Origin of the sequence: Halomonas sp. CH40 (genome assembly GCA_041875495.1) — a bacterium.
Classification (GTDB): Bacteria; Pseudomonadota; Gammaproteobacteria; order Pseudomonadales; family Halomonadaceae; genus Vreelandella.
Window position 1 is genome coordinate 746,632 of sequence record CP112982.1, and the last position, 230,686, is coordinate 977,317.

The 230,686-nt window shown below is 56.0% G+C and carries 201 protein-coding genes and 4 tRNA genes (2 of these 205 running past the window's edge); 148 read left to right on the forward strand and 57 right to left on the reverse strand.

Features of this window, described 5'->3' with window-relative positions; translation table 11 throughout:
- Positions 1 to 519, forward strand: partial view of an insulinase family protein gene (locus tag OR573_03495; protein XGA81654.1) — the 3' portion only. It extends 792 nt beyond the left edge of the window; 519 of the gene's 1,311 nt are visible here — the last part of the coding sequence; its start codon lies beyond the left edge, outside the window; the stop codon is at positions 517 to 519.
- Complete coding sequence (locus tag OR573_03500; protein XGA80734.1) at positions 516 to 1,886, forward strand: insulinase family protein; 1,371 nt, start codon at positions 516 to 518, stop codon at positions 1,884 to 1,886. Before OR573_03495 ends, OR573_03500 begins: the two co-directional genes overlap by 4 nt.
- Positions 1,887 to 1,934: 48 nt before the next feature.
- Here OR573_03500 and OR573_03505 read toward each other — a convergent pair whose 3' ends face one another.
- Entirely contained in the window at positions 1,935 to 3,107 is a 1,173-nt protein-coding gene (locus OR573_03505; protein ID XGA80735.1) for a UbiH/UbiF/VisC/COQ6 family ubiquinone biosynthesis hydroxylase, read from the reverse strand.
- A 147-nt stretch (positions 3,108 to 3,254) separates the two neighbouring features.
- Here OR573_03505 and OR573_03510 point away from each other — a divergent pair, with 147 nt between their 5' ends.
- Positions 3,255 to 4,139 carry an NAD-dependent protein deacetylase gene (locus OR573_03510; protein ID XGA80736.1) on the forward strand — a complete coding sequence of 295 codons (885 nt, stop codon included), beginning with the start codon at positions 3,255 to 3,257 and terminating at the stop codon, positions 4,137 to 4,139.
- Here the strand turns inward: OR573_03510 and OR573_03515 are convergent.
- Positions 4,098 to 4,754 carry a DNA-3-methyladenine glycosylase gene (locus OR573_03515; GenBank protein XGA80737.1) on the reverse strand — a complete coding sequence of 219 codons (657 nt, stop codon included), beginning with the start codon at positions 4,752 to 4,754 and terminating at the stop codon, positions 4,098 to 4,100. The two genes, OR573_03510 and OR573_03515, sit on opposite strands and share 42 nt — an antisense overlap.
- A gap of 70 nt (positions 4,755 to 4,824) precedes the next feature.
- Here OR573_03515 and OR573_03520 point away from each other — a divergent pair, with 70 nt between their 5' ends.
- The 9 genes from OR573_03520 to OR573_03560 all read left to right on the forward strand — a co-directional run bounded on the left by OR573_03520 (position 4,825) and on the right by OR573_03560 (position 15,815).
- Positions 4,825 to 6,288: a YdiU family protein gene (locus tag OR573_03520; protein ID XGA80738.1), complete on the forward strand. Its 1,464-nt coding sequence runs from the start codon at positions 4,825 to 4,827 to the stop codon at positions 6,286 to 6,288.
- Between the two features lie 82 nt (positions 6,289 to 6,370).
- Positions 6,371 to 7,417, forward strand: coding sequence for a DNA polymerase IV (dinB, locus tag OR573_03525; protein ID XGA80739.1), 1,047 nt, complete (start codon positions 6,371 to 6,373; stop codon positions 7,415 to 7,417).
- A 130-nt stretch (positions 7,418 to 7,547) separates the two neighbouring features.
- The gene (locus OR573_03530) at positions 7,548 to 10,643 is read left to right on the forward strand and encodes a type I restriction endonuclease subunit R (GenBank protein ID XGA80740.1); all 3,096 of its coding nucleotides are present in this window, start codon (positions 7,548 to 7,550) and stop codon (positions 10,641 to 10,643) included.
- Positions 10,636 to 10,860 carry a hypothetical protein gene (locus OR573_03535; GenBank protein XGA80741.1) on the forward strand — a complete coding sequence of 75 codons (225 nt, stop codon included), beginning with the start codon at positions 10,636 to 10,638 and terminating at the stop codon, positions 10,858 to 10,860. The genes OR573_03530 and OR573_03535 overlap by 8 nt, the downstream gene beginning before the upstream one ends.
- Positions 10,857 to 12,107, forward strand: coding sequence for a restriction endonuclease subunit S (locus tag OR573_03540; GenBank protein ID XGA80742.1), 1,251 nt, complete (start codon positions 10,857 to 10,859; stop codon positions 12,105 to 12,107). Before OR573_03535 ends, OR573_03540 begins: the two co-directional genes overlap by 4 nt.
- Positions 12,104 to 12,226, forward strand: a complete 123-nt coding sequence (locus OR573_03545; protein XGA80743.1) for a hypothetical protein — start codon at positions 12,104 to 12,106, stop codon at positions 12,224 to 12,226. The genes OR573_03540 and OR573_03545 overlap by 4 nt, the downstream gene beginning before the upstream one ends.
- Entirely contained in the window at positions 12,223 to 13,233 is a 1,011-nt protein-coding gene (locus tag OR573_03550; protein XGA80744.1) for a virulence RhuM family protein, read from the forward strand. Before OR573_03545 ends, OR573_03550 begins: the two co-directional genes overlap by 4 nt.
- Positions 13,234 to 13,248: 15 nt before the next feature.
- Complete coding sequence (locus tag OR573_03555; protein XGA80745.1) at positions 13,249 to 14,862, forward strand: type I restriction-modification system subunit M; 1,614 nt, start codon at positions 13,249 to 13,251, stop codon at positions 14,860 to 14,862.
- A 152-nt stretch (positions 14,863 to 15,014) separates the two neighbouring features.
- Entirely contained in the window at positions 15,015 to 15,815 is an 801-nt protein-coding gene (locus OR573_03560) for an alpha/beta hydrolase (GenBank protein XGA80746.1), read from the forward strand.
- A 12-nt stretch (positions 15,816 to 15,827) separates the two neighbouring features.
- On the opposite strand, the gene OR573_03565 is transcribed toward OR573_03560, so the two are convergent.
- Positions 15,828 to 16,442, reverse strand: a complete 615-nt coding sequence (locus OR573_03565; protein ID XGA80747.1) for a polymer-forming cytoskeletal protein — start codon at positions 16,440 to 16,442, stop codon at positions 15,828 to 15,830.
- Between the two features lie 191 nt (positions 16,443 to 16,633).
- On the opposite strand from OR573_03565, the gene OR573_03570 reads away from it, so the two are divergent.
- A complete protein-coding gene (locus OR573_03570; protein XGA80748.1) occupies positions 16,634 to 17,200 on the forward strand; it encodes a polymer-forming cytoskeletal protein in 567 nt (188 codons plus the stop codon).
- Between the two features lie 78 nt (positions 17,201 to 17,278).
- Positions 17,279 to 17,533, forward strand: coding sequence for a thiamine-binding protein (locus OR573_03575; GenBank protein ID XGA80749.1), 255 nt, complete (start codon positions 17,279 to 17,281; stop codon positions 17,531 to 17,533).
- 79 nt (positions 17,534 to 17,612) lie between these two features.
- On the opposite strand, the gene gabT is transcribed toward OR573_03575, so the two are convergent.
- From gabT to csiR, 4 genes are all read right to left on the reverse strand, one after another.
- A complete protein-coding gene (gene gabT / locus OR573_03580; GenBank protein ID XGA80750.1) occupies positions 17,613 to 18,887 on the reverse strand; it encodes a 4-aminobutyrate--2-oxoglutarate transaminase in 1,275 nt (424 codons plus the stop codon).
- A 193-nt stretch (positions 18,888 to 19,080) separates the two neighbouring features.
- Positions 19,081 to 20,334, reverse strand: a complete 1,254-nt coding sequence (locus tag OR573_03585; protein XGA80751.1) for a CaiB/BaiF CoA-transferase family protein — start codon at positions 20,332 to 20,334, stop codon at positions 19,081 to 19,083.
- A 69-nt stretch (positions 20,335 to 20,403) separates the two neighbouring features.
- Positions 20,404 to 21,582: an acyl-CoA dehydrogenase gene (locus OR573_03590; GenBank protein ID XGA80752.1), complete on the reverse strand. Its 1,179-nt coding sequence runs from the start codon at positions 21,580 to 21,582 to the stop codon at positions 20,404 to 20,406.
- A 114-nt stretch (positions 21,583 to 21,696) separates the two neighbouring features.
- Complete coding sequence (csiR, locus tag OR573_03595) at positions 21,697 to 22,386, reverse strand: DNA-binding transcriptional regulator CsiR (protein XGA81655.1); 690 nt, start codon at positions 22,384 to 22,386, stop codon at positions 21,697 to 21,699.
- A 143-nt stretch (positions 22,387 to 22,529) separates the two neighbouring features.
- Between csiR and lhgO the strand changes: the two genes are divergently transcribed.
- The 4 genes from lhgO to OR573_03615 all read left to right on the forward strand — a co-directional run bounded on the left by lhgO (position 22,530) and on the right by OR573_03615 (position 27,560).
- Positions 22,530 to 23,738, forward strand: a complete 1,209-nt coding sequence (gene lhgO / locus OR573_03600) for an L-2-hydroxyglutarate oxidase (GenBank protein ID XGA80753.1) — start codon at positions 22,530 to 22,532, stop codon at positions 23,736 to 23,738.
- A 195-nt stretch (positions 23,739 to 23,933) separates the two neighbouring features.
- Complete coding sequence (locus OR573_03605; GenBank protein XGA80754.1) at positions 23,934 to 24,911, forward strand: TAXI family TRAP transporter solute-binding subunit; 978 nt, start codon at positions 23,934 to 23,936, stop codon at positions 24,909 to 24,911.
- 38 nt (positions 24,912 to 24,949) lie between these two features.
- Positions 24,950 to 25,507 carry a DUF1850 domain-containing protein gene (locus OR573_03610; protein XGA80755.1) on the forward strand — a complete coding sequence of 186 codons (558 nt, stop codon included), beginning with the start codon at positions 24,950 to 24,952 and terminating at the stop codon, positions 25,505 to 25,507.
- A gap of 40 nt (positions 25,508 to 25,547) precedes the next feature.
- On the forward strand, positions 25,548 to 27,560 hold the full coding sequence (locus tag OR573_03615) for a TRAP transporter permease (GenBank protein XGA80756.1): 2,013 nt from the start codon (positions 25,548 to 25,550) through the stop codon (positions 27,558 to 27,560).
- A gap of 78 nt (positions 27,561 to 27,638) precedes the next feature.
- Here OR573_03615 and OR573_03620 read toward each other — a convergent pair whose 3' ends face one another.
- The gene (locus tag OR573_03620) at positions 27,639 to 30,170 is read right to left on the reverse strand and encodes a penicillin-binding protein 1A (protein ID XGA80757.1); all 2,532 of its coding nucleotides are present in this window, start codon (positions 30,168 to 30,170) and stop codon (positions 27,639 to 27,641) included.
- Positions 30,171 to 30,378: 208 nt separating this feature from the next.
- Between OR573_03620 and pilM the strand changes: the two genes are divergently transcribed.
- The 12 genes from pilM (at position 30,379) to eno (ending at position 47,596) form a co-directional block, all read left to right on the forward strand.
- Positions 30,379 to 31,440 (forward strand): type IV pilus assembly protein PilM, encoded by a 1,062-nt coding sequence (pilM, locus tag OR573_03625; protein XGA80758.1) that lies wholly within the window; start codon positions 30,379 to 30,381, stop codon positions 31,438 to 31,440.
- Positions 31,441 to 31,452: 12 nt separating this feature from the next.
- On the forward strand, positions 31,453 to 32,025 hold the full coding sequence (locus tag OR573_03630; GenBank protein ID XGA80759.1) for a PilN domain-containing protein: 573 nt from the start codon (positions 31,453 to 31,455) through the stop codon (positions 32,023 to 32,025).
- Positions 32,012 to 32,674, forward strand: a complete 663-nt coding sequence (gene pilO / locus OR573_03635; GenBank protein ID XGA80760.1) for a type 4a pilus biogenesis protein PilO — start codon at positions 32,012 to 32,014, stop codon at positions 32,672 to 32,674. The genes OR573_03630 and pilO overlap by 14 nt, the downstream gene beginning before the upstream one ends.
- Positions 32,671 to 33,210 carry a pilus assembly protein PilP gene (locus OR573_03640; protein ID XGA80761.1) on the forward strand — a complete coding sequence of 180 codons (540 nt, stop codon included), beginning with the start codon at positions 32,671 to 32,673 and terminating at the stop codon, positions 33,208 to 33,210. Before pilO ends, OR573_03640 begins: the two co-directional genes overlap by 4 nt.
- A gap of 45 nt (positions 33,211 to 33,255) precedes the next feature.
- Entirely contained in the window at positions 33,256 to 35,370 is a 2,115-nt protein-coding gene (gene pilQ / locus OR573_03645; GenBank protein ID XGA80762.1) for a type IV pilus secretin PilQ, read from the forward strand.
- On the forward strand, positions 35,370 to 35,948 hold the full coding sequence (gene aroK, locus OR573_03650) for a shikimate kinase AroK (protein XGA80763.1): 579 nt from the start codon (positions 35,370 to 35,372) through the stop codon (positions 35,946 to 35,948). Before pilQ ends, aroK begins: the two co-directional genes overlap by 1 nt.
- A 38-nt stretch (positions 35,949 to 35,986) precedes the next feature.
- Positions 35,987 to 37,093: a 3-dehydroquinate synthase gene (gene aroB / locus OR573_03655; GenBank protein XGA80764.1), complete on the forward strand. Its 1,107-nt coding sequence runs from the start codon at positions 35,987 to 35,989 to the stop codon at positions 37,091 to 37,093.
- Between the two features lie 502 nt (positions 37,094 to 37,595).
- Positions 37,596 to 42,038 carry a glutamate synthase large subunit gene (gene gltB, locus OR573_03660; protein XGA80765.1) on the forward strand — a complete coding sequence of 1,481 codons (4,443 nt, stop codon included), beginning with the start codon at positions 37,596 to 37,598 and terminating at the stop codon, positions 42,036 to 42,038.
- A gap of 49 nt (positions 42,039 to 42,087) precedes the next feature.
- The gene (locus OR573_03665) at positions 42,088 to 43,506 is read left to right on the forward strand and encodes an FAD-dependent oxidoreductase (GenBank protein XGA80766.1); all 1,419 of its coding nucleotides are present in this window, start codon (positions 42,088 to 42,090) and stop codon (positions 43,504 to 43,506) included.
- A gap of 160 nt (positions 43,507 to 43,666) precedes the next feature.
- A complete protein-coding gene (locus tag OR573_03670; GenBank protein XGA80767.1) occupies positions 43,667 to 45,349 on the forward strand; it encodes a CTP synthase in 1,683 nt (560 codons plus the stop codon).
- A 7-nt stretch (positions 45,350 to 45,356) separates the two neighbouring features.
- Positions 45,357 to 46,217: a 3-deoxy-8-phosphooctulonate synthase gene (gene kdsA, locus OR573_03675; protein ID XGA80768.1), complete on the forward strand. Its 861-nt coding sequence runs from the start codon at positions 45,357 to 45,359 to the stop codon at positions 46,215 to 46,217.
- Positions 46,218 to 46,306: 89 nt separating this feature from the next.
- On the forward strand, positions 46,307 to 47,596 hold the full coding sequence (gene eno / locus OR573_03680) for a phosphopyruvate hydratase (protein XGA80769.1): 1,290 nt from the start codon (positions 46,307 to 46,309) through the stop codon (positions 47,594 to 47,596).
- A gap of 542 nt (positions 47,597 to 48,138) precedes the next feature.
- Here the strand turns inward: eno and OR573_03685 are convergent.
- Positions 48,139 to 48,462 carry a ferredoxin family protein gene (locus OR573_03685; GenBank protein ID XGA80770.1) on the reverse strand — a complete coding sequence of 108 codons (324 nt, stop codon included), beginning with the start codon at positions 48,460 to 48,462 and terminating at the stop codon, positions 48,139 to 48,141.
- A 167-nt stretch (positions 48,463 to 48,629) separates the two neighbouring features.
- A complete protein-coding gene (gene mutS / locus OR573_03690; protein XGA80771.1) occupies positions 48,630 to 51,197 on the reverse strand; it encodes a DNA mismatch repair protein MutS in 2,568 nt (855 codons plus the stop codon).
- A gap of 165 nt (positions 51,198 to 51,362) precedes the next feature.
- On the opposite strand from mutS, the gene OR573_03695 reads away from it, so the two are divergent.
- The 9 genes from OR573_03695 (at position 51,363) to OR573_03735 (ending at position 58,675) form a co-directional block, all read left to right on the forward strand.
- A complete protein-coding gene (locus OR573_03695) occupies positions 51,363 to 51,875 on the forward strand; it encodes a CinA family protein (protein XGA80772.1) in 513 nt (170 codons plus the stop codon).
- A 93-nt stretch (positions 51,876 to 51,968) separates the two neighbouring features.
- A complete protein-coding gene (recA, locus tag OR573_03700; GenBank protein XGA80773.1) occupies positions 51,969 to 53,090 on the forward strand; it encodes a recombinase RecA in 1,122 nt (373 codons plus the stop codon).
- A 3-nt stretch (positions 53,091 to 53,093) separates the two neighbouring features.
- Positions 53,094 to 53,555: a regulatory protein RecX gene (locus tag OR573_03705; protein XGA80774.1), complete on the forward strand. Its 462-nt coding sequence runs from the start codon at positions 53,094 to 53,096 to the stop codon at positions 53,553 to 53,555.
- 193 nt (positions 53,556 to 53,748) lie between these two features.
- A complete protein-coding gene (alaS, locus tag OR573_03710; protein ID XGA80775.1) occupies positions 53,749 to 56,358 on the forward strand; it encodes an alanine--tRNA ligase in 2,610 nt (869 codons plus the stop codon).
- 103 nt (positions 56,359 to 56,461) lie between these two features.
- Positions 56,462 to 57,712, forward strand: a complete 1,251-nt coding sequence (locus OR573_03715) for an aspartate kinase (GenBank protein ID XGA80776.1) — start codon at positions 56,462 to 56,464, stop codon at positions 57,710 to 57,712.
- A 191-nt stretch (positions 57,713 to 57,903) separates the two neighbouring features.
- Complete coding sequence (csrA, locus tag OR573_03720; protein XGA80777.1) at positions 57,904 to 58,092, forward strand: carbon storage regulator CsrA; 189 nt, start codon at positions 57,904 to 57,906, stop codon at positions 58,090 to 58,092.
- Positions 58,093 to 58,344: 252 nt separating this feature from the next.
- A tRNA-Ser gene (locus OR573_03725) sits at positions 58,345 to 58,437 on the forward strand.
- 28 nt (positions 58,438 to 58,465) lie between these two features.
- Positions 58,466 to 58,542: transfer RNA gene (locus OR573_03730), tRNA-Arg, on the forward strand.
- A gap of 56 nt (positions 58,543 to 58,598) precedes the next feature.
- Positions 58,599 to 58,675 (forward strand) — tRNA-Arg (locus tag OR573_03735).
- A gap of 237 nt (positions 58,676 to 58,912) precedes the next feature.
- Here OR573_03735 and OR573_03740 read toward each other — a convergent pair.
- Positions 58,913 to 59,878 (reverse strand): tRNA-dihydrouridine synthase family protein, encoded by a 966-nt coding sequence (locus OR573_03740; protein ID XGA80778.1) that lies wholly within the window; start codon positions 59,876 to 59,878, stop codon positions 58,913 to 58,915.
- A 172-nt stretch (positions 59,879 to 60,050) separates the two neighbouring features.
- Here OR573_03740 and OR573_03745 point away from each other — a divergent pair, with 172 nt between their 5' ends.
- The 3 genes from OR573_03745 to OR573_03755 all read left to right on the forward strand — a co-directional run bounded on the left by OR573_03745 (position 60,051) and on the right by OR573_03755 (position 63,629).
- Entirely contained in the window at positions 60,051 to 60,308 is a 258-nt protein-coding gene (locus tag OR573_03745; protein ID XGA80779.1) for an OadG family protein, read from the forward strand.
- 166 nt (positions 60,309 to 60,474) lie between these two features.
- Positions 60,475 to 62,292, forward strand: coding sequence for a sodium-extruding oxaloacetate decarboxylase subunit alpha (oadA, locus tag OR573_03750; GenBank protein ID XGA80780.1), 1,818 nt, complete (start codon positions 60,475 to 60,477; stop codon positions 62,290 to 62,292).
- Between the two features lie 14 nt (positions 62,293 to 62,306).
- Positions 62,307 to 63,629, forward strand: coding sequence for a sodium ion-translocating decarboxylase subunit beta (locus tag OR573_03755; GenBank protein ID XGA80781.1), 1,323 nt, complete (start codon positions 62,307 to 62,309; stop codon positions 63,627 to 63,629).
- A gap of 137 nt (positions 63,630 to 63,766) precedes the next feature.
- On the opposite strand, the gene OR573_03760 is transcribed toward OR573_03755, so the two are convergent.
- Positions 63,767 to 64,411, reverse strand: a complete 645-nt coding sequence (locus OR573_03760) for a YigZ family protein (GenBank protein ID XGA80782.1) — start codon at positions 64,409 to 64,411, stop codon at positions 63,767 to 63,769.
- Positions 64,411 to 64,815: a hypothetical protein gene (locus OR573_03765; GenBank protein XGA80783.1), complete on the reverse strand. Its 405-nt coding sequence runs from the start codon at positions 64,813 to 64,815 to the stop codon at positions 64,411 to 64,413. Before OR573_03765 ends, OR573_03760 begins: the two co-directional genes overlap by 1 nt.
- A gap of 278 nt (positions 64,816 to 65,093) precedes the next feature.
- Here OR573_03765 and ccmA point away from each other — a divergent pair, with 278 nt between their 5' ends.
- From ccmA to OR573_03830, 13 genes are all read left to right on the forward strand, one after another.
- Entirely contained in the window at positions 65,094 to 65,714 is a 621-nt protein-coding gene (ccmA, locus tag OR573_03770; GenBank protein XGA80784.1) for a cytochrome c biogenesis heme-transporting ATPase CcmA, read from the forward strand.
- A 54-nt stretch (positions 65,715 to 65,768) separates the two neighbouring features.
- Positions 65,769 to 66,473 carry a heme exporter protein CcmB gene (gene ccmB / locus OR573_03775; GenBank protein ID XGA81656.1) on the forward strand — a complete coding sequence of 235 codons (705 nt, stop codon included), beginning with the start codon at positions 65,769 to 65,771 and terminating at the stop codon, positions 66,471 to 66,473.
- A gap of 12 nt (positions 66,474 to 66,485) precedes the next feature.
- Positions 66,486 to 67,226, forward strand: coding sequence for a heme ABC transporter permease (locus OR573_03780; protein ID XGA80785.1), 741 nt, complete (start codon positions 66,486 to 66,488; stop codon positions 67,224 to 67,226).
- Complete coding sequence (ccmD, locus tag OR573_03785) at positions 67,227 to 67,457, forward strand: heme exporter protein CcmD (GenBank protein XGA80786.1); 231 nt, start codon at positions 67,227 to 67,229, stop codon at positions 67,455 to 67,457.
- Complete coding sequence (ccmE, locus tag OR573_03790; GenBank protein XGA80787.1) at positions 67,454 to 67,963, forward strand: cytochrome c maturation protein CcmE; 510 nt, start codon at positions 67,454 to 67,456, stop codon at positions 67,961 to 67,963. The genes ccmD and ccmE overlap by 4 nt, the downstream gene beginning before the upstream one ends.
- A 119-nt stretch (positions 67,964 to 68,082) precedes the next feature.
- Complete coding sequence (locus tag OR573_03795; GenBank protein XGA81657.1) at positions 68,083 to 70,089, forward strand: heme lyase CcmF/NrfE family subunit; 2,007 nt, start codon at positions 68,083 to 68,085, stop codon at positions 70,087 to 70,089.
- Positions 70,086 to 70,613 carry a DsbE family thiol:disulfide interchange protein gene (locus tag OR573_03800; GenBank protein ID XGA80788.1) on the forward strand — a complete coding sequence of 176 codons (528 nt, stop codon included), beginning with the start codon at positions 70,086 to 70,088 and terminating at the stop codon, positions 70,611 to 70,613. The genes OR573_03795 and OR573_03800 overlap by 4 nt, the downstream gene beginning before the upstream one ends.
- A complete protein-coding gene (locus OR573_03805; GenBank protein XGA80789.1) occupies positions 70,604 to 71,074 on the forward strand; it encodes a cytochrome c-type biogenesis protein CcmH in 471 nt (156 codons plus the stop codon). The genes OR573_03800 and OR573_03805 overlap by 10 nt, the downstream gene beginning before the upstream one ends.
- Entirely contained in the window at positions 71,071 to 72,330 is a 1,260-nt protein-coding gene (ccmI, locus tag OR573_03810; protein ID XGA80790.1) for a c-type cytochrome biogenesis protein CcmI, read from the forward strand. Before OR573_03805 ends, ccmI begins: the two co-directional genes overlap by 4 nt.
- Before the next feature lie 18 nt (positions 72,331 to 72,348).
- Positions 72,349 to 75,846, forward strand: a complete 3,498-nt coding sequence (smc, locus tag OR573_03815; protein XGA80791.1) for a chromosome segregation protein SMC — start codon at positions 72,349 to 72,351, stop codon at positions 75,844 to 75,846.
- Between the two features lie 335 nt (positions 75,847 to 76,181).
- Positions 76,182 to 77,891, forward strand: coding sequence for a cell division protein ZipA (gene zipA, locus OR573_03820; protein ID XGA80792.1), 1,710 nt, complete (start codon positions 76,182 to 76,184; stop codon positions 77,889 to 77,891).
- 109 nt (positions 77,892 to 78,000) lie between these two features.
- On the forward strand, positions 78,001 to 80,046 hold the full coding sequence (gene ligA, locus OR573_03825; GenBank protein XGA80793.1) for an NAD-dependent DNA ligase LigA: 2,046 nt from the start codon (positions 78,001 to 78,003) through the stop codon (positions 80,044 to 80,046).
- On the forward strand, positions 80,043 to 80,315 hold the full coding sequence (locus OR573_03830) for a YheU family protein (protein XGA80794.1): 273 nt from the start codon (positions 80,043 to 80,045) through the stop codon (positions 80,313 to 80,315). The genes ligA and OR573_03830 overlap by 4 nt, the downstream gene beginning before the upstream one ends.
- On the opposite strand, the gene mnmC is transcribed toward OR573_03830, so the two are convergent.
- Both mnmC and OR573_03840 read right to left on the reverse strand, forming a co-directional pair.
- Positions 80,309 to 82,309 carry a bifunctional tRNA (5-methylaminomethyl-2-thiouridine)(34)-methyltransferase MnmD/FAD-dependent 5-carboxymethylaminomethyl-2-thiouridine(34) oxidoreductase MnmC gene (mnmC, locus tag OR573_03835; protein ID XGA80795.1) on the reverse strand — a complete coding sequence of 667 codons (2,001 nt, stop codon included), beginning with the start codon at positions 82,307 to 82,309 and terminating at the stop codon, positions 80,309 to 80,311. The genes OR573_03830 and mnmC overlap by 7 nt on opposite strands.
- A gap of 168 nt (positions 82,310 to 82,477) precedes the next feature.
- The gene (locus OR573_03840; protein XGA80796.1) at positions 82,478 to 82,777 is read right to left on the reverse strand and encodes a YciI family protein; all 300 of its coding nucleotides are present in this window, start codon (positions 82,775 to 82,777) and stop codon (positions 82,478 to 82,480) included.
- A gap of 150 nt (positions 82,778 to 82,927) precedes the next feature.
- Here OR573_03840 and OR573_03845 point away from each other — a divergent pair, with 150 nt between their 5' ends.
- Together OR573_03845 and OR573_03850 are read left to right on the forward strand one after the other, a co-directional pair.
- Positions 82,928 to 83,851, forward strand: a complete 924-nt coding sequence (locus OR573_03845; protein XGA81658.1) for a PHP domain-containing protein — start codon at positions 82,928 to 82,930, stop codon at positions 83,849 to 83,851.
- A 2-nt stretch (positions 83,852 to 83,853) separates the two neighbouring features.
- A complete protein-coding gene (locus OR573_03850) occupies positions 83,854 to 84,477 on the forward strand; it encodes an L-threonylcarbamoyladenylate synthase (GenBank protein ID XGA80797.1) in 624 nt (207 codons plus the stop codon).
- A 38-nt stretch (positions 84,478 to 84,515) separates the two neighbouring features.
- On the opposite strand, the gene OR573_03855 is transcribed toward OR573_03850, so the two are convergent.
- Positions 84,516 to 85,400, reverse strand: coding sequence for an ion transporter (locus OR573_03855; protein XGA80798.1), 885 nt, complete (start codon positions 85,398 to 85,400; stop codon positions 84,516 to 84,518).
- A 37-nt stretch (positions 85,401 to 85,437) separates the two neighbouring features.
- Positions 85,438 to 86,340: a CYTH domain-containing protein gene (locus OR573_03860; protein XGA80799.1), complete on the reverse strand. Its 903-nt coding sequence runs from the start codon at positions 86,338 to 86,340 to the stop codon at positions 85,438 to 85,440.
- A 148-nt stretch (positions 86,341 to 86,488) separates the two neighbouring features.
- Here OR573_03860 and OR573_03865 point away from each other — a divergent pair, with 148 nt between their 5' ends.
- The 4 genes from OR573_03865 to OR573_03880 all read left to right on the forward strand — a co-directional run bounded on the left by OR573_03865 (position 86,489) and on the right by OR573_03880 (position 90,986).
- Positions 86,489 to 87,169 (forward strand): TIGR00153 family protein, encoded by a 681-nt coding sequence (locus OR573_03865; protein XGA80800.1) that lies wholly within the window; start codon positions 86,489 to 86,491, stop codon positions 87,167 to 87,169.
- An 8-nt stretch (positions 87,170 to 87,177) separates the two neighbouring features.
- A complete protein-coding gene (locus tag OR573_03870) occupies positions 87,178 to 88,443 on the forward strand; it encodes an inorganic phosphate transporter (protein ID XGA80801.1) in 1,266 nt (421 codons plus the stop codon).
- 144 nt (positions 88,444 to 88,587) lie between these two features.
- Positions 88,588 to 89,901: an amino-acid N-acetyltransferase gene (gene argA, locus OR573_03875; protein ID XGA80802.1), complete on the forward strand. Its 1,314-nt coding sequence runs from the start codon at positions 88,588 to 88,590 to the stop codon at positions 89,899 to 89,901.
- Between the two features lie 47 nt (positions 89,902 to 89,948).
- Entirely contained in the window at positions 89,949 to 90,986 is a 1,038-nt protein-coding gene (locus OR573_03880) for a C45 family autoproteolytic acyltransferase/hydrolase (GenBank protein XGA80803.1), read from the forward strand.
- A 3-nt stretch (positions 90,987 to 90,989) separates the two neighbouring features.
- On the opposite strand, the gene xseA is transcribed toward OR573_03880, so the two are convergent.
- Complete coding sequence (xseA, locus tag OR573_03885; GenBank protein XGA80804.1) at positions 90,990 to 92,360, reverse strand: exodeoxyribonuclease VII large subunit; 1,371 nt, start codon at positions 92,358 to 92,360, stop codon at positions 90,990 to 90,992.
- Positions 92,361 to 92,375: 15 nt separating this feature from the next.
- On the reverse strand, positions 92,376 to 92,666 hold the full coding sequence (locus OR573_03890) for a nucleotidyltransferase family protein (protein XGA80805.1): 291 nt from the start codon (positions 92,664 to 92,666) through the stop codon (positions 92,376 to 92,378).
- A gap of 228 nt (positions 92,667 to 92,894) precedes the next feature.
- On the opposite strand from OR573_03890, the gene guaB reads away from it, so the two are divergent.
- From guaB to OR573_03945, 11 genes are all read left to right on the forward strand, one after another.
- Entirely contained in the window at positions 92,895 to 94,364 is a 1,470-nt protein-coding gene (guaB, locus tag OR573_03895; protein XGA80806.1) for an IMP dehydrogenase, read from the forward strand.
- A 93-nt stretch (positions 94,365 to 94,457) separates the two neighbouring features.
- Positions 94,458 to 96,035: a glutamine-hydrolyzing GMP synthase gene (guaA, locus tag OR573_03900; GenBank protein ID XGA80807.1), complete on the forward strand. Its 1,578-nt coding sequence runs from the start codon at positions 94,458 to 94,460 to the stop codon at positions 96,033 to 96,035.
- Between the two features lie 178 nt (positions 96,036 to 96,213).
- Positions 96,214 to 97,020, forward strand: coding sequence for a metallophosphoesterase (locus tag OR573_03905; GenBank protein XGA80808.1), 807 nt, complete (start codon positions 96,214 to 96,216; stop codon positions 97,018 to 97,020).
- Positions 97,021 to 97,098: 78 nt separating this feature from the next.
- Positions 97,099 to 98,400: an IS1380 family transposase gene (locus OR573_03910; GenBank protein ID XGA80809.1), complete on the forward strand. Its 1,302-nt coding sequence runs from the start codon at positions 97,099 to 97,101 to the stop codon at positions 98,398 to 98,400.
- A 397-nt stretch (positions 98,401 to 98,797) separates the two neighbouring features.
- Positions 98,798 to 100,813 (forward strand): hypothetical protein, encoded by a 2,016-nt coding sequence (locus tag OR573_03915; protein ID XGA80810.1) that lies wholly within the window; start codon positions 98,798 to 98,800, stop codon positions 100,811 to 100,813.
- A gap of 309 nt (positions 100,814 to 101,122) precedes the next feature.
- Complete coding sequence (locus OR573_03920) at positions 101,123 to 102,235, forward strand: Fic family protein (GenBank protein XGA80811.1); 1,113 nt, start codon at positions 101,123 to 101,125, stop codon at positions 102,233 to 102,235.
- Between the two features lie 211 nt (positions 102,236 to 102,446).
- Positions 102,447 to 103,355 carry a virulence protein RhuM/Fic/DOC family protein gene (locus tag OR573_03925; protein ID XGA80812.1) on the forward strand — a complete coding sequence of 303 codons (909 nt, stop codon included), beginning with the start codon at positions 102,447 to 102,449 and terminating at the stop codon, positions 103,353 to 103,355.
- 74 nt (positions 103,356 to 103,429) lie between these two features.
- Positions 103,430 to 104,005 carry a winged helix-turn-helix transcriptional regulator gene (locus OR573_03930; GenBank protein ID XGA80813.1) on the forward strand — a complete coding sequence of 192 codons (576 nt, stop codon included), beginning with the start codon at positions 103,430 to 103,432 and terminating at the stop codon, positions 104,003 to 104,005.
- A 271-nt stretch (positions 104,006 to 104,276) separates the two neighbouring features.
- Positions 104,277 to 104,753, forward strand: coding sequence for an NYN domain-containing protein (locus OR573_03935; protein XGA80814.1), 477 nt, complete (start codon positions 104,277 to 104,279; stop codon positions 104,751 to 104,753).
- 170 nt (positions 104,754 to 104,923) lie between these two features.
- The gene (locus tag OR573_03940; protein ID XGA80815.1) at positions 104,924 to 105,967 is read left to right on the forward strand and encodes a peptidoglycan-binding protein; all 1,044 of its coding nucleotides are present in this window, start codon (positions 104,924 to 104,926) and stop codon (positions 105,965 to 105,967) included.
- Between the two features lie 192 nt (positions 105,968 to 106,159).
- The gene (locus tag OR573_03945; protein XGA80816.1) at positions 106,160 to 109,666 is read left to right on the forward strand and encodes a DEAD/DEAH box helicase; all 3,507 of its coding nucleotides are present in this window, start codon (positions 106,160 to 106,162) and stop codon (positions 109,664 to 109,666) included.
- Positions 109,667 to 109,776: 110 nt separating this feature from the next.
- Here OR573_03945 and OR573_03950 read toward each other — a convergent pair whose 3' ends face one another.
- The 5 genes from OR573_03950 to OR573_03970 form a co-directional block, all read right to left on the reverse strand.
- Positions 109,777 to 111,264, reverse strand: coding sequence for an MFS transporter (locus OR573_03950; protein XGA80817.1), 1,488 nt, complete (start codon positions 111,262 to 111,264; stop codon positions 109,777 to 109,779).
- Positions 111,265 to 111,335: 71 nt separating this feature from the next.
- Positions 111,336 to 111,791, reverse strand: coding sequence for a universal stress protein (locus OR573_03955; protein ID XGA80818.1), 456 nt, complete (start codon positions 111,789 to 111,791; stop codon positions 111,336 to 111,338).
- 52 nt (positions 111,792 to 111,843) lie between these two features.
- Positions 111,844 to 113,436 carry an antiporter gene (locus tag OR573_03960; protein XGA80819.1) on the reverse strand — a complete coding sequence of 531 codons (1,593 nt, stop codon included), beginning with the start codon at positions 113,434 to 113,436 and terminating at the stop codon, positions 111,844 to 111,846.
- Between the two features lie 248 nt (positions 113,437 to 113,684).
- Positions 113,685 to 114,350, reverse strand: coding sequence for a two-component system response regulator NarL (gene narL, locus OR573_03965; protein XGA80820.1), 666 nt, complete (start codon positions 114,348 to 114,350; stop codon positions 113,685 to 113,687).
- Between the two features lie 2 nt (positions 114,351 to 114,352).
- Positions 114,353 to 116,248, reverse strand: a complete 1,896-nt coding sequence (locus tag OR573_03970) for a histidine kinase (protein ID XGA80821.1) — start codon at positions 116,246 to 116,248, stop codon at positions 114,353 to 114,355.
- Between the two features lie 247 nt (positions 116,249 to 116,495).
- Here OR573_03970 and OR573_03975 point away from each other — a divergent pair, with 247 nt between their 5' ends.
- On the forward strand, positions 116,496 to 117,101 hold the full coding sequence (locus OR573_03975; protein XGA80822.1) for a hypothetical protein: 606 nt from the start codon (positions 116,496 to 116,498) through the stop codon (positions 117,099 to 117,101).
- Here the strand turns inward: OR573_03975 and OR573_03980 are convergent.
- On the reverse strand, positions 117,098 to 117,541 hold the full coding sequence (locus OR573_03980) for an Rrf2 family transcriptional regulator (GenBank protein ID XGA80823.1): 444 nt from the start codon (positions 117,539 to 117,541) through the stop codon (positions 117,098 to 117,100). The two genes, OR573_03975 and OR573_03980, sit on opposite strands and share 4 nt — an antisense overlap.
- Before the next feature lie 228 nt (positions 117,542 to 117,769).
- On the opposite strand from OR573_03980, the gene OR573_03985 reads away from it, so the two are divergent.
- A complete protein-coding gene (locus tag OR573_03985) occupies positions 117,770 to 118,213 on the forward strand; it encodes a DUF2384 domain-containing protein (GenBank protein XGA80824.1) in 444 nt (147 codons plus the stop codon).
- Between the two features lie 20 nt (positions 118,214 to 118,233).
- Positions 118,234 to 118,722 (forward strand): RES family NAD+ phosphorylase, encoded by a 489-nt coding sequence (locus OR573_03990; GenBank protein ID XGA80825.1) that lies wholly within the window; start codon positions 118,234 to 118,236, stop codon positions 118,720 to 118,722.
- A gap of 39 nt (positions 118,723 to 118,761) precedes the next feature.
- Here the strand turns inward: OR573_03990 and OR573_03995 are convergent, their stop codons facing one another.
- Positions 118,762 to 119,955: an NnrS family protein gene (locus tag OR573_03995; GenBank protein XGA80826.1), complete on the reverse strand. Its 1,194-nt coding sequence runs from the start codon at positions 119,953 to 119,955 to the stop codon at positions 118,762 to 118,764.
- A gap of 254 nt (positions 119,956 to 120,209) precedes the next feature.
- On the opposite strand from OR573_03995, the gene OR573_04000 reads away from it, so the two are divergent.
- From OR573_04000 to OR573_04025, 6 genes are all read left to right on the forward strand, one after another.
- Positions 120,210 to 123,980 carry a nitrate reductase subunit alpha gene (locus OR573_04000; protein XGA80827.1) on the forward strand — a complete coding sequence of 1,257 codons (3,771 nt, stop codon included), beginning with the start codon at positions 120,210 to 120,212 and terminating at the stop codon, positions 123,978 to 123,980.
- Positions 123,977 to 125,539 carry a nitrate reductase subunit beta gene (gene narH, locus OR573_04005; protein XGA80828.1) on the forward strand — a complete coding sequence of 521 codons (1,563 nt, stop codon included), beginning with the start codon at positions 123,977 to 123,979 and terminating at the stop codon, positions 125,537 to 125,539. The genes OR573_04000 and narH overlap by 4 nt, the downstream gene beginning before the upstream one ends.
- Positions 125,532 to 126,326: a nitrate reductase molybdenum cofactor assembly chaperone gene (gene narJ / locus OR573_04010; protein ID XGA80829.1), complete on the forward strand. Its 795-nt coding sequence runs from the start codon at positions 125,532 to 125,534 to the stop codon at positions 126,324 to 126,326. The genes narH and narJ overlap by 8 nt, the downstream gene beginning before the upstream one ends.
- Positions 126,327 to 126,338: 12 nt before the next feature.
- Positions 126,339 to 127,022: a respiratory nitrate reductase subunit gamma gene (narI, locus tag OR573_04015; GenBank protein XGA80830.1), complete on the forward strand. Its 684-nt coding sequence runs from the start codon at positions 126,339 to 126,341 to the stop codon at positions 127,020 to 127,022.
- Positions 127,023 to 127,076: 54 nt separating this feature from the next.
- Positions 127,077 to 127,886: a peptidylprolyl isomerase gene (locus OR573_04020; protein ID XGA80831.1), complete on the forward strand. Its 810-nt coding sequence runs from the start codon at positions 127,077 to 127,079 to the stop codon at positions 127,884 to 127,886.
- 77 nt (positions 127,887 to 127,963) lie between these two features.
- The gene (locus OR573_04025) at positions 127,964 to 128,368 is read left to right on the forward strand and encodes a ribonucleotide reductase subunit alpha (protein XGA80832.1); all 405 of its coding nucleotides are present in this window, start codon (positions 127,964 to 127,966) and stop codon (positions 128,366 to 128,368) included.
- Between the two features lie 3 nt (positions 128,369 to 128,371).
- On the opposite strand, the gene OR573_04030 is transcribed toward OR573_04025, so the two are convergent.
- Genes OR573_04030 through OR573_04045 form a run of 4 tightly spaced genes read right to left on the reverse strand, consistent with a single transcriptional unit; the run spans position 128,372 to position 131,493 of the window.
- Positions 128,372 to 128,701: a hypothetical protein gene (locus tag OR573_04030; protein XGA80833.1), complete on the reverse strand. Its 330-nt coding sequence runs from the start codon at positions 128,699 to 128,701 to the stop codon at positions 128,372 to 128,374.
- A gap of 19 nt (positions 128,702 to 128,720) precedes the next feature.
- Positions 128,721 to 128,975 (reverse strand): hypothetical protein, encoded by a 255-nt coding sequence (locus tag OR573_04035; GenBank protein XGA81786.1) that lies wholly within the window; start codon positions 128,973 to 128,975, stop codon positions 128,721 to 128,723.
- On the reverse strand, positions 128,911 to 129,336 hold the full coding sequence (locus OR573_04040) for a gamma-glutamylcyclotransferase (GenBank protein ID XGA80834.1): 426 nt from the start codon (positions 129,334 to 129,336) through the stop codon (positions 128,911 to 128,913). Before OR573_04040 ends, OR573_04035 begins: the two co-directional genes overlap by 65 nt.
- Positions 129,337 to 129,375: 39 nt before the next feature.
- Positions 129,376 to 131,493 carry an ATP-binding protein gene (locus OR573_04045; protein XGA80835.1) on the reverse strand — a complete coding sequence of 706 codons (2,118 nt, stop codon included), beginning with the start codon at positions 131,491 to 131,493 and terminating at the stop codon, positions 129,376 to 129,378.
- 194 nt (positions 131,494 to 131,687) lie between these two features.
- Here OR573_04045 and OR573_04050 point away from each other — a divergent pair, with 194 nt between their 5' ends.
- Positions 131,688 to 133,085, forward strand: coding sequence for a hypothetical protein (locus OR573_04050; GenBank protein ID XGA80836.1), 1,398 nt, complete (start codon positions 131,688 to 131,690; stop codon positions 133,083 to 133,085).
- 115 nt (positions 133,086 to 133,200) lie between these two features.
- Here the strand turns inward: OR573_04050 and OR573_04055 are convergent, their stop codons facing one another.
- On the reverse strand, positions 133,201 to 134,337 hold the full coding sequence (locus OR573_04055; GenBank protein ID XGA80837.1) for a hypothetical protein: 1,137 nt from the start codon (positions 134,335 to 134,337) through the stop codon (positions 133,201 to 133,203).
- A 541-nt stretch (positions 134,338 to 134,878) separates the two neighbouring features.
- Between OR573_04055 and OR573_04060 the strand changes: the two genes are divergently transcribed.
- Together OR573_04060 and OR573_04065 are read left to right on the forward strand one after the other, a co-directional pair.
- Entirely contained in the window at positions 134,879 to 136,135 is a 1,257-nt protein-coding gene (locus OR573_04060) for an ISL3 family transposase (protein ID XGA80838.1), read from the forward strand.
- A gap of 181 nt (positions 136,136 to 136,316) precedes the next feature.
- Positions 136,317 to 137,288 carry an Rpn family recombination-promoting nuclease/putative transposase gene (locus OR573_04065; GenBank protein XGA80839.1) on the forward strand — a complete coding sequence of 324 codons (972 nt, stop codon included), beginning with the start codon at positions 136,317 to 136,319 and terminating at the stop codon, positions 137,286 to 137,288.
- A gap of 171 nt (positions 137,289 to 137,459) precedes the next feature.
- On the opposite strand, the gene OR573_04070 is transcribed toward OR573_04065, so the two are convergent.
- Entirely contained in the window at positions 137,460 to 138,146 is a 687-nt protein-coding gene (locus OR573_04070) for a helicase-related protein (protein ID XGA80840.1), read from the reverse strand.
- A gap of 96 nt (positions 138,147 to 138,242) precedes the next feature.
- Between OR573_04070 and OR573_04075 the strand changes: the two genes are divergently transcribed.
- On the forward strand, positions 138,243 to 138,653 hold the full coding sequence (locus tag OR573_04075; protein XGA80841.1) for a hypothetical protein: 411 nt from the start codon (positions 138,243 to 138,245) through the stop codon (positions 138,651 to 138,653).
- Positions 138,654 to 138,788: 135 nt separating this feature from the next.
- Positions 138,789 to 139,043, forward strand: coding sequence for a helix-turn-helix transcriptional regulator (locus OR573_04080; protein XGA80842.1), 255 nt, complete (start codon positions 138,789 to 138,791; stop codon positions 139,041 to 139,043).
- Between the two features lie 181 nt (positions 139,044 to 139,224).
- Here OR573_04080 and OR573_04085 read toward each other — a convergent pair.
- Positions 139,225 to 139,301: transfer RNA gene (locus OR573_04085), tRNA-Met, on the reverse strand.
- A 383-nt stretch (positions 139,302 to 139,684) separates the two neighbouring features.
- Between OR573_04085 and phbB the strand changes: the two genes are divergently transcribed.
- A complete protein-coding gene (phbB, locus tag OR573_04090; protein XGA80843.1) occupies positions 139,685 to 140,431 on the forward strand; it encodes an acetoacetyl-CoA reductase in 747 nt (248 codons plus the stop codon).
- A gap of 169 nt (positions 140,432 to 140,600) precedes the next feature.
- Here the strand turns inward: phbB and OR573_04095 are convergent, their stop codons facing one another.
- Complete coding sequence (locus tag OR573_04095; GenBank protein XGA80844.1) at positions 140,601 to 143,426, reverse strand: DUF349 domain-containing protein; 2,826 nt, start codon at positions 143,424 to 143,426, stop codon at positions 140,601 to 140,603.
- Between the two features lie 210 nt (positions 143,427 to 143,636).
- Between OR573_04095 and minC the strand changes: the two genes are divergently transcribed.
- The 4 genes from minC to sbcB all read left to right on the forward strand — a co-directional run bounded on the left by minC (position 143,637) and on the right by sbcB (position 147,435).
- The gene (minC, locus tag OR573_04100) at positions 143,637 to 144,425 is read left to right on the forward strand and encodes a septum site-determining protein MinC (GenBank protein XGA80845.1); all 789 of its coding nucleotides are present in this window, start codon (positions 143,637 to 143,639) and stop codon (positions 144,423 to 144,425) included.
- A gap of 384 nt (positions 144,426 to 144,809) precedes the next feature.
- Positions 144,810 to 145,631, forward strand: coding sequence for a septum site-determining protein MinD (minD, locus tag OR573_04105; GenBank protein XGA80846.1), 822 nt, complete (start codon positions 144,810 to 144,812; stop codon positions 145,629 to 145,631).
- Positions 145,628 to 145,879, forward strand: a complete 252-nt coding sequence (gene minE / locus OR573_04110; GenBank protein ID XGA80847.1) for a cell division topological specificity factor MinE — start codon at positions 145,628 to 145,630, stop codon at positions 145,877 to 145,879. Before minD ends, minE begins: the two co-directional genes overlap by 4 nt.
- Before the next feature lie 59 nt (positions 145,880 to 145,938).
- Positions 145,939 to 147,435, forward strand: a complete 1,497-nt coding sequence (sbcB, locus tag OR573_04115; protein XGA80848.1) for an exodeoxyribonuclease I — start codon at positions 145,939 to 145,941, stop codon at positions 147,433 to 147,435.
- A 23-nt stretch (positions 147,436 to 147,458) separates the two neighbouring features.
- Here the strand turns inward: sbcB and OR573_04120 are convergent, their stop codons facing one another.
- Positions 147,459 to 150,290: an insulinase family protein gene (locus OR573_04120; protein XGA80849.1), complete on the reverse strand. Its 2,832-nt coding sequence runs from the start codon at positions 150,288 to 150,290 to the stop codon at positions 147,459 to 147,461.
- Positions 150,291 to 150,977, reverse strand: a complete 687-nt coding sequence (locus OR573_04125; protein XGA80850.1) for an SOS response-associated peptidase — start codon at positions 150,975 to 150,977, stop codon at positions 150,291 to 150,293.
- A 214-nt stretch (positions 150,978 to 151,191) separates the two neighbouring features.
- Here OR573_04125 and OR573_04130 point away from each other — a divergent pair, with 214 nt between their 5' ends.
- Complete coding sequence (locus OR573_04130; protein ID XGA80851.1) at positions 151,192 to 151,806, forward strand: WHG domain-containing protein; 615 nt, start codon at positions 151,192 to 151,194, stop codon at positions 151,804 to 151,806.
- Positions 151,803 to 152,483: a 1-acyl-sn-glycerol-3-phosphate acyltransferase gene (locus OR573_04135; GenBank protein XGA80852.1), complete on the forward strand. Its 681-nt coding sequence runs from the start codon at positions 151,803 to 151,805 to the stop codon at positions 152,481 to 152,483. The genes OR573_04130 and OR573_04135 overlap by 4 nt, the downstream gene beginning before the upstream one ends.
- Here the strand turns inward: OR573_04135 and OR573_04140 are convergent.
- Both OR573_04140 and ccsA read right to left on the reverse strand, forming a co-directional pair.
- Positions 152,480 to 153,754: an HlyC/CorC family transporter gene (locus OR573_04140; GenBank protein ID XGA80853.1), complete on the reverse strand. Its 1,275-nt coding sequence runs from the start codon at positions 153,752 to 153,754 to the stop codon at positions 152,480 to 152,482. The genes OR573_04135 and OR573_04140 overlap by 4 nt on opposite strands.
- A 106-nt stretch (positions 153,755 to 153,860) precedes the next feature.
- Positions 153,861 to 154,658 (reverse strand): cytochrome c biogenesis protein CcsA, encoded by a 798-nt coding sequence (gene ccsA, locus OR573_04145; protein ID XGA80854.1) that lies wholly within the window; start codon positions 154,656 to 154,658, stop codon positions 153,861 to 153,863.
- 228 nt (positions 154,659 to 154,886) lie between these two features.
- Between ccsA and ffh the strand changes: the two genes are divergently transcribed.
- From ffh to OR573_04200, 11 genes are all read left to right on the forward strand, one after another.
- On the forward strand, positions 154,887 to 156,305 hold the full coding sequence (gene ffh / locus OR573_04150; protein XGA80855.1) for a signal recognition particle protein: 1,419 nt from the start codon (positions 154,887 to 154,889) through the stop codon (positions 156,303 to 156,305).
- A 226-nt stretch (positions 156,306 to 156,531) separates the two neighbouring features.
- Positions 156,532 to 156,780, forward strand: a complete 249-nt coding sequence (gene rpsP / locus OR573_04155; GenBank protein ID XGA80856.1) for a 30S ribosomal protein S16 — start codon at positions 156,532 to 156,534, stop codon at positions 156,778 to 156,780.
- A 48-nt stretch (positions 156,781 to 156,828) separates the two neighbouring features.
- Positions 156,829 to 157,374: a ribosome maturation factor RimM gene (gene rimM, locus OR573_04160; protein ID XGA80857.1), complete on the forward strand. Its 546-nt coding sequence runs from the start codon at positions 156,829 to 156,831 to the stop codon at positions 157,372 to 157,374.
- A 52-nt stretch (positions 157,375 to 157,426) separates the two neighbouring features.
- Complete coding sequence (trmD, locus tag OR573_04165; GenBank protein ID XGA81659.1) at positions 157,427 to 158,206, forward strand: tRNA (guanosine(37)-N1)-methyltransferase TrmD; 780 nt, start codon at positions 157,427 to 157,429, stop codon at positions 158,204 to 158,206.
- A gap of 138 nt (positions 158,207 to 158,344) precedes the next feature.
- The gene (gene rplS, locus OR573_04170) at positions 158,345 to 158,701 is read left to right on the forward strand and encodes a 50S ribosomal protein L19 (protein ID XGA80858.1); all 357 of its coding nucleotides are present in this window, start codon (positions 158,345 to 158,347) and stop codon (positions 158,699 to 158,701) included.
- Positions 158,702 to 158,885: 184 nt separating this feature from the next.
- Positions 158,886 to 159,767: a site-specific tyrosine recombinase XerD gene (gene xerD, locus OR573_04175; GenBank protein ID XGA80859.1), complete on the forward strand. Its 882-nt coding sequence runs from the start codon at positions 158,886 to 158,888 to the stop codon at positions 159,765 to 159,767.
- Between the two features lie 7 nt (positions 159,768 to 159,774).
- The gene (locus tag OR573_04180; protein XGA80860.1) at positions 159,775 to 160,512 is read left to right on the forward strand and encodes a DsbC family protein; all 738 of its coding nucleotides are present in this window, start codon (positions 159,775 to 159,777) and stop codon (positions 160,510 to 160,512) included.
- A 174-nt stretch (positions 160,513 to 160,686) separates the two neighbouring features.
- Positions 160,687 to 162,003, forward strand: coding sequence for a homoserine dehydrogenase (locus OR573_04185; GenBank protein XGA80861.1), 1,317 nt, complete (start codon positions 160,687 to 160,689; stop codon positions 162,001 to 162,003).
- 4 nt (positions 162,004 to 162,007) lie between these two features.
- On the forward strand, positions 162,008 to 163,396 hold the full coding sequence (gene thrC / locus OR573_04190) for a threonine synthase (protein XGA80862.1): 1,389 nt from the start codon (positions 162,008 to 162,010) through the stop codon (positions 163,394 to 163,396).
- Between the two features lie 28 nt (positions 163,397 to 163,424).
- Positions 163,425 to 165,221, forward strand: coding sequence for a DHHA1 domain-containing protein (locus tag OR573_04195; protein XGA80863.1), 1,797 nt, complete (start codon positions 163,425 to 163,427; stop codon positions 165,219 to 165,221).
- Positions 165,222 to 165,316: 95 nt separating this feature from the next.
- The gene (locus OR573_04200; protein XGA80864.1) at positions 165,317 to 165,934 is read left to right on the forward strand and encodes a YitT family protein; all 618 of its coding nucleotides are present in this window, start codon (positions 165,317 to 165,319) and stop codon (positions 165,932 to 165,934) included.
- Between the two features lie 28 nt (positions 165,935 to 165,962).
- On the opposite strand, the gene OR573_04205 is transcribed toward OR573_04200, so the two are convergent.
- Together OR573_04205 and OR573_04210 are read right to left on the reverse strand one after the other, a co-directional pair.
- Positions 165,963 to 166,352, reverse strand: coding sequence for a VapC toxin family PIN domain ribonuclease (locus OR573_04205; protein ID XGA80865.1), 390 nt, complete (start codon positions 166,350 to 166,352; stop codon positions 165,963 to 165,965).
- Positions 166,352 to 166,558 carry a type II toxin-antitoxin system VapB family antitoxin gene (locus tag OR573_04210; GenBank protein XGA80866.1) on the reverse strand — a complete coding sequence of 69 codons (207 nt, stop codon included), beginning with the start codon at positions 166,556 to 166,558 and terminating at the stop codon, positions 166,352 to 166,354. Before OR573_04210 ends, OR573_04205 begins: the two co-directional genes overlap by 1 nt.
- 268 nt (positions 166,559 to 166,826) lie before the next feature.
- Between OR573_04210 and OR573_04215 the strand changes: the two genes are divergently transcribed.
- Together OR573_04215 and OR573_04220 are read left to right on the forward strand one after the other, a co-directional pair.
- Positions 166,827 to 168,314 carry a cytochrome P450 gene (locus OR573_04215; GenBank protein ID XGA80867.1) on the forward strand — a complete coding sequence of 496 codons (1,488 nt, stop codon included), beginning with the start codon at positions 166,827 to 166,829 and terminating at the stop codon, positions 168,312 to 168,314.
- Entirely contained in the window at positions 168,295 to 169,170 is an 876-nt protein-coding gene (locus OR573_04220) for a hypothetical protein (protein XGA80868.1), read from the forward strand. The genes OR573_04215 and OR573_04220 overlap by 20 nt, the downstream gene beginning before the upstream one ends.
- A 67-nt stretch (positions 169,171 to 169,237) precedes the next feature.
- On the opposite strand, the gene OR573_04225 is transcribed toward OR573_04220, so the two are convergent.
- Entirely contained in the window at positions 169,238 to 171,817 is a 2,580-nt protein-coding gene (locus OR573_04225) for a heavy metal translocating P-type ATPase (GenBank protein ID XGA80869.1), read from the reverse strand.
- Positions 171,814 to 172,233, reverse strand: coding sequence for a MerR family transcriptional regulator (locus tag OR573_04230; GenBank protein ID XGA80870.1), 420 nt, complete (start codon positions 172,231 to 172,233; stop codon positions 171,814 to 171,816). The genes OR573_04225 and OR573_04230 overlap by 4 nt, the downstream gene beginning before the upstream one ends.
- Before the next feature lie 277 nt (positions 172,234 to 172,510).
- Here OR573_04230 and OR573_04235 point away from each other — a divergent pair, with 277 nt between their 5' ends.
- The 8 genes from OR573_04235 (at position 172,511) to OR573_04270 (ending at position 180,519) form a co-directional block, all read left to right on the forward strand.
- Complete coding sequence (locus tag OR573_04235) at positions 172,511 to 173,842, forward strand: outer membrane protein transport protein (protein XGA80871.1); 1,332 nt, start codon at positions 172,511 to 172,513, stop codon at positions 173,840 to 173,842.
- Between the two features lie 211 nt (positions 173,843 to 174,053).
- Positions 174,054 to 175,149, forward strand: a protein-coding gene (gene prfB, locus OR573_04240; GenBank protein ID XGA81660.1) for a peptide chain release factor 2 whose coding sequence is annotated in 2 segments (ribosomal slippage) — positions 174,054 to 174,125 and positions 174,127 to 175,149 — 1,095 coding nt in all. Because the reading frame shifts where the segments join, the coding sequence is not laid out codon by codon here.
- An 80-nt stretch (positions 175,150 to 175,229) separates the two neighbouring features.
- On the forward strand, positions 175,230 to 176,741 hold the full coding sequence (lysS, locus tag OR573_04245) for a lysine--tRNA ligase (GenBank protein ID XGA80872.1): 1,512 nt from the start codon (positions 175,230 to 175,232) through the stop codon (positions 176,739 to 176,741).
- Positions 176,742 to 176,938: 197 nt separating this feature from the next.
- The gene (locus tag OR573_04250; protein ID XGA80873.1) at positions 176,939 to 177,325 is read left to right on the forward strand and encodes a hypothetical protein; all 387 of its coding nucleotides are present in this window, start codon (positions 176,939 to 176,941) and stop codon (positions 177,323 to 177,325) included.
- Positions 177,326 to 177,407: 82 nt separating this feature from the next.
- The gene (locus tag OR573_04255; GenBank protein XGA80874.1) at positions 177,408 to 178,811 is read left to right on the forward strand and encodes an MFS transporter; all 1,404 of its coding nucleotides are present in this window, start codon (positions 177,408 to 177,410) and stop codon (positions 178,809 to 178,811) included.
- A gap of 52 nt (positions 178,812 to 178,863) precedes the next feature.
- Positions 178,864 to 179,172 carry a BolA/IbaG family iron-sulfur metabolism protein gene (locus tag OR573_04260; protein XGA80875.1) on the forward strand — a complete coding sequence of 103 codons (309 nt, stop codon included), beginning with the start codon at positions 178,864 to 178,866 and terminating at the stop codon, positions 179,170 to 179,172.
- Positions 179,169 to 180,041 (forward strand): hypothetical protein, encoded by an 873-nt coding sequence (locus OR573_04265; GenBank protein XGA80876.1) that lies wholly within the window; start codon positions 179,169 to 179,171, stop codon positions 180,039 to 180,041. Before OR573_04260 ends, OR573_04265 begins: the two co-directional genes overlap by 4 nt.
- 4 nt (positions 180,042 to 180,045) lie before the next feature.
- Positions 180,046 to 180,519 carry a GNAT family N-acetyltransferase gene (locus OR573_04270; GenBank protein ID XGA80877.1) on the forward strand — a complete coding sequence of 158 codons (474 nt, stop codon included), beginning with the start codon at positions 180,046 to 180,048 and terminating at the stop codon, positions 180,517 to 180,519.
- 16 nt (positions 180,520 to 180,535) lie between these two features.
- On the opposite strand, the gene zapB is transcribed toward OR573_04270, so the two are convergent.
- The gene (gene zapB / locus OR573_04275) at positions 180,536 to 180,733 is read right to left on the reverse strand and encodes a cell division protein ZapB (GenBank protein XGA80878.1); all 198 of its coding nucleotides are present in this window, start codon (positions 180,731 to 180,733) and stop codon (positions 180,536 to 180,538) included.
- 98 nt (positions 180,734 to 180,831) lie between these two features.
- A complete protein-coding gene (gene rsmD / locus OR573_04280; protein XGA81661.1) occupies positions 180,832 to 181,440 on the reverse strand; it encodes a 16S rRNA (guanine(966)-N(2))-methyltransferase RsmD in 609 nt (202 codons plus the stop codon).
- A gap of 88 nt (positions 181,441 to 181,528) precedes the next feature.
- Here rsmD and ftsY point away from each other — a divergent pair, with 88 nt between their 5' ends.
- From ftsY to rpoH, 4 genes are all read left to right on the forward strand, one after another.
- Positions 181,529 to 182,755 carry a signal recognition particle-docking protein FtsY gene (gene ftsY / locus OR573_04285; GenBank protein XGA80879.1) on the forward strand — a complete coding sequence of 409 codons (1,227 nt, stop codon included), beginning with the start codon at positions 181,529 to 181,531 and terminating at the stop codon, positions 182,753 to 182,755.
- Positions 182,752 to 183,420, forward strand: coding sequence for a cell division ATP-binding protein FtsE (gene ftsE / locus OR573_04290; protein ID XGA80880.1), 669 nt, complete (start codon positions 182,752 to 182,754; stop codon positions 183,418 to 183,420). The genes ftsY and ftsE overlap by 4 nt, the downstream gene beginning before the upstream one ends.
- The gene (ftsX, locus tag OR573_04295; protein ID XGA80881.1) at positions 183,417 to 184,391 is read left to right on the forward strand and encodes a permease-like cell division protein FtsX; all 975 of its coding nucleotides are present in this window, start codon (positions 183,417 to 183,419) and stop codon (positions 184,389 to 184,391) included. Before ftsE ends, ftsX begins: the two co-directional genes overlap by 4 nt.
- A gap of 140 nt (positions 184,392 to 184,531) precedes the next feature.
- Positions 184,532 to 185,398 (forward strand): RNA polymerase sigma factor RpoH, encoded by an 867-nt coding sequence (gene rpoH / locus OR573_04300; protein ID XGA80882.1) that lies wholly within the window; start codon positions 184,532 to 184,534, stop codon positions 185,396 to 185,398.
- A gap of 80 nt (positions 185,399 to 185,478) precedes the next feature.
- Here the strand turns inward: rpoH and slmA are convergent, their stop codons facing one another.
- The 5 genes from slmA to coaBC all read right to left on the reverse strand — a co-directional run bounded on the left by slmA (position 185,479) and on the right by coaBC (position 190,297).
- Positions 185,479 to 186,087 (reverse strand): nucleoid occlusion factor SlmA, encoded by a 609-nt coding sequence (gene slmA / locus OR573_04305; protein XGA80883.1) that lies wholly within the window; start codon positions 186,085 to 186,087, stop codon positions 185,479 to 185,481.
- Positions 186,088 to 186,103: 16 nt separating this feature from the next.
- Positions 186,104 to 187,000, reverse strand: a complete 897-nt coding sequence (gene argB, locus OR573_04310) for an acetylglutamate kinase (GenBank protein ID XGA80884.1) — start codon at positions 186,998 to 187,000, stop codon at positions 186,104 to 186,106.
- A gap of 35 nt (positions 187,001 to 187,035) precedes the next feature.
- A complete protein-coding gene (locus OR573_04315) occupies positions 187,036 to 188,424 on the reverse strand; it encodes a phosphomannomutase/phosphoglucomutase (GenBank protein XGA81662.1) in 1,389 nt (462 codons plus the stop codon).
- Positions 188,425 to 188,511: 87 nt separating this feature from the next.
- Complete coding sequence (gene dut / locus OR573_04320) at positions 188,512 to 188,985, reverse strand: dUTP diphosphatase (protein ID XGA80885.1); 474 nt, start codon at positions 188,983 to 188,985, stop codon at positions 188,512 to 188,514.
- Positions 188,986 to 189,052: 67 nt separating this feature from the next.
- A complete protein-coding gene (gene coaBC, locus OR573_04325) occupies positions 189,053 to 190,297 on the reverse strand; it encodes a bifunctional phosphopantothenoylcysteine decarboxylase/phosphopantothenate--cysteine ligase CoaBC (GenBank protein XGA80886.1) in 1,245 nt (414 codons plus the stop codon).
- A 111-nt stretch (positions 190,298 to 190,408) separates the two neighbouring features.
- Between coaBC and radC the strand changes: the two genes are divergently transcribed.
- The 11 genes from radC to ald all read left to right on the forward strand — a co-directional run bounded on the left by radC (position 190,409) and on the right by ald (position 201,142).
- Positions 190,409 to 191,083: a DNA repair protein RadC gene (radC, locus tag OR573_04330; GenBank protein ID XGA80887.1), complete on the forward strand. Its 675-nt coding sequence runs from the start codon at positions 190,409 to 190,411 to the stop codon at positions 191,081 to 191,083.
- A gap of 347 nt (positions 191,084 to 191,430) precedes the next feature.
- Positions 191,431 to 191,667 carry a 50S ribosomal protein L28 gene (gene rpmB / locus OR573_04335; protein ID XGA80888.1) on the forward strand — a complete coding sequence of 79 codons (237 nt, stop codon included), beginning with the start codon at positions 191,431 to 191,433 and terminating at the stop codon, positions 191,665 to 191,667.
- A 55-nt stretch (positions 191,668 to 191,722) separates the two neighbouring features.
- On the forward strand, positions 191,723 to 191,878 hold the full coding sequence (gene rpmG, locus OR573_04340; GenBank protein ID XGA80889.1) for a 50S ribosomal protein L33: 156 nt from the start codon (positions 191,723 to 191,725) through the stop codon (positions 191,876 to 191,878).
- A gap of 141 nt (positions 191,879 to 192,019) precedes the next feature.
- On the forward strand, positions 192,020 to 192,862 hold the full coding sequence (gene mutM / locus OR573_04345) for a bifunctional DNA-formamidopyrimidine glycosylase/DNA-(apurinic or apyrimidinic site) lyase (GenBank protein XGA80890.1): 843 nt from the start codon (positions 192,020 to 192,022) through the stop codon (positions 192,860 to 192,862).
- Positions 192,863 to 192,881: 19 nt separating this feature from the next.
- On the forward strand, positions 192,882 to 194,072 hold the full coding sequence (locus tag OR573_04350) for a class I SAM-dependent rRNA methyltransferase (protein ID XGA80891.1): 1,191 nt from the start codon (positions 192,882 to 192,884) through the stop codon (positions 194,070 to 194,072).
- Positions 194,073 to 194,163: 91 nt separating this feature from the next.
- Entirely contained in the window at positions 194,164 to 195,849 is a 1,686-nt protein-coding gene (locus OR573_04355) for a sensor histidine kinase (protein ID XGA80892.1), read from the forward strand.
- A gap of 47 nt (positions 195,850 to 195,896) precedes the next feature.
- On the forward strand, positions 195,897 to 196,628 hold the full coding sequence (locus OR573_04360; protein XGA80893.1) for a response regulator: 732 nt from the start codon (positions 195,897 to 195,899) through the stop codon (positions 196,626 to 196,628).
- Positions 196,629 to 196,795: 167 nt separating this feature from the next.
- Entirely contained in the window at positions 196,796 to 197,797 is a 1,002-nt protein-coding gene (locus OR573_04365; GenBank protein XGA80894.1) for a tripartite tricarboxylate transporter substrate-binding protein, read from the forward strand.
- Positions 197,797 to 198,249 carry a tripartite tricarboxylate transporter TctB family protein gene (locus tag OR573_04370; GenBank protein ID XGA80895.1) on the forward strand — a complete coding sequence of 151 codons (453 nt, stop codon included), beginning with the start codon at positions 197,797 to 197,799 and terminating at the stop codon, positions 198,247 to 198,249. The genes OR573_04365 and OR573_04370 overlap by 1 nt, the downstream gene beginning before the upstream one ends.
- Positions 198,249 to 199,775, forward strand: a complete 1,527-nt coding sequence (locus tag OR573_04375; protein XGA80896.1) for a tripartite tricarboxylate transporter permease — start codon at positions 198,249 to 198,251, stop codon at positions 199,773 to 199,775. Before OR573_04370 ends, OR573_04375 begins: the two co-directional genes overlap by 1 nt.
- Before the next feature lie 251 nt (positions 199,776 to 200,026).
- On the forward strand, positions 200,027 to 201,142 hold the full coding sequence (gene ald, locus OR573_04380) for an alanine dehydrogenase (protein XGA80897.1): 1,116 nt from the start codon (positions 200,027 to 200,029) through the stop codon (positions 201,140 to 201,142).
- Between the two features lie 29 nt (positions 201,143 to 201,171).
- On the opposite strand, the gene OR573_04385 is transcribed toward ald, so the two are convergent.
- Complete coding sequence (locus OR573_04385; protein XGA80898.1) at positions 201,172 to 201,420, reverse strand: SlyX family protein; 249 nt, start codon at positions 201,418 to 201,420, stop codon at positions 201,172 to 201,174.
- Positions 201,421 to 201,864: 444 nt separating this feature from the next.
- Between OR573_04385 and OR573_04390 the strand changes: the two genes are divergently transcribed.
- Positions 201,865 to 202,086, forward strand: a complete 222-nt coding sequence (locus OR573_04390) for a cold-shock protein (GenBank protein ID XGA81663.1) — start codon at positions 201,865 to 201,867, stop codon at positions 202,084 to 202,086.
- Between the two features lie 80 nt (positions 202,087 to 202,166).
- Here the strand turns inward: OR573_04390 and OR573_04395 are convergent, their stop codons facing one another.
- The 7 genes from OR573_04395 to map form a co-directional block, all read right to left on the reverse strand.
- Positions 202,167 to 202,556 carry a hypothetical protein gene (locus tag OR573_04395; GenBank protein ID XGA80899.1) on the reverse strand — a complete coding sequence of 130 codons (390 nt, stop codon included), beginning with the start codon at positions 202,554 to 202,556 and terminating at the stop codon, positions 202,167 to 202,169.
- A complete protein-coding gene (gene dapE / locus OR573_04400) occupies positions 202,553 to 203,737 on the reverse strand; it encodes a succinyl-diaminopimelate desuccinylase (GenBank protein ID XGA80900.1) in 1,185 nt (394 codons plus the stop codon). Before dapE ends, OR573_04395 begins: the two co-directional genes overlap by 4 nt.
- Positions 203,724 to 204,749 (reverse strand): 2,3,4,5-tetrahydropyridine-2,6-dicarboxylate N-succinyltransferase, encoded by a 1,026-nt coding sequence (gene dapD / locus OR573_04405; GenBank protein ID XGA80901.1) that lies wholly within the window; start codon positions 204,747 to 204,749, stop codon positions 203,724 to 203,726. The genes dapE and dapD overlap by 14 nt, the downstream gene beginning before the upstream one ends.
- Positions 204,750 to 204,811: 62 nt before the next feature.
- Entirely contained in the window at positions 204,812 to 205,150 is a 339-nt protein-coding gene (locus OR573_04410; GenBank protein ID XGA80902.1) for a Spx/MgsR family RNA polymerase-binding regulatory protein, read from the reverse strand.
- A 52-nt stretch (positions 205,151 to 205,202) separates the two neighbouring features.
- Positions 205,203 to 206,399: a succinyldiaminopimelate transaminase gene (dapC, locus tag OR573_04415; protein XGA80903.1), complete on the reverse strand. Its 1,197-nt coding sequence runs from the start codon at positions 206,397 to 206,399 to the stop codon at positions 205,203 to 205,205.
- Positions 206,400 to 206,490: 91 nt separating this feature from the next.
- Complete coding sequence (locus OR573_04420; GenBank protein ID XGA80904.1) at positions 206,491 to 209,166, reverse strand: [protein-PII] uridylyltransferase; 2,676 nt, start codon at positions 209,164 to 209,166, stop codon at positions 206,491 to 206,493.
- Positions 209,166 to 209,957, reverse strand: coding sequence for a type I methionyl aminopeptidase (map, locus tag OR573_04425; GenBank protein XGA80905.1), 792 nt, complete (start codon positions 209,955 to 209,957; stop codon positions 209,166 to 209,168). The genes OR573_04420 and map overlap by 1 nt, the downstream gene beginning before the upstream one ends.
- 419 nt (positions 209,958 to 210,376) lie before the next feature.
- On the opposite strand from map, the gene rpsB reads away from it, so the two are divergent.
- The 18 genes from rpsB to tilS all read left to right on the forward strand — a co-directional run.
- The gene (gene rpsB / locus OR573_04430; protein ID XGA80906.1) at positions 210,377 to 211,135 is read left to right on the forward strand and encodes a 30S ribosomal protein S2; all 759 of its coding nucleotides are present in this window, start codon (positions 210,377 to 210,379) and stop codon (positions 211,133 to 211,135) included.
- A gap of 129 nt (positions 211,136 to 211,264) precedes the next feature.
- Positions 211,265 to 212,134 carry a translation elongation factor Ts gene (gene tsf, locus OR573_04435; GenBank protein ID XGA80907.1) on the forward strand — a complete coding sequence of 290 codons (870 nt, stop codon included), beginning with the start codon at positions 211,265 to 211,267 and terminating at the stop codon, positions 212,132 to 212,134.
- A gap of 262 nt (positions 212,135 to 212,396) precedes the next feature.
- Positions 212,397 to 213,176, forward strand: a complete 780-nt coding sequence (gene pyrH, locus OR573_04440) for a UMP kinase (GenBank protein ID XGA80908.1) — start codon at positions 212,397 to 212,399, stop codon at positions 213,174 to 213,176.
- A gap of 1 nt (position 213,177) precedes the next feature.
- Positions 213,178 to 213,735: a ribosome recycling factor gene (gene frr / locus OR573_04445; GenBank protein XGA80909.1), complete on the forward strand. Its 558-nt coding sequence runs from the start codon at positions 213,178 to 213,180 to the stop codon at positions 213,733 to 213,735.
- 88 nt (positions 213,736 to 213,823) lie between these two features.
- Entirely contained in the window at positions 213,824 to 214,612 is a 789-nt protein-coding gene (uppS, locus tag OR573_04450) for a polyprenyl diphosphate synthase (protein XGA81664.1), read from the forward strand.
- The gene (locus OR573_04455; protein XGA80910.1) at positions 214,605 to 215,411 is read left to right on the forward strand and encodes a phosphatidate cytidylyltransferase; all 807 of its coding nucleotides are present in this window, start codon (positions 214,605 to 214,607) and stop codon (positions 215,409 to 215,411) included. Before uppS ends, OR573_04455 begins: the two co-directional genes overlap by 8 nt.
- Positions 215,408 to 216,598, forward strand: coding sequence for a 1-deoxy-D-xylulose-5-phosphate reductoisomerase (gene ispC, locus OR573_04460; GenBank protein XGA80911.1), 1,191 nt, complete (start codon positions 215,408 to 215,410; stop codon positions 216,596 to 216,598). The genes OR573_04455 and ispC overlap by 4 nt, the downstream gene beginning before the upstream one ends.
- Before the next feature lie 56 nt (positions 216,599 to 216,654).
- Positions 216,655 to 218,013, forward strand: a complete 1,359-nt coding sequence (rseP, locus tag OR573_04465; protein XGA80912.1) for an RIP metalloprotease RseP — start codon at positions 216,655 to 216,657, stop codon at positions 218,011 to 218,013.
- 178 nt (positions 218,014 to 218,191) lie between these two features.
- Entirely contained in the window at positions 218,192 to 220,513 is a 2,322-nt protein-coding gene (gene bamA, locus OR573_04470) for an outer membrane protein assembly factor BamA (protein ID XGA81665.1), read from the forward strand.
- Positions 220,514 to 220,679: 166 nt separating this feature from the next.
- On the forward strand, positions 220,680 to 221,186 hold the full coding sequence (locus OR573_04475) for an OmpH family outer membrane protein (GenBank protein XGA80913.1): 507 nt from the start codon (positions 220,680 to 220,682) through the stop codon (positions 221,184 to 221,186).
- Positions 221,187 to 221,240: 54 nt separating this feature from the next.
- The gene (gene lpxD, locus OR573_04480; GenBank protein XGA80914.1) at positions 221,241 to 222,278 is read left to right on the forward strand and encodes a UDP-3-O-(3-hydroxymyristoyl)glucosamine N-acyltransferase; all 1,038 of its coding nucleotides are present in this window, start codon (positions 221,241 to 221,243) and stop codon (positions 222,276 to 222,278) included.
- 134 nt (positions 222,279 to 222,412) lie between these two features.
- Positions 222,413 to 222,856, forward strand: a complete 444-nt coding sequence (gene fabZ, locus OR573_04485) for a 3-hydroxyacyl-ACP dehydratase FabZ (GenBank protein ID XGA80915.1) — start codon at positions 222,413 to 222,415, stop codon at positions 222,854 to 222,856.
- Complete coding sequence (gene lpxA / locus OR573_04490; protein XGA80916.1) at positions 222,853 to 223,620, forward strand: acyl-ACP--UDP-N-acetylglucosamine O-acyltransferase; 768 nt, start codon at positions 222,853 to 222,855, stop codon at positions 223,618 to 223,620. Before fabZ ends, lpxA begins: the two co-directional genes overlap by 4 nt.
- A 45-nt stretch (positions 223,621 to 223,665) precedes the next feature.
- Positions 223,666 to 224,841: a lipid-A-disaccharide synthase gene (gene lpxB / locus OR573_04495; GenBank protein ID XGA80917.1), complete on the forward strand. Its 1,176-nt coding sequence runs from the start codon at positions 223,666 to 223,668 to the stop codon at positions 224,839 to 224,841.
- Positions 224,834 to 225,475: a ribonuclease HII gene (gene rnhB, locus OR573_04500; GenBank protein ID XGA80918.1), complete on the forward strand. Its 642-nt coding sequence runs from the start codon at positions 224,834 to 224,836 to the stop codon at positions 225,473 to 225,475. Before lpxB ends, rnhB begins: the two co-directional genes overlap by 8 nt.
- A 59-nt stretch (positions 225,476 to 225,534) precedes the next feature.
- Positions 225,535 to 229,035 (forward strand): DNA polymerase III subunit alpha, encoded by a 3,501-nt coding sequence (gene dnaE, locus OR573_04505; GenBank protein XGA80919.1) that lies wholly within the window; start codon positions 225,535 to 225,537, stop codon positions 229,033 to 229,035.
- Between the two features lie 95 nt (positions 229,036 to 229,130).
- Complete coding sequence (accA, locus tag OR573_04510; GenBank protein XGA80920.1) at positions 229,131 to 230,087, forward strand: acetyl-CoA carboxylase carboxyl transferase subunit alpha; 957 nt, start codon at positions 229,131 to 229,133, stop codon at positions 230,085 to 230,087.
- Positions 230,068 to 230,686, forward strand: partial view of a tRNA lysidine(34) synthetase TilS gene (tilS, locus tag OR573_04515; protein XGA80921.1) — the beginning only. It continues 713 nt past the right edge of the window; only the first 619 of its 1,332 coding nucleotides appear in the window; the start codon lies at positions 230,068 to 230,070; the stop codon falls past the right edge of the window. The genes accA and tilS overlap by 20 nt, the downstream gene beginning before the upstream one ends.

The window sequence follows — 230,686 nt, forward strand, 5'->3', positions numbered from 1 at the left end:
GAGTCTATCCCTTTTGACCTGCTGGAAACGCATGCCTTGCTGCTCGCGGATATTCTCAACGCTAACCTGCCTGGCGGTCTTGCCGGGCCGTTGCGTTTTGATAATGCCATTGCACGTGGCTTTGATGTGCAGGTCTGGCCCCTCGATGAGCGTCACATCGAGCTTAGATTTAGGGCTGCCCCTGACAGGGGCGTATCCCTGAGGGCTGTGCAAACAGCTTTCAAGGAAACGCTGGCTGAGATTACTGATACTGGCATTCCCGATGACACCTACCAGCGGGTGTTAAACCGTTTTGAGGACTTCTGGCCTGACTGGGAGGACGATGACGAAACCGCCCGCTGGATGGCAGATTACACCCTAGGGAGGGTTGCCGCGCTGCGGCACCCCTTGCCACGCCCTGATGTGGAGCGCCTTGAACAACAGCTTTCACATCAAACAATTAATACCTTGTTAAATGAAATAACAGGGGAAGGACGAACGGCCGTTGCGTTTATCGGCCCCAAGGAGAGGTTTGAATGATTCGATTGATACCACTTGCTGCTTTAGTTGCCAGTTTAGCTGCCTGTTCTGCAGAAGAGACCAATAAAAGTGGTCCCTCCACCAGTAACGAAGTTAGCCCAGGAGGCATAGCGTATACCTTGCTTGCTATGCCTAAAAGCGACGATGTGGCTGTTCAGGTCGCTTGGCCAACGGACTGGGCATACCGCGAGAATACCAATCCGGCCGCAGCGCTGGTGGGGTCGGAGTTGATTCTTGCCGGAGGTGCTGAAGGATACCCGGCAGGTGAGGTCAATGAGCACCTGGCGGATATGCAGGCGCAAGGCGGTTTATATGCGGCGGCAAACGATCACATAGTGGGCGCCATGGTCTTGAAGCGTGATGACCTCAGTGAGGTTGTCGAGATTGCCAACGCCCATTTGCGTGCTCCCTCACTGGAGCAGTCATGGCTGGATCGGATAAGTGATGGCATTTCTCAGGGCGTGACGGAAGAGCGTGCACAGCCTGTGGCCGCCGGGTTTGAGGCTGTTCGTTGGGCGGTATTTGGTGAACACCCCTTGCGTAATGCATTATCTCTGTATGACCTGAATCCACTGGATGAACTTACTCGCGACGATATTACTGGCTGGCATGCTGAGACCTTTACGCGCTCCCCAGAAGCCGTTGCTGTGGCGGGTGATATCGATGCCGGATCAGCCGGGGAAGCGTTGGATGCACTATTCGCAGGATTGCCGGAACAGGTGCGTGAGGTGCAACGAAGCGTCTCGCCAGACTTCACACCCCGCCGAATTCTACTCCACATGCCACAAGCAGAAGTGTCAACGCTGGCGTTTATTGCGCCGTTACCGCCAACCCGAGAGGGCGGCGAAGTTGAAGATTTGCTCCTGACGCATGCCCTGGGTGGCGATGACCAAAGCGTTCTCTTTGATGCCGTGCGCACGCAACTGCGTGCCAGTTATGGTTTTGGTGCAGGAGTGAATAATTATACGCGCGAGCACCGGATTCTTGCCATGGCCGGAGATATTGACACAAACCAAGTGGCAGAGACCGAAGCGGTGGTGCGTGAGGCATACGCCAATTTCCGGCAAGATGGCCTGAAAGGGGAGCTTGCAGACCATAAAGCGCCCCTGGCTTCTCGTTTGGCTGAACTCGCCGATCTTGTGGCGGTGCAGGCGAGCAGCGCCCTGGAAAGTGCCTTGGATGAGTATCCGGTAGAGCGTTCGCTAAACGAGGAGCTTGAGGCGGTAACAGAGGCATCGCTGAATGAGCGCCTTAATACCGCCTTCCCCAGCATGGATGAGTTTATTGTTATCGCCGTCTCACCCGATGCTGAGGCGTTGCCAGAAGCCTGTGTAATCATGACCCCGCGTGAGGCAGTGGATTGCTGATGAAGTGGGTGAGGCCGCTGCGCTGCCACCTTATCAGCCTAGCCATTGTTAGCGCATTTTAAAGGGGTTAAGGCCATTGGCCTGCTGCATCATCATGCGTTTGGCCAGTGGGAAGCGTTCGGCCAGTTGCAGGCTGGCATCGCCCAGGCGGCGCAGTGGGGCGGCGCCGGTAAACAGGTGGTGGAAGCTTTCGGTGGCGGCAATCATCGCCTGGTTGGCAACACGCCGCTGGATTTCATAGCGGTGCAGGGCGGTACTGTCGCCTACATCGCGCTGGGCGAGTAGGGTTTCCGCCAGGGCGTCGGCATCGTGCAGGCCGATGTTCAGCCCCTGGCCTGCCAGCGGGTGAACGACGTGAGCGGCATCACCAATCAGCACCAGGCGCTTGGCGATATAGCGCTTGGCGTGCTGGCGTCTGATTGGAAAGCTGGCGCGGCCGGTGACGCGGATCAGGTTGCCCAGGCGCTTGGGAAAGGCGGCTTCAATGGCGTCTTTCAGGCTCTCATCGCTGAGCATTTCCCGCTCGCGGGTGGCGGTATCGCTGTCGTACCATACCAGGGAGGCATGGTGGCCGGGCAGCGGCAGCATGGCGATAGGCCCGGTGGGGGTGAAGCATTGCCAGCTGACATCCTGCTCGGGCAGCTCGGTTTCCACATTGGTGATCAGCGCCCGCTGGTGGTAGTCATAGGTGGTGATCTCGATCCCGGCCAGCTCACGCAGGGTCGAGCGGGCACCGTCAGCGCCGACGATCAAGCCAGCGTTGAGAATCTTGCCGTTATCCAGCTCCACCACGCGGGCATCGCTTGCGGCCATGGTGGAGACAGGGGCGCAGTGAGTATAGATGGTGACGCCGGGCATACGCTCAAGGCGTTCCCAAAGCGCGCACTGCAGGGTGCGGTTCTCGATAAATACACCAAACTGATCCATATCGCTGTCTTCGGCGGAAAAGTGGCTATGGCCCTTGCCATCCTGGTTCCACACTTCGATATGTCGGAAGGTGCAGCAACGTTCTTCAGGTAAGGCGGTATCGCTGGCCTCGAGAAACGCCAGCGAGCGGGCATTGAGCGAGGAAATGCGCAGGTCAAAATCGCCTTCAGGAGGCGTGGGCGGCGCGCCTTGCTCTACCAGGCCGACATTCATACCGGCATAGCCAAGCCGCGCCGCCAGCGCCGCGCCCACCATTCCACCGCCAATGATTACCACTTCATGATCGCGTTGCATGCTGATTTCTCCCACCCAAAAACGTGACCCAGGCCCACTGTCTGGCCTGAAGTTGTTAAACTGATCATCACAGTATCGTTGAGATGTACAAGCCTTGCCTAGGGGTTAACATTATTCTGTGACCAAATCTTGATACAGGTAAATAAAATGCACACAAATGTCGAGCAGGCAGGTGAGGCGCTGGCCGATTATATCGACCGCTACCGCAAGCTATGGGTGATCAGCGGGGCGGGGGTGAGCACCGACAGTGGCATTCCTGACTACCGCGGCGTTGATGGCCAGTGGAAGCGCTCCCCGCCGGTTCAGCATGGTGATTTCATGGCATCCTTGAGTGTTCGCAAGCGTTACTGGGCGCGTGCCCTGGTGGGGTTTCGGGCGCTGAGTGATGCCCCGGTCAGCGGTGCGCATCGTGCCCTGGCGGCGCTGGAACGCATGGGCTATATCGAACAGCTGGTCACCCAGAACGTGGATCGCCTGCATCAGCGCGCAGGTTCGCAGCGGGTGATTGACCTGCATGGCCGGGCTGATCTGGTGTCGTGCATGTCCTGCCGCTACCGCATGATGCGCCACGCCATGCACGCCGAGATGGCGCGGATGAACCCGGCCTTTGCCCACCTGCAGGCAGGCCACGCGCCGGATGGCGATGCGGATCTGGAGATGGATTTCAGCACCTTCAAGGTGCTGGACTGCCCGCGTTGCAGCGGCATCCTGAAACCTGAGGTGGTCTACTACGGCGATGTGGTGCCCGCCAAACGCCGTCAGGCCGCTGAGGAAAGTTTGCAGCGTTCCCAGGCAGTACTCACGGTGGGGACGTCGCTGATGGTGTTTTCCGGCTACCGCTTTTGCCGCCAGGCCCATGCCCAGGGCTTGCCGTTGGCGTCGCTATCGCTCGGGGTCACCCGAGCTGATGGGCTGATGGCCCAGCGTTGGCAGGCGCCGATTACCCCCGTGCTGGAACATGCGGTGCACTGCCTGCAGGGCAGCGCCCGTTCAACGCGCCTTGGAGACCCAGGAATTACCCTCGTGCCATAGCCGCCAGGGCGCATCGCGGTCAGCGGGCTGGGCGTAGTCGATACCTACCCGCGGGCCGCTGGCAATCGCAGCAGGGGTTGCTGCCTGGGTGATCCAGAGTTGCTCAGAGCGAGTCATGTCATGGCCATACAGGGCTTTATCCACACTCAGTGCGCGGGTCAGCTTGCCGGGGCCATTACACAGTTGGCGGCCCTTGGCGCTGCGCAGGGCGCGCATGGCGTCTTCACCCTCCACGGGTTCCACGGCGCGGATCAGCACGGCGCAGGGGTTGCCTTCAGGCTGGGTGACCACATTCAACAGCCAGTGCATGCCATACACCAGATACACATAGGCGTGGCCCGGTGGGCCGAACATGGCTTCGGTTCTGGGCGTTTTACGCCGATGGGCATGGCAGGCGGAGTCTTCCGAGCCACGATAAGCTTCGGTTTCCACAATATGGGCGACCATCAATTTGCCCTGATGAAGGCGTACCAGTTGGCAGCCCAGAAGATCGCGCGCCACCTGCAAGGTATCGCGGTCATAGAACTCCCTGGGCAGCGGCAAGGGGGAGTGAGGCAAAAGCGCCGACGCAGGTGCCGATGTGGACGAAGCGCTTGAAAGGCCGGATGGCGTCATCTTGTCGCCTATTACTTGAGTAAAATGATAGGGTATTATAACGCTCAACAGATCAACAGTGGAGACCCCCATGCTGGCATTTGAACACCAATTTGCAACGCTGCCCGAGCCGTTATGGGTTGCCTGCCAACCCACGCCCGTTGAGGCCCCACGCCTGATTGCTTTCAATCAGCCACTGGCGGATGCCTTGGGCCTGGGAGAGGCGCCGGATGATGCCAGGCTGGCTGAGTGGTTCAGCGGTAACGCTCTGCCGCCCGGTGCTGAACCCAAGGCGTTAGGCTATGCGGGCCATCAGTTCGGTAACTTTGTGCCCCAGTTGGGGGATGGCCGCGCGCTGCTGCTGGGCGAGGTGGTGGATCAGCATGGGGTGCGCCGCGATATCCAGCTCAAAGGCAGCGGGCGTACGCCGTTTTCACGCGGTGGCGATGGCCGCTCGCCCCTCGGCCCGGTGCTGCGTGAATATCTGGTCAGTGAAGCCATGGCGGCGATGGGCGTTCCCACTACCCGTGCCCTGGCGGCGGTGGCCAGCGGCGAGCGGGTGATGCGCCAGATGGTCGAGCCGGGGGCGGTGCTGACCCGGGTGGCCGCCAGCCACGTGCGGGTCGGCACCTTCCAGTTTGTGGCGGCGCGTCAGGATCACACGGCCCTCAAGGCGCTGGCGGATTTCGTCATTGAGCGCCATTACCCAGAGGCGCAGCAGGCGGAACAGCCCTACCTGGCGCTGCTCGAAGCCGTCCTGCAGCGTCAGGCGGCGCTGGTGGCCCAATGGATGGGCGTTGGCTTTATTCATGGGGTAATGAACACCGATAACATGAGCATTGCTGGGGAGACCATTGATTACGGCCCCTGCGCCTTTATGGAGCAGTTCGACCCACAAAAGGTCTACAGCTCAATCGATAGCGGTAAACGCTATGCATTTTCCAACCAGCCGTTGATTGCCCAGTGGAATCTGGCGCGTTTTGCCGAATGTCTGCTGCCGTTACTGGAAGGCGAGCAGGAGACCCGCGTATCCCAGCTGACCGACATTCTGCGTGGTTTTGATGGCGTGTTTGCCGCCGAGCAGCAGCGTATTCACGCCGACAAGCTGGGGCTTGACGCCGAGGATGATCAGGCCAGCCAGCTGATGGCTGCGCTTGAAGCCCAGATGCAGCAAGGGCGCATGGACATGACCGCGACCTTTGATGCGCTGACCCAGCTGGCCCGAGCGCCGGGCGATACCTCCCGCCAGGCCCTGCTGGCCCTGTCGGCCACCCCTGAGGCGCTGGCGCCCTGGGTAGATGAATGGCAAGCACACCAGGTGGCCAGCCAGCAGGAACAGCGCTGGCAGGCCATGCGCAAGGCGAGTCCGCTGATTATTCCGCGTAATCACCGCGTGGAAGAGGCTATTCAGGCCGCCAATGATGGCGATCTTGCGCCCTTCCATCGCCTGTTGGCAGCGGTAACAACCCCCTATACAGATACCGCGGACACCCGCGAACTCGGCCTGCCAGCGAACGAGCAGCAGCAGGTACTGCGCACCTTCTGCGGCACCTGATACCCGCTGAGTTTGGCGGCGTTGCTACGCGCCGTGTCGCCTGTGGTAAACTGTTCATTCTTACAGGGTGAGAGGGCGGCAGGTGCGCAAAATCATTCATTGCGACTGCGACTGTTTCTATGCAGCAGTAGAAATGCGTGACAATCCGGCGCTTCGTGATATCCCCATTGCCATCGGGGGTAGCGTGGAGCGCCGGGGAGTGGTGGCCACCTGCAACTATCCGGCGCGTGCCTTTGGCATTCATTCCGCCATGCCCATGGCTCAGGCGCTGAAGCGCTGCCCGCACCTGACGGTAGTACGCGGTGATATGGCCAAATACAAGGCCGTTGCCCGGGAAGTCTTTGCCATCTACCGCGAGATAACGCCGCTGATTGAGCCGCTTTCCCTGGATGAAGCCTATCTGGATGTTTCCGCCATCACCGCTTACCAGGGCAGCGCCACCCGCATGGCCGAAGCGATTCGCGCCCGGGTGCGTGATGAAGTCGGCATTGTGGTTTCCGCCGGCGTGGCGCCCAACAAGTTTCTGGCCAAGATTGCCAGCGACTGGCACAAGCCGGATGGCCTGTGCGTGATTCCCCCTGAGGCTATAGATGATTTTGTGCGTGAGCTGCCAGTCACCAAGATTCACGGCGTCGGCCCACGCACCGCTGAAAAACTGCATGGCCTGGGGATTCATACCTGTGCCGACCTGCGCGAGTGGCCATTGGTGGCGTTGGTGGAGCGGTTCGGCCGCTTTGGCGAACGCCTTCACGCCCTGGCCTATGGGCGTGACGAGCGCCCGGTGAAAACCCAGCGCGAACGCAAATCAGTGAGTACCGAACAGACCTACCCACAAGACTTGCCCACCCTGGAAAGCTGCCGTGAGGCGCTGCCCGCCCTGATCGCCGATCTCGAACAACGCTATGCCAAGCTCGACCCACCCCCCGGCGTGCGTGGTGCCGTGGTCAAGGTCAAGTTCAACGATTTCACCCAGACCACCGTGGAACACGCCGACCCCGCCCCGGATGCCGCCCAGTTTGAAGGCCTGTTAAACATTGGCTGGCAGCGCGGCAACCGCCCGGTTCGCCTGCTCGGCGTGGGGTATCGGCTGGCGGAAGAAACCCGTGCCCAGCAGTTGGCGCTGTTTTGAGTTGGGTAACGGCTAGGCACTGCTGAATAGCTGGCCAAAGTGAGACTGCATCGTTTGCCATTTTGAGGCAAGATACTGACCAGACGAGTCATGCAAAAAATCATCTGCGTAAGACAAAAGAGTACATAGGATGTCTTCAAAAGAAAGCGAAATCGAGCAGCAACTGATTAAAAAGCTCAATGAGCTAAAGTACGTTTATCGTTCTGACATTCGCGATAAAGCCGCTCTTGAGCAAAATTTCCGTGAAAAATTTGAGGCACTTAACTATGTTCGGCTAACCGATGCCGAATTTGCTCGGTTGCGCGATGAAATTATCAATGCTGATGTTTTCCAGGCGGCTAAGTCGCTGCGTGAATACGGCCATTTCCAGCGTGAAGATGGTACGCCGTTGGACTACATGCTGGTCAATCTCAAGGATTGGTGTAAAAACGATTTTGAAGTTATTAACCAGCTGCGCATCAATACGGATAACAGCCACCACCGCTATGATGTGATTCTGCTGATTAACGGTTTGCCATTGGTGCAAATCGAACTGAAATCCATTGGTATCACGCCGCGCCGGGCGATGGAGCAGATTGTCCAATACAAAAATGATCCCGGTAACGGTTACGCCAATACGCTGCTGTGCTTTATGCAGCTATTTATTGTTAGTAATCGTCATAACACCTACTACTTTGCCAATAACCACAGTCAGCATTTTGCCTTTAACGCCGATGAGCGTTTTTTGCCGATTTATCAATTGGCCGGTGAGGATAATCGCAAAATCAAACACCTGGACGATTTTGCTGATAGCTTTCTGGCCAAATGTACGCTTGGCCAGATGATTAGCCGCTACATGGTATTGGTCGCCAGTGAGCAAAAGCTGATGATTATGCGGCCTTACCAAATCTATGCGGTGAAGGCTATTGTCGATTGTATCCATCAGAATCGTGGGAATGGCTACATCTGGCACACCACCGGCAGTGGTAAAACGCTGACGTCTTTTAAAGCGTCTACGCTGCTCAAGGACAACCCCGATATTGAAAAATGTCTGTTCGTCGTTGACCGCAAAGATCTTGATCGCCAAACGCGTGAGGAATTCAACAAATTCCAGCAAGGCTGTGTAGAAGAAAACACCAATACCGAAACCCTGGTGCGCCGCCTGCTTTCTGAAGATTACGCCGACAAAGTGATCGTCACGACCATTCAAAAGCTGGGGTTAGCACTGGATGAAAACAGCAAGCGCAACCAGCAGCATAAAGAGAACGGCAGGCTCACCTACAAAGAGCGCCTAGAGCCATTGCGCAACAAGCGCATTGTGTTCATTTTCGATGAATGCCACCGTTCCCAGTTTGGCGATAACCATAAAGCTATCAAGGCGTTCTTCCCCAGCGCGCAACTGTTCGGTTTTACAGGTACGCCCATATTTGAAGACAACGCAACGTATAAACAGATTGATGGCACTGTCGGGTCTTACCGAACCACTGAAGACATTTTTGAAAAGCGCCTGCACGCCTACACTATTACTCATGCGATTGAAGATCAAAATGTGCTGCGCTTTCATATTGACTACTTCAAGCACGAGGGTAAGAAGGAAAACGCAGACCAGCAGGCACCTGAAGGAAGCCGTACTGATAAAAAGCAACCCGCTAAACCCAGCGAGAACATTACCCAGCAGGCGGTGGTTGAGGCCATTCTAAGCAAGCACAACGCCGCCACTAACCAGCGGCGCTTTAACGCGATACTGGCGACGGCCTCAATTAACCATGCCATTGCGTATTACGAGCTGTTTAAGCAATTACAGGCGGAGCGTCAGGCATCAGATCCAGCGTACCAACCTATGAACATCACATGCGTGTTCTCTCCGCCCGCCGAAGGTAACAAAGACGTTAAGCAACTACAGGAAGATCTGCCCCAGGAAAAAGCGGATAACCAGCAAGAGCCGGAACAAAAGAAAGCGGCGCTCAAAACCATCATTGCCGACTACAACGCGCAATATGGCAGCAACCACAGCATTAACGAATTTGACCTGTATTATCAGGATGTGCAGCAGCGCATCAAAGATCAGCAATACGCCAACAGTGATTATCCCCACAAAAACAAGATCGATATCACCATAGTGGTGGATATGCTGCTCACAGGCTTTGATTCCAAGTACCTCAACACCTTGTATGTCGACAAAAACCTCAAGCACCATGGCTTGATTCAGGCGTTTTCTCGCACCAACCGTGTGCTCAATGACACCAAGCCCTACGGCAATATTCTTGATTTCCGTGGTCAGCAAACCACGGTTGATGAGGCTATCGCGCTCTTTTCTGGTGAGGATACCAGCCGCTCCCGCGAAATCTGGCTGGTTGACCCTGCTCCCAAGGTGATTGAAAAGTACGAAGAAGCTGTGGTGGCGATAGAAGCATTTATGGCAGAAAAAGGCTTGGTCGATGAGCTAGGAAGTAGTGACGAGGCCAGCAAGGTGATGGAGCCTGAAGGCGTTTACAACCTCAAAGGCGACGCTGCACGTACCGAGTTCGTTAATCGCTTTAAAGAAGTTCAGCGCCTAAAAACCCAGCTTGATCAATACACCGACCTTGATGAAGCGCAAGTAGAGAAAATCAACGCCCTCTTGCCTGAGGAGCAGCTAAAAGCATTACGAGGATCGTATCTGGAAACCGCGCAACGCCTTAAGGCTCAGCAAGGTAAACGTGGCGAAGAGGCCAGCGAGGTACAGACAGACATTGATCAGTTAGATTTTGAATTTGTGCTCTTCTCCTCGGCGCTGATTGACTACGACTACATCATGGGGCTGGTAGCCCGCTTTAGTCAGGAAGAACCCGGCAAACAGAGTATGAGCCGCACGCAGTTGGTTAATATGCTCTCTGCCAGCAGCAACCTGATGGAGGAGCGCGATGATATCGTTGCCTACATCAACCGCTTGGAGGCAGGTGAGGGCTTAAGCGAACACGCGATACGCGATGGTTACCAGGCCTTCAAAGCACAAAAAGCGGACGGAGAGATAAGTGAGCTAGCGGCAAGGCACGGTTTGCAAGCGGATACGTTGAAAGGCTTTGTTGACGCGATTTTCGACCGCATGATTTTTGATGGTGAACGCCTAAGTGACGTGTTTGAACCGCTGGAACTGGGTTGGAAAGCACGCAGCAAAGCCGAACTGGCGCTGATGGAAGAGTTAGTGCCCTTTTTGAAGAAGCAGGCCCAAGGGCGCGAAATTTCCGGGTTGGCGGCGTATGAATAAACCACCCAGCAACACCCAGGCCAGTTTCGATGCATTGCTACAGCAAATTCAGCGAGCGCGGCAGAAAGCCCTGCAAGATGGCCGCAGCAGAATACGCCTAATTCTCTCACCGCTGGTGAGAGAACTGCATCCTACCCGAAACACCGTTAAAGACCGACACGTGCAGGAATTTTCAGGCCTGCCCAAAACCCGCAGCAAGGGAGGTGCGGTACTATGAGTGAAAAACAAGCACTGATACCCCGCCTGCGCTTTCCAGAGTTTTGGGATGCTGGGGAGTGGAGGCTTAAAAAACTGGGCGATAAAGATGTATCGAGCTTTGTTAAGAAGCGAGTCCCAGTCAATGATCTTGATTTAGTTAGCTACGTTAGCACTGAGAATATCTTGCCAGATTTTGACGGTATAAATGTGGCGTCTAAGCTTCCGCCGTCTGGCTCGTTTACAAGTTATAAGCCCAAAGACATATTGATTGCCAATATTCGCCCCTATCTAAAAAAAGTGTGGGTGGCGGATAGGTGTGGCGCTGCATCCAACGATGTGATTGTCGTGCGGCCCATGCAAGAGGTGGCAGACTCATTTCTATCAGCACATCTAAAAAGCGAACACTTCATTGACCATGTAATGAAAGGAGCAAAAGGCGTAAAAATGCCAAGGGGCGATATTTCCTTGATAAAGGAATATCCGCTTGCTGTGCCAGACTCAAAAGAACAACAAAAAATCGCCGATTGCCTTTCGTCTCTCGATGAGCTGATCTCTGCCCAAGCGGAAAAAATCGATGCCCTCAAAACGCATAAAAAAGGGCTGATGCAGAAGCTCTTTCCCCGTGAAGGCGAAACCGTTCCTCGCCTGCGCTTTCCAGAGTTTCAGGGTCGAGGGGAATGGAAGACTAGCCAGTTACAAGATTTGGGTACAATTATTCGTGGAGCAAGCCCAAGACCCAGAAATGATCCAAGATTCTATGATGGTGATATTCCTCGGTTGATGGGACAGGACGTTTCGCGAGATGGAAAGTGGGTAACACCATGCATTGATTTTTTGACGAAAGAAGGTGCCAAGCTTAGCCGCTTATGCCAGAAAGGTACATTGACGATTATATGCTCGGGCGATGTAGGAATTCCGAGCTTTCTTGCCGTTGACGCATGCATACACGATGGCTTTCTTGCTTTAGTTGATATTGACATGCAAAGGATAAATGTCGATTACCTTTATTATTGTTTAGTTAATCTTCAAAGAGTATTTAATAGCTCTGCTACTCATGGCGGGATCTACAATAATTTAACGACTACGATTCTAAAAGAATTCTCGATTGGACTTCCGTATCTTGAAGAGCAGCAGATGATTGCCAACTGTCTCTCATCCTTGGATTCTCAGATCGCCGCCCAAATTGAAAAGCTCGATGCCTTAAAAACTCATAAAAAAGGTCTGATGCAGAAGCTCTTTCCTAGCGTGGTGAGCGTTGTTTCATGAGTAATGCAGTGAAAGATTTCGCTAGTCTTTATGAAACTGCAGCGCATCTGCGCGACTTTATGGACAACTATCGCTTTAACCCGGAGCTGTTTCTAGCCAAGGATGAGGGGGCCGTATGACTAATTTGATTCTCTACACCACCGAAGATGGCAAGAATCGGATTCAGCTGCGGGCGAATGGAGACACCATTTGGCTTAGTCAGCGTGAGATGGCGGAGCTTTTCAATGTGAGCGCCGATAATATTAGCCTACATCTCAAAAATATTTACATGGAAGGTGAGTTGCGTCATGAGTCAACTACCGAGGATTCCTCGGTAGTTCAGAACGAAGGTGGGCGTGAAGTGAGACGCTCTTTGACCCTTTACAACCTCGACGCCATTCTGGCGGTGGGCTATCGGGTGCGTTCGCCCAGGGGGGTACAGTTCCGTCGCTGGGCCACCACCGTTCTTAGCGAGTACCTGAACAAGGGCTTTGTCATGGATGATGAGCGCCTGAAGAATCCTGATGGCCGTCCGGATTACTTCGATGAGATGCTGGCGCGTATCCGCGATATCCGGGCATCCGAGAAGCGCTTCTATCAGAAAGTGCGTGATCTGTTCGCCCTGAGTAGCGATTACGACAAGACCGATCGGGCCACGCAGCAGTTTTTTGCCAGTGTGCAGAACCTGCTGTTGTATGCGGTAACGCAACAAACGGCCGCTGAATTGATCATGGCTCGCGCCAACCCGGAGGATGCGCATTTCGGGCTGCTCAGCTGGAAAGGCGACCGAGTGCGTAAGCAGGATATACTGATTGCCAAAAACTATTTGAGTGAAGATGAAATCGACACCCTCAACCGGCTGGTGGTGATCTTTCTGGAAACCGCTGAGCTGCGCGCCAAGAGTCGCCAGGAAACCCCCATGGCTTTCTGGCAGGCGCGGGTAGATGACATTATCACCAGCAATGGCTTTCCTTTGCTGACCCATGCGGGCTCCATCAGCCATATGCAGATGGATCGGTTGACCAGTGGCCGTTACGCCGACTTCGATCAGCGCCGCAAAACCCAAGCAGCCATTGCGGCTGACGAGGCTGATGAGGCAGAGCTAAAAGCAATGGAAGACAAACTCAAACACAGAACGCAGTATTAAGGTGCAGATAGAACCATGACCAAAGAGCAACTTAGCCAATTGGGTAAAACCCTCTGGGGCATTGCCGACGATTTGCGCGGTGCGATGAATGCCGATGACTTCCGCGACTATATGCTGTCGTTTCTGTTTTTACGTTATTTATCTGATAACTATGAGGCGGCCGCTAAAAAAGAGCTAGGGCCAGACTACCCTAAACTTGAAGCAAATGACCGTCGTGCGCCTTTATCCATCTGGTATCGGGATAACGCTGAGGACGTTCCAGCGTTTGAAAAGCAGATGCGACGTAAGATGCACTATGTGATCCACCCGGATTACCTATGGAGCAGCATTGCCGAACAGGCGCGCACCCAAGACGCCGAGCTTTTACAAACCCTGGTGCGGGGCTTCAAGTATATTGAGAACGAGTCGTTTGCCAGCACGTTTCAGGGGCTGTTCTCGGAAATTAATCTACACTCGGAAAAGCTGGGTAGAAGTGCCGCAGAACGCAATAAAAAGCTCTGCACCATTATCAGCAAAATTGCAGAAGGCATTGCGCAGTTCTCCACCGATAGCGATATTCTTGGCGATGCCTATGAATACTTGATCGGCCAGTTTGCGGCGGGTTCCGGTAAGAAGGCGGGGGAGTTCTACACCCCGCAATCGGTGTCGACCATTCTTTCGTGTATTGTAACGCTGGATAGCCAGGATCCTTCTTCGGGTAAAAAGAAAAAGCTCAACCGCGTGCTGGATTTTGCCTGTGGCTCGGGTTCGTTGCTGCTCAATGTGCGCAAGCAGATGGGCGCTCATGGCATCGGTATGATCTACGGTCAGGAAAAGAATATCACCACCTACAACCTGGCCCGCATGAACATGCTGCTGCACGGCTTGAAGGATACCGAGTTCAGTATTCACCACGGTGATACCCTGGAGAATGACTGGGATATTCTCAACGAGATGAACCCCGCCAAGAAGCTGCAATGTGATGCCGTGGTGGCCAATCCGCCGTTTAGCTATCGCTGGGAACCCAACGAGGTGCTGGGCGAAGACTTCCGCTTCAAAAGCCATGGCCTAGCGCCCAAGTCAGCGGCGGATTTTGCTTTTTTACTGCATGGTTTTCACTTCCTTGGTGATGAAGGCACCATGGCAATTATTTTGCCCCATGGTGTGCTGTTTCGTGGCGGTGCTGAGTCGCGTATTCGCACCAAACTGCTCAAGGATGGCCATATTGATACGGTCATTGGCTTGCCTTCCAACCTGTTTTTCTCGACGGGTATTCCTGTCTGCATTCTGGTGCTGAAAAAGTGTAAAAAGCCGGATGATGTACTGTTTATCAACGCTAGTGGCAAGGAGCACTTTGAAAAAGGTAAACGACAAAACACCCTGCGCCCTGAAGACATCGACAAGATCATCGCTACCTACCAGAAGCGCCCGAAAAACGTTGAGCGGTATGCCCGCAGTGTGGGGATGAAAGAGATTGAGAAGAATGATTACAACCTCAATATTTCGCGCTATATCAGCACTGCAGAGCCAGAGGAAGAAATCGATTTGGGCGAGGTGCATAAAACGCTGAAAGAAATTGATCAGCGCATTACATCGTCCACCAAAACACATAATGCATTTCTTAAAGAGCTCGGGCTGCCAATGCTGTAATTTTTGGCGTCCTAAACGTGTGCTGCTCACATTGTCAGCCTGGCAGAAGCTTGACGGTGTGAGTACCGCGCGTTAAAACAGTCGTATGATAGCTTGATCTGCGAAATAACCAATAACCTATGTTTTCTGACTGCTGACGCTGCGAGCCTGCCATGACTGTTGATAATACCCAACGCCCCCGTTTAGTGTTTGCTCATGCCAATGGCTTTCCGGGAATGAGTTATCGCAGTTTGCTGGCGCCGCTGGCGGAGCAGTTTGATCTGCACCCGCTGGATCGGCTGGGGCATCACCCGGATTACCCGGTGAACCATAACTGGGCGAACTTGGTGGATGAATTGTTGGCGCAGTTGCCTGCAACGGGCGCGCCGGTATTCGGGGTTGGGCATTCGCTGGGTGGCACCCTGATGGCCATGGCAGCGGCCAAGGCCCCGCAGCGCTTTCACGGGGTCGTGATGCTTGACCCGCCCTTGATGCTGGGCACGGACGCATGGGTGATGAAAGCGGCCAAGCGCTTCGGGTTTATTGACCGTATCACCCCCGCCGGAAAGACCCTGGGGCGGCGCACCGTGTGGCCGGGCCGTGAGGCCATGGGGATATACCTGCGTCGCCGTGGGCTCTTCCGTCAGTTCACGCCAGAGGCGCTCAATGACTATATTGAAGCGGGAACGCGGCTACTGGATGATGGCCGCGCTGAGCTGACCTTCGACCCCACGATTGAAGTCGCCATTTTTCGCCACCTGCCAGACCACCTGACGCGCCTGCCCAGGCGCTTCAAGGTGCCTGTCAGCATAGTAGCAGGAGAAGCCTCGGATCTGCTGACGGCGGCGCGTATCAAACGCCTGGAGCGCCACGGTCTGCAGGTGGACAAGGTGCCCGGCTCACATATGTTTCCCATGGAGCACCCTGAAGAGACGCGTAGCGCTATTTTGGCCGCCTGGCAGCGGCTAGCCTAGCCGCAAGTCAGCTTAATTGGCTTTTTTGGCTGATTCTTCGTCACCCGCCTGCTGGTTATTTTTACTGGCATTATCGGTGCCGGTAGTTTTGGTCTTGGCTGACAGCGTGGCTTTGCTGACTGCTGCTGTGCCGGAAGTAGGCGCTTTGTGAGCTCCACTGTCAAAGATACGTTCGAAAATTTCGTTGGCCGGATCCATATCGATACTGCCACGGAATTTACTGCCATCCTCGATAATCAGGTTGGGGGTAATAATGGTGCCTGAGACATTGGCGCCATCATGGATAGTGGCTTTTTCCAGCGCGACCAAATTGCCTTCCACCCGCCCGGAAACATGCAGTGTGTGGGCATAGATATTGCCATCCAGGGAGCCTTCCTGCCCCAGTGTGACTGTTTTTGCCTTGCAGGTCACCGTACCCTCTACGTTGCCATCAATCGTCAGGTTTTCGTCACTGAAGATATCGCCCTGTACGTCGGTATAGCGGCCTATGGATGAACCGGACGGGCTTGGCAGTGACGCTTTTGGAGCGCTGTCCGAGGCAATGCTGGCGAGGTTGTTCTGCTGTTTGTTCTCGACTTCGGCGCCTTTTTTTGAGGACACTGCCGGAGCGGTAGACTTATTGAACATTGCTATTTCCCTTGTTGGTTTGTGTGGGCGTGTATTGATTTGTTGATTTTTATGAATTCAGCTACTCTAGCACGAACATTCTAGTCAGTGAGTGTGTTATGCATGTTTTACATGATTATTCACGCTGATAAATTCAACTTAATGCGCTAGGTTTAAATTACCAATACCGCATATTATCCAAGGCTCTTGGCATGATTGATCAAGGTATATTGATTCTGGCGGGTGCGCTTTGCATGGTGCTGATTGTGGCTGATGGTTTGCGCCGTCGTCGTAAGAGCCACAAAAATGAATTAGCTGAGGAGGCGGCGGCTACTCAGGCCTTATCCCAGAAGGTGTTGAAGTCGGATCATCCAGAGCAACAACCAATTGATGCTGAGGTGGAATTGATGCCTGAACCGGCGGTGCATCGCGAGGAGCGTGGTAAAAACCTATCGGCAGGTTGTCATATCGGGCCGGCCACAACGGTGCACGGCCATCTGATTGCGCGTGAGAGTGTAATTATCAAAGGGTGTATTCTCGGAGCCGTACTGGCTGAAAATCAGCGCGTACACCTGGCATCCGGTGCCCATGTGACCGCTTCTATCAAGGGTGGGCAGGTCACCATTGACGGTAAGGTGGAGGGCGATATTCATGCAACACAGCGACTGGCGCTATTGCAGAAAGCCGATGTGCTGGGGGATGTAACCACCGTTCGATTTGATTGCTTAAGTGGTGCCAAGCTGCATGGTAGAGTGATGGCAGATAGTGAGGTCGGGTAACGCTTTCAGTGTCCGATGGCTCATATAGATTTCTTCAATGCCGTGTATGACTTAACGTGTATGACTTAAGGAGACACTATGTATCTTTCTGTCCAGCTTAGTTTTTATCCACTGACCGATGATTTCAAACCGCCCGTGCGTGAAGTGGTGAAGCGCCTGCAGGAAAGCGGCCTGGAAGTGTACCCCAACCGTATGAGCACTCAGGTGTTTGGTGAATTTGATGCCGTCATGGCAGCGCTGTCTGATGTGATGAAGTGGTCATTTGAAACCTACGGCAAGGCAGCGTTTGTCGCCAATTTCCTGGAAGGGGATCGCCGCCCTGAGGGTGCATGAGGCGTCAGAGTATGTGATTGCCAGCCATAAAAAAACCGCCCTTTCGGGCGGTTTTTTAACATCTGACGTGAGAGATTGCTCAGGTCAGTGCATCCAGGCAGGCTTCAACAATATCCAAGCCTTCGTTGAGAACGCTGTCTTCAATGGTGACAGGCATCAAAAAGCGGATGGTATTACCGTGCAGACCACAGGACAGCAGGATCAAGCCGTGTTCACGCGCCTTGGCGCAGACCTTGGCGGTCAGTTCCGGATCCGGTGTGTGGTTGGCCTTGTCCTTGACCAGTTCGAATGCCGCCATGGCGCCCATGTTGCGAGCGTTATCGACGCAATCAAACTTGTTTTCCCAGCCGCCGAAACGCTCGGCCAGTTTATTACCCAGTGCCTGACTTTTCTCGAGGATGTTTTCTTCCTCGAACACTTCCATAACGGCCAGTGCAGCCGCACAGGAGGTCGGGCTACCGGTGTAGGTGCCGCCCAGCGAGTTGGCGCCTGAAGCATCCATGTGCTTGTCGGTACCCACAACAGCTGAGATCGGCATGCCGTCTGCCATGCTCTTGGCCATGGTCATCAGGTCCGGCTCAACGCCGCTGTGTTCAATGGCGAACATCTTGCCAGTACGCCCGAAGCCAGACTGAACTTCGTCAATGATCATCAGGATGCCGTGCTCGTCACAGATCGCACGCACCTTCTCAAGGAAGCTCTTCGGCGCCGGGTAGAAGCCGCCTTCACCCAGCACAGGCTCCAGTACGATAGCCGCAGTGTTGTTGACACCGGCATCGGTTTTCAGCGCCATGTGCAGGCCGCGCAGCGCTTCGTCTTCGCTTACGCCATGATAATCAACCGGGTAGGGCGCACGGAAAACAGTGCCCGGCATGGGGCCGAAATCGGTCTGATAAGGAGCGACCTTGCCGTTCATGGCCATGGTGTAGAAGGTACGCCCGTGGTAGCCGCCATCAAAACAGATGATGTTGGAACGGCCGGTAGCGGCACGGGCAATCTTGATGGCGTTTTCCAGTGCTTCAGCGCCGGAGTTGGCCAGCATGACTTTGGCATGGCCGCGAACAGGGACGATCTGGCTGAGCTTTTCAGCTACCTTCACGTAACCTTCATAGGGCATGACGGTCTGGCAGGTGTGCATCACCTTATCCAACTGCGCTTTGACGGCGGCGACGACCTTGGGATGACGATGACCCACGTTGAGTACACCGATACCGCCCGCGAAGTCGATGAAGCGGTTGCCGTCGGCATCCCAGATTTCAGCGTTTTCAGCACGGTCAGCGAAGGCCGTGGCGGGGCTGGCAGCACCGGCAGCAACATATTTGAGTTTCAGTTCGTTCAGTTCTGCGTTATTCATGGTGTCTCCTCTTGTGAGCGACGACTCAATAGAAAAGCAATCTTCAGCTTAGCGTCTAAGGTAGTGTCACGCACCCTGCGTTAGCGTGAATGGCCTTTAATCGTGGTTCATATTGTAACGCTTTCAGCACTATTTATACACTTTGGGTATAAGTAGCTGTTTATTAAGGCTTAAAGCGGCGTTGTAGAAGTGTCTACAAAATGCCCAGCGCTTTAAGTCCGTCAATCTGAGTGTTATCCAGCCCCAGCTGTTCCTTGAGTACGCTATCAGTGTGCTCGCCCAGGGTAGGCGGGGCACTCTGTGCACTCATCTGGACCCCGTTAAAGCGGATCGGGTTATTGACCAGGTCCACTTTACCACTTGCGGATTCCGGGTGTGTTAACGCTTGCTTGAGTTCCCGCGCCTTGACGTGAGGATCATCAAAGACCCGATCCAGCGTATTGATGGGCCCGGCCGGTACGCCTACAGCCTCAAGGGCGGCAAGCCATTCGTCAGTGCCGCGGGTGGCAAGTACTGCCTGAAGTTCTGGAATCAGCTGTTCGCGATGACTGACCCGGGCGCCGTTGGTGGCAAAGCGCTCATCGTGAGCCAGTTCGCTGCGTTCGAGCACCTGACAGAGACGCTGAAATTGGCCATCGTTGCCTACCGCCACAATCATATGGCCATCAGCTGTGGTAAACGCCTGATAGGGAACGATATTAGGGTGAGCATTACCCAGGCGCTGGGGCACCTTGCCAGAGGTCAGGTAGTTAAGCGCCTGATTGGCCAATACGCCAACCTGTACGTCCATCAGCGCCATGTCGATATGGGTGCCTTCGCGGTTAGCGGCGTCCTGCTTATCTCGGGCATAGAGGGCGGCAAGAATACCATTGGCCGCATACAGGCCAGTAAAGATATCGGTAAAGGCGACGCCTATCTTGACCGGGCCACCTCCGGGTGTGTCATCCGGCTGGCCGGTCAGGCTCATGATGCCGCCCATGGCCTGGATCATAAAATCATAGCCTGCCCGGTGGGCATAGGGGCTTTGCTGGCCGAAACCGGTGATGGAGCAGTAAATCAGCGCCGGGTTAACTGCTTTCAGGCTCGCGTAATCCAGACCGTATTTCTTGAGCCCACCGACCTTGAAGTTTTCGATGACTACGTCGGATTTCGCCGCCAGTTCCCGCACCAGCTTCTGGCCTTCGGGCCGGGAGATATCCACGGTTACCGAGCGCTTGCCGCGGTTGGCAGACAGATAATAGGCCGATTCGCCGCGCTGTTCGGGCTGCTGGCTTGCCAGCCAGGGCGGACCCCACTGGCGAGTGTCATCACCCTTGCCCGGACGCTCAACCTTGATGACTTCAGCACCCATATCGGCAAGCATCTGGCCGCACCAGGGGCCAGCTAACACGCGTGACAGATCAAGCACCTTGACGCCCGCCAGCGGCGCAGGGGGAGACTGTTGCATTGTGATGCTCCTCATAAACCGTTATCGAAAACGCTTCGCCGCAGCGAAGCGCTCAAAATGCCAAGCGGTTTAGAAGAACGCCTGAAGACCTGTCTGGACGCGACCCAGAATCAGCGCATGAATATCGTGGGTGCCTTCATAGGTGTTGACCGATTCCAGGTTGACCATATGGCGAATCACCCCGTATTCATCGGAAACACCGTTGCCGCCGTGCATGTCGCGGGCCATGCGGGCGATGTCCAATGATTTGCCGCAGTTATTACGCTTGATCAGCGAGATCATCTCCGGTGCCCAGTTGCCGCTGTCCATCAAGCGGCCCACTTGCAGGGCAGACTGCAGCCCCAGGGTAATCTCGGTTTGCATATCGGCGAGTTTTTTCTGAATCAGCTGGGTTTGCGCCAGCGGGCGACCAAACTGCTTGCGATCCAGGGTGTACTGGCGGGCGGCATGCCAGCAGAATTCGGCGCTGCCGATAACACCCCAGGCGATGCCGTAACGCGCCTTGTTGAGGCAGCCGAAAGGCCCTTTCAGACCGCTGACATCAGGCAGCAGGTTTTCTTCCGGTACAAAGGCGTTATCCAGTACGATCTCACCAGTGATGGAAGCGCGCAGAGAGACCTTGCCTTCAATTTTCGGCGTGGTGAACCCTTCGGTGCCACGCTCGACGATAAAGCCCTTGATCTGGTTGTCATGGGCGGGCGATTTGGCCCAGACCACGGCCAGGTCGGCAATCGGGCTATTGGTGATCCAGATTTTGGCGCCGGTCAGGCGATAGCCGCCATCCACTTTTTCGGCACGGGTGACCATGGAGCCCGGGTCGGAGCCATGATCCGGTTCGGTCAGACCAAAGCAGCCGACCAGTTCGCCGGTGGCCAGGCGCGGCAGAAACTTCTGTTTCTGTTCTTCGCTGCCATAGGCTTCGATGGGGTACATCACCAGCGATGACTGCACGCTCATTGCCGAACGGTAGCCGGAATCAACGCGTTCGACTTCCCGGGCAATCAGGCCATAAGCAACGTGGTTGACGCCTGCGCCGCCGTACTCGGGGGAGACCGTCGCGCCCAGCAGGCCCAGCTCACCCATTTCGGTCATGATCTCGCGATCAAAACGCTCTTCGCGGAAAGCAGTCAGTACGCGGGGCTGGAGGTTTTCCTGGCAGTAATCGTAAGCGGCATCGCGAATCTGACGTTCTTCGTCGGTTAACTGCTGTTCGAGAAGAAGCGGGTCATCCCAGTTAAAGCGGCTCATGGCGTGTCCTCGTCGTTATAACTTGTGCGGTTGAAGCGTGAAGCTCCTGACCCAGTTAATTTATCGTTGTTATTTAAAAATTTCTACATTTTTTGAAATTTTTTATTGAGGCCCTCAGGCAAGCCCCTGTTGATGCATGGCCTCGGTGATGATGGGAACGGGCGTCATCAGGTGGTCGTGCATCATGGCCATGGCGTCTTCACGGCGGCGCTCCAGCGTGACGTCAACCACCGCTGAGTGCTCCTGGCGCTTCTGCTCCAGCGCCTGCTCGGAGAATACTGTCTCTTTCAGCCATAGGTGGCGGTAACGCTGTACCTTGTCAAAAAGCCCGGCGCGTACCTGCAGCAGGTGGGATGAGTTACAGCCACTGACAAGCGTGGTATGAAAGGTGCTGTGTCGCTCATCCCAGATAGCGAGCAGCCCTTCGGGGGTATTGCTGGCGCTGACGATATTCAGGTGGTGGGCCTTGGCGACGACATCGGCTTCCCAGGCGTCATCGCCGCGCTCGATCGCCAGCCCCAGCAGCATGGCCTCAAGCTGAGCGCGGGCATCGTAGATATCGTGCAGCTCTGCTAATGACATAGGCGCCACCCGGTAGCCACGCTGGCTGATGGCCACTACCAGATGCTCAGCCACCAGCTGCGAGAGCGCTTCACGCAGCGGGCTGATGCCCAGGTCATAGTGGGCCTTGAGGGCATGCATGCGCAGCTTTTCACCGGGTGCAAAGGTGCCTTTGATAATGTCGTTCTTGAGCAGCTGGTAGGCGCGAATGCCCAGGTTTTCGCGCACACCGTCCTTGGGCATTGTGGTGTCTTTGGTCGTCGGTGTGACTAACGGCGACGTTGGCGCCGGAGAAAAAATACGAGAAGACATGGGGAAGAATCCATAAACTGGCGAAACAGCGAAATTTTATTCCCCCATCATAAGGGATTCTGGAGGTAGATAGCATGTGGGATTTTGTCATCGTTGGCGGCGGCATCCTGGGGATGTCCACCGCCATGCAGCTGAAAAAGGCCTATCCGGACAAGCAAATGCTGGTGCTTGAAAAGGAAAGCGGGCCAGCACAGCATCAGACAGGGCATAACAGCGGGGTGATTCATGCAGGCGTCTATTACACACCGAGCAGCCTGAAAGCCAGGTTTTGCCTGGAAGGCAATCGCGCTACTCGTGACTTCTGCGATGAACACCAGGTGCCCTATGATATCTGCGGCAAGCTTCTGATCGCCACCAATGATCTGGAAAAGCAGCGCATGCAGGCACTGTGGGAGCGCACCGAGGCAAACGGCCTTGAGCGTGAGTGGCTGGAAGCGCAGGCGCTGGCAGAACGTGAGCCCAACGTCACTGGGGTGGCGGGAATCCATGTGCCCTCCAGTGGTATTGTCGATTACGCCCAGGTCGCCCGCGCCATGGCGGATGAATTTCAGCGCCTGGGTGGCGAAATCAGCTATGGCCAAGAGGTGGTCGGGCTTGAAGAACGCTCGGCAGAAGTAGTGGTCACCAGCCATAAAGACAGCAGCGAGCATGTTGTGACCAGCCGCTACCTGGTCAGCTGCTCAGGCCTGATGGCCGACCGGGTGATCCGTCTGCTGGGTAAGGACCCTGGCTTCACGATCTGCCCGTTTCGCGGTGAATATTATGTGCTGCCTGAGCATCATCAGCGGATCGTCAACCATCTGATCTACCCGATTCCGGACCCCAGCATGCCGTTTCTGGGCGTGCACCTGACCCGGATGATTGATGGCAGCGTTACCGTTGGCCCCAATGCGGTGCTGGCCTTCAAACGCGAAGGCTATCGCAAGCGCGATATATCGCTTGAGGATATGGGCCAGATGCTTACCCATGGCGGTATTCTCAAGGTGCTGGCCAACAATGCTCGCCCTGGGCTGATGGAGCTGAAAAACTCGCTTTATAAGCGTGGTTACCTGGCCTTGGTGCAAAAGTACTGCCCTAGTATTACTTTGGATGATCTTCAACCTTACCCGGCAGGCGTGCGTGCCCAGGCGGTGTCCCATGATGGCAAACTGGTGGATGATTTTCTGTTTGTGAATACCCGACGCACCCTGAACGTGGGCAACGCGCCTTCCCCGGCTGCAACCTCTGCGCTGCCGATTGGCGCGCATATTGTCAGCCAGGTAAACCGTATGGTGGAGGCTTGAACCCTATCTGGATAAGCCTTGCGTTTACGCCAGCGTTAATCGACAGTGGCCAAGCGCTTTTAAGTCGTGCTAGTTTTTGTTACATAGTCTGAACGTCTGTTAGCCAGCCTTGGCCTAGCCGTTTTGGTAAGTCGTTGGATCGAAAGATGCGTGTGTCATATCAATAATAATGCCCGAGAGGGCGAAGGAGTGCGTATGCAATCTCATAAAGCTTTCACAACCGTTACCACCCTGGCCGCTGCGTCCATGTTGGCCGTAGCGCTACCCGCCTCAGCCCAGCAGCTCTCGATTGCCACCGGTGGCACGGGCGGCACCTATTACCCGATGGGCGGCGGCTTTGCCGAGATGATCAATAACCATATTGAAGGCGCTCAGGCGACAGCCGAGGTGACCGGTGCCTCAGTTGAAAATATGGGCTTGATCATGCGGGGCGATGCGGATATGGCGCTGGCGCTGGCAGATACTGTCTATCAGGCGTATACCGGCACCGGCCATTTTGAGAGCCGCCAGATCGAGGATACCCGTGCTCTGGCATCGCTGTACCCTAATGCTGTCCAGTTGGTGACGTTGGCCGAATCGGATGTGCATTCCATCAGCGACCTGGCGGGCAAGCGAGTGTCTGTCGGCGCACCGGGCAGCGGCACCGAGCTGAATGCCCGAGCGCTGCTGGAAGCCAATGGCATCAGCTATGACGACTTCGACCCTCAGCGCCTGAACTTCAATGAAACCGCTGATGCCATTCGCGATGGCGATATCGATGCGGGTTTCTGGAGCGTTGGCCCACCTACTAGCTCGATTTTGAACCTGGCAACCACCCGTGATATCCGTCTGGTGGGTCTGTCAGACGAAGAGATTGCCAATGCTCAGGAAGAAGTAGCGGTCTTCGCCCGCTATGAGCTGGGTGAAAATCTCTACGAAGGCATGGACGAAGCGGTGCCGACCATTGGTGTTCCGAATGTACTGGTCGTCAATGCGGCCATGGATGAAGAGCTGGCCTATCAACTCACCGAGCTGTTATTCGAACAGACCGATGAGCTGATTGCCGTTCACCCAGCGGCCAACGACACCACCATTGACTTCACCCTGGAATCAACGCCGGTGCCGCTGCATCCGGGGGCTATCCGTTATCTGGAAGATGCCGGTGTCGACGTGCCGGATCGTCTTCGCCCCTGAGCGGGGTCTGCTGATTTATTAACAGGTGTCAGGCTGCCATGATCAAAATCATGTTCTGCCTGCTTCCCTGGGCAAGACGCTGGCAGATGTTGGTTCTGTTGGCTGTCTTCGTCACCTCTCCTGCAGCCGGAGCAGAGTCAGCCTCTGCTCCGGCTGTTGGCTATGAGCTGGTGGTTGAGCGCGATGTTCAGCCAGGTTCCCCAGGCAAGCAGAGGCTGATCACCATCCCTATGCCCCAAGGGGCGCAGTGGTGTGTGAAGTGGAATCACTCCGTTGCTCAGTTTGTGGTGCTTGACTGCTACCGAAATGTAGCAGGCCGAATGGTGCTGGAGCGCAGCCATCAACCGGATTTTGCAGCCGGTCTTGGCCACGTTCTGGGGCGGGGCGTACAGGTATCAGATGGCAAGGGTGGCTACTGGATCAAGGGGATTGACGAACCGGTACCCGGCAACCGCTACGCCTTGCGTGTCGGTGCCATGCGGGTGAACCATCGCCTTGTCTGGCCAGCGCAAGCGCCCACTAAAAGCGTCAGTATCAGTGAACAGGCGGCGGGGGAACGGGTGATTATTCAGCTTCAGGAAGCGGGCTATCAATAACCACTAACAAGCAAATCATACAGGGCCAGGTGAGAATTTCATGAATGAACCCAAACAACCTGTGGTGGTCATGCCAGGCGGCAAGATACCGCATTCACGCCCGATTTTATGGTGCATTACAGCAGTGGCCGTCGGCTTGTCACTGTTTCAGCTTTATTCAGCGGGCATTCAACCCTTAGGGCTTTTCTATCAGCGTAGCATCCACCTGGCGCTGATCATGATGCTGGCCTTTCTGATGTTTCCTGCCTTTGGGCCGCATCGCAAGCGCGGCCTGCTGGCAGGCGCGATTGATACGCTGTTCTTTATTGGCGCCATGATTACCGGTGGCTATCTGGTGTTGTTCCTGGATGACATCATCAATCGTGCCGGTTTCTGGAGTGACACTGATATTCTGGTGGCCTGTATCGCCACCTTTACGGTGCTTGAAGCCAGTCGGCGCGCCGTGGGTATCAGCATGACGATTATTGGCACCATTGCCATTCTTTATGCCATGGCTGGGCCGCGGGGTGATCTGGCCTGGCTGGGGGAATGGCTGCCAGGGATTCTGGCTCATCGCGGCTATAGCCTTGACCGTATTGCCGGGCAGCTGTACCTGGGGCAAGAAGGCATTTTTGGCCTGCCGCTGGGGGTTGCCGCGACTTACATCTTTATCTTTGTGCTGTTCGGCGCCTTTCTGGAAAGCACCGGGGCGGGTAAGTTTTTCATTGATATGGCCTACGCAGCCACGGGGCGCCAGCGCGGTGGCCCCGCCAAGGCGTCGGTAATTGCCTCGGCTGGCATGGGGTCGATTTCCGGCAGTGCGATCGCCAATGTGGTCACCACCGGTGCCTTTACCATTCCACTGATGAAAAAGCTGGGTTACAAGCCCAAGCAGGCCGGTGGCATTGAGGCCGCGGCGTCTACCGGGGGGCAGATTATGCCGCCTTTGATGGGGGCAGGGGCTTTCCTGATTGCCGAGTATACCAATACGCCTTACCTGGATATCGTCAAGGTCAGCATTTTCCCAGCAGTGCTGTACTTTGCCACTGTTTACCTGTTTGTGCATATCATCGCCCTGAAACAGGGTATGCAAGGGATGTCGCGCAGCGAGTTACCTCAGATGCGTGACGTTATGCGCGATGGCTGGCATTTCCTGTTGCCGCTGCTGGTGCTGGTATGGCTGCTGGCAATGAGTATGTCGCCGATGCGGGTTGGCTACTATGCAGTGATCACCATGGTGGCGGTTGCCGTGCTGCGTTATGTCGTGTGGTTTTTCTTTGTGGCCCCGGGGCAAGGTCAGCCGGTGACGGCCAGCCGGATGAAAATGGCGCTGGCCAGCGGTTTACGCAAGCTGATTGAAGGGCTGGAGCTGGGGGCACGCAACGCGGTGGCGGTGTCCATGGCCTGTGCGGTAGCCGGTATTATCGTTGGCGTGGTGGGCCTGACGGGGCTGGGGTTGAAGTTTTCATCGATGATGATGGCGTTCTCCGGAGGCAATCTGATTCTGGCCCTGGTGATGGTGTTGTTGGCCAGTCTGATTCTGGGCATGGGGTTGCCGGTAACCGCCAGCTATATCGTCCTGATTGTGCTGGTTGGGCCAGCGCTGACCCAGGAGTTTGGTATTCCGCTATTGATCGCGCATCTGGTGGTGTTCTGGTACTCCCAGGATTCCAATGTGACCCCGCCGGTTGCCCTGGCTGGGTTTGCCGGGGCTGCCATTGCGGGCAGTAAGCCCATGGAAACGAGCTTCCAGGCCTGGAAATTTGCCAAGGGGCTTTACCTGATTCCGCTATTTATGGTGTTCAACCCGGAAATCATCATGGGCGGGCCGGTTGCTGTAGTGATCTGGACGGGCTTTATTGCCCTGCTGGCGCTTGGGGCCTTTGCGGCGGCTTTGGAAGGCTACCTGTTTACTCACATGGGGCTGCTTTCACGTCTGGCTATCGGGGGGGCGATTGTGGCGGTTTTCTACCCTGATTTCATGATTGAAGCGGCGGGTGCGGTGGTGATGGCCGTCGCCATTGTCGCCAACTGGTTGGCGAGCCGTCGGGAGTCTTTACCGCAATCGGCTTGAATAAAAGCCACTGGTCAGTAAAAAAGCCCGGCGTTTTAACGCCGGGCTTTTTTAGTTAATCAGGAAGGATCAGGTAACTCAGAAGATGGATTCAGGTGATCCTGTCCCTTGAGAGCCACTCATCTCTTCCACTTCCTGGCTGACCGAGCGAGATTGATAGCTGGGCAGGTGGTCAACATCAAACAGCTCGGAAATACCGCCCGATTGACCGTCACGCAGGCGGCGTCCTGTGTCAGGATCAATACGTACGCTGACAACCGTCTCGGGTTGTTCGGGCCAGGCTTCCGGCTGACCTTCCAGCGCATCGCGCATGAAACTGATCCAGATCGGCAGTGCCGCATTGGAACCGTATTCAGCGATACTTTCGTTGTTATCCTTGCCCACCCAGACCGTGGCCACCAGATCACTGTTAAAGCCTGCAAACCAGGCGTCGCGCTGATCGTTGGTGGTGCCAGTCTTGCCAACGATATCACTGCGTTCAAGGCTTAAAGCGGCCCTGGCTGTGCCTCGCTCGACCACTTCGCGCAGCATATCGCGAATAATATAGGCGGCTTCCGGGTCGACCACCCGCGGGGCGATGGGAAACTCCCGGCCATCAATTTCAACACTTTCCTGGTCTGGCGGGCAGTTTTCACACACAACCCGAGGCGTTGCCTCGTAAACTACCTCGCCATTTTCCTCGCCTTGAGTAACGCGGTGAATATACCAGGGGTGAACTTTGAAGCCACCGTTGGCAAGAATCGCGTAGGCATTGGTCATTTCCAACGGTGTTAGGCTGCCGCTACCCAGTGCCAGTGACAGGCCTCTCGGCAAGCGCCCAGGTTCAAAGCCAAACCCTTCCAGGTAGTTGATGGTGTAGTTAAGCCCCATTTCACGCAGGATACGGATCGTCACCAGGTTGCGCGAACGGGCCAGTGCCGGGCGCAGGCGCATCGGCCCCAGAAAGTCGCGGCTTGAATTCATCGGGCGCCATAAGGAGTTGCTACCATCCGCCTGCACCAGCGGCGAATCATTGATGATGGTGGCAGCGGTCATCTCGCCGCTATGCAGAGCCGTCACATACACAAAGGGCTTGAAGATTGACCCTGACTGCCTTTCTGCCTGTACTGCGCGGTTGAACTTGCTGGCATTGAAGTCAAAGCCACCCTGAAGGGCAACAATGGCACCATCATCGGGGTTCTGAACCACCAGAGAGCCTTCCACCTGGGGGCGCTGTGACAGGCGCAGGTTGGCGTTCTCGTCTTCAATAACTCTTATCAGGTCGCCACTTTTGGCAATCTGGCCGGCTGATGTGGGGGCGGCACCCCGGCTGCGTGGGCTCAGGTAAGGCTGCGCCCAGGCCATACCTTCCCAGGGAATAGTGCGAATCTCATTATCCTGGGTGAGCACCTTCATTTCTCGACCGAGGGTTTCAACGACGATCGCTGGCTCCAGAACGCCGTAACTGGGGGTGTTCTGTAGCACTTGAATCCAGTTGCTGACATCGCCGTCGAAGCCATCGACCACGGTCTGGCTTCGCTCAGCGGCCTGACGGGCGGTCTCGCGAATTTCGGGGGATTCGCCCAGCTCTTCTTCCAGGCCTCGGGTAGCAGTGTTTTCCTGAGCTTCAACCAGGCTGGCCGGGATGTCACGCTCTTCCGGCCCTCGCCAGCCGTGGCGCCTGTCGTAGGCAAGCAGGCCGTCCGCAAGTGCCTGCTGAGCATAAGGCTGAAGTTCGCTGTCCAGCGTCGTGTAAATCCGGTAGCCGCCGGTATAGGCATCATTGCCGAACTCATCCATGGCGTATTGACGCGCCATTTCGGAGACATAGGCAGCATCCACTTCCGTCTGTGTGCGATGTCGCTGGGCAGTAATGGGTTCCTGCACCGCTTGCTGATAGGCGTCCTGATCGATAAAGCCGAGTTCGCGCATGCGGAACAGAATCCAGTTGCGGCGAATCAAGGAGCGCTCGGAGTTAGCCAGTGGGTTAAACGCTGAAGGTGCCTTGGGCAAGCCAGCGATCATCGCCGTCTGGGCGAGGCTTAGCTCGCTAAGGGGTTGGTTATAGTAGGTTTCTGAAGCGGAGGCGATACCGTAAGCGCGGTTGCCAAGAAAGATCTTGTTAACGTAAAGCTCAAAGATTTCTTCCTTGTCGAGCACCTGCTCCATTTGCAGCGCCAGCAGGATTTCACGAATCTTGCGGGTGAAGGTCTGCTCAAGGGTCAGCAGGTAATTTCTGGCCACCTGCATGGTAATCGTTGAACCACCGGACTGAATTGCCCCGCCACTTTGCGCCAGCTCAACCGCCGCGCGGGCCAGACCACGCGGGTCTACCCCCGAGTGCTCGAAGTAGCTCTGGTCTTCTGCCGCAATCAGGGCATCAATCATAGGCTGGGGAATATCGGCAAAGTCGACGGGAATACGCCGTTCTTCACCGAATTCACCAATCAGCTTGGCATCACGGGTGTAGATGCGAAGTGGCGTATGCAGCTCGAAATCCTGCAGCTGACGCACGTCCGGAAGGCCAGGGGCAAAGTAGAGTGCCGCGCCAATAACAGCCAGCGCAACGCCACCGGCCAGCGATACCAGCATGAAAAACAGAGATAAAATGATATTACGGATCAACTTCATGAACAAAAGCCCCTGTGGGCGATAAGGTGTGTTGTCACGTTTGATGATACACAGCAATCTAAAAGTAGACATACATGATAAGCGGGCATTATAGGAAGCTCAGCCTGCTCTCACCAGTGCTGATGTGATAAAAGCTGCCGGGTGTGCACATCGTTAAACTGATGTAACCTTCAGGCAGCGATCTTTTTTGCGGGAGTCAAACTCAATAATGCGCTTACTAAAGCCTAGCAAAGGGCTGATTGGCGTGGATATCACGTCGGCTACTGTCAAGCTGCTTGAGCTCAAGCCAACCGCTGGCAACTATGAGGTGGCCAGCTATGCTGTGCGGCCATTACGTGATGGGGCGGTTGTCGAGCGTCGCATCCAGGATATTGATGATGTGGCCAATGTACTTAGCCGAGCCGTTGAACATGCCAGGCCATCCACCCGTAAAGCCGCCGTGGCCGTTCCTGCCAGTGCTACCATCACCAAGACCTTATCCTTTCCGCTGGAGTTGAGCGAAGAAGATATTGAAGAACGCATTATTGAAGACCCTGAACGTCATATCCCGTTCCCTTTTAATGAGGTGGCGTTTGATTTTCAGCTGCTGGGGCCTTCGCCGTTCAATGAAGATGAACAGCAGGTGCTATTGGTCGCCTGCCGCCAGCAGGATGTCAGGCAACTGACGGAAACTCTGGAAAAAGCAGGGCTTGAGCCCGCCGCTGTTGACGTGGAAACCTTTGCCGTTGAGCGCGCTTTCGATTCACTACGTCGCCAGTTAACCACCAAGGGGGAAGCTTCGGCCTGCGTTGCGCTGGTGGATATTGGTGCTCATATGAACGCCTTTCATGTGATGCGCGAAGGGCATATTGTTTACAGTCGCGACACCGTGTTCGGCGGACGTCAGTTAACGGATGCCATTCGTGAACGCTATGACCTTTCGATGGAAGAAGCCGGGTTTGCCAAAAAACGCGGCGGTCTGCCGGAAGATTACCATGCTGAGGTGCTGACGCCTTTTCTGGAAACCGTCGTCCAGCAGGTGGGGCGTTCACTGCAGCTTTATTATACCGCGGGGCGCCACCACGAGGTGAAGGAAATCGTACTGGCCGGTGGCTCCAGCGTCATTCCCGGCTTAGCCGAGCGGATTGCCGAAGACAGTGGTATGACCGTTACCATTGCCAACCCGTTTCAGCACATGCTGGTCAGCAAGCGCCTCAAAAAAGACGCCTTGAGCAATGATGCGCCTGCCATGTTGACTGCGTGTGGCTTGGCCATGCGAGCCGGGCAATAGGAGAACTGGGCCATGAGCATAATGATTAATCTGCTGCCCTGGCGAGAGGCCCGGCGTGAAAAGCTGACCCGACGTTTCTATACCCTGTTGGTGCTGGCTCTGCTGCTAGGCGCTGCGCTGGGTGGTGCCATCGCTTTTTATTATTACGCGGAACTTGAAGCGCAGCAGCAGCGTAACGACTTCATTCGCCAGCAGGTCTCCCAGCTTGATGCGGATATTCGTCGCGTCAGTGAATTCAAGGCCGACGCCGACGAGCTGAGCGAGCGGTTAGCCTCGTTTCAGAATCTACAGAATGCGCGTGGCGCTACGGTGGCGGTGTTTAATGATATCTCTGCCAGCATGGTGGATGGGGTTGTCTATCAGCGGTTGTCGCGCAGCGCCCAGTTGCTGAGCGTCACAGCAGAAGCCGGAACGGATCGACAGGTCTCCGAGCAATTACGTCGGATTGCTGGAGAGCAAAGGCTGGGTACGCCCTCGCTTTCAGAAGTAGAGCGCGAGACAGATTCCACCCGGCGGCTGTTCCGCTTTGAAGTGCGCCAGACCGAGGCGGAGAGCAGCAACGAGGAGGCCGATGATGAAGGCTAGCCGCTTGAGCGAGGAATGGCAGCGCCTGCGCGATACCGATCTACAAGCGCTTGATCTCAAGGAAGCCGGCACCTGGCCGTTATTGCTCAGAGTGATCACCTTGTTGCTGGTCTTTATTCTGGCGCTGGTGCTGATCTACTGGTTCGTGATCAAGGAGCGTATCGAGCGGCTATCAGCGGCCGAGCGTGAGGAATCCAGTCTGCTGACGGAGTTCAGACAAAAAGCCATGGAAACGACCTATCTGCCAGAAATCGAGCAGCAGCTGGCAGAGATGGACACGCAGATGCAGCAGTTGCGGGCCATGCTGCCGACGAACGCTGAAATTCCTTCCTTGCTGGACAGTATCAGCGATGCGGCGCTGGATAACCGTTTGAGCGTGGAAACCATCCGCTTGCGGGAAACCACTCCCCAGACACACTATATTGAACATCCTTTTGATATCGAAGTGCAGGGCGGCTATCACGATATCGCACAGTTTGTGGCCGATATAGCTGCCTTGCCTCGCATTGTCACCCAGCATGATTTTGTCTTGGAGCCACTGGAGGATGACGAGCAGACGTTGAGGTTGGCCATACTCGCCCGGACTTACAGTGACCGACCTCAGAGCGAAGGCGCCGAGAATGACAGCACTCAGGGAGGTGAGCAATGAACCGTTGGCCAGGGTGGGGGCTGATGCTCATACTGATGGTGCTGCTGGGTGGCTGTGCGGATGCCAGGCTGGGTGAGCTGGCCGAGGAGCTGGAGCAGATACGCCAGGCGCCGGGTACGCAGCCGCCGCTGGTGGTGCCGCACATACCGGAATATCAGCCGCTCGCCTATACCCATGGCGGTGAGCGTAGCCCCTTTCTGGCGCCTGAAGCAGTGGCAAGCCAGTCAGCGCCTGTTTTGGTGGCGAATGCCAATCTGGCACCGGATACTTCCCGCGAGCCGCAGCCTTTGGAGCGCTTCTCGCTACAGGAGCTGGCGCTGGTAGGCATGCTAGAGATGAACAACCGCCAGCGCGCCTTGATCCGAACGCCTGAAGGCGATGTGGTCAGCGTCAGTGAAGGTAATTACATCGGCCCGGACTACGGGCGGATTGTACGCATTGGCGCAAAACGTATTGAAATAGATGAGCGTATTTTTACCCAGACTGAAGGCTGGCAGGTGCGCGAGGTGGCGCTTGTGCTGGACGGTGAGGAATGAAAATAAATACCGCTATCGGCAAGATTAAATATTAGGGGGCGCTGAATGTTGAGCGAGACGTTAGGTAAGACGCAGGTGCGCGGCATTCTTATCGGCATAGTGTTGCTGCTTGCATGGCTGCCGGGTGTCTCCTGCGCGGCGGTGCTGACCGATTTGAATGTTGATCATGCCAACGCAGACCGGGTAGATATCAATCTACAGTTCTTTGGCGAAGCGCCGACAGTCAAGGATTATCGGCTGGATTCGCCCCATCGGCTGATGCTGGATCTGGCCGATACAAGAAGCGCTCTTGATCGGCGACATTTTGATATTAACCATGCGGGGGTGGGGCGTGTAACAGCGGTTGAAGGCAATGGGCGCACACGGCTGATCATTAATCTGGCTGAGGCCTATGAATACACCACTCAGCGCGATGGAGAGTCTCTGCGCATTTCAGTGGCTGCGAACTCTGGCCAGCCTGGCCAGCCTGGCCAGCCTGGCCAGCCATCTGGCGGTATTAATGACATGGCCCGCATGGAAGAAGCGCCCGACCTGGAAACCAGCCAGGGGCCGCAGATCGAGCGGATTGATTTTCGTCGTGGCAGCGGGGGAGCCGGACAGCTGGATGTGGTGTTCAACCGTAACAATGTCCGTGTTCGGGTAGAGGAAGACGGTCGCAATCGGGTCGTGGTGGATCTGCGTGATGTGGCGATTTCTGATGCGCTCAATCAGATCTACGATGTCACCGATTTCGCTACCCCGATTCAACGCGTGGTGCCCAGGGCCACTCAGCGCGGTACCCAGTTGATTCTCGAAACCGAAGGCCCTTATGCCATGATGTCGTCACAAAGTGGCCAGACGCTGACGGTGGAAGTGGAACCAGCGAGCCAGGCACCCCAGCAGGCGCAAAGCGAGGACCAGGTCTATGAAGGCGAACGCTTAAGCCTCAACTTCCAGGATATTGAAGTGCGCGCGGTACTGGCGACTCTGGCCGAGTTTACCGGCCTGAATATTGTCGCCAGTGACAGTGTGACCGGCCGAGTGACGCTGAACCTTAATGATGTGCCCTGGGATCAGGCATTGGATCTGATCCTGCAAAGCCAGGGGCTTTCAAGCCGCGAAAAAGGCAACGTTATTGTCGTCGCGCCTGCCCAGGAGCTTGCCCAGTTAGAGCAGCAGGAACTGGAAGCCCGTAACCAGCGCGATGTTCTGGCACCGTTAATCACCGAGTTTATCGAGGTCAAGTACGCCAGGGCGGAAGATCTGGCGCAGCTGTTGCGCGGAGGAGACGGCTTTGGCCTGTTGACTGAACGTGGCCGGGTCAGTATCGATCAGCGTACCAACACCTTGTTGATTCAGGATACCCAAGAGCAGGTCAATCAGATTCTGACCACCTTGGATCGTCTGGATGTGGCGGTACGTCAGGTGCAGATTGAGGCGCGTATCGTCATTGCCCGGGATACCGCTTCCCGGGAGCTGGGCATCAACTGGGGCATTTCTGGCAATGGCTCGGTGAATAATATTTTCAGCGGTTCAAGTAACCCAGACGCGCTGACGTTCAATGGGGCTTCCAATGGTTCACCGGGTACCGGCGGCCTGGCAGTTGATCTGGGCGGTAATACTGCGGCGCAGACCACCTTTGGTTTTGGCTATCTATCCAGCGATATCCTGCTGGATCTGGAGTTGAGAGCGCTGGAAAGCGAAGGCAAGAGCCAGACGATTTCCCAGCCACGGATAATCACGGCCAACCAGCGCACGGCGATTATCAGCCAGGGCGAAGAGCGGGCGTTTCAGAGTGTCGACGGCAATGACAATCCGGATACTGAGTTCAAGGAGGCCTTGCTGTCATTGGAAGTAACCCCGCAGATCACGCCGGATAACCGGATTATCATGGATCTGGTTATCCGAAATGACAGCTTCCGCGAATCGGAATTTGGCGGTGAACCGCCGATTGACACCAACACCATAGAAACACAAGTGCTGGTTGATGATGGGCAAACCGTTGTCCTGGGTGGTATCTTGACAACGGAAGAGCTGCGTCAGATGGCCAAGACGCCGTTGCTGGGAGACATCCCCTTTATTGGAAGGCTGTTCCGTTACACTGAAGAGAGTAGTGAAAAAGTAGAGCTGCTGGTCTTTATAACTCCACGTTTACTTGATGATGGTTTGGCGGTTCGTTGATGCAGGATTTACCCAACCTCTTTCTGATCGGCCCCATGGGGGCTGGTAAAAGCACCATAGGTCGCCTGCTGGCAGCTGAGCTGGCCCGTGACTTCGTGGATAGTGACCACGCCATCCAGAACCGCTGTGGCGCCGATATTCCCTGGATCTTTGATGTTGAAGGCGAGGTTGGTTTTCGTCAGCGTGAAGTACAGATGATTGACGAACTGACCCGCCGCAGCCCCATTGTGCTGGCTACCGGTGGCGGTGCTGTGCTGCGTGAAGAAAACCGTCGCGTACTGCGCGAGCGTGGCACGGTGATCTATCTGATGACGACCGTTGAGCAGCAGCTCAAGCGCACCGCCAAGGATCGCAACCGCCCGTTACTGCAGTGTGAAAACCGTGAGCAGGTGCTTTACGACATGTATGCCAAGCGTGATCCACTTTATCGTTCAACGGCGGATGTTAGCGTACGCACTGACCGACGCAGCCCGCGGGCGGTGGTCAACGAGATTCTGCGCCGGGTTCAGCGCCTGAATGACCCCTTGCAGATGGATGGCGCAGCAGTTGAAGAGAAAGCTAAAAATACAGTCAATTAAAACAGTTAATTAAAACATCCAATTTAAAAGGTATCTTGATGACGCCGTTACCGGACGCCTTGCGCACTCTCAATGTTGACCTGGGTGATCGTAGCTACCCGATTCATATCGGCACCGGGCTGCTGTCCAATCCGGACGCCATCCTGCCTTATCTGGCCGGTCAGCAGGTGATGATCGTGACCAATGAGACCATCGCGCCCTTATATCTGGAAAAACTGACGCAGCAGCTGCCAGAAGCGCTGGATGTGCAGACCTGCATCCTGCCGGATGGCGAGCAGTATAAAACCATTGAACAGGTTAACCGCATCTGGGGAGCCTTGCTGGAGGCCGGTTTCAATCGTCGCTGCACGCTGATTGCCCTAGGGGGTGGTGTCATCGGCGATATGGCCGGCTATGCGGCCGCTAGCTATCAGCGCGGTGTGGCGTTTATTCAGGTGCCGACCACGCTGCTGGCCCAGGTCGATTCCTCGGTAGGGGGCAAGACAGGCGTTAACCACCGGCTAGGCAAGAATATGGTCGGCGCCTTCTGGCAGCCCAAGGCCGTGCTGGTCGACCTTGATAGCCTGGCTACCTTGCCAGACCGTGAGATGTCAGCAGGGCTTGCCGAAGTGATCAAGTATGGTCTGATTCGCGATGAGGCATTTCTGAGCTGGCTTGAAGCCAATATGGTCGCCTTGCGTGCGCATGATGCCAAGGCATTGGCAGAAGCAATTGCCAGAAGCTGCCAGATAAAAGCCGATATCGTGGCTGAAGATGAAACCGAGCAGGATGTACGTGCCCTGCTGAACCTGGGGCATACCTTTGGCCATGCCATCGAAGCGCATCAAGGTTATGGTAATTGGCTACACGGCGAGGCCATTGGTGCCGGTATGGCCATGGCGGCGACCCTTTCCCGGCGCCTGGAATGGATTGACGAGGCTGCACTGGCGCGCAGTCTGCAGGTGATTGAAAGTGCTGGCCTGCCATTGAAGGCGCCACTGGGTATGCAGCGCGATGATTTTCTGGGGCCTATGCGCCGCGACAAGAAAAACATTGATAGCCGATTGCGCCTTGTGCTGCTGCGCGAGCTGGGCGATGCCTGCATCAGTGATGAAACGCCCATCAGCCTGCTGAATGATTTGCTGGATCACTACCCACGCGCTTGAGCGCCGATATTCCAGATCGCTACAGATTCACTGCCAAAAAAACCCGTCGATATCCGGCGGGTTTTTTGGCTGGCTATAAAATACCAAGCCTGAAAAGCAGGCAGCTGATTGGAAGAAGGTCTCTGGTCGGCCAAAAATTGATAATCAGAATGCCTTATGCGCTATCGGCATGGCTTTTTAAGGTATTTCTAGACTAAAGTTTAATCTTTGGCAGTTATCGTTAAATTACCGTTGTGCTGCACTGCAAGTTATTGAAGCGTATCACTTTTTCATATTGAGTGTTGTGCAAGCTGTGGATTTGGCAAGGTTTTTAGCTTTCTTGTGAAGCCGATTCGATTGCACTACAGGGCCAGCAGTCGCTATGCTGATCAACCTTTTTTCACTCCAACGGTGGTTGTTTTACAGCCTAGGTACACCAGGACAGGCGAACAAACAAGATTAAAAAACCTTCCTTTTTACCACGGTGCCGTTGTAAATAAAACACGTTTTTTGAGGCACGCCCATGAACAGAGGTCTTCATCAGCCCGGCGAGTTTCGCGACAACTGTGGCTTTGGTTTGATCGCCCATATGCAGGGGCAAGCCAGCCATGAATTGTTGAAAACCGCTATTGAATCGCTTACCTGTATGACCCACAGGGGTGGTATTGCTGCCGACGGCAAGACAGGTGACGGCTGTGGTTTGCTACTCAAGATGCCCGAGCATTTCATGCGCGATGTAGCAAAAAGTGCCCTAGGGGCCTCCTTGGGCGACACCTTTGCTGTCGGCGTCATCTTTTTACCTGACGATGATGCACGCGCCGAACACGCTGAGTCCGTGCTGGAGCAGATGCTTGAGCAGCGTGGACTCGAGGTCGCAGGCTGGCGCACAGTACCGACAGATTCATCCGTCTGTGGTCCGATGGCGTTGGATTGCCTGCCGCGTATTCGCCAGATTTTTGTGATGCCCGGAGCCGGTGAGCACTTTGATGTTGATCTGTTCATGGCGCGTCGCCGTGCTGAAGAGCAGCTGCAGGACGAAGCGGATTTCTACGTGGCGTCGCTGTCTTCCGAGGTGGTGTCCTACAAGGGTCTGGTCATGCCCGCAGACCTGCCCGCGTTTTACCAGGATCTCAACGACCCGCGCCTTGAAACTGCCATCTGCGTGTTCCACCAGCGCTTCTCAACCAATACGGCACCGCGCTGGCCGCTGGCTCAGCCTTTCCGCTTGCTGGCGCATAACGGTGAAATCAACACCATTGAAGCCAACCGTGGCTGGGCCAACTCGCGTAAGAAAAACTTTATCAGCGACCGCCTGCCGGATGTCGCTGAGCTGAAGGAAATCGTCAATACCACAGGGTCGGACTCTTCCAGCATGGACAACATGCTTGAAGTGCTGCTGACCGGTGGCATGGATCTGCATCGCGCCGTACGCATGATGGTGCCGCCTGCCTGGCAGAATGTGGAAACCATGGATGCCGAGCTGCGCGCCTTCTATGAATACAATTCCATGCACATGGAGCCCTGGGATGGCCCGGCAGGCGTGGTAATGACCGATGGCCGTCAGGCAGTGTGTATGCTCGACCGCAACGGCCTGCGCCCGGCGCGCTGGGTAGTGACCAAAAATGGCTTCATCACCCTGGCATCAGAAATTGGCACCTATGATTACAAGCCGGAAGATGTGGTGGCCAAAGGCCGGGTGGGCCCTGGCCAGATGCTGGCGGTGGATACCCAGACCGGTGAAGTGCTGCATACCGATGATATCGACGGTCGACTCAAGTCCGCGCATCCTTACAAGCGCTGGTTGAAGCAGCAGGCCAACTATCTGGAGTCAGCGCTGACTGAGCTGGCACGTTTCCAAGTCATGGATACCGATGCCCTGAACACCCAGCAGAAAATGTTCCAGGTCAGCTTTGAAGAGCGTGACCAGGTATTGCGCCCGCTGGCGGAAAGCGGCCAGGAAGCAGTGGGGTCAATGGGCGATGATACGCCGATGGCGGTATTGTCATCGCGTCAGCGCCTGCTGACTGACTACTTCCGCCAGAAGTTTGCCCAGGTTACCAATCCGGCCATTGACCCGCTGCGCGAAGCGATTGTGATGTCGCTGGAAACCTGTATCGGTGCTGAGCGCAATGTTTTCAAGGCAACGCCGGAGCACGCGCACCGTATCATTCTGACGACACCTGTACTGTCGCCGCGCAAGTTCACTGCGTTGGTTAATGAGAAAGATCCGGCCTTTGCCAGTTATCGCCTCTCGCTGGGGTATAACCCTGAAGAGAAGAGCTTAAAGCAGGCGCTTGGTGAGCTGTGTGAAGAAGCGGAAAAGCAGGTGCTGGCGGGCAACGTCATTCTGGTGCTCAGTGATGCTGACATTCCTAAAGGCCAGATTCCCATCCAGTCTGTGTTGGCAGTCGGTGCGGTGCATACCCACCTGGGGCGCCTTGCGCTGCGCCCGAATGCCAATATCGTGGTGGAAACCGGCTATGCGCGTGACTCTCACCAGATGGCGGTGCTGTTTGGCGTAGGCGCTACAGCCGTTTACCCCTGGCTTGCGTATCAGGTCATGACGGATATGCAGCGGGTCGGTGAGCTGACCGGCAACCCCGCGGATGCGCGAGAGAATTACCGTAAAGGCATGCAGAAGGGTCTGTTCAAGATTCTTTCCAAGATGGGGATTTCGACCCTGGCCTCCTATCGCGGCTCGATGCTTTTCGAGGCCGTTGGGCTGGATAGCGATATCATGGCAATGTGCTTTGAAGGTATGGCGTCACGCATTCAGGGTACCGGTTTTGCAGAGCTTCAGCTGCAGCAGGAAGCCCTGGCCCGAACTGCCTGGATTGCCCGTAAGGGGATTTCTCAGGGTGGCCTGATGAAGTATGTGCATGGTCACGAGTACCATGCCTACAACCCGGACGTCATCATGTACCTGCAGCAGGCGGTACAGGACGGTAGCTATGAGAAATGGAAGAAATTTGCCCAGCTGGTCAATGAGCGGCCCGTGGCGACCATTCGTGACCTGTTATCCCTCAAGCCTTCGGCAACACCGCTGCCGCTTGATGAAGTCGAGAGCATTGATGACCTGATACCGCGTTTCGATACAGCGGGTATGTCATTGGGCGCAGTCTCACCAGAAGCCCATGAAGCCATGGCCCAGGCCATGAATGAGACCGGCGGGCGCTCCAATTCCGGTGAGGGCGGCGAAGACCCGGCGCGTTACGGCACCATCCGTAACTCCAAGATCAAACAGATCGCCTCGGGGCGTTTTGGCGTAACGCCGCACTATCTGGTCAACGCTGACGTGCTGCAGATCAAGGTGGCTCAGGGCGCCAAGCCCGGTGAAGGCGGCCAGCTGCCGGGTGGCAAGGTGAACGCCCTGATTGCCCGGCTGCGCTATTCGGTGCCCGGGGTAACGCTGATTTCACCGCCGCCGCATCACGATATCTATTCAATTGAAGATCTGGCCCAGCTGATCTTTGATCTCAAGCAGGTCAACCCGGATGCCCAGGTGTCGGTGAAGCTGGTGTCAGAGCCGGGTATCGGCACCATCGCCACGGGCGTTGCCAAGGCCTATGCCGACCTGATTACGGTCTCCGGCTATGATGGCGGTACGGCGGCCAGCCCGCTGACTTCCATCAAGCATGCGGGCTCGCCCTGGGAGCTGGGTCTGCCGGAAGTTCATCAGGCGCTACGTATCAATGGTCTGCGTGACAAGATCCGCTTGCAGACCGACGGCGGCCTGAAGACTGGTCTTGATGTGGTCAAGGCAGCCATTCTGGGCGCCGAGAGCTTTGGTTTCGGCACCGCACCGATGGTGGCGCTGGGCTGTAAATACCTGCGTATCTGCCACTTGAACAACTGTGCCACCGGTGTGGCGACCCAGGATGACTATCTGCGCGGTGAACACTTCCGCGGCACCGTCGATATGGTCAAGAACTACTTCCGCTACATCGCTGAAGAAGTGCGCGAACTGATGGCCATGCTGGGGGTGCGCCAGCTGACCGACCTGATTGGCCGTACGGATCTGCTGGAAGTGCTGGAGGGTCAGACGGCTTCCCAGCGCAAGCTGGATCTGACCCCGCTGTTGGGTAACGACTATGTGCCTGCGGATGCGCCGCAGTTCTGCCAGGTGAGCCGCAACGTGCCCCATGACCCGGGTGCCAAGAACCTGGAAGTGCTCGATGCGGTGAAAAGCGCCATTGAGGCCAAATCGGGCGGTACCTTCACCTTCCGGATTACCAACTGTGACCGCAGCGTGGGTGCCCTGACGTCCGGTGTGATTGCCAAGCACTACGGTGAAGCAGGGCTGGAAGAGGCGCCGCTGGATGTGCGCTTTACCGGCGTGGCAGGGCAGAGCTTCGGGGTGTGGAATGCTCGTGGCCTGAACCTGCATCTGGAAGGTGATGCTAACGATTACGTTGGTAAAGGCATGAACGGTGGCCGGATTGTGATCATACCGCCGCGCGAAAGCCAGTTTGAGAGCCACAAGACAGCGATTGTCGGTAACACCTGCCTGTATGGGGCGACCGGTGGCCAGCTGTTCGCCGCGGGTATTGCCGGCGAGCGCTTTGGGGTACGTAACTCAGGCGCCCGTGCCGTCATCGAAGGTGCTGGCGATCACTGCTGTGAGTATATGACCGGGGGCCTTGTCTGCGTGCTGGGTGAAACCGGAGTCAACTTTGGGGCCGGTATGACCGGTGGTTTTGCCTACGTGCTCGACGAAGACCGTACCTTTGTCGACAAGTACAACCACGAGCTGGTCGAGATTCACCGGGTTAACACCGAGACAATGGAAGCCTACCGCCGCCATCTGCGTGAACTGCTTGAAGAGTACGTCGCGGCAACAGGTTCCCAGCGAGGCGCCGATATTCTTGAAGACTTTGGTGATTACGTGCGCCATTTCTGGTTGGTGAAGCCCAAGGCGGCAAGCCTGAGTAGCCTGCTGGAGCAATCGCGACGGCACGCTGAATAAGCTGCTTTGCCTGAATAGCTGATGCCGAATCGCCGAGAGGAAAATGATCATGGCTAACCGATTGAATAATGACTTCCAGTTTGTTGATGTAGGTCGTCAGGATCCACAAAAGAAAGACGCTCGCTCACGGGCAAAAGAGTTCGCTGAAATCTACGAACCCTACAAGCCCACGGATGCTGCCAGTCAGGCGCATCGCTGCCTGCACTGTGGCAACCCTTACTGTGAGTGGAAGTGCCCGGTACATAACTACATTCCCAACTGGCTGCAGTTGGTGGTGGAAGGCAACATTCTTGAAGCCGCAGAGCTTTCCCACAAGACCAACTCGCTGCCTGAGGTGTGTGGACGGGTCTGCCCTCAGGATCGTCTGTGTGAAGGCGACTGCACCCTGAATGACGGCTTTGGTGCGGTGACCATAGGGTCGATTGAAAAGTACATTACCGATACGGCCTTTGCCATGGGCTGGCGCCCGGATATGTCCAAGGTGGTGTGGACAGACAAGAAGGTTGCGATTATTGGCGCAGGCCCGGCCGGGCTTGGTTGTGCCGATATTCTGGCGCGCAGCGGCGTCAGGCCGGTGGTGTTTGACAAGTACCCGGAGATTGGTGGCCTGCTGACTTTTGGTATTCCTGAGTTCAAGCTGGAAAAGAACGTCATGGAGCGCCGCCGGGCGGTGTTTGAGGAAATGGGCGTGGAGTTTCGTCTGAACACCGAAATCGGCACCGACGTCGAGTTCGAAACCCTGCTGCAGGACTACGACGCTGTCTTTCTGGGCATGGGCACCTATAAGTACATGGAAGGGGGTTTCCCCGGTGAAGACCTGCCAGGCGTCTACAAGGCGCTGGATTTCCTGATCGCCAACGTTAACCGCTGCCTGGGTTTTGAAAAAGACCCGTCAGACTACATCTCCATGGAAGGCAAGCGTGTGGTGGTGCTGGGCGGGGGTGATACCGCCATGGACTGCAACCGCACCTCGATCCGCCAGGGCGCTGCCAGCGTCAGCTGTGCTTACCGTCGCGATGAAGAAAACATGCCAGGCTCGCGCCGTGAGGTGGCCAATGCCCGCGAAGAGGGCGTCGAGTTCCTGTTCAATCGCCAGCCAGTCGCCGTGGTCGGCGAAGAAAAGGTCGAGGGCGTCAAGGTTGTACGAACCCGCCTGGGTGAGCCGGACGAAAATGGTCGTCAGCGCCCTGAGGTCGTGCCCGGTTCTGAAGAAATCATTGCCGCAGATGCCGTGGTGATTGCCTTTGGTTTCCAGGCCAGCCCCGCACCCTGGTTCAGTACGTCGAACATCGCAGTCGATGAGCGTGACCGCGTCAAGGCACCGGAGCACGGCCAGTACGCCTTCCAGACCAGCAACGAAAAAATCTTTGCGGGTGGCGACATGGTGCGCGGCTCGGATCTGGTGGTGACGGCCATTTATGAAGGTCGCCAGGCGGCAGAAGGTATTCTGGATTATCTGGGCGTCTGAGCAATTCAGGCGGTTGGGCATGTCATGGTGATAGCCGATGCCATGGCATGCCCTAAACGTCGTCGTTCAATTGAGCCTTTAGGCGTACTCTGCTATCCTGTCCTCCCATCCTGGTGTGGCTTTCTGCTGTGCCTATTGATCACGTTTCGACAGGTTTTCCATGACACGATATATCTTCGTGACCGGTGGCGTTGTGTCCTCGCTTGGCAAGGGAATCGCATCTGCCTCACTGGCGGCGATTCTTGAGGCGCGCGGCCTAAAAGTCACCATGCTCAAGCTCGACCCTTACATCAACGTCGACCCGGGCACCATGAGCCCCTTCCAGCATGGCGAAGTTTTCGTCACGGAAGATGGCGCCGAGACAGATCTGGATCTGGGCCACTATGAGCGGTTTATCCGCACCAAGATGACCCAGAGTAATAACTTTACGACCGGGCGTGTTTACGAGCACGTGCTGCGCAAGGAGCGGCGCGGCGATTACCTGGGCGGTACCGTACAGGTGATTCCGCATATCACCGATGAAATCAAACGTCGTGTCTACGCGGGCGGTGAAGGTTTTGACGTGGCGCTGGTGGAAATCGGTGGTACCGTGGGTGATATTGAATCACTGCCGTTTCTTGAGTCGATCCGCCAGATTCGCAGCCAGCTGGGTGCCCAGCGCGCACTCTTCATGCACCTGACCCTGGTGCCCTATATTGCCACGGCGGGCGAGACCAAGACCAAGCCGACTCAGCACAGCGTCAAGGAACTGCGTTCCATCGGTATCCAGCCGGATATCCTGATCTGCCGTAGCGAAGTGGAGCTTGAAGAAGCCGAACGACGCAAGATCGCGCTGTTCACCAATGTTGAAGAACGCGCCGTGGTGCCGCTTCAGGATGCCGATACCATCTATCGTATTCCGCTGATGCTGCACGAGCATGGCCTGGATGAGATCGTCTGCAACAAGTTCAATCTTGAAGCGGGCGAAGCCGATCTGTCTGATTGGGTGCGGGTGCTGGATGCCAAGCTCAACCCTCTGAAGTCGGTCAGCATTGCCATGGTAGGCAAGTACATGGAACTGCTTGATGCCTACAAGTCGCTTAACGAAGCGCTGATTCATGCCGGTATTCAGGATCGTATCAAGGTCAACGTTGACTATATTGATGCGGAAGATATCGAGCACCACGGTACTGAGCGGCTGGCAGGCAAGGATGCCATCCTGGTGCCCGGTGGCTTTGGTGAGCGCGGGGTGGAAGGCAAGATCATGGCGGCGCAGTTTGCCCGTGAGAACAAGGTTCCCTACCTGGGCATCTGCTTGGGTATGCAGGTGGCGGTGATCGAATATGCGCGCAATGTCGCCGGTTGGGAAGATGCCAACTCCACCGAATTTACCCACGACACTAAGCATCCGGTGGTGGGCCTGATCACTGAATGGCTCAATGCCGAAGGCAAGATTGAGCTGCGTGATGCGGCATCTGACCTGGGTGGCACCATGCGTCTGGGTGGCCAGGTGTGCCATCTGGAAGCGGGTACCCGAGCGAGAGCCGCCTATGGCGCCGATGAAATTGTTGAGCGCCATCGCCACCGCTTTGAGGTCAACAACCAGTTTGTAGATGAGCTGGAAAAAGCCGGCCTGGTGGTTTCTGGCAAGAGTGTTGATCAATCCCTGGTGGAAGTGATCGAACTGGCCGACCACCCCTGGTATGTGGCCTGTCAGTTCCATCCGGAATTCACCTCCACGCCCCGCGATGGGCATCCCCTGTTCAGTGGCTTTGTCAACGCAGCGCTGGAGCACAAGACGGCGCGCATTCGCCAGCAGTCTGCGACCCAGACACCGTCAACCGCAGGGCATAACGAGGAGTAAGCGACCCATGACTTACCCGCAACCTGCAGAGCGTCATATCAACATTGCCGGCCTAACCGCCGGCAATTCTTTGCCCTTGATGCTGTTGGGCGGTATGAACGTGCTGGAAAGCCGAGACCTTGCCATGGAAGTGGCGTCTGCCTACGTCGAGGCTACTGCCAAGCTCGGCATCCCCTATGTGTTCAAGGCCAGTTTTGACAAGGCCAATCGCAGCTCGATCAACTCTTACCGTGGCCCAGGGCTCGAAAAGGGCCTGGCCATTCTGGCGGAAATCAAGGAACGCTTTGGCGTGCCGATCATCACCGATGTGCACGAGCCCTGGCAGGCAGCGCCGGTGGCTGAAGTAGCGGATATCATTCAGCTACCTGCTTTTCTGGCCCGCCAGACCGATCTGGTGGTCGCCATGGCCAGCACAGGTGCCGTGATCAATATCAAGAAACCGCAGTTTCTGGCGCCTCACGAAATGCGCCATATCCTGAGCAAGTGCCAGGAAGCCGGTAATGATCAGCTGCTGCTGTGTGAGCGTGGCTCAAGCTTCGGCTATAACAATCTGATTGTTGATATGCTCGGCTTTGGTGATATGAAGCAGACCGGCTTTCCGGTCTTTTTTGATGTGACCCACGCGTTACAGCGCCCCGGCGGTCGGGCTGACAGTGCCGACGGCCGCCGTGCTCAGGTGGCTGAACTGGCCCGCGCTGGCGTTGCGGTGGGCTTGGCAGGTATTTTTCTGGAAGCGCATCCTGACCCGGATAACGCCAAGTGTGATGGCCCCTGTGCCCTGCCGCTGAAGCAGCTGGAGCCTTTTCTCAATCAACTGGTGCAACTGGATACGCTGGTAAAAGGGTTTGAGCCCTTGGTTATCCGTTGAAATACCCGCTGAGAGAATGATTCAAACAACCAGTATTGAACAAAGTTTTTAGTACCCATGATGTTAACACCAACAAAAAGGACGGCTTGATGACTAAAATTGTCGATATTCGTGCGCTGGAAGTACTTGATTCACGTGGTAACCCTACTGTCTCAGCCACGGTTCGTCTGGAAAGTGGCGCGGTTGGCGAAGCCTGTGCCCCAAGCGGTGCGTCTACCGGCTCGCGCGAGGCATTGGAGCTGCGTGATGGTGACAAGTCACGTTATCTGGGCAAAGGTGTTCTGAAAGCGGTTGAAGCGGTTAATGGCCCGATTCGTGATGCCCTGCTGGGTCTGGATGCCCGTGACCAGCGCGGCCTGGATAACGCCATGCTGACGCTGGATAACACCGAAAACAAGGCCAACCTGGGCGCCAACGCCATACTGGCGGTATCGCTCGCGGCTGCCAAGGCAGCGGCCAATGCCAAGGGCGTACCCTTGTACGCTCATATCGCCGAGCTTTATGGCCAGCCGGGCCAGTACAGCATGCCGGTTCCCATGATGAATATCCTTAATGGCGGCGAACATGCTGACAACAACGTAGATATTCAGGAGTTTATGGTGCAGCCGGTGGGGGCAGCCAACTTCCGTGAAGGCCTGCGTATGGGGGCAGAAATCTTCCATGCCCTGAAAAAAGTTCTGTCTGCACGGGGGCTGTCGACCTCGGTAGGTGATGAAGGCGGCTTTGCGCCTAACCTGGCCTCCAACGCCGAGGCGCTGGCGGTAATCAAGCAGGCCGTTGCCGATGCGGGCTATCGTCTGGATGAAGACGTCACCCTGGCGCTGGACTGCGCTTCTTCCGAGTTCTACAAGGATGGCCAGTACAACCTGTCTGGCGAAGGCAAAAGCTACGATGCCGAAGGCTTTGCCGATTACCTGGCCGGGCTGTGCGCAGACTACCCGATTGTCTCTATTGAAGACGGTATGGACGAATCTGACTGGGATGGCTGGAAAGCCCTGACCGACAAGCTGGGTGACAAGGTACAGCTGGTGGGTGACGACCTGTTTGTCACCAATACCAAAATCCTCAAGCGGGGTATCGATGAACAGATCGGTAACTCTATCCTGATCAAGTTCAACCAGATTGGTTCGCTGTCAGAAACCCTGGATGCTATCAAGATGGCTCAGGATGCGGGTTTCACGGCGGTTATCTCTCACCGCAGTGGTGAAACAGAAGATACTACGATTGCTGATTTAGCAGTGGGCACTTGTGCAGGCCAAATTAAGACGGGCTCACTGTGCCGTTCCGACCGCGTAGCGAAATATAACCGCCTGCTGGCGATCGAAGCCGAGTTGGGTAACGTCAGCTATCCTGGTCGTCAGGCTATCAAGGGTCAATAACGGCCATTAACCCTTGAGTAGCGTAAGAGATCTCTTCAATTCGTGTAAGATATCTCTTACACGAGGCGTAGAGATTAACGCAACAACAACTGTTTATCAGCCATAATGTAACAGTGTAGCTGGCAACTGATTGTTTTGGCATTGAATGTTACACAAGGCGGGCCAAGCAGCCCGTCTTGTACATTTTGGACGCCCTTGAGTCGACAGATAAATCTGCCACAATGAACTTATGGACAAGGGGAGGCAAGGACGCTCTCGAGCAGGATGCAACGGGATATACAGGTACGCCGGGTGATATAGGGGGTGTTGGCCCCGGCAGGGAATGTACCTGAGGATGTCAGGCATAGGGAATGCCTGTGGACATGCTGGGAGCGGGCGGCCTACGGGCCGCTTTTTTGTGCGCGTGATAAAAGCCTGGCTGACGCTTTCTTCAGGATGAGGCGGCACCCGAACGGCAATCTTGTTACCTGTTGGTATTGAACCTGTTGGTATTAAAACAGGGTGCCGCGCTGCTATCCGCTCATCTGATGTATAACGTCAGGCTAGCGTTCGAGCTTTTCCAGCTTGCCGGTCTTGCCATCCCACTCTTCTGCATCAGGTAGCGGGTCTTTTTTCTCGGCAATATTGGGCCACACCTCCGCCAGCTCGGCATTGAGTTCGATAAACTGCTCCTGGCCGTCGGGTAATTCATCCTCGGAAAAAATCGCCTCCGCAGGACATTCCGGCTCGCACAGGGCGCAGTCGATGCACTCATCAGGGTGAATGACGAGAAAGTTGGGGCCTTCGTAAAAACAGTCGACCGGGCAGACTTCCACGCAGTCGGTATATTTGCATTGAATGCAATTTTCGGTCACGACAAACGTCATCGCTAATTCCCTCTTCAAGTGCTGGTTATGTCGTCAGGTGGCATACCCAGACTGGTTTAATAACATTTGGATATAAAATTCAGTTTTTATATAAATAAAGTGTTGTATTTTAGAGGGTGACAGCCACTTGCGGCAAGTACCTGTCCCCTTGATAGGTAATTATTCTATTACACCCGCTCCCGCCACTGATACAGCAGTTCAAGTGCCTGACGGGGCGTGAGTTCATCAATGGCCAGGTTTTCCAGGGCTTCTACTACCGGGTGGGGAGCCTGGGCAAAAAGATCATCCTGCAGCGGCGCTGTCTGTGTGCCTGCTGGGTTGGGCAAGGTTTCATTGTCACGCTTTTCAAGGCTGTGCAGGGTTTCCCTGGCGCGCTGAATAACGCTAGTGGGCACACCCGCCAGTTGGGCAACCTGCAGGCCGTAACTCTGGCTGGCGGGGCCAGGCTCAATGCGGTGCATGAAGATGATGCGGTCGCCGTGTTCAGTCGCTGTCAGGTGGATATTGGCCACGCTTTCGGCATGTTCCGGCAAGGCAGTCATTTCAAAGTAGTGGGTGGCAAACAGAGTCAAGGCACGCAGCTTGGCGAGGTGTTCAGCGCTGGCCCAGGCCAGCGAAAGGCCATCAAAGGTGCTGGTGCCCCGGCCAATCTCATCCATTAATACCAGGCTTTGCGAAGTGGCGTTATGCAGGATGTTGGCAGTTTCCGTCATTTCCACCATAAAGGTTGAACGCCCACCCGCCAGATCATCGGAGGAACCAATCCGCGTGAAGATACGGTCAACCGGGCCGATTTCTGCCGCATCGGCAGGTACAAAGCTGCCACAGTGGGCTAATAGGGTGATCAGTGCTGCCTGGCGCATGTAGGTGGATTTACCGCCCATATTGGGGCCGGTAATGATCAGCATCGCCTGTTCCGGGTTGAGGCTGACATCGTTGGGCACAAAGGGCGTCTCACTGACCTGCTCAACCACCGGATGGCGCCCGGCGCGGATAGTGATGCCGGTGTCTTCCTTAAGCACTGGGCGCACCCAGTCCAGCGCATCGGCGCGCTCGGCAAAGGCGCACAGAACATCCAGTTCTGCCAGCGCGCGAGAGCTTGCCTGTAGTGCATGCAGATGGGTGTTGAGTTCATCCAGTAGGCGCTCATACAGCCATTTTTCACGGCTCAAGGCGCGGGATTTGGCGGATAGCGCCTTGTCTTCAAACTCCTTAAGCTCAGGAATGATAAAGCGTTCGGCATTTTTAAGTGTTTGGCGGCGAATGTACTCGGCCGGTGCCTGTTGGGCCTGGGCGCGGGGGAGTTCGATAAAGTAGCCGTGTACCCGGTTGTAGCCAACCTTGAGGTGGCTAAGCCCGGTGCGCTCGCGCTCGCGGGTTTCCAGGGCAACCAGATAGTCGCCGGCGTTTTCGGCCAGACCGCGCTGTTCATCAAGCTCTTCATCAAAGCCTTTGGCAATCACGCCACCCTCGCGGATCACCACGGGTGGATTTTCAACAATAGCCCGCTGCAGGGTCTCGCTCAGCGCCGGATAAGGCTGAATATGGGAGCGCAGATGGTCAATGACGCTACCGCTGTCCACCTGGCTTAACAGCGTCTGCAGCTGTGGAAGGGTGGCTAGTGCATCGCGCAGCCTGGCCAGATCCCTTGGACGGGCGCTGTAGAGCGCCACCCGGGAAAGAATGCGTTCCACATCGCCGACGGCGTTCAGCGTTTCACGCAAGGCTTCATAGGCGACATCAAGCTGCAGCAGGGCAACCCCGGCCTGGCGGTCATGGATGATGTCACGCTGGCGCAGGGGACGATTAAGCCAGCGTTTGAGCAGGCGTGAACCCATGGCGGTGGCGCAGGTATCGAGCACGCTGGCCAGGGTGTTGTCGCTGCCGCCGCCCAGATTGGTGTCGATCTCCAGATTGCGCCGACTGGCGGCATCAATCACTACCGCATCGTCACGGTTTTCAACGCTGATCGAGGTGACGTGCGGCAGGCGAGAGCGCTGGGTGTCGCGGGCATAATCGACCAGGACGCCAGCGGCAATCAGGGCGGTGGTCAGGTGGGCACAGCCAAAGCCGCGCAGGTCCTGTACCTCAAACTGATCGCACAGGCTTCGGGTAGCACTTTCCAGGTTATACAGCCACTCCCCCTGGCGGCGTAGGCCGCGCTGGGCGGAAAGCGGCTCGGGCAGTGCGAGGTTTTCCGGCACCAACAGTTCAGCCGGAGATAGCCGGGTCAGCTCGGCGAGCATCTCTTCGTCGCTTTCAAGCTCCAGAAGGCTGAAACGGCCGCTGGACAGCTCCAGCCAGGCAATCCCCCATTTGGCCTGGTGAGGCGCAATGGCGGCCAGCACGTTATCGCGGCGGGCATCCAGCAGGGCTTCATCGTGCAAGGTGCCAGGCGTGACGATACGTACTACCTTGCGCTCTACCGGGCCCTTGCTGGTGGCCGGGTCGCCAATCTGTTCGCAGATGGCGACAGATTCCCCTGCGCTGACCAGACGGGCCAGGTAGCCTTCTGCACTGTGAAAGGGGACGCCCGCCATGGGGATGGGTTGCCCGCCGGACTGGCCGCGCTGGGTAAGGGTGATGTCGAGAAGAGCCGCAGCGCGTTTGGCGTCATCAAAAAACAGCTCATAGAAATCCCCCATGCGGTAAAACAGCAAGACCTCGGGGTGTTCGCGTTTAATATTCAGGTATTGAGCAATCATCGGCGTGTTTGCCGGGCTAGTATTGGCCATGAGCGTCCTGAAATAAGCAGGGCGCAAGCTGTATACTGGCTTGCGCGCGGTTCCGTGAATTAGGTTCTACGCTTGAATGGGCAGCGCTTGGGCAGGCGGCCATTCTTTAGCCACGCAAAAGCCGCTATTCTACGCTGAAGTCATCACCGACATGAAGGAGTGAGCATGGAGCCAAGCGTTGAAAGCCTGAAAAATCTGGATCTGACCTTGTTGGCGCAGCGGTTGGGTAAACTCTGCCAGCAGCACCAGCTTGAGATTGCCACGGCAGAATCCTGTACCGGTGGAGGTATTGCCAGTGCCATTACTGCCGTACCGGGAAGTTCGGCCTATTTTGCCACTGGCTATGTGACCTATTCCAATGCGGCGAAAACCCGTCTTTTGGGGGTAGAGAGTTCGGTGCTTGCCAGTGAAGGCGCGGTCAGTGAGGCCGTGGTCAAAGCCATGGTAGCTGGGGCCTGCCAGGAAAGCGGTGCTGACCTTGCCGTGGCCGTGAGCGGCGTGGCAGGCCCGGACGGCGGTAGCCCGGAAAAGCCCGTGGGCACCGTTTGGCTGGCATGGGGTGACCGGCAGGCCCAGCAGGCAGAATGCCTGCATTTCCCCGGCGACCGCCACGCGGTACGTGAACAGACGGTTCGCCAGGCCATGGCCACCTTGATCATGTCGATCAGTGAGCGGTGAGCAGTGAATAATACGCGCCAGAGCATTTGTTTATGGTGTAAACTTTGGCATACTACTGGCTAGTTATACAGCATCTTTATGAGGAGTTTTTAAATGGCTCAGGACGAAAACCGCACCAAGGCGCTTAACGCAGCGCTCAGCCAGATTGACCGCCAATTCGGTAAAGGCACTGTTATGCGCCTGGGTGATACGCCCCGCGTGGTGATGCCGTCCGTGTCCACAGGCTCCTTGGGGCTGGATATCGCACTGGGCATCGGCGGTCTGCCGTTTGGCCGTGTCTGCGAAATATTCGGCCCGGAATCATCCGGTAAAACCACGCTGACGCTGTCGGTCATTGCCCAGGCGCAAAAGCAGGGCAAGGTATGCGCCTTTGTTGATGCCGAGCACGCCCTGGATCCTAGCTACGCAGAAAAACTGGGCGTCAATCTTGATGATCTTCTGGTGTCTCAGCCGGATACCGGTGAACAGGCGCTGGAAATTACCGATATGCTGGTTCGTTCCGGCGGCGTCGATGTGATTGTCATCGACTCGGTAGCGGCCTTGACGCCAAGGGCTGAAATTGAAGGCGAGATGGGGGATTCCCACGTCGGTTTGCAAGCCCGTTTGATGTCTCAGGCGCTGCGCAAGATTACCGGCAACATCAAGAACGCCAACTGTCTGGTGGTGTTTATCAACCAGATTCGCATGAAAATCGGCGTCATGTTTGGTTCACCCGAAACAACTACCGGCGGTAATGCGCTGAAGTTCTATGCCAGCGTCCGTCTGGATATCCGGCGTACCGGCTCGGTCAAGTCAGGCGATGAAGTGACCGGTAATGAAACCCGCGTCAAAGTGGTGAAAAACAAGGTGGCGCCGCCGTTCAAGCAGGCTGAATTCCAGATTCTCTATGGCAAGGGTATCTACCATGCTGGTGAGGTGATTGATCTGGGCGTACAGTGCAATCTGGTCGATAAAGCCGGTGCCTGGTACAGCTACAAAGGCAAGAAAATTGGTCAGGGTAAGGCTAATTCCGCCCAGTATCTGGAAGACCACCCGGATATCATGGAAGAAATTGAAAGCCAGATCCGTGGCCAGTTGCTGGCACCGCCTGAGCCTAAGGACAAAGACAAGGAAGAGGCGCCCGAGAAAGAAAAAGCCAGCAGTAAAAAAGGCGCAAAGGCAGCGGCTGCCACTGATGACACGGCTTTTGAGCCCGATAGCGGCGATTTGCTGTAATTTATGGCATGGGGCAAAGAACCGCCTTCACCGCGTGAAATGGCCATCGCCCTGTTGGCTCGGCGCGAGTACTCGCGCGCCGAGCTGGCAACACGTCTGCAGGCCAAGCAGGTGCCTGCGGATGAAATCGACGTTTGCCTGGACGAGCTGGCCGAAAAAGGCTGGCAGTCAGACGCGCGTTTTGCGGCCAGCTTCATACGCACACGCGTACTGCGCGGTCAGGGCTGGCGGCGCATTGAAAATGACCTTCGCCAGCGTGGGGTTGATGGCGAGATTATCCGTGCAGCGCTGGATGATGTGGTTGAGCAGGAAGCCATTGACTGGTTTGAGCTGGCCCGTGACGTGCTGGTAAGGCGTTTCGACTCGCCCGGTCAAACGCCCAAGGAGCGTGCCAAGCGCGAGCGTTTTCTGTTGGGGCGTGGCTTTGACTTTGAGCAGATCCGCTATGCGCTATCCTGCCTGTGATGCGTTTGTAAGATCTTCCGCTTATCTTTTTGAAAACCCCTTCGAAAACCCTGTTTAAGGGGGTTTTCAATGCCTTCTCACTCGCTGCCGCTTTAGTCGTTTGACAACTACGCTATAATGGCGTTTTTGCGACCCCGTTGGGTAGCGGTTAAAGCGCCCTGGGGCATCACGCCATCTCGTTAACGGATACCCTATGAAAAGCGCAGCGATCAGACAGGCCTTTCTTGACTATTTTGAACACCACGGACACACCCCGGTAGCCTCCAGTTCATTGGTGCCGGACAACGACCCGACCTTGCTGTTTACTAACGCTGGCATGGTGCCGTTCAAGGATGTCTTCCTGGGACGTGACCCGCGCCCCTATGTGCGCGCCGTGTCGGCACAGCGCTGTGTGCGGGCTGGCGGTAAGCATAACGATCTGGATAACGTTGGCTATACTGCGCGCCATCATACGTTTTTCGAGATGCTCGGTAACTTCAGCTTTGGCGACTACTTCAAGCGTGACGCCATCAGCTTTGCCTGGAACTTTCTGACCCAGACATTAGGGCTGCCGAAGGAAAAGCTCTGGGTAACCGTTCATATCAGTGATGACGAAGCAGAAAAAATCTGGAAGGACGAGATAGGCATTGATCCTGAACGCTTCTCCAAGCTGGATGAAGATAATTTCTGGCAAATGGGTGATACCGGCCCTTGCGGGCCAAGCTCAGAGATTTTCTATGATCATGGGCCTGAGGTCTGGGGCGGCCCGCCGGGAAGCCCGGAAGAAGACGGCGATCGCTATATCGAGATCTGGAATCTGGTGTTCATGCAGTTTGACCGCGATGCGGCAGGCAATATGAACCCGCTTCCCAAGCCGTCGATTGACACCGGAATGGGGCTTGAGCGCGTGGCGGCGGTATTGCAAGGCGTTCACTCCAACTATGAGATTGATCTCTTCCAGAACCTGCTCAAGGCAGCGGCACAGGCAACGGGTCATGCGGATATCTCGACACCATCGCTGCGCGTGATTGCCGATCACATTCGCTCCTGTGCATTTCTGATTACCGATGGCGTCCTGCCTTCCAACGAAGGCCGGGGCTATGTGCTGCGGCGGATTATCCGTCGGGCGGTGCGTCATGGCCACAAGCTGGGGGCAAACGAGCCGTTTTTCCATACTCTGGTGGAAGCTCTGGACGCAGAAATGGGCGATGCCTACCCGGAACTGCGCGAGGCCAAGGCGCAGATTGCGCGTATTCTACTCAAGGAAGAGGAGCAGTTTGCACGGACGCTGGATCATGGTATGGGGCTATTGGAAGCCGCTCTTGATGAACTCGACGGCAAGGTGCTGCCTGGCGCGACCGTGTTCAAACTGTATGACACCTATGGTTTCCCCTATGACCTGACCGCTGATGTCTGCCGTGAGCGGGATGTCACCCTGGATGAAGACGGTTTCCAACGCGAGCTCAACGCCCAGCGTGAGCGCGCCCGTGCCGCCAGTCAGTTTGGTGCCGATTACAGCGCCACGCTGGAGCTGGAGGGTGAAACCACCTTCAGTGGCTATGATCAGCTGGAAGACGACACCCGGGTGACGGCGCTTGTTGATCATCAGGGTAACGAGCTGGCGGCTCTTGAAGCGGGGCAAAAAGGGATTGTCGTGCTTGAGCGCACGCCTTTCTATGGCGAGTCGGGCGGTCAGGTGGGCGATACCGGCTACCTGCACTTTGCCGATGGGCGTTTTCAGGTGACTGATACCCAGAAGCAGAGCGGCCATCACCTGCATCACGGCGTCATGCTGGAAGGCACGCTTAATGTAGGCAGTCAGGTTCATCCTCAGGTGGATGCTTCGCTGCGGGCTGCGACTGTGCGTAATCACTCGGCCACTCACCTGCTGCACAAGGCATTGCGCATGGTGCTGGGTGACCACGTTCAGCAGAAAGGCTCGCTGGTGACCGCTGAGCGCCTACGCTTTGACTTCAGCCACTTTGAGCCAATGACGGCGGAGCAGCTCAAGGAAGTCGAGCGGCTGGTGAATGAGCAGATATTGGCCAACGCACCGACCAAAACCGAACAGATGACCTTGGACGAAGCCAAGGCCAAAGGCGCCGCCGCGCTGTTTGAAGCCAAATATGCGGATAATGTACGCGTGCTCACCATTGGCGCCGATGATTTCTCAATTGAACTGTGTGGTGGCACCCATGTGTCGCGCAGCGGCGATATTGGCTGTTGCCATGTGGTATCAGAAGCAGGTATTGCCTCGGGTGTGCGGCGTATTGAAGCGATCACCGGCGAAAATGCACTGGAATATTTCTATCAGCAGGAGGCGCGCGTTCAGCATGTAGGGGAGCGTCTCAAAGTCAAGCCGGAGCAGGTGGAAGCGCGGGTTGACGCCTTGCTTGAGCGCAACCGTCAGTTGGAAAAACAGCTTGAGCAGCTAAACGCCAAACTGGCCAGTGCGGCAGGCAGCGATATGCTGGCACAGGCGCAGGATATCAAGGGCGTTAAATTGATAGCGACCCAGCTGGAAAACGTGGCTGGCAAGGAATTGCGCAACGTGATGGATCAGCTTAAAAACAAGCTGGGTTCAGGCGTTATCGTACTCGGTGTAGCTGACAGGCAAGCGTCTAAAGTCAGCCTGATTGTGGGTGTGACCGAGGATCTAACGGGCAGTATCAAGGCGGGTGAGCTGGTCAATCACGTTGCCTCCCAGGTAGGAGGTAAAGGCGGCGGTCGTGCTGATATGGCGCAGGCGGGTGGTAGCCAGCCGGATGCCTTGCCTGAGGCCTTGAAGAGTGTTTCCAGTTGGCTGGAAAACAAGCTGGATTAATAAGAGGCCGGTGACATTCATGTTACCGGCCTTTATAGTTACGGCTATAAAAGCTTTTTAACACTTCATACTTCATTTCCGAACGCAACAGGAAAACTCCTATATGGCACTTTACGTTCAGAAGTTTGGCGGTACCTCGGTGGGCTCTGTCGAGCGCATCAAGGCCGTGGCAGAAAAGGTAAAAGGTTTTCGTGATCAAGGGCATCAGGTAGTGGTGGTGGTATCGGCCATGAGCGGTGAGACTAACCGTCTGACCGATATGGCAACGGCGCTTAACAGTGACCCTTCACCGCGCGAAATGGATATGCTGCTCTCAACCGGCGAGCAGGTGACCATTTCTTTGCTCGCCATGGCCTTGCAGAGCCTGGGGGTGCCGGCTACTTCGCACACCGGGGCGCAGGTGGGTATCCATACCGATAAAGCCTATACCAAGGCGCGCATCCAGCGCATTGAGACCGATGATCTACGCGAAGATCTGGATGATGGCAAGGTGGTAGTGGTGGCCGGTTTCCAGGGGGTCGATGAGGAAGGCAACATCACCACGCTTGGCCGCGGTGGCTCCGATACCACTGGGGTGGCGCTGGCGGCCGCGCTGAATGCCGATGAATGCCAGATCTATACCGATGTTGACGGCGTTTATACCACCGACCCGCGCGTGTGTTCCAAGGCTCAGCGCCTGGAAAGGATCACGGTGGAAGAAATGCTCGAACTGGCAAGCCTGGGTTCCAAGGTGTTGCAGATTCGTGCGGTGGAATTCGCCGGTAAATACAACGTTCCCCTGCGGGTGCTGTCGAGCTTTGAAGACGGCCCCGGTACGCTTATTGTTGCAGACTCTGACCAAGACGAGGACTCCATGGAAGAACCGCTGATCTCCGGTATCGCTTTTACCAAGAATGAAGCCAAACTGACGCTTTTGAATACGCCCGATGTGCCGGGTGTTGCCTCACGCATTCTGGGGCCGATTGCGGACGCCAATATCGAAGTCGATATGATTGTCCAGAACGTAGCGCCTGCAGGCGATTACACTGACTTCACCTTTACCGTTGCCAAGGGTGACTACAAGGCTACCAAGCGTATCCTGGAAGAGACGGTAATGCCTGATCTTGGCGGCGGTGAGCTGCGTGGCGATGACAATATTGCCAAGGTTTCACTGGTCGGGGTTGGCATGCGTTCACATGCCGGGGTTGCTTCCAAGATGTTCCGCGTGTTGGCCGATGAAAACGTCAACATTCGCATGGTCTCAACGTCAGAAATCAAGATCTCTGTTGTGATCGACGAAAAGCATATGGAGCTGGCGGTTCAGGCGCTTCACGACGCTTTTGGTTTGAGCAAATCTGATATCGAATCCGAGTAATTCGAGCCGTCTGATTTGCCAGCTGACAGGAAGCTCGTTGCTGCAAGGTAATGAGCTTCCTTTCATCGCGGGCTTGATGTGTTATATTTGTTGTACCAAAAGTGAAATAACGTGTCATGCCCGTAGAGGGTTTCGTATTTCGCTGGTGGATATCCCGTTGCATATAAAAACGTCTGAGAAGGAGATCAGCCATGCTCATTTTGACCCGCCGAGTCGGCGAAACCCTTATGATTGGTGATGACATTACAGTCACTGTGCTGGGTGTCAAAGGCAACCAGGTGCGAATCGGTGTGAATGCACCAAAGGATGTTTCTGTCCATCGTGAAGAAATATACCAGCGCATCCAGCGTGAACGTTCAGCCGACGTGAGCGATGAATAAATCGATGCTGATTTGTTCGCAGGGTTGGAAGTTGTTGTGACATGCGGTTGTGAAACGCTGTTATTCAGCAGTGTTTTAAAAAAGGAGTGGGCGGGTCGTATGGAATACACGTCAAGTGTCTTCCTGGGTTAAGGCGCAATTGGCCTTGCCAGCGGCGAAGTTAACGTCCACTCTCGCATGAAAACTGAAAAAAATTGTCATAAGTCTGGACAAGGCGCAGTAAAATCGGTAATATTCGCGCCGTGCCGTTAAGGAGAGGTGGCCGAGTGGCTGAAGGCGCTCCCCTGCTAAGGGAGTATAGGGTTTATAGCCCTATCGAGGGTTCGAATCCCTCTCTCTCCGCCACATGGCACAGTTCAGGTTAGACAAATGTGCGCCCGTAGCTCAGCTGGATAGAGTATCTGACTACGAATCAGAGGGTCGGAGGTTCGAATCCTCCCGGGCGCGCCATTTACGCTAGTAATTCTGGACTGTTGTAGTCGTTAAGTATCAGCACATTTTGTTAAGCGCCCGTAGCTCAGCTGGATAGAGTATCTGACTACGAATCAGAGGGTCGGAGGTTCGAATCCTCCCGGGCGCGCCAGATACCAAACCCGTTCTCAATTGAGAGCGGGTTTTTTGGTCAGCTTACCTGTTAAATGTACTGCCGAAGTGTTTCCTGCCCGTTTGCGATGCCATTTTGATGTGGTATCGCTTGATAAACGTTTTCCTTTAGCTGGATCGGCTGTCGCTCGCGACCGATCCTGCGATCGTGTAGCGCCCTCCCGTCTATTGGCGGTAGGGCGCTTTTTTTATGCGTGGCTTTCAGGTTTGAGTGTTTTTATGCATCGCTTGTTTCAGGAGTTTCAGTGACAACAAGGTTGTATAATAGATCATCGAGTCGGGTGATGCGTTTGAGGCGCTGAAACTGGACGTTTGCTTCAGCGTTGCCCTGGCGCATCTGGGCCAGCCATTGCTTAACCAGTGAGGTCACCACCCGTTCAGGCAGTTTCTGGCTCTGCAAATGGGCATAGGTTTTCAATACCTCGGCGCGCATGCTCCAGGTGGTTTCAGGTAGGCGCTGGCCGGTGGCTTGCCAATGCCGGATGCGTGGTGCCAGCCAGGGGTCGGCAAGGGCCGCACGGCCAAGCATGACATCACAGCAGCCTGACAGAGTGCGGGCTTTCCAGTAGTCTTCCAGCGTCCATATATCGCCATTGGCCACGACTGGAATGTCGATATGGTGGCGTATTCGGCCAATCCATTCCCAGTGGGCAGGCGGGCGATAGCCTTCATCCCGCGTGCGGCCATGGACCACCAGCTGGGAAGCGCCTCCGGCCTCCACGGCCTGGGCACAGGCGACGGCTTGAAGGCGGTTGGAAAAGCCCAGGCGTATTTTGGCCGTCACGGGGATTTCGCCATTCAGTGCTGTGGCAACCGCGTGGACAGCATTGAAAACCCGTTCAGGGTTACGTAATAACGCTGCTCCGCCATCGTGACGGTTGACAAGCTTGGCAGGGCAGCCGAAATTCAAGTCAATGCTTAACGCGCCCAGCTCAAGCGCTTGGCGTGCGTTGGCGGCCAGTGTTGTCGGGTCTGAGCCCAGTAACTGCAAATGCACCGGGACGCCACTAGGCGTTGCCACTGGTAACTGCTTTAATGAGTGTAGAAGCTCAGGGCAGTGCTTATAGAACACGCGAGAAGGCAGGCGAGCATCGATAACGCGGACAAACTCGGTGACCGTCCAGTCAAAGCCGGCTTCACGGGTCAGGAGGTCGCGGGTCAGGGCATCAATGACCCCTTCCATTGGCGCTAGGCCTATCCTGCCTTTATGTAGTAAATTAACAACGTTGACTTCCACTATGGCGCCATTGCATTCAATTCTGAGTGTGGCAGTTTAGTGTACCATTTTTATTGCGCCATTCATGGCTTCACCTCTTTTTGCTGGTCTGCGAGGCTTGAGACGAGGAGTGACTCTGATGCAAGATAGTGACTTATTGACGGAAGGCCTTGTCCTTATGGGGCTGGGTATGGGGTTTGTATTTGTTTTTCTTACCATTTTGGTAATTACTGTAACGCTGATGTCGATCGTTATCAGGCGCTTCCAGCCTGTAGCCGTCAACTCACCCACACAGAATACGCCAAAGGCCAGTTCCGCCCCTGTCGGCCAGGATGATGAGGTAATGGCGGTCATCAGCGCTGCTGTTCACCGTTATCGTCGTCATAAGGGCCTCTAGAAACACCCAGGCACTGTTTGTTTGCTAAGCTACGTAAATTACCTACAAGGTGTAGCGCCAGAAAAAGCGCTCCTGTGTCAGGGCGAGCGGATGCAGCAACGGCTTGTTTGGCGCCCTTTTTTACGATCCATTTCTAACGATTCACTTGTCAATGCGAGAAAACGTCATGAAAGAGACGAAGCGCCCTTTGGGTATTACTGATGTAGTGCTGCGCGACGCCCACCAGTCGCTTTTTGCCACGCGGATGCGCCTGGATGACATGCTGCCGATTGCAGAAAAGCTTGATCAGGTAGGTTTCTGGTCGCTGGAATCCTGGGGCGGCGCTACTTTCGATGCCTGTATCCGTTATCTGGGCGAAGACCCCTGGGAGCGGATTCGGGCCTTGAAAGAGGCCATGCCCAACACGCCACAGCAAATGCTGTTGCGGGGGCAGAATATCCTGGGTTATCGCCATTATGCGGACGACGTTGTGGATCGCTTTGTCGAGCGCGCCAAGATCAACGGCGTTGATGTGTTCCGCGTATTTGATGCGATGAACGACCCACGCAACCTTGAGCGTGCGATCAAGGCTGTGCGTAATGTCGAAGGGCATGCTCAGGGCACCATTTCGTACACGGTAAGCCCGGTACATACCCTGGATAGCTGGGTGGATCTGGCCAAGACCATTGCAGACATGGGTGCAGACTCTCTGGCTATCAAGGATATGGCGGGGCTGTTGACGCCGTATACAGCGTTTGACTTGGTAACGCGTCTTAAGCAGGAATTGTCGATTCCGATTCATATGCAGTGTCACGCCACAACAGGGCTTTCAACCTCAACAATTCTCAAGGCGGTGGAAGCGGGTATTGATAACGTTGATACCGCAATTTCTTCCATGTCCATGACCTATGGCCACAGCCCGACCGAGTCGGTGGTGGCCATGCTGAAAGATACCGAACGTGATACCGGCCTTGACCTGGAGCTGCTTGAAGATATCGCTGGTTACTTCCGCGAAGTGCGTAAAAAGTACGCGGCCTTTGAAGGTTCCCTGAAAGGTATTGATTCGCGGATTCTGGTGGCTCAGGTGCCGGGTGGCATGTTGACCAATATGGAAGGCCAGTTGAAAGAGCAGGGGGCCGGCGACAAACTGGATGATGTGCTGAGTGAAATCCCCCGCGTGCGCGAAGACCTGGGTTTTATTCCTCTGGTAACGCCGACATCGCAGATTGTCGGTACCCAGGCGGTGATGAATGTGATGATGGGCGCACGCTATAAGTCTATCTCCAAGGAAGTACAGGCACTTTTAAAAGGTGAATACGGTTCTGCGCCAGCGCCCTTTAATGCCGAACTGCAAAAGCGTGTGCTGGAAGGCGGCGAGCCGATTACCTGTCGCCCGGCGGATAACCTACAGCCGGAAATGGACAAGCTGACGACTGAGCTTCAGGAAAAAGCCAAGGCAGAGGGTATTCGCCTGGCTGAAGGTGAGCGTCAGGTAGATGACGTGTTGACTTATGCACTTTTCCCGCAGATTGGCCTCAAGTTCCTGAAAAACCGTGACAACCCGGATGCCTTTGAGCCCGCGCCGCAGGCGCAGGAAACCAGCGCATCAGGTGTGCCTGCCAAGGCTGAGCCGGCCCAGCCGCCTGCGGTTGCACAAGGGCCTGAAACCTACACTGTTAAGCTTAACGGTAAGGCCTATGTGGTAGAGGTGGCAGAAGGTGGCGACATTGCTGATGTTCAGCAGCAAGGTGAGGCACCCGAATCCGCACCCGCAGCAGCGGCGCCAGCCCCCAGTGGTGAGGCTATTAACGCCCCATTGGCCGGTAACATCTTCAAAGTGAACGTCAAACCTGGCGATACAGTGGCCTCGGGTGACGTGGTCATCATTCTGGAAGCCATGAAGATGGAAACCGAAGTGCGAGCCTCCAGTGGCGGAACCGTATCTGCCGTGAAAGTCAGTGAGGGCGATAGTGTCTCCGTTGGCGATGCGCTGATCGAACTCTAAGAGGTCTTCGTACTATGGATAAGCTAATCACGTTATGGGAAGGCTCGGGGCTTTATAACCTTGAGCTGGGCCAGGCGGTGATGATTGTGGTGGGGCTTTTACTGCTCTATCTGGCAATCTATAAAAGGTTTGAACCCTTGCTGCTGGTGCCCATTGGTTTCGGCGGTATTCTGGCCAATATTCCTGAGGCGGGTCTGGCCATATCGGCCCTGGATCAGGCCATTGAGGTTGGCAAGCCTGCGGTATTGCAGCAGCTTGCACCGGCGCTAGGGGTGGTGTTGAACCCTCTGGGCGACGTGGAAAGTTGGCGTGAAGCGCTGAAAAGTGTTGCTCATGGCAATACATCGGCGGAGGCGCTGCGCGCCGCCAAGGATGTGGCTACCAACGTTGGGTACAGCGATGGCATGCTTTACAGCTTTTATAGCGTGGCTATTGCGTCCGGTATCGCGCCTCTGCTGATTTTTATGGGCGTAGGGGCGATGACTGACTTCGGGCCACTGCTTGCCAATCCGCGGACCCTGTTTCTGGGGGCTGCTGCCCAGTTTGGTATTTTTGCCACCCTGTTTGGTGCTGTAGGGCTTAGCTCAATGGGTATCATGGACTTCTCGCTCAATCAGGCGGCTGCCATCGGTATCATTGGCGGGGCTGACGGTCCAACGTCCATTTATGTGGCCAGCGTGCTGGCGCCTGAGTTGCTGGGGGCGATTGCGGTCGCTGCCTATGCGTACATGGCCTTGGTACCCTTGATCCAGCCGCCGATCATGCGTCTTCTGACCACACAGAAAGAGCGTGAAATCACCATGACGCAGCTGCGCCCGGTCTCAAAACTGGAGAAAATCGTCTTCCCGCTGATGCTATTGATTCTGGTAGCCCTCTTTTTGCCAGATGCGGCGCCACTGCTGGGGATGTTCTGTTTTGGTAACCTGATGCGCGAGTGCGGTGTGGTTGAGCGTCTCGCCGATACGGCCCAGAATGCGCTGATCAACATAGTGACGATTGTACTGGGGTTATCGGTTGGCTCCAAGCTGATGGCAGAAAGCTTTCTGTCAGTGGAAACCCTGGGCATTCTTGGCTTGGGTATGGTGGCGTTTGCCATCGGTACATCCGCAGGCGTCTTGATGGCCAAGTTGATGAACCTGGTGAGTCGTATGCCGATCAACCCTTTGATTGGCGCTGCAGGCGTGTCAGCTGTTCCGATGGCGGCGCGGGTTGCCAATAAAGTAGGGCTTGAAGCCAACCCCCATAACTTCCTGCTGATGCACGCCATGGGGCCCAACGTGGCCGGCGTGATTGGCTCTGCGGTCGCGGCCGGGGTGATGATCAAGTATCTGGGATAAAAGTACTTAGGATAAAAGTACCTGGGGTAAAAGCACCTGAAGGAAAAGGCAGTAAGCCCTGATAGCGTCAATGAGTAGCTTCAAGGGAAATTCAAAAAACGGCATGTGCGAAGAGGCACATGCCGTTTTTTTGGCCGCTATGATGGGTCAGGCTGGGAAACCTTCGTGTCTGATTCGATAGTGAGAGTGCTTTTGAGACGGTTCTCCAAGGGGCTGAGATCAAGAGGCTTGTCTCGTGGCCAGCCGAGGGCCAGTCTAACGCCGTCTCCATCATAGTCAGCGCTGAAAACGGGCAAGGTATTTTCAGCGCACCAGGCGCGGACATCCGCTTCCTGGGAAAACTCCAGGCGCAAGGTCAGTGTGTCGCGCTCAATGATTTCACGGGTGGGGAGGGTGTCAAGCGCCTGGCTGACCGCCTGTGCATAAGCCCTTGCCAGTCCGCCCGTTCCCAGCTTGGTGCCACCAAAATAGCGGATTACCACGCAACCTATTTCACCAATACCGCTGCCGTTCAACACCTGGAACATGGGGCGGCCTGCCGTGCCACCCGGTTCGCCGTCATCAGAAAAGCCGATGGCCGTCTGCTCACCTGGGGCGCCGGCAATAAAGGCGCTGCAGTGATGGCTGGCGTTGGGATGGGCGTGTTTTGCCGCCGCTACCAGGGTGTGGAGAGCATCGGGCGAAGGGGTGTGTGCCACCCAGGCAATAAACTGGCTTTTTTCAATCTCGATGTGATGGCTATGCCAGCTATGCGCTTCCAGCGCGGGAACGAGATAGCGCATTAATGCTCCGTTAGATAGTGTTCAACCCCCATGACAAGGTTAAGTACCTGGATATCCTGGTTACGCAGGTAGATGGCAGGCACGTTGTCATCTTGCGCAAGCAGGTAGAGGCCATGGCGGTCAATGATCAGGCGTTGCAGCTTGATCGGCTTGTGATTGATTTCTGCACTGGCGGTTTCATTAGCGGTTCCCGTCTGGCAGCGACGGATGATAATGACATCTCCATCAAACAGGTTGCAATCCTGCATGCGGTTGCCGCGCACTCTGACCGCATAGGTAGTGTGGCGTCGTGTGGTGTTGTTGGCAGTGCTGGGAACAGGCGCCCTGCGGCTGGCCCAGAGCCGATTCACACGGTGAGAAAGGGAGGGTGCTTGATCAACGGAAATGGCAGTCGTGGCGCTCATTGATAGTCTCCAGCATCAGGGCAATGGATATAGGCAGGCAGTCAATCGATGCCTGTTTTGCTAGGCACGCTTTAACGAACCGTGCTTTACTGAGCATGTCTTTTCATACAGTGTTTTCAGTATACATGGTTTTCTATACAGTTCCAGCGGGTTTTCGGCCGACCTGTCAGGACGATAACTGGCAGTGCTGCTGCGACCTGGCGCCGCAGTGGGTGACTGGCGGGATAGACGCTTTCCGTGTAAAGTTCGCACACAATTAATTGTGTCTGGAGAGCGCCTTGAGCCTGTGCCTGCAAGCCCGTCAGCTAGCCTGCGAGCGAGATGAACGCTGGCTGTTCAAGGGCCTTGATGTGGACATTCGCAGCGGTGAAGTTGTCCGTATCGAAGGCCCTAACGGCAGCGGCAAAACCACTCTGTTAAAGATCCTTTCCGGGCAACTGACTGATTATCATGGCGAGCTGATTTGGAACGGCGAAGCGATGCGCCAGGTGCGTGAGCACTTCCTGGCCAATCTTTTGTATCTGGGCCATTCCCCAGGGGTTAAAACCGGGTTGAGCGCGCTTGAAAACCTGGCCTGGTATCAGGCGCTGGATGGCCAGAAAGATAATCAGGCTGCCAGTTGGAAGGCGCTTGAAAACGTCGGCTTAGCCGGATTTGAAGATGTGCCAGCCGGTCAGCTTTCCGCCGGTCAACAGCGCCGCATTGCACTGGCCAGGTTAACCCTGACGCCACGCATTCTCTGGGTGCTTGATGAACCATTTACCGCCATTGACCGTCACGGCGTTGCGGCACTTGAAGCGCAGTTGGTAGCGCATGCCAATAATGGCGGTTGCGTTATCGTGACGACACACCATGAGTTATCATCCTCGCCCGCCTTGCGCCGTATTCAGCTTGGGTAATCATGAAGGAGAAAAGTGGTGTCGCAGCCTGAAACCGCGAAGCTTGCCCCGGGTCTGAAACCGCATCTGAAAGAACCCTCAGAAAATTTATCATTGGCCCTTAAGGCAACGCTCAAGCGTGACCTGGTCTTGATGCTGCGCCGCCGTGGCGAGGTGCTCAACCCGCTGGTATTTTTTGCCTTGGTGATTACCCTGTTTCCAATTGGTATTTCACCAGACCCCAACCTGCTGGCGACCATAGCGCCGGGCCTTCTGTGGGTGGCGGCCTTATTGGCGGCGCTTCTTTCACTGGATAGCCTGTTTCGCAGTGACTACGACGACGGTAGCCTGGAGCAGCTTTTACTGGCCCCACAGCCATTGCCTGCGCTGGCCCTGGCCAAGGTGGCGGTGCACTGGCTGTTAACCGGGCTTCCGCTGGCGCTCATGGCCCCGGTATTGGGTATAATGTTGTCGCTTCCAGGGGGGAGTTATCTGATATTGGCTATTTCACTGGCGCTGGGGAGCGCGATACTCAGCCTGATTGGCGCGATAGGTGCGGCCTTGACGGTTGGCCTGGCGCGCGGTGGTGTGCTGCTGTCCCTGTTGGTGCTGCCGCTTTATATTCCGGTACTTATTTTTGGGGCGGGTGCCGTTCAAGCGGCGATTGCCGGTGATCCTGTCACTGCCCATCTGGCCATCCTGGGTGCGCTGTTGGCGGTTGCCTTAATGCTGTCACCCTGGGCGATAGCCGCATCATTGCGAATCAGTATTAACGGTTGAGGACACGTGTACATGTGGTCTTTTATTCATAAGCTTGGGTCACCCAAGTGGTTTTATCGGATTAGCGCAAAACTGCAACCCTGGTTCTGGGTGGCTGCCGCCGGACTGATAGTGGTGGGAACGGTCTGGGGTCTGCTATTTGCACCGGCAGATTATCAGCAGGGTAATAGCTTCCGGATTATCTATGTGCATGTGCCTGCGGCTTTCCTGGCTCAGTCGATATTTGTTTCGATGGCGGTGGCTGGGCTGGTCTTCATGGTCTGGAAAATTAAAGTTGCCGATATGGCCGCTGCGGTCATGGCCCCCCTTGGCGCTGCGATGACCTTTGTGTCGCTGTTTTCTGGCGCCGTGTGGGGCGTTCCTACCTGGGGAACCTGGTGGATGTGGGATGCGCGTCTGACATCCATGCTGATCCTGTTATTTCTGTATCTGGGTGTGATTGCGCTCAGGGGCGCGTTCACCAGTCGTGACAGTGCCTCCCGGGCGGCATCGGTGCTGGCCATGGTGGGGGTGATCAATATTCCGATCATCAAATACTCGGTGGACTGGTGGTATACCCTGCACCAACCGGCCACGTTCACGATCACGTCACGCCCGGCAATGCCCATGGATATGTGGCTGCCGCTGCTGATCATGGTGTTGGGTTTTTACAGCTTTTTTATCGCCCTGACCCTGATGCGGACACGCAACGAAATTTTGCGCCGTGAGTCGAATAAACGTTGGGTGCGTGAACTGGTTGAGGAGGCAAAGTAAATGGCTTTTGACTCTTTTGCAGAATTTATTGCCATGGGAGGCCATGCACCCTATGTCTGGTCCTCCTGGATTATCACACTGCTGTTGATCCTGGGGCTGGTATGGCATGCACGCTTTGAGCGTCGCCAACTGGTGGAGGGTCTCAAGCGCCGTGCCCGCAGAGAGCAGGTGCGCCAACAGCAAGGTGAACAGGCGACGGTTTATCCAGTTGATCAAGGGGAGTCATCATGACACCTAAACGCAAGCAGAAACTATTTGTGATTCTCGGTCTTGTATCGTTAACTGCCATTGCGGTCGGGCTGACGCTATATGCCCTTAGAGCCAATATCAATCTGTTCTTCAGCCCGGTGCAGATTGCTCAGGGCAACGCGCCTGTGGAACGCACCATTCGTGCCGGTGGCATGGTCAAGGAAGGCACGGTGGCCCGTGATGCCGAGACCCTGAACGTTGAATTTGTGGTGACCGATTACGTTGATGATCTGGATGTTTACTACAGCGGCATCTTGCCGGATCTGTTCCGCGAAGGTCAGGGCGTCGTGGTGGTCGGGCAGTTGCAGGCAGATGGACGCTTCCGGGCCGATGAAGTGCTGGCCAGGCACGATGAAAACTATATGCCGCCTGAAGTGGCTGAAGCTCTGAAAGAAGCAGGCTACAAGCCTGAAGACTATCAGGCAAAAGCAGCAGAAATTGGCAAGCGCCTTGAAGCCGAGGGTGTTCCCAAAGCGAGCGATTACTGATGCGGCCTGTATCAGCCTTGTCAGTAATTACGCCTTGCCCTGTTATCAAGCCCTGCTATCAAGATGTTCAGTTATCAAGACGTCACACGTGCTGAACCGGAGCGAACATGTTCACTGAAATGATCCCTGAAATTGGCCATTATGCCTTGGTAATTGGCTTGCTGATGGCCGCTGTACAGACCCTTGCCCCGCTGGCAGGGGCGGCGATGCGTAAACCTCTATGGATGGCTTATGGCCTGCCAATGGCGGCTGGGCAGTTTCTGTTTATTGCCATTGCGTACGCGTGTTTGACAGCAAGCTATATGCTGGATGATTTCAGCGTGGCCAACGTGGCCAACAACTCCAATTCGTTGCTGCCCTGGTACTACAAGCTTAGCGCCGTCTGGGGTAACCACGAAGGTTCTGTGCTGCTGTGGAGTTTAATGCTGGCAGGCTGGAGTTTTGTTGCTGCGCTGTTTTCACGCAACCTGCCGCGTGACATGGTCGCCCGTGTTATCGGGGTCATGGGGGCTGTATGCGTGGGCTTCCTGCTGTTCATCCTGATGACCTCAAACCCTTTCGAGCGCCTGTTGCCCGGTATTCCACAGGATGGCGCTGATCTTAACCCGCTGCTTCAGGATTTCGGCCTGGTGGTTCACCCGCCGATGCTATACATGGGCTACGTCGGTTTTTCTGTCGTGTTTGCGTTTGCCATTGCCGCTCTGCTCGGGGGGCGCCTGGATTCCGCCTGGACCCGTTGGGCGCGGCCCTGGTGTAACGTGGCCTGGGCGTTTCTTACCGTGGGTATTGCCCTGGGTAGCTGGTGGGCCTACTACGAGCTTGGCTGGGGCGGCTGGTGGTTCTGGGATCCGGTCGAAAACGCCTCCTTGTTGCCCTGGTTGACGGGCACCGCGCTGATTCACTCCCTGGCGGTCACCGAAAAGCGCGGGTCTTTCAAAAGCTGGACAGTATTGTTGGCCATTGCCACCTTCTCGCTGTCACTGATGGGAACCTTCCTGGTGCGTTCCGGAGTGTTGACCTCGGTTCACGCCTTTGCCAATGATCCTGCGCGTGGCTTTTTCATTCTAATGCTGCTGGCGATTACGGTGGCTATCTCGTTGTTTATCTTTGCCCTGCGCGCACCGCGCGTCAGCCATCAGGTGGGGTTCAGCTGGTTATCCAGAGATTCGCTGTTGCTGATCAACAACCTCCTGCTAGTGATCATGACGGTTACCGTCTTGTTGGGTACTCTCTACCCGCTGATTCTTGATTCCCTGAACCTGGGCAAAATCAGCGTCGGGCCTCCCTACTTCAATGCGCTGTTTGTGCCGCTGACTGTCATCATGAGTATTTTCATGGGTATGGGCCCGGTGTCGCGCTGGAAGCGCATGCCAGGTAAAGAGATTTACAAGCGTCTGTGGTTATCTGCTGTTGCCGCTGTGGTGATCGGTGCCCTGATTCCGGTGTTCTACGGCCCCGAATGGAACGTCTGGGTGGCGCTGGGCATGATAGTCGCCCTCTGGATCGTGATTCCCATACTGCGTGATATTTTTGACAAGGTGCGTCATGCCAGTTCTTTTATGGCGGGCATTAAAAAGCTTTCATACCCCTACTGGGGCATGGTACTTGGGCATCTGGGTGTCGCGGTGACCATAGTCGGCGTGGCGGTTGTTTCCAACTACAACCTTGAGCGCAATGTACGCATGTCGCCGGGTACCAGTGTGGAACTGGGCGGCTATACCTTCACCATGACAGAGCTGACCGAGCGCCGGGGGCCCAACTTCCTGGCCGATACCTCGATTATCAATGTGCAGCGTGATAACGGGCGCAATTTCATCATGCGGCCTGAAAAACGCCTCTACCTGGCAACCGGGATGCCGATGACCCAGGTAGCGCTGCGCCCTGGTTTCTTCCGTGACCTTTATGTGGCCATGGGTGAAGATCTGGGGGATGGCAGCTGGGCCATGCGGATTCAATTCAAACCGATGGTGCGCTGGCTGTGGCTGGGTGGCTTATTAATGGCTGCGGGTGGCCTGTTGGCGGTTGCAGACAAACGCTATCGTCGGGTCAAGGTGCGTCAGGATAAGCCGCAGAAAGCATCCACCGTGCCTGCTCAACCGCAAGCTGTTGGGGAGTCGGGCGCATGAACCGTCGCGTGTTGTTATTTTTACCGCTGTTAGGATTTATCGGCCTGGCAATGTTCTTTTATTACGGGCTGGGGCAGGATCCCTCCTATCGCGATTCTGCCTTGATGACACGGGACTTTCCGGCGTTTGAAGCCTCGACGCTGGAAGACCCGGAACGTCAGGTGGATCAGTCACTGCTGACCGGTGAGATTACCCTGGTCAACGTATGGGGAGAATGGTGCCCTGCCTGCAAACAGGAAATGCCTCAGCTGCTTGATCTGGCCGACCGGGGTATTCGCATGGTGGGTATCAACTATCGCGATACCCGTGAAAAAGGGCGTGAATTCCTCGACGAATTTGGTAACCCCTTTGAGGTCAATATCTTCGATCCTGAGGGTGATCTGGGGTTTGACCTGGGCGTCTACGGCGCCCCGGAAACTTTTCTGGTAGATGCGCAGGGCGTTATTCGCTATCACCATACCGGCTATCTCTCGCCGGAGGATGTGCGTAATACTCTGCTCCCGGAGGTGGAAAAATGGCGTTAACGAGATGGGTAACCGCCTTGGTGGGTGTATTGCTGAGTGTCAGCGTCATGGCGGCAGGAATAGAGCTGCGAGAATTTGATGACCCGGTGATGAAGGAGCGCTACCGAGATCTAACGGCATCAATGCGCTGCCCGCTGTGTGAGAATCAGGCGATCGATGATTCTGATGCGCCCATTTCAGCTGATATGCGTGAACGCGTCTATCGCCTGCTGCAGGATGGCCAGTCGGATATCGAGATTACCAACCATATGGTCGCCCGCTTTGGTGACTACATTCTCTACAACCCGCGTCTGGAAAACCGCACCTACCTGCTCTGGGGAATACCTATTGCCTTGATTGTTGGCGGTGGCTTACTGGTGGTGCTGATTGTGCGCGCCCGGCGCAATGCGTCAGCGACCTCTTTGAGTGCTGAAGAACAGGCTCGCCTGAATGAACTTATCAACCGTGAGAAATCTTCATGACGTCGCTGTGGATTGCCTTTGCTGTCTTGTTATTACCGGCTATCTGGCTGTTGATACTTCCGTTGCGCCAAGCACGCTCCCTGCACGATGCCCAGCGTGATTATGAAGCCAACGACACTACAGCCGAGCAGAATGTTGCGATTTACAAGCGGCGTCTGGCGTCGCTGGAAGCGGCAAAGGAGCGTGGAGATATTGACGAGGAGCGCTTCGCGGAAGACCGTCTTGAGTTGGAGCGCAGCCTGCTTGAAGATACCACCACAGTGAAACGCCGCCCTTTGAAAACGTATACTTCTGGCCGCTTTGTCGTTCCTCTGGTGCTGCTGGCTGTCGTGGGTACCAGCGTTGTCTGGTACCAGTTTAACGGGGCAGAAGGGGATCTGGTGTTGCTGCAAACCCAGCGAGAAGTGCAGAATCATCCGGAAGGCTCGTTGGCCATGTATTTGGAGCGCATGGAAGAGCAGGCGGTATTGCAGCCAGATAACCCTAATGTCTGGTCCGAGCTTTTCCCGCTTTATCGTCAGACGGGCCAGGCGGAAAAAGCCATCGATGCCCTTGAACGTTTGATTGCCATTGAAGGCCGCATTGCCCCTTTGCTTGCCCAGTTGGCTCAGTTACGTTTCTTTATGGAAGGGCGTGAGCTGACACCGGAAGTGCAAGGGCTGGTGGATGAAACCCTCGAACAGGATCCCAGGCAGCCTACCGTATTGGGGCTGTTGGGGATCCACGCCTTTGATGCCGGTGACTATGAAACCGCTATCGACCGCTGGCGGCGCGCTATGGCCAATATCGAGGATGCTGATACCGCCGAGTCATTGCGTGAAGGTATTCGGGTTGCCCAGCAGCGTCTGGGGGTTGATCCTGAAGAAGCTCCCATTGGCCAACCGCTGGATGAAGCCCAGGGGCCCGGTATTCGCGTTGAAGTCTCGCTGGATGAGTCGCTGACGGATCGGGTGTCACCGCAGGCAACGGTATTTGTCATTGCTCGGGATATGGCCGGTGAAATGCCGCCGTTAGCCATTGCCCAGGCCCAGGTGTCTGATCTGCCAGCTACCTTTGTGCTGGATGCCAGCAACGCCATGTCGCCACAGGCAAGTCTTGATCAGGTAGACGAAGCGCGTCTGATGGTGCGGGTCTCGCCCTCAGGCCAGGCAACGCCACAGCCGGGTGATCTGTTTGGCGACCTTGATAGCGCTCCGGTTGGCCCTGTTAACGACAGCGATACTGTCAGCGTTCTGATTGATAGCGTCTTTGAATAAGCCATTGTCTCTAGCCTCATGCGCCTGACGTCCATTCGCCTGGTAGGGTTCAAATCTTTCGTTGACCCCGTCAATGTTCCCTTCGATGGCAATATGACTGCCATCGTGGGGCCAAACGGCTGCGGAAAATCCAATATCATTGACGCCGTGCGCTGGGTCATGGGGGAGTCTTCCGCCAAGACCCTGCGCGGTGAATCCATGGCAGACGTGATTTTCAACGGCTCAAGTGCCCGCAAACCGGTGGGCCAGGCCGCCATTGAGCTTAAATTTGATAATCGTGACGGCAGCCTGGGCGGTGTCTACGCCCAATATGCTGAAATTGCCGTCAAGCGCCTGGTTTCCCGGGATGGTCAATCCAGCTATTTCTTTAATGGCCAGAAATGCCGCCGCCGGGATATTGCCGATCTCTTCATGGGTACCGGCCTGGGGCCGCGCTCCTACGCGATTATTGGTCAGGGAATGATTTCCCGTCTGATTGAAGCCCGTCCTGATGAATTGCGCTCGACCCTGGAAGAAGCCGCCGGGATCTCCAAATACAAGGAGCGGCGTCGCGAGACGGAAAACCGCATGCGTCGAACCCAGGAAAACCTCGACCGTCTCGATGACATTCGTGAAGAGCTGGATAAACAGCTTGAACGCCTCAAGCGTCAGGCAGAAGCCGCGCGCCGTTACCAGGATCTTAAACAGCAGGAATACCGTCTGAAAGGCGAGCTTGCGCTGCTGCGCGGTCGCGCCCTGCGTGCTGAACAGCAACAGCAGGAGCACCGGGTGCGTGAACTGGAAATAGCCGTCGAAAAAGACGTCTTTGGCGTGCGCGGGTGTGAAAATCGCCTGGAACAGGCCCGTGAGCAGCATGATCAACTGGCGGAGATACTGGAGCGCCATCAGCAACAGTTCTATGACACCACCACCCGGATTGCCCGTCTGGAGCAGGATCAATCCCACCGCCGCAGTCGGCTCGCCCAACTGGCCAGTGATATTGAAAGTGCGCGTCGGGATCTGGAGCAGCAGCGTCAGGTCAGCCGTGGGGATAATGAGCGGTTAGCCGCCATTGAAGAACGCTTTGAGATGTTGGTGCCGGAGTGTGATGGTCTGGAAGAGCAGCTTGCCGAGCTTGAAGAAACCTTAAACGATCTGTCGCCGGCCCTGGAGCGGGCCACAAATGCCTGTGCAGACGCCGATGAAAGCTGGCGACAAGTCTCGCGCCAAGCGGAGCGTGGCCAGGACCAAGTGCGTGATCTTGAGCAACGCATCCAGCGTTTGCAGGATGACCAGCAGCGTCGCCTACAGCAGCGCGGTGATATCGAAGACCTTGCGGCGCTACGCCAAGCTCATGCCGCATCCCAGGCGGAACTGAGCGCTGCCGAACAGGAAATGGCGCGGTTTGAACATCAGCGAGAGAGCTGGCAACAGCGTATCAGTGAGGCAAAACAGGCTCACAGCAATGCCAGTATGGCTCGCGAAAACGCCCAGGCCGCGCTCAGCCGCCTGGAAGGCGAGCGCGCTTCTCTTGATGCTCTGATCAATGCTGCCCTGGCGGATCATGACCCGGCGATAGACGATACCCTGAATGCGCTTGGCCTGGCAGAAGCGCCACGCCTGGGCGAGCAGATTCAGGTAGCCGACGGTTGGGAAGGGGTTGCCTCCTGGCTGCTCAAACCCTGGCTGAATGCCCGACTGGTATCAGCAGAAAAACTGGCTGCCTTGCCTCAGGCGCTGCCCGCTGACTGGTGTCTATTGGCCGATACGCCAGACCCGCAACCGGTGCCGGGGCGTTTATCGGCACAGCTAAAAGGGGCAGGTGCCCTGCATGAATGGCTTAAGACTATCCACTGTGTTGAATGTGCCGACGCGATTCCAGAGGCCCTGGCAGATCTGCCCGCTGGGCATAGCCTGTTGAGCCGCGACGGTGTCTGGTGCTCAGCTCAGTGGTTGCGCCAACAGGCAGAAGGGGAAGGTGTGGATGCCCTTCTGGTTACCCGCAAGCACCATTCAGACTGTGTACAGCAGATTGATGAGCAAAACGAAGCGCTGGAACAAGCGCAGCAGCGTCTGGACGAGGCCGCTGAACAGCTGGAGTTACTTGAACAGCAGCGTGATGCCAGCGCTGCAAGTGAGCGCCTGCACACCCAGGAGCGCCAGCAGTTAGCGCTCAAAGAAAGAAGCCTGGCCCAGAAAGTCGAACACCTGGAAGGGCGGGTGATGGAGCTGGATGAAGAACTCACTCGGCTTCAAGAAGATGAGGCGGAACTCTCGCTCACCCTTGAAGAAAGCCGTGGGCGCTGGGACGAGGCGATGGCAAACCTTGAACTGGCCACCACCCAGCGCGACCTTGCCAATGCCGAGCTACAGGCCCAGCGCGAGCAGCGTGAACGTCTTGAGCAGCAACTGGCTCCCCTGAAGTCGCGTCAGCAGCCCTTGGCGCTTGAACGCGAACGCTTAAAAACCGAGCGTGAAAGTTTGCTCGCCCAGCAATCTCGCAGCCAGGAAACCGACGAGCGCCTTTTGTTGCGTATTGCCGAGCTGGAAGAAACCCGTGAAAGCCTGATCGAGCCGGATGAACTGGCGGGCGAAGAGCTTGAACTCCTGCTGGAAGAGCGGGCAGAGCAGGAAGAGCGCCTCAATGCTAGCCGCGAGCAGGCAAGCGCACTGGCCGAGCAGCTACGTAATGATGAGCTGGCCCGTCAGGCGCATGAGCGCAGCCTCGAACAAAGCCGCGAACAGCTGCAGCAGCGACGTATGGATGCCCAGGCGCTGGGGCTGAAAGCCGCCACTCAGGATGAGCAGTTAGCTGAGCTGGGCCACGATGCACAAGCGCTTGCTGCCAGCCTGCCAAGCGATGCGCAAGAGCCTGCCTGGCAGCAGACTCTGGAAGCCACTTCAGACAAAATCCGCCGTCTGGGGGCAATCAACCTGGCAGCGATAGAAGAATATGATCAACAGGCAGAAAGGCGTGATTACCTCGAAGCCCAGCATGCTGAATTGACCGAAGCCCTGGAGACGCTGGAGCGCGCTATCCGGCGGATTGACCAGGAAACCCGGGCACGTTTCAAGGAAACCTTTGAACAGGTTAATCAGGGGTTTCAGGCGCTGTTCCCGCGAGTCTTCGGGGGTGGCAGTGCCTGGCTGGCGTTGACAGATGATGATCTGCTCGAAACCGGTGTGGCCATCATGGCGCGGCCACCGGGAAAGAAAAACAGCACGATTCACCTGCTATCCGGGGGAGAAAAAGCACTGACGGCTCTATCCTTGGTTTTTGCCATTTTCCAACTGAACCCTGCGCCGTTCTGCATGCTTGACGAAGTGGATGCACCGCTGGACGATGCTAATGTTGGGCGTTATGCTAAACTCGTAAAGGAGATGTCTGAAACAGTTCAGTTTATATACATCACCCATAACAAGATCGCTATGGAAGCTGCAGAACGCTTGATGGGGGTGACCATGCAGGAGCCTGGCGTGTCACGGCTAGTAACCGTTGATGTTGAAGAGGCGGCAGCACTAGCCGAAGTAAGCTGAAAAGTAGGGTGTTTTAACGTTTTATTTTGACTATAAATTTAATATTTATTTAACTAGATATAGCAGTTGTATAATTGTTTTGTTTGTAAGTTTTGTTGGCTCTATAGCAATACAGTTAACACTGTTGCTGCTCATGTTTAATATGTTCGAAAACGTGAAAAATAGTAAAAAAGCCCCATTTACAAAATAATAACGCTATTCTAGACATATAGCTGTAATCGGTGTAGATAATTTATCGTGTCATCATTGCAACTAATATCACAATTTGATGCCTTACAACTTCAAGCAATAAAGCTTGCCTCCGCTGTTGGCAAACGACCCATGGAATGTACAACATGGAACTAAGAGAATGGCTTATCATTTTAGGATTGGCGCTGGTCTCGCTTATAGTCATTGATGGCATCCGTCGTCTTAAGCGCCAGCGCCGGGTACCCCGTCTGGATCAGGCAGACGCTGCAGACAGTGGCATGGATCCAGAAGAAGCAAAACGCGAGGCGGAACTCAGCTGGGAGCTTCCCAACGGAGGCGCCCGGGTCATCAAGTCGGCAGATTACAGTAATCTGACTGGCAAGCCGAAGTTGGAGCGCCAGGAACACCCTGGCCCTTCAAGGGTGCTTTCCGAATTCCGGCGCGATAAGTCAGCATCGGCGGCGGCTGCCGAGAAGCAGCGGCCGTCTTTGCGCGCAGTTGATCCAGCTGAACGCACCACAGCAAATACCCATTCAGCGAGTGCAGAGTCAGCGAGCGTTGAGCCTGAAGAAAAGCGCGCATCTGAAGTGCCACCGCTCAGGGCGTCAACAGCTGAACCAGCCGCGGCTAACAATCAGGCCTTTACCCGCATGACGGCGATTGACGATGATGTTGAGCCTGCCTCATCAGCTGAGCCGCAGAGCAGCCATCACCCTTCCGGTTCCGGTCAGCCTGAGTCTGCGCCGCCTGAGTCCGCTCAGTCTGAGACAAATGCTCAGCATGAAGCCAAACGCCGTCAGCTGCGAAGCTCAACCGTGGGTGATTACTCTGATAGAACTGATAGCGATGAAACTGATAACGATGAAGAAGACACTTCCTATCAGCTGGTAGATTTTCACGGTATCAAGGATTCTTTCAAGCATCGTATGCAGGAACGCCTTGAAGAGCGCAAGCAGAAGAAGCTCGACAAGATAAAGCGCAAAGAGCAGCTTAAAGCCGAAAAGGCCGAGCGCGCCATTGAAGCCGAAAAACTCAAGGCTCAGCGTGCGGCAGAAGAAGCTGAACGTCGCCGCGAAGCACAGCTTCACGCTGATGCATCAAGAGCTGAACAGGCGGCACGTAAAGCTCAGGAGCAACGTGAACTGCATCAGACTCAAGGCGATAGGCAGTCTGGCTTTGAGAAATATAACGACGATGACCGTTTTGACCAGCCACCAAATGCAGATCTAGCCGCCGCGGATTATGGCAGCGAGCGGTATGCGCATAATGATAATGATCATTATGATGATGGCTATGCCAGTGAGGGTTATGCAAGCGACTACTACGATGACGTGGTGCGTCCGCATCCTACCCTGGCCAAGGCCATGCGTAACGATGTTTCAGGCAAGCATGCGGCTGACACCCTGCAGAATGCGGAAGAAGTCGTGGTTATCTCTGTCATGTCCCGTGATGAAGACGGTTTCGAAGGTGACAAGCTATTGGAACTGCTAATGATGTGTGGTCTGCGTTACAGCAGTGACATGGGCGTTTTCCATCGCCTGGAAACGGAACATCCTGAAAGTGAACTGCAGTTCTCCATGGTCAATGTGGTCAAGCCGGGTACCTTTCCTATTCAGGAAATGGATACCTTCGTGACACCCGGCATTACTTTCCTGATGCCGCTGCCCGGCGCCGAGGACAGCTCAGCTGCCTTTGAAGCCATGGTGGAAACGGCCATGGTGGTGGTGCGGCATATGGGCGGTGAGCTCAAGGATGAAAACCGCAGCGTCATGACGGCACAGACGATTGAATTTGCTCGCCAGCGTGTGCATGAATTTGAGCGTCGCCATCATCTGCATCGCGTTCAGGCCAACTAATCTCTGCTACTTTTGCTGTTAGTTTTTACCTTCCCCGTTCAACACCCGCTACCTCACAAGGCAGCGGGTGTTTTGTATAATAGGGCTAAATTTCAAGGAAGCACTCAATATGCGTCAAACAGGTTCAGATCAAACTCCAGACGTCGCAGAGGAAATAGCACGGCTGCGTTCTGAAATAGAAGACGCCAATTACCGTTACTATGTGCTTGATGACCCTACCCTTAGCGATGCCGATTACGACCGTAAATTCAGACGGTTGCAGGAGTTGGAGGCACAGCACCCCGAGCAGCTGACGGCGGATTCACCTACCCAGCGCGTCGGTGCCAAACCTGCGGATGGTTTTGAAGAAGTGGTGCATGCCATCCCCATGCTGTCGCTGGATAATGCGTTCAATGCGGATGAAATTAGCGCCTTTGCCCAACGTGTGGCAGAGCGGCTGGAATGCACCGCCGATGACCTGGAGTTCAGCTGTGAGCCAAAGCTGGACGGGGCGGCGGTGTCTCTGGTCTATGAGCAGGGGCGGCTGGTCAGCGGCGCGACGCGGGGGGATGGCCGAACCGGTGAGGGTATTACCTCGAATCTTCGCACTCTGCGTTCAGTTCCTCTGGTTTTGCGCGGTGAGAATCCTCCCGCGCTTCTGGAAGTGCGTGGCGAGGTGATTATCAGCCATGAAGGGTTTGAAGCCTTGAATCAGGCTGCACGGGAAAGCGGCTCCAAGGTGTTCGCGAATCCGCGCAACGCCGCAGCGGGGAGTCTGCGCCAACTGGACCCGCGCATTACTGCGACGCGCCCACTGGCTTTTCACGCCTATCAGGCCGCTCGCCTTGAACCCGATCTGGGCGATGACACCCATAGCGCCCTGATGCAGCGCCTATCCCAGCTGGGTCTGCGTACCAGCAAGGAACTGGCGGTAATGAAGGGGCCCCAGGCCGTGGTGGAATACTGTCAGGCACTGGGTGAAAAGCGTGACCAACTGGGTTACGACATTGATGGCGTGGTGATCAAGGTCAATAATCTGCGCCTGCAGCGGGAGCTTGGGTTTGTGGCCCGCGCCCCGCGCTGGGCAGTGGCTTTCAAGTTTCCCGCCCAGGAGGAAACCACCACGCTGAATGAGGTCGAGTTCCAGGTAGGGCGTACCGGCGCTATTACGCCGGTGGCACGTCTGGCGCCAGTCAGCGTGGCCGGAGTGACCGTCTCCAACGCGACCTTGCACAACGCCGATGAAATTGCCCGTCTGGATGTGCGCATCGGGGATACGGTGACGATTCGCCGCGCCGGGGATGTGATTCCCCAGGTCGTCAGGGTGGATCTGACCAGACGGCCCGAGAATGCGCGGCAGATTGAATTCCCGGATCATTGCCCAGTGTGCGGATCGGATATCGAGCGCCTGGAAGGGGAGGCGGTGGCGCGCTGCTCTGGCGGCCTGTATTGCCCGGCACAGCGCAAGGAGGCACTGAAGCATTTTGCCAGTCGGCGTGCGCTGGATATCGATGGGCTGGGTGAAAAGCTGATTGAGCAGCTGGTGGAGCGTGATTGGGTCAAATCCCCGGCCGATCTGTTCCAGTTAACGGTTGAAGAGCTGCAGAAACTGCCGCGCATGGGAGAAAAGTCTTCCTCCAATCTGGTGAAGGCGCTGGATAGCGCCCGTCAGACAACGCTGGCACGGTTTATCTATGCGTTAGGGATTCGTGAAGTGGGCGAGGCCACAGCAGCCAATCTGGCGGCATATTTTGGCACTCTGAACGCCCTGGAACAGGCGGATCTGGAAACGCTGGAAAGCGTCAATGATGTAGGGCCGATTGTGGCAGCGCATATACATACCTTCTTTCGGCAGCCACATAATCAGCAAACCCTGGCAGCGCTGCTTGATGCTGGCGTGAGCTTTGATGAAGTAGAAGTGCAGCATGGCCCCAAGCCGCTTGAAGGCCAGACCTGGGTGCTGACCGGTACGCTGGAGAGCATGACCCGGGATGACGGCAAGGCCCGCTTGCAGGCCCTGGGAGCCAAGGTATCCGGAAGCGTGTCGAAAAAAACCGCGGGTCTGGTCGCCGGGGCAGCTGCAGGCAGCAAGCTGACTAAAGCCGAGCAGCTCGGGGTCGAGGTGCTTGACGAAGCGACTTTTCTGAACCGATTGCAAGCCTGGGAGGCATCATGAGCCGATTTATCGAAGTGCCCGCGCGTATGCTGCCCAGTGAGACGCTGGCAGCCCTGCTGGAAACCTTCGTGACCCGTCAGGGTTACGACACCACGGATACTCAGTCAGGCATGCAAGGGTGGGTGACTGACCTCAAGCAGCAGCTGGAGCAGGGAGACTTGATCATTGCCCATGATCTTGAGCTGGAAATGACCGAAGTGATGACCCTGGAGCAGTGGCGTCGCTTCGGCCGTGACCTGGCAGATGATGAAGAAGAAGGCGATTACTGAGCGCGGATCAAGGCACTGATAATCCGCCGCCCGGGGTGAAGATGATCGACAAGCGGTGCTTCCAGTGGCATGGGCTCATCGCAGATACGTGAAGCAATCACCTCGGCGCACAGCGGCGCGCTGGCCAGCCCTCGGGAACCATGGGCAGCGCTGATCCACAGGCCAGGGTAATGCTGGCCAGCCAATGTCGGTATTCGGGTCGCATCTTTTCGCAGTAGCGCATAGTCCTGTTGCCATGCTTCAGCTTTGGGCACGGGGCCGGCGTAGGGCGACTTGTCCGGGCTGGCGGCACGCACAGCTGCTCGGCCGCCAAGGTTTTTGGGAGTGAGATCGACACCGGCCTTTTCAAGTGCGGCTGCCAGAGCGGGAAGCGTCTGGCGCAGCTCATCAATATTGCCCAAGTGATCCCGATCCTGCACCTCTGTGGTGGCGTTGTTAGGTACAAAGCTGGCGCCAAAGGTCAATACGCCATTCACTGCCGGGGGCACATAGCCGCCCGCGCAGACAACACTTCTGGGGCCTTCAATGTTTTCCGGCAAGTTAAGCGACGATACCTGACCGCGTACCGCCTGCAGCGGTAATTCGCGGGTCTGTTCAAAGCGGTTGGCCAGTTGGGCGTTCGCGACGACCACCTGATCTGCCTCGACGGTTTCACCATTGGTCAGGTGAATCAACCAGCCTTGTGAGCTTTCTTCCAGCCTGATGACCTCACCCTGTCGATAGGTGATACCTGGCTGAGAAAGTAAGTGTTCACATAGTTTTCTGGGTTTGACCCAGCCCGCCTGTGGATAGAAAAGTGCGCTTTCAGCGCTTGCATCCATGCCGATAATATCGCCAAGCGAGTCGCTATTTTCAGCTTTAAGCACGCCATCCGGCAGTGGATGGGCGGCCAGGAAGCGCTGCTGGCGCTGTGCCTCTTTCGCGTTGAGCGCCAGTTGAATGACGCCACTGTTGTGCCATAGCTGGTGAGCAGGGTCGAGGTTTTCCAGCCAGCGACGGCTATATAACAGCCCTGAGAAATACACGCGGCTTTGGTCATTGGTCTGGGCGGCCAGCTTGACGTATAGCGCCCCCTGCTGGTTGCCGGAACCGCCAGCCCCAATCGCCTGCTTTTCAATCACGCTGACGCGCAAGCCGCGCTTGGCCAGGGCGGCGGCCACACTGGCCCCGGCAATACCGGCACCTATCACCACGATATGCGCCGCGGGCCGCGCCGCTGGCGGTGTGAACCAGGGGGTCTGATGACGGCGGCAATCCAGCGGTGGAGTCTCTATCTGGCCTGCTAGCATTTCCCGTTTGCGCCCGAAACCGGGCACCTTTTGCCAGCTGAAGCCAGCCGCTTTTAGCCCGCGTTTGACAATGCCCGCACAGGTGAAAGTGGCGAAAGTGGCCCCCGGGCGTGAGCGCGCCGCCATGCTGTGGAAAAGTTCAGGCTGCCACATGTCCGGGTTTTTGGAGGGGGCAAAACCATCCAGAAACCAGGCGTCGACCTGGCCGTCAAGCAGGGCCAGTCGTTCACAGGTATCGCCAAAATGCAGATCCAGCGTCACCCTGTCCGTCAGATGCAGGCGGTGAATACCGCTGACAGCAGCGGGCCATTGAGTCAGCAGGGAAGCTGCGTGGCTAGCCAGTTCCGGCCAGGCATCGAGTGCTTGTGCCAACTCCGCGCGGGTTAGCGGGTACTTCTCGGTGGATAGCAGATGCAAGCGTGCCTGCTGGGGCGCTTGGCGTTCAAAGCATGCCCAGGCACACAGCATGTTGAGCCCGGTGCCAAATCCGGTTTCTCCAATCACGAAAGGGCGTGTTTCAAGCCAGTGCGAGAAACGTTCAGGCAAGCGGTTGGCGTGGATAAAAACGTGTTCCGTTTCGGCGCGGCCATTCTCTTTGGAAAAGTAGACATCCCCGAACGCTTCGGAATAGGGCGAAGCCGCGTTCCAGCTGAGTGAAGGTGCCGTGAGAGCCGCCAAGGGTGGCAGGGTGGGGCGTTGAGTCACGCAGATATCCCGTGCTGATAGAATGAGTCGTGAAAGCTGGTTAAAAAATGATCAATTTGCTAAGCGAGCCGTTATCTCTCGCCTAGCGCAAAGCGTCCGCCGGGTTTTCACAGAGTTTTCCACAGGCTTTGTGAAGAACTGAACGGCGCTCATTGTTTCACTTTTGAGTCAAGGCAATACTTTCTTGAACGGCTTGACGCTGACATGGGCATAGACGCCAGCAATCACATAAGGGTCCGCATCGGCCCAGGCCTGCGCTGCGTCCAGGCTATCGAATTCGGCAATCACCAGGCTGCCGCTGAAACCGGCCTCGCCGGGGTTGTCGGCATCAATGGCCGGATGCGGCCCGGCAAGCACCAGGCGCCCTTCATCGCGCAGGGTTTCAAGCCTTGCCAGGTGGTCGGGGCGTGCCGCCAGGCGGCGTTCCAGACTGTTGGCAACGTCTTCACTGATAATCGCATACAGCATGAATAAATCCTCGATAACAAGCGTGTGTGGATAACAAAGGTATATGGATAACAAGGACGTGTAATTGACCGTATCAATCCAAGGCCGCACTATAACCTGACTTTTGCCTAGCCAGAGTGCGCTATTTTGACAAACTCGACTTACGCCGTCATGCCTGGAACCGAACTTCCTGAAACACTTGATGCAGACCGGCGTTATCCACTTGATCTACACATGCATTCTACCGCCTCCGATGGCGCCTTGCCGCCCAGCGAAGTGGTCAGCCTTTGCGCCCAGCGTGGTCTGCAGCATATGGCGCTGACAGATCATGACACCATGGCAGGGGTCGCTGAAGCCCAACAGGCTGCTGAGAACCTGGCTATCAGCGTCTTGCCTGGCTGTGAATTATCCACACGCTGGAGTGGCGTCGGTATTCATGTGGTGGCGTTAATGCCCCAGGGGGCGCAAGGGGCCTTGGCAGAGGGTCTGGTTAGCCAGCGCCAGGCGCGTATAGAACGTGCCGAGATTATTGCCAGGCAGCTGGAAAAGCTTGGCCTGCCCGACGCCCTGGCCAAAGCTCGTGAACAGGCCGCTAGCGAAAGACCGCTCGGGCGCCCGGACTTTGCCCGTGCGCTGGTGGCTGCCGGTATGGCCCGGGATTGGGCGGATGCTTTCAAACGCTATCTGGGTAGCGGTAAGAAAGGGGATGTCAAAGCCCAGTGGCCCGAGGTTTCACACGCCACTGAGTGGATAGTAGCATCGGGAGGAGTTGCGGTGATTGCCCATCCATTACGATACAAGTTAACGCGGCGTAAGCGAGGGCTGTTGATGGATGCTTTTGCAGAAGCGGGCGGCCAGGCGGTTGAGCTGGTCAATGGCCAGCAGAACCCTGATGCCACCCGTGATCTGGCGCGCCAGTTGGTTGAGCGCGGGCTATACGCTTCGCTGGGGAGCGATTTTCATTTTCCCGGTGGCCACGCTGCTCCCGGCAGTATGAGCCTGGTACCGCGTACAGCAGCGCCACCCATATGGCAGCATCCGCTACTTGCCGAACATTTCAACGTATCAACTGACCCTGACATCAAAGGAGAATGACGGTGAGCCAATTTTTTCAGATTCATCCAGAAAATCCGCAGAAACGCCTGATTGATCAAGCCATCGAGATTATCAATAAAGGCGGTGTTGTCGCCTACCCCACGGATTCCGGCTATGCGCTGGGCTGCCATCTGGGGGAAAAGAAGGCCATCGAGAAGATCAAGTGGCTGCGTTCACTGGATGACAAGCACAACTTTACTCTGGTGTGTTCGGATCTTTCCGAAATCGGCACCTATGCCAAGGTCGACAACGATGTCTTCCGTCTGCTGAAAGCGCATACGCCCGGCGCTTACACCTTTATTCTTGATGCCACTTCTGAGGTGCCCAGGCTACTGTTGCACCCCAAACGCCGCTCAATCGGAGTGCGGGTGCCGGATCACCGTATTACCCATGCCCTGCTGGCCGCGCTGGGTGAACCCTTGATGAGCGTTACCCTGATTCCGGTCGGCGAAGATCTGCCCATGACCGATGCCGACGAAATCCGCGAGCGTTTTGGTGCCCATCTGGACGCCATTATCGATGGCGGGGCCTGCCATCTCGACCCCACCAGCGTGATTGACCTGCGCGAATTGCCACCCAAGATTCTGCGTGAAGGCCGCGGAGATACCGTGCCCTTTGAAGACTGAGCCTGTTTCAGGCGAATGGGAGTTGTCGTCCAGCCCGGTCACTCAGATGAACCGTCCGGGCTGGCATGTTGTTGCTTTTCACGTGGATCCTGGGTGTTTTCATCCAGCCAGGTACCGCAACGCAGGCAATAGTAGGCGTTTTTTTCATGGCGGTCGTGGCCGCAGCCGGGGCAGGCTTCCTCAGAATAGCGTTCTTCACGAATCGAGCGGATAACCTGGGCTGAAAATACCCCGGTGGGTACGGCGATGATCGAATAGCCGATCAGCATCAGGATGACCGTAATTGCCTTACCCACGGATGTCATGGGCACAATATCGCCATAGCCAACCGTCGTCATGCTGACAATGGCCCAGTAGATCGACATGGGAATACTGGTAAAGCCGGCTTCCGGGGATTCAATGGCATACATCAGGGCGGCGAACAGGGTGACCACCATCAGAATGCTGAAAAAGAATAGAAAGATCTGACGCGCGCTTCTTTTCAGAGCGTCAATCAACATGCGTCCTTCGCCGACAAACTCCATCAGCCGCAGAATACGGAAAATCCGCAGGGCACGCAGCACGCGGATCAGCACCAGACCTTGAGCACCGGGGACAATGAGTACCAGCCAGGCAGGCACAATGGCGATTAGATCGACCAGGCCGTAAAAGCTTTTAATGTAAAGCCAGGGCTTCTCCAGGCAGTAGATACGCAGGGCTAGCTCAATGGTAAACACTAGCGTGAAACCCCACTCAATATAGGCAAACAGGGTGCCGAAGCGCTGATGGTAAGCATCGACGCTATCCAGTAACAGGGCCGCCACGCTGATCAGAATGGCAAGAATCAGGGCGATATCGAAGGCTTTGGCACCCGGCGTGTCGGACTCGAAAATAACGTGAAAGATGCGGGTACGCAGGCCTTCTGCTGCGGGGCTGAAATGCATGGCAGTGTCCTTGGTTTGAGCGTGCAGTCAACAGGCTCTAGCTTAAAGCACCCGGCTCGCCAAGGCGACGGGCAAGCGCCAGGGCTGCCGGGCCATAGTGGATGTCAGGCTGGCCGTGTGAATCCAGGCCGGGTGCCAGCTGCTTGGCGAGTTCACGTAAACTAGCATCCAGCGCCGGATGTGCGGCTAGCTGTTGCAAGCTATCCTGCGCCGCGTTCAGATGAGCCATCCACTGGCTGTCGTGCCAGGCATCTAGCGAAAGGGTTGCGCGGTGTAGCAGGGCGCTTGGCGCGTGGGCATCCGGCAGCGGCCAGTGCTGCTTGGCCAACCACCTGCCGCGTGCGGCCTTGCTGCTGTCAGAAGGGCGCAAGGGGGCTGTGTTGGCGATCAAGGTTGCGACTTCCCATAGGGCGTCTGCATGGCCGCTTTTCAGCTCCAGCTCGATTTCCCGGATGTGAGTAATGTGCTGGCCGCTGACAATTTCACCTTCATCCAGAACGACTTCAATCTGGCTACCTGAATGCGCAATCTCCCAGCGGGTGCGCAGGAAATTGGTTTCCAGCTGAGGCGCCAACTCGGCCAGACGTGCTGAGTCAATATCGGCAAAGGGTGGCAGGCTCTTTAATCCTTCGATATCCAGCGCTGGCTTTTTCAGGGGCCATTCCCACTCCCCTCGGGTGGATAGGCCGCCGCCGCCCAACCCCGCCGTTTTGACGGTCTGCAGAATCTGGCCATCGTAATGGCGCAGGCGCAAGGCCATGCGTTGCCCGGCGAGCAAGCCGTCGGGCGTATCGTAATAGGTGTTGACCAGAGTGTGCTGCTCAGCGTCGTGGCTGGCCAACAGTGGATGGCGTTTGATCAGCGGAATGGATGCTTCAGGAAGGGCCAGTTTTAGCTCAACTTCCTGAGGAGAGGGCGCTTCCTGGTTTTGATACTGCATGAAAATGCCACCTTTCAAGATGAATTTAAGATTAAATTTACATGACAATGTGAACTTTTTGTGACGAAGCGGCGGCCAAACTTTATACTGCGGCGCTTGTTCGATGAATTCAGTTTTCCGGCTCACCGAGAACAGGCTAAAAGGCTTTATGGTTACCTCCAACCCTTTTTCTGCAATGTTTGGCCGATCGCCATTCCAACCGCTGCTGGCGCATATCGTCAAAACCCACGAGTGCTCAGAGCATCTGCTTCCCTTCTTTGAAGAAACCCTGAAAGGCGACTGGGAAGGCGCGGCCAGGCTGCGTGAGGATATCACTCGCCTGGAGCATGATGCCGACGTGCTCAAGACAGAGCTGCGTCTCAACCTTCCCAACACCATGTTCCTGCCTGTTTCACGCTCCGATCTGCTTGATCTGATCAGCGTGCAGGACAAAATTGCCAACAAGGTGCGTGATATCAGCGGCATCATGCTGGGGCGCAAGATGCGCGTGCCTGAACCGCTGGCTGAACCAATGCGCGTCTATATGCGCACCAGTGTGGCCTGTGTGGCCCAGGCCCGTCAGGCCCTTGAAGAGCTCAAGGAGCTGCTGGAATCCGGCTTCGGGCGCAATGTGTCAGATGTCATGCAGAACATGATCCGCGAGCTGCATACCCTCGAAAATCAAGCCGATAGCCAGCAGATCGCCATTCGCCGCCAGCTGTTTGAGCTGGAAAGCGAGTTGCCACCCATCGATGTGATCTTTCTCTACCAGATCATCGACGGAGTGGGTGAACTATCCGACCGCGCCGAGCGTGTCGGTAGCCGCTTGCAAATTCTGACGGCGCGTTAGGAGGTTATATGCAGATCATTGCGCAATACGGCGATATATTCATCATTCTGGCCTGCCTGTTTGGCTTCTTTATGGCCTGGGGGGTCGGGGCTAATGATGTTGCCAATGCCATGGGAACCTCCGTGGGTTCCCGGGCGATTACCATCAAGCAGGCCATCCTGATTGCGGTCGTCTTTGAATTCCTCGGCGCCTGGCTGGCAGGCGGTGAGGTCACCAATACCATCCGCAAGGGGATTATCGACCCGGAGCTTTTGCAGGATGACCCTCAGCTGCTGGTGTATGGCATGCTGTCGGCGCTGCTGGCAGCGGGCACCTGGCTGCTGATTGCTTCCATGAAAGGCTGGCCGGTCTCGACCACCCACTCGATTGTCGGTGCCATTGTCGGCTTTGCCGTGGCAGGCCTGGGCGCTGCCACGGTTGACTGGAACGCGGTGGGCACCATTGCCGCCAGCTGGGTAGTCTCGCCCTTGCTGGCGGGCACCGTCGGGTTTGTGTTGTTCAAGTCGATTCATCATCTGGTGTTTGAAGCGCAGAACCCGCTGGCAGCGGCCAAGCGATACTTGCCCGCCTATGTGTTCCTGGTTGGCTTTGTCGTCGCCATGGTCACCATGACCAAAGGGCTCAAGCATGTGGGGCTGACGCTGAGTTTTGCCCAAAGCCTGTTGCTCTCGGTGATTCTGGGCCTGGTGCTGATGGGTATTGGCTTTGTGATGGAGCGCCGGGTGGTTTACGTCAAAACCAGCGAAGACCACTTCGGCTATGCCAACGTGGAGCGGGCCTTTGCCGTGCTGATGATTTTCACCGCCTGTGCCATGGCGTTTGCCCACGGTTCCAATGATGTGGCCAACGCGGTTGGGCCGCTGGCAGCGGTTATCAGCGTGGTGCAAAGCGGTGGTGAAGTGGGCGGCGCTGCCCTGGTGCCCTGGTGGGTGCTGGTACTGGGCGGCGGCGGTATTGTGGTCGGCCTTGTGACCTATGGCCATAAGGTAATTGCCACAGTGGGCACCGGTATTACCGAGCTGACCCCAAGCCGTGGCTTTGCGGCCACATTAGCAGCCGCCACGACTGTGGTGCTGGCCTCCGGCACCGGGCTGCCCATTTCCACCACTCATACCCTGGTAGGGGCGGTGCTCGGGGTGGGCCTTGCTCGCGGCATGACCGCCCTGAACCTCAGGGTGATCGGTACTATCGCCATGTCGTGGTTGATCACCCTGCCGGCAGGCGCGGGCCTGGCTATCCTGTTCTTCTTTATGTTTAAGGGCATGTTCGGCTAGTTTAACGCTGTCTCGTTTTACCCTGTGAAAGACCCAGGCGGCATCTTTTCGGCATTTGATCATGCTGGGGAGGTGCCGCTGTTTTTTCAGCTCTGGTAAAGTAAACGCTGATATTTTCTTTCACCTGCTGCCGGAGAGCGGCCCTTGGATACACGCTTCCCCTTTGTTGACTGGTTTCGCAATGCATCGCCCTATATTAATGCCCACCGCGGGCGAACCTTCGTCATCCTGATTGAAGGTGAAGCGATTGCGTCGCAGCGCGGCGAACAGCTGATTCAGGATCTGGCGCTGCTGCATTCGCTCGGCGTTCGTCTGGTGGTGGTGTTTGGTATTCGCCCTCAGGTGCAGGCGGCTCTGCAGAAAGCCGGGGTGGCGCCGCGCCTGGTGGCGGGGCGCTGGGTGGCGGATGCCGCTGTGATGGCACAGGTAGAGCAGGTGGCCTCTCATCAACGCCTGTGGCTGGAAGCGCGTCTTTCTCTGGGGTTGCCAAGTACGCCCTTGCATGGGGTCGATCTGAGTGTGATTTCCGGCAATCTGGTGACCGCCAAGCCGCTAGGCGTGCGTGAAGGGGTGGATTTTGACCACAGCGGCGAGGTGCGCCGCGTACGCGCCGGGGCGATTGAAGGGCTGCTTGAAAAGGGCTCTCTGGTGCTGCTGCCACCGCTGGGCTTTTCCAGCACGGGGGAGGTATTTGATCTGGATGCCGCCGAGGTGGCCCATCATGCGGCGGTGGCGCTGAAAGCCGACAAGCTGATTCTGCTAGGGGAGTCTGACGGGCTGGCCAATGAGCAAGGTACCTTGCTGCGCCAGTTAAGCCCGGACGAGGCTGAACCGCGCCTGGCAGCGGCCGAGCAGGGCAGCGAGCTGGCACGCCATCTGAAGGCCGCCTGCGCGGCAGCCAGAGAAGGCGTGGCGCGCACTCACCTGCTGTGCTGGCGCAACCATGATGCACTCTTGGGGGAACTGTTTACCCGGGATGGCGTCGGCACCATGATCACCCAGCATCGCTACGAACAGCTACGCCCTGCCACCCTGAATGACATTGCCGGGCTACTTGAGCTGCTGGAACCGCTTGAACGCCGGGGCATGCTGGTGGCGCGTTCCCGTGAGCGCCTGGAGCATGAAATTGATGACTACCTGGTGATCGAGCGTGACGGCATGGTGATCGGCTGTGCGGCCCTGCATGTGTTTCCGCAAGCCGACATTGCGGAGCTTGCCTGTGTGGCCGTGCATACCAGCTACCGGGGCGGCGAGCGCGGTGAGCGGCTGGTGGAAGCCATTGAACAGCGTGCGCATCGCCTCGGCGTGGGCGCCATCTTTGTGCTCACCACCCATACTGCCCACTGGTTTGTGGAGCGCGGCTTTGTGTCAGCCAGTATTGATGATCTGCCGTTACTCAAGCGCGAAACCTACAATCACGCGCGTAAATCCAAGGTGCTGATCAAGACGCTTGCTTGACCGCTCATATTCAATCACTCACCGACTGCAGCGAGGGTATTGGCGCCATGTCTGATCACGTTTCATCGCTGGACTGGCAGTGCATTAGTGGATGCCCTTACGACATCGGCCTGGCCTTGGGGCGGGCCGGGCGTGATGCGGTACACCGCCATCTGTTGCCCAGTGACATCTGGGCGGAAGTGACCGCGCCGTGTCATCGTGAGGCCGTGGCCACCATGGCCGCTAACACTCAGCATTATTTCCCGGCGGTGTGGGAGGAGCTGGAAGGTCTGGCAGAGGGGCTTGCACTGCCTCTTGATGCGGTAGTTGCCTGGAACTGCCGTGGCGACTTGCTGCCCCATGTGCCGGATGGCTGTACCACATTGGTGATCCCTGGCGATAACCCGCTAGTAGCGCATAACGAAGATGGCCTGCCGTTTTTCAGCGGGCACTGCTTTATTGCCGAAGTGAACCCTGATCAGGCCAATGGGTTTATGGCCTTCTGCTATCCAGGCTCGATTCCCGGCCACACCCTGGCAATCACCCGCCAAGGCTTTGTGCAGGCGGTCAATAACCTGCGCCTGCATGGTGTTATCCCCAAGATGCCGCGCATGGTACTGGGCCGCGCCGCTTTGTATAAAAACACTATTGCTGAGGTGATCGCCCTGCTGGAGCAGCACCCCGAATGTGGCGGTTTTCATTTCTCGCTGGCCGAGCGTGGCCGGCCTGAGGTGATCAGCGTCGAGTTCGGGGCAGGTGCCCTGGCGCAGCGGGCCTTGAGTGTGCCTGCGGTACATGCCAATCATGCGCTTTTTCAGCCCCAGGGAGTCGCCGCCCAGTCGATCACGGCATCCTCCCGTGACCGCCAGCAGCGTGGTGAGCAGTTATTAGCCGCCGGTGAGCGGGTGCCTCTGGCGATTCTTCACGATCAACAGGTTGATGGCCTGCCCATCCTGCGCCTTGCCGCCGACGACCCGGATCAGGAAAACACCCTGGCCACGGCGGTGATGCGCATTGAAGCGGATGAGGTTGCCTGGGAAATTCATGATCGCCCCAACGCAGCGCCTGCCCATGCGGGAAAGCTGGCCTTCACCCTCGGCGGCTAACTGCTATTTACCCTGAGTAAAGCGCCGTTTGACCTCAACGCTGAGCCTGCCTTCACCCAGCCGCAGTTTGAGCTTCTGGCCGGGGGAGGTATCGGCGGCGCGGCGCACAATCTGGCCGTGTTCATCCTGGGCAATGGCATAGCCGCGCCCGAGCACCGCCAGCGGGCTGACCGCATTCAGCTCGCGGGCAGCGCTGGAAAGCTTTGTCTGGCGCCTTTCCAGCTGCAGGGCCATGGCGTTTTGCAGGCGTCGGTTGAGGCGTTCCAGATGCTGTTGTTCGTTCAGGTGGCGGCGTTGCAGATCTTCGACTGCCAGGCGTTTGCGCCACAGTTCCAGGCGTTCACGCGTCTGGATCAGGCGTTGCTGCATGGCTCGCTCAAGGCGCTGGTGCAACGCCTTGATATGCTGGCGCTGCTGGGCCAGCCGTTCGCCGGGATGACGTAATCGGGCGCGCAGGGTGTCGAGGCGCTGACTGTCGCGTTCAAACCGGGCGGTGATGGCGCGCTGCAGGCGCTGCTGCTGGTCAACCAGCTGGCGTTTGAGCTCTCGCTGGTCGGGCACCAGCTGTTCCGCTGCTGCAGACGGCGTGGGCGCCCGGCAATCGGCGGCGAAATCCGCCAGGGTGACATCCACCTCATGGCCAACGGCCGACATTACCGGTAAGCGCGAATGAAAAATCGCCCGGGCCAGATGCTCGTTATTGAATGCCCACAGGTCTTCCAGGCTGCCGCCGCCTCGGGTGATCAGCACCGCATCCCTGAGCGGGTCTAGCCGGTTCTGGCGGTTGAGCATGCCCAGCGCTGAAATCAACGCCGGGGCAGCCTCGCTGCCCTGTACCGGTACGGGAATCACGCTCACCTCAATCAGCGGCCAGCGGGCGTTGAGCACCGCGAGCACATCGCGAACCGCCGCGCCGCTGGGGGAGGTGACAAGCAGCAGGCGGCGCGGCGGAAACGGCAGAGGGCGAGCATTGGCAAACACGCCTTCAGCGTTGAGCTGGGTTTTCAGGCGCTCAAAGGCCGCAAGCAGCTCGCCCAGCCCGGTGGCCTGCACGGCTTCTACCAGCAGCTGGTAGTCACCGCGTGGCTCAAACAGGGAAACCCGCCCGCGCAGCCTTACCTGATCACCGTCGCGCATCGGCGCCGAGACAAAGCGTGCCCGCTGGCGAAACAGCGCGCAGCGCACCTGGGCAGTGTCATCTTTCAGGGTAAAGTAAAGATGCCCCGACGCAGGCCGGGAGACATTGGAAAGCTCACCTTCCACCCACACTTCGCCAATCCCCTGCTCAAGGGATTGACGCGCCCGCTGATTCAGCTGGCTGATGGTGAGGGCATCTTGCGGCTGATCTTCAAGCATCAGGTGCGGAAGCGCCATTCGCGCATAAGCGGCTCAGACATTGACAATATCCTTATCTATGTATGGTTTTAGCTCTTTGCGTAGCGCCTTTTCTGTCACAAGGTCTACAGGGCAGCCAAGTAAATCTTCCAGATAGAATTGCACACCAAAGTAGCGCCTGGAGGTTGCAGGGCCGTCAAAGCTCACCAACACGTCGATGTCGCTGCTGGTTGTGGCCGTGCCTCTGGCAGTCGACCCAAACAGGGCAAGACGGTCCACACCATAGCGCTCTTTTAACTTCAGCTTGCTTTGACGCAGTAGTTGAAGTGTAGCTTGCCTATCCATTGGTTCTCTCTTTCAGATGTTGAGCTGTGATGCCCGATAATCAGAGCATAAAACATTGACATGTCAATGTGCAGTGGGTGTGCGTCGCTCTGCCTTTTGGACACTGGGCTACATCGATAAGTTGACATGCGAAATGCAGAGTGCATTGCTGCCTTGGTCGCATAGGCGTTATAATGGGGGATTAACTTTTCAGCCCCATCTTCCCACTTCAAATTGGGTGTTGCCACTATGCTACGTATGGCCCAAGAAGCACTTACGTTTGACGACGTACTTCTCGTTCCTGGCTTCTCCGATATCCTGCCCAAGGATGTCAGCCTCAAAACCCGCCTGACCCGCAACCTTTCGCTGAATATCCCCCTGCTTTCCGCTGCCATGGATACGGTGACCGAAGCGCGTCTGGCGATTGCCATGGCTCAGGAAGGCGGCATTGGCATCATCCACAAGAACATGACCATGTCTCAGCAGGCCGCTGAAGTCCGCAAGGTCAAGAAATACGAAAGCGTGATCGTTAACGATCCGGTCACCGTCAGCCCCAAGGCCAAGCTTGAAGACCTGCTGGCCATGGCCCGTGAATACGGCTTCTCGGGCTTCCCGGTGGTAGAAGGCGAAACCCTGGTCGGTATTGTGACCGAGCGTGACATGCGTTTCCAGCCGAATCACGGCGACAGCGTGGCGGATATCATGACCCCGCGTGAACGCCTGGTCACCGTGCCGGAAGGCACCGGCATCGAAATCAGCAAGGCCAAGATGCGCGAGCACCGCATCGAGAAAATGCTGATTGTGGATGACGCCTTCCATCTGCGCGGCCTGGTGACCTTCCAGGATATCGAAAAGGCTCGCACCTACCCGATGGCCGCCAAGGACAACGATGGCCGCCTGCTGGTGGGCGCCGCTGTTGGCACCGGCCCGGAAACGCCGGACCGTGTAGCCGCGCTTGCCGAAGCCGGTGTGGATGTGATCATCGTGGATACCGCTCACGGCCATTCCAAAGGCGTGATTGACCGGGTTCGCTGGGTGAAAGAGCATTTCCCACAGGTGCAGGTGATTGGCGGTAACATTGCCACCGGCGCCGCCGCCATCGCCCTGGCTGAAGCCGGTGCGGACGCGGTAAAGGTCGGCATTGGCCCCGGCTCCATCTGTACTACTCGGGTGGTAGCTGGCGTGGGTATGCCTCAGATTACGGCGGTATCCAACGTCGCCGCAGCGCTGGAAAAATACGATATTCCGCTGATTGCCGATGGCGGCATCCGCTACTCAGGTGACCTGTCCAAGGCGATTGCCGCAGGCGCCAGTGCCGTCATGGCCGGTGGTCTGCTGGCCGGTACCGAGGAGGCACCGGGTGAAATCGAGCTTTACCAGGGCCGTACTTACAAGGCCTATCGCGGTATGGGCTCCATGGGTGCCATGTCCCAGAATCAGGGCAGTGCCGATCGCTACTTCCAGGATAAAACCGAAGGTGCCGAGAAGCTGGTGCCGGAAGGTGTTGAAGGCCGTGTTCCCTATAAAGGCATGATGGGTGCGATTGTCCACCAGATGATGGGTGGCCTGCGCGCGTCCATGGGCTATACCGGGTGCCGCACGATTGATGAAATGCGCACCAAGCCGGAGTTCGTCAAGATTACCGGTGCCGGCTTTAACGAATCCCACGTCCACGACGTGCAGATCACCAAGGAAGCGCCCAACTATCGCGCCAGTTAATTCCTAAGCGCTACATCACAGCGGCGAGGCTCTCCTCGCCGTTTGCTTTTTGGCTTTACCAGCGGCCCCATACCGCGTAACCGAGACCCCGCCATGAGTGACATTCACGCCCATAAGATCCTGATTCTCGACTTCGGCTCCCAGTACACCCAGCTGATTGCCCGCCGGGTGCGCGAAATCGGTGTATTCTCTGAAATCCGCGCCTTTGATATCACTGAAGAAGAGATCCGCGACTACAATCCCAACGGTATCATCCTGGCTGGTGGCCCGGAATCTGTGACCGAGCTGGATTCTCCGCGTGCGCCTGAATGTGTGTTTACCATGGGCCTGCCGGTATTGGGTATCTGCTACGGCATGCAGACCATGGCCGAGCAGTTGGGCGGTAAGGTCGCCGGTTCCAACCAGCGTGAATTTGGTTACGCCCAGATTCAGATCGACGCCGAAAACGCCCTGTTCAAAGCCATTAAAGACCACGTCGACGCCAGCACCGGCAAAGCGCTGCTGGATGTGTGGATGAGCCACGGTGACAAGGTCGCCGAGGTGCCGGATACCTTCACCGTGACTGCTTCCACGCCGAGCTGCCCAATTGCCGCCATGGCCTGGGAAGACAAGCAGTTCTACGGGGTACAGTTCCACCCGGAAGTGACTCACACCCTGCAAGGCCAGCGCATTCTTGAGCACTTTGTGCTGGATATCTGCGGTGCTGAAAAGCTCTGGACACCGGCACAGATCATTGAAGATCAGGTGCAGCGCGTACGCGAGCAGGTGGGCGACCGCCACGTACTGCTGGGTCTCTCCGGCGGCGTCGATTCCTCTGTAGTAGCGGCGTTGTTGCACAAGGCGATTGGCACCCAGCTGACCTGTGTGTTTGTGGACAACGGCCTGCTGCGCAAGCAGGAAGGCGATCAGGTCATGGAAACCTTCGCCAAGCATATGGGCGTCAAGGTCATCCGTGTCGATGCCGAAGACCTTTTCCTCGGCAAGCTGAAGGGCGAGAACGACCCGGAAGTGAAGCGCAAGATCATCGGCAACACCTTTATTGATGTGTTCGATGAAGAAGCCAGCAAGATTGACGGCGTCGACTTCCTTGCCCAGGGCACCATCTACCCGGACGTGATCGAATCCGCCGCCTCCAAGACCGGCAAGGCCCATGTGATCAAATCCCACCACAACGTGGGTGGCCTGCCGGAAACCATGAAGCTCAAGCTGGTTGAGCCGCTGCGCGAACTTTTTAAAGACGAGGTGCGCAAACTCGGCCTCGAACTCGGTCTGCCGTATGACATGGTCTATCGCCACCCCTTCCCGGGGCCGGGCCTGGGCGTGCGTATCCTGGGTGAAGTGAAGAAGGAGTACGCAGACATTCTGCGCGAAGCCGACGCCATCTTCATCGAAGAACTGCGCGCCTCCGGTTGGTACGAAAAAACCAGCCAGGCCTTTGCCGTCTTCCTGCCGGTCAAATCCGTTGGCGTCGTCGGCGACGGCCGCCGCTACGAATGGGTCATCGCGCTACGCGCGGTAGAAACCATCGACTTCATGACCGCCCGCTGGGCGCACCTGCCCTACGAGCTGCTGGAGAAGGTGTCCAACCGGATTATCAATGAGCTGGAAGGCGTCTCCCGCGTCACCTACGATGTCAGCAGCAAGCCGCCTGCTACTATTGAGTGGGAGTGAGTTTTTGCCTGAAAATTAATGAAACCAGAAAAAGCCACTTGGATGATCGGGTGGCTTTTTTATTTGCAAATAAAAATATCCTAGTTTATCTTTTCTTACAACCATAAATAATTATTGTTTAATTGGCTATTATTCAATATTTATCACCTTCCTATATGTTTTTAATAATGAGGCTGAAATGAAATTTGCCGTGATTCATATAAGTGATATACATATACGTGCAGAGGATGATTTGATTCTAAGCCAACACGGCAAAATATCAGCTGCTTGCTATAAGTACATGCCAGATGTGGAGCATGTTTTCTTTGCAGTGACTGGTGATATAGCCTTTAGTGGAAAAGCCTATCAGTATGAAGCAGCGAAGATTTTTTTAAATAAAATAAAAGACAATATTTGTAATGAATACAATGTAAACGTTTATTTTTTGTTTTGCCCTGGAAACCATGATTGCGATTTTAATAAAAGTAATTCAGTAAGAAAAATCCTTATTGAAAATGTTAAGAAAAATCCAAGAGACGAATTGAGCGAAGATGTGGTAAAACAGTGTGTATCTGTTTTAGACGAATATGAACAATTTGTATTAGAAATGAGCCCAACACCAAGCTTAGACTTAAAGCTTTTTAAATCATATCCTTTTCTCTTTGAAGGCGTTTCTATTAAGTTTAATTCTTTAAATTTTTCATGGATGTCAGAGTTGCATGAAAAACAAGGAGAAATGGTTTATCCAGTTGACTTGATTAGTAAAAATGGTTGCGATAAAGATAATAACGATATTGTTATTTCTCTTATGCACCATCCATTTAATTGGTTTGGCCAAGGAAGTTATCATGATTTGAAAGATAAGATATGTTCAGTGTCTTCAATGATTCTTTCAGGGCATGAACACACTTTTTTAAGTTCTGACATTGCTAATTCAAATAGCAGTAAATTTTACCATATTGAAGCAGGAGCTTTGCAGCAAGATCCTAGCCCGAATTTCTCATAGGGTATAAAAGAAAGCGGCTGAAAATGTTAAAGTTTCAGGACCTTACACCAAAAACCAACATCAACAGCCGCTTCCAAAATGGTACCTGAAAAACTGACCTTCTCGCCACTCTCACGCCGCCAGATTGAAGCCGATTTCTCCGGTGGCCACATTACCTCCGATGCTGGGTTGCTTCTGCTTCGTGAAATCGACAAACAACATCGCCTGACGCGCCGTTTGGCATCGGTACTGCATGATCCTCGGGCACCGGAGCAGATTCGCCACAAACTCGACACCCTGGTTCGTCAGCGGGTGTTCGGTGTCGCCGCTGGCTACGAAGATTTTAACGACCATGAAGCCCTGCGCTATGATCAGGCCCTTCAGACGGCACTGGATGAAAATGAGGTGCTGGCGGGCAAGTCAACGCTGTCCCGGATAGAGCAGAACGCTGATCGACAAGCGATAGTGAAGGCCCATGAGCTACTCTGGCATCACTTCATCGAGCAGCATGACGAACCACCCAAAGAGATTGTGCTGGACTTTGATGGCACTGATATTCCCGTGCATGGCGACCAACCCGGCAAGTTCTTTAACCGCTATTACAATCACCATTGCTACTTCCCACTGTATGTCTTCTGTGGCCACCATCTGCTGGTGAGCTATCTGCGCACCAGTGACCGCAGCGACAGCCGCCACAGCTGGGCCATCCTCGCCCTACTTGTCCGCTTTATCCGTCAATACTGGCCCGACACCCGCATTGTATTACGCGGCGATAGCCATTTTTGTCGCCCCCGGATGCTGAACTGGTGCGATCGGCATCACGTCGACTACATCGTGGGTATTGGCAAGAACAGTCGGCTGCTCAAGGAAGTGGACGTTCCCATGATGCTGGTACGCAAGACCCAGTGGCAGGTAGGAGGGAAAGTGGCAGAGACGTTCCGCTTCCAATATCAAGCGCACTCTTGGAAGTACCCGCGCTGGGTGGTGGCCCGCCTGGAAGAAGGCGAGCTTGGCTCCAATCCCCGGTTTATCGTCAGTTCCCGTTACGACGATGGCTTCAAGCTTTACTACGAGCAGTACTGTGCTCGGGGCGACATGGAGAACCGAATCAAGGATCAACAACTGAGCTTGTTTGCTGACCGCACGTCCAGCACGCACTGGTGGGCTAATCAATGGCGGCTGATCTTATCAGGCTTTGCCTATACGCTGTTCGAGCGGTTACGGGCTTACCTGAAGAACACGCCCTTCGCACGCATGAGCCCAAGTAGCCTCAGGCTCAAACTCATCAAGGTGGGCGCGGTTATCATCCGCAATACGCGCCGAGTCCGAGTACTCATGAGTGACAGCTATCCCTATAAAACGGCGCTATCCGATCTCGTCAGACAGTTGGTGCCGAACTGAATGCTCGGGCGCCCCCGGCCCGATGCAATGGGGGGAAGGGGGAAGTGTGCCTGAATGACGGAAAATGGTTAAAAAGTAGGCTATTTAAGCCGTGCCAATAGGTGTTTAGCGGCACGACATCCTGAGTGCGGTGCTGGCTGAGGTGCTATGAGAAATCCGGGCTAGCATCTTAGATGGTGAATTTTCTGTTCTAGTCTTTGATATGAAAAGAGAGATGTTTTTTTAAACTGGTTATGGCTGGGATGCTTCAAATGAGTGTTTTGTTGAAAAAAGAGAGAGTGAGTGGATTTCATATAATAACTTTTCAGCGAGCAAGAAATCGAGCGGCCTCTCAAATGAATTTTATGAACAAATAAAAGATGTAGGTGGGAATTTTGTTCATCCAACTAAATCTTCTTTGAATAGAGATGATGTTTTTATATTTCCAGAGTTAAAAAAGAGTGATGCCGATGTTGATGAAGAAAAGTACTGCAACTCTCTAGACCTGATTGATTCTTGTGAAAATCTATTTTTGCGCGGAGGTGAAAGCTCAGGCAAAACTTTTTTACTATATGAATTTTTTCTGAAGCACTACGACCTGGGTTTGATTCCGATATATATTGATTGTTTAAACGTCAGAAATGCAAGTTTGGCAAAAGTGGAAAGGTATGTTAATAGATGCGTAGAGAAGCAGTACTCCAAGAGTTTTTTAAATGATTATAATCAAACCCCAAAATCGAAAAAAATCGTTTACTTAGATAATTATGATCAATTGCGAGCTACCTCAGAGCATCGTGCAAAGTTTCTGAAATTTTTTATGGATAGATTTGAAAGGGTTATTGTTACTACAGGAACAAGTCTGGAGTATGGTGACTTAACAGACACAGAGATGGCCGATGTTTCTCAAGAGTTTGAGCGATATGAATTGCTACCTTTCGGTCATCAGTTAAGACATAAGCTAATACAGAAGTGGAATGGAGGGTCCTACGATTTAGAGGGTAATTTTGAAGACCCTGCTTATAAAATATCGGAAGCTGAAACTTCTATAAATTCAGTTATTGGCAAGCATTTGGTACCTTCTACTCCTTTCTATTTGCTAACTCTTTTGCAGAGTTTTGAGGCTGCACAAGATGGGGGTATACAAAATAGCTCATACGGATATTATTATCAATATTTAATTACAAGCTCTTTGAAAAGGGTTAATTTTAAACCGGATCAGCTTGACGAACTTTTTAATTATTGTAGTTTGTTGGCATTTGAGATGAGAAATAACGGAGATAAAAGCATCTCTTCGGATGAGTTTTTAGCCTTTAATGATTTTTATTCAAAAGAATATACTAGAGTTGATTTTGACCAGAGAAAGGAAAAACTTTTAAAGGCAAAGATTTTAACTTTTAGGCAGGATTTTTATTGTTTCTCATACTCTTATATATATTTCTTTTTTTTAGGGAAGTATTTGGCGATAAACTGGGAGGATGAAGTTGTAAAAGAGCTTGTGAAAGATTGTTGTGACCATTTATACATTAGAGATAATGCTCATGCTGTGATTTTTCTAACGCATCACACAAACAGAACAGATATTATAAAAAAAATAATAGAGGTGTCATCTGACCTTTTTTCAGACGTTGAACCTATCTCTTTTAATGGGGATACCGAGTTTCTGAATGACTTCATTGAGGAAGCGTCTAAAGTTATTATCGGTGAGATTGATACTGAAAAAAATCAAGAGGCGGAAAGGAGAAGTAAAGATGACATTGAGGTTAATGGAGAAGTGGATGAGTATGCACAACCTTTAGAAGAGTTGAATTTCCAAGATAAAATAAACCTTATGTTTAAAACTGTTGAAATACTTGGATTAATTGCCAAAAATTACTACGGTTCTTTAAGGAATTCTTTTAAAAAAGAAATCATAGATGAATCTTTTGAAGCCCCTCTTCGTGCTTTGAAACATTTTTTTATGGCTTTAGAAAAAGCTCAAGAACCCTTGGTTAGAGAGCTTTCAACAATAATGGCTGAAAGGTCTTCTGCGGAAGATGATAATGAAAAATTAGCTAAAAAATTGTTATTTGATATTTTTGGTATTATGTCTTTTTCTTTTATACATAAAGCAGCTGCTTCAGTTAGCTCGGCTAAACTAAAAGAAGTGATAAGTGAAGTGGCAAAAGAAAAAGATTTGGTTGCTTACAAGTTGATAGATTTATCTACTCGCATGGAAGTGCCAGGAAATATTCCTTTTGCATATATAAGTGAGATAAAAAGAATTACTGAAGGTAATCACTTTTCAAGAAGACTATTAGAGTCAGTTGTTATTAGGCATTTGTATATGTTTAAAACAAGTGATGCTGATAAGCAAAGGTTAAGTCAGATACTTAATTTTGATATTGGAAAGCAAAGGGCTCTTGCGTCTCAAAGCAATAAGAAGAGAAAGTCATGATTTTAATGATTTTTTAGCTTGTTTAAGTGCTGCGATATATATTAAAGCGAATTTTATTGGGGTGGTCAGGGAAGGACTCAGTCCAATGATATGCCCCCCATCTAGCATCGTCAGGTTGAGGTTATATCTTGCCAAAGAGGGTTCTTGCAGACATGCTTCTGATCGTTGGCGGAGTACACGACTAAATTGAATATAAATTTTTTCCATCATCCTCTTTGCGGTCTTAATCAGCTCCCATGACTAGCCCATGAGCCGAATATAAATCATAATCGGCTCATAATATGATCTGAATAGGCGGGCAATCGGCTCATGTATATCTGGGAACAGCGGCATTGGCCGCATTTTGAGTGGGATGAGCCCGTTCTTCGGCCTACGCTGGATGCCCTGCGGTTACTGCAGGGCAGGGTGTTGGGTAAAACTGAGGCGGCCTACGGTCAGGCTGATCTGGACGTGGAAATGGATGCGCTGATCCAGAATGCACTTCGTACCAGCGAAATCGAAGGTGAGCGCCTGGATGTGGACTCTGTGAGGTCTTCCGTTGCCCGCCAGCTAGGGTTAGAGCAGGCCGGTGTCTCTGCCAGAACAACACCAGAATCTGAAGCGCTGGTCGAGCTATTGCTGCAATCCACGCATCAGTTGGATGAACCGCTTTCCCGAGAACAGCTTTGCCTCTGGCAATCCATGCTGTTTGTGCAAGGCCCCGGCGTGCTTGGCAATGTACGTGTTGGCAAGTTGCGTGGCGATTACCCCATGCAAGTGGTTTCGGGGCGGCTTGATCAGCCTACCGTTCATTTTGAAGCGCCGCCACGTGGGCAGTTGGAGGTTGAGCTGGATGCGTTTCTTGCGTGGTTCAACCACCCACCTCAGGGGCTTGATGGGCTGGTTCGCGCTGGCATTACCCATTTATGGTTGATTACCTTGCACCCCTTTGATGATGGCAATGGCCGCGTCACTCGGGCGGTGACAGACCGAGCACTGGCACAGGCAGAGCATCAATCTGTCCGCTTCTATTCACTAAGCGCTGCCATCATGGCAAGGCGCAGCGCTTACTACGATCAGCTTGAAAGCGTTCAGCAAGGCAGCCTCGATATTACGCCGTGGCTGTTGTGGTTTCTGGAGACGTTGAAAGAGGCGCTTGAACAGGCACTGTTAAGAATCGACCGTGTATTAATCAAAGCCACCTTCTGGCAGCGTCATGCGACCACCGTGCTGAACGAACGACAGATCAAGGTGCTGAACCGGTTGTTGGATACCGCAGGAGAGGAGTTTGCGCAGGGTATTAATGCCCGCAAGTACCAATCGCTGGCTAAAGTGAGTAAAGCCACTGCCACGCGGGATTTGGCTGAACTGGTGGATAAAGGCTGCCTTTATCAGCTTCCCGGTGGTGGGCGAAGTACGCGTTATTCGGTGACGCCCAGATGAGTAGTGGATGTACGCAAGCCGCTATGCTATGACTAATGCTCTACGTCATCGTTATGGAACACGAAGGGTTGATGGCTTTTCAGGTGTCAGCCTATAACGACAAGGAACGGTTATGTCTGAACAATAAGTACGCATTTTTACCTCGACTGACGGCCAAGCACAGCTGGAAGTGGCGCTGGATCAAGAAACCATCTGGCTGAGCCAAGCTCAGATGGCTGAATTGTTCGGTAAAGATGTCCGAACTGTCAATGAGCATGTAGGAAATGTATTCGTTGAGGGCGAATTGGAAAAAGCTTTAACTATCCGGAAATTCCGGATAGTTCGCCAAGAGGGTAGGCGCCAAGTTCAGCGGGAGATCGATCACTACAATCTGGATATGATCATCTCCGTTGGTTATCGGGTGAAATCTCAGCGTGGCGTCCAATTTCGCAAATGGGCCACTCAAGTTCTCAAAGATCACCTAGTGCAGGGCTATACCCTCAATCAGCGCCGCCTAACCGAGCGTGGCATTGAGTTCGAGCAGGCCGTTGATCTGCTCAGCCGCACCTTGACCAACCAAGGCCTGGTCTCCAACGAAGGAGAGGCCGTCGCCCGGGTGATCAGCGACTACGCCCGCTCCTGGAGTTTGCTACAGGGCTACGATGAGCAGCAGCTCGCGGAAGTAGGTATTAAGCAGCCGGATATGCAGCCCTTAGGGTTGGAAGAGGCACTTCAGGCCATCGGCGAGCTTAAACAGACCCTGATTGCCAAAGGGGAGGCCACCGAGTTGTTCGGTCAGTTACGGGGTGACGGTCTGGCGTCTGCCCTGGCCACCATTGAGCAAGGTTTTGGGGATGAGCTTTTTTACCCTAACGTCGCCACCCGCGCTGCACACCTGCTTTATTTTGTGATCAAGAATCATCCTCTGGCCGATGGCAACAAACGCTGCGGCTCCTTTCTATTCCTGTGGTACCTGCGCCGCAACGCCGCGTTGCTGGCAAAGCGAGTAGAGCAATTTATCAATGACAATACTCTAGTGGCTCTGGCCCTATTGGTGGCGGAAAGTCAGCCGGATCAGAAGACGCTGATGATCCGGTTAATTGAGCACTTCCTGCTGCTGAAAGCGCCCAGCTGTGGATAAGGAGACCCCAAGACTGAAGGTCAGCTGGACGCAGAAGACGGCTAGGAAAGATTTGCGAAGCCCTGGTAAACGCCGTGGTGCATCGTGATTACAGCAATGCCGGGCGTGATATCAAAGTCGGCATCTACGATGACATACTGAACATCGTCTCTCCCGGTGGCCTCCCAAATGGCCTCACCCTGAGCGAAGCCTTAAAAGGCCGCTCGGAAATCCGCAATAAAGTGCTGGCCCGGGTCTTCAAGGAGTTGGGTTACATCGAACAGTGGGGCAGCGGCATGAGCCGTATTCGGGAACTGTGTCAGCAAGCGAGCAACCCCGAGCCTGCATTCAGTGAAAGCGGGGATTTTGTGGATATTGAGTTTGCCAGGGATACCAGCCTGGCGGCTACAGATACCGATGAAACAGGTGGCCCAATGGATGGCTCAATGGGTGGCTCAATCTCAGGGAAGGTGGCTCAAACCGAACTCACCGATCGCCAGTTAGCCGTACTGGAACTCATCAAGCGAGACCCACACATGCCCTACCGGAAAATGGCAGAAGAACTCGGTATCAACGACTCCGCAGTAAAGAAGCATTTGGACAAGCTGAAGGCAGCTGGCGCGATTGAACGGGTTGGCGGTACGCGGGGCTACTGGAAGGTGAAAGTATGAGAAGGGATAAGGCAATGAGATCGACTGGGCAGTTACGGGAGCCGTTGGCGGAGAGCGACCGGCTGGAAGCTGTGGAGCTAATACTGCAGCAAGCAGAGGTTTTATCGAATCATTGGACTCTTTCTCAGTATGGAATCAACATGACACCTAACCAAGCCCGCACGATCTCCATTCGCATCTTTTTGGCTGATGGCACCCCTGAAGGACTGCGAGCAGCTGAGAAATCCAATTGAACGGGTAGGGCAGTGGTCGCTAACAAGGCTGATCTGACATGACAAGCGTCGCCATTTTCGTGGATACCCAGAACGTCTACTACACCGTGCGCGAAGCCTACGGCAAACACTTCGATTATCGCCGGTTCTGGGCGAAGGTGACGGCGAACCGAGCAGTGTTGGCTGCCCGCTGCTACGCCATCGACAAGGGCGATGCCAAGCAGCGTGAGTTTCAGAATATCCTCCGTTCGATTGGCTTTGATGTTCGGCTAAAACCGTTTATCCAGCGCATGGATGGTTCCGCCAAGGGCGACTGGGACGTGGGTATCACGCTGGATGCTATCGAATACGCGGCGAAAGCGGATGTGGTGGTGCTGGTCTCTGGCGATGGCGATTTTGATCTGCTGGCGCAGAAAATTCGTGAGGTGTACGGCAAGCGTGTCGAGGTCTACGGCGTGGCCCAGCTCACCGCGGCCTCCCTCATTAATGCTGCGAGCCAGTTTATACCGATTGAACGCGATCTGCTGCTTGGGTGAGTCAGCATATAAAGTACCGATAACAACAAAGTCACAAATAGGAAATAGTTCCAAAGTTTGCCCAAGGTAATAGTGAACTTTATTGAATAAGTGAGCTTTGTGCTTTTAATTTGCCAAGTACCTTGTATTATTTAATTACATCATAATTAAGTAATTTAAGGGTTGTTAACATGAAGTTTCGCTATCTCTTGGCGCCAATTACGGCTGCTGTCATTTTATCTGGCTGTGCCACTAGTCAGCAAAACGTGACAGAAACCGAGGAATTCAAAGAGTTGATGAGCCGTCAGGCCCAATTAACGGCTGAGAACAATCGGCTAGAAGAATTGTTAAATGAATCATCCCAATCAAGTCTTCTGCCACCGAATGCCAAGCCTAATCATTGTTATGCGCGCGTTGTCGTTCCTGCTGTCTATAAAACCGAGACCGAAACAGTGTTGGTCGCTGAAGAAAGCGAGCGCGTAACGGTGATTCCGGCTCAGTATGAAACGGTTACCGAGCGGGTAGTCGTCGAAGAAGCCTACGAAGAACTCAGGGTAATTCCTGCTACCTATAAAACAGTCACCGAACAGGTTTTGGTATCTGAAGCCAGTACAGAGCTCAGGACAATTCCAGCCGAGTACCGTACGGTGACTGAAGAGATTATGGTTAGCCCAGCTTATACGACTTGGGAGAAGGGTAGAGGCGCGATTGAGCGTATTGATCAAGCGACGGGCGAGATCATGTGTCTTGTTGAAGTGCCGGCTGAATACAAGACGGTCACGCGTCAGGAGCTTGTCAGCCCTGAAAGAACCGTTGAAGTAGACGTGCCCGCCCAGTACAAAACGGTGACGCGTCGCGTGGTTGATCAGCCAGCACGCACTGAAACAGTGACTGTTCCGGCGGTTTATGAAACCGTTGAAGTGGTGCGTGAAGTGCGTAAGCCGCAGCAGCAAAAAACCAGGATTCCAGCGGAGTATGCCGAGGTGACCAAGCAGCGTATGGTCAGTGATGCAGACCTGGAATGGCGTGAAATACTGTGTGAAACCAACACGACCGAAGACGTCGTACGTCGTGTGCAAGTGGCGCTTGAGCAGAAAGGCTATGACCCTGTGTGGATTGACGGCGTCTATGGTGACAGGACACGTAATGCTGTTATTCAGTACCAGAAGGATAACGGCCTACCATATGGCCAGTTGACCATGGGAACATTGCAGCACATGGGCGTTGAGCTGTAAGCAGCGAGCCTGAACGACCCAAAAACTGATAATCATCATTTTAAAGCACCTGGCAGACGCCTTGTCTGTCAGGTGCTTTTTTGTGTAGGACTTACAAGTCAGCAGGGCTGTTCGGCCAAGCGCAGCCTGTTAACATACCAGGCGTTCTAGCACTTTTACCCGCTCACACTGTTTTTGTTTTAAGAGACTTCTATGTCTGATAGCCATCTCACCAATAATGCCATGGGGCTGTACATTGCGCTGATTCAGCACCGTTGGCAGCAATTTTTTGATAGCGCATCGGTGAATCGTGGCCTCTACTATGCCCAGCATGGGAATGTGTTGGACGGCGTGACGATTGAACGCGATGAGGAGTGGCTGACTCTCTCCGGTGAGGTTAAGGGGAGTGAAAAGTGCCCTTACCAGACAGCTATCACTATCAATGTGCTTGATAGGGAGTTGTTAACCGACTGTAGCTGTCCGGTGGGTTCCAGATGCAAGCATGCGGTGGCCTTGATCCAGGCTTTTCTGAACCAGATGATTGGCGGGCCTGAAAATCGGAAGGAACGTCAGTTGTCTTCCGGGGGTGCGGGTAAACCGAATGAACATGACATGCTCAAAAAGCGCTGGGAAAACTGGATCACACAGCTATCGTCAGCCTCAGCGTCGCCTGATCCGCAAGACTGTGTCGGTGCCGAGTACCGGCTGGCTCTTTTTGTTGATAGCCGTGATTGGGCGGGGCAAATTCAAAATCTCGCGGTGTTGCCGGTATGGTTGCGTCCCTCCAAGCAGAAAAGTAAAAGCAAAAAGCAGAGCTGGGTGTCGCCACGTCCTATTGATGTTGAGTACGGCGGCAAGCTGTTGCCAGCCCCTGAAGGAGGTTGGCCGTCTGAGCAGGAAGACCTTCTTGATCAACTGATGCACGGCGGGCACGAGTTCAGTTGGTCCAGAGCGCATGAACGCTTGAAGCTGGTATCCCATGCCTTTCAGGCCCGCGCATTGTGGACCCTGATAGAAAGTGACACACCGCCATTAGTGTTTTTCCGCAAGCAGACGGGGCCTCAGCTGGAACCTGGCGGCGATTGCCAATTGGCGCCGCGCTGGCAGGCAGACAGCAAGGGAGTGCAGCATCTGAAAGCCGCCACTTTGCCGGAAGGTGCCCTTTCATCTAATGCGATGATTGCCAAGGTTGGGCGCGGCCTTTGCTATCTCGACCCTGATAAGGGGTTGTTTGGCCGCATGGAGGGCTCTGTCGAGCTGGTTGAAAAGCTACATCGATCACCGCCGGTGCCACCAGAGATCAGCCGCTGGCTGAGTGAGCGGCTTGATCAATTGCCAGCGTTTGCTGATCAGCTTCCGCCGCCAACAAAAGTAGAAGAGAAAACCCTCAAGAATGTCGCGCCAACACTCAAGGTGACTATGTGCGTGGCGGAAGGCCAGGTTGGCTTTCGCCACGGTGCGCCGCTGCCGCGCTGGGTTCGCGTGGGGGCTGGCGTGGTGAGCTTTGACTACGCGGGCATTGACGTGCCGCCGGAAGAAAAAAACACCTCCCAAGGGTACCGTGATGGGCAGCGATTGACGGTTCAGCGGGATCTTGAAGCTGAGCGCGCGCTGGTACGCAAACTGCCATCCGGCATGGTGATCCTCGAACAGCTGATGAAAGTGGATGCTGTCCCTGATCATCTGGAGGTACCACCCTGGACCCTGCTGCTGCCCCGTAATGGCGAACTGCCCAGGCAGGCAACCGAGTGGCAAACGCATCTGGCCGGCCCCGATGAGTGGTGGGCGATGATTGATATCCTGCGTAAAGCGGGTTGCCTGATTGCGTTCAGCGATGAGTTCCCTAAACCCCCGATCTACCTGGAGCCTGAAGCCTGGTACGGTGAGCTTGAGCCGTCGGGCAATGGCTGGTTTGACCTGGCGCTGGATATCGACGTGGAGGGGGAGCGGATCAACCTTCTGCCGATTCTGCGGCAATTGCTCCGGCGTGATGATTTCCCCCTGGAAGCGGATGAAAATGAACCCAGTGAGGCAAGCTGGACGGTGGATCTGGGCGAACGTCGCCACCTGACGTTGCCGCTGGCGAAGTTGCGGGCCTTGATGGCGCCCATTCTGGATTGGCTGGGCGATGAGCGTGAAGCCGAATCCAGAGTTGCCTTGCCCCTGACGGCAGCCGAGCACCTTGCTCCCGTGGCGGAGCATGAGCGTTGGGGTGGGCGTGAGGAAGTGACCGCCCTGGCGCAGCGCCTGCGTAAACTTCCGGCAAGCTTGCCTGCACCGGATGGTTTCAGCGGTGAGCTGCGCGATTATCAGGCCAGGGGACTGGCCTGGTTGCATTTTCTCGCTGAGCTGGGGACAGGGGGCATTCTGGCTGACGATATGGGGCTGGGCAAAACGGTGCAGGTGCTGGCCCATGTGTTGGACGAGCGGGCACGTGGCGCCCTGAAAACGCCGACGCTGGTAATCGCCCCGACCAGTCTGGTCGGTAACTGGTGTAGCGAGGCAGCACGTTTTGCACCGACACTCAAGGTGATGGCGCTGCAGGGTAATAAGGCCCAGCGTGAGCGCCAGTTTGACCAGGCGCTGCCGGAAGCGGATCTGGTCGTGACCACCTATGCGCTGTTGATTCGTGATCTGGAACGTCTGCGTGAAACGGCCTTTGGTCTACTGGTGCTGGATGAAGCACAGGCGATCAAGAACGCTGCCAGTCAGACGGCTCGGGCGGTGCGTGCCCTGGACGCCGAGCGCGCTTTGGCGATGACCGGTACGCCCCTGGAAAACCACTTGGGTGAGCTGTGGGCGCAACTGGATGCCGTGGCACCCGGTGCGCTGGGCAGCCAGCAATGGTTTGGTCAGCACTTTCGAACGCCGATCGAGAAAGAAGGCAATGGGGCTGTTCGTGAGCAACTGTCGCGTCGCCTTGCCCCGCTGATGCTGCGGCGAACCAAGCAGCAGGTACTGGCGGAACTCCCGCAAATCACCGAGACCCGTCGTGAAGTCACCCTGACGGGCACCCAACGTGAGCTGTATGAAAGCCTGCGTCTGGCTCAGCACCAGCGTGTTCAGCAAGCCGTGGCAGAACGCGGCCTGGCCAGCTCCGGCATTGTGATGCTGGATGCCCTGCTTAAGTTGCGTCAGGTGTGCTGCGACCCGCGTCTGGTCAAGCTGGATAGTGCCCGCAAGGTTAAGCGCTCAGCCAAGCTTGACCAACTACAGACATTATTGCCGCCGCTGATTGAGGAAGGACGGCGAATTCTGGTGTTTTCACAGTTTACCGAAATGCTGGAGCTGATCAGTCAGGCACTGGAAAAGGCCGGTATCACCTACACTAGCCTGACCGGCGACACACCTGGCAAGGTGCGTACACAGCGTGTGGCAGCATTTCAGCAGGGTGAGATTCCGGTTTTTCTGATCAGCCTGAAAGCAGGCGGTACCGGGCTTAACCTGACAGCCGCCGATACCGTGATTCACTATGACCCCTGGTGGAACCCAGCAGTAGAGGCGCAGGCGACTGGCCGTGCCCATCGTATGGGCCAGCAGAACCCGGTCTTTGTCTACAAGCTGATCTGTGCAGGCACTGTGGAGGAACGCATTCATGATCTGCAGGTACGCAAGGCCGACCTTGCGGCCTCAATTCTGGAAGGCGGTGCTGAGCGTCAGAGCGATGGCCCGCTGTTTGAGGAAGAAGACCTGGAGTTGCTGTTCGCCCCGATAACCTGAGGGGCTATGCAGGACGTCTGCTTGGTTTTAGGCCATGTCGCGCTCCCACGCAGCAGCGTGGGAACACGTACAGCCGATAGGCGGGCAAGGAGCATCCGCTCATATTCAGGTTAATGGTGCGGGCCGTCAGCTTCGGCAATCATGCGGTCAACCGAAGAGACATGGTATTCCTCGGCAAAGGCCCCTTCAGGTTCTTTCAGCCAGATAAAGCAGATCAGCCAGCTCAGAAAGGCGCCTGCGGCCAGAATGTAGAAGAACTGGGTGGGGGTGACAAAGGTGAAAATGGTCAGGTAGACCACCGCACCGACGTTGCCGTAGGCACCCGCCATCCCCGAAATCTGCCCGGTAATGCGCCGCTTGATGGAAGGAATAATCCCGAAAGTGGCACCTTCTGAACCTTGAACAAAGAAAGAGGTAAAGATGGTCACCGCAATGGCGACGATCAGTGGCCAGCTTTCGTTCATGGTCGCCATCAGGGTAAAGCCGATGAAGATCCCGAACATATAGCTGAGCATGACAAAGCGACGGTTGCCCATACGGTCAGAAACAGCACCGCCCATGGGGCGAGCCACCAGATTCACAAAGGCAAATGACGACGCAATGATGCCAGCGGCGGCAGCGGTCAGCCCCCAGGTCTGCTCAAAGAACATGGGCAGCATGGAGATCACCGCCAGTTCAGCGCCAAAGTTGGCAAAATAGGTGCTGTTCAGGGCAGCGACGCTGTTAAAGGAATACTTGTCGTCCTCCGGCACGCCTTTTTTCAGGATGGGCACATTGACGCGGATGATCTGGGTGACCTGGTAAACGATGATCGCGAAGATCACCAGATAAGCGATGATGGCGGCACCTGTGGACATGAAGCCCAGATCCTGAATGCGCCAGACCAGAATGGCCAGACAGCCGACCAGAGGAATGGTCCACAGGATCAGCTTGACCATATCGCCCCAGGTGCTGACTTCCATGGCCATGGCCTTGCGTGTCTTACGGTGGGAATGGGAACTGGGGCCATCGGTAATTCCGAACCAGTAATAGACCCCGTAGGCGGCCATGACCACAGCGCTCTGGGCGATGGCCCAGCGCCAACCGTCGTCACCGCCATACAGGGTGATGGCAATGGTCGGCAGCGTCATGGCGGCAGCGGCAGAACCAAAGTTACCCCAGCCTGCGTAGAAGCCTTCTGCAAAGCCGATATCGCGCGGCTTGAACCACAGTGCCGTCATGTGGATACCCACCACGAAGCCCGCACCGATGGAGCTGAGGATCAGCCGTGAGACCAGCAGCTGGGTCATGGTATCGCCAAAGGCAAAGGTCAGCGCCGGGATTGACATAGTGACCATCAGAATTGAAAACACCCGCCGTGGGCCGAAGCGGTCAAGCGCCATGCCCACAATGATACGGGCGGGAATGGTCAGGGCGACGTTACAGATAGCAAAGAGACGAATATGATCCTGGGTCAGCCAGTCCATTTCACGCAGCATGCTGGTGGCCAGCGGCGCCATGTTGAACCAGACATAAAACGTAATGAAAAAGGCGATCCAGGTCAGGTGCAGTGCGCGTATCTCGGGCGAGCGCACCTGGAATAATTTAGCGACTTTCATGGGATGTGTTCCTTTTTACCAAGGCAACAGGGTGCCAACAGGGCTTAGCTGGACAGGGCTTAGGACAGGGCTTAGCTGGACATTATCAGCAGCGGGCATTCAGCGCGCCGGGTGAGAAAGGAGCTGACGCTGCCGAAGGTCATGTAATCCAGTTCATCAACGAAGTAGCTCAGCGACTGGGCAATCAGCCCGCCGTCCGGCGCGTGGCTGTGGCGAGCGATGACCAGCATGTCAGGAGAGATGCGCTTGCTGGCATCCAGCAGCATCTTGCGCGCATCGCCTTCAGCGATAACCCGCTCAACCTCCAGGCCTTCCTTCTGAGCCACTTCCACCCCTTCCTGCAGGCTGGCTTTCAGAGTGGCGTATTCCTCGTTGAACAGTTCTTCATTGGCATCGGTCGAATCACGCGGATTCTCGACCACGCCCACCAGTACCAGGGTGGGTGACATTGACTGAAACATGGTGATGACCTTGGCCAGTGTCAGCTTGGCGTTGCGAGAGCCATCGTAGGCAAGCATGATTTTCATGGTGAATCTCCACAGATCAGGGGCCGCCCTGAGGTGTCAGGGCGGCGGCGCATCAAGGGTTCTTGACGTAGGCGTTTTTGCGCAGGTAGAACCACCAGTTGACGATCAGGCAGAGGGCATAGAAGACCGCAAAGCCATACATGGCCATCTCTGGAGTGCCCGCCTTGATCTGCTCACCCATCACCCGGGGCGCGATAAAGGCACCGTAAGCGGCGACGGCCGATGTCCAGCCAAGCACAGGGCCTTTCTGCTGGAGGTCAAAAATGAAACCAATGCTGCGGAAGGTGGAACCGTTACCGATACCGCTGGCGGCGAACAGGACGATGAACAGCAACAGGAACATCCAGAAATACTGGTTCGGGTCGGTGGCGTTGTAGGCCAGCATCATCACATAGCCCACGGCGGCGGAGGCCACGACCATGACCACTGAAATTGCCTGTGTCACGATGGCACCGCCCAATTTGTCGGAGATCCAGCCGCCCAGCGGGCGAATAAGGGCACCGACAAATGGCCCCATCCAGGCCCAGGTCAGGGCGCTGGGCGCGTTCGGGTTGGCCACACGGGTGATGGTGCCGTCGGCGGCAACCTCCATCATGTTGCCGAAAATCACGCTGATGGAGAGCGGCAGGGCCGCTGAGAAACCGATAAAGGAGCCAAAGGTGGCGATGTAGAGCACTGTCATCGCCCAGGTGTGCTTGTTGGAGAAGATGGCGAACTGCTTCTGGATGTTGGGCTTGATATCACCGGGAATCATGCGCAACATCAGCAGTGTCAGGAGGATGGTCATCGGCAGGGCGACCCACATATTAAGCCAGCCAAGGGCAACGACACCGATAATGGCAGCCAGAAAGCCGACAGCATAAAGCCCGAGGATCTTGCCAAACGCCTGCAGAGGAGACCCTGGGTTGGGCGTGATGGCACGAATATTGTTCATTCCAAACCAGCCAGCAAAGGCCAGCGGAATCAGAAAGACCAGCCAGATAAAGCCTGCGTTCTGAATCCAGGTATCGGTGCCTGCTTCAATCCGGCCAATCAGGGTGCCGCTGGCTTTTTGCAGTTCCATGGGGTCGCCGCCGAGGGCACCAAAGATGCCCACCGTCATCACCAGCGGAATCAGGATCTGCATGGTGGTGACGCCGAAGTTGCCAAGCCCGGCGTTCATGCCCAGCGCATAGCCCTGCTGCTTCTTGGGGAAAAAGCTGGAGATATTGCTCATTGAATTGGCGAAGTTGCCGCCACCAATGCCGGAAAGCAGCGCCAGCGCCTGGAACATCCAGAAGGGCGTAGACGGGTTCATCAATGCAATACCGGTGCCCAGAGCCGGAACCATCAGCAGTGCCGTGGTCAGAAAAATGGTGTTGCGCCCGCCCGCGATCCGAATCATGAAAGAGGCAGGAATCCGCAGGGTTGCCCCGGAAAGGCCGGCAATGGCTGTAAGGGTAAACAGCTGATCAACGCTGAACGGAAAGCCGAGATTCTGCATCTGGGTGGTGATCATCCCCCACATCAACCAGACGGCGAACCCCATCAATAGGCTGGGAATGGAAATCCACAGATTGCGATTGGCAATGCGTTTGCCTTCCTGTTCCCAAAACGTGGGGTCTTCAATTTCCCAACGTTCTATATCGGCATTTTTTTTACTCATGGTGTACCTCCCCCTTGGACCAAAACACAGCGTCGTGCTGGAATATCAAGAAAGATACGCCTTGGTTAATGTTGGCGAAATGGGGGCGAAAAGGTACCGGAAAGCCTCATCTACCACTTGAGGGGTATAGGGGGTTTTTGATTAGGTGTATGATTTTATTGGTTTTTATATATTGTTGGCGGGTGTTATTGCAAGCAATTAAAGACCCCCAAGTCTTTGGGGGTATCTACACAGAATCGGGGAATAACTCAGTTAAAACCTTCCTGGACAGCCCAGACGGCGGCTTCTACCCGGGAGCGCAAGTGCAACTTCTTGAGCAGATGTTTGACGTGAACCTTGACGGTTCCTTCGGTGATATCCAGTTTACGGGCAATCAGCTTGTTGGACATGCCCGCGGCAAGCTCGCGCAGGATTTCCTTTTCCCGCTGGGTGAGTACATCCGCAGACGGGGTTGCGGGGGCCGCGCGGTGGTTGCGTAAGGCTTCAGCCAGCAGGGCGGTGAGGTTTTCACTGATGGCCATGCGCCCTTTGGCGGCCTGGCGCAGCTGATGCACCATGTCCTCGGGCTCCATATCCTTGAGCAGGTAGCCGTCGGCGCCACCGCGTAGCGCATCCACCACGTCATTTTCCTGATCGGACACCGTATACATGATAATTCGTCCGGTGTAACCGGCATCACGCAGGTTTTTCAGGGTGGTCAGTCCATCCATTTCCGGCATGTTGAGATCCAGCAGCAACATGTCAGGCTCAAGGGCGGTGGCCTGTTCGATGCCTTCTGCGGGGGAACCGGTATCAAACACCAGATCAAGGTCGTCCTCTATTTCCAGCAGCTGGCGAACGCCCCGGCGCAGTAACGGATGATCATCAATTACCATGATGGTCGCGGGTCGATCATCGTGGGTCGCAGTGGCCATACTTATGAGCTCCCTTCGTGAATCAGTCGGTCAGTTTGTGGGGTAAAGGTCAGGTGTACCCCGGTACCGCCTTCAGGACGGTTTTTGAATGTCAGGTCTGCATTAATGTTGCGGGCCCGGTCACGCATGATCACCAGGCCGTAGTGCATGGGCGGCGAGCGGTCATCGGCAAGGCCGATACCATCATCCTCAATGTCCAGATGCAGGGTGGCCTGCCGAAATGTCAGACTGACCCTGGCCCAACGGGCGTTGGCGTGCTTGAGAACGTTGGCCAGAGATTCGCGGGCAATCTGCAGCAGGTGTACTTCTTCATTGGCGCTCAATAGATGCGGCGGTACTTGATAGGTCAGCTCGACAGGAAAAGCCAGCCGTGCGCTGAACTCGTCAACCGTTTGCTGCAGAGCGGGCTGAAGCCCTGGCTTGTCGAGGGACAGTCGGAAGGTGCTGAGCAGCTCACGTAGCTGGCGGTAGGCGCTGTTCAAGCCTTCACGCAGATCCTTCATGACCCCGTTTTGCTGTTCAGCAGGCATACCTTTGGCCTGCATTCTTTCCAGCCTGGCGACCTGCATTTTCAGATAAGACAGCGATTGCGCCAGGGAATCATGCAGCTCCCGGGCAATAATGGTGCGTTCCTTGATCAGCGAAAGTTGCTGTTGTTCTTCGATACGCTGTTGCAGATAAATCGCGGTTGCCAGGTGGTCGGCCAGGGTGTTGAGCAACTGCCGGGTAGAGGCATCAGGAGGCGAGACATAGTTAACGGTCAGATAGCCCAGAATCCCGTGGCCCACGTTGAGCGGCAGCACCAGACGGTTGGGGCCATCCTGCACAGTGCTGTCAGTGGCCAGGCAGTTAGTCACTTCATGGTTATCGGCATGTGGCTCGTGAGCATTTTCCAGGCAGGCAAAGCATTCAAGGTTACGGCAGTAGCGCGGCCTGTGAAGTGAGTGAGTGGACAGGATTTCCATATCACTGGCATCGTGTTCGTTATGCAGCGAAAGCCTGACAGGGCCGATATCCAGTACCTTTTCAAGTTCTCGCAGCATGGGCGTAGCGCTGGAGCAAAGGTCATTTCCTCCCCCGTAAAGCATGCGGCTGCCATCATGAATGACCTGGAGGGCACGGTTCTGGCGCTCAAGTTCGGCCTTCTTGTGAGATACCCGTGCCTCAAGGGCCTGGTAGCTCTCGTTTAATTCCGATGCCATCTGGTCAAAGGTGCGCCCGAGTTGGCCGAGTTCATCGTGGCTGCGAAAGTGAGTGCGATAGTGGAAGTTGCGCCGCCCGGCTTCACGGCTGAGTACCATCAGCTGGCGCAAAGGCGTGATCAGGTTGTGGCGAATATCATAAAAGGCAATCAGCAGCAGCAGGCCAATCAGGGTCAGAAACAGTACCTGCATGGTGCTAATAAGACGCAGCTTGGCTTCGGTGCTGGCTTCAAGCAGCGATACAAAGTGGTCAATATCGGCGATAAAGCCATCCAGCTGGCGGTTTATAGCATCCATTGCTGAAATATCACTTGCGAGAGTGTTTTGCAAAGCGGGGCGGTGCTGTTCATGCCAGTCATTGTTGAGTTGGTTTAGCTCATTTATGACCTTATCGTTGTGGGTATAACCTTCTTTATGCGAGTCGTTAAGGCTTTCCAGTCGAGTTGAAAGTAACTCACTCAGAGCCTCTACCTTTTGTTCAAGTAGCTGAGAAGGCGTCTCGCTAGGGTTGCTTAAGGCCTCCTTGATCTGTGAGGCGTTCCAGCGTAGGGAGCCTGCAAGGTTGATGGCGGTGGCATCCCCCTGGCTACTTTGGGCAATCAGCATGGTTAAACCGATGCTGGCCATCGAAATGCCACTGATAACCAACAGAAAGGCCACAATGCGGGCAACCAGTGAATGTCTCAGGACTTTCATACCGCTCCTAAAAAATAGCTCTGTTGACGTATATGGCAGCCGCTACACGTATCAAGAGGCTCTGAATCGCTTAATGATTAATAGTGGTTAAAAAAAGATTCTATCTTAATGTAGTATACTTTGTACTTCTTTGGGGGTAGAAATTTGTGGGTAGTCAATCCCGGTTTACTTACCTCCTTTCCCCTTTTGACCCGCCTCACCAAGCTTCAGACAATAGACAGGGATATTTCAACCCTGTGAGGCCGTCATGTCGGCTGTGTCATTACGTTCGCAATGCTCCGGCGACGAGAAGGGGCGTTATCACCTGCTGGTCAGCCTGGTGCTGGTGCCTCTGGGCTGTGCGGCCGTCGTTGCTGGCTGGGTGCTCTTCGCCATGTTGGCGTTAGGCGCCTCAGGGAGTGCTGCCCCAGCGGGGTTGCCAAGGCTTTATTTCATGTTGCCACTGGTGTTGGGTGGGGTATTGGTGTTGCCCATCTACTGGCTAAGCCTGCGTTTGAATGCCTGCCGCATCATGTTAAGCCTGCTATTGCTTCAAGGGGGGATGTTGGCGTGGTTGGGCATGGCGCAGCAGCGCTGGGAGTTTTGTTTGATAGGCGTGGGGCTAGGGCTGACCGGAGGCATTATCAGTGCGGGTGTTGCCCATATTCGTGCCTGGGCGCCCCAGTGTTGGTCGGGCGTTGTGATGGGTGTTCACGGGGCCGTTCTGGCTGGCGGTGGTCTCTCCTGGTGGCTGGTGCCCACCGTCACCCTTGCCTACAGTTGGCGGATTGCCGCCTGGAGCCTGCTGCTTCCAGTGGCCATTGTGTGGCTGCTGCTCTGGTTATTTGTTGAGCCTGAGGTCGAGCGTTTCTAGAGCGCGGTTGTCGGGATATTCAACAACTGAGCCAACCGAGATGTGCGATTCTCCATCAGATCCGCCAGGGTGTAGTTATCGAGCACTGCCAGAAAGGCATCCAGCGCTTCATGAAGGATAGGTTTCAAACGACAGGCTGGGGTAATCACACAGGCGTTGTCTTTCCGAAAGCATTCGACCAGTGACATTTCCTCCGTATCCCGAACTAGGGCGCCCACCGAGATGGCACTGGGTGGGCTTGCCAGGCTCAACCCCCCGTTTTTACCGCGTGTAGCGGCGATGTAACCTTTCTGATTGAGCGTTTGAACGATTTTCATCACGTGGTTGCGTGAGATGGAAAAGGTTTCTGCCACCTCGCTAATCGTGGCGCGCTCGCCATTTTTCGCGGCGAGAAAAATAAGTACGCGGATGGAATAGTCAGTAAAACGAGTCAGTTGCATGTGGTACCACAAGCTATCAAAGGTTTATTTTACGATACTTTCTTGTCAAGAAGTAAGGAGTGACACCTTCCTCAATACTTTTCATTCACTATCTTCAGTTTTTGCTTCGATATGATGTGTTATTTCCATCATTTTGACGTATGCTGAGTGTGTGAAGCGATACACGTCTCTCACTGCAGCTGCTGCTCTCAGCACGTTATGCAGAATCGAGCAATTAAGGAGGTAGCGATGGAACTCATCGAGCATAACAGCGGTGACACTCTCATGCTGGCTGATCTAGGGCTCCCGCGTGAGGTATATACCGATCAAGTGGCCTTTATCAAAGCCGTCAGGGAGGGCTTGCCCGGCCGCGTGCTGCAAAAGGCGGTGAATGCTCTGCGTAGTGATCGCGATGTTTTTGTAAGGCTGCTGGAAACAGACTCGAGTAACCTGCATCGCTTCTTCAAGCGAAAGTCGTTGGGAAGAGTGCACAGCGAAGAAGTACTCGACACCCTGAAGCTGTACATTGAGGCCGCGACGGTTTTTGAAGACCCGGAGATCGCGCAGGAGTGGTTGCACAGCGAGGTCCGGGCGCTGGGTGGATCCAGGCCTGTCGATCTGTTTGACACCTTTGCGGGCCGCGATATGGTGCGTGACGTGCTCGCGAAAATTGAATTCGGGGAGTTCAGTTAGTGGGCCCTGGGCGTAACCCAATGAAGTTATATCGAATCACCAAGCAGAAATATCTCAATGACTTGTCTGGCCAAGGCGGGAGCTATCGCGAGGGCGGGCGCTGGAATCGGCCGGGAGAGCCCGTTCTGTATTTTGGCCTGTCAGCGTCGATAGTCATGCTTGAAATGGGTAATTACATTGAGAACCCACGGCATGTGCCGAAAAGTATGATGCTGGGGATCTATGAGGTCGAGACCAGCGCTATCAGCAAAGTGACACTTTCAGAGCTGCCCGTTGAGTGGGATCAGTTCCCCTATCCCTCATGCACTCAAAACCTCGGCTCCACCTTTCTGACCCAGAATCGCAGGCTCATTCTCCAGGTACCTAGCTGTGCTACTGGAGGTCTCGACGATATCGCCGTCGTGAATCCTCTGCACCCCGACGCTCAGAACATCCGGCTCGTCGAAACCATTACCCAGATCTATAATCCAAGGCTATTCTGGGGATTGACATCCTCCGACCACAGATAATGGTCAGCCATGGCGTCACCCTGTTTGAAGTTGAAGTCATTACCCCTGCTTGCCATCCGGTCGCGCGGTTAGCAGGGGTAAGCTGTAGTGAATGACAAATACCAGATAGCTGGCGCACCAGAGGATAATTACCAGGCTATACACCCAATGGCTGGTGTGAGGAAACACCATCAGCCAGAGTGAACGCAGCGCCGCCGCCAGCAAAAGCCCTGCCAGAGCCAGCCCAATGCCCGGCAAGGTGCGAATCACCCGCCCGGTATGGCCAAGAGAGACTCGGGCCATCATGGCAAGCATCATGGTGCCCATGCTGCCAATCGCCAGCGCATGCAGGGCCGTTTCCACCCGCTGCCCCGCCACCAACTGCCATGCCCAGAGCACAAGCCCCAGGACGATAAACCCATAGCTGAGATGTAACCCCCATAACAGCGGCTCCCGCCAGCTGTGGATGCCCTGCCAGTGTGCCAGCCGCCAGCCGTTGGCAGCGCCCGCCACCAGCATCAATGCCGCCATTAGGGTGTCGGCACGCCATCCGCTCAAAGTCACAAGCAACTGCAGCGCGACCACCAGGGCCATGCTGATCAGGCTGAGCCTTTCCACAATAGCCGCTTTGGGCGGGGTGGGCAGGCCGAGTTTACGAGCGGTAAAGAAAGGAATCACCCGACCTCCCATGACCACCATCAAAAGCGTCACCAGCAGAATACTCAAGTGGCTGGTATTGCGTATCAGCACACCATCTCCCTGGATGGCCCCCAGATGCATGGCCGCGTTGGCCGCCGTCAGCAGCAGCAAAATAGGCACAAATAAAAGATTGCGCCATAGCCGAGCGGTCATGATCAGGCGGGCCATGACAAGGGCCACCAGGGGCAGAAAGGCCAGGTCAATCAGCGCAATGGCAAGCAAGGGGAGAGGCCCGGGGTAGGCCAGTAAGACTCGTCCACCTAGCCAGACCACCACCAGCCCGAGGAGAGGCCAACCGGACAGGCTCGCTCGCCCCGTCCAGTTCTGCACTGCTGTTAACAGAAAGCCGCCAATGATGGCACTGCCAAAGCCGAATAGCATCTCATGCTGATGCCACCACAGCATGCCGCCGTAGGGGGTAATCCACAGGTTGCCATGCCAGAACGCCAGCCAGGCCAGCATGGCGAGGATGCTGTAAAGGGCACCCAGCAGGAAAAACGGCCGGAAGGCCAGCCGCAGCAGGGGAAGGCGTTCAGCAAGGGAAGAGGCGTTCATGATAATACCTGAGTGTTTTGATCTGATACTGGGGAGTCTAGCGGCCAGTCACAGACCCTACCTGATCTGGATCAAATCAGAAGCCTTTGTCGTGCGTCTATCTCCAGATAGCAAGACCAGCTATCCCCTTAGGGGTAGAGGGGGGTTATATGGAGGTAACCTGGCAGAAATTGCCCGCGTTATCACCCAGAATTGGTCTCCAAGGTACCTGTGTATCAGGTGATTGCTTTCATAAAAAAGCCTGGAGATCGACCATGAGTCATTTCATTGATCGGCTGAATTTTTTCCGCAAATCGCGCGAGCCCTTTGCCAACGACCACGGCGAAGTGCGCCAGGAAGATCGTCAGTGGGAAGACAGTTATCGTCGCCGCTGGCAGCATGACAAGGTGGTGCGTTCGACCCACGGGGTCAACTGCACTGGCTCGTGCAGCTGGAAAATCTACGTCAAGAATGGCCTGGTCACCTGGGAAACCCAGCAGACGGATTACCCACGTACCCGCCCGGATCTGCCTAACCATGAGCCGCGTGGCTGTCCGCGTGGAGCCAGTTACTCCTGGTACCTGTATAGCGCCAACCGTCTCAAACACCCGCTGGTGCGCGCCACCCTGATCAAGCTGTGGCGTGAAGCGCTGGCGCTGAAAAAAGACCCGGTGGACGCTTGGGAATACATTGTTTCCGACCCGGAAAAAACCAAGCAGTACAAGTGCGCTCGCGGTATGGGCGGCTTTGTGCGCGCCGACTGGGATGAGCTCAACGAGCTGATTGCCGCTTCCAACGTTTACACCGCCAAGCAGTTCGGGCCGGACCGTATCATTGGTTTCTCGCCGATCCCCGCCATGTCGATGGTCAGCTATGCCGCTGGTAGCCGCTATCTCTCCTTGATTGGCGGCGTCTGTATGAGTTTCTACGACTGGTACTGCGATCTGCCGCCCGCCAGCCCCCAAACCTGGGGTGAGCAGACCGACGTGCCGGAATCCGCCGATTGGTATAACTCTGGCTATATCATTGCCTGGGGCTCCAACGTACCGCAAACGCGCACGCCGGATGCCCACTTCTTCACCGAGGTGCGCTACAAGGGCACCAAGACGGTCTCCATCACGCCGGATTACGCCGAAGTCTCCAAGCTGACCGATGAATGGCTCTCCGCCAAACAGGGCACCGATGCCGCCCTGGCCATGGCCATGGGGCATGTGATTCTCAAGGAATTCCACCTTGAAAACCCCAGCGCCTACTTTACTGAGTATGTGCGTCAGTACACCGATATGCCGTTTCTGGTCGAACTGGAAACCCGCGAAGACGGCACTCTGGTGCCGGGCCGTCAGCTGCGCGCGGCGGACTTTTCCGACAACATGGGCCAGGACAACAACCCGGAATGGAAAACCGTCGTCTGGGATGAAAACCGCGACCAGTTGGTGGTGCCACGGGGCTCGATCGGTTTCCGCTGGAATGAAGAAGAAGTTAACCAGGGCAAGTGGAACCTGGAGCCGCTGGATGCCGACGGCGCAGAAATCAAGCCGCTGTTGACCCTGGCTAAGGCCCATGACGAAGTGGCTCGGGTGGCCTTCCCCTACTTTGGCGGCATCGAGCACGAGCATTTTGCCCATGTGGAAGGTGCAAGCGGCGACCGCCTTTACCATTGCCTGCCCGCCAAGAAGATGCAGAAGGCGGATGGTACCCAGATTCTGGCGGTCACCGTCTTTGACCTGATGTGTGCCAACTACGGGATTGACCGTGGCTTTGGCAAGGACGGCGAAGATGACGGTGCCACCTCCTACGATCAGATCAAACCATATACCCCGGCCTGGCAGGAAAAGATCACTGGCGTACCTGCCCAGCAGGCCGCGCGTATCGGTCGTGAATTCGCTGACAATGCCCACAAGACCCAAGGGCGCAGCATGATCATTGTCGGTGCCGGTATGAACCACTGGTACCACATGGACATGAACTACCGTGGCCTGATCAACATGCTGGTGATGTGCGGTTGTATCGGCCAGAGCGGCGGCGGCTGGGCCCACTATGTTGGCCAGGAAAAGCTGCGCCCGCAGACCGGCTGGCTGCCGCTGGCCTTTGGTCTGGACTGGACGCGCCCACCGCGCCACATGAACTCGACCTCTTTCTTCTATAACCACTCCTCCCAGTGGCGCTACGAAAAGCTGGAAATCAAGGAAATCCTCTCACCCCTGGCGGATACCTCACGCCACACCGGAAGCCTGATTGACTACAACGTGCGCGCTGAACGCATGGGCTGGCTGCCATCGGCGCCCCAGCTGGGTACCAACCCGCTGCGCATCGCCAAAGCGGCCAAGGCGGCCGGTATGGGCACCAAGGAATACGCCGTTGAGCAGCTTAAGAAAGGTGAGCTGGCGTTTGCGGCCGAAGACCCGGATAACCCCCAGAACTTCCCGCGTAACATGTTTATCTGGCGCTCGAACCTGCTGGGCAGCTCCGGCAAGGGCCATGAGTACATGCTCAAGTACCTGCTGGGCACCCGCCACGGTATCCAGGGCAAGGATCTGGGCGATTTCGGCGGCCAGAAGCCGGAAGAGGTGAAGTGGCTTGACGAGGCGCCGGAAGGCAAGCTCGACCTGCTGGTGACCTTGGACTTCCGGATGTCCACCACCTGCATGTTCTCGGATGTCGTGCTGCCAACCGCCACCTGGTACGAGAAGAACGACCTTAATACCTCGGATATGCACCCCTTTATCCACCCGCTGACCGCGGCCACGGACCCCGCCTGGGAATCACGCAGCGACTGGGACATTTACAAGGGTATTGCCAAGGCATTCTCCAAGGCCTGTGTCGGCCATCTGGGTGAAGAGACCGACCTGGTGACGCTGCCGATGCAGCATGACTCCCCCGGGGAGCTGGCCCAGGTGGACGTCAAGGACTGGAAAAAAGGCGAGTGCGAGCCGATTCCTGGCAAGACCATGCCAGCCCTGCTGGAAGTGCAGCGCAATTACCCGGAAACCTATGAGCGCTTCACCTCGCTTGGCCCGGCGCTGGAAAAGCTTGGCAACGGCGGCAAGGGCATCAACTGGAACACGGATGCCGAAGTTGAGCTGCTCGGCAAGCTGAACCATCGCAAGCTGGAAGGCTCCTCGAAAGGGCGCCCGTGCATCGAAACCGCCATTGATGCAGCCGAAACCGTACTGACCCTGGCACCCGAAACCAATGGCCAGGTGGCCGTCAAGGCCTGGGAAGCACTGTCAAAAATCACCGGCCGCGAGCATGCTCACCTGGCGCACCCCAAGGAAGACGAGAAAATCCGCTTCCGGGATATCGTTGCTCAGCCGCGCAAGATTATCTCCAGCCCCACCTGGTCAGGCCTGGAAGATGAGCATGTGTCCTACAACGCCGGTTACACCAACGTGCATGAGCTGATTCCATGGCGCACGGTGAGTGGCCGTCAGCAGTTCTACCAGGATCACGCCTGGATGCGCGACTTCGGTGAAAGCCTGCTGGTCTACCGCCCGCCGATCAACACCAAGGCGGCAGAGAACTTCCAGCTGCCAGCGGATAACGGCTACAAGAGCAAGGCGCTGAACTTCCTCACGCCGCACCAGAAGTGGGGGATTCACTCGACCTACTCCGACAACCTGATGATGCTCACCCTCAACCGGGGCGGCCCTGTGGTATGGCTTTCGGAAGACGATGCAGCGGAGATCGGCATAGAAGACAACGACTGGCTTGAAGTCTACAACGCCAACGGCTCGATTGCCGCCCGCGCTGTGGTCAGCCAGCGCATCAAGGTGGGCATGGTGATGATGTACCACGCCCAGGAGCGCATTGTGAATGTGCCCGGTTCGGAAATTACCGGCACCCGTGGCGGCATCCACAACTCGGTCACCCGTGTCTGCCCCAAGCCGACCCATATGATCGGCGGCTACGCGCAGCTCTCTTACAGCTTCAACTACTACGGCACCGTGGGCTCCAACCGTGACGAGTTCGTGCTGGTGCGCAAGATGAAGCACATCGACTGGCTCGATGGTGAAGGTAACGATTACGTCCAGGAGGCCGTGAAATGAAGATTCGCTCGCAAGTAGGCATGGTCCTCAACCTCGACAAGTGCATCGGCTGTCACACCTGCTCGGTGACCTGCAAGAACGTCTGGACCAGCCGTGAAGGCGTCGAATACGCCTGGTTCAACAACGTCGAGACCAAGCCCGGCATCGGTTATCCCAAGGAGTGGGAAAACCAGAAAAAATGGAAGGGCGGCTGGATGCGCAAGTCCGATGGCAAGATCGAACCGCGTATCGGCGGCAAGTGGCGGGTGCTGGCGAATATCTTTGCCAACCCCGACCTGCCCGAGGTGGACGATTACTACGAACCCTTCACCTTTGATTACGAGCATTTGCATAGCGCCAAGCAGGGCGAACATATGCCCACCGCGCGGCCGCGTTCGCTGATCTCCGGCGAGCGCATGAAAAAGATTGAATGGGGCCCCAACTGGGAAGAAATCCTCGGCACAGAGTTCGCCAAGCGGCGTAAGGATATGAACTTCGAGAAGGTGCAGGCCGATATCTATGGCCAGTTTGAAAACACCTTCATGATGTACCTGCCGCGCCTGTGCGAGCACTGCCTCAACCCGACCTGTGTGGCCAGCTGCCCGAGTGGTGCCATCTACAAGCGTGAAGAAGACGGCATCGTCCTGATCGACCAGGACAAGTGCCGGGGCTGGCGGATGTGTATCTCCGGCTGCCCCTACAAGAAGATCTACTACAACTGGAAAAGCGGTAAATCCGAGAAGTGTATTTTCTGCTATCCGCGTATCGAATCCGGCCAGCCGACTATCTGCTCGGAAACCTGTGTCGGGCGTATCCGCTACCTGGGTGTGCTGCTGTACGACGCAGACCGTATTGAAGAAGTGGCCAGCTCCCCCAGCGAGCAGGATCTCTACCATCGTCAGTGTGAGATCTTCCTCGACCCGCATGACCCTGAGGTGATCGCCCAGGCGAAAAAAGACGGTATTGCCGATAACGTCATTCAGGCGGCCCAGGAATCGCCGGTCTACAAGCTGGCAATGGACTGGGGTCTGGCCCTGCCGCTGCACCCGGAATACCGCACCCTGCCGATGGTCTGGTACGTGCCGCCGCTGTCACCGATCCAGTCGGCAGCCGAAGCAGGCAACGTCGAGTTTGATGGGGTGATGCCGAAGATTGAATCCCTGCGCATTCCAGTGAAGTACCTGGCCAACATGCTCACCGCCGGTGAAGAAGCCCCTGTGGTACTGGCGCTCAAGCGGCTGATGGCGATGCGCCTTTATATGCGCGGCAAGCACGTGGAAGGGCAGACCAATGCCGAGGTGCTGGATGAAGTAGGTCTCAGCGAAGCTCAGGTGGAAGACATGTACCGCTACCTGGCGATTGCCAATTACGAAGACCGCTTTGTGATTCCCACCAGCCACCGGGAAATGGCCACCGATGCCTTCCCTGAGCGCGGCGGCTGCGGCTTCACCTTTGGCGATGGCTGCCATGGCGAAAGCTCGCCCAGCTTGTTCAATGGCCGCAAGACCACCGCCACCATGGTCAAGCCAGTGGAAACCTTCGACCCGCATGCACAGAGCGAGGAGGCCCGTCATGGGTAATACCGCCCCGGCAGCCGAACATTGGCTGCCCGAAGCACATGAAGAAATGCTCAGCCTGCGCGTTCTGGCGCGCCTGCTGGATTACCCCAGCGCTGAGTTGCAGCAGGCCGCCAGCGAGTTGGTGGCGCTTATTGATGCGGAAAAACGCTGGCAGCCGGCATTACGCGCCAAGTTGAGCGCCTGGGGTCAGCGCATTGCCGAGGCGGAACTGCTCGACCTGCAGGCTGAGTACGTGGCGCTGTTCGACAAGGGGCGGTCAGTCTCGCTGTTGCTGTTCGAGCACGTTCACGGCGAGTCTCGCGATCGTGGCCAGGCCATGGTCGATCTGATGAATGAGTACAGCGTGGCGGGTTTTGAGCTGGATGCCCGGGAACTGCCTGACTATCTGCCGCTGTTTCTGGAGTATCTGTCCACTCGGCCAGAAGCGGAAATTGCCCGCTGGCTGGGCGAAATCCGCCACATCCTGGCGCTGCTGACCGCTCGCCTGGAAGAGCGCGACGCCGAGCATGCCCTGGTGACCTATGCGCTGCTGGCACTGATTGGCGCTGAAGCGGATATTGATGACCACCGTGACGAGGTCAAGGCAGAAGCACCTGACGATACCCCCGAAGCGCTGGATGCTGTCTGGGAAGAGGAAGCGGTGCGCTTTTCTGCCGAATCCGATCAGGACTGTGCCCTGCAATCGGCGGAAGGGCGGCGGCTTGCCGAACGCAAGAACGCCGTGCCCAGTGACCCCATTACCATCATGCCCAGCCCACACAACGCTGGGCAAGGCTTAGATCGCTAAAGGAGAACTGTCATGTTTAGCGAATATCTGCAGCACTTGATTTATGGCTACTACCCTTACCTGGCGGGCACGGTGTTTTTGCTGGGCAGCCTGATTCGCTTTGATCACGGCCAGTACACCTGGAAAACCGGCTCCAGCCAGATGCTGTCGTCGAAGAACATGCGCCTGGCCAGCAACCTGTTCCATATCGGTATCATTACGATTTTCTTTGGCCACCTGGTGGGCATGCTGACGCCACACTGGGTTTACGCGCCTTTCCTGCATGCAGGCACCAAGCAGATCATCGCCATTGTCGTGGGCGGGGCTGCGGGTATTGCTTGCCTGGTCGGGGGCGGAATGCTGCTCTACCGCCGTCTGTTCAACGCACGCGTACGGGCGTCATCGCACATCATGGATACCATCATCCTGGCCTTGATTGTCTCCCAGGCTGCCCTGGGAATGGCGACCGTCTACTTCTCACTTGGCCACCTTGACGGTGCCATGATGCTGACACTTTCCAGCTGGGCACAGTCGATCATCTTCTTCAGTGGCGGTGCGGCTGACTACATGGCCGAGGTCTCCTGGATCTACAAGGTGCATATCTTCTCAGGTATTACCATCATCATGCTGTTCCCGTTCACCCGCCTGGTGCATGTCTGGAGCGTTCCCTTTGGTTACGTTACCCGCCGTTATCAGCTGGTTCGTAAGCGGGCCTGAGAACAGTGCTTGAAAACAGGGCTTGAAAACAGGGCTTGAGAGAGGAAAGCCAGTATGCAAATGATTGATATTGAACAGCTACCGGGGGCCACCGCGCCCCCACCGGTGAAGGTCGGTGGGCGGGAAATCCTGGAAAGCGAGATTGCCCACGAAATGCAGTACCACCCCGCCGACAGTGCCGGCAGTGCCCAGCTCAAGGCGGCGCGGGCGCTGGTGGTACGTGAACTGCTCAGCCAGCGTGCCGAGCAGCTAGGGCTTCTGGCAGACGACGCGGATGAAGACAGCGCTGTGGCCGAACTGCTGGAACGGGAACTGGCGGTACCGGAGCCGTCGGAACAGGATTGCGAACGTTTTCACGCCACCCACCCGGAACGCTTCAGCACCCCCACCCGGGTCAATGTCCGGCATATTTTGCTGGCTGCCGCCCCGGATGATGCGGAATCCCGCGACAAGCAGTACCACCAGGGCGTCAGCCTGCTGGAAACCCTTGCTCAGCATCCTGAGCGCTTCACCGAATTCGCCCAGCGCCATTCGGTGTGCCCATCCGGGGAGCAGGGCGGCGAGCTAGGCTGGCTTGCTCCGGGGCAAACCGTGGAGGAGCTTGATCGTGCCTTGCATCACCTGCCCCTGGGGCTGCATGAAAAGCCCTTGGCATCCCGCTATGGCTGGCATCTGGTGATCATTGACGGGCGTGAAGAGGGCAAGCGTCTACCGTATCAGGATGTGGCCGACAAGGTTCGCCTGAGCCTGCATGAACAGGCCACCCGGCGCGGCCTGCGCCACTACCTGCTGGCGCTTGAAGCAGAGATGGGCGTTGAAGGGGTCGCGCTGGATGATGACAGCGGCGGCGCCCTGATGCAGTAAAAAACACGGCTGGTTGCCTGGATCAACAGGCAGCCACGCCCTATCAAACGCCACTTTTAAAAACTGACGAGGCCGCTATGCTGACAACCCTGGATGATCTGATTCACGAAGCTCGCCTGCAACCGGTGCCGCAGTGTTTACTGTTTGTTTTGACCCGTGCAGAACTACCTGATCTGCCCACCGATAAACAGCGCCAGCACGTGGCCAAGGGCGAAGGTGGTGTCTTGATGCCGGTGCTGTGTGTGGATAAATGCCCCACCGAAATCGACCACATGAGCGATCTGGTAGAAGAGTCGCGTTTGACAGGGGTGGATTGGGACATTGCGCTGGTAGCTGCCATGGATCATCCTGGCAGTGATGATGTGATCGAAACCCGCCTGTCTCACCTGGTGAAAGCGGTACAGAGCGGAGACATTGCACGTATGGTGGCGTTTGATCGTAACGGTGATGCCATACAGCTTGAAAAGACAGGCGTTTATTGAAGATTACTGGCTAAAGCGTAGAGCGCCTACCTTGTCCAGTGCTTTAAGCCCTTGCTGGCCAAAGGTGGCGGCTAGCAGGAGGGTCTCCTTGCCACGCTTGCCCTCCCTCTGAGCGACCTCAATGGCCACCTTGCCGCCCATGCGGTACACAGGAGCGCTCTGACTACGAAAGGTGGTTGCAAAGCGTGCGGCCCGGCGCAGCTCTACAGCATTTTGTGTATTGGCCAGCATCCGCGTGCCGCCACGGTTGTTCGCCAATACATTGCTATCCCTGAAGAGGTTGCCAAGTTGCCCCAGGCGGCGGGTTTCCCGTGCCTGTCGCGCTGCTCTCACCACTGGCTTACCCAGCCAGTCAGGCAGGCAGTTGGCCTAAACGCCGAGCTGTCTTTAATGTGATCAGGCTGCTTTTGGCTACCGTTGTGCCAGCCACGGCAGGGGCAGCAGCACCACCAGAAGCGGCCGCGCCCAGGCCACTGACTACCTGGGCGCCGGTTGCCAACACCCCCAGCGAAGCAAGAGCCACCATCATCTCATCAACCTCTTCACCCTGAGTAAGATTGACCCCTTGATTGGCCAGGTCGCGGACGTCGCCAATCACCCTTCTCAATTTTCATCCCTTCATGGATCTCGGGGTTATACAGATAGCACCAGGCCTCGCCGTGTCGGGTGGGGAAGATGGCGCGGTTGTAGAGCCCTTCGCTGGGCGCTGCAGCGGCATAGCCTTCCAACTGGTCGAGCAGGGCAAGCTGTTCAGCGTTGATGGCGTAGACTTCTACCACGGCTCCGCTGGAGGGCACGGCCTTGGCCCCGGGGTAAGGGCCAAGGTCATATAAGGTCAGGGCAGTGAGTCTGTCCTGGCCGAGCAGACGAGCGCCTTCCAGCCAGTGATGGTTACGTTGCCCTTGCTTGAGGGTGCCGTAAACCGCCACGCGGTGGCACTTAAGAATATCCTGTGTCAGGTGTGCCATGGGTCGCTCCTTGTGGGTCGCTGGGTTGAGGCGTTAGTGCTATAAGAACCCCATGGGCTGGCGCTGGCCGTGCTGCTCACGTTCTTCCAGCGTCAGGGCGTCCATCAGGGTATTCAGGCGCAGGGGTAAGCCACGCAGGTCGAGCTGATCCAGTGCCGTGCGCACATTACCCGGCGTCACGCGGCGCCTGGCCAGATGGTTGGTGGGGATGGTGGCCAGGCGGGCATGATCGCGTTCGGGCAAGACAGCTTTCAACAAATCACGCAACGGTTCTGGGGCAAGCGGTAAAAACTCGACCTTGAGATCAAAGCGGCGCATCACGGCGCGATCCAGGCTGTCTACGCGGTTGGTGGTGGCCAGCAGAATGCCCGCGAAGTTTTCAATCTGAACCAGCAGCTCATTGGTGTGAGAGATTTCCCAGCTTTGCATACCGTTATCGCGCTGCATCAGCAGGGTATCCACCTCATCCAGCAGCAGCACGGCATTCTGTTCACGAGCCTGCTCGAACAAAGCCGCCAGCTTGGCTTCGGTTCCTCCCACATACTTGTCCATCAGGCTGCTGGCGTGGGCGGTGATTAGCTTACGGCCCAGGCGTTTAGCCAGATGGCGGGCCAGGGCCGTCTTGCCACTGCCGGGTAACCCGTGCAGGCAGAGACGGCCGCGCTGACGACGGGTCAAGCGCTGCACAATGCCATCCAGCCCAGGGCGGGTGTTGAGCCATTCCAGGCGGTATTCCGGCATTTGTGGGCCATCGGTGCGGGGCGGGGCCTGTGTGCGTTCAGCGCTGTGGCCAAGGGCTTTCAGGCGGTGGTTCATCAAGGTGCCAAGATGTTGCTCGTTGCGCTGTGGGGTGCGCGGGTTCAATAGCTGCCCAAGACGGCATAGCTGCTCGGCGGCAGCGGGCGTCATCCAGTCCTGGCGAGAAAGGTGCTCGCGCCCTTGAGAGGTGACCGGCAAAGCCTGCAGCAATTGCTGGAAGTGTTCTCGCGCCTGTTCACCGCGTTGCGCCTTGACTTCAATGATCAGATCAAAGCGGCGTAGGTAGGCCGGGTCCAGCCAGTTGACGCTGTTGCTGATCCACAGGCCAGGCTTGGGATTGTTCTCAAGCAGTTGGTTCATCCAGCCTTTGGGCAGGGCGTCTTCGTCGTTGATGACATCCTCAATCTCATCAAACATCACCATGCCGGGGCGCTGGTCAATCAGCTTCTGCACTACCTGGTAACGGTGCAGACGTTTGCTGGGCGTGAGGACATCATCGCCCTTGTCTACCACGGGTACTCCGTAGAGCGGCACTTTCAGTTGGGTGGCCAGAGTCTTGACCAACTCCGTCTTGCCGACGCCCGGGTGGCCATAAATCAGGATATTGGCACCGGCCTGCTGGGTGTTGATCGCCTGTTGCAGGTAATCAACCGCGAGCTGGCGCAGGGGGACGGCGCCAAAGCTGGTTAGTGAGAAACGCCCGGCTTCCTGAATCGGGCACAGACTCATCAGATTGTCGGTGATGAAGGTACGCAGTGCGGTTGAGGAAAGCAGGCGAACGTCATGGTTCACCAGAGGCGCCAGATTACGCAGCATGGGGCCAGCTGACAGCACGTCGTCCAGATCAAGCAACAGTCGGCCGTTGCTCTGGGTGGTCAACAGTCCCAGGCGTTTCAGGCGGCCATTATCCTGCAGGCTGAGGTGGACTTCATCGCTGCCATGGCCGGTGAGCAGCGCCAGCAGTTTTCTGGCGCGGTTCTCTTCTACAGAGAGCAGTACCGGGTTGAGTATGGGATGGCGCAGACGCAGCCAGGTAAACATCAGCAGCTTTTTTTCCAGCGGGTTGAGCTGAAGCAGGTCAGCCACTTCGTCACACAGCAGAGTGAGCGTGCCCTGAACCTTGGCGTCTGGGTCAAGATTACCGATTTGCTGGCGCCACCAGCGCTTCAAGGCAGGGGCATAATCGCGGTAAAGATGGCTGTCATCGGCGCTTTTGGGGATTTTCAGCCCCAGCCAGCTGAATAAGCCCCGCCATTCATCGCTGTCCAGGTTGGTGTCCTTGCCCAGAAACATCACCATCTTGACGGTAATCATCTGAGCCAGCAGACGCTCTTCAGGATCCTGCCGTTCATCGTCGCGTGCGGATGCATCAATATCGAGTAACTGTCCCCACTGCATGGCTTTCTCCCGTTATGAGCACATCACCATGATAACGGTTCGGTGCGGCATTTTGTGTCGTAGTTTGATGTGAACGGCTGATAAAGAATGCAATGAAAAGCCAGGGCCTGTTGATGGCAAATCAGGCTATCGAGTCACTTGTCTTCATATTCCAGTGCTATGCTCAAAGTCCAATCCATTATCGAGGCGATGTTATGTCCTGTTGCGTTAAGTCTTTTGCGACGTCTCTGGTGACGGCCTGTCTACTTGCATCACCCTTGGTGCAGGCCAGTGCTGAGCGACTGGAAGGGGATCTTGGCGAGCTTTTTGCTCCTGGCGAGCTGAGCATAGGCAAGGTAAGTGAATCATCACGCGCTTCTCAAGTTGTAGCAGAAAATATTGTATTCGAAGGTCGGGATGGCGAACGCGTTCTAGTGGAGCGTTATGTGGTCAACGGCGATTATAACGCGCCTGATGATATACAACTGGAGAATATGCGGATTGAGGACACCCTGACAGGCAAGCCGCTGCTGAGTATTGAAAGCGTGACATTGGATGAGCCTGGAATGGCCGTGATCACTGAGAAGGCCTGGCAAGATCCTTCTTTTGAGTTGACACAGTTTGCCATGAATGGCCTGGTGGTATCACTGGATTCAGAGGTGGCCGATGAAGTATGGCAGGAGCTTTCGTTGGAGCAGGGGGCCGGGCAGCTGACGGTGGAAGATATTCAGGGAAATTCACTCTCAGCCAGCGCTATTGGTGCGCTTGAATTCAGCAATATGGCCATGCGGGGCAATAACATCGATGAGTTAGGCGATGTCTCTCTGATGATTGGGCGGTTTCGGGTGGAAGACGTTCAAGGTTTGCAGCAGGAGGAACTCGACAGTATCGGTGCCTTGTCGCTGGAACGATTGACCATGGAAAGCGATACGCTGGCAGCCAGCCTGGCTTTGTTAAGCCTGGATGGCGATCTGAGTGACGGCGCTGCCTCCGTTCAGTTGGAGTCTCTGGAGCTTGATCTCAACCGTATGATTGCCTTGGCACCCCCCGAAGAACGCACCCAGATGCGTATGGTCGCCAATGTATTAACCGATGGCAAGGGCCTGCTGGGCATCGACGCCGATTTTCTTGCCCGCTGGGAAGAGCAAGCCAGCCAGAGCCTTCTGGGTGGCGATGGCCAGATAGCCTTGCGTGACGCCCTCGGCTTGAGCCTCAATGTTGAACTGCCGGTTATATTGCCAGAAGGCGTGACGCCGGTAGATGTCCTGACGGATAGAGAGCCATTGGATAATGCCACCCTGCTCGGCGGAGAGGCAGTATTAACGCTGGATGACCATGGGCTGTTGACTCGCCTTGTGACCCTGGCCGCCACGCTTGAAGGGGTGACGGAAGAGCAGATTCTGGAGGTTGCCCGTACCCAGGCGAGAGGTTACGGAGTGGTGTTCGGGCCTGAAGTAGAGGCCGTATTGATGGGTGGAATGACTCTTCTTGAAGGGCGTGCCAGTCAAATGATCATGAGTATTACCCTGCCTGCTGAAAGTCGCCTGGACACTTACGCCGATGACCCGCTAGGGCTGCCCGACCTGCTTTCTCTGGAAGTGGAAACACGTTAATCACCTGATGCCGCTAGGCTTAAGGGCAGTCATTCGGGTTCAAGCGTTCCAAGGATTGATAACTTTTGCCCCCGCTGCCTCAAAATGGGTGGGGTTCCATGTGGCCACGGGAAAGCTATGGGTTGCTGCAATGGCAGCAGTATTGTTTCCACGGTGTTGGCATCAAGCGGCGCGGCATCCAAAGCCAAATGGCAAAGGCAATAACGCTGTATAGCCACCAGCCAGGCAAGGCCAATAGTAGCTTTGCTATCAAGGCCAGCACGTCGCCCTTATACACCATCTTGCCGCCTCGGCTGATCAGCTTGGTAAAGCGCAGTGCGCCGACCCTGTCCAAGGCAACCAACCCTTTTTGGCCAAAGGTGGCGGCAAGCAGGATGGTGTCCTTACCCAGCCTGCCGGCTTCCTGAGCGACCTCAATGGCCACCTTGCCGCCCACGCGGTACAGAGGAGCGCTCTGATGGCCAAAGGTGCTTGCAAAGCGTGCCGCTCGGCGCAATGCCACCGCATCCTGGGTATTGGCCAGCATCCGCATGCCGCCTCGGGTGCTGGCCAGTATATTGATATCTTTGAAAAGCGTTTCCAGCTGCCCCAGGCGTCGGGTTTCGCGTGCCTGACGTGCAGCCGTTACCACTGATTTGCCCAGCCAGGTGGGCAATTGGCCTAAACGTCTGGCCGTCTTCAAGGTGATCAGGCTGCTCTTGGCCACCGTTGTGCCCACCATGGCAGGTGCCGCTGCGCCGCCTGACGCGGCAGTGCCCACACCACTGGCTACCTGGGCACTGGTTGCCAACACGCCTAGCGACGCAAGGGCCACCATCACTTCATCGACTTCTTCACCCTGTGCAAAGTTGACGCCCTGATTAGCCAGATCACGTATATCGCCAATCACCATGAAGTCCGTAGCAACACTGGCAACTTGGCCAATTGTTTCGTCACTGCTTCCCCGTAGCAGGCCTTCACTCAGTTTGCCGAGCTGGTAACGCCAGTGGCCGCGTGATTCGTCAATCTGCTGATAAAGTATCTGCGCCTCAGGCGAATTCCCCACGTAATCATAGGCCATGAAGAAGCCCAGATAATCGGCGGCTTCTGCAAAACGTTCTTCCTCTACCAGTGCACGGGTTTCCGGCAAGGGGTCTATTCGCGTTAATGCCAATACCGACAGCGTGGCCTGATGCCACAGGGTGGCAGCGGCTACTCCAGCAATTAAAAGTACCGCGAGCTTGAAGGGAAGCTTGAAAAAGAAGGTCATCATCGTGATGTGCTCCTAAAGCACAAAACCAGGGCTGTGCGACAGTTGGAATCTGTGGAATAGCACGGTGACGGATAAAATGATATTGAGCAACTGGTCACTCATATCAAGGAAAGCAGAAAGGAGTCAGAAGCGGCGGGTGGGGGTGACTGAACGTTGAATAAACCAACGAGGATGGGCTCAATTTTATCGGCGCCTGACGGTCAACAATAAAATTGGCCAGAGAGATTCAGATGAGGTGTTGGGCACATATATGTCACAGGAAGTTAGCTTGATAACAAACGCAAAAAAGGCAGATCAGTAAGTGACTGATCTGCCTTATAAAATATTGGTAGCGGGGCCGGATTTGAACCGATGACCTTCGGGTTATGAGCCGGATTTATTTCGACTCCTTCATACGTTCTTATTTGTCACTATCTGCCCGTGATGCCTGTATCGTAAGTGTTTTGAGCATTTCTTAAAATGCGGCTCTTCGTCGTTGGGTGTGGAATTCGCCCCCTGAGCTGAGCCAGAATATTGCCTCCATATTAGCAGGAGGTACGACATGGACGGCACCCAGATTTTAACACTCGGCCTTGGCCTGGAAGCGCCCTGGATTCTCAAGGATCAGCACCTGGATACCGCTGCGTCGCCTCACCGCCTGGAGCTGTATGTCGAGGCGGAGCGTGGCAGCCTCTATCCCTGTCCAGAGTGCGGTAAGGCCTGCCAAGCCCACGACTTTGCTGACAAAACCTGGCGACATCTGAACTTCTTTCAGCACCATTGTTACTTGCATGCTCGCGTCCCTCGTACAAAGTGTCCTGAACATGGCGTCAAACGCATAAAGGTGCCCTGGGCGCGGCCCGGCAGTGACTTTACCCTGTTGTTCGAGCAGGCGGCCATGTCGCTCGTCAAGGAGATGCCAGTGCTGGCTGTCTCCCGGCAGTTGGAGATTTCCGACAAACGACTATGGCGCATCGTGCACCACTACGTGAACCGCATGCTGGGAGAGCTGGATCTGTCCAATGTGACCATGGTTGGCGTGGACGAAACCGCGTCCCGACGCGGGCATCGTTACGTCACCGTGTTCCTCGATATGCAGCGCAAGCAGGAACCGGTGATTTTCGCTGTTCCAGGCTGCGGCAAGGACACCATCAAGGCGTTCAGTGCCTTCCTGGCGGCTCATGGTGGCGATGTGGACAATGTGGTCGAGGTTGTCTGTGACATGTCACCTGCTTTCCTTAGTGGCGTCACCGAGTCTCTTCCCAAGGCGGAGGTAACGGTCGACTGGTTCCATATCGTGCAGACCTTCACCAAGCGACTGGACGAGGTGCGCAAGAAAGAACGCCGCGAGCAGAAACACCCCAAGTCGCTGCGCTGGGCACTGTTGAAGAGCCTGGAAAATGAGAACCACACACCTAAACAGATATCGGCACTTCAGGAGCTGGTTGCCGATCAGAGCGCCACGGCCGATGCTTGGGTGATCAAGGAAAAGTTAAGCTGGATCCAGAAAGCGTCAACGCCCAGGGCAGCGCGTTGGCGGATCACGAACTACCTAAAAATCATGAAAGCAGCAGTTTCTGAGAAGCCTCTACTGAAGCCGATGGGGAAAGCGCTGGAGACACTTGAGCGACACGCTAAAGCGGTAGTCAGGCGCTGGCACTCGGGGCTGACAAACGCGCGACTAGAAGGAATGAACGGCCTGTTTCAGGCGGCTCGTTCACGTGCACGGGGCTACCGAAATGAAGCTAATTTCATTGCTATGATTTACCTGATTGGTAGCCCGGTGGGCCGCCTGCTTGATCAGGCCAAATCCACATGAAATGACGAAGAGCCTAAAATGCTGACTAGGTAGTTTAAGGTCACTTGCGTACATCAAAGTATGTCACAAAGATAGATTCAATATTTACATCATAAATGACCTTTAGGCTTCTGCGCAGTGAGAGCAATGCTCGGACCGAGGCTGTAGCAGAGCTGGACGACCACAACAGGAGCGCGCATGTATGGGCGGTACTACTCATAAGTACCATGATACGGGCTACAAGGAGCTATTCAGCTATCCTGAGTTCGTTCAACAGTTGATTGAAGGCTTCGCACCTGCAGAGATTGCTGACCTCATGGACTTCACCACTCTGAAGCAGCACAGCGGCTATTACATCACCCCTATGTTTGAAGAGAAGATTGAAGATGTGGTGTGGTCGGTAAATGTGAGCTGGGAAGGTGTGACCCAAGAAGTGTATCTTTACATATTGCTGGAGTTTCAGTCCTCGGTAGACCGCGCCATGCCGATTCGGCTGATGCACTACGTGGCTTGCTTTTACAGCGAACTGCTCAAGCAGAAGGTTATTACACCCAGCCAAGGGTTACCGCCCGTGTTTCCGGTGGTGCTCTATAACGGTTCGAAGCCTTGGGTAGCACCGCTAGATATTTTTGAAATGATTACCCCCGAACCACCGAGCTTTCTGCGGGTCTACCAGCCACACCTGCGCTATTATCTGATCGATGAGGCGCGCTATACTGATGAACAGTTAGGTTTGGTAAAGACGCCGCTAAGCGGAATTTTCTGCGTTGAGAAGGCCTCCGAGGATCGCCGAAGCCTTCAACAGGCCGTAGATCGTATCGTGGCAATTATTCAGGCTAATCCCGATAAAGATCGTATTGACAGGATCATCACCCGCTGGCTCAAGCGCCACTTGCAGCGTCTCGGGGCTGAGATCAATCTGGGTCAGCTCAACAGTTTGGTGGAGGATAAAGATATGTTGGCAGAAAACTTAGAGAACTGGGCTCAACAAGAGCGCTCTGAAGGGCGGCTTGATGAGGCTCGCGATACACTTCGGGCGCAACTTAGCTTCAAGTTTGGCAAAGTCCCGAACTGGGTGGAGAGCCGGATCGAACAAGCCGATCATGACCAACTGAAGGTCTGGTCGCGCGATATACTGTTTGCCAGCAACGTTGACGAAATGTTCAAGCAGTAACTCGCCAAAAATCTGGTTGAAGAGAAAGAGCTGCTAGCTACAAAGTTGGACACAGAAAGAGGAGATGCAGATGGGACGACAAGAAGCACAACAACGCCTAAAGCAGAAGATTGATCAGCGTGTCTCGGAATATGTTGCGTGCGAGACAATTATTGACTGTGCTCGTCACGTCTAAAGTAGCCTGGTTTGCTCAGAACCGGTAAACTGATATCCCATGGCCTTGTAGCTTCGTTCGCGTTTTCGGAACATGCACTCAAGTATTGGCAGGCCAGTATCTAGGTAATCATAGATAGTGACTTCCTGCTTGCCCTCGGCACCTCGGTGAATTCTACCTGCATACTGCGACAGCGTTCCTTTCCAGGCGATGGGTAGCGCTAGAAACAAGGTGTTCAGCCGTGGTAAGTCAAGTCCTTCTCCAATGTATTTACCGGTTGCAACGATAACCTGGATCTTATGCAATTGCGCCTCTGTCGCCCGACGTTCTTTAACGCGCATCCCTCCACGCAATATCACTGACGATATGGATTCAGCGTCCAGAAGTGTCGCCAGTGTCTCGGCATGCTCACGTCGTTCGGTCAGCACAAGGCAATTTGCTTGGTTGTGCACACAGTGGGCGATATCCTGAGTGATAGTCTGATTTCGGGCTGTGCTCTCGGCAAGCCACCGGTAAACCGAGGCTATATGAGGCCGCCCATGGGGCTGATAGATGTCCGTGGGTGGTATTTCATGATATTCCCGCACGATAACTCGTTGGGCAAGTAGGGAGCCGTGTTCCGCACGAACTTTGTGACGAACGAGACCTGCCACCATCAACATGATTTTTTGATGCCCATCTTGGCGGTCAGGCGTTGCTGTCAAACCGTAAGCGTCCCGCCATCTGCATCTATTGAAGTCGCCTTGAAGCCTTGATCATGGCGTGGTGTTCACCGCCATCTCGGATCGAATGGAGGCTTCATGTCCCAGATTCCCACCACCTTGAAAGAAAAGCGTCGCTTCTGGCACTCGCATCTGGAAGCTTGGCGTGACAGCGGGCTTTCAATGGCGGGCTATGCTCGTCAGGCCGGGCTTTCTTCCAAGAACCTGAGCTACTGGCATGGCAATATCCGGCATGAGTCGTCGCCAGCGGCCACTACCCAGCGGCCTCGGCTGTTATCCGTGTCGGTGGCGGCAACAACAGCGCCGGACACCTCAGAACCATCGGCCAGCAACAATGCCGGGCTCTGCCTAGTGACCCGCCAAGGCCAGCGCGTCGAGATCGCCACCGACTTCGACCCCGCTACCTTGCAACGCCTGCTGACGGTGCGATCGCTACTGCAACAACAGCTGACAATGGCGGATATCACGCCTTTGCCGCAATCCTGCTGATCGCCATACGCTTACCGATCATCTCCTCTGAAGTGATCATTTTATATATTTTTGATCGTTCGAGAGTAAATATAATTGCATAAATGATAATTTTAAGTATTTTTTGATAATTTAAATGATTAATTGAGGCCTGGAATGATTCGCTACCACCTGAGAGAGCTGATAGCTGATAAGGAATTCAATGAGAGGCGACGGATTACGATAGGAGAGATTTCGAAAGAAACAGGAATCAACAGAATGACGCTGTCGAAAATCATCAATCATCCAGGCCATAGCGCGGTGACAGATAATCTGGACAAGCTTTGTTACTACTTTGATTGTGACATTGAGAAATTGGTCACTCATATCAAGGAAAGCAGAAAGGAGTCAGAAGCGGCGGCTGGGTGGTAACTGAACGTTGAATAAGACAACGAGGATGGGCTCAATTTTTATCGGCGCCTGACGGTCAACAATAAAATTGGCCAGAGAGATTCAGATGAGGTGTTGGGCACATATATGTCACAGGAAGTTAGCCTGATAACAAACACAAAAAAGGCAGACCAGTAAGTTACTGATCTGCCTTTAAAAATATTGGTAGCGGGGACCGGATTTGAACCGATGACCTTCGGGTTATGAGCCCGACGAGCTACCAGACTGCTCCACCCCGCATCAACGTGTTGCGTATTCTACGTATTTATACGCCCACGTCAAGTGGCGATTACCAACTTTTGCCTTATAGGCGTAATCGTCATAGTGCTGCAACATGATTGATGTTAAAACTGCTTAATATATTTCCGTTTTCGAGCCTGGTATCGCCACGTCAGCGCACTGCCTGGATTGTTAAACGGTTGAATAAAGCGGGTACGGTGTACTCACGATAAAGTTGACGGTGTCACCGTGGCTCCTGTTAGGTTATAGCTGTTGGCATGCCTTAGACCAATAATTGCAATTGAGCATGTCACAGATTCGGGCGCATATGCGCTTATCCACAATGGCTTGCTATATATGCTGCAATGCAAAACAAGCTATTTGTAATTTCAGGGAGGTAGTCAATGGCCAATCAAGTCCCCGTCGCCTGGGTAACTGGTGGAACCGGTGGTATCGGTTCAGCAATCTGTCGTTCGCTGGCTGATGCTGGTTATCAGGTGGTTGCTGGGTATCATAATCCCGAGAAAGCCAAAACGTGGTTGGAAGATCAGCAGGCAAACGGTTATCAGAATATCGCGCTTTCCGGCGTTGATCTTTCTGATTTTGATGCGTGCATTGAAGGCGCTCGCGCTATTGAAGCAGAACACGGTCCTATCAGTGTGCTGGTCAACTGTGCGGGTATTACCCGTGATGGCACCATGAAAAAGATGTCCCATGAGCAATGGAGCGAGGTAATCGATACCAACCTCAACAGCGTTTTCAACACGTGTCGTGGTGTGATTGAAAGCATGTTGGGTGAAGGCTACGGTCGTATTATCAATATTTCGTCGGTGAATGGCCGTAAAGGGCAGTTTGGCCAGGCGAACTATGCCGCAGCAAAAGCAGGCATGCACGGTTTGACCATGTCGCTGGCACAGGAAACGGCAACCAAGGGCATTACCGTCAATACCATTTCGCCCGGCTATATCGCGACCGATATGATAATGAAAATTCCCGAGAAGGTACGCGAAGCCATTCGTGAGACCATTCCGGTGAAGCGGTACGGTACGCCAGAAGAAATTGGCCGTCTGGTAACCTTCCTGGCTGATAAGGAATCAGGTTTTATTACCGGCGCCAACATCGATATCAACGGCGGCCAGTTCATGGGTTAATCGACAGATTAACCATGACAACGTCAGTTGCCCGGGTACTTTGATCGAACCCGGTAACCAAACAGAACGGGAGGCTTTTGCCTCCCGTTCTGCTGTGTTTTTAATGACATTGTTTTTAATGGCATTGTTTGCGTGGCTATCTACGGCGTGGGCCGATGCCGGTGTGCCCTCAGTGCGGTGGGAGCGGCGACAGACGGCTTAGCAGATCATCAAACTCGTTGATATCAGCCTGCCACAGCGAGCGCGGCATGGGGCCTAATGCCAGCAAGGAGGAGAGAATGGAAATGAGTTCTTCTTCCTGGCTGCGCTCCTGTTGAAGGCCATCATTCAGGCGCTCTACCTGAATGGCCAATCTTAGCGGCTCATCATTTTGCTTGACGCGGCCAAGAGCGAGTAGTGAAAGATGCACACGTAACCGTGCAAGCTCGTCTTTCAGCTGTTGTGTTTCGGGAGCGCTTGCCGTGGTCTGGCGCCGCAGCTGGTTACGCTTTAGATGCGCAGGTTTAAATTCATCAGGCAAGGGGATATCCAGTACGTCATCGGCATTGACGTCGGTGCCAGCCGCTGAGTGTTCAAGCACTGCCTGGTCAGCGTCCAGGTGTGCGTTAACGAGCGGCAGAATGGCCTGCCACTGCTGCACCCGAGCGGCTACTTTGAGCCGTTCCAGGCGTTCACGGCGAGCGCGTACAATACCACTCAGGCGCTTTTGCATGCCATCGCTGCGCCTATTGCGGGGAAGCGGTTCCAGCGCTGCCGCCTCGGCCAGAAAAGCTTCCAGCGTGGTGAGGTCGTCTGCATGGTTGGGCTGCCAGGCATCCATACGCTCAATCAGGGCCTGCATGTCGTCCAGACGCTGCTGTTGGCGGGAAACCTGCTCGCTTTTCTGGGCGTCTCTTTGGGCAAAAAGCTGGTCGCAGGCTTGGCGGAAGGTTTTCCACAGTAGCTGTTCCTGGCCTTTTGGCGCCCTCCCCAGGTTACGCCACTGTTGCTGCAATGTTTTGGCTTGGCGGGTACGTTCGGCAATCGGCGTGTCTTCCTGCTGGGTGAGCGCTTGAGCCTGCTCTACCAGCGCCTGCTTCTGGTCAGCGATTGCTTGTGCGCGGTCATCAATCAGCGCCTGCAAACGGTGACGCACCTTACCGAAGCGGCGGCCGATCTGCTCGGCATTTTCACGGGGAACGGGGGAGTAGTGCCGCCATTGTTGCCGTGCTTTATCGCGAATTTCACGCAATACGTCAGGGTCGGCATCATCAGCAGGCTGTTCAAGCAAGGCCTCAAGCTGCTCACACATGGCGATACGCGCTTCCAGATTGTTCTGACGTTCCTTTGCAAGCTGTTCCCGCCAGGGTTTGAGCCGCTCGTGGATGCGGTCTGAGGCGCTACGAAAGCGGGTGGATAGTTCGCGGTTGGCGGCAGCGTCACCGAGTGATTTCCACTCCTTAACCAGCTGGCGGTGATGTTGATCCAGCGCGGTTTCTGCCATGTGCTGGTCATCGGCGAGCGCTTCGATGCTTTCGCACAACTGTAAGCGTTTGGGACCAGCGACAAAGCCACGCCAGTCACGCAGTTCCGCCAGGCGCGCACCAAGATGCTTGAAGCGTGATGCAAGCGGTTTGGCCGAGGCATGTTCAAGGGCGTCGATACTGGGTTTGATCCGCTGGTGCAAACGGCTGGCACTTTTGAAAGCGCCGCGTTCAAGCAGACTTTCCAGGTTATCGAGTTCTTTATTCAGCGTTTCCAGTGAGGCTACGTTGGGTGTGTCCTGGTCATGCTTGGGCGTGCGGTTTTCCGCCTGAGTTGCCAGCGCTGCCTTGGCTTCCTGCATCAAGGCCGGAGGAGGTAGCGTCTCGGGCCAGCGGCAGGCATTGAGGTGCTGGCGCAGGCTGGGCGTCTGGTTGTCTGCCAGCGCCTGTTCCAGTAAGGGGGCGTATGCCTCCCAGCGTTCCCAGGCATTGATGACCTGTTCATAATGCTTGATGGCATCGGCATGCTGCAGGCGAAGGTCGTCGCTGCTTGGGTAGCTGTCTGCCAGGGTCTGCCAGCGCTGGGTAAACAGGCGATACTGGGCGCGCAGGCTATCAATATCCTGCCCGTTCAGAGCTTCACTTTGTTGCAATCCTTCGAGACTTTCTTCGAGGCCTTCCAATAACTGTTCGCGGGTTTCTTCTGCTTCTGCTTGTTGCTGCTCTTGATGAAGCCGCTCGCGTTCTTTGGCATCGTGGTCGTGGAGGATCTTCTGGCAGGCGAGCAGGGCATCATGATAGCGCTTTTCCTGAGTAGCATCAGGCGCTTTTTCTACCTGCTGCCATTCACGTTCGAGGTGACGTAGTCGACCGCTGTAAAGTGGCTCCCAGGGGCGTTTGGCCTGCTGTTCCAGAGCGTGGAGAATAGCTTCGCGCTTTTGATGTTGGTTCTTTTCCCATTCAGCGTCTTCTTTTAGCGCATTAAGCCGATCACGAGCCAGGCGCATGACCTGGCGGTCGCGCTGGGATTCCTTGAGCAGCCGTCTTAAACCCTGCTCGCTGGCAACACGCTCTGCTGCGCGATGACGGACGGCAACAACGCCATTGTGGCAAGCTTGTTGGATGATATCATCCTCATCCTGTAGCTTCTCGAGTGCGGCAAGGCGCAGGTCGAGGTTGTCACCGGCATGAGCGACAGCATGCAGGAGCCGAGTGTCAGCGACCTGCTCGAGCTGGTGGTGGCGCTCGCTCAGCTCAATCTGGCCGCGTTCTCCACTCAGGCGTTGGGCGGTGGCTTCAAACCAGGCGCTTTCGTCGCTGTGTTGGGCATAGCCTGCCAGCAGGCCGGCAAGGTCATTCAAGGCACATAAAGCGGCCAGGCGAAGACCTGGGTCAGTGTCTTGTGAAAGTGCCTTGAGCGCCTGTTGATGGTCGGGCTGTGTCGGGTCCAGGCGAGCAAGCGCCTGGCGGCGTATCTCTGGGTCGGGGTGTTGCCACCGGGGAGCAAAAAAGCGTCGTAACAGTCCGTGCATGGATCATCCTGAGTCGAGTGCCTAGCGTTAAAAAAGTTTAGCGCAAGCGTTTGGCGGTTGCAGTCGCCTGCACTGTCGCTTAGCTTTGTCTATTATATAGACGGGGCTTGTGAAGATGTGCCACCGTCAGGGTGTTTTCTACTATTCACTACATTCTATCTATTTTACCTGATCCAGGTGCGAATCTGGTCAAGTTACGGAGTTTTGGCCATGAGCCTTAAAGCGGATACGGCCGACGTGGCCTTTACTTTTAAAGGCGGCATGCTACCCATGACTGTCATGGAGTTGAGCAGCGCCGATCCCGAGCTGATTCGCCAGCAACTTCAGGGCAAGCTGGCTCAGTCACCCGCTTTTTTCCAGCATACACCTGTTGTGCTTAGCGTGGAAAAGTTGGGTGCCCCCAATTTGGCATTGGAGCGTATCTGCGCCGTGTGCCGCGAACATAAATTGCTGCCGGTGGCCGTGCGTGGCGGCACAGATCCTGTCCGTCAGTCAGCCTGGGCGCTGGGGCTTGGCTGGTTTGCACCGGTTGAGGGTGAGCGCGCTCGACGTCTGGCAAGCGTGGAGGTAGAGGCAGCGGTGGGTTCGTCAGTAACTGACCGTTCAGCGTCGAAAAGCCAAACCGCCAAACAGTCACAGGATGTAGCGCAAGACCCCGTTGCAGAACAGGCCACTACGCGGCTTTATCGCGGCACGGTGCGTTCAGGCCAGCAGGTAAGTGCCGCCGATGGTGATCTGATCGTGATTGGGGCCGTCAATGCAGGGGCTGAGGTGTTGGCAGGCGGCAGTATCCATATCTATGGCCCGCTGCGGGGGCGAGCGCTGGCGGGGATTCACGGTAATTTGTCTGCTGGCATCTATTGCCGCGAGCTTAAGGCGGAGTTGCTTTCGGTAGCGGGTAATTACAAACGTCTGGAAGACGTTGATTCACGTTTGTTGGGTGGGCCTGCTCAGGTTCATTACAGCAGCGAGCAGCTTGAAATCAAGCCTCTTATCTAAGCGCTAGTAAAACACTGCCCATACCCAACGGTACGTTAGTTTGGGAGCATGTAAACAGCCCCCAGCGGGTTCTGAGGAACTTAATTACATACACCCAGTCGGTATGCAGCACTGTCGTGCGTTTTATTGGCTATTATGTGTTTTGATTGTTGTATGTTTTTTGACCGTCGTGAGTGTTTTGAAGCATGTTTTGCCATATTCAGCCGGGGGGCTATAACGTAACATAGAGGCAATCTTCAGGGCTCTGACGCTGCGGTTTATATGTGTTCATCAGCGCGCGGCGGAGAGGAAGACAGTTAAAGTATTACCGAGCCGTTCATGGGCGCAAATGATGGAATAGCGTCAGTGCGCCAACGGCACACGATATTAAAAAGGATGGGTATCTTGGCCAAAGTCATTGTAGTCACTTCAGGTAAGGGCGGCGTAGGCAAAACGACCAGTGCAGCTTCCATTTCGACAGGCCTTGCGATGCGTGGTCAGAAAACCGTGGTCATCGATTTTGATGTTGGGCTGCGTAATCTGGATTTGATCATGGGCTGCGAGCGTCGTGTTGTCTATGACCTGGTGAATGTCATTCAAGGGGAGGCGGGCCTTAATCAGGCGCTGATCCGTGATAAGCGTGTTGAAAACCTGTTTATTCTCCCGGCCTCGCAAACCCGGGATAAAGAAGCATTAACCCAGGAAGGCGTTAAGGATATACTGGAAAAACTCAAGGAGGAATTTGATTTTATTATCTGTGATTCCCCGGCGGGGATCGAACGTGGCGCCCAGCTGGCGATGTATTTTGCCGATGAAGCCGTGGTGGTGACCAACCCGGAAGTGTCTTCGGTACGTGACTCTGACCGCATTCTTGGTCTGCTGGCTTCGAAAACCCAGCGCGCCGAACAGGCCAGCGACCCGGTTCGCGAGCATCTGTTGATTACCCGTTATAATCCGGATCGTGTGACCAGTGGCGATATGCTGACCCTGGAAGATATCCGCGAAATCCTGGCGATTGAGCTCGTGGGGCTGGTTCCCGAGTCCGAAGCGGTTCTCAGGGCATCCAATCAGGGTGTGCCGGTTATTCATGAAAGTGCCAGCGATGCGGGTATGGCATATCTCGATACAGTGTCACGCCTGCTTGGTGAAGACGTACCCTTACGTTTCCATCAGGCTAGCAAGAAAGGCTTGCTGACACGCATGTTCGGGGGAGGGACTCGTCGATGAAACTTATGGAATTTCTGAAACGCGAGCGTAAGAAATCTGCTTCAGTGGCTAAAGAGCGCTTGCAGATCATCGTGGCGCATCAGCGCAGCCAGCGTGGCCAGCCAGATTATATGCCCATGCTGGAAAAGGAGCTGGTTGAAGTGATTCGCCGCTATGTCCAGATTGACGATGATGCTGTCCAGATTAGCCTGGACAGCGAAGATAACTGTTCAGTGCTTGAACTGAACGTTACGCTGCCTAAGTCATAAACAATTCAGATAGATAATTCACAATAACGATTCACGATCGACGCGGAGTATGGTTTTTCATGGCGCCTAACCAGACGGTTCCCAGCAGTTTTCTCTGGCATGACTATGAAACCTTCGGCGCAGATACCCGGCGTGATCGACCGGCTCAGTTTGCCGCCATCCGCACGGATGGTGCGCTAAATGAAATTGGCGAGCCGATAGAGCTTTACTGCAAACCGGCGGATGATTACCTTCCCCACCCGACCGCTTGCCTGATTACCGGTATTACGCCGCAAAAAGCCCAGCGACGTGGTTTGCCTGAAGCCGAGTTTGCCAGTGAAGTATTAGGCTGCATGAGTGTGCCAGGCACCTGTGTGGTGGGGTATAACAGCCTGCGCTTTGATGATGAAATCTCACGTCATCTGTTTTATCGCAACCTGCTCGACCCTTATGCCCGAGAATGGCAGAACGGTAACTCCCGCTGGGATCTTATTGATGTGGTGCGGGCATTCTATGCGCTGCGCCCGGCGGGTATTGAGTGGCCACTGCGGGAGGATGGCGCGCCAAGTTTTAAGCTTGAAGACCTGACGGCGGCCAATGGCATAGAACATGCCGGCGCCCATGATGCTCTGGCCGATGTGCGGGCGACAATCGCCCTGGCAAGAAAGCTGCGCGAATGCAATGCCAAGCTGTTTGATTACTTGCTGGGTTTACGTGGCAAGCGGGCGGTGAGCAAACTTCTGGATATCCCCCATGCCAAGCCTCTGGTGCATATCTCCCGGCGTTACCCGGCCAGCCGCGCCTGTAGTGCTCTGGTAATGCCGCTGGCTGAGCATCCCACCAACCCCAACGGGGTGATTGTGTATGACCTGAGCGTTGACCCAGGCGAGCTGTTGAATCTGTCAGCTGAGCAGGTGCGCGAGCGAGTGTTTGTCAGCCAGCAGGATCTGGCCGAAGGAGAGACGCGCATTCCGCTCAAGGTTATTCATATCAACCGTTGCCCGGTGGTGTTCCCGGCGGGGGCGCTGAAGGATGTGGAAGGGCCGCATCAGGGTGAATATGGCACCCTTGTCAAGCGGCTGGGGCTGGATGTTGATGCCTGCCGCCAGCATTGGAAAACGCTTAATGCACAAAAGACGCAGGTGGCCAGCAAGGTCGCTGAGGTATTTCGGCAGACGTTTGCCGATGAGCCCCATGATCCGGATCTGATGCTGTATAGCGGCGCTTTCTTTTCTGCCGTAGATCGCCAGGCGATGGAGCGTGTTCGCAGTTTGTCTCCCTGGGATCTGGTGGGCCAGCGGTTTGCCTTTCAGGATCCGCGTCTGGAAGAAATGCTGTTTCGCTATCGGGCCCGCAGCTATCCGCATACCCTGGAAGGTGAGGAGCTGGCCCAATGGGAGGCATTTCGCTGGTCACGCCTGAATGATCCGGCGCTGGCAGGGTTCACCCTGAAAGACTTTGCCCGTGAAATCGAGCGCTATAATCAACAGTCATTGGACGACCATCAGCGCCAGATTCTTGAAGAAGTGGTGATGTATGTGGAATCCATCCTGCCCGCCCAGGCATTTGATGCCTGAGCGGGCAAGGTGGCCATCAAGGGTTAGCGTGGGAAAGGTGTCAGCATTTCACGAAACTCGCTGATATCACTTTTCGTATCCTTGGGGTCAAAGCGGATATCCAGCTGGCGCTTGCGCAGCGTTGACCACACCTTGCGGAGCTCGTCTGCGCTTATATCCAGCGCCAGTTCAGCGCGCTGTTCGCGGCGGTTGAACACAACCTCGTTGAGTGCGGTGGCTTGCCAGTGACGGTTAGCGAGCGCCTCAAGTCGGGTATCCCGCTGGGTTAGCCGTTCAAACACGGCCTGGCGATAGGGCGCAAGTGCTTCGTCATCCAGCTCCTCCAGGCGTTCATCGGCCCCTTGCAGGAAAGCATCCATGCGCTCGGCAATTGTAGCGCTTGGGGTTTCCGGGGATTGAACAATCATGGCAAGCCCTGGGGCTTCAAGCAGCGGTGAGTAACCGGCATTGACGATATAGCCAAGCTGCTCTTCTGTACGCAAGCGCTGATAAAACGGCGTTTCCAGCCATTGGGCCAAGACGCTCACGGCTGCCTGTTGGCGCAGCGAGGTGTCGTTGCCTTGCAGGTAACGCAGTACCAGTGATTCGTCGCGGGTACTTTCCGGGCGTAGAACGCTGGCCCCTGTCTTGACATGAAGGGGTGTCAGTTCGCTAATGGCGTCCTGAGTGAGGCGTGGGCGCAGCTTGCCGCGTGTCAGTTCAGCTTGCTGTTCGGCCTGCTCAGCGGTCAGGTTGCCTACTGCCATGGCATCAACGTACAGTTTTTCAAGAAAGCGCTGGCGGAAATCTTCCAGGTGATGGATCTGCAGCCGCTGGCTGGCAGCGAGGAGTTCACTGCTCGACCATTGAGGGGTCAGCAGGGCTTCACCGAGTGCGCGCTGGGCCTGGCGGGTGAGTGATGATTCCGGTGCATTGCGCCATTCGCGCTGCAGTTGATACTTCACCCGCTCGAAGGCGTTGGCTGAAATGGGCGCTTCGGCAAGTTGTGACAGTGTCTGCTCGATCAGGGGCGTCTGGCCGTCCCGCCAGCCGGACAGAGCCAGGGTGATGCCTCTGGAGTGGGCATAACTGTTGACTGAATGCCCCGCCAACCAGGCCGGATAAAGGGATTCATTCAGACTATCATTCAGCCAATTGGCCAGCAGCCTCGTCAGCACGGCTTCTTCCGCTGAATAGCTGGCGCTAGGGTGTTGCAGGCTGATGCGCCATTCCACCTTGGGCGTGTTAAAGCGTTCTTCCTGCATGTGCCAGGCACGAAAGCCGCGAGCCTCTATTAAGGCCTGTGGCTGTTCGTCGCTGCCTTCCAGCAGGGTCAGGTCATCGGCAATAAAGGGGTTGGGGGCAGGCAGGGCCAAGCCGGCCAATGGGTTGCCGGGAGTTGCGTCATCAAGGCGGCGCCATTGGGTATTAAACCAGGGGGATATCTGTTCGCTTTCCACGTCAGGGCCTGAGTAGACCCGAATCAGATTATCTGGTGTCAGGGCGTCCAGGTAAGTAAGGTGACGTTCAGGCTCGAAGCCGTCCATGCGGTAAGCAGCGTACTGAACATCTTCGGCCGGGTAACGCGACAGATTCATGGACAGGCGAGTGGCCTCCTGGCTGGGCGCGCCGGGCTGCTGGAAGCGGAAAGCCTGTTCACGCAGGCTGGCCTGTTCCTGGTAGCGCCATGCATCCAGGCCGTATTCACGAATGTTATTGATGGCGGCAAACAGGGTCGCCTGAATATCATCCAGGCGTTCAGCGCCTTTTGGCGTCAGGCTGACCGATACCGAAAAGAAAGCGTGTTGGCCATCGCGCCGACCGGTACCTGCTGACAGGCCGTCAGCCAGCCCTTCATCACGTAGCAGTGCCAGGGCGCTGCCTTCCCCTTCATCGCCCAGAAGGTGAGCAATCAGCTGAGTCGGCTGTGTCTGGTAATCACTGATAGGGTCCGGGATTGGAAAGTGAAACCGCACCTGACGGCGATCCTGTAGCGACTGACGCTGCAGGTAAATGGGCAGGCTGTTGTCCTGTACAAATGGAACGTCAATTTCCGCTGCGTTGAGCCCGCGGTTGGGAATATCCACAAAGCGCTCGGCAACCCAGTTCTCCAGGGTATCCAGTGATTGCGGGGCCACAATCGCCAGCGTCATGACATTGGCATCGTAATGCTGACGGTAGAACTTGATCACCCGGTCACGCAGGGAAGGCTCACCGTCGGGCCGGTCGGCCAGGGTTTCACGGCTGCCCACGGCGAAACGAGTCATGGGGTGATCCTGATTGAGCACCTGATTGAGGGCATCGTTCTCGCGGCGGGCTTCGTCGCGAATGCGCGCCATGTATTCTGAGTGAACGATATTGCGCTCGCTATCCAGCTTGTCGGCATTGAACAGCGGCGTCAGGAAGAAAGCACTGAATCTATCCAGCGCGCCGGGCAGGGCGGAAGGCTCGATATCAAAGAAGTAATTGGTGTCCTGGGGCGCGGTAAACGCATTAAAAGAGCCGGCGTTACGCGAAATATAGCCCTGGTAGGCGTCTGACTCAGGAAACGGCTCGGTGCCCAGAAACAGCATGTGTTCAAGAAAGTGTGCCAGACCCTGAAGGTCTTCCGGATCCTGAGCACTGCCCACGCGAATATTCATTGAGGTCGCGGCCTTGTCTGCTTGCGGGTCGCTGACCAGCAGGGTTTGCAGACCATTGTCGAGGGTCAGGACGCGATAGTCGCGTTCATCATGAGGGCTGACGATAGGGCTCTCCACTTGGCTGACGCCATCGGTTGAGCTGGCGTTGGCCAGCGGTATGTAGAGCATTCCCAGCGATAGCAGGGCCGAGGTGGCCAAAGGGTGGCCAGATGAAAAATATAGAAAACGTAACATTCACGACTCCTGAGTCGATGCCCATTTCAGCATTGGCCCAACGGGGTGGGCGCAAGCAGGTGACTGATAGGCGGGATTGTTGACATGTCTTGATACCGGAAAAGCGCCCAACAGTTCCAAAGGTGCGGGGGTTAGTTGCTGTTTAATAGCGTGCAATGTGCTTGCCGGGTGTAGCCAAGTATCCAGTTGGTTTGGCGCAATGATGACTGGAAGACGGTCAGTCACTGCTGCCAGGCAGGCATTGGCGGGCACGGTAATCAGTGCCATTGAATCGTTAAAGGTGGTCAGGCTGGTGTGATAGCGACACCATAACCCTGCCAGCAATAACGGTGAGCGTTGGGTATGAGTGATCAGGTACGGCTGTTTGCCCCGCGGCTGAACCTTCCAGGCATAGAAACCGCTGACAGGTACAACGCAGCGGCGTGCCTGCAGAGCCTCGCGAAACATTGGCCGACTTTCCAGCGTTTCAGCGCGCGCATTGTGGGGAGCGTGATCGAGAACCTCAAGCCAAGGGGGCGTTAACCCCCAGAACAGGGTGCCCAGTTGGCGCTTACCATGCTCCCAGCGAATAGCGGATACCCCCTGGCGAGGCGCCAGGTTGGGCGAGGTTATTGGTGGTTCTGCACAGCTGATCGGGGCTAGCCAGTCAGCCAGTGGTAAATCACGTACATAAAGGCGTCCTGTCACGTCACTCTCCGTTCAATGGGCCCTTCGATGGGGAGTTTACACCTCACAGGTGGCGCTTGATGTTGTGAACTTGATGAGCTGCAGGCAAATTGATAAATAAGCTATACAATAGTATCGAAAACAGTGTTTGATATAAGGTATCCTATACGAACCTGATCATGTAAAACAGCATGAAATCAGGCCTTCCTTCCGCAGTAAACCTGAAGAGAATGCCATGGCACGCCCACGACAGCATGCGCCCGATGCCCTCCATGCGCAGGTAATGCATGCCTGTGATGCCTGGCTGGCAGACAAACCGGTTCACGGCTTGTCTTTGCGTGCGATTGCCCGCGAAGTAGGCTGTGCGCCAAGCACTTTGCTCAAACTGTATGGCAGCTTCAATAACCTGCTTCAATATGTCAACGTTGACACCCTGGCACGTTTGCAGCATACGATTACCAGCCTGAACACCAATGCGCCAGAACCCTGGCTGCGGGCACTGGCACATACTTACTGGCAGTTTGCCAAACAGGACTGCTACCGCTGGCAGCTGCTGTTTGATTATCCATTGGCTCAGGAGGGTGAGCTTGATAAGCGCCAGAGTGATTTGATCGAAGCGCTGTTCACTCAGGTGGAAACCAGCCTGAAAGAATACCAACCCGCTCTGGATGACCTGGAGGCGCGGCGGTTGGGGCGTACCCTGTGGGGTAGCGTACACGGTCTGGTTCAGCTGGGTTTAAATGAGCGTCTGGGCTATTGGCAGGGTCAGCAGTTAAAGGTCGATGAGTTGTTGGAACAGTTGTTAAGTACCGTGCTTGCCGGTCTGCGTCATATTGAGGACGATGTGTGACCCTTGCGCGAGTGCGAACACGCCACCTGCTGCGCAAGGTGATTTATGCCCTGGTGCGGCTTATCTATCGTTTGCGCATTCAGGGGCGCGAGAATGTTCCCCGTCATGGGGCGGCGCTGATGGTCTGCAATCACGTCAGCTATATGGATGCACTGGTGCTCGGCGGCGCCTGCCCGCGGCCGATACGTTTTGTGATGGACCAGACCATTTTTAACTCACCCGTGCTGCAATGGTGGTTCAAATGGGTTGGGGTGATCCCGATTGCTTCTGAACGCCGCGATCCGGGGTCGCTAAGGCGTGCCCTTGACGACGTCAGTGCGGCGCTGGCCAACGGTGAAATTGTTATGGTATTTCCAGAGGGCCGGCTGACCCGGGATGGTGAGGTGGGCAGCTTTAGGCGCGGTATTGAAACCATACTGGCGCGTGATAACGTGCCGGTTGTTCCGGTCGGGCTGGCAGGTTTATGGGGGTCATGGACATCCAATGCGAGTGGCCCAGCCCTGAAGACCTGGCCACGCCGCTGGCGAGCCCGGGTAACGCTGAATTTTGGCAAGGCCCTCGACCCACTGATGATTTCAAAGACGTTAGGCCATGAGATTGCCTTGCGGCGCTATCTTGAAACTCAGGTACGCAGCCTCAAAGAGGCCGCCCAGCAGGGCGGCCATCCTGACGATTAGCGGCGCGGCAGGCGTACTGCTGGCCAGCAGCGTGCTGATGTGATCAGGTTGTCGCGAATTTCCAGGATTTCCATGCGAATTGAGCCTATCTGCAGGGAGGCAGGGCCTTCCGGAAAAGACTCAAGATGCTCTAGAATCAGGCCGTTGAGGGTTTTAGGCCCATCGGTTGGCAGCTTCCAGCCCAGCATTTTATTGATCTCACGGATATTGGCGGTACCTTCGATCACATGGCTGCCATCGTCCTGCTGGTGAATTTCCTGGTCTTCGGAAACATCTGTGGTGAACTCGCCGACAATCTCTTCAAGAATATCCTCCAGCGTGACCAGACCTTCCACATCACCGTATTCATCCACGACGATGCCAATCCGGCGCTTCTGCTTCTGGAAGTTAAGCAGTTGGGTATGCAGCGGGGTGGATTCGGGGATGAAGTAAGGCTCACGAGCCTCCTGCACAATCGCCGCCTTGGTGACTTCCGAGCGGGAAAGGAAGCGAGCGGCATTGCGCAAGTGCAACATGCCGATGATGTTGTTGATGTCGCCCTTGAAAATCGGCAGCCGGGTGTGCTGGCTAGTGCGTATCTGGGCAAGAATATCCGCCAGTGAGTCATCAAGGTCGATGCCCAGCACTTCATGGCGCGGTACCATGATGTCGTTCACCGTGACGTTTTCAAGATCGAGGATTGACAGCAGCATCGTCTGGTGGCGGTAAGGAATCATAGTGCCCGCCTCGTGGACAACGGTGCGTAGCTCATCCCGGGTCAGGCTATCGCCGCCGTTTTCTACGCTTTTGACTCCCAGCAGGCGCAACAGGCCGTTGGATATCAGGCTGACCAGCAGCACCAGCGGGTAGAGAAGCTTGAGCAGCGGCTCCAGAATCCGTGAGGCCGGGTAGGCAATGCGTTCCGGTTTGATAGCCGCATAGGTCTTGGGCGTGACTTCGGCAAAAATCAGGATGGTGATGGTCAGTATCAGAGTGGCGATAGCGGGGCCGGTCACTTCGCCGAAAAAATGAATGGCGATGATGGTGGCGATGGACGCTGCCAGATTGTTGATGAAGTTGTTGCCGATCAGGATCACGCCAATCAGTCGGTCTGGGCGCGCCAGCAAACGAAGCACACGCTTGGCTTGGGTGTCGCCGCTATTGGCCTGATGGCTCAGGCGATAGCGGTTGATCGACATCATGCCGGTTTCAGAGCTCGAAAAGAAAGCAGAAAGCAGAATCAGTAGGGCGAGTAATCCGAACAATAACCCCAAGGGGAAGTCGTCGCTCAAGTTGAAGGTTCCTTTATTGCTGGGTAGTCCGATTGTCAGAAGATAATGTACAGAATGTCAAACAGTTCCGTGTTGCACCAGAAAGCGTTGTGGTGTCAGGCTCGCATCAGGCGCCAAGCAGGATCTCCAGCACGAACTTGCTACCAAAGTAAGCCAGAATCAGAAAAATGCCCCCTGTCAGCGTCCACTTGACGGCCCGCATGCCGCGCCAGCCAAAGCGGTAACGGCCTACCAGCAGTGTCGCTAATATCAACCAGGCAGTAATCGACAGGACGGTTTTGTGCGCCAGATGCTGGGCAAACAGGTTATCCAGAAACAGAAAGCCGCTAATGATCGAGAGTGTCAGTAGCAGTACGCCGGCCCAGACAAGTTCGAACAGCACACGCTCCATGGTGGTGAGCGGCGGCAGTGATTGGACAATGCCGCGAATGTGATGATGGCGCAGCGCCTGATTCTGCAGGCCAACCAATACTGCCTGCGCCGCTGCAATCGCAATGGTTGCAAAGGCCAGCGCGGAGCTGACTGCGTGGAGAAGAATGCCTGGCGTAAGCCCTCTTGCGCTGCCCTCGCTAGGTAATCCAGCGGCTGCAATCAGGGCAATGCCGGCAATAGGGAATAGTGCGATACCCGCATTCAGCACCGGCTTGAACAGGCTGGCGACCAGAACGACATTGACGGCCACCGCCATGAAAAGGGTAACGCTGGTGGTGAAGCCGGGCAGAAAGCCGGGCGATTGCCCCAATAGCTTGACCACCAGAGGGATGTGCAGCAAAAGCCCCAGTGTGGCCAGCATGCGCACCAGTATCGGGCGGGCGGGCAAGCGGCGTAAAAGTGACAGCCCCTGCCAGAGGGCCGCCGCCATATAAAGAACAAGAGCAAGGGTGGCGAATGGGAGCGCCTGCATGATGCTATCCGTGCGCGTTAAGCGAGTAAGTGAAACCTGTCAGATTCGGGGTCAGAACTGTTGGCCCTACTATAACCAATCCTTTGCGCTGCGCACAGTCGTCACGAATGAAACACAACGTCTCGGCTACTTCGACCATGGAGAGTCGTGGCTTCAGCGCGTATAATCAGCGCATTCAATGTCCGCGGTACTTGCGCCGGGCGACCAAGACAGAGGCAGAGAGGCCCCATGTTTCAGAATCTTAGCGAGCGTCTTTCCCAGACGCTGAAGTCGATCAAGGGTCAGGCGCGCCTGACTGACGACAATATCCAGTCAACCCTTCGGGAAGTGCGCCGAGCGCTGCTGGAAGCTGACGTAGCGCTTCCTGTTGTCAAGGATTTCATCGAGCGCGTACGCGAACGGGCCGTAGGGCAGGAAGTTTCCAAGAGTCTTTCTCCGGGCCAGCAGTTCGTCAAGATTGTCCAGCAGGAACTTGAAGCGACCATGGGCGAGGCCAACGAAGGCCTGACGCTTAAAGGGTCGCCTGCGGTTGTGCTGATGGCAGGTTTGCAGGGCGCGGGTAAAACCACCTCTGTGGCCAAGCTGGCACGCTATCTGCGCGAGCGCGAGAAGAAGAAGGTGCTGGTGGTTTCCGCTGACGTTTACCGCCCGGCGGCTATCGACCAGCTGGAAACGCTGGCAAAAGAGGTTGAGGTGGAATTCTTCCCCTCCCGCTCTGACCAGAAACCGGTAGATATCGCCATGGCGGCCATCAAGCACGCCAGGATCCAGTTCCACGATGTACTTTTGGTGGATACCGCCGGTCGCCTTGCCATTGATGAAGCCATGATGGCGGAAATCCAGGCGCTGCATACAGCGATTACTCCCCAGGAAACCCTGTTCGTTGTTGACGCCATGACCGGCCAGGATGCGGTCAATACCGCCAAGGCGTTCAATGAAGCCCTGCCACTGACCGGTGTGATCCTGACCAAGGCTGACGGTGATGCCCGCGGGGGGGCAGCCCTGTCCGTGCGCCACGTCACTGGTAAGCCAATCAAGTTCATGGGGGTCGGTGAAAAAGTCGACGCTCTGGAACCCTTCCACCCGGATCGCGTGGCCTCACGCATTCTGGGCATGGGCGACATGCTGTCGCTGATCGAAGAAGCCGAGCGCACGGTCGACAAGTCCAAAGCCGAGCAGTTGGCCAAGAAGGTCAAGAAAGGTGATGGCTTTGATTTGGAAGACTTCCGCGACCAGCTCCAGCAGCTCAAGAAAATGGGCGGCATGAGTGGCCTGATGGGCAAGCTGCCCGGCATGGGGCAGATGGCCGAAATGGCACAAGGGCCAGGGCCTGAAAAGGAGCTGGGCAAACTTGAGGCGCTGATCAACTCGATGACGCCTAAGGAGCGCCAGAAGCCGGAAATTATCAATGGTTCGCGCAAACGTCGAATTGCCGCCGGTGCCGGGCTTCAGGTGCCCGACCTGAACCGTTTGCTGAAACAGCATAAACAGATGCAGAAGATGATGAAAAAAGCCGGTAAAAAAGGCGGCATGCAGAAAATGATGCGCGGAATGTCCGGCATGATGGGTGGCCAGGGGCCTGGCGGCCCAGGAGGCATAGGCGGAATGGGTGGCCCTGGCGGCCCGGGTGGTTTGCCCCGGCGCTAGTTTTCACTGGCCGAGGCTTTCCAAATAGCCCGCATTTGCGTAGAATGCTGCCTCTTCATGTGTAGGGGTGTGCCCGTTATATGCCGCTTTCTGCACCATGTGGGCTTAAACACGATCTTATATCGTTGATCGATTTATATCGTTGATCGTTTATATCGTTGATATAGAGGTACTAAACCACAGCGGTTTGGCTCTCTTGTAACCTCAACCGAAGGATAGTTATCGTATGGTTACCATTCGTTTGGCACGTGGTGGCGCCAAGAAGCGTCCCTTTTATCACCTCACCGTGACGGATTCGCGTAACGCCCGTGATGGTCGTTTCATCGAGCGTATCGGCTTCTTCAACCCGGTCGCCCGCGGCCAGGAAGAGCGTCTGCGTGTTGATCTGGAGCGTGTTGCTCACTGGCAGAGCCATGGCGCGCAGCTGTCTGGCCGTGTTGCTGAGTTGGTCAAAGAAGCACGCAAGCAGGCGTAAGCCTTTGAATGGCGCTTAGCGTCATTAGCTGTTGAACTGGGGTCGTCAATGACGCATAACGCAACACAGCAATCAGACGACACCTATGTGGTGCTCGGCAAGCTGACTAGCCCTCATGGGGTGAAAGGATGGTTGAAGGTCTATGCCTATACGAGCCCGATCGACAGCATATTTGATTACTCTGAATGGTGGGTTCGCCAAGGCGAAACGCTGAAGCAGCTCACGGTAATTCAGGGGCGTCGGCAAGGTAAGGGGCTGGTTGTTCAGCTCAAAGGCATTGATGACCGTGATGCGGCTGAAGCATTGGCCCAGGCGGATATCGTCATGCCTAAAAGCGAGCTGCCCGAGCTTGCTGACGAAGAATACTACTGGCACGAGCTTGAAGGCCTGAAGGTTTATACGCTGGCTGGAGAGTGTTTGGGGCAGGTAAGTTATCTGTTCGAAACCGGTGCCAACGATGTCATGGTGGTGCGCGGTGGTCAGGATGCCATCGACAAGCGTGAGCGTTTACTGCCCTATCTGCCCGGTGATGTCATCATCAAGGTGGATCTTCAGGCACAGCGCATGGAAGTAGATTGGGACCCAGAATTTTGAGATATAAATTTTGAGTGAACAGCCTGTTTTCAATCACGCCGAGGGCCCGGCAATGTGGATCGGTGTTGTTTCCCTGTTTCCCGAGATGTTTGCTGCATTAACCCAGCACGGTGTCACCGGGCGAGCAGTCGAGAAACGCCAGATTGCACTGGAATTCTGGAACCCTCGCGATTACGCCACGGACCGTCATCGCAGCGTTGATGACCGCCCTTACGGCGGTGGTCCAGGCATGCTGATGAAGGTGGATACCTTACGTGGTGCCATTGCGGATGCACGCCAGGGTGCCTTGCAGGCAACAGGCAAGCAGCCAACGGTGATCTATCTTTCGCCCCAGGGGCGCAAGCTGGATCAGGCCGGTGTGCAGCATCTGGCGCAACGCAGCCCTTTAATTGTGGTGGCGGGGCGCTATGAAGGCATCGACGAACGTATCGTTGAACATGATATCGATGAAGAATGGTCAATTGGTGATTATGTGCTGAGCGGTGGTGAGCTGCCTGCCATGGTGCTGATTGACGCGGCGGCCAGACTGATTCCCGGTGTGCTGGGGCATCAGGATTCCGCCGTCGAGGACTCGTTTAACGACGGCCTGCTGGATTGTCCGCACTACACACGTCCTGAAGAAATTGATGGGCGCAAGGTGCCGGATGTGCTGCTGAGTGGCAATCATGCTGCCATTAAGCGCTGGCGCATGAAGCAATCCCTGGGGCGTACCTGGCAGCGGCGGCCAGACTTACTTGAAAGCCGCGAGCTGGATAAAGCCCAGCAGAAACTGTTGGATGAGTTCATCGAAGAATACGCCAGAAAGGCGGCGGTGCAGGGCGAAGACAGCTGACAACCTTTGCGGTTGAAACGTCTTTCGGATCTGTGTCACCCATGACGACTCCCGGGCGGCTCGCCTTGAGCGCCGGGATCACGGCTTCCGCCATCCATTGTAGAGCGGTTGAGCCAACTGATATTTCAGGAGTAGATTATGAGTAGTAAGAACAAAGTGATCCAGGCGCTTGAGAGCGAGCAGATGAGCAAGGAAATTCCTCCCTTTGCTCCTGGCGATACCATTGTTGTCCAGGTTAAGGTCAAGGAAGGTAACCGCGAGCGTCTGCAGGCATTTGAAGGTGTGGTAATCGGTAAGCGTAACCGTGGCCTGAACTCCGCTTTCACCGTACGTAAAATTTCCAACGGTGTTGGCGTAGAGCGTACCTTCCAGACCTACAGCCCGCTGGTAGATTCAATTGCCGTCAAGCGTCGTGGTGATGTGCGTCAGGCCAAACTCTACTACCTCCGTGAGCGTAGTGGTAAGTCTGCACGTATCAAGGAAAAGCTGTCCTGATGATTGGTCGGCGGTGATCTGCACCGCCGGACAATGGATAGCTGGCAAGATAACCCCGTCACCGCTTTGCGGGGCGGGGTTTGTTTTTGTCTGGACGGACGGCAAAATATCCTTGCCAGGCCTGATCAGGCTGCCATGCAACAAGGAAGATGCTGGGTGGAGGATGCGAGATGAAGAGCGCCATATGGACCTGATAGATGCTTTCCTGGATGCCCTGTGGCTGGAGCGCGGTGCCAGCGAACATACCCTGGCTGCCTATCGCCGCGACCTGTCAGCTTGGCAGGGTTATCTGGCAGAGCAGGGGGATACCCTGACGACGTCTTCATCAGAACAGTTGGTCAACTGGTTTGAGCAGCGGCGTGCCCAGGGCTATCAGTTGCGCAGTAACGCCCGACTACTCTCCAGCTTACGCAGCTTCTACCGCTGGGCGCGTTTGAATGCCTATGTCGACAGCGACCCATTAGCCACTATAAAGTTGCCACGGGTGACACCCGGGCTGCCAGGTACCCTGGATGAAGCCGAGGTGGTTCGCCTGCTTGAAGCGCCTGATACGTCCACGCCTTTAGGGGTGCGTGATCGCGCCATGCTCGAATTGCTGTATGCCTGTGGCTTGCGTGTCTCCGAGCTAGTAGGCTTGACGCTGGATGCGCTGAATCTGAACCAGGGGGTGGTCAGGGTGCGCGGTAAAGGCGACAAGGACCGTTTGATACCGTTAGGCGAAGAAGCGGGCGCCTGGCTTGAACGCTACCTGCGCAGTGCGCGCAACGAGCTGATGTCAGACCCGATGCGGCCTGCGCTGTTTCCAGGCAGAGCCAACCGTGCCATGACGCGCCAGACCTTCTGGCACCGTATCAAGGCCCATGCGCTGACGGCCGGTATCAGTAAGCCGCTTTCCCCGCATACCCTGAGACATGCCTTTGCAACGCATTTATTGAATCATGGGGCCAATTTAAGGGTCGTACAGCTGTTGTTGGGTCATAGCGATTTGTCCACAACGCAAATTTATATATATGTGGCTCAGGCGCGCCTGGAAAATCTGCACGCTCACCACCATCCAAGAGGTTAAAAGGAATATGCGTCGTCTCTCACTATTACCCCTGGTTCTCGGGGGTGCGCTGTTGTCCACGACGGCCATTGCGCAATCTGTGCCGGAAGCACTAACCGAAACGCTGAGCGTCAACGGCCAGCCAATGCCGGTGGAAAACGTTAATGCAACGCCGCTGCAAGGTATCTACCAGGTACAGCTGACCAACGGTGAAACATTTTATGCCAATGCCGATGGTAGCTATTTTCTGGTCGGTGATCTGTACGCCAACCAGGAAGACGGCCTGGTCAACCTGACCGAGCAGGAGCGTAATCAGGAGCGCGCTGAGGTGATTGCCGCTATTCCTGAAGAAGAGCGGATTGTCTTTCGCAGTGTGGACGAGCCGGAAGCGACCATAGTGGTGTTTACCGATACCAGCTGCCCTTACTGCACACGCCTGCATGAAACCGTGCCTGAGCTGAATGAGGCCGGTGTGGCCGTGCATTATCTCGCCTTCCCACGCAGCGGTATGAATAGCGAGGCCGCCCGTGTTATGCAGCAGGCTTGGTGCGCTGATAATCCTCAGCAAGCCTTGACCGATGCCAAGCAGGGTAAGGCACTTTCAGGCAGCGCCAGCTGCGATAATCCGGTAGCATCCCAGTACCAGACAGGTATTGCGCTGGGCGTTCAGGGTACACCCGCCATCATCCTGCCAGACGGTGAGCTGGTGCCAGGCTTTATGCCGCCAGAGCGGCTGCTTGCCATGCTCGGCCTGGACGCAGAGTAATCGCTGGTATTCGCACCAGTGTGCTGCAAAATGCAGGTTTTAAAAATACGTTTGTAAAACAATCAGGTGCCAGAAGGAAAGGCGGCATGTATCCCTCCTTCTTCACCTTCACGATATCGATACGCTGTGACAGGCACCGCCAGGTGCACGATGAAACATATAAGGGGAATTATTTTGAAACCGGTGAGAGTAGGTATCTGTGGCTTGGGTACGGTGGGTGGCGGCACCTTCAATGTGCTGACACGCAACGCGGATGATATTGCCCGTCGTGCAGGGCGCCCCATTGTCATTGAGCAGGTCGGGCATCGCAGTATTCACCCGAACTGTGATATCACCGGCATCAAGGCCACCACGGATGTTTTCGAAGTTGCCCGCAACCCTGATATCGACGTCGTGGTTGAGGCCATTGGCGGCTATGATATTGCCCGCCAGCTGGTGTTGACGGCGATCGAAAACGGCAAGCATGTGGTCACGGCCAACAAGGCGCTGATTGCCGTGCATGGCAATGAAATCTTCCAGGCCGCCCATGAGAAAGGCGTTATTGTCGCTTTTGAAGCCGCCGTGGCCGGCGGTATTCCGGTGATCAAGTCGCTGCGCGAAGGCCTGGGCGCCAACCGCATTGAGTGGGTTGCCGGTATCATCAATGGCACGGGTAATTATATCCTGACCCATATGCGTGATGAAGGCCGGGCCTTTGAGGACGTGCTGGCCGAAGCCCAGGCATTGGGCTATGCCGAGTCCGATCCGACCTTTGATGTGGAAGGCATTGATGCTGCCCACAAGCTGACTATCCTGGCCTCGATTGCCTATGGGGTACCGCTGCAGTTCGAGAAAGCCTACACCGAAGGCATTTCACGGATTACCGCTGAAGACGTTGAGCAGGCAGATAACCTGGGCTACATCATCAAGCACCTGGGGATTTCCAAGCGCACCGAAAACGGCCTTGAGCTGCGTGTTCACCCTGCACTGATACCCAAAGATCGCCTGCTGGCCAACGTTCACGGCGTCAAAAATGCCATTGAAGTCATGGGCGATGCCGTCGGCCCAACCCTTTACTACGGTGCCGGTGCGGGTGCGGAGCCAACGGCTTCAGCGGTGGTTGCGGATATTCTCGACGTTGCCCGGGATATCGCCACAGACCATCACTATCGTGTGCCTTACCTGGCCTTCAGCGGTGTGGGTCAGGACGTCAATGCCGTGCCGATCATGCCGATGGAAGACATCACCACGGCCTACTATCTGCGTCTGTTGGCCGTTGACCGCCCGGGTGTGCTTGCGCGAGTGGCAACTATCCTCGCCGAGCAGGGCATTTCGATTGAAGCGTTGATTCAGAAAGAATCGCCAGATGGCGATCTGGTGCCGATCATCCTGATGACCCATCGCACCAAGGAAAAACAGATGAACGAAGCTATCCGTGAAATTGAATCCATGGCGGATATTCCCGGTACGATCACCCGTATCCGTGTTGAAACCCTGGACGAAGGAGAGTAAGGCCATGCGCTACGTCAGTACTCGCGGGCAAGCGCCTGCCCTGTCGTTTGAAGAAGTGGTGCTTACTGGTCTGGCAAATGACGGCGGTCTCTATGTGCCGGAAACCCTACCGCATTTCTCCGCTGAAGCGCTCGCCGATATGGCGGGCCTTTCCTATGCAGAGATTGCCTTTCGGGTCATGAAGCCGTTTGTGAATGGTGAGATCGACGACGACACCTTCCGTGGTCTGGTCACCGATGCCTATGCCACCTTCAATCATGATGCTGTCTTGCCTCTTAAGCAGCTGGATGCCAATCACTTTCTGCTTGAGCAGTTCCACGGCCCGACCCTGGCTTTCAAGGATGTCGCCCTGCAGTTGCTCGGGCGGCTGCTGGATCACTTCCTGAAAAAGCGCAACGAGCGCGCCGTCATCATGGGTGCCACTTCCGGGGATACCGGTTCGGCGGCGATTGAAGGCTGCCGTCACTGCGATAACCTGGATATCTTTATCCTTCACCCGCATAACCGCGTCTCTGAGGTACAGCGCCGCCAGATGACTACGGTGCTGGCGAACAATGTTTTCAATGTGGCCATTGAAGGCAACTTCGATGATGCCCAGGCGATGGTCAAGCAAAGCTTTGCCAACCAGGACTTCCTCAATGGCACCCGCCTGGTAGCGGTAAACTCGATCAACTGGGCGCGCATCATGGCGCAGATCGTCTACTACGTTGCCGCTGGAGTAGCGTTGGGCGCACCGCACCGTGAGGTCAGCTTTAGTGTGCCCTCGGCCAACTTTGGTAATGTTTTTGCAGGTTATATGGCGTACAAGATGGGCCTGCCGGTCAAGCAGTTCATTATTGCCACCAATGCCAACGACATTCTGCACCGCACTCTGACGGCCAATGATTTCTCCAAGCGTGAGCTGGCGGCGACCCTGGCTCCTTCCATGGACATCGTCGTATCGTCCAACTTTGAGCGCCTGCTGTTTGATGCCTATGAGCGTGATGGCGATGCCGTTGCGGCCCTGCTGGAGCGTTTCCAGACAGAGCCTACGGCCTTGGCAGAGGCACCGCTGGCGACGCTGCGTGAAAAGTTCTCCAGCTACAGTGTGGATGATGCCACTATTCTTGAAGTGATTCGTGAAGCCCATCACCGCACCGGTGAAATTCTCGACCCGCATACCGCTACTGGCTACCGTGCCGCCGAGCGTGCCCGCGCAGACCAGTCAACGCCTATGGTCACCCTGGCCACTGCCCACCCGGCCAAGTTTGCCGAAGCAGTGGTCAAAGCGGGCTTTCAGGGGGTACCGCTGCCCACCCATATGGATGATCTGCTGGAACGTGAAGAACGTTACAGCGTATTGCCTGCCACTCTGGAAGCGGTGCAGCAATTTGTGGTTGATAACCGCCGGTGAGCTTGATTCAGCAGGTTGAACATTGAGCATGAATGCACGCCAGGATCTACCGTTAAGTGTGACGCAGCCCCGCCTTGAACCGCGTCCGCTTGATGAGACAGTCTACGCTCGAGCACAGGCCGAAGGCCTGAATGAACTTCAGGCGCGCCTGCTGGCGTCACGCTTGCCCGGCTATCAGGGCGAGTTGGCGCCCCTGGTGGCGCCGAGCCTGCGCTATCTTGCTCATCCTGAAAAACTGGCCGATGGCCGCCGTGCGGCGGAACGCATTGCCCAGGCGGTGACCGAGGGTGAGTCGATCGGAATTCTGACCGACTACGACGTGGACGGGATTACCTCACACGTTGTGATCCGGCGCACCCTGGTCGAGCTTTTCGGTGTGCCGGAAGCCAGGCTACATAGCCTGATCGGCCATCGTATCCACGACGGCTACGGCATCAGCCTGCCCTTGGTGGAGCGCACCTTGGGCCTTTCGCCACGCCCGACTCTGGTGATTACCGCTGATTGCGGCAGCTCCGATGAGCCACGTATTGCGCGCCTCAAAGAGGCCGGTATTGACGTGGTGGTCAGCGACCACCACGCCCTGGCGGTTGAAGGGCCGCCAGACTCTGCCTATGCCTGCGTCAACCCGACTCGCAGCGACTGCGCCTACCCGGATAAAACCATTGCCGGTTGTATGGTGGCGTGGCTTGTGATGTCGCTGGCGCGCAGCGTACTGATTGAATGGGGCGCTTTGTCAGAGGCTACACCCAAGCTTTCGCCATGGCTTTCCTATGTGGCTCTGGGGACGGTGGCTGACTGCGTTTCCCTGGGTGGCAGCCCGGCCAACCGTGCCGTGGTCAGCCAGGGGTTGACCCTGATCAATCGTATGGATGCGGCCTGCTGGCGGGCCATGGCGCAACGCCTGGGCCAGGATAGCGTGCCGTTTAATGCTGAGACCCTGGCCTTTCAGATGGGGCCACGCATCAATGCCCGCTCGCGCCTGGATGACCCTTACGCGGCGCTGCATTTCATGCTCGCCGAAAGTGATGCGATCGCCAATCGTCAGCTGGATGTGTTGGATGATGATAATCAGTCGCGCAAAGCCATTGAAGCAGATATGGCCCAAGAGGCACGCGCCCTGGCCGCTGTGGAACTGGCGGCAGACGCCACAGCGCTGATTGTGCTTCTAGAAGACGGCCACCCTGGGGTGCAGGGCATCGTGGCCTCGCGCCTGGTGCAGGCCTACGGGCGCCCGGCACTGGTACTGACCCGGGCCGCCCAGCCGGGCATGCTCACCGGCTCCGGCCGCTCGATAGATGGCCTGCACCTGCGCGATGCCCTGCAGCGTGCCTATGAGCTGGCGCCAGAGGCCTTGCCACGCTTCGGGGGCCATAGTGGGGCGGCGGGTGTTGGCGTGCCCAGGGAGCAACTGGCAGCCTTTAAAGCGGCTTTCCTGCAGGCAGTGAATGAACAACTCGGTGATACGCCGCTCTACCCAAGGTTGTGGACTGATGGTGAACTGGCTAGCCAGCAATTGACCTTGGCTACCTTGAATGACATTGACGTTCTGGGCCCTTATGGCCGCGAGTTTGACCCGCCGCTATTCGAAGGCCGTTTTATCGTAGAAGCGCTGCGCCCGGTAGGGGCCGATGGTTCGCACCTGATGATGGAACTCTCCAACGGGCCGGTGACCTGCAAGGCGATCTGGTTTCGTGCCCTGACGCCAGGAGAGTTACCCCCTTTCGATGTGGGCGATACGCTGCACTGTGCCTATAAGCTCAACCGTAACCGCTGGCGCGGCCGCGAGTCACTCCAGCTGATGGTGGAACACGCCAGCCTGGTCTGATCCTGTTGGCTGACTGTCATTACCCTGACAGGCCAGTGATTTTTTCTACAAGCGGCGGACAGATCCCGCCGTTTGTTCATTGCAGAGGATGCATCATGCGTGACGACAATTTACCTCAAGATCCGCATCAACCTTATGAAGATGTCATGGCCATGCTGTTGGGTACGCTGTTTGTGGCTCTTGGCGTGACGCTCTATACCCAGGCGGTACTGCTAACGGGCAGCACGGCCGGGATGGCGCTGCTGTTTAACTATCTGACCGGCTGGGGCTTCGGGGTATGGTTTTTCGCTATTAATCTGCCGTTCTACTATCTGGCGATCAAACGCATGGGCTGGAGTTTTACCCTGCGTACCTTTGTGGCTATCGGTCTGGTTTCGGTGTTTTCGGAATTGACTCAGCGCTGGGTGACGTTTGAGTCAGTGCCATCACTTTACGCCGCTATCATGGGCGGTGCCCTGATTGGCGTGGGCATGCTGATGCTGTTTCGCCATCGTACCAGCCTCGGCGGCATCAATATTCTGGCGCTTTATCTACAGCAGCGCCACGGCTGGCGCGCAGGCTATGTACAGTTGGGGATTGATGGCCTGATCCTGCTGGTGGCCTTGACTCAACTACCGCTGGACAGGGTGGGCTACTCGGTGATTGGCGCCGTCACATTGAATCTGATCATTGCCCTCAACCACAAGCCTGGGCGTTATATCGGGGTGAGTTGAACCAGGTTCTCAACCAGGGTGGCAGTGTTCAATACATGGTGGGCTGACAGCCAACCCCCATAGTGTCTGCCAGGCTCGCCAGCCGCTTATCCAATGTCCACAACCTGGCATCTGGCGTTATCAGCGTTGAGGCCAATAAGCATATATCAACCAATCCACAGCCACGTCCATACAGGGTATCGCGCTCAATGAACGCCATGACTTCCTGTAAACTTGCCTGTTGGCAGGGCTTGAGAAGACTGATGTTATGCAACGTATGCGTGCGTGGTGCTGGCGGCGTGCCGCAGGCAAGTTCGGCGGTGACCATGGGGTGGCTCAGGGCGCGGTCGGCTTCCAGTAAACTGACCAGTACTTTATTTCCGTACTTGAAATGATCAACCCATACCGAGGAATCAACCAGAACGCTGGGAGCATTCATCAGGGAGCAGCCGCTTCTTGACGGCGTGGTATCTCCTGCATATCGGGCATTTTTCCCCCCAGGGCGGCGAGTCGCTGAGCGGCGCGTACCCTGACGTATGTCTTCATGGCTTCCCTGCAAAGGTCGGAGGCACTCGACACGTCCGGGTCAGCCAGTTCAAGCGCTTGCTGATACAGATCGTCATTGATCGTCACCGTGGTTCGCATTGTTTCTACCTTTTTGTTTCTCATCAATTTTGATGATGGCTAGTATCAATATAGGCATCCAGAAGGTCTTTGTGCAAGAAATTACAGAGTCACCGGTTGACCTTTTTTCCGTATTTTATCAGTGCCCTCAACCACAAACCCGGGCGTTATATCGGGGTGAGCTAAATTGACACCATGCAGAATTTACATTCTGATTGTTGGTATCGGTGATGCAGATTTGAAAAGAGAGTGGCAAGGGTCGCCTTGACTGAGTTTTAGGCTGGAAACAATGAATCACGATAATGCTTCATACGTTACACACCCGACAGAGCAAAAAAACAGCGACAAGCAGCAATTGGCAGAAGCGCTGCTTCGTGCGCATAGTATTGAACCCCCTGTTACGGTAGCGCCTGCGCCTGCCAATGCGGGAATCCTGCAACGCATGTACCGCGCTCAACATAATCTGTTATCAATATGGCGTGAGAAGGATTATTCCGTCTATACCTCACACATGAATCTGGCCAATCAGAAATATGTTGTTTGCAATAGTCCTGATACGGTGCGCCGTGTCTTCCTTGAGCAACATGACAACTATGATCGTAAAAGCCCGCAAATGCGGCGAGCACTGACCCCATTACTGAAAGACGGGTTATTTGTCAGTGACGGTGATTTGTGGAGCCAACGCCGACGCCAGTGCGCCCCCTCGCTCAGTAATGCGTTGCTACCGAACTTTTGCTCGGTGATGACTGCTTCAGCAAACGAAACTGCCGAGCGCTGGGCCGAGCAGCCGGAGGATGAGCCATTGGATATGCTGACCGAGATGGCTCACTTGACGGCACGTATCATTGGCCGAACCATTTTCGGCGATGACACAACCGACGAAGAGGCGGAGCAGGTTGTTGCGGGGTTTACTGAATATCAGCGCCATTCAGAGCATCTGGATATGGCGGATACTCTTGGGCTACCTTTTCTAAGGCTGCTGGGCAATCCTTTAAGGCGCAACCGTATCCGCTATTCGGCAGAGCAGGTGCATGAGGTGATTGACCGGATTATTGAACGCCGTATCAATACCTCCGATTCGAATCAGCACAGCATGATTGATAGCTTTATGACGGCATTAGAGGGAGGCGAGGGGTGCCCGATGGGGCGGGAAGCGGTGCGCAATGAAGCTATTGTCATGTTCATGGCGGGGCATGAAACGACAGCCAACGCTCTGGCCTGGTGCTGGTACCTGCTGGATTACGATCAGCAGGCCATGGCGCGTCTACAGTCCGAGCTTGATGAAGTCCTGAAGGGGCGAGCGCCGCGTTATAAAGATGTCGAGAAGCTCCACTACACCATGGCGGTGTTTGAGGAAGCCATGCGTCTATACCCTCCGGTACCCATGCTGACCCGTCAAGCGCGCGGTGAGGATCAGGTGCGTAATCGTGAGGTTCACCCGGGCACTGTCCTGATTGTTTGCCCCTGGCTGATGCATCGACACCGTAGACTATGGGAAGCGCCTGACCATTTTGTGCCGGAGCGCTTTTTACCCAATGTGCCACGCCCGGACAAGTTCACTTACTTCCCTTTCAGCGTGGGTCACAGGGTTTGCCTGGGTAAGCGGTTTGGGCTTTATGAGGGCGTTTTGTGCCTAGCGACATTGGCTCAGCGCTTCACTCCACAGTTGGTGCCGGGCCATAAAGTGGAAATCGAGTGTCGACTGACTTTGCGCCCCAAAGGAGGGTTACCCATGACGCTTCAAGCACGTAAACCCTATGACCAGTCGATTGATTGATCGTGATGCGGTGTTAGCCGCCGTGATGCAAGGGCTTCCTGTTCCAGTTGTTTCAGCTTTGGGAGCTCGTTTAGGTAGGCAATATGCCAAGCAAGCCTGGAACAGGCAGGCGCGCTGGGTCGAGCGTCTGGTCAAAAACCTCGAGTTTTTAAAGGGGCAATCGCTAGACAAAAGTGAGCATTGGGAACAGCTGGTGGCATATGGTGAACAGCTGGGGCGTGTGTATGCCGAGATTCCTGTTTTGTCGAAATTAGTCCACAGTTCGAAGTTCCGCATCATTAATGAAGAGATTGCTCATTCATTATCAGGCCCTTTTATCGCGGTGATGCCGCATTTGGCCAACTGGGAAGTTGTTTTTGGTCTTTCGGAACAAACAGTTTATCCACTGACGGTTCTTTACGAGCCGCGTGAGAACAAAACACGCATGGCATTGGTCATGCGCTCAAGGCAGCTACTAAAGCCATCCGCTCGCTTTATATCCACTGCACAACCCCAGCCTATGCGGCATTTGAAGAATGCTTTGTCACAAGGCGGTAAAGTGCTGATGTTGCCTGACTCACCGGCATCAAAGGGGTTAATACCCGCATTCGGCAAGGAATCCTTGATGCAAGGTAACCGCTGGCTGGCAGCGCGATTGGCGGCGAACCAGGGTGTACACATTTTGCCACTATGCGTGACGCGGCATGATAAAAACGAGTTGAGGCTGACATTTCATCCTCCATTGCCAAGAGAGCCTCTATTGACCCGTCAGGAACAGGCTATTCGCTACGCTGAGCAAATGGATGGATTGTTTGAGGCCTGGGTACGCCAGGCCCCAACAGATTGGTATTGGTTAAAAGATGTACGCCTTTATTAGCCGCTCAACCAGAACCACCAGATAATAGCGGCGATCAGGGCGAGGCCAGCGAGGTTAACCAGAATACTCATGCGCTTTGCTCCTGTGTGGTTGCGGTGTCTGAATGACGGGCAGTGTGCTGGCGCTGGGTTTTCCAAAGGCGTAGGCGGTTGGCGTTGCTGACCACTGTGATGGACGACAGCGACATGGCCGCCCCGGCAATCATCGGCGAAAGCAGCATGCCGGTCAGCGGGTAGAACACCCCGGCGGCAATCGGGATGCACAGCACGTTGTAGCCAAAGGCGCCGACCAGGTTCTGCTTGATGTTGCGCAGGGTGGCCTGACTGATCTCGATGGCATCTGCCACCCCATGCAGCGAACCGCGCATCAGGGTCATGCCGGCACTTTCAATCGCCACATCGGTGCCCTGGCCGATGGCAAAACCAACGTTGGCACGTGCCAGGGCAGGGGCATCGTTGATGCCGTCGCCGACCATGCCCACTATTTCTCCTTCTTTCTGCAGGCGCTCAATCTCTGAATGTTTGTCTTCAGGCAAAAGGCCGGCGCGGTAGTCGTCGATGCCCACCTCGCGGGCAATGGCGGCGGCCGTGTGCTGATTATCACCGGTCAGCATCACGACTTTGAGGCCATCGTTTTGCAGCCGTTTGATGGCCGCCTTGGTGTCGTCGCGCAGCGGGTCGCTGATACCAAACAGCGCCGTTAGCTGGCCGTCAACCGCCAGATAAACTAGCGTGCGTGCTTTGTCTTCGAGTTCGCGAGCAGTGTCCTTTCCACCGGCCAAGTCGATGCCCGCATTTTCCAGCAGGCGTGCATTACCCAGCAGTAAGGCTTTGCCGTCGGATGTTTCGGCCTTGACGCCACCACCGGTGACGCTATCAAAGTTACGGATCTCCGCTGCTTTTGCGTTGGCGTCTTCGCCATGGGCGGTGAGTGCTGCTGCCAGCGGGTGCTCCGAGCCACGCTCCAGTGCCATCACATAGCCAAGCGCGGTCTCTTCATCGCCCTGAAGGGTATGCGCCTCGGTGACGCTAGGCTTGCCTTCGGTCAGCGTACCGGTTTTGTCGACCACCAGCGTGGTCAGCTTGCTGGCGGTTTGCAGGGCATCGCCGTTGCGCACCAGCACGCCGTGCTCAGCGGCTTTGCCGACCCCTATCATGGTTGAGATAGGTGTCGCCAGGCCCAGCGCACAGGGGCAGGCAATAATCAGTACCGTGGTGGCGGTGACCAGCATATGAATCACCCTCGGCTCAGCGCCAAAGTTAAACCATACCAATGCGGTCAGCACGGCGATAATCATCACCGAAGGCACGAAAATACTTGATACCCTGTCGGCCAGTTCGCCAATCGGCGGGCGTGAGTTCTGAGCGTTGGCCACCTGCTCGGTGATCTGCCCAAGCCGAGTGTCAGCACCCACCCGGGTAGCCTGATAAACAAGCCCGCCCTTGCCGTTGACAGTGCCTGCACTGACCTCATCTCCGGCTGCTTTTTTCACTGGTACCGGCTCGCCGGTCAACATGGATTCATCAATATGGCTGGTGCCTTCGAGCACCTCGCCATCCACCGGCAGGCGCTCGCCAGGGCGCACACGGATATGGTCACCGCTGCGTACGGCGTCAATCTCGATTTCCTGCTCCTCACCGTCGCGGATCACCCGAGCGGTGCGGCTTTGCAGATCCAGAAGACGTTTCAATGCATCGCTGGTGCGGCCACGGGCTTTCAGCTCCATGGCGTTGCCGAGCAGAATCAGGCCAATCACCATGGCCGAAGCTTCAAAATAGATGCCGTGGGCGACTTCTGGCAGCCAGGGCGCAAAGGCAACCACCACCATGGAATACAGCCAGGCGGTGCCGGTGCCCATGGCGACCAAAGTGTCCATATTGGCCTGGTGATGCTTGAAATTCTTCCAGGCGTTAACAAAAAAGTGACGACCGGGAAAGGCCATGACCGCGAGGGTCAAAAGCCCAATTACCAGCCAGAAAAGTCGCCCGCCCCCCACGGGGTGAGGGTGGTAGACAAACATGCTAAGCATCAGGGGCAGGGCCAGTGCCAGGGCATAAGCACTGCCTTTCAGGCGTTGCTTATACTGTTTGGCTTCCTGTTCGGCGCGGGTTTTTTCCGCTTCGCGCATATCGACAATCGGCTCAGCGCTATACCCGACGGAATCCACCGCATCAACCAACGCCTGTGAATCTGCCTGGCCAAATACCTGGGCGGTATGAGTGCCAAAGTTAACGCTGGCGGTTTCAACGCCTGGGGTCTTTTCCAGTGCCTTCTGCACGCTTTTGACACAGCTGGCGCAGGACATGCCGCTGATGGCCAGACGAATCTGCTGGTTTCCTGAACCTTGGTGTTCGGCTTCCTGGCTGCTGGCTTTAGCGCCGGATTCGCTAGCTGCAGCGCTGTCTGGCTTGTCGTCTTCCGATGCCAGTTCACCGGGTGGGTAGCCAGCATCTTTTAAGGCTTGATCAAGTTCAGCGCTGTCGAGTGTAGTGGTAACATCCAGATGTTTTTCTGCCGGGGTACCGATTACATCAGCGTCGCCATCCAGCGCTTGAATGGCCTCACGCATACGCTTGACACAGCCCTGGCAGTTCATGCCAGGCACCGTTCGAGTCAGCTGTTGTTGAGATGAGTTGTCGTGGCTCATTGGGTCTCCTGTTCGTTGGGAAAGCTTTCAATCAGGCGGCAGAGAGAGTGGCCATCCGGTGCCGCATCCGGCATGTGCTGCCAGCTTTCCAGCGCGGCCTCCATGCGTGCGGCAAGTGCCTGAAGCTCATCAATCTGGGCACGCACCTGAGGTAAACGGTGAGCCAACAGATCGCGCACCAGCGGGCAGGGCGAGTCACCGTGATCAGCATGCGAGAGAATGTCGCGCACCTCAGCAATGCTGAAGCCGAGTTTGCGGGCTCGCTGCACAAAGCGCAGACGTTCCAGATCGCTTTGGGTAAATAATTGATAGCCGTTGTCAGGATGGCGCTCGGGCGTCAATAAACCTTCGCGTACATAATGACGGACAGTTTCGCCAGTGACCTCCGCCTGACGGGCTATTTCGCTGACTTTCAAATAGGCCTCCTTTCTGAACGCAGGTTCAGGTGTTCTTTATCTTATCTATACCTAGTTTAGAACCTTTGTGTTACCCATAGGTCAAGCAGTGGTTTTAATTATGTGACATTATGTTAAAACGATGATTTAAAACAGGCGTTCGACTAATGTATAAGATGAAAATAAAATAAAACGCTCGTTTGCCCTTGATCCTGAGCGCTGAGTGCGAGAAAACAGACGGGTACAATCAATGACGGCGACGGGAAGCGCCGCAGAATAATCAAACGTTGGGGGTAGTATGCATAACAAATTTAATAAATTGACGTTAGTCACTGCGGTTGCAGCCGTAACGCTGGCGTCTCAGGTACACGCCGGCGGGTATCAGATCAATGAACAGAGTGTCAGCGGCCAGGGGTATAACCATGCCGGTCGCAGCTCGAACATTAATGATGCCACCATTGTTTATGGCAACCCGGCAGGTATGTCGTTTCTTGAGCGTGCTCAGGTGACGGCTGGGGGAACTTTTCTTAGCGTCGATACCGAGCTGAGTAATGTCCAGGCCAACCGGATGTTGGATGCCGGGGTTGCCCAGGGTGGCGCCCCGGTAGGTACTCAGGTGCCGATCGGCAGCATTCCTGGCACCAATGAGGGGGATATGGTGCCAGGCACCTTGGTGCCCTTTGCCTTTTATGCGCACCCTGTCAACGAAAGACTGGCCTTTGGCTTCGGGGTATACGCACCTTTTGGTTCCAGTACAGACTACGAAAAGGATTTCCAGGGGCGCTATTTTGGCGATTACACCGAAGTACGTGTTGTCAGCGCTCAGCCAACGGTGTCTTATCGCTTTAACGACCAGTGGTCAGTCGGGGCGGGTATTTCCTACAACCAGATGGAAGGCGAGCTGCGCCGTCAGTTACCGACCGGGCCAGCATTTAACTCGGCGGCAGATATTGACTCACGGGTAACAGGCGATGACGACGGCTGGGGCTACAATCTGGGGCTGGTTTACCAGCCTGTGCCGGAAACCACCTTTGGCCTGACCTATCGCTCCAAGGTGGATTACGACCTGACCGGTGACTTTATCGCCAAGGATCCGGCGGGTAATGTGTTGCGATCCGATGACGCCAGCCTGGATATTTCCACCCCGGAAACCGTCAACTTCTCGCTGACCCAGCAGATGAGCGAGCGCCTGAAGCTGATGTTCGGGGCCTCCTGGACCCGCTGGAGCCGATTCCAGGAAATCAGGGTGCTTGGCAGTCAAGGGAATACCATCACTCAGGAAACCCAGAATTATTCCAATGCCTGGGCCTTTGCCACCGGTGGCGAATACCAGTTGACCCAGACGCTGGCACTACGTGCTGGTGTGGCGCTTGATTTCACCCCGACCAACGATGAGTTCCGCAGTGTACGGATTCCCTCTGATGACCGGCGCATCTTCTCGCTGGGTGCTGGCTGGACGCCCACCGATAACCTGACCGTTGACCTTGCCTATTCCTATCTGAGTGAGCGTGGCACCTCGATTGATCAGCAGCGTAGTGATTCATTACAAGGCGTAGGTGGTGCCACCTACTCGGCAGACTACAAGAATGAAGCCCATGGCATTGGCGCACAGATGACCTATCGCTTCTAGTGAAAACGTTTTTCTGACCTGTTAAACCCGGCTTAGGCCGGGTTTTTGCTGTTCCGTTGGCCGCTATGGATGCGATGTTGGCGGTGTTTGGTTACAATATCGGCCATTATCATGCGAGGCCGCTGCGGCAGAAGGTATGAACGCTACCTTATGCTGCAGCGGCGTCTGTTGTTTTTTCTGTCACTTTTTTATCAAGGCCAGAGCCATCATGCTGGAAACTAACCCGATTCATAATCAAATCAAGGACCTGTCTGAGCGGACAGAGGTTCTTAGGGGGTATCTTTGACTATGCCGAAAAGAAAGACCGGCTAGAGGAAGTCACCCGCGAACTGGAAGACCCCAACGTCTGGAGCAACCCGGACTACGCTCAGAAACTTGGCAAGGAGCGATCCTCTCTCGAAGCCATCGTCGCGACTATTGATCAGCTGGAGCAAGGGTTGGCTGACAGCCGTGACCTGCTGGAACTTGCCGAGATGGAAGAGGACGAAGGCACCGTTGAGGAAGTCAGCTCAGAGCTTGACGGCTTGCAGCAAGCACTTGAAAAACTTGAGTTCCGGCGGATGTTTTCCGGCGAGATGGATGCCAACAACGCCTATCTGGATATTCAGTCCGGGTCTGGCGGCACAGAAGCTCAGGACTGGGCCAATATTCTCCTGCGCATGTACCTGCGCTGGGCCGAGCATCATGGCTTCAAGGCTGAGATAATCGAGCTTTCCGGCGGTGATGTCGCGGGCATCAAATCAGCGACCATTCATATTCAGGGTGACCACGCCTTTGGCTGGCTGCGCACCGAAACCGGTGTTCACCGTCTGGTGCGCAAGAGCCCGTTTGATTCTGGTGGTCGCCGTCATACCTCCTTTGCATCGGTATTCCTGTCGCCTGAAATTGATGACAGTTTTGAGGTTGATATCAACCCGTCGGATCTACGCGTCGATACCTACCGTTCCAGCGGCGCGGGCGGCCAGCACGTCAATACCACGGATTCAGCGGTGCGGATTACTCACGAGCCCAGCGGTATTGTTGTCGCCTGTCAGAACCAGCGTAGCCAGCACGCCAACCGCGACTTTGCCATGAAGCAGCTCAAAGCCAAGCTGTGGGAAATGGAAATGGACAAGCGCAATGCGGCCAAGCAGGAAGCAGAAGAATCCAAGGCTGATATTGGTTGGGGCAGCCAGATTCGCTCCTACGTGCTGGATGATCAGCGTATCAAGGATCTGCGCACCGGCGTTCAGTCCAGCAACTGTGACAAGGTGCTGGATGGCGATATTGATCAGTTTATCATTGCCAGCCTGAAACAGGGGCTGTGAGTGCGCTGCCGCCATTGATGACGGCTTGGGATGATTGACCGGCTTTTTTTATTGACCAGCTTTTACATACAGGGTGCCATATGGCAAACCACGACGGATCACACGAAAACGAAAACCATCTGATTGCCGAGCGCCGTGCCAAACTGGCGGTGCGTCGTGAACGTGCCGCCGAACAGGGCAAGAGCGCTTTCCCTAACGATTTCCGTCGCGACAGCCTGACGATTGAGCTCACGCAGGCCTACGGCGATAAAGACAAGGCGACGCTTGAAGCGCTGGATCAGCATGCCTCTGTGGCTGGTCGGGTCATGCGCCAGCGGGGGCCTTTTGTGGTGATCCAGGATGTGGCCGGGCAGATCCAGCTCTACGTGGATAAAAAAGGTTTGCCCGCCGAAGTGCTGGAAGATATTAAAAGCTGGGATATCGGAGATATCGTGGCTGCCCACGGTCCGGTGCATAAATCCGGCAAGGGTGATCTGTATGTGATGATGAAAGAGGCGCAGCTGTTAACCAAGAGCCTGCGTCCGCTGCCGGACAAGTTCCATGGCCTGACCGATCAGGAAGCGCGCTATCGCCAGCGTTATGTGGATCTGATCATGAACCCGCAGTCGCGCAAGGTATTCGAGACCCGTGCAGCGGTGATCAGCGCCATGCGGCGTTTCTTTGAGGCCCGCGGCTTCATGGAAGTGGAAACACCCATGCTGCAGCCGATTCCCGGCGGTGCCACGGCGCGTCCTTTTATCACTCACCACAATGCGCTGGATATCGATATGTATCTGCGTATCGCGCCGGAGCTTTATCTCAAGCGTCTGGTGGTGGGCGGTTTTGAAAAGGTGTTCGAGATCAATCGTAATTTTCGCAATGAAGGGCTTTCCACCCGCCATAACCCGGAATTTACCATGGTCGAGTTCTACTGGGCCTACGCGGATTACCGCGACCTGCTGGATATGACCGAAGCTATGTTGCGCGCCACGGCGGAAGAGGTGCTGGGCACCACGCTGATCGAGTACCAGGGCGAGCAGTATGACTTTGGCAAGCCCTTTGCCCGGCTGACCTTGCGTCAGGCGATTCTGGATCATGGTGACGCCATCACCGATGCAGACCTGGAGTCGCTGGAAGCCGCACAAGCGCTTGCAGCAAAGCTGGGTATCAAGGTGAAAGAGAGTTGGGGTTTAGGCAAACTGCAGACGGAGATCTTCGAAGAAGTCGCCGAACACAAGCTGGATCAACCCACCTTTATTACCGAATACCCGGCAGAAGTCAGCCCGCTGGCGCGGCGCAATGACGCCAACCCCTTTGTGACTGACCGTTTTGAGTTCTTTGTCGGTGGGCGTGAAATTGCCAATGGTTTCTCAGAGCTTAACGACGCCGAAGACCAGGCCGAACGCTTCCGCGAACAGGTGGCGGAAAAGGACGCCGGTGATCTGGAAGCCATGTATTACGATGCAGATTACGTGCGTGCCCTGGAGTATGGGCTACCACCAACGGCAGGCGAGGGCATCGGCATTGACCGTCTGGTGATGCTGTTTACCGATAGCCCCTCCATCCGTGATGTGCTGCTCTTCCCGGCCATGCGTCCTGAAGTTGGTGAGTAAGTGTTTTCCATAACAGGTGACCGTTATCTGTTGGTCGTTCCTGAATAAAAGTCGCGATGGTTAAGATATGGGGCCGATGCCGTTATTGACCGGTATCGGCCTCATTTTGGGCATTAAAAAGACAAAGCGTTTGCATTGATGGCAAACTGCTACATAAGCGCCCATAATAGTGGCGTTTCGACGGCGAGGAGAATCCTATGAAACTGCTAAACCGCTCTGCCCTGAGTGTCAGGCCGACCCAAGCCTTTGTGGACTGGATCAATGCGCTCGAACCCACTCTGGGAGGCGACGACCTGACCCTGGACGACGTCGAACGCGAAAGTACCATTTACCTGATTCCCGAGATGGACACCCCTGAAGCGCTGGAGACTTTTGTCCAGGAGCGCCACCAGGTGATTCTTGAAACCGAACTGCGCGCCTGGGAAGAAGATGAGGCGCAATGGCCACAGTTGCTGGACTGGTCGCTGTTTCAGCACTTCCTGAGAGTCGAGCATAGCTACCTGGCCATTGACCTGGACGACGATACCGCTCTGGAAATCTCCGAAGTGGACGATGCCCTGCTGCTGGATAACGACGATACCTGATGTGTTCCCCATCTGTTTGAGTTCGCGATCACCTGCGCGATAACAAGACCGGCCAAGGCCGGTTTTTTCAGGACTCTTTGATATGCGGCTTTTTGAAAATCGCCCTGGCGACGACGGTCTTCCGGGCGCTGAGCGTTTCCTTGCCGTTCTGGCATTAATTACCGGTACCCTGATGGCGGTGGTGGATACCACCATGATTAACCTGGCGTTGCCCACCATCGCCGCGGATCTGGGAGTGTCCGGCGCGCGCGCCGTGTGGATCACTAACCTCTTTCAGGTTGTTTGTGCCGCTTTTCTGCTGGTTTTTGCAGGTATCAGCGAGTTGGTGACCCGTCGCCGCCTTTATCTGTTCGGGTTGAGTGTTTTCGTGTTGGCTGCCCTGGGGGCCGCGCTTTCAAGGCAGCTGGAAACCCTGTTGGTGTTTCGTGCCCTGCAGGGGCTTGGTGCGGCGGCGACGCTGTCAATTGGCCCTTCATTATATCGAGCGATCTTCCCCTCGCGGCTGCTGGGCAGTGCTCTGGGGCTTTCTGCCCTGGTGGTGGCCGGCGGTTATGCAGCAGGGCCTACCTTAAGCGGCGTGATTCTGTCGTTTGCCGATTGGCCCTGGCTGTTTGCCCTGAATGTGCCGCTGGGGCTGGTGTCGCTGCTGCTGGCGCGGCGCGCTTTGCCGAGGGATGTTCCGCGTAAGGGCAGTTTTGATACCTTGGGCGCCTTGCTGTCGATGATGATGCTGGCCAGCTTTTTCCTGGCCATGGATGCGATTGCCCATACAGCGCCTGTATGGCAAAGCGGTGGCTGGCTGGGCATGGCCGTCGTAGCGTGTACGGCCTTTATTCAGCGCCAGCGCCGCGCGGCCTATCCCTTGTTGCCACTGAGTGTGTTTGCCGAAAAGCGCTTTACCCTGGCGGTGTCGGCGTCCGGGCTTGCCTTTATTGGCCAGGGCTTGAGCTTTGTCGCCTTATCGTTTTTCTATCAGGAGCAAATGGGTTTTACACCGCTGGAAACGGCCTGGCTGTTTACTCCCTGGCCGCTGGCGATCATGCTGGTTGGCCCCTTGGCAGGGCGTCTGGCGGATCGCATCAACCCCAGCCTAATTTCCAGCACTGGCCTGGTGTTACTGATCGGCGGGCTGATCTCGCTGGGGTTGGTGGATGAAAGTACGGGCGTCCTTGGTAGCCTGTGGCGCACGGCGCTGTGCGGCATCGGTTTTGGTATGTTCCAGCCACCCAATAACCGGGAAATGATGGCTAGCCTGCCGCCTGAACGCAGTGCCAACGTCTCCGGGGTGATGAGTACCACTCGGACGGTAGGGCAGTCGCTGGGTGTGGCCTTGGTTGGCGCGGCTCTGGGGTTGGGGCTTGCCGTGCAGTGGACGCTATGGCTGGGTGCCTTGACAACGCTGATGGCGCTGTTGGCCAGCCTGGCACGGGTTCCGTTGGCCGGTCAGGCGCTACGTCAACGGCGTTTATCGTCTGAAGGGCGCTGACGGCGTATAATTGTCAAAACGCCAAGACAGCTTTTAAGCACAGGAGAAGGTCATGTCGCTACAAACGCAGATCGAGCATAAACTCGCGACACTTGAACCGGTGGTGGTGCAGGTAGAAAACGAAAGCCATCGGCACAATGTACCTGCCAATTCAGAGACCCATTTCAAGGTCACCCTGGTGAGCAGCCGCTTTGAAGGGCTGATGCCGGTCAAGCGCCACCAGCAGATGTATGCCTTGCTGGCCGATGAGCTTTCCGGCCCGGTGCATGCGCTGGCACTGCACCTATATACGCCTGAAGAATGGCAGGCCCGTGGAGGGGAACGTCCCGATTCACCCAATTGCCGGGGCGGCGGTCAGTGAACGCCGAAGTCATTCGACGGCAGTACCTGGATGCCATGGGTATTACCACCTGGGCATCCCGCTATCAGTTACCCCATGCGCTTGAAACGCCCGCCTGTGAATGGGAGGACGTAGTACCCCAGCGTGTCACGCCCAGCCAGCGGCTACATGCGCTGCTGGATGATGCCCAGCAGGCCGCAGCAGCTCAGCGCCAGGCACACCAGACGCCTGATGGCGCAGATGAAGCGCCGGTTCCGGTGCCTTCAGATTCCTCCTCCTCGCCCCAGGCCCTGCGTTCACTGTTAGGTGGCACGGCTGAGGAAGAGGCCAATACCTCGCAAGAGCAGCCGCCAGCAGAGGCAGCGCCTCGAGAATCAGCGCCTGATGCTCAACACAGCACGCAGGCAAGTGCGCCGAGCACGAAACCTGAGCCGTTGGTATTCACCCTGTCATCCTGCTGCATTGAAGGACGCTGGTTGAACCTGATGCCAGGCGAGCTTGGGCGCACCGAACAGGCATTGCTGAATAACCTGTTGGGCGTTATTGCCGGGAAGCCATTTTCTCCAGCCAACATGATGACCTTCAGCTGGCCGCCGATGGCCAATGGCCCTCAGCCGGATGATCCGCTGGAAGAAGCTCGCGATGGGCTTAATGCCTTTATCAGTGGTACTGCACGGCGTAATGGTTGGCAGTTGGAGCGTGTTTTGTGGTGGGGGGAACCACAGGCATCCCCCTTTGCGGCACTGCTCAACCTGGAGAATGGACAGAGTCAGACGCTTGGCCTGCCTGTCTGGCAGGGGGCTGCGTTGGATGAGCTGGCTCAAAGCGCCGATGCCAAGCGCCGGTTACTGCCCAGGCTGCTTGACCTGCGCCAAGCGCTTGGCGCCTGACAAAATGCTGGAAATCAAGCCCTTATCCAGTAATCATCTTCAAGCACTGCTCGAGCTGGAAGCCGCCGCTGCCAGTGGTATGCGCCCTGCAGCGCTGGCAGCGGCACTGAAAGCGCCAGCTATCAGGGTGCTGGGCGCCTGGCAGGGTGCAGATACACAAGGGGCAAGCGTGCTTATTGGCTATGCCATTGTGGCCATCGGACCTTTTGACGCCGAGATTGAAGCCATTGGCGTTCTGCCTGGTTGGCGTCGTCATGGGGTTGCCGGTTTGCTGATGCAAGCGCTGATTGACGCTGCCACCCAGGCTGGCAGTGAACGGCTGTTACTGGAAGTCAGAGAAACCAACGACTCAGCAATCAGGCTGTATCAGGCTTTCGGTTTTACGCTTGATGGACGCCGTAAAGAATATTACCCGGCAGTGGGGGGCACTGCCGGACGAGATGATGCGCTACTGATGTCGCGAGGGTTATGCAGCTGACCCAGGGGCAGTCGCGTTAGGAGGTGGCAGCGCTTTCCGTAATGTCGTCAAACTTGCTAAGTAGTCCGGTCAGGCGTTGCTCCCACTCCTCACGCTCCTGCTTGAGGCGCTGGTTTTCTTCGCGCAGCTCCTCGTTTTCCAGCTTCATCAGCTCCAGTGCTTCTACGGTGGCAGCGACTTTCTGGTCAAGCTGGTTGAACAGTTCCTGGCTCATTGACGTCTCCTTGGTTTTTTTGAGTTAAAGGGTCGGCCAAGCGTATCGTTACCCGCTTGGCGCGACAAGCGTTAAGATGGCGTAAATTAGCCCAATGCTCAACGGGGCACGCGCTGATAAAGTCTGGCTACGGTATCGCCGGCGCGAGCTTCACGGTAAAGCGACCAGTTGGCAGGTGTTTCAGGTGTTAATGAAGCTTCACATTCCAGGTAAATCATGGCGTTGGTTGTAAGCCAACCGTTGGCTTCCAGCATCGCGCAGCAGGGCTCGGCCAACCCTTGATGAAAGGGTGGATCCATAAAGGCCAGATCAAAAGGGCTCCCCGGCTGGGTCAGGAATGTATCCACATCGACGTTGAGCACTTGCCCGTGTTCAGCACCCAGGGTTGCCAGGTTGGCGCTGATCTGATCGGCGACCTTGCGCTCCCGTTCAACAAACACAAGGTCACTGGCACCACGGGAAAGCGCTTCTATACCGAGGGACCCGGTGCCAGCAAAAAGATCCAGCCCGCGCTGGGCATACAGGGACTGGCCAAGCCAGTTAAACAGGGTTTCACGTATGCGATCAGGGGTCGGGCGTAGCCCCGGGCTATTGAGTACGGGTAGCTGACGGCGGCGATAGTCACCGCCAATAACGCGCAGCTTGCCACCACCGGATGATGGCTTGGCATTGGCGCGTGCAGAGGGGGTTGAGCGTTTTCTTTTCATGATCAGATTGTAGCGGGCTGTGTATCCAAAGTCTTGATGCAGGGTGGTAGGATGGCAGTAATGTTCACTTTTTTCGCGGATGATAGCCATGTTCGGTTTTTTAAAACGTAAGAAACAGCAGGAAGCGGTGGATCAGACCTCTGAGCAGGAGATTGATAACCGCTCTGACGAAGAGGACGTTCAGGAGCATCACGAGGACACTGACAGCCTTCACTCATCCCAGCCAGAAGAGCCGCTGGCCCAGGCACAGGAAGCCGCTGAAAGCTCGGTTATGCCCGAGGAAAAGTTGCCAGACGCTGAGCCGGTGAGTGAGCCTGAGCCCGTATCGCTGCCTCCTGCTGCGCTACAGGAAAAGCCCAGGGCCGCTGAGAAAAAAGGTTGGTTTTCGCGCATCAAGGCAGGCTTGGGGAAAACCCGTGCCAACCTGACCGATGGCATCGCCGATCTGTTTCTAGGCAAGAAGCAGATTGATGATGAGCTGCTTGAGGATCTGGAAACTCAGCTGTTAATGGCGGATGTCGGTATCGAGGCCACCTCCGAGATCATTGAACGTCTGGAAGCGCGTGTGTCACGTAAGGAGCTTAACAACCCGGAGGCCTTGTATCGTGGCTTGCAGGAAGAGCTTGGCGCCATGCTGGAGCCGGTCGCCAAGCCTCTGAGCTTTGAGAAGGAAGGCGATGGCCCCTTTGTCATTCTGGTGGTAGGGGTCAACGGCGTCGGCAAGACCACCACTATTGGCAAGCTGACCCAGCGTTTTCAGCGTGAAGGCAAAAGCGTCATGCTGGCCGCCGGGGATACCTTTCGTGCAGCGGCTGTGGAGCAGTTGAAAGTCTGGGGGGAACGCAACAGTGTGCCGGTAATTGCCCAGCATACAGGTGCAGACAGTGCTTCAGTGATTTATGATGCAGTAGCTGCCGCCAAGGCACGCGGCGTTGATGTGCTTATCGCAGACACGGCGGGACGTCTGCATAATAAGGGCCATCTTATGGAAGAGTTGAAAAAGGTCCATCGAGTGATGACAAAGATTGATCCAAATGCACCCCATGAAGTCATGCTGGTGCTGGACGCAGGTACCGGCCAGAATGCCATCGCACAGGCCAGCACGTTTAATGAAGCCGTGCCGGTAACCGGGATTACCCTGACCAAGCTGGATGGTACGGCCAAGGGCGGAGTTATTTTTGCCTTGGCCAAGCAGCTTGAAACACCGATTCGGTTTATCGGCGTAGGCGAAGGGCTGGATGACCTGCGCCCCTTTGCAGCTAATGATTTTATCGGCGCGTTGTTTGACCGCCAGAGTGAAGATGAACGCACATGATCGACTTCGAGCATGTAGCCAAGCGCTATGGAGGGCGCTTTGAGGCGTTGGCGCACCTGAATTTTCGCGTTGACCGTGGAGAAATGGTGTTTCTGACCGGCCACTCTGGTGCCGGAAAGAGTTCGCTTCTACGCCTTATCATGCGCCTCGAAAAACCCAGCCGTGGACGCGTGGTGGTTGCCGGGCACGACCTGGCGAAACTGCATTCGAGCATGATCCCTTTTTATCGGCGCCAGATTGGCGTGGTCTTCCAGGATCACCAGCTGCTGTTTGACCGTTCCATTTTTCACAACGTCGCCCTGCCTCTGGAAATTCAGGGGATGGAGCCGCGTGATGCGGCACGGCGCACCCGGGCTGCCCTGGATAAAGTCGGCCTGCTGCACCGTGAAAAAGCCCTGCCGATTGAGCTATCCGGTGGTGAACAGCAGCGCGTGGGTATTGCCCGCGCGGTGGTCAACAAGCCCGCACTGCTGCTGGCTGATGAGCCGACCGGGAACCTTGATCCTCAATTATCCGCCGACATCATGGCGCTGTTCGAGGACTTTAACCGGATTGGTACCACCGTTATGGTCGCCAGCCATGACCTGGCGCTGATTGCCCGTTTGCGCCACCGTATGCTGCGTCTTCATGAGGGCCGATTGGTCGCCGATGAGGGGGCTCAATGACATCTACTCCACCTCCTCAACGTCGCGGTGCGCGCACCCAGCAATCGCGTTTTTCCAGCCGCCTTGAATCCTGGAAACTGCATCATCGCGCCATGGCCATTGACAGCCTGCGCCGTCTACTGCGCCATCCCTTGGGTAGTCTTTTGACGATGCTGGCGATTGCCATAGCGCTGATGTTGCCCGCAGGCCTGTGGCTAACCCTTGATAGTGTCCGTGGCCTGGATGCTGAATTGACCCAAAGTGCTACCTTGACGGTCTACCTGGACTCGACGGTGGATAGCGCTGAGGCAGAGCGTATTCATCAGGCAGTGATGGCGCAGCCGGAAGTCACCGAGACGCGCCTGATTGATGCCGATGAAGGCCTGCAGGAGCTGCAGCAGTCTCTGGGCTTGGATGACACCTTGGTTGGTCTTGATGAAAACCCCTTGCCATTTAGCATAGTGGTGCACCCGGACGATGTTTCGCCACAGACGATGCAAGCCACGGCGGACTATTTTGCCGATATGGCCGGTGTGGATGAAGTGCGTCTCGATCTGGCCTGGGTGGAGCGGCTTCGCCAGATTACCGAGCTGGGTAACCGAATTGCGCTGGGGCTAGGGGTTCTGTTTGGCTTGGGCGTGCTGCTGATTGTGGGTAATACCATCCGCCTGGCCGTGGAAAGTCGACGCCGGGAAATTGAAGTCGTCATGCTGATGGGTGCTACCCATGCCTTTGTGCGTCGCCCATTCTTGTATAGCGGTGCCTGGTACGGATTGGGTGGCGGTGTTTTGGCGCTGCTGCTGCTGGGGCTGGGGGGGCAATGGTTGGCGTTACCGGTCACCTCGCTGGCGCAAAGCTATGGAGCGGATTTCACGATGCCTTCTTTAGGGGTCGGCGGCTCTACAATTCTGCTGTTTTGCAGTACACTGCTTGGCTGGTTGGGTGCTTGGCTGGCAGTATCCCGCCATCTTTCCAGCATCAAGCCAGAATAGCGCTATCTTCTGATCAACAGCGGTAGGATCAGAATGTCAGAACTTGCAGATTTCAGGGTTTGCGAGTTGAACTATTTACTGCTAGAAAGTGTCATAAGTTTATAAGCCATAATGGTTATTTTTAGGGAGACCATCTGCACATGAGCAACAGTCTTCTACCGGTGGGACAGCTATCACCAGGCCATGATCTTGGTGGCTACATCAAGGCGGTCAACACCATTTCGGTGCTGAGCGCTGAAGAAGAGCGCGATCTGGCGTTCCGCCTGCATAATGAAGGCGATCTTGAGGCTGCTCGTCGTCTGGTGCTGTCGCACCTGCGTTTTGTGGTACACATTGCCCGCAGTTATTCTGGCTATGGGCTGCCCCAGGCAGACCTGATCCAGGAAGGCAACGTCGGCCTGATGAAGGCGGTCAAGCGTTTTGATCCTCATCAAGGTGTACGCTTGGTGTCGTTTGCCGTTCATTGGATCAAGGCAGAAATTCACGAGTTTGTGCTGCGCAACTGGCGCATCGTTAAAATCGCCACTACCAAGGCCCAGCGTAAACTGTTCTTCAACCTGCGCAGTGCCAAGAAGCGCCTGGCCTGGTTGAATAACGACGAAGTCAATGCGATTGCCGCAGACCTGGACGTCAAGCCGGAAGTGGTTCGCGATATGGAAGGGCGTCTTTCTTCATTTGATGCAGGGTTTGATGCCTCGCCCAGTGATGATGAAGACAGCGTTTATCAGTCGCCAGCACAGTATCTTGACGATGCTGACTCTGATCCAGCCACCCAGCTTGAGTACACTGATTACGAGCAGAACTCTACGCATCTGTTGATGGGCGCGCTGGAAGGGCTGGATGAACGTTCTCGCGATATCCTCCAGCGCCGCTGGCTGGCGGAGGATAAGGCAACGCTGCATGACCTGGCGGATGTCTATGGCGTCAGCGCCGAGCGTATTCGCCAGTTGGAGAAGAACGCCATGAAAAAGCTGCGTGAAAAAATGGGTGATTCGTTGGCGGCCTGATAGCGTCTAGCGAATGCGGTATCCAGATACAACAAAACCCCGAGGTCTTTGAGGCTTCGGGGTTTTTGTTTTGGTAACGTTCAAGCGGGTGGTGGCGTCTCTCGTAGTAGTGATCCAACTACCAGTGCCCACTGGTCTTCCCAATGTTCGGTAGGCAAGCGCTTGAAATCGCTGCGTACATACTGGGCGATATGGCCTTCAGCCTGAGCCACTAACAGGTTGGCAGCCGCTGTCGTGGTGATGGTCGTTCGCTGGCCTTGGTTGACTTCAGCCTCACGCAACACCTGTTTAAGCTGCAGTTCCAGGCGCTCAAACAGTTGGTGCACCCGCTGGCGCAGCCGGGCGGTTTCACCGGTCAGGACATCACCGTGCATGACACGGGCAAGGCCGGGGTTCTTTTCGGCAAAGGCGAGCACCAGGGTAAGAATCCTGGTGCAGCGGCCCATGGCATCAGGTACGTCATCCAGAATCCGGGTGATTCGGGTAAACAGGCTTTCCTCGATAAACTCGATCAGGCCTTCGTACATACGCGCCTTGCTGGGGAAGTGGCGGTAAAGCGCTGCTTCCGACACGCCTACCTGGCGTGCCAGTGCGGCGGTAGTAATGCGTTTACCGCTATCTTCTTCCAGCATTAATGCCAATGCCTGCAGAATCTGCTGGCGACGATCCAGTGTTGAGTCACGCCCCATGTGCTGCCTCCTTGCGTTAGCTTGCGTCAGTAATCAGTGTACCTACCCCGGCATTGGTGAAAATTTCCAGTAAAACGGCGTGGGGAACGCGGCCATCGATAATGTGGGCGCTGTTGACCCCGCCCTTGACTGCTTCCAGGGCACAGCGAATCTTGGGCAGCATGCCGCCGTGAATGGTGCCATCGGCAATCAGGCCATCTACCTGAGCGGTACTTAGCCCGGTCAGCACCTCGCCTTCGCTGTTCATCAAGCCGGCGACATTGGTCAGCAGCATCAGCTTTTCAGCGTTAAGCGCTTCGGCAATCTTGCCGGCCACCAGGTCGGCATTGATATTGTAGCTATTGCCTGCCGGATCGACGCCGATAGGCGCGATTACCGGAATAAAATCCCGGGCAGCGAGCATCTCGATCAGATCAGTGGAAATCGATTCCACCTCACCGACGTGGCCGATATCGATAATTTCCGGAGCGGTCATTTCCGGGCTCTGATGCTCGACCTTCAGCTGGCGGGCGCGAATCTGAGCGCCGTCCTTGCCGGTCAGGCCAATGGCCTTGCCGCCACTCTGGTTGATCAGGTTGACAATGCTTTTGTTGACCAGCCCGCCCAATACCATTTCCACCACGTCCATGGTGCGCGCATCGGTTACCCGCATGCCATTGACGAAGCGGGATTCAATGTTCAGCTTGGCCAGTAAGTCACCAATCTGGGGCCCGCCGCCGTGAACGACGACCGGGTTAATGCCGACTTCCTTCATCAGCACAATGTTGCGGGCAAAGGAATCGATCAGGGCGGTTTCCGTCATGGCGTTACCGCCGTACTTGACCACCACTGTCTTGCCTGAGAACTGCTGGATGTAGGGAAGTGCCTCGGAAAGGACTTCCACAACGACCTGGGGGTCGCGGCTTGATTGCATGGCGTTTTCCTCGCGTAATCCAATAGGCAAAAGCGTTACTCGGTCGGCAATGCAAGGCTAGGGTCTACCTGGCGCAGAGCCGCCGCGAAACTGGCCTGAATGCGCGCCAGTGCTTCGGCATTCTTGCCCTCAAAGCGCAGCACCAGCATGGGAGTGGTGTTGGATGCGCGGCAAAGCCCCCAGCCGTCCGGATAGTCAACGCGAATGCCGTCCAGGGTGGTTTTGATGCCGTCGCCGAAATCCCCTTCACGGGCCAGTTTGTCGACCAGGGCAAACTTGTTGTCATCGGTAACGGTGATATTGATTTCTGGTGTGCCCATATCCAGCGGGAAGCTGGCAAAATAGCTGTCGGCGTCGTCCGGTTGACCCGCGAGGATCTCCAGCAGACGCGCAGCGGCATACATGCCATCGTCGAAACCGTACCAGCGTTCCTTGAAGAAGATATGCCCGCTCATTTCGCCTGCCAGCAGGGCGCCGGTCTCTTTCATCCGCGCCTTGATCAGAGAGTGGCCGGTACGCCACATCTCCGGTTCGCCGCCGGCCTGCTCAATCACGGGCGTCAGGTTACCCGTGCACTTGACGTCAAAGATCACCTTGGCACCGGCATTGCGGGACAGCATGTCAGTGGCAAAGGCCATCAGTAGATGATCCGGGTAAATCAGTTTGCCGCTGGGGGTAATAACGCCCAGGCGGTCGCCGTCACCATCAAAGGCCAGGCCGATATCGGCGTTGGTTTCCTTGACCTTGGCAATCAGGTCCTTGAGGTTTTCAGGCTTGCCCGGATCAGGGTGATGGTTGGGGAAGGTGCCGTCGATCTCGGCAAACAGGGGCAGGGTTTCAACGCCCAGGCGCTCAATTAGTTGCGGCCCCATTTCGCCAGCGACGCCATTGCCACAGTCCACCACTGCCTTGAGAGGGCGCTTGACCTTGATGTCACCGATAACCCGTTCAAGATAGCGTTCGCGGACATCTTCTTCGCGCACTTCACCCTGGCCGCTTGCCAGCTGATTGTCGACGATGCGTTGATACAGGGCGCTAATCGCTTCACCAGAAAGCGTTTCGCCACCCAGAACAATCTTGAAGCCGTTGTAATCAGGTGGGTTATGGCTGCCAGTCACCATGACGCCAGAAGCGGTGCCCTCAAGAATATGGGTGGCAAAATACAGCACAGGGGTGGGCACCATGCCGATGTTGACCACGTTCTGGCCTGCAGCGATCAGGCCATGTATCAGCGCACCCTGCAGGCGCTCGCCAGAAAGACGGCCGTCACGGGCAACCACCACCGTGGATTCCCCTCGAGCAGCAGCTTCGCTGCCAATCGCCTGGCCGATCTGCTTGACACCGGCTTCGGTCAGGGTGTCGTCAACAATGCCGCGAATGTCATAGGCGCGAAAAATAGAAGCGGGAAGTGAGGTGGTGGTCATCATCAGTCCTGTCAGTGAAGGTCAAAAGGTTGAAAGCGTTTTTTAATTAGGGCAGTCATCAGTGGCGGCCAGGCGCTACTCAGACACTCAACGGCTACCGGTGCTGCCAAAGCCGCCCGTGCCACGAGCTGAGTCGTCGAATTGTTCAACAATCTGCAGTTGCGCCTGTACGACGGGCACGATCACATACTGTGCCAGCCGTTCGAAGGGCTCAAGCGTAAAGGCCTGCTGGCCACGGTTCCACACCGAGACCATCAGCTCCCCCTGATAGTCCGAATCAATCAGCCCGACGAGGTTGCCCAGCACGATGCCATGTTTATGCCCAAGCCCAGAGCGGGGCAGGATCATACCGGCAAGCTGTGGAGAGCTGATATGGATGGCGAGCCCGGTGCGTACCAGTTGGCAGTCGCCGGGTGCCAGGGTCAGCGGAGCATCCAGCAGGGCGTGAAGATCCATGCCCGCCGAGCCTTCAGTGGCATAGGAGGGCAGGTAGTCGCGGATGCGCTCGTCAAGAATCCGGCATTGCAGCAGCGGCGTGGTAAGGTCAGTCGGCAGTGTCATTCAAATCTCATCCAGGTATTCAGTACGTTACTGCGGTTTATACAAGTGTTCAGGAGCGCAAATATGCTCAGCGGTTTTTCAGGCGGCTATCGGCAAGTAGCAGTGCCCGCTGGATAATGGCATCCGCCAGCTGTTGCTTGGACTGTGCTGGCTGGTGCTCGCTATCAGTGCCCTCCTGGCTGCGCCATAGCAACCAGGCCGCGTTATCATCACTGCCAAAGCCTAGCCCCAATGCAGACACATCATTGGCAACAATCATGTCCAGCCCTTTGCGGCTCAGTTTATCGCGGGCGTAATGCTCGACCTCGCGGGTTTCGGCTGCAAAGCCGATCACAAGGGGGCGCTTGGGGGCAGGGAGTGCAGCGACACGGGCAATAATATCGGGGTTTTTAACCAGCGTCAGGGTCAGTGTCTCGCTATCATCGGTTTTCTTGATCTTGTGGGCGGAGGGGGCTTCCATGCGGTAATCGGCAACGGCCGCACAGCCGATGAATAGGTCCGCCTGAGGCGCCAGACGCTGAGCGGCGGCATCCATTTCGCGGGCGGTCTCGATATCAATTCGCTCAACCTTCTCAGGGGTTGGCTGGTTGACCGGCCCGCTGATCAGCGTGACGTTCAAGCCTTGGCGAACGGCGGCGGCGGCCAGGGCAAAGCCCATCTTCCCCGAGCTGTGGTTGGAAATATAGCGCACCGGGTCGAGCGGTTCGCGGGTGGGGCCAGCGGTAATCACGACATGCCGAGCGTTGCCAACTGGCGGTTGCGGCGGGGTAAAGTGCGCCCTCACAGCGTCGCCGATGACTTCAGGTTCGCTCATGCGGCCAAGCCCGGTGTCGCCACAGGCCTGCTCGCCAGCCGCAGGGCCGATCATCTTCCAGCCGTCTTCACTCAAAGTGCGCAGGTTGCGCTGGGTGGCTATGTGGCGCCACATGGCCTGGTTCATGGCGGGTGCCATCAGGCGCGGTGCGTCGCTGGCCAGGCACAGGGTAGTGAGGAGATCATCGGCCATGCCCTGGGCCAGGCGCGCCATGAGGTCAGCGGTTGCCGGGGCAATAACAATAAGATCTGCCCAGCGGGCCAGTTCAATATGACCCATACCGGCTTCGGCCTGAGGGTCAAGCAGGGAAGTGCGCACTTCTTCGCCGGAAAGTGCCTGTAGCGTCATCGGCGTAATAAATGCCTGGGCGCCCTGAGTCATCACCACGCGCACATCGCAACCCGCCTGTTTGAGCAGGCGAACGATGAGGGCACTTTTGTAGGCTGCAATCCCGCCGCTGACGCCAAGCAACACGCGTTTACCCGTCAATATGGCCATGCTGACTATATCCATGCCTATAAAAGGCCTTACCTTACCACTGGCAGGGTTGCTTTGGCATGTCTAAGCTTCAGAGACAAGGATCAACACCACCATTAGGCAGGGACGCAGATGGGCATCAATCATTGGCCGGAAGGCGAAAGACCGCGTGAAAAATTACTGGCCTTCGGGCCCCAGACTCTATCGGATGCCGAGCTGCTGGCAATTTTTCTACGGGTTGGGGTGAAAGGGCGTTCAGCCGTAGATCTGGCGCGGGATCTGCTGACCAGCTTTGGTGGCCTGCGCCCCCTCATGGAGGCAGACCAGAGCGCCTTCTGTGCTGCCCGAGGCCTGGGCAGCGCCAAATATGCCCAGCTGCAGGCCACGCTGGAGCTTTCCCGCCGTCATCTGGCCAGCCAGCTTGCACGGGGCAATGCACTGACTTCACCTGCTTTGGTGCGCCATTACCTGACCTCCCAGTTACGTCATCTGGGCCATGAAGAATTTGCCGTGCTGTTTCTGGATACTCAGCACCGCATCATTCGTTATGAATCCCTGTTTCGTGGCACTCTCGACAGCGCCTCGGTTTACCCTCGGGATGTTGCCAAGCGGGCGCTGGAGCTGGGGGCCGGTGCGCTGATTCTAGCCCACAACCACCCGTCTGGCGTGGCCGAGCCCAGTGATGCGGATCGTCGGATTACTGAACGCTTGAAGGATGCTCTTGGCCTGTTTGATATTCGTGTGCTTGACCATTTTGTGGTCGGGGACGGTGAAGTGGTCTCCTTTGCTGAGCGTGGCTGGATATAGGCGCCAAGTTGTGGGATCATATGCGGCCTTTAAAGATTGGCGCCGATAATGCGGTCAATGCCCCTTGTTATTTTGGCTGCTCATCTTTGAACCTCGTATTTCCAGTTATTTTTTGGGGTAGCGCGGGAAACCAGCCAGAGTCCGGAAGACGCCGACAAGGCATCTTTTAGGTCTTTTCTGGCAGTTTTGCTTGCTGCCTGCAAAGTCTTCTGGTATAAAATGCCACCTTTGAACTTGGGTTGAATAACGGGCTTGGGAAATATCCGGCAATATGCATCCGCCGACTGCTTCTCTGCTCCGGTTTGCCCGACAGTTTTGAACAACTCGCCAAGCGGTTGGAGGCTATCATGTCCAAAGTATGTCAGGTTACCGGCAAGCGCCCGGTATCCGGTAACAATGTATCTCACTCCCAGCGTAAGACGCGTCGTCGTTTCTTACCGAACCTGCACACCCATCGTTTCTGGGTGGAATCTCAAAACCGCTTCGTCAAGCTGCGCGTTTCCTCCAAGGGTATGCGTATCATTGATAAGCGCGGTATCGAGACAGTTCTGGAAGACATCCGCAAGCGCGGCGAAGCTATCTAAGCCAAGCTAAGGGCTATTCAGGCCAAGCCAGGCATCCTATTGGGAGAGTAAGACCATGCGCGATAAGATCAAGTTGGTGTCAAGTGCCGGTACTGGCCACTTCTACACCACTGACAAGAACAAGCGTAATACACCGGACAAGTTTGAATTCAAGAAATACGATCCGGTCGTACGCAAGCATGTGATGTATAAGGAAGCCAAGATCAAGTAAGCCTCTGGCACGCTGATCGGCTTTCACCGCAGGCGAGTTTGCCTGTTAAAAACCCGGCTAACCGCCGGGTTTTTGCATATTGGCCGATTGCTCGTGTGTTCAGTGTACGTCATTGCAGTGTAATGATTGGCGGCGAATATCATGCCTGAACTCCCGGAAGTTGAAACCACGCGACGCGGTATAGCGCCTTACGTGGAAAATCAGCAGATAAGTGAAGTAATTGTACGTAATGGCCGGTTGCGGGTTCCCGTGCCCGAGGCCCTGGCAGATGATCTGGTGGGGAGATATATCGGCAATCTGCGCCGCCGTGCCAAATACCTGCTGCTACCGCTTGAAAACGGTCAATCGGAACCCGGCGGGCAAGCGCGTACGCTACTATGGCATCTAGGGATGTCCGGCAGCCTGCGTATCGCCCAAGTCGGTGATCTGCCCAAAAAACATGACCATGTTGATCTGGTGTTCAGCAATGGTCATATACTGCGTTATCACGACCCGCGCCGCTTCGGTTTTGTGGATTGGCTGGCAGGGGATGAATACAGCGATAAACGCCTGACACGCCTGGGGCCTGAACCACTGTCACCCGATTTTACTGGCCAGCGGTTATATCGTCTTTCGCGAGGCAAGCGTGTCGCCGTCAAGCCCTTTTTGATGGACAACCAGGTAGTGGTTGGGGTAGGGAATATCTACGCCAGCGAAGCGCTGTTCATGGCGGGTATCGATCCGCGCCGAGAGGCGGGCCGTGTTTCGCTGGCGCGCTATCAGCGTCTGGCGGCTGCCGCCCAGGAAGTGTTGGCAGCAGCGATTACCCAAGGGGGCACCACCTTGCGTGACTTTGTCAGTGGTCAGGGGGAGCCGGGTTATTTTGCCCAGCGCCTGAATGTTTATGGTCGTCATGGAGAGCCTTGCCGGCGCTGTGGCGAAGAGTTAAAACGCATCACACTCGGGCAGCGCGCCAGCGTTTATTGTCCGCTGTGTCAGCGTTAGCCGCTATTTGGAGAATTGTGTGACCCAACGCCTGAGATTGAACAAAAACGCTGAACGCCGCCTGAAAGCCGGTCACTTGTGGATCTACTCCAACGAAGTGGACACCAAGGAAACGCCGCTCAAAAACTTCACTGGCGGTGAAACCGCCATCGTCGAAGAAGCCAACGGGCGTGCGCTGGGTGTGGCCTATGTGAACCCGCATTCATTGATTTGCGCACGCATCATGTCCCGTGACCCTTCCATGCGTCTGGATCGTTCACTGTTTATTCACCGCTTCAATCAGGCGCTGGCGCTGCGCGAGCAGCTCTTCAACAAGCCTTTTTATCGCTTGGTACATGGCGAAGGCGACCTGCTGCCTGGGCTGGTGGTTGACCGCTTTGGCGATATTCTGGTTGTACAGCTGAATACAGCCGGTATGCAGGCAATGAGTGAAGAGATTGTCGATGCCCTGGAAAAAGTGCTCAAACCCAGCGCCATTGTGTTCCGCAATGACACCGGTGGGCGCCGTCAGGAAGGCCTTGAGGCTCAGGTTGAAGTTGTCAAAGGCGAGCTGCCTGACGAAATCCTGATTGAAGAAAATGGCGTGCATTTCGTGGTGCCGGTGCTTAATGGCCAGAAAACCGGCTGGTTCTTTGACCACCGCGCTAACCGCGAATGGCTCAACCGCCATGTGGCCGGTAAGCGTGTCCTGGACGTGTTCAGCTATGTGGGCGGTTGGGGCGTGCAGGCCGCCGCTAGCGGTGCCAGTGAGGTGCTGTGTGTGGATTCCTCCGGCCCGGCACTTGAGCAGGTCGCGCGGAATGCCGAGCTCAACGGCGTTCACGAGCAGGTGGCGATTGCCGAAGCCGACGCCTTTGATGCCCTGGCAGCGCTCAAGGCAGATGGTGAGCAGTTTGATGTGGTGATTCTCGACCCGCCCGCCTTTATCAAGAAGCGCAAGGACATCTCTAACGGCGAACGCGCCTATGCGCGCCTCAACCGTGAAGCCATGCGCCTGTTGGGTCGCGATGGTCTGCTGCTGTCAGCTTCCTGCTCCATGCATCTGGCGCCAGAGCGCCTGGTTGACGTGGTGCGTGGCTCGGTGCGTCATCAGGATCGCCACGGCCAGATTATTTTCCAGGGGCACCAGGGGCCTGATCATCCGGTGCATCCGGCGATTGCCGAAACCGCTTATCTTAAGGCCTTGGGTGTGCGGGTTTTTCGCGATTGATAGCGTAGTCCACTTGATAGATAGCATGAAAACCATGCAAAGGGTGTTCAGCGCAGAGTGATAATAACAATGCTTTATACAGAACCAGGTTATGGCAGCCCAGCGCTCGCGTACCTTGGCTGAGCTTCAGCGCTGGCGGCGTACGCGTACTAAACGCCGCTGGTACAAACGCAGCTTCCGCCTTCAGGTCATGCTGTTGGTGGGCCTGCTGCTGGCGGTCATGTTGCTGGCTCAAGGCACCTACCTGAACTTCCGTCTCGCTGAGACAGTCACCCATCAGATGGGGCAGCGGGCATTGGCGGTTGCCAAAACGGTGGCCGCGATGCCGGAGGTTGTCGATGCCTTTTCAACCTCAGATCCTTCCTTGATCATTCAGCCGATTGCCGAGCGGGTTCGCCAGCAAACCGGCGCCCGCTATGTGGTGGTCGGCAATGCTCAGACGGTGCGCTATTCTCATCCGGTGCCTGAACGTATCGGCCAACGGATGGTGGGCGGTGATAATGAACAGGCGCTGATTGATGGTGAGTCCTACGTATCTGAAGCCACGGGCACCCTGGGGACTGCCATGCGCGGCAAGACCCCGGTGCGCGATGCACAGGGCACTATCATTGGTGTCGTCTCGGTAGGCTTTATGCTGGAGCGGGTGGATATGGATGTGGCCCGCTATACCAGCCTTGGTTGGATGCTGGTGACGTTAATGATAGTGCTTGGTTTTGGCGGCGCCTACTGGCTTTCCCAGCATCTTAAGAAAGTCATACTCGGGCTTGAACCCTACGAAATTGCCCGCCTTGCCATGGAAAAAGAGGCGATTTTACAGTCCATTCATGAAGGGATTCTGGCGGTTAACCGTGAGGGCCAGATTACCCTGATTAACCAGCAGGCACGTCGCTTTCTGGGCCTGTCGGACGAACAGGTGCTGTTGGGGCAGCCGATTCATGACGTAGTGCCCAACTCGCGGTTGCTGGAAGTGTTAAAGCGTGGCGAGCAGGAGTTTGATCAGGAAATGTGGTTGGGTAATCATCCCGTGGTGGCTAACCGCGTGCCGATTATTCATGACGGTGAAGTTGAAGGGGCTGTGGCTACCTTCCGTAGCCGCCGGGAAATTGTTGATCTCTCTCAGGCACTGACCCAGGCCAGTCGCGACGTGGATATGCTGCGTGCGCAGGCTCATGAGTTTTCCAACAAGCTTTACACCATTTCCGGACTTTTGCAGCTTGAGCGCGTGGATGAAGCCTTGGCGCTGATTCACCATGAAACCGAGCGCGCCCAGGCGCAGATGAGCTTTCTGATGCATCGTGTCGCGGATGCGGTGCTCAGTGGTACGCTACTGGGTAAGTTGACCCGTGCCCGTGAGTTGGGAGTGACGTTGGATATTGATGATCAGAGCTCGCTGTCCTGCCCGCTGACGGTGACCGGCCAGGAAGTGATGATGAGTGTGATAGGCAATTTGCTCGATAATGCCTGCTATGCCGCGTTGAATGGCCCGAACGCCGAAGCGCCAAAAGTACGCCTGTTCTTTACCGACCTGGGGGAGCAGCTACTGATTGAAGTTGAGGATAATGGCTCAGGGGTGGCCATCGAGCACGCACAGACGATCTTTCATGAAGGATTCTCGACCAAAACCGGTAAGCATAGTGGTATCGGGCTGGCGCTGGTTTCACGCCTTTGCCGTCAGCATGGCGGTGAAGTAACTCTGGAAGAGGGCGATCTGGGCGGGGCATGCTTTACCGTCGTGCTGGATCGTTCACTTTGTGCTCACTCTGGTTTGCCCATATAACTCGCACGCCGACCCTTATAATAACAACGTCAGCGGGAGAAACGACGATGTCTGCAACGCAATATGGCATTCTGGTTGTCGAAGACGATTTCCGCATTGCCGATATCCATAAGGCGTTCATTGAACAGAGTGACGGCTTTTATGCGGTGGGAATAGCGCGTAATGGCAGTGAAGCAAAAACGCTGATGGTCGAGCATGCCGATGAGATTCAGCTGGTTTTACTGGATGCCTACCTGCCTGACGTAGAAGGCCTGGAACTTTTATGGTCAATTCGCCGTGATTTTCTGCACGTGGATATTGTCATGGTGACGGCGGCCCGCGAGGTCGACACCATCAGTGAAGCACTGCGCGGCGGTGTGTTTGACTACCTGATCAAACCGATTGAAGCGGCTCGAATGCGCCAGATGCTGACCCGCTTCCGCCGTGAGCGGGAGGCATTGGCCAACCGGGCTGAGATGAACCAGGACGAACTTGACCATATGCTGGCGCGGCTGCAGCCAGGCGGCGACCTTCAGCGGCCGGGTCAAGGCTTGCCAAAAGGCATTGACCGCTTGACCCTGCGCCGGGTAGTGGATTCGCTGGCCTCAGAGCATGAGGCCCGTACCGCCATGCAAGTGGCTCGCGCCATGGGTGCCAGCCGTTCAACGGCGAGGCGTTATCTGGAATTTCTGGTCGCTGAACAGGCGGTCAATGCCGAGCTTGGCTATGGTGATGTGGGCCGCCCCGAGCGTCGCTACCGTCTGTTGGTAACGGCTCAGGCCTGGCTGGAGACACTATGATTGGCTGATTCAGTAAGATTGGCTGTGAACAGAATGAACAAAACGCCCAAAATGAACATTTTGTGATTAATGGTCATAAGCTTGTCCCTTGAGGTGGTGATCTTCTAACGTTCTGTGGTGACGCAATATCTATCACCATAACAACAGATCAAAACGTGGAGAACGCCATGACACTCAAGCCTTCCTTGAAGCACCTGACTCTGCTGGCCTTGCCGCTGGCAACTCTGACAACCTTTGCCAGTACTGCTGCCGCCTTCGAACCTGAGGGCAAGGTCGAGTGTATTGCGCCGTCTGACCCGGGCGGCGGCTGGGATTTCACCTGTCGCAGCGTGGGTAATGTCATGCAGGATCTCGATCTGGTGCCCGCCAATGTACAAACCATCAATATGGCTGGTGCCGGCGGCGGCGTGGCGTTTGCCCATACGGTAAGCAAGCGCGCCGGGGATGAGCAACTGTTGGTAGCTGCTTCAACAGCGACGACCACTCGCCTGGCCCAGGGGCAATTCCCAGGACTGAGCGCTGATCAGGTTAACTGGGTTGGCGCACTGGGCGCAGATTACGGAATCATCGCGGTTGCTGCAGATTCCGAGATTGAGGATCTGAATGAACTGATGGACGCGCTTAAGGAAGATCCCCGCAGCGTCAAGTTCGCAGGCGGTAGCTCCAAAGGGGGATGGGATCACCTCAAGGTGCTGATTGCTGCTCAGGCGGCTGAGGTCGAAAACCTTCCGCGGATTGCTTACCTTTCCTACAACAACGGCGGCGAAGCCCTCACCCAGGTGATTGGTGGGCATGTGGAAGCCTTTACCGGTGATATTACCGAAGCTCAGGGGTTCATGGAGTCCGGTGATCTGCGTGTTCTGGCGGTGCTCTCTGAAGAGCGTCTGCCGGGCGATCTGGCGGACATTCCGACGGCGCGTGAGCAGGGTATTGATGCACTTGGCCCCAACTGGCGTGGCTTCTATATGCCGATGGATATTTCCGAAGAAGCTGAAACCTATTGGACCGATGCCATGGATACTATCTATGCCAGTGAAGAATGGCAGAACGTCATGACTCAGAATGGTTTGATGCCTTTCCACATGACGGCGGGCGAGTTCGAAGCGTTTGTACTCAACCAGATCAATGATATCGAACAGCTTTCCAAAGACATCGGGCTGATCCAGTAATGACTTACAACGATCGCATCTTTGGGGTCTTGATGATCGTCCTGGCCGTTGCATACGGCTGGGGCGCTACTCAGTTCCCGGAACCCTTTGGTGGGGCTGAAGCCGTTGGCCCTGATACGTTTCCCAAACTGCTGGCTGTGGTGCTGGCCCTGTCCAGCCTGTACCTGATTGTGCGGCCTGACCCTGATAACGCCTGGCCCTGGAGCCGCACGGGCGTTGAGCTGATCATCGCAGTGGTCGTGCTTATCCTTTACGCCGTTCTGCTTCAACCGCTGGGTTTTATCATCAGCACTACGTTGGCGGTAGGAACCCTGTGCTGGCGCATGGGGGCACCTCCGGTTAATGCTTACATTACTGGGGCTGTCTCAGGAGTGGTAGTGTACTTCCTGTTCAGTTTTGCGCTGGATCTCGCCTTGCCGTTGGGTCTGCTTTCCTTCCTGGAGGTGAACTGATGGAAACGCTGGGTTATCTGATGGATGGTTTTGGGGTTGCCTTGCAGCCCCATAATCTTATGTTTGCTTTGCTGGGGGCCTTTCTGGGTACCCTGATTGGTGCTTTGCCCGGGTTGGGGCCTGCCAATGGCGTGGCTATTCTTATACCGCTGGCCTTCAGCCTGGGTCTGGCGCCTGAAACCGCCTTGATCATGCTGACGTCGGTCTACGCCGGGGCCATGTACGGGGGGCGTATCTCATCGATTCTGCTGAATATTCCCGGTGATGAGCCAGCCATGATGACCTGTCTGGATGGTTATCCCATGGCCCAGAAGGGCAAGGCTTCCGAAGCGCTGGCGATCTCTGCGGTTGCCTCTTTTATTGGTAGCCTGGTGGCAACAGTGGGGCTGATTTTGCTGGCGCCATTGCTGGCCAGCTTTGCCCTGACATTTGGCCCGGCAGAATATTTCGCGCTCTTTATGCTGGCCTTTGCGACCTTGGGAGGTATTACAGGCAAAAATCCGATCAAGACGGTGGTAGCGGCGAGTATCGGCCTGATGATTGCGACCGTTGGAATCGACAATACCGGGGTGCAGCGCTATACCTTTGGTGTGCTTGAGTTGTTTGAAGGCGTCGATTTCATTATTGCTATTGTCGGCCTGTTTGCAATTTCCGAACTGCTGTTCTTCATTGAAGAGCGTGCCGGGGGTGGCAAGGAAAAAATGAAGGTCAACAAGCTGTCGCTTAGCTGGAAGGATATTCGTGAGATACTGCCTTCAAGCCTGCGCGGTGGGGTGCTGGGCTTTATTGCCGGTGTGTTGCCGGGGGCTGGTGCCTCTTTGGGCAGCTTCATTGGCTACACTCTGGAAAAGAAGGTGGTTGGCAAGAAAGGTTATTTTGGACAAGGTGACCCGCGCGGTGTGGCTGGCCCGGAAGCAGGTAATAATGGTGCTTCCAGCGGTGCTCTGGTGCCAATGTTGACCCTGGGTGTGCCTGGTAGTGGTACGACGGCAGTGCTGTTGGCTCTGCTGATTTCGCTTAATATCACTCCAGGGCCGCTTATGTTCACCCAGAATGCCGACATTGTTTGGGGCGTGATAGCTGCCTTGTTAATCGGCAACTTCCTGCTGCTGGTGCTTAATATTCCTTTGGTAGGTATTTTTGTCAGACTGTTATCGGTGCCACCGATGTATCTGTTGCCAATTGTTACCATGATTGCCTTTGTGGGTATCTATTCAATCAGCAATACCACTTTTGACCTTTACTTCATGGTGGCTTTTGGTGTTGGCGGCTACGTTCTGCGTAAACTGGAGATTCCTTTGGTGCCGGTGATTCTTGGCCTGCTGTTGGGGCCGGAGATGGAGAAGAACCTGCGCCATGCCATGGATATTTCCGATGGTGACTGGATGATTCTGTGGGATAGCGGCCTGGCAATCGGTCTGTGGGTCTTCGCGGGGCTGGGCTTGATTCTGCCTTATATCGTTGGGCCACTGCTGCGTCGTCGTATGCGCAATCCTATCGAAGCTGGTACCCCTGAAAGCGACTGACGTTGACCGAGGTTGGTTTATCTAGCGGGGCATCGATCAAGGTCGGTGTCCCGTTTTTATGAGTGTAAGGCTGCACTTGTTTTCGACATTTTTGAGAAAAATTTGTCTGGGGACAGGTGTTTTTTGCTATTTTTTCTTCTGTAAATGATTCATTCAGTGGTTATTTTTGTTTTCCTGTTTTGGGTATAAGAAAGGCGTCTGATTGTGCTGTAATGACCAGATTGAAGCTAACCCGATACAGGAGAAACACCATGCAGGTTGCCGTTCCCAAGGAAATCAAGAACCACGAGTATCGTGTTGCATTGACGCCAACAGGTGCTCGCGAGTTAACCGGCCGTGGCCATCAGGTGACGGTTCAGGCAGGTGCTGGTGAAGGCGCGGGTTTCAGTGATGCCGACTACCAAGCCGCAGGTGCACACATTGAAGCGGACGTTGAAACACTGTGGCAGAACGCAGAATTGATCCTGAAGGTAAAAGAGCCGCAGCCGGAAGAAGTGGCTCGCCTTAAGCCTGAGCACACCCTGTTTACTTACCTGCATCTGGCCGCAGAAAAATCGCTGACCCAGGGGCTGATGGAAAGCGGTGCCACCTGTATCGCTTACGAAACCATCACGGATACGCGCGGCGGTCTGCCGCTGCTGGCGCCAATGAGCACGGTAGCCGGACGTATGGCAGTTCAGGCGGGTGCCCATAGCCTTGAGAAAGCCCAGGGCGGTGCGGGGGTTCTGCTGCCCGGCGTGCCGGGGGTGGCACCAGCAAAAGTCACCGTGATTGGTGGCGGTGTTGTGGGTGAAAACGCGGCGCGTATGGCGCTGGGCCTGGGGGCGGATGTGACCATTCTGGACAAGTCATTGCCGCGCCTGGAAGTGTTGGATGACCGCTATCAGGGGCGGATCAAAACCGTCTACTCAACCGCTGATGCGCTGGACTATGCGGCGCGCGAATCCGATATGATCATTGGTGCGGTGCTGATTCCCGGGGCGGCAGCGCCCAAGCTGATTAGCCGTGAAATGCTGGGCATCATGAAGCCAGGCAGCGTATTGGTCGATGTGGCCATCGATCAGGGCGGCTGTTTCGAGACCAGCAAACCCACCACCCATGCCGAGCCTACCTACATCGTGGATGGCGTTGTGCATTACTGCGTGGCCAATATGCCGGGCGCTGTGGCACGTACCTCCACCCAGGGGTTGACCAATGCCACCTTGCCTTTTGTGCTGGCGCTGGCGGATAAAGGCTGGCATCAGGCGCTGCGTGATGACCCGCATTTTCTGCCGGGGCTGAATGTTCACGCCGGTAAGGTCACCTATCAGGCGGTTGCCAAAGCCTTTGGCCTTGATAGTGTTGACCCTGCCAGTGTGATGAACTGATACATCCAGCAGCCAAGTGCTAATAAGTGTCAATAATGCGGCGGTATCTCGTCCTCAGGGCGGGATGCCGCCGTTTCGTTATCGGTTTGCTGGCTCTGCTGTTGTTCACGCAGACGCTGGCGCATCAGGTCGCTGATGCGTTCAAGTTTATCCAGACGCTGGGCCTGTTGGGCCACGGTGTGATCAAGTGTGTCCAGCCAGTCTTCCTGGAAGGCCAGCCGGGTCTCAAGCGTTTCAATTCGTTGGTAAAGCTCAGCGGGCGATAATGTTTCGGTCATGGTAACATCGCACTCTTGTAAAAGTATGACCGCTGCAAGCATGCAGCGGTAAGTAGTTGGACGAGATATTGTCCTTTGTCTGTTACCTATACAACAAGAGAGCCTTTTATATTTATGAATCCGAAAGTTGTTTTTCGCTGCTTTTTTATTAGTGTCTTGCTTGCTGCCCCGGCGCCTTTGCTGCTGGCCGCCATGGTGCATCTGTTCAATGCGGAGCTTGCAGCGTCGTGGATGTCTGAACTGGCGGTAAGCGGTATCGCTAGCATTTACCTGGCGGTTGCCGTTGGCAGCTTTATAGTCATTCTGCTGGGTGCCTTGGGAGCTGCCGCACTGGCACCGCCGATGCTGGTAACGCCAGAGGTGGCGCAGGTGGCCAAACCTGCCCAGCGGCAGTCAGAGCCAGACGAAGAGGAACCGCAATATGACGACGATGAAGAAGATATCATTGACCCCAATGATGGTCGTGAAGAAGGTGAGGTAAAGTGGTTCAACACCAATAAGGGTTATGGCTTTATCACCCGCGATAATGGCGAGGATGTGTTTGTACATTTTCGCGCTATTCGTGGGCGCGGGCCGCGTATGCTCACGGAAGGGCAGATTGTACGCTATTACGTGATTGAAAATGATCGTGGCTTGCAGGCAGACGATGTGAGTATTATTGACTGATAGTCTGAATGGCAGCACCCAGTACAACGGCCCCGCTTTTGCGGGGCCGTTGGCGTTTATGGGGGGTAGTCATGCAATGATTAGCGGCCGGAATCTGGCCAGTGAATGGCGCCTTCCTTGCCGCCGGGGAGCACCTGCCAGAAACGGTCAGGGTCAGCACCCGGATGCCAACCGCCCAGCGAGCAGCGTACCTCGGACAGTAGTGCTTCGGCGGCTTCCTGGGCCGCTTCCTGATCTGTGTGCCAGGGCATATGCGGGCTATCGAACCATAGGCTGGCATAGCCGTCGGCGGCTTTTTCCACCAGCAGGATAGGCACGCTATGCCCGTTATACTGGCCTTGGGTGCGCCAGCGCTGCTTGCCTGCCGGTGTGAGCGGTGGGGCCTTGAGTCTATCTCCCAGCCAGGCATTCAGTGCATCATGCGATGCCTGAGCCAGGTAGATTTCGATATCCGGGTACGGCTCCATCATGCAATCCCTTCTGAGTGGCTTTCAGCCTTGACGAACAGCGCTTCCAGCGTTGCTGCATAGATGCGGCTGAGGTCATCCAGATCCGCTGCGCGAATACGCTCGTTGACCTTATGGATCGTATCATTGAGCGGCCCGAGTTCCACTACCTGGGCACCGAGGGTGGCAATAAAGCGCCCGTCAGAGGTGCCGCCTGACGTGGAGAGTGTCGGGCGACGACCGGTCACCGCCTCGACACCCTGGATGGCAGCATCCACCAGAGCACCTTCGGCGGTCAGAAAGGGCTCGCCGTTAAGCGTCCAGTCCAGGCTGTACTCAAGCCCATGGGCATCCAGAATAGCGCTGGTTCGCGCCTGGAGTTGCTCATGGGTGACTTCAGTAGAAAAACGGAAGTTGAATATCACCTCGACGTCACCAGGAATGACATTGGTGGCGCCAGAGCCTGCACGGATATTGGAGACCTGAAAGCTGGTAGCTGGGAAAAATTCGTTACCGTGATCCCAGTGTTCATTCGTCAGTGCATCCAAGGCGGGCAGAGCCTGATGAATTGGATTGCGTGCCAGGTGAGGATAGGCCACATGGCCTTGCACACCCGTGATATGCAGCACGCCACCCAGGGAGCCACGGCGACCATTCTTGATCATATCGCCCAGTTCACGGGTGGAAGACGGCTCGCCGACGATGCAGTAATCCAGCCGTTCGTGGGTTTCGCGCAGATGTTCGACCACGGCGCGGGTGCCATCAATGGCTGGACCTTCCTCATCCGAGGTGATCAGAAAGGCAATGCGGCCGTCATGATCCGGGTACTGCCCAACAAAATGTTCAACGGCGGTGATCATGGCGGCCAGGCTGCCTTTCATATCGGAAGCCCCTCGGCCGCACAGCATGCCGTGGTCATCAATGCACGGCTCAAAAGGCGGAAACTCCCAATGGGTTGACGGCCCGCTGGGTACGACATCCGTATGCCCGGCAAACGCCAGCACGGGGCCGTGGTGGCCGCGCATCGCCCAGAAGTTATCGACATCGCCAAAGGGCAGCTTTTCGATATGAAAACCGAGCGCCTCCAGGCGCTCGATCAGGACGTCCTGACAGCCTTCGTCATCGGGCGTCACCGAAGGGCGGCGCAGCAGATCAAACGCCAGCTGTAACGTCGGTGACAGGGCATCCGGTTCAGTTATGGGCATGTAACGCCTCGTTCAATGCCACAGCGCTCTTGTTGGTCAGGCACTCGATCCGGCCGTTCTGAGAGTTACGACGCAGCAGCAGGTCATCCTGGCCGGCCAGTTCACGGGCCGCGACGGTATTCACTTCCTGGTTCTGGTCATCCAGCAGGGTGACCTTGGCGCCAGCGGTAATATAAAGGCCAGCTTCCACCGTACAACGGTCGCCCAGCGGAATGCCGATGCCGGCGTTGGCGCCGATCAGGCAACCCTCACCGACCTTGATGATGATGTTGCCGCCACCGGAAAGGGTGCCCATGGTGGAGCAGCCACCGCCCAGATCCGAGCCTTTGCCAACCATCACACCGGCAGAAATGCGCCCTTCAATCATGCCGGGGCCTTCAGCGCCCGCATTGAAGTTGACGAAACCTTCGTGCATCACTGTGGTGCCTTCGCCCAGATAGGCGCCCAGGCGTACCCGCGACGTGTCGCCAATGCGGATGCCGGTCGGTACCACGTAATCGGTCATCTTGGGGAACTTGTCAACGCAGTCAACTGATAGGGTGCGGCCAGCAAGGCGTGCTCTCAGGCGGCGGGCGGGCAGTTCTTCAATATCGATCGGGCCTTCGTTGGTCCAGGCAATATTGCGCAGCAGGCCAAACATGCCGGTAAGATCCAGGCCGTGAGGCTTGACCAGACGGTGCGAGAGCAGATGAAGCTTGAGGTACACCTCAGGTGCTGTCTGCGGCGGCTGGTCGGTATCGATAAACATGGCGACCAGCGGGCGGTGGCTGGCGCTCAAGGAGTCGGCAAGCTCCGCCTGGGCTGGATGGCCAGCGGCAGCGAGGGCTTGTGCCAGCGTTGAGCAGTGTTCAGGCAGAAAGCTGATAGCAGAAGTGCCTTGTGGAGCGTCAAGCGCTTCCTGGGCTGCCTTGACCAGGCTGTCATCCGGGTTCAGCAGAGGGGCCGGATAGTAAATTTCCAGCCAGTCGCCTTGAGTGTTCTGGGTGCCGATTCCAAGCGCAAAGCTCAGCATAAGGGTGGTTTCCTTGGTTGTGTCAGTTAAATGATCGGGTTGGAGAAAGTGAGCCGGTCAGTCTAGAGCTTGTCGTAATCGCCATCCTTGTAGCCAACAAGAATGGTGTCGTCATCGACTTCCAGCAGGGGGCGTTTCAGCAGAGTGGGATGCTTGAGGATCAACTGTCGCGCTGAGTTGGCGTCGTAATCCTTTTCTTCATCAGACAGTTCCCGCCAGGTCTTGCTGCGCTTGTTAATGGCCTCGACCAGCGGCACGCGATGGAGGATATGCTCAAGCAGCGCCGCCGAGAGGCCATCGTCACGCAGGTCGTGGGTCTTGTACGGCATGCCTTTGGCGTCCAGTGCCTTTTGCGCCTTACGGCAGGTATCACAGTTCTTGATGATATAAAGCGTCAGCATGGCGTCTTCTCCAGGTTGAGTCGATAGTGATCCGGGCAGCGAGGCTGCCTGCTCAGCCGCGTTCCACCAGGCGGCGAATGCGTTCAGCGGCTTCCCGAGTGGGGGCGACTTCCGCCACCAGCGCCAGGCGCAACCGGCCACTGCCGGGGTTAACGCCATTGGGGCCGGGGCGCCCCATCAGGCTGCCGGGCAGGACGCTGACGTGCATTTCTTCATACAGGCGTTGGGTGAAGGCAATATCATCACCACCCGGCACGGCTGGCCAGAGATAAAAGCTTGCTTCAGGTGTCGGGAAATCCATGACGGGCGCGAGTTCAGCGGTGACAGCGGCGAATTTCTCGCGATACGCCTCACGGTTAGCCAGTACATGGGCTTCATCCTGCCAGGCGGCTATCGAGGCGTGTTGCAGCGGCAGTGACATGGCGCAGCCGTGGTAGGTGCGGTAGCGTTTGAACGGGGTCAACAGATCCGCATCACCCGCTACAAAGCCGGAGCGCAACCCCGGCAGGTTGGAGCGCTTGGAAAGCGAATGAAAGACCACGCAGCGCCGGTAGTCGTGGCGGCCAATTGCGGCGCAAGCCTGTAACAATCCGGGCGGCGGTGTGGCTTCATCCAGATAGAGTTCTGAGTAGCATTCATCCGATGCGATGATAAAGTCGTGCTCATCAGCAAGGGCAATCAGCTGCTTAAACTCATCCAGTGGCGTAACAGCGCCGGTCGGGTTGCCCGGTGAGCAGATAAACACCAATTGGACGTCTCGCCAGGTATCCGCAGGAACCGCACTGAAATCCGGGCGAAAGCCGTTGTCCGCAGTGCAATCGAGATAGAGCGGTTGGCCACCGGCCAGCAGGGTGGCACCCTCATAGATCTGGTAAAAAGGGTTAGGGACGGCCACCTGGGCGGCGCGGCTGCGGTCAAGAGCTGTCTGCACAAAAGCAAAGATGGCTTCCCGGGTGCCGTTGACCGGCAACACCTGGGATGCCGGGTCGAGCCCCTCAAGCCCGAAACGCTGGCTGGCCCAGTTGGCAATGGTCTCACGCAGGGCCGGCAGGCCAGCGGTGGCCGGGTAGCGGGCGAACTCTGCCTGATGGGCATGCAGCGCTGCAAGCGCTGCGGCATAGGGGGCATGCTGCGGCTCGCCAATGGTCAGTGGAATGTGTGCCAGATCCGACGGCGGCGAGAGCGTTGCCTTGAGGGCGGCCAGCTTTTCAAACGGATAAGGGTGCAATGCGTCGAGATCAGGGTTCATGAGCGTCCAGTGGCCAGATTGCAGCGTTATGATGTTGGAAATGCCTGGTGATTATAGGCAAGGCGTCAAGCGAGCTCAAACGCCAGCACGCTCAGACGCTGAGCACGTCGATCAGGCGTTCACGTAACTGCTGCTGGCGTTCAGGGTCGGTCAGTGGTTCGCCGGCCTTGGTGGTGATGAAGAAGACATCCTCGACCCGCTCGCCAAGGGTGGCGATCTTGGCCGCAGACAGGGCGATATCCTGCTCCATGAAAATACGCCCGACGCGGGCCAGCAGGCCAGGGCGGTCAGGGGCACTGAGTTCCAGCAGGGTGCGTTCGTTGGCCGGGTCCTGTTCGATCAGCACCTCAGTGGTGACCTTGAAGTGCTTGAGCTGGCGCGGCGTATGGCGCGATACAATATTGGGGTAGTCATCCGGGTCGTCAAGCTCCTCGACCAGATGGCGGCGCATCTCCTCGATGCGTTCCGGATCCGAGATAGCCTGACCCTGATGGTCCAGCACAATAAAGGTATTCAGCGTCCAGTCATTATTGGAGGTCGCAATCCGCGCATCATGAATGGACAGCCCAAGCTGTTCCATGGCGGCGGCGGTGGCCGCAAACAGGTCGTCCACCGAGCGGGTGTGAATAAACACCTTGGTGCCGCCTTCTGTCATGCCTTTGGCCGGGGCGCTGATCAGCACCAGGGGGAGCTGTTCCGGCTGATGGGCAAGGATGCCCTGGGTCTGCCAGGCAATTTCACTGGGCGCGTACTGGAGAAAGTAGTCTTCGCCGAGGGAATCCCACAGGGGGTCGATCTGTTCCGAGGCAATGCCCATGGTATTCAGCAGTGAGCGTGCCTCCGTACGGGTTTCGCGTACCCAGTCATCGCGGTCGGGCGGGTTCTTGAGGCCCCGCCGCAAGGCCCGCTTGGTTTCAGCGTGAAGCTGGCGTAACAGGGAGGCGCGCCAGCCGTTCCATAGCGTAGGGTTGGTGGCGTTGATATCAGCGACGGTCAGCACATACAGGTAATCCAGGCGGGTTTCGTTGCGCACCGTCAGGGCAAAGTCACGGATCACATCCGGGTCGGTGATGTCACGTTTCTGGGCGGTCATCGACATCAGCAGATGATGCTCCACCAGCCAGCGTACCAGGCTGGTATCGGGGCTTGAAATGCGATGGCGCAGGCAGAACTGCTCGACATCATAGGCGCCAATCAGCGAATGGTCACCGCCGCGACCCTTGCCCACATCGTGAAACAGCCCGGCAATCCACAAAAGGTCAAGCTTGGGTAGTTGTGGCATAAGCGCGGCAGCCACGGGGAACTCTTCCTTGCATTCCGCTTTGCGAAAGCCATGCAGGAACTTGAGCAGCCGCAGGGTATGGGCATCCACTGTGTAGATATGAAACAGATCATGCTGCATCAGGCCGACCGCACGGCCAAATTCCGGCAGGTATTTGCCGAGGATGCCGTAGCGGTTCATGCGGCGTAACTGACGTGGCACGTTGCCGGGGGAGCGCAGCAGAGCGAGGAACAGGCGTTGATGCAGCGGATCTTCCCGGTAATGGTCATCGATCTGATGGCGGTGGTCGCGGATCAGGCGGATGGTGTCAGCACGTACCCCTTCAATTTCCGGGTGCTGGGCCATCATCAGAAACAGCTCCAGCATGGCGGAGGGCTTGTCGCGAAACAGGGTGCGTGAACGCGCCTGAATATAGCCGCCCTTGGTTTCGAAGCGCTCGTTGAGCACCACCGTTTCCAGAGATTGCTGGCCACGCAGGATAACTTCATCAAAATGCTGCAACAGCATGTCATTGAGCCCGGCAAGCGCAGTGACATGGCGGTAGTAGCGCTTCATGAACTGCTCGACGGCCAGGCGCTCGGGGTTATCACGAAAACCGAAAAGTTCGGCAATGGTGCGCTGGTGATCAAACAGCAGGCGGTCTTCGGCACGGCCCGTCAGCATGTGCAGGGCATAGCGCACCTGCCACAGGAAGGCCTGGCCCTGGCTGAGAATGCGCAGTTCAGCGTCGTTCATAAAGCCGTTAGCGACGATGTCCGCGTATTTTTCGGTGCCGAAGTGACGCTTGGCCACCCAGCCAATCATCTGGATATCGCGCAGCCCGCCCGGCGAACTCTTGAGGTTGGGCTCAAGATGATACTCAGAGTTGTTATAACGGTAGTGACGGGCAATCTGCTCCTGCCATTTGGCTTCAAAAAAGCGGTCGGCCGGCCACAGCCGATCAGCGCTCAAGCGCTGGCGCATGGCCTGGCGCAGCCGCTTGGGTCCAGCAATCAGGCGTGATTCAAGCAGGTTGGTGATCACGGTCACATCGTCTTTCGATTCCCGCTCGCAGTCGTTGAGTGAACGAACACTATGGCCAATATCCAGGCCGATATCCCACAGGAAGGTAATAAAAGCGGTCAGCGGCTCGCGATAGGGCGCATCGTCATCGTTTTCAAGCAGCAGAAGTAAATCGATATCGGAATGCGGGTGCAGCTCCCCGCGTCCATAACCGCCGACGGCCACCAGGGCAACGCCGTCATCCGGCCAGGCATGCTGTTCCCAGGCGATGGCCAGCAGTTGATCCATGTACCAGGCGCGCCCACGCACCAGGTCACGGATATCAGCGCCCGCCCGGAAGCGCTCATCCAGGCGTTCCTGAAGATCACGCAGGGCGGCCTTGAAGGGCGCTATGGGTGAGCGTGAGCCCACCATCTCAGCGCGAAAGGCATCCAGGTCGAGAAGCGACCGGTCGGGTTCGAAGCGGTAATGGTGAAGTAGCATCAGACGCTCAAAAAGCTCAGGTCTTCATCATTGCGAGCGGTCAATACTTCTACGCCGCTCTCGGTCACCAGCAAGGTGTGCTCCCACTGAGCTGACAGGCTACGGTCCTTGGTAATCGCCGTCCAGCCATCGCGCAGCACCTTGGTTTTATAGCCGCCTACGTTAATCATTGGCTCGATGGTAAAGCACATGCCGGGAGCAAGGGCGATATCGGCGTCGGGGGCGTAGCCGTCATAGTGAAGAAACTGGGGTTCTTCATGAAAGCTTGCACCAATGCCGTGCCCGCAGAAATCGCGAACCACGGAATAGCTGTGGCCTTCTGCATGCTTCTGGATGACCCGAGCGAGATCGGAAAGACGCACGCCGGGCTTGATGGAAGCAATACTTTTATACAGGCATTCCTGGGTCACGCGGCTGAGGCGTTCGCCCTGAATGCTCTCGCCTACCACGAACATGACACTGGAATCGCCGTGATAGCCGTCCGCCGTCTTGACGGTAATATCCAGGTTCATGATGTCGCCGTTTTTAAGCTTCTTGCTATCGTCAGGGATGCCATGGCACACCACGTGATTGATGGATGTGCAGGTCGCCTTGGGAAAGCCGTGGTAATTAAGCGGTGCGGGTGTGGAGCCCAGTTCATTAACAATAAATTCATGGCAGCGACGGTCAATCTCACCCGTCGAGACGCCTGTTTTGACATACGGTGTGATCATTTCGAAAACACGGGCCGCCTGGCGGCCAGCTTCGCGCATCTTGTCGATTTCAGCAGGCGTTTTAATCGGAACGTTCATGAGGTCTCGATGGTGTAGGGTGTTATTTCACACAATAAAACGGGCTGTACGGTGAGCCACGTAATGCGTTACGGCTTCATCTTGATCTGGATCTATGGTATAAAGCCGCGCGCTTCACTGCAATCGCCAACCGCATTCTTGATCAATTGATCGGTGCCTGGCTACTGCTATAGTGCACAATAGGTGGCGTGCAATGGTGCACGTTATCCAAACCGCAAGCCTTAAAACACACATGCACCGTCACATGGTCCCGGGTGCCTTTGCGTGCTGCTTACCTGCAACACTGTGCCGACAACCTTTTATGGCCGGTGTTATTGCAGAGCGATGCGTTCAGCCAGGTGCTGGGCTTATCCGGTAGCGTCTCTGGTCGGATCCATGGGGTGTATGGAGGCCTAACCCGAGTTTTCAGGAGTTTTATCATGGCACACGTCAATATGCGTGACCTGCTCAAGGCAGGCGCTCATTTCGGTCACCAGACCAAGTACTGGAACCCGAAGATGGGTAAATACATCTTCGGTGCGCGCAACAAGATTCACATCATCAACCTTGAGCACACGCTGCCGGCGCTGAATGAAGCGATCGACGTGGTTGAAAAGATGGCTGCTTCCAACAACAAGATCATGTTTGTCGGTACCAAGCGTAGCGCCAGCAAGATCATCAAGGAAGAAGCCAACCGTGTAGGTCAGCCGTTCGTCAACCATCGCTGGTTGGGCGGCATGCTCACCAACTTCAAGACTATTCGCCAGTCCATCAAGCGTCTGCGCGATCTTGAAACCATGCACGAAGATGGCACCTTCGAGAAGCTGACCAAGAAAGAAGTCCTGATGGCAACCCGCGAGCAGGAAAAGCTTGAGCGTTCCATTGGTGGTATCAAGAACATGGGCGGTCTGCCTGATGCCATGTTCGTTATCGACGTTGATCATGAGCGTATCGCGATCAACGAAGCGAACAAGCTGGGTATTCCGGTTATCGGCGTGGTGGATACCAACTCCAATCCTGATGGCGTCGACTACGTCATTCCGGGTAACGACGATTCCATCCGTGCGATCCAGATTTACGTCAAGGCCATCGCCGATGCCTGCGCCAGTGCCAAAGAAGGCCGTCCTGACGAATTCGTTGAAGTGACGGACGCTGAACAGACATCTGCTGACGCAGAAAACAGCGCGGCTGCCGAGTAATTCTGGCCGCCACAAGATGAGGTGCGCTGCACCGCATCGCATCAGGAGGGGGCCTGCGCCCCCTTTTTCCCGCTCAGGCGGACCTTATCTTTAATTTTCTAGATCCCATTAGATCAGAGGTGAATTATCATGGCAGCTATCAGTGCCTCTCAGGTGAAGGAACTGCGCGAACGTACCGGCCTTGGCATGATGGAGTGCAAAAAAGCACTGACCGAAGCGGGCGGCGATATCGACGTGGCAATCGAGAACCTGCGTAAGAATTCCGGCCTTAAAGCCGCGAAAAAAGCTGGCCGTACTGCTGCAGAAGGCGCTGTTGTTACGCGTGTTGCAGAAGATGGCAGCTATGGCGTTATGGTCGAAATCAATTCTGAAACCGATTTTGTTGCCCGTGACGACAACTTCAAAGACTTTGCTGCCAAGATTGCGGACGCTTTCTTTGCTGCCAAGAGCGAAGACGTTGCCGCTGTGATGGAAGGTGAGCTGGAAGTCGTGCGTGAGCAGCTGGTACAGAAAATCGGCGAGAACATTAGCGTACGCCGTGCTGCCGTTATCAACGCTGGCGAAGGCAACCTGGTGGGTGAATACGTCCACGGTGGTCGCATTGGCGTGTTGACCGTCATGAAAGGCGGCAATGCTGACGCTGCCAAGGATATTTCCATGCACGTGGCAGCGATCAACCCGGCCGTTGCCCGTCCTGAAGATATGCCGCAGGAAAACCTGGATACCGAGAAGGCGATCATTCTGGCTCAGCCGGACATGGCCGGTAAGCCGGAAAACATTGCTGAAAAGATGGTTCAGGGTCGCCTCAAGAAGTACCTGGCTGAAAACAGCCTGACTGAACAGCCTTTCGTCAAGGATCCTAACCAGTCTGTCGCTGAGTATGCAAAAGCGGCCGATGGTGAAGTACTGAGCTTTATTCGCTTTGAAGTCGGCGAAGGCATCGAGAAAGAAGAAGTTGATTTTGCCAAAGAAGTAATGGAACAGGCAGGCCGTAGTTAAGGTCGCAAGTTTCAGAAAGTGATGGCGTGCGCAGTTGCGCACGCTTTTGCGTATCCGGCCTTGGTGTTTTTTTGTGCCGCCATGTTTTTAATTTATACATAGTTTATATGTATATCGATTGGCGCATGTCATATGCATTGTGTCTGCGCGTGTTACATTGGATGTATGCTTATGTTACACATGCATGGTGTACAAAGGCTTTCGCCGTCGCCGAGTTTTAGCCGTCCAGTCTGCCTAATATATCCTGCCGAGGAGAAAGCCCATGTCCCACGATGCAAATGAGCCTTTGACCGCTGTTATTCCCAACAAGAAACCTGAAGGCTCAAAGTCGAAATACAAGCGTATTTTGCTCAAGCTTTCCGGGGAAGCCTTGATGGGTGAGCACGACTTCGGGATAGACCCCAAGGTGCTTGACCGCATGGCGCTTGAGATCGGTCAATTGGTGGGGATTGGTGTTCAGGTGGGTCTGGTCATCGGCGGCGGCAACCTGTTTCGTGGCGCAGCATTGAATGAAGCTGGCATGGATAGAGTAACCGGCGATCATATGGGGATGCTGGCGACTGTAATGAACGCATTGGCCATGCGGGACGCTCTGGAACGCTCCAATATCCGCTCCCGGGTGATGTCAGCTATTCCGATGAGCGGCGTTGTAGAGCATTACGACCGACGCACTGCTATCCGCTACCTGACTTCCGGCGATGTTGTGCTGTTTTCTGCCGGTACCGGCAACCCGTTTTTCACCACTGATTCGGCGGCCTGCCTGCGGGGTATCGAGGTTGACGTTGATGTGGTGATCAAGGCCACCAAGGTTGATGGCGTCTATGATAAAGACCCCGTCAAGCACGCCGATGCGGTGAAATACGACCGCCTTTCCTATGATGATGCGCTGGAACAGAAGCTCGGCGTTATGGATTTGACCGCTATCTGCCTGGTGCGTGACCATGATATGCCAGTGCGGGTATTTGATATGAACAAGCCTGGTGCCTTGCTTAACCTGGTGGTTGGGGGTAAGGAAGGCACTTTGATAGACAGAGGTGAATAGGGTGATTAACGAAATCAAGAAAGATGCAGAAGGGCGTATGAAAAAAAGCGTGGAAGCGCTGCATACCAACTTCAACAAGATTCGCACCGGGCGCGCGCATCCGAGTATTCTGGATTCTGTCACCGTCGAATATTACGGTAGTGACGTGCCGCTGAGTCAGGTCGCATCGATCAATGTGGAAGATGCACGAACGCTGACGATCTCTCCTTGGGAGCAAGGCATTGTGCCCAAGATTGAAAAAGCCATCATGACGTCTGATCTGGGGCTTAATCCCGCCAGTGCAGGTACGGTGATCCGTGTGCCGATGCCGATGCTGACCGAAGAGACTCGCAAGGGTTACATCAAGCAGGCCCGCCATGAAGCAGAAAATGCTCGGGTTGCTGTGCGTAATGTGCGCCGTGATGCTAACGGTGATTTCAAATCCTTGTTGAAAGATAAAGAGATCACCGAAGATGATCAGCGTCAGGGCGAAGATGAGATCCAGAAGCTGACGGATAAGTTCGTCGCGGAAATCGACAAAGCGCTGACTGCAAAAGAGCACGACCTGATGCAGGTGTAACGCATAGCTATTAACGTCACGGGCAGCCTGGCTGCCTGTGCGGCTTTCAGGGCCGGTTGGATGAATGACCATTGGTGTAAAAAACTTCATGACGTCACCGCTGCTTCCACACAAACAGCCAACTGCCCATCAGAAAGGTGGAGAGATATCTGAGCCGCGACCTTCTCATGTTGCCATCATTATGGATGGCAACAACCGCTGGGCGAAGGCGCGTGGCTTAGCGGGTGTGCGCGGTCATCGCGCCGGCGCTGAGGCGGTTCGCAACGTTGTCCGGCGTGCCGCTGAACAGGGTATTGACACCCTGAGCCTGTTTGCTTTCTCCAGCGAAAACTGGAAACGTCCGGCGCCGGAAGTCAATGCCCTGATGGAGCTTTTTCTGATGGCGTTAAAGCGTGAAGTCAAAAAGCTTCATTCTCATGCTATCCGGCTGACCATCCTGGGTAATCGGCAAGGGTTTTCGCACGCTATTCAAAAGCATATCCGTCGGGCCGAGGAAATGACCGCTAACAACAGCGGTATGCACCTGATTGTTGCGGCCAATTACGGTGGTCAGTGGGAAATTGCCTGCGCGGCACGCAGGCTGGCCCAGCAGGTAGCTGAAGGTAACCTGGCGCCTGACGAGGTTGATGAAAAGCGCATGAATGAAGCCATGGGAATACACCAGGTACCACCGGTTGATCTGTGTATTCGAACCAGTGGCGAACAGCGCCTTTCCAACTTCATGCTGTGGCAGTTGGCTTATGCAGAGCTATATTTTTCACCGCTACTGTGGCCTGATTTTGATGCCAATGCCTTTGACCAGGCGCTTACAGACTTTGCGCAGCGGCAGCGGCGTTTCGGTATGACAGGGCAACAGATAGAGGTTCAGGGTGCTTAAGCAAAGAATCATTACGGCCGCCTGGCTGGCGCCCTTGGTGCTAGCGGGTTTGTTTGGCCTTGAGGGTAACGCCTACGCGCTGTTTACAGCCTTGATTGTGCTGCTGGCAAGCTGGGAGTGGAGCAATCTGGCGGGTGTTACCACGTCAGCCTGGCGCGCTGCTTGTGTGGTGGCCATGGCCGCCCTGATGCTGCTGCTCTGGCTGGCTGGCGGTGAGGGGGCTGGCTGGCTTTTATGGGTAGGGGCACTGGGCTGGCTGGTCAATCTGTATTGGGTGACGCATTACCCGGGCAAAAAGGCTCATTGGCAGGCACCGTCACGGCGTTTGGGAATGGGTTTGTGGGTACTGCTACCCTGTTGGGTAGGATTTAATGTGCTGGAAACGGTAGGCAGCGTCTGGCTACTGTTTGTGCTGTTGTTGGTCTGGTCTGCGGATATTGGCGCCTACTTTGCCGGTCGTGCCTGGGGGCGACGCAAGCTTGCACCCAACGTCAGCCCAGGAAAGTCCTGGGAAGGCGTGGTCGGTGGCATGCTGGCGACCCTGCTGCTGGCGCTGGTGTTTGGTGCCTGGCAGCAGTTAGGGATTGTAGACAGCAGCCTACTTGTGCTGATAACCCTGATCGTAACACTGGCTTCTGTGTTGGGAGATTTGCTTGAAAGCATGCTGAAGCGTCACCGACAGATCAAGGATTCCAGCCAGTTGTTACCAGGCCACGGCGGAGTGCTTGACCGGATTGATAGTCTGACTGCAGCCGTTCCTCTCTTTGCTCTCCTTTATCCATTGGTAGCCGTTTTATGAGCGCTCAACAATGGGTCACCGTGCTAGGCTCCACCGGCTCTATCGGCACCAGCACTCTTGAGGTCATTGCGCTTCACCCTGAGCGCTACCGTGTCTACGCCCTGACAGCTAATTGCTCGCGTGAAGCTATGTTGGCCCAGTGTCTGGTTCATCGTCCACAGATAGCGGTATTGAGTTCACCAGACGATGGCCAGTGGTTGCGTGATGAGCTGGCAAGTGCCGGGGTGAAGACATTGGTTGAAACGGGTGCCGAGGCTCATAGTGTCGTCGCATCGGCTCCCTGCGTAGATATTGTGATGGCGGCGATTGTCGGGGCAGCGGGTTTGTTACCGGCTCTGGCAGCCGCGCAAAGTGGCAAGCGGGTGCTGCTGGCCAATAAAGAGGCGTTGGTGATGAGCGGCGCGCTTTTTATGCAGGCCGTTGAAAGTTCCGGGGCAACACTTTTACCTATCGATTCTGAACATAATGCCATGTTCCAGTGTCTACCTCTCCAACATCGTGGTGGTCTTGAACAACACGGCATCGCACAGCTGCTGTTAACGGCTTCCGGTGGTCCTTTCCGTGGGTGGGGGCAGGATGCCCTGGCAAATGTGACGCCTGATCAGGCATGTGCCCATCCCAACTGGTCGATGGGCCGTAAGATCTCGGTTGATAGTGCTACCCTGATGAACAAGGGGTTGGAGCTGATCGAAGCCTGCTGGTTGTTTGATGCCACACCGCAACAGATTTGTGTGGTTGTGCACCCCCAGAGCGTGATTCACTCCATGGTCGCCTACCATGATGGCTCCGTTCTTGCTCAGCTGGGAAATCCGGATATGCGCACCCCTATTGCCTATGGCCTTGCCTGGCCTGAGCGGATAGACGCAGGCGTCAAGGCATTGGATCTTTTCCAGGTGGCGCGGCTGGATTTTGAACCGCCGGATGAGCAGCATTTTCCTTGCCTGAGGTTGGCGCGTGAGGCCATGCAGGCAGGAGGAACAGCACCCGCCATCCTCAATGCGGCTAATGAAGTGGCCGTAGAAGCTTTTTTGGAGCAAGGCTTGGGGTTTGTCAGCATTGGCGATATTGTGGCATCTGTACTTGATCAATCGCCTATCTCCACCGTTGATAGCCTGGAGACGGTGCTTGATGCAGATCGGCGCGCACGAAAGCTTGCACAGCAGTGTATTATTCAACGGTTTCGTTAGTGGCTTTGTTAACGGCTTCGGAAACGTCTCGGTAACGGTGGGCAGAGGAGAAACGCGTGGGCCTGATTCAGAATATATTGGCGGTGATTGTCGTCCTGGGTCTGCTGGTGACCTTTCATGAATTCGGCCACTTTTGGGTGGCTCGGCGCTGTGGCGTCAAGGTGCTGCGTTTCTCGGTAGGCTTTGGCAAACCGTTCTGGTCACGCACTGACCGCCACGGAACAGAATTTGCCGTTGCCGCCATCCCGCTTGGTGGCTATGTCAAGATGCTTGACGAGCGTGAAGGGCCGGTGCCCGATGAGCAGCTTGATCAGGCGTTCAACCGTAAAAATGTCTGGCAGCGTATCGCCATTGTGGCCGCCGGGCCAATAGCCAACTTTCTGCTGGCCATAGTGGCTTACTGGGCCATCTTTGTGGCTGGAACCACCACGGTAGCTCCCTTGGTGGGCGATGTTACGCCTGCTTCGCCCGCCGCTGAGGCCGGGCTTGAGCGCGGTGATGAAATCGTTGCCATTCAGGGCGAGTCGGTGCGCGCCTGGGACGAGATCAATCTCAAACTGGTTGCCTTGATCGGCTACGATGGTCGGTTGGAAATTGATGCCCGTCCCGAAGGGTCTGAAAGTGCACGCACTTATGGGCTTGAGGTGGATAACTTTCTGGCTCGCCAGAACCCGCCCCAGCCATTTGGTACCCTGGGTTTTGAACCCTGGCGGCCAGATATGCCGGCGGTGCTTGGTCAGATTCTGGATGGCGAAGCCGCCGCCCAGGCTGGGCTTCAGGTAGGTGATAGGATTGTTGAAGTCAACGGCACTGCAGTCGGCGACTGGGTGGAATTTGTCAATGTCGTCAGGGTGAGCGCAGGGGAAGAGTTGTCACTGAAGATCGAACGTGATGGCGATCAGCAATCGCTGACCCTGACGCCGGGCACTAACCCTCAGGCTGACGGTGCTGAGATTGGCTATATCGGAGCGGGCGCCGAGCCCGTCACCTGGCCGCAAGAGCTGCGCCGTGAAATCCGCTATGGCCCGCTGGACGCCGTGGGGCAGGCGGTTGCCAAAACAGGCGAGATGTCGCTGCTTACTGTTGACGCTATTCGCAAGATGTTTGTGGGGCTGATTTCTCCCTCTAATCTGTCTGGGCCGATCACCATCGCACAGATTTCCGGCGATTCAGCGCGAGCAGGGTTGGAAGCCTTTGTTGGCTTTATTGCCTACTTGTCGATTAGTCTGGCGGTACTCAACCTGCTGCCGATACCTGTGCTGGATGGTGGGCATTTGCTTTACTATCTGGTGGAAGTGGTTCGTGGGCGGCCTGTCTCTGAGCAGGCGCAGGCGATTGGGCTGCGGATCGGTATCACCATGGTGGGTACCCTGATGATTATGGCGCTTTATTTTGATCTGATGCGTCTCTGGTAGTGAAGTGGATAGCATGGGTCGTGTAGCGTGAACAGAGAGTAGCGTGGGTAAGTAATAACGTGTGTAGAGGGCAAGTCAACTTGTCATCCCCCTACACAAATGTATATGGTGCCTGTCTGGAAAAATAACGGCAGACCAAAGCGAGCGGACTGACTGCATGAAAATCAAAACACTAGGGATGGCGGCCTTACTGCTGGCCGCGGCCAGCGGTGCCAAAGCACAATCTTTTGACGTTTCCGACATTCGTGTAGAAGGGCTGCAGCGCGTATCCGCCGCTTCGGTCTTCAACGCCTTTCCCGTCAGTGCCAGCGATACGGTGGATGAACGTACTCTCTCTGATGCTGCGCAGCGACTGTTCGAAACTGGCTTGTTCGATGATGTCTCTTTGGCCCGTGAAGGGGATGTGCTGGTGATTCAGGTAGTAGAGCGGCCAACCATTGCTCGCCTGAATATCGAAGGAAACGAACAGATTACTGATGCTGACCTGCGCCGTGGCCTGAGCGAGGCGGGGCTTTCAGAAGGCCAGGTGCTGCAGCTTTCAACGCTGGAAGAGATTCAGCGCGAACTGGAAGGCGTCTACCAGTCTCAAGGGCGCTACAACTCGAATATTGAAACAAGTGTCGACCAGATTGATGAGGGTCGCGTTCAGGTCGATATCAACATTCGTGAAGGTGAAATCGCCAGGATTCATCAGATCAATATCGTCGGCAACGAGGCCTTCGATGATGAAACCCTGCTGAACCAGTTTGAGCTTGAAGACCAGCCGGGTTTCTTCTTTGGCCTGTTTTCAAACGACAAATACTCCCGTGAAGCACTGGCGGGTGATATTGAACGCCTGCGTTCCTACTACCTGGATCGCGGCTATGTCGGCTTTGAGGTGACCTCTACCCAGGTGTCCATTGGCCCGGAAAAGAACAAGATATTTGTGACTCTCAATGTGGATGAGGGTGAGCAATATCGGATAGGGGAGGTCAGTTTTGATGGCGATCTGCAAATTGGTGAATCTGAAGCCCGTTCGCTGCTGCAGATTGAACAGGGTGAAATCTTTTCGCGCCGCGATCTGAATGCGTCAACCGAAGCGATTCGCCAGCGTCTGGGGGCAGAAGGCTTTGCCTTCGCCGAGGTAGAGGGTCGGCCGCAGCTGGCTGGTGACGGTACTTCGGTTGATCTGGTGATTGGCGTCAATCCAGGGCAGCGTACCTATATACGTCGCATCGAGTTTGTGGGCAATACCACCACAGAAGACGAAGTGTTGCGCCGTGAAATGATTCAGATGGAGGGCGCACCCGCTTCAACCGACGCCATCGCCCAATCGAGAGTGCGGCTGGAGCGACTGGGCTTTTTCAGTGAAGTGGAAGTCGACACCCGCCGGGTGGCCGGTGAGCCGGATCAGCTGGACGTCACCTATGAAGTCAAGGAGCAACCGTCGGGCTCTGTTTCTGCCAGTGTTGGCTTCTCGCAGAGCGCCGGGGTTATTTACGGCGCCTCATTATCCCAGAACAATTTCCTGGGCAGCGGTAACCGCGTCAATATTGGCGCGCAGCGCAGTGATACTTTTACCAGCGTCAACTTCGGCTTCACCGACCCGTACTGGACAAAGGATGGTATCTCACGGGGCTATAATGTCTTCTACCGTGAGACGGATTATGAAGACTCGGATATCTCCACCTACTCAACGGATGCCTACGGTGCAGGTATCAATTTTGGTTATCCCGTCAGTGAGATATCGCGGATTAACTTCGGTGCCAGCATTGAAGATACAACGGTCAAAACCTATAACGATACGGCCCAGGAAATCCGCCAGTACGTCACTGACGTCGGCGATAATGCCCAGAGCCTGAAACTGACAGGCAGCTGGACTCGTAATAACCTGAATCGTGGCATCATGCCAACGGCAGGTAATTACCAGCGTCTTTCTATCGAGACGGCCGCGCCGGGGAGTGACACCAGCTATTACAAGGCCCGAGCAAGAGCCCAGAAGCTTTTCCCGATAGATAACGATGATCAATGGTCGCTCAAATTCAGCGGTAACCTGGGCTATGCGGATACCCTGGGTGGTAACGATCCTTATCCCTTCTACGAAAACTTTTATGCCGGTGGCCTGGGCTCGGTGCGCGGTTTTACTGCCAACACCCTGGGTCAGCGAACCACGCCGCCTGAGGGTAGCACGCGTACCGGCACTCTGGGGGGTAATGTGATGATAGAAGGTTCGGCCGAGATTATCTTCCCGTTACCGTTTATCGAAGACCAAAACTCATTTCAGACATCGCTATTCTATGATGTGGGTAATACTTTCCTGACGGACTGCTATGCGATTGAATCCGGTACGTCGCGCTGCTCATCCGGCGTTGATCTGAACGATCTGCGTTCGAGTGTCGGGGTCGGCTTTTCATGGTTGACGCCGGTTGGCCCGCTTACCTTCAGTTTTGCTGAAGCCGTGGACAGCCAGGAAAGTGATGACACCCAGTTCTTCCAGTTCTCGCTGGGACAGTCATTCTAGATTGATCTGAGCCATTGATGGTGAGCATGTATCGAGCATGGAACAAGCGAGCATGGAACGAGTTAGACGCGACCCTGTCGCTTAATGGAAGCGAGTCATCGCTGTCAGCAATCGTGCGACCAGCGATGCACTCACCCAACGCACTTATATCTACAAGGAGTTAATCATGCGTAAACTGATTGCTGTTCTGGGGGTTTCGGCCGCCATGATCCTGCCCATTCAGGCGGCCTCTGCCGCGGAAGTGGCTGTACTGGACTGGCGCGCTGCACTGATGAATACCCAGTCGGCCCAGTCATCACTGAGTCAGTTGGAAAGCGAAATTGGCGCCAAACAGAACGAAGCGCAAAGTCTGGCCAATGAATTACAGTCTCTGCAGGAGCGTTTACAGAGCCAGGGTGATTCCATGGCACAGTCGCAGCGTGAGTCACTGGTTGCTGAGCTGCAGCAGAAAGGTGGCCGTTTCCAGCAGCTACGCCAGGAGGTTTTACAGGCTCAACAGCGTTCGGAGCAGGCATTTCTGGAACAATCTGAAGCCAAGTTGGAGCAGGCAGTTGATCAGGTCATTCAACGCCACAGCATCGATATTCTGGTTGAGCCGCAGGGGGTGTTGCATTCCTCCATGGATCTGCCCAACCTGACCAATGAAGTGACTGAAATATTCAACACGCTCTAAACAGCTAATCGTCCCCGGTGCGGCTTGGCCGCACCACTGGCATGACGGGTTTTTATGACGCACCCACACGTTTCAATGACGCTGGCAGATATCGCACGCCATCTCAATATTTCCGTCAAGGGAGATGTTAACGTCGCTGTTAGTGGCCTGGCGACACTGAAAGATGCTGGGCCTGATCAAGTTGCTTTTCTGGCTAACCGTGCCTATTTGAAAGACCTGGCGTCAACCCGAGCGGCGGCAGTATTGTTGCATCCTGATTATGCACAGGATTGCCCGGTAGCCTGCTTGGAAATTGCCAACCCTTATGTCGGCTATGCCCAACTATCGCAGCTGTTTGACCCTTTGGCCGCCAATCGTCTTGAGGCCGGCGTGCACCCAAGCGCCGTCGTGGCTGAAGATGCCGAACTGGGTCAAGGGGTGCGCATCGAAGCCCATGCGGTTGTGGCCTCGGGTGCGGTACTTGCAGACAATGTTGTAATTGGCCCAGGAAGCGTTGTGGGTGCGGATACGCAGTTGGGTGAAGGCTCGCACCTGCATGCCAATGTCACTCTTTATCACGGTGTGGTAATCGGCAAACGGGTCATTTTGCACAGTGGCTGCGTTATCGGTGCTGATGGTTTTGGTTTTGCCCATGATGGCACAGGCTGGCACAAGATTGCCCAGTTGGGCGGCGTGATTCTTGGCGATGATGTAGAAGTAGGCAGTTGCTCAAGCATTGACCGTGGTGCGCTAGGCGATACCGTCATCGGTAACGATGTCAAAATCGATAGCCAGGTACAGATTGCTCACAATGTGCATATTGGCGACCACACTGCACTCGCTGGCTGTGTGGGCATTGCTGGTTCCACTCGAGTGGGCAAGCATTGCATGCTGGGCGGCGGTGTTGGTCTGTCGGGTCACCTCACCCTGTGCGATGGAGTACAGGTGACGGGTATGAGTCTGGTGACCAACTCGATTCACAAGCCAGGGGTCTACTCATCCGGCACCGGCGCTATGGCCAACCATCAATGGCGTAAGAACGCAGTGCGTTTCAAACAGCTTGATGAGATCGCCAAGCGTCTGGCAAGGCTGGAAAAACACCATCAGGGCTGAGTTGGCGTACGCCATATTATGCGCTGAAAGGTTGAGACGTCCTTTCAGCAGGTTATAATGCCCGCCCCTTGCCAGCGCGAGCGTTGGACGTATCTGGGTCAACCCCAGGGTTTTTGTTATTAGAGGTCGCTACGATGGTCATGGATATCAACGAGATTCGCGAATATTTACCCCACCGCTATCCTTTCTTGCTGGTGGACAGGGTAACGCAGTTAAGCGTCGGTGAATCCATCGTTGCGTATAAGAATGTTAGCATCAATGAGCCGTTTTTTAACGGCCATTTTCCGCATCACCCCATCATGCCTGGCGTGCTGGTGCTTGAAGCGCTGGCGCAGGTATGCGGTATTCTGGGGTTTAAAACGGTCAATAAGCTACCCGCTGACGGCTACGTCTATTATCTGGTGGGCAGCGATAACGTACGCTTCAAAAGCCCGGTCATGCCAGGGGATCAATTGGTGCTTGAAGCCAAGGTGATTCGTGGCAAGCGGGGTATCTGGAAATTTGCCTGCCGCGCAACGGTAGATGGAGCGCTTGCCTGCGAAGCTGAGATCATTTGCGCTGAGAGGAAGGTGGCTTGATTCATCCTACTGCTCTGGTTGACCCAGCGGCCCAACTGGCAGATGACGTGGACGTCGGGCCTTTCAGTGTTATTGGCCCCAATGTCACCATTGGCGCGGGTTCAATCATTGGCCCTCATGTGGTCATCAAAGGCCCGACGGTGCTGGGCGAAAGAACGCGTATCTTCCAGTTTGCTTCGGTGGGTGAAGACTGCCAGGACAAGAAATATGCCGGTGAGCCAACGCGCCTGGTGATGGGGGATGACAACGTCATCCGTGAAGGCGTTACCCTGCACCGGGGTACCGTGCAGGATCGCGCAGAAACCACCATAGGCTCACGCAACCTGTTCATGGCCTATGTGCATGTAGGGCACGATTGTGTGGTGGGCAACGATTGTATCCTGGCCAACCAGGTGACCCTGGCAGGCCATGTGACCCTGGGTGATCATGCCATTCTGGGTGGGCTGGCAGCTGTTCACCAGTTCTGCCATTTTGGCGAGCATGCCATGGCAGGCGGTGGGTCAATCATCACCAAGGACACGCCAGCCTTCATGATGATTAACGGTAACCCCGCCGAGGCGCGCGGCCTGAATCTGGTTGGCCTGAAGCGCCGAGGGTTCAGCCGGGAAGCCCTCAATGCATTAACCGATGCGTACAAGCTTGTCTATCGTCAGGGGCTGACCGTTGAGCAAGCACTGACCACCATGCGCGAACGTTACACGCTGCCTGAAATCGAGCGTTTTGCTGCCTCCATCGAGCGCTCATCGCGTGGTATCGTGCGTTAACGTCTAGCGACGCCGATAAGACGTCATAGGCAAGGAGCAGGCACGATGACCATCAAGCGCGTTTATCTGGTGGCCGGTGAGCTTTCCGGCGATATTCTTGGGGCAGGCCTGATACGCGAGTTACAGTCGCGCCATCCTGAGGTGGAATTTCGCGGTATCGGCGGCCCGCGCATGCTGCGTCTGGGTATGGATAGCCGTTTCCCACTTGAAACCCTTTCCGTGATGGGATTGGTTGAAGTCCTTAAGCACCTTCCTGAACTGCTCAAAGTGCGCAAAACTCTGCTGACGGATGCTTTGGCCTGGCAGCCGGATATCATGATAGGTATTGATGCGCCTGACTTTAATCTGGGGCTGGAGCGCAAGTTGCGCGATAGCGGAGTGACCACGGCGCACTACGTCAGTCCTTCGGTATGGGCCTGGCGCCAGGGGCGCGTCAAAAAGATTGCCCTGGCGGTCGATGGCATGCTGACCCTGTTACCCTTCGAAGCCGATTTCTACCGTCAGCATCAGGTGCCGGTCAGTTTTGTCGGTCATCCGCTGGCAGATGAAATGCCGCTGGAAAATGATCGCCAAGGTGCCCGGGAGGCGTTGGGGCTAGCGGTCGATCAGCCGGTGCTGGCAATGCTGCCCGGCTCGCGGGCCAACGAAATACGCTTTATGGGCGCTACCTTTCTGATGGCACTGGAGAAGGTCTGTCAGTCTTACCCGGCCTTGCAGGTAGTGATTCCTGCGGCCACGCCCCAGCGCTCACAGGAGATCACCGCGCTGCTGGCTGATTTTCCAGCCTTACAGGGGCGCATCGTCGTGATCCAGGAGCAGGCCCGTGAGGCCATGGTGGCCAGCGATGCCGTGCTGTTGACCTCCGGCACCGCCGCACTTGAAGCTATGCTGTGCCATCGGCCCATGTTGGTGGCCTATAAGATGGCACCTGCTACCCACTGGCTGGCCAAGCGTTTGGTTAAGACCCGCTGGATTTCGCTACCGAACATGATCGCCCAGGAGAGCATCGTGCCCGAGCTGATTCAGGAAGCGGCGACCCCAGACGCCATTGCCAGCGAGCTTGTGCAGCTGCTGGGCGATGACACAGCGCGACGTGCCCTGGAAACCCGCTTTGCCGCCATGCATGCCGACCTGCAACGCAACGCCAGCCGCCGCGCTGCTGATGCCATTGAAGCCCTGATTGCCGGTCAACCGCTCTGCGAGGTCAGTGCCGATGGCTAAGCCAAAGCAACAGGCGCCGCGCAAAGCGCCACCCGAATGGCCGCCTATCGAGATTGCCTATCAGGGGCGTTTTCTGGCTGGCGTGGATGAAGTGGGGCGTGGCCCTTTGGTGGGTAGCGTCGTAGCCGCTGCCGTCATTCTCGATCCACAGCGACCCATTGAAGGGCTGGGTGATTCCAAAAAGCTGACCGCGCGCAAACGCGATGCACTAGACGGCCAGATTCGCACCCAGGCGCTGGCCTATTGCGTGGCACAAGCCAGCGCCGCCGAGGTCGATCAGCTGAATATCTATCACGCCACGCATCTGGCCATGCGCCGCGCGATTGATGGCCTCAGGCCCACCGCCGAATACCTGCTGGTGGATGGCAACCGACTGCCAGGTCATGCTTTGCCGGGCCAGGCGGTAGTCAAAGGGGATGCCCGCCATCATGCCATAGCGGCAGCGTCGATTATTGCCAAGGTCGCCAGGGATGCGCAGATGCAGGCGCTGCATGAGCGCTACCCCGAGTATGGCTTTGACCGCCACAAGGGCTACCCGACCCGGCAGCATCTGGCTGCGCTTGAAGCCTATGGCCCGCTGGCCGAACACCGGCGCAGCTTTGCGCCTGTACAGCGGCAGTTGGCGTTACTCTAGCGGGCCAGCCGCTGGCCTACGTGTTTTTCAGTCATTATTGTTTTCCATACGAGAGTGTCATGACGGTTCCCTTTGTTCATTTGCGACTCCATAGCGAATACTCCCTGGTCGATGGGCTGGTCAAGCTCAAATCGCTGGTGTCGACCACCGCTGCCCGGGAAATGCCTGCCCTGGCGCTGACGGATGAGGCGAACCTGTTTGGTCTGGTCAAGTTCTATACCGCCGCCCAGGGCGCCGGCCTGAAACCCATCATCGGCAGCGACCTGTGGCTGCATAACCCCCACGACGACGCCCATCCTTACCGGCTGACGCTGTTGGCGATGAACGCCACTGGCTACCGCAACCTGACCGAGCTGATTTCCAAAGGCTGGACCCACGGCCAGCGCCAGGGGCGGGCGATTCTTGATAAACGCTGGGTTATGGCGCAAAGCGATGGCCTGATTGCGCTCTCGGGCGGGCGTGACGGTGAGGTGGGCCGCCACCTGCTGAGCGAGCACTATGAGGATGCCAAGGCGCTGCTGGCCGAGTGGCAGACGGCGTTTCCCGAGCGCTTCTACCTGGAACTGGTGCGCACCGGCCGGGCGCTGGAAGAAACCTGTGTGCATGAAAGCGTGCGTCTGGCCATTGATACCGGCACCCCGGTAGTGGCGACCAATGATGTGCGCTTTCTTGAGCGCGAGGATTTCTGGGCCCATGAAACCCGGGTGGCGATTGGTGAGGGCAAAGCGCTGGACGACCCGCGCCGTGAGCGCCGCTACTCGGAAGAGCAGTATCTGAAAAGCCCTGAAGAGATGGCAGCGCTGTTTGCGGATATTCCCGAGGCACTGGAAAACAGCGTCATGATCGCCAAACGCTGCAGTGTCGATGTGCGCCTGGGTGAGATATTCCTGCCTGAATATGAAATTCCGGACGGCATGACCCAGGACGAATTCTTCCGCAAGATTTCCCATGATGGCCTGACTGAGCGCCTGGACTTTCTGTTTCCAGAGGCGCAATACCCACGCGACAGCGAAGAATACCAGGCCATTGATCAGCGCTACCGGGAACGTCTTGATTTCGAGCTGGATATCATCATCCAGATGGGCTTTCCCGGTTACTTCCTGATCGTGATGGACTTTATCCAGTGGGCCAAGGATAACAAGGTGCCGGTCGGGCCAGGGCGGGGGTCCGGTGCAGGCTCGCTGGTGGCCTATGCTCAGAAGATTACCGATCTTGACCCGATTGGCTACGATCTGCTGTTTGAGCGCTTTCTGAACCCCGAGCGTGTTTCCATGCCCGATTTCGACGTCGATTTCTGTATGGAAAAGCGCGACAAGGTCATCGACTATGTGGCTGACCGCTATGGCCGCGATGCGGTCTCCCAGATCGTCACCTTTGGCACCATGGCTGCCAAGGCGGTGGTGCGCGATGTGGCCCGCGCCCAGGGCAGGCCCTATTCGCTGGGCGATAAACTCTCCAAGCTGATTCCCTTTGAAGTGGGCATGACGCTCTCGAAAGCCATCGAGCAGGAAAGCGCCCTGAAGGAGTTCATCGACGCCGACGAAGACGCGGCTGAAATCTGGGAAATGGCGCTCAAACTTGAAGGCACCACCCGGGGCACCGGCAAACACGCCGGGGGTGTGGTGATTGCCCCTACCAAGCTGACCGACTTTGCCCCGCTGCTGTGCGATGAAGACGGCTCCGGCCTGATGGTGCAGTTCGATAAGAACGATATCGAAGAGGCCGGCCTGGTCAAGTTTGACTTTCTCGGCCTGCGCACCCTGACGATTATCGACTGGGCGCTGGAAATGGTCGATAAGGTGCGCGCCGTGAATGATCAGGCGCCGCTGGATATTGATGCCATTCCCCTTGACGACGGCGCGACCTTTGAAATGCTCAAGCGCGCCGAGACTACCGCGGTGTTCCAGCTGGAATCCCGTGGCATGAAGGAGCTGATCAAGCGTCTGCTACCGGATTCCCTGGATGACATGATCGCCCTGGTGGCGCTGTTTCGCCCTGGGCCTTTGCAGTCCGGCATGGTTGATGACTTTATCAACCGTAAGCACGGCCGCGCGGAAGTCTCCTATCCGCACCCGGATTACCAGCATGAGTTGCTCAAGCCGGTGCTCAGCCCGACCTACGGCATTATCCTGTATCAGGAACAGGTCATGCAGATTGCCCAGGTCATGGCAGGCTACTCTCTGGGTCAGGCGGATATGCTGCGGCGTGCCATGGGTAAGAAAAAGCCGGAGGAAATGGCCAAGCAGCGCGCTGGCTTCATGGAGGGCTGTGCCGCCAACGGGATTGATAAAGACCTGGCGGGTAATATCTTCGACCTGGTGGAAAAGTTTGCCGGTTACGGCTTCAACAAATCCCACTCGGCGGCCTATGCGCTGGTGTCCTATCAGACCGCCTGGCTCAAGGCGCACTATCCAGGGCCTTTCATGGCGGCGGTGATGTCCACTGAAATGGACAACCTGGACAAGGTGGTGCCGCTGATTGAAGAGTGCCGTCACCTCAAACTGACCGTGACGCCCCCGGATGTTAACGTCGGCGGCTACAAGTTTACCGTCGATGAGCAGGGGCGCGTGGTTTACGGCCTGGGGGCAATTCGCGGCGTCGGCGAAGGCCCCATCGGCGCCATCGTGGCCGCCCGCGAAAGCGAAGGCCCTTTCAAGGATATTTTTGATTTCTGTCGGCGTATCGACCCCAAGCGCATGAATAAGCGCACCCTGGAAGCGCTGATTCGTTCCGGCGCCCTGGATAATCTGGGCCCCAATCGCGCCGTGCTCGCGGCTGCCGTGGAAGACGCCCTGAAAGCTGCCGCCCAGAATCACACCAACCAGAATCTGGGCATGCTGGATATGTTTGGTGATGCCTTTGAGGCGGCAGAGGATAACGATGTCTACGCCGAGTACCGTCAGGTGCGTGAGTGGACCGATCGCGAGCGTCTGGCAGGCGAGAAAGATACCCTGGGGCTATATCTGACCGGTCACCCGATTGATGAATACGAGCGCGAACTGAAACGCTTTGTATCGACGCGGATTGTTGACCTTGCTGCTTCCCGCGAGCCTCAGCGGGTGGCTGGCCTGGTGGTTGGCGTGCGCACGATGAAATCCAAACGCGGTGATACCATGGCGTTTGTTACCCTGGATGATCGTACCGGGCGGATTGAAGCCTCCCTGTTTGGGGAGCTTTTTGATCAGGTGCGCAGTCAGATAGAGTCCGATCAGGTGCTGATCGTGGAAGGCGATGTCTCCAACGATGACTTTTCCGGCGGTCTCAAGCTGCGCGTCAAGGATGTCACACCCATGGTCACTGCCCGGGTGCGCTACGGTGAATCGATTGATGTGGCGCTTAATGCCGAGCGGATTAACGGCCGCCTGGTGGAAAGCCTGCGCAACAGCCTGACGCCTTACTGCGACCCGGCCGGGCTGCCCGTGCGCCTGCATTATCGCCACCCCGAGGCCAGCGCCTGGCTGCAGCTGGATAACAACTGGCACGTTGCCCCCAGTGATGACCTGCTGCTGGCGCTGCGCGATGTAGAAGGTCAATCCGGCGTTCAGTTACGCTACCGCTAACGGTTTGCGTCCCTGAATCAAGGTGCGATAATGCGTTCCAATAATTGATTAATGATGATCATGTGACCCGAAAGGCCCATTTTTAAGGCTAGCTCATGAACCCGAACTATCTTGATTTCGAACAACCGATTGCCGAACTGCAGGCAAAAATTGAAGAGCTGCGTCTGGTCAGCTCTGATAACGACGTCAATCTCAGTGAAGAGATTGAGCGCCTGGAAGAAAAAAGCCGCAAACTGACTGAGTCCATCTTCAAGGATCTCACTCCCTGGCAGGTGTCGCAGATTTCCCGTCATCCTCAGCGCCCCTACACGCTGGATTACCTGGAAAGCATCTTTACCGATTTCGACGAACTGCATGGTGACCGCCACTTTGCCGATGATGCGGCTATTGTCGGTGGTATTGCCCGCTTGAATGACCAGCCTGTCATGGTGATCGGTCATCAAAAGGGCCGTGATGTCAAAGAAAAGGTACGCCGTAATTTCGGCATGCCGCGCCCTGAGGGTTACCGCAAGGCCTGTCGCCTGATGGAAATGGCCGAGCGCTTCAATATGCCGATTCTGACCTTTATTGATACGCCGGGTGCCTATCCGGGCATTGATGCCGAGGAACGCGGTCAGTCAGAAGCGATTGCCTATAATCTGGCGGTGATGTCGCGGCTGAAAACGCCGATTATCTCCACCGTGGTGGGTGAGGGCGGTTCTGGCGGCGCTCTGGCGATTGGCGTATGCGATGAATTGCACATGCTGCAGTATTCGACCTACTCGGTCATCTCGCCGGAAGGCTGTGCGTCAATTCTGTGGAAAAGCGCTGAAAAAGCCTCTGAAGCCGCTCAGGCCATGGGCATTACCGCTGAACGACTCAAGGAGCTGGGGTTTGTCGATGCCCTGATCAAGGAGCCGCTGGGGGGCGCGCATCGCCATCCGATCCATACGTCCGAACGCATCAAGGAAGCGCTGACCCAGAGCCTGGGACGCCTTCAGGCGCTGGATACCGAGGCCCTGTTGGAACGTCGCTACGAGCGCTTGATGAGCTATGGCGCTCCCGCCGCTTGACGCCCTGACAGCCCGGCTTGACAACGCCCTGGCGGAGACCCCGCCGGGGCGTTGTATTTGGGTGGCGCTTTCTGGCGGGCTGGATTCCAGCCTGCTGCTCACTCTGGCGGCCGACGCTTGCCAGCGCAGCGGTCACCGCCTGGCAGCGATCCACGTCAACCACGGCCTGCAGGAAGCGGCCACCGCCTTTGAGCAGCATTGTCGTCAACTATGCCAGTCCCTGCCGGTGCCACTCACAATTGCCCATGTTGCGGTAGATACTTGCAGCGGGCAGGGTCTCGAAGGGGCGGCCCGCCAGGCACGTTACGCGGCTTTTGCCAGCCACCTTGCTACGGGCGATTTGCTCTGGCTGGCCCAGCACCAGGATGATCAGGCCGAAACCCTGCTGCTGGCGGCCCTGCGCGGCAGCGGCATCCGCGGGCTTGCTGGAATGCCCGCTGTTCGCCATTGGCAGGGGTTAACGCTGGTACGCCCCTGGCTGGACATCAGCCAGGATCAGCTGAATGAGGCAGCCGAGCAGAAATCACTTAGCTGGGTGGACGACCCCACCAATGCCCAGTGCGAAGCGGATCGTAACTTCCTGCGTCACCGCATTCTGC

Excerpts from the sequence above, each read along its gene's own strand:
- gabT (XGA80750.1), bottom strand. The coding sequence starts at position 18,887 with ATGAATAACGCAGAACTGAACGAACTGAAACTCAAATATGTTGCTGCC.
- dapE (XGA80900.1), bottom strand. The coding sequence starts at position 203,737 with ATGCCCATAACTGAACCGGATGCCCTGTCACCGACGTTACAGCTGGCG.
- dapC (XGA80903.1), bottom strand. The coding sequence starts at position 206,399 with ATGAACCCTGATCTCGACGCATTGCACCCTTATCCGTTTGAAAAGCTG.
- OR573_03505 (XGA80735.1), bottom strand. The coding sequence starts at position 3,107 with ATGCAACGCGATCATGAAGTGGTAATCATTGGCGGTGGAATGGTGGGC.
- rpoH (XGA80882.1), top strand. The coding sequence starts at position 184,532 with ATGAGCAACAGTCTTCTACCGGTGGGACAGCTATCACCAGGCCATGAT.
- rpmB (XGA80888.1), top strand. The coding sequence starts at position 191,431 with ATGTCCAAAGTATGTCAGGTTACCGGCAAGCGCCCGGTATCCGGTAAC.
- OR573_03960 (XGA80819.1), bottom strand. The coding sequence starts at position 113,436 with ATGAGTAAAAAAAATGCCGATATAGAACGTTGGGAAATTGAAGACCCC.
- OR573_03860 (XGA80799.1), bottom strand. The coding sequence starts at position 86,340 with ATGCAGTATCAAAACCAGGAAGCGCCCTCTCCTCAGGAAGTTGAGCTA.
- OR573_03685 (XGA80770.1), bottom strand. The coding sequence starts at position 48,462 with ATGACGTTTGTCGTGACCGAAAATTGCATTCAATGCAAATATACCGAC.
- OR573_03640 (XGA80761.1), top strand. The coding sequence starts at position 32,671 with ATGAACCGTTGGCCAGGGTGGGGGCTGATGCTCATACTGATGGTGCTG.
- guaA (XGA80807.1), top strand. The coding sequence starts at position 94,458 with ATGAGTGACATTCACGCCCATAAGATCCTGATTCTCGACTTCGGCTCC.
- OR573_04355 (XGA80892.1), top strand. The coding sequence starts at position 194,164 with ATGGCAGCCCAGCGCTCGCGTACCTTGGCTGAGCTTCAGCGCTGGCGG.
- OR573_04315 (XGA81662.1), bottom strand. The coding sequence starts at position 188,424 with ATGACCACCACCTCACTTCCCGCTTCTATTTTTCGCGCCTATGACATT.
- OR573_03945 (XGA80816.1), top strand. The coding sequence starts at position 106,160 with ATGTCTGATAGCCATCTCACCAATAATGCCATGGGGCTGTACATTGCG.
- OR573_04255 (XGA80874.1), top strand. The coding sequence starts at position 177,408 with ATGCGGCTTTTTGAAAATCGCCCTGGCGACGACGGTCTTCCGGGCGCT.
- aroB (XGA80764.1), top strand. The coding sequence starts at position 35,987 with ATGACGCCGTTACCGGACGCCTTGCGCACTCTCAATGTTGACCTGGGT.
- OR573_03990 (XGA80825.1), top strand. The coding sequence starts at position 118,234 with ATGAAGTTATATCGAATCACCAAGCAGAAATATCTCAATGACTTGTCT.
- pilM (XGA80758.1), top strand. The coding sequence starts at position 30,379 with ATGCGCTTACTAAAGCCTAGCAAAGGGCTGATTGGCGTGGATATCACG.
- narH (XGA80828.1), top strand. The coding sequence starts at position 123,977 with ATGAAGATTCGCTCGCAAGTAGGCATGGTCCTCAACCTCGACAAGTGC.
- OR573_03805 (XGA80789.1), top strand. The coding sequence starts at position 70,604 with ATGGCGTTAACGAGATGGGTAACCGCCTTGGTGGGTGTATTGCTGAGT.
- OR573_03670 (XGA80767.1), top strand. The coding sequence starts at position 43,667 with ATGACACGATATATCTTCGTGACCGGTGGCGTTGTGTCCTCGCTTGGC.
- OR573_04375 (XGA80896.1), top strand. The coding sequence starts at position 198,249 with ATGGAAACGCTGGGTTATCTGATGGATGGTTTTGGGGTTGCCTTGCAG.
- OR573_03570 (XGA80748.1), top strand. The coding sequence starts at position 16,634 with ATGATTGATCAAGGTATATTGATTCTGGCGGGTGCGCTTTGCATGGTG.
- trmD (XGA81659.1), top strand. The coding sequence starts at position 157,427 with ATGTGGATCGGTGTTGTTTCCCTGTTTCCCGAGATGTTTGCTGCATTA.
- OR573_04040 (XGA80834.1), bottom strand. The coding sequence starts at position 129,336 with ATGGCACACCTGACACAGGATATTCTTAAGTGCCACCGCGTGGCGGTT.
- smc (XGA80791.1), top strand. The coding sequence starts at position 72,349 with ATGCGCCTGACGTCCATTCGCCTGGTAGGGTTCAAATCTTTCGTTGAC.
- ftsY (XGA80879.1), top strand. The coding sequence starts at position 181,529 with ATGTTCGGTTTTTTAAAACGTAAGAAACAGCAGGAAGCGGTGGATCAG.
- xerD (XGA80859.1), top strand. The coding sequence starts at position 158,886 with ATGGACCTGATAGATGCTTTCCTGGATGCCCTGTGGCTGGAGCGCGGT.
- bamA (XGA81665.1), top strand. The coding sequence starts at position 218,192 with ATGGCGGCCTTACTGCTGGCCGCGGCCAGCGGTGCCAAAGCACAATCT.
- OR573_03510 (XGA80736.1), top strand. The coding sequence starts at position 3,255 with ATGCACACAAATGTCGAGCAGGCAGGTGAGGCGCTGGCCGATTATATC.
- OR573_03500 (XGA80734.1), top strand. The coding sequence starts at position 516 with ATGATTCGATTGATACCACTTGCTGCTTTAGTTGCCAGTTTAGCTGCC.
- OR573_03940 (XGA80815.1), top strand. The coding sequence starts at position 104,924 with ATGAAGTTTCGCTATCTCTTGGCGCCAATTACGGCTGCTGTCATTTTA.
- recA (XGA80773.1), top strand. The coding sequence starts at position 51,969 with ATGGCTCAGGACGAAAACCGCACCAAGGCGCTTAACGCAGCGCTCAGC.
- fabZ (XGA80915.1), top strand. The coding sequence starts at position 222,413 with ATGGTCATGGATATCAACGAGATTCGCGAATATTTACCCCACCGCTAT.
- OR573_04385 (XGA80898.1), bottom strand. The coding sequence starts at position 201,420 with ATGACCGAAACATTATCGCCCGCTGAGCTTTACCAACGAATTGAAACG.
- OR573_04025 (XGA80832.1), top strand. The coding sequence starts at position 127,964 with ATGCTGACAACCCTGGATGATCTGATTCACGAAGCTCGCCTGCAACCG.
- lpxB (XGA80917.1), top strand. The coding sequence starts at position 223,666 with ATGACCATCAAGCGCGTTTATCTGGTGGCCGGTGAGCTTTCCGGCGAT.
- OR573_04020 (XGA80831.1), top strand. The coding sequence starts at position 127,077 with ATGCAAATGATTGATATTGAACAGCTACCGGGGGCCACCGCGCCCCCA.
- OR573_04075 (XGA80841.1), top strand. The coding sequence starts at position 138,243 with ATGTCCCAGATTCCCACCACCTTGAAAGAAAAGCGTCGCTTCTGGCAC.
- accA (XGA80920.1), top strand. The coding sequence starts at position 229,131 with ATGAACCCGAACTATCTTGATTTCGAACAACCGATTGCCGAACTGCAG.
- coaBC (XGA80886.1), bottom strand. The coding sequence starts at position 190,297 with ATGGCCATATTGACGGGTAAACGCGTGTTGCTTGGCGTCAGCGGCGGG.
- OR573_04260 (XGA80875.1), top strand. The coding sequence starts at position 178,864 with ATGTCGCTACAAACGCAGATCGAGCATAAACTCGCGACACTTGAACCG.
- xseA (XGA80804.1), bottom strand. The coding sequence starts at position 92,360 with ATGGCGCTTCCGCACCTGATGCTTGAAGATCAGCCGCAAGATGCCCTC.
- OR573_03890 (XGA80805.1), bottom strand. The coding sequence starts at position 92,666 with ATGGATAGGCAAGCTACACTTCAACTACTGCGTCAAAGCAAGCTGAAG.
- OR573_03620 (XGA80757.1), bottom strand. The coding sequence starts at position 30,170 with ATGAAGTTGATCCGTAATATCATTTTATCTCTGTTTTTCATGCTGGTA.
- dapD (XGA80901.1), bottom strand. The coding sequence starts at position 204,749 with ATGCTGAGCTTTGCGCTTGGAATCGGCACCCAGAACACTCAAGGCGAC.
- rnhB (XGA80918.1), top strand. The coding sequence starts at position 224,834 with ATGGCTAAGCCAAAGCAACAGGCGCCGCGCAAAGCGCCACCCGAATGG.
- minC (XGA80845.1), top strand. The coding sequence starts at position 143,637 with ATGAGCCTTAAAGCGGATACGGCCGACGTGGCCTTTACTTTTAAAGGC.
- rimM (XGA80857.1), top strand. The coding sequence starts at position 156,829 with ATGACGCATAACGCAACACAGCAATCAGACGACACCTATGTGGTGCTC.
- OR573_03550 (XGA80744.1), top strand. The coding sequence starts at position 12,223 with ATGACTAATTTGATTCTCTACACCACCGAAGATGGCAAGAATCGGATT.
- OR573_03520 (XGA80738.1), top strand. The coding sequence starts at position 4,825 with ATGCTGGCATTTGAACACCAATTTGCAACGCTGCCCGAGCCGTTATGG.
- narL (XGA80820.1), bottom strand. The coding sequence starts at position 114,350 with ATGGCCACTGCGACCCACGATGATCGACCCGCGACCATCATGGTAATT.
- OR573_03865 (XGA80800.1), top strand. The coding sequence starts at position 86,489 with ATGGTTACCTCCAACCCTTTTTCTGCAATGTTTGGCCGATCGCCATTC.
- OR573_03855 (XGA80798.1), bottom strand. The coding sequence starts at position 85,400 with ATGCATTTCAGCCCCGCAGCAGAAGGCCTGCGTACCCGCATCTTTCAC.
- OR573_03975 (XGA80822.1), top strand. The coding sequence starts at position 116,496 with ATGTCGGCTGTGTCATTACGTTCGCAATGCTCCGGCGACGAGAAGGGG.
- ald (XGA80897.1), top strand. The coding sequence starts at position 200,027 with ATGCAGGTTGCCGTTCCCAAGGAAATCAAGAACCACGAGTATCGTGTT.
- OR573_03585 (XGA80751.1), bottom strand. The coding sequence starts at position 20,334 with ATGCAACAGTCTCCCCCTGCGCCGCTGGCGGGCGTCAAGGTGCTTGAT.
- sbcB (XGA80848.1), top strand. The coding sequence starts at position 145,939 with ATGGCGCCTAACCAGACGGTTCCCAGCAGTTTTCTCTGGCATGACTAT.
- ccmE (XGA80787.1), top strand. The coding sequence starts at position 67,454 with ATGACACCTAAACGCAAGCAGAAACTATTTGTGATTCTCGGTCTTGTA.
- OR573_03995 (XGA80826.1), bottom strand. The coding sequence starts at position 119,955 with ATGAACGCCTCTTCCCTTGCTGAACGCCTTCCCCTGCTGCGGCTGGCC.
- OR573_04215 (XGA80867.1), top strand. The coding sequence starts at position 166,827 with ATGAATCACGATAATGCTTCATACGTTACACACCCGACAGAGCAAAAA.
- minE (XGA80847.1), top strand. The coding sequence starts at position 145,628 with ATGAAACTTATGGAATTTCTGAAACGCGAGCGTAAGAAATCTGCTTCA.
- csrA (XGA80777.1), top strand. The coding sequence starts at position 57,904 with ATGCTCATTTTGACCCGCCGAGTCGGCGAAACCCTTATGATTGGTGAT.
- OR573_04000 (XGA80827.1), top strand. The coding sequence starts at position 120,210 with ATGAGTCATTTCATTGATCGGCTGAATTTTTTCCGCAAATCGCGCGAG.
- mutM (XGA80890.1), top strand. The coding sequence starts at position 192,020 with ATGCCTGAACTCCCGGAAGTTGAAACCACGCGACGCGGTATAGCGCCT.
- OR573_03830 (XGA80794.1), top strand. The coding sequence starts at position 80,043 with ATGAGCCGATTTATCGAAGTGCCCGCGCGTATGCTGCCCAGTGAGACG.
- OR573_04095 (XGA80844.1), bottom strand. The coding sequence starts at position 143,426 with ATGCACGGACTGTTACGACGCTTTTTTGCTCCCCGGTGGCAACACCCC.
- rplS (XGA80858.1), top strand. The coding sequence starts at position 158,345 with ATGAGTAGTAAGAACAAAGTGATCCAGGCGCTTGAGAGCGAGCAGATG.
- rpsB (XGA80906.1), top strand. The coding sequence starts at position 210,377 with ATGGCACACGTCAATATGCGTGACCTGCTCAAGGCAGGCGCTCATTTC.
- OR573_03980 (XGA80823.1), bottom strand. The coding sequence starts at position 117,541 with ATGCAACTGACTCGTTTTACTGACTATTCCATCCGCGTACTTATTTTT.
- gltB (XGA80765.1), top strand. The coding sequence starts at position 37,596 with ATGAACAGAGGTCTTCATCAGCCCGGCGAGTTTCGCGACAACTGTGGC.
- OR573_03845 (XGA81658.1), top strand. The coding sequence starts at position 82,928 with ATGCCTGGAACCGAACTTCCTGAAACACTTGATGCAGACCGGCGTTAT.
- ftsE (XGA80880.1), top strand. The coding sequence starts at position 182,752 with ATGATCGACTTCGAGCATGTAGCCAAGCGCTATGGAGGGCGCTTTGAG.
- OR573_04420 (XGA80904.1), bottom strand. The coding sequence starts at position 209,166 with ATGCTACTTCACCATTACCGCTTCGAACCCGACCGGTCGCTTCTCGAC.
- OR573_03925 (XGA80812.1), top strand. The coding sequence starts at position 102,447 with ATGGCTGAATTGTTCGGTAAAGATGTCCGAACTGTCAATGAGCATGTA.
- slmA (XGA80883.1), bottom strand. The coding sequence starts at position 186,087 with ATGGGGCGTGACTCAACACTGGATCGTCGCCAGCAGATTCTGCAGGCA.
- OR573_04060 (XGA80838.1), top strand. The coding sequence starts at position 134,879 with ATGGACGGCACCCAGATTTTAACACTCGGCCTTGGCCTGGAAGCGCCC.
- OR573_03795 (XGA81657.1), top strand. The coding sequence starts at position 68,083 with ATGATCCCTGAAATTGGCCATTATGCCTTGGTAATTGGCTTGCTGATG.
- OR573_03755 (XGA80781.1), top strand. The coding sequence starts at position 62,307 with ATGGATAAGCTAATCACGTTATGGGAAGGCTCGGGGCTTTATAACCTT.
- OR573_04065 (XGA80839.1), top strand. The coding sequence starts at position 136,317 with ATGGGCGGTACTACTCATAAGTACCATGATACGGGCTACAAGGAGCTA.
- dnaE (XGA80919.1), top strand. The coding sequence starts at position 225,535 with ATGACGGTTCCCTTTGTTCATTTGCGACTCCATAGCGAATACTCCCTG.
- OR573_03950 (XGA80817.1), bottom strand. The coding sequence starts at position 111,264 with ATGAAAGTCGCTAAATTATTCCAGGTGCGCTCGCCCGAGATACGCGCA.
- OR573_03745 (XGA80779.1), top strand. The coding sequence starts at position 60,051 with ATGCAAGATAGTGACTTATTGACGGAAGGCCTTGTCCTTATGGGGCTG.
- OR573_04410 (XGA80902.1), bottom strand. The coding sequence starts at position 205,150 with ATGCTGACGCTTTATATCATCAAGAACTGTGATACCTGCCGTAAGGCG.
- dut (XGA80885.1), bottom strand. The coding sequence starts at position 188,985 with ATGACACTGCCGACTGACCTTACCACGCCGCTGCTGCAATGCCGGATT.
- OR573_04045 (XGA80835.1), bottom strand. The coding sequence starts at position 131,493 with ATGCAGTGGGGACAGTTACTCGATATTGATGCATCCGCACGCGACGAT.
- uppS (XGA81664.1), top strand. The coding sequence starts at position 213,824 with ATGACGTCACCGCTGCTTCCACACAAACAGCCAACTGCCCATCAGAAA.
- OR573_04180 (XGA80860.1), top strand. The coding sequence starts at position 159,775 with ATGCGTCGTCTCTCACTATTACCCCTGGTTCTCGGGGGTGCGCTGTTG.
- ccmI (XGA80790.1), top strand. The coding sequence starts at position 71,071 with ATGACGTCGCTGTGGATTGCCTTTGCTGTCTTGTTATTACCGGCTATC.
- oadA (XGA80780.1), top strand. The coding sequence starts at position 60,475 with ATGAAAGAGACGAAGCGCCCTTTGGGTATTACTGATGTAGTGCTGCGC.
- OR573_03615 (XGA80756.1), top strand. The coding sequence starts at position 25,548 with ATGAATGAACCCAAACAACCTGTGGTGGTCATGCCAGGCGGCAAGATA.
- guaB (XGA80806.1), top strand. The coding sequence starts at position 92,895 with ATGCTACGTATGGCCCAAGAAGCACTTACGTTTGACGACGTACTTCTC.
- OR573_03905 (XGA80808.1), top strand. The coding sequence starts at position 96,214 with ATGAAATTTGCCGTGATTCATATAAGTGATATACATATACGTGCAGAG.
- OR573_03910 (XGA80809.1), top strand. The coding sequence starts at position 97,099 with ATGGTACCTGAAAAACTGACCTTCTCGCCACTCTCACGCCGCCAGATT.
- zapB (XGA80878.1), bottom strand. The coding sequence starts at position 180,733 with ATGAGCCAGGAACTGTTCAACCAGCTTGACCAGAAAGTCGCTGCCACC.
- eno (XGA80769.1), top strand. The coding sequence starts at position 46,307 with ATGACTAAAATTGTCGATATTCGTGCGCTGGAAGTACTTGATTCACGT.
- lhgO (XGA80753.1), top strand. The coding sequence starts at position 22,530 with ATGTGGGATTTTGTCATCGTTGGCGGCGGCATCCTGGGGATGTCCACC.
- OR573_03740 (XGA80778.1), bottom strand. The coding sequence starts at position 59,878 with ATGGAAGGGGTCATTGATGCCCTGACCCGCGACCTCCTGACCCGTGAA.
- OR573_03715 (XGA80776.1), top strand. The coding sequence starts at position 56,462 with ATGGCACTTTACGTTCAGAAGTTTGGCGGTACCTCGGTGGGCTCTGTC.
- OR573_04080 (XGA80842.1), top strand. The coding sequence starts at position 138,789 with ATGATTCGCTACCACCTGAGAGAGCTGATAGCTGATAAGGAATTCAAT.
- OR573_03665 (XGA80766.1), top strand. The coding sequence starts at position 42,088 with ATGGCTAACCGATTGAATAATGACTTCCAGTTTGTTGATGTAGGTCGT.
- OR573_03920 (XGA80811.1), top strand. The coding sequence starts at position 101,123 with ATGTATATCTGGGAACAGCGGCATTGGCCGCATTTTGAGTGGGATGAG.
- OR573_03540 (XGA80742.1), top strand. The coding sequence starts at position 10,857 with ATGAGTGAAAAACAAGCACTGATACCCCGCCTGCGCTTTCCAGAGTTT.
- OR573_03705 (XGA80774.1), top strand. The coding sequence starts at position 53,094 with ATGGCATGGGGCAAAGAACCGCCTTCACCGCGTGAAATGGCCATCGCC.
- OR573_03935 (XGA80814.1), top strand. The coding sequence starts at position 104,277 with ATGACAAGCGTCGCCATTTTCGTGGATACCCAGAACGTCTACTACACC.
- OR573_04365 (XGA80894.1), top strand. The coding sequence starts at position 196,796 with ATGACACTCAAGCCTTCCTTGAAGCACCTGACTCTGCTGGCCTTGCCG.
- OR573_03780 (XGA80785.1), top strand. The coding sequence starts at position 66,486 with ATGTGGTCTTTTATTCATAAGCTTGGGTCACCCAAGTGGTTTTATCGG.
- OR573_03530 (XGA80740.1), top strand. The coding sequence starts at position 7,548 with ATGTCTTCAAAAGAAAGCGAAATCGAGCAGCAACTGATTAAAAAGCTC.
- kdsA (XGA80768.1), top strand. The coding sequence starts at position 45,357 with ATGACTTACCCGCAACCTGCAGAGCGTCATATCAACATTGCCGGCCTA.
- ccmD (XGA80786.1), top strand. The coding sequence starts at position 67,227 with ATGGCTTTTGACTCTTTTGCAGAATTTATTGCCATGGGAGGCCATGCA.
- zipA (XGA80792.1), top strand. The coding sequence starts at position 76,182 with ATGGAACTAAGAGAATGGCTTATCATTTTAGGATTGGCGCTGGTCTCG.
- OR573_04210 (XGA80866.1), bottom strand. The coding sequence starts at position 166,558 with ATGCGAACCACGGTGACGATCAATGACGATCTGTATCAGCAAGCGCTT.
- OR573_04205 (XGA80865.1), bottom strand. The coding sequence starts at position 166,352 with ATGAATGCTCCCAGCGTTCTGGTTGATTCCTCGGTATGGGTTGATCAT.
- argB (XGA80884.1), bottom strand. The coding sequence starts at position 187,000 with ATGCAATCAAGCCGCGACCCCCAGGTCGTTGTGGAAGTCCTTTCCGAG.
- narJ (XGA80829.1), top strand. The coding sequence starts at position 125,532 with ATGGGTAATACCGCCCCGGCAGCCGAACATTGGCTGCCCGAAGCACAT.
- OR573_03555 (XGA80745.1), top strand. The coding sequence starts at position 13,249 with ATGACCAAAGAGCAACTTAGCCAATTGGGTAAAACCCTCTGGGGCATT.
- OR573_04195 (XGA80863.1), top strand. The coding sequence starts at position 163,425 with ATGAATGCACGCCAGGATCTACCGTTAAGTGTGACGCAGCCCCGCCTT.
- OR573_04130 (XGA80851.1), top strand. The coding sequence starts at position 151,192 with ATGGCACGCCCACGACAGCATGCGCCCGATGCCCTCCATGCGCAGGTA.
- OR573_03575 (XGA80749.1), top strand. The coding sequence starts at position 17,279 with ATGTATCTTTCTGTCCAGCTTAGTTTTTATCCACTGACCGATGATTTC.
- OR573_04220 (XGA80868.1), top strand. The coding sequence starts at position 168,295 with ATGACCAGTCGATTGATTGATCGTGATGCGGTGTTAGCCGCCGTGATG.
- OR573_03610 (XGA80755.1), top strand. The coding sequence starts at position 24,950 with ATGATCAAAATCATGTTCTGCCTGCTTCCCTGGGCAAGACGCTGGCAG.
- OR573_04370 (XGA80895.1), top strand. The coding sequence starts at position 197,797 with ATGACTTACAACGATCGCATCTTTGGGGTCTTGATGATCGTCCTGGCC.
- rsmD (XGA81661.1), bottom strand. The coding sequence starts at position 181,440 with ATGAAAAGAAAACGCTCAACCCCCTCTGCACGCGCCAATGCCAAGCCA.
- OR573_03760 (XGA80782.1), bottom strand. The coding sequence starts at position 64,411 with ATGCGCTATCTCGTTCCCGCGCTGGAAGCGCATAGCTGGCATAGCCAT.
- OR573_03605 (XGA80754.1), top strand. The coding sequence starts at position 23,934 with ATGCAATCTCATAAAGCTTTCACAACCGTTACCACCCTGGCCGCTGCG.
- OR573_03515 (XGA80737.1), bottom strand. The coding sequence starts at position 4,754 with ATGACGCCATCCGGCCTTTCAAGCGCTTCGTCCACATCGGCACCTGCG.
- OR573_04120 (XGA80849.1), bottom strand. The coding sequence starts at position 150,290 with ATGTTACGTTTTCTATATTTTTCATCTGGCCACCCTTTGGCCACCTCG.
- OR573_04360 (XGA80893.1), top strand. The coding sequence starts at position 195,897 with ATGTCTGCAACGCAATATGGCATTCTGGTTGTCGAAGACGATTTCCGC.
- OR573_04200 (XGA80864.1), top strand. The coding sequence starts at position 165,317 with ATGCGTGACGACAATTTACCTCAAGATCCGCATCAACCTTATGAAGAT.
- mutS (XGA80771.1), bottom strand. The coding sequence starts at position 51,197 with ATGGCCAATACTAGCCCGGCAAACACGCCGATGATTGCTCAATACCTG.
- OR573_04235 (XGA80871.1), top strand. The coding sequence starts at position 172,511 with ATGCATAACAAATTTAATAAATTGACGTTAGTCACTGCGGTTGCAGCC.
- OR573_03560 (XGA80746.1), top strand. The coding sequence starts at position 15,015 with ATGACTGTTGATAATACCCAACGCCCCCGTTTAGTGTTTGCTCATGCC.
- pilQ (XGA80762.1), top strand. The coding sequence starts at position 33,256 with ATGTTGAGCGAGACGTTAGGTAAGACGCAGGTGCGCGGCATTCTTATC.
- tsf (XGA80907.1), top strand. The coding sequence starts at position 211,265 with ATGGCAGCTATCAGTGCCTCTCAGGTGAAGGAACTGCGCGAACGTACC.
- OR573_03800 (XGA80788.1), top strand. The coding sequence starts at position 70,086 with ATGAACCGTCGCGTGTTGTTATTTTTACCGCTGTTAGGATTTATCGGC.
- lysS (XGA80872.1), top strand. The coding sequence starts at position 175,230 with ATGGCAAACCACGACGGATCACACGAAAACGAAAACCATCTGATTGCC.
- OR573_03985 (XGA80824.1), top strand. The coding sequence starts at position 117,770 with ATGGAACTCATCGAGCATAACAGCGGTGACACTCTCATGCTGGCTGAT.
- OR573_04395 (XGA80899.1), bottom strand. The coding sequence starts at position 202,556 with ATGATGGAGCCGTACCCGGATATCGAAATCTACCTGGCTCAGGCATCG.
- OR573_03590 (XGA80752.1), bottom strand. The coding sequence starts at position 21,582 with ATGAGCCGCTTTAACTGGGATGACCCGCTTCTTCTCGAACAGCAGTTA.
- ligA (XGA80793.1), top strand. The coding sequence starts at position 78,001 with ATGCGTCAAACAGGTTCAGATCAAACTCCAGACGTCGCAGAGGAAATA.
- ccsA (XGA80854.1), bottom strand. The coding sequence starts at position 154,658 with ATGCAGGCGCTCCCATTCGCCACCCTTGCTCTTGTTCTTTATATGGCG.
- lpxD (XGA80914.1), top strand. The coding sequence starts at position 221,241 with ATGACGCACCCACACGTTTCAATGACGCTGGCAGATATCGCACGCCAT.
- ispC (XGA80911.1), top strand. The coding sequence starts at position 215,408 with ATGAGCGCTCAACAATGGGTCACCGTGCTAGGCTCCACCGGCTCTATC.
- OR573_03565 (XGA80747.1), bottom strand. The coding sequence starts at position 16,442 with ATGTTCAATAAGTCTACCGCTCCGGCAGTGTCCTCAAAAAAAGGCGCC.
- map (XGA80905.1), bottom strand. The coding sequence starts at position 209,957 with ATGAACGTTCCGATTAAAACGCCTGCTGAAATCGACAAGATGCGCGAA.
- csiR (XGA81655.1), bottom strand. The coding sequence starts at position 22,386 with ATGCCCAAGGACGGTGTGCGCGAAAACCTGGGCATTCGCGCCTACCAG.
- OR573_04270 (XGA80877.1), top strand. The coding sequence starts at position 180,046 with ATGCTGGAAATCAAGCCCTTATCCAGTAATCATCTTCAAGCACTGCTC.
- OR573_03630 (XGA80759.1), top strand. The coding sequence starts at position 31,453 with ATGAGCATAATGATTAATCTGCTGCCCTGGCGAGAGGCCCGGCGTGAA.
- alaS (XGA80775.1), top strand. The coding sequence starts at position 53,749 with ATGAAAAGCGCAGCGATCAGACAGGCCTTTCTTGACTATTTTGAACAC.
- pyrH (XGA80908.1), top strand. The coding sequence starts at position 212,397 with ATGTCCCACGATGCAAATGAGCCTTTGACCGCTGTTATTCCCAACAAG.
- OR573_03970 (XGA80821.1), bottom strand. The coding sequence starts at position 116,248 with ATGAAAGTCCTGAGACATTCACTGGTTGCCCGCATTGTGGCCTTTCTG.
- narI (XGA80830.1), top strand. The coding sequence starts at position 126,339 with ATGTTTAGCGAATATCTGCAGCACTTGATTTATGGCTACTACCCTTAC.
- radC (XGA80887.1), top strand. The coding sequence starts at position 190,409 with ATGGGCATCAATCATTGGCCGGAAGGCGAAAGACCGCGTGAAAAATTA.
- OR573_03765 (XGA80783.1), bottom strand. The coding sequence starts at position 64,815 with ATGAGCGCCACGACTGCCATTTCCGTTGATCAAGCACCCTCCCTTTCT.
- rpsP (XGA80856.1), top strand. The coding sequence starts at position 156,532 with ATGGTTACCATTCGTTTGGCACGTGGTGGCGCCAAGAAGCGTCCCTTT.
- OR573_04050 (XGA80836.1), top strand. The coding sequence starts at position 131,688 with ATGTCCTGTTGCGTTAAGTCTTTTGCGACGTCTCTGGTGACGGCCTGT.
- ffh (XGA80855.1), top strand. The coding sequence starts at position 154,887 with ATGTTTCAGAATCTTAGCGAGCGTCTTTCCCAGACGCTGAAGTCGATC.
- OR573_04225 (XGA80869.1), bottom strand. The coding sequence starts at position 171,817 with ATGAGCCACGACAACTCATCTCAACAACAGCTGACTCGAACGGTGCCT.
- OR573_03840 (XGA80796.1), bottom strand. The coding sequence starts at position 82,777 with ATGCTGTATGCGATTATCAGTGAAGACGTTGCCAACAGTCTGGAACGC.
- rpmG (XGA80889.1), top strand. The coding sequence starts at position 191,723 with ATGCGCGATAAGATCAAGTTGGTGTCAAGTGCCGGTACTGGCCACTTC.
- OR573_03695 (XGA80772.1), top strand. The coding sequence starts at position 51,363 with ATGGAGCCAAGCGTTGAAAGCCTGAAAAATCTGGATCTGACCTTGTTG.
- OR573_03870 (XGA80801.1), top strand. The coding sequence starts at position 87,178 with ATGCAGATCATTGCGCAATACGGCGATATATTCATCATTCTGGCCTGC.
- aroK (XGA80763.1), top strand. The coding sequence starts at position 35,370 with ATGCAGGATTTACCCAACCTCTTTCTGATCGGCCCCATGGGGGCTGGT.
- ftsX (XGA80881.1), top strand. The coding sequence starts at position 183,417 with ATGACATCTACTCCACCTCCTCAACGTCGCGGTGCGCGCACCCAGCAA.
- thrC (XGA80862.1), top strand. The coding sequence starts at position 162,008 with ATGCGCTACGTCAGTACTCGCGGGCAAGCGCCTGCCCTGTCGTTTGAA.
- OR573_04250 (XGA80873.1), top strand. The coding sequence starts at position 176,939 with ATGAAACTGCTAAACCGCTCTGCCCTGAGTGTCAGGCCGACCCAAGCC.
- OR573_03545 (XGA80743.1), top strand. The coding sequence starts at position 12,104 with ATGAGTAATGCAGTGAAAGATTTCGCTAGTCTTTATGAAACTGCAGCG.
- OR573_03535 (XGA80741.1), top strand. The coding sequence starts at position 10,636 with ATGAATAAACCACCCAGCAACACCCAGGCCAGTTTCGATGCATTGCTA.
- OR573_04055 (XGA80837.1), bottom strand. The coding sequence starts at position 134,337 with ATGATGACCTTCTTTTTCAAGCTTCCCTTCAAGCTCGCGGTACTTTTA.
- phbB (XGA80843.1), top strand. The coding sequence starts at position 139,685 with ATGGCCAATCAAGTCCCCGTCGCCTGGGTAACTGGTGGAACCGGTGGT.
- OR573_04475 (XGA80913.1), top strand. The coding sequence starts at position 220,680 with ATGCGTAAACTGATTGCTGTTCTGGGGGTTTCGGCCGCCATGATCCTG.
- OR573_03880 (XGA80803.1), top strand. The coding sequence starts at position 89,949 with ATGTCTGATCACGTTTCATCGCTGGACTGGCAGTGCATTAGTGGATGC.
- pilO (XGA80760.1), top strand. The coding sequence starts at position 32,012 with ATGATGAAGGCTAGCCGCTTGAGCGAGGAATGGCAGCGCCTGCGCGAT.
- OR573_03955 (XGA80818.1), bottom strand. The coding sequence starts at position 111,791 with ATGAAAATCATGCTTGCCTACGATGGCTCTCGCAACGCCAAGCTGACA.